The sequence below is a fragment of the Lachnoanaerobaculum sp. OBRC5-5 genome, from assembly GCF_000296385.1.
Taxonomy (GTDB): Bacteria; Bacillota; Clostridia; order Lachnospirales; family Lachnospiraceae; genus Lachnoanaerobaculum.
The window spans coordinates 527,684-758,369 of sequence record NZ_JH815185.1 but is presented as its reverse complement, the minus strand read 5'-3'; the positions used below and the strand labels follow the sequence as shown (position 1 = coordinate 758,369).

The 230,686-nt window shown below is 35.6% G+C and carries 194 protein-coding genes, 1 tRNA gene, 1 pseudogene and 1 riboswitch (2 of these 197 cut by a window edge); of the genes and pseudogenes, 32 read left to right on the top strand and 164 right to left on the bottom strand.

From position 1 onward, the window contains the following. From HMPREF1135_RS03450 to topA, 6 genes are all read left to right on the top strand, one after another. Window positions 1-158: the end of an IMP cyclohydrolase gene (locus tag HMPREF1135_RS03450; protein WP_007592036.1), read on the top strand. 544 nt of this gene lie to the left of the window's left edge; the window shows 158 of its 702 coding nt (coding positions 545-702); the start codon falls outside the window, past its left edge; the stop codon is at window positions 156-158. After that, window positions 158-1,336: a phosphoribosylaminoimidazolecarboxamide formyltransferase gene (locus tag HMPREF1135_RS03445; protein WP_007592034.1), complete on the top strand. Its 1,179-nt coding sequence runs from the start codon at window positions 158-160 to the stop codon at window positions 1,334-1,336. The genes HMPREF1135_RS03450 and HMPREF1135_RS03445 overlap by 1 nt, the downstream gene beginning before the upstream one ends. 110 nt (window positions 1,337-1,446) lie before the next feature. Continuing rightward, window positions 1,447-2,514 carry a UDP-glucose 4-epimerase GalE gene (gene galE / locus HMPREF1135_RS03440; RefSeq protein WP_007592033.1) on the top strand — a complete coding sequence of 356 codons (1,068 nt, stop codon included), beginning with the start codon at window positions 1,447-1,449 and terminating at the stop codon, window positions 2,512-2,514. Between the two features lie 54 nt (window positions 2,515-2,568). Then, a complete protein-coding gene (locus tag HMPREF1135_RS03435; protein WP_007592030.1) occupies window positions 2,569-4,083 on the top strand; it encodes a YifB family Mg chelatase-like AAA ATPase in 1,515 nt (504 codons plus the stop codon). Between the two features lie 9 nt (window positions 4,084-4,092). Next, window positions 4,093-5,208 carry a DNA-processing protein DprA gene (gene dprA, locus HMPREF1135_RS03430; RefSeq protein WP_007592028.1) on the top strand — a complete coding sequence of 372 codons (1,116 nt, stop codon included), beginning with the start codon at window positions 4,093-4,095 and terminating at the stop codon, window positions 5,206-5,208. 12 nt (window positions 5,209-5,220) lie between these two features. Further along, window positions 5,221-7,299 (top strand): type I DNA topoisomerase, encoded by a 2,079-nt coding sequence (gene topA / locus HMPREF1135_RS03425; protein ID WP_007592026.1) that lies wholly within the window; start codon window positions 5,221-5,223, stop codon window positions 7,297-7,299. A 70-nt stretch (window positions 7,300-7,369) separates the two neighbouring features. Here topA and HMPREF1135_RS03420 read toward each other — a convergent pair whose 3' ends face one another. From HMPREF1135_RS03420 to abc-f, 4 genes are all read right to left on the bottom strand, one after another. Then, on the bottom strand, window positions 7,370-8,203 hold the full coding sequence (locus HMPREF1135_RS03420) for a nucleotidyl transferase AbiEii/AbiGii toxin family protein (protein ID WP_007592023.1): 834 nt from the start codon (window positions 8,201-8,203) through the stop codon (window positions 7,370-7,372). Continuing rightward, window positions 8,196-8,789, bottom strand: coding sequence for a type IV toxin-antitoxin system AbiEi family antitoxin domain-containing protein (locus HMPREF1135_RS03415; protein ID WP_007592021.1), 594 nt, complete (start codon window positions 8,787-8,789; stop codon window positions 8,196-8,198). The genes HMPREF1135_RS03420 and HMPREF1135_RS03415 overlap by 8 nt, the downstream gene beginning before the upstream one ends. Window positions 8,790-8,942: 153 nt before the next feature. After that, window positions 8,943-9,155, bottom strand: coding sequence for a hypothetical protein (locus tag HMPREF1135_RS03410; protein WP_007592019.1), 213 nt, complete (start codon window positions 9,153-9,155; stop codon window positions 8,943-8,945). 1 nt (window position 9,156) lies between these two features. Next, window positions 9,157-11,085, bottom strand: coding sequence for a ribosomal protection-like ABC-F family protein (gene abc-f / locus HMPREF1135_RS03405; RefSeq protein WP_007592018.1), 1,929 nt, complete (start codon window positions 11,083-11,085; stop codon window positions 9,157-9,159). Between the two features lie 239 nt (window positions 11,086-11,324). Between abc-f and HMPREF1135_RS03400 the strand changes: the two genes are divergently transcribed. From HMPREF1135_RS03400 to HMPREF1135_RS03365, 8 genes are read left to right on the top strand one after another with little or no spacing between them, the layout of a single operon-like run. Next, complete coding sequence (locus HMPREF1135_RS03400; RefSeq protein ID WP_007592017.1) at window positions 11,325-11,981, top strand: redox-sensing transcriptional repressor Rex; 657 nt, start codon at window positions 11,325-11,327, stop codon at window positions 11,979-11,981. After that, window positions 11,974-12,342, top strand: coding sequence for a holo-ACP synthase (gene acpS, locus HMPREF1135_RS03395; protein WP_007592016.1), 369 nt, complete (start codon window positions 11,974-11,976; stop codon window positions 12,340-12,342). Before HMPREF1135_RS03400 ends, acpS begins: the two co-directional genes overlap by 8 nt. A gap of 17 nt (window positions 12,343-12,359) precedes the next feature. Further along, on the top strand, window positions 12,360-13,238 hold the full coding sequence (locus tag HMPREF1135_RS03390; protein ID WP_007592014.1) for an NAD(P)H-hydrate dehydratase: 879 nt from the start codon (window positions 12,360-12,362) through the stop codon (window positions 13,236-13,238). Further along, window positions 13,225-14,403 (top strand): alanine racemase, encoded by a 1,179-nt coding sequence (alr, locus tag HMPREF1135_RS03385; protein WP_007592013.1) that lies wholly within the window; start codon window positions 13,225-13,227, stop codon window positions 14,401-14,403. Before HMPREF1135_RS03390 ends, alr begins: the two co-directional genes overlap by 14 nt. Window positions 14,404-14,444: 41 nt before the next feature. Then, a complete protein-coding gene (locus HMPREF1135_RS03380) occupies window positions 14,445-15,779 on the top strand; it encodes a hemolysin family protein (RefSeq protein ID WP_007592011.1) in 1,335 nt (444 codons plus the stop codon). Window positions 15,780-15,798: 19 nt separating this feature from the next. Continuing rightward, entirely contained in the window at window positions 15,799-17,157 is a 1,359-nt protein-coding gene (locus HMPREF1135_RS03375) for an MATE family efflux transporter (protein WP_007592009.1), read from the top strand. Window positions 17,158-17,203: 46 nt separating this feature from the next. Next, window positions 17,204-17,932, top strand: coding sequence for a YebC/PmpR family DNA-binding transcriptional regulator (locus HMPREF1135_RS03370; protein ID WP_007592007.1), 729 nt, complete (start codon window positions 17,204-17,206; stop codon window positions 17,930-17,932). Between the two features lies 1 nt (window position 17,933). Continuing rightward, window positions 17,934-18,110: a DUF4250 domain-containing protein gene (locus HMPREF1135_RS03365; RefSeq protein WP_007592005.1), complete on the top strand. Its 177-nt coding sequence runs from the start codon at window positions 17,934-17,936 to the stop codon at window positions 18,108-18,110. 549 nt (window positions 18,111-18,659) lie between these two features. Here the strand turns inward: HMPREF1135_RS03365 and HMPREF1135_RS03355 are convergent. The 12 genes from HMPREF1135_RS03355 to HMPREF1135_RS03300 all read right to left on the bottom strand — a co-directional run bounded on the left by HMPREF1135_RS03355 (window position 18,660) and on the right by HMPREF1135_RS03300 (window position 29,544). Continuing rightward, window positions 18,660-19,319, bottom strand: a complete 660-nt coding sequence (locus HMPREF1135_RS03355) for a precorrin-8X methylmutase (protein ID WP_007591991.1) — start codon at window positions 19,317-19,319, stop codon at window positions 18,660-18,662. 18 nt (window positions 19,320-19,337) lie between these two features. After that, complete coding sequence (locus HMPREF1135_RS03350; protein ID WP_007591989.1) at window positions 19,338-20,846, bottom strand: cobyric acid synthase; 1,509 nt, start codon at window positions 20,844-20,846, stop codon at window positions 19,338-19,340. A gap of 3 nt (window positions 20,847-20,849) precedes the next feature. Beyond that, complete coding sequence (locus HMPREF1135_RS03345) at window positions 20,850-21,881, bottom strand: pyridoxal phosphate-dependent aminotransferase (RefSeq protein WP_007591987.1); 1,032 nt, start codon at window positions 21,879-21,881, stop codon at window positions 20,850-20,852. Beyond that, on the bottom strand, window positions 21,868-22,629 hold the full coding sequence (gene cobM, locus HMPREF1135_RS03340; RefSeq protein ID WP_007591986.1) for a precorrin-4 C(11)-methyltransferase: 762 nt from the start codon (window positions 22,627-22,629) through the stop codon (window positions 21,868-21,870). The genes HMPREF1135_RS03345 and cobM overlap by 14 nt, the downstream gene beginning before the upstream one ends. Further along, window positions 22,614-23,636 (bottom strand): adenosylcobinamide-phosphate synthase CbiB, encoded by a 1,023-nt coding sequence (gene cbiB / locus HMPREF1135_RS03335; RefSeq protein ID WP_007591985.1) that lies wholly within the window; start codon window positions 23,634-23,636, stop codon window positions 22,614-22,616. The genes cobM and cbiB overlap by 16 nt, the downstream gene beginning before the upstream one ends. A 6-nt stretch (window positions 23,637-23,642) precedes the next feature. After that, window positions 23,643-24,401, bottom strand: a complete 759-nt coding sequence (locus HMPREF1135_RS03330) for an adenosylcobinamide-GDP ribazoletransferase (RefSeq protein ID WP_007591984.1) — start codon at window positions 24,399-24,401, stop codon at window positions 23,643-23,645. After that, the gene (locus HMPREF1135_RS03325; RefSeq protein WP_007591983.1) at window positions 24,398-24,922 is read right to left on the bottom strand and encodes a bifunctional adenosylcobinamide kinase/adenosylcobinamide-phosphate guanylyltransferase; all 525 of its coding nucleotides are present in this window, start codon (window positions 24,920-24,922) and stop codon (window positions 24,398-24,400) included. The genes HMPREF1135_RS03330 and HMPREF1135_RS03325 overlap by 4 nt, the downstream gene beginning before the upstream one ends. After that, on the bottom strand, window positions 24,919-26,079 hold the full coding sequence (locus HMPREF1135_RS03320) for a nicotinate-nucleotide--dimethylbenzimidazole phosphoribosyltransferase (RefSeq protein ID WP_007591981.1): 1,161 nt from the start codon (window positions 26,077-26,079) through the stop codon (window positions 24,919-24,921). Before HMPREF1135_RS03320 ends, HMPREF1135_RS03325 begins: the two co-directional genes overlap by 4 nt. Beyond that, on the bottom strand, window positions 26,072-27,436 hold the full coding sequence (locus tag HMPREF1135_RS03315; RefSeq protein WP_007591980.1) for a cobyrinate a,c-diamide synthase: 1,365 nt from the start codon (window positions 27,434-27,436) through the stop codon (window positions 26,072-26,074). Before HMPREF1135_RS03315 ends, HMPREF1135_RS03320 begins: the two co-directional genes overlap by 8 nt. Before the next feature lie 4 nt (window positions 27,437-27,440). Then, entirely contained in the window at window positions 27,441-28,034 is a 594-nt protein-coding gene (locus tag HMPREF1135_RS03310; RefSeq protein WP_007591978.1) for a DUF6707 family protein, read from the bottom strand. Further along, complete coding sequence (locus HMPREF1135_RS03305) at window positions 28,024-28,581, bottom strand: hypothetical protein (protein WP_007591969.1); 558 nt, start codon at window positions 28,579-28,581, stop codon at window positions 28,024-28,026. The genes HMPREF1135_RS03310 and HMPREF1135_RS03305 overlap by 11 nt, the downstream gene beginning before the upstream one ends. Before the next feature lie 132 nt (window positions 28,582-28,713). Continuing rightward, window positions 28,714-29,544 (bottom strand): formate/nitrite transporter family protein, encoded by an 831-nt coding sequence (locus tag HMPREF1135_RS03300; RefSeq protein ID WP_007591967.1) that lies wholly within the window; start codon window positions 29,542-29,544, stop codon window positions 28,714-28,716. Between the two features lie 227 nt (window positions 29,545-29,771). Between HMPREF1135_RS03300 and HMPREF1135_RS03295 the strand changes: the two genes are divergently transcribed. The 3 genes from HMPREF1135_RS03295 to HMPREF1135_RS03285 are packed head-to-tail and all read left to right on the top strand — an operon-like array spanning window position 29,772 to window position 32,913. Further along, the gene (locus HMPREF1135_RS03295; protein ID WP_007591966.1) at window positions 29,772-30,947 is read left to right on the top strand and encodes a FecCD family ABC transporter permease; all 1,176 of its coding nucleotides are present in this window, start codon (window positions 29,772-29,774) and stop codon (window positions 30,945-30,947) included. Next, entirely contained in the window at window positions 30,947-31,726 is a 780-nt protein-coding gene (locus tag HMPREF1135_RS03290) for an ABC transporter ATP-binding protein (protein ID WP_007591965.1), read from the top strand. Before HMPREF1135_RS03295 ends, HMPREF1135_RS03290 begins: the two co-directional genes overlap by 1 nt. A 41-nt stretch (window positions 31,727-31,767) precedes the next feature. Further along, window positions 31,768-32,913 (top strand): ABC transporter substrate-binding protein, encoded by a 1,146-nt coding sequence (locus HMPREF1135_RS03285; protein ID WP_007591960.1) that lies wholly within the window; start codon window positions 31,768-31,770, stop codon window positions 32,911-32,913. 57 nt (window positions 32,914-32,970) lie between these two features. On the opposite strand, the gene HMPREF1135_RS03280 is transcribed toward HMPREF1135_RS03285, so the two are convergent. The 39 genes from HMPREF1135_RS03280 to HMPREF1135_RS03090 form a co-directional block, all read right to left on the bottom strand. After that, entirely contained in the window at window positions 32,971-34,212 is a 1,242-nt protein-coding gene (locus HMPREF1135_RS03280) for a bifunctional cobalt-precorrin-7 (C(5))-methyltransferase/cobalt-precorrin-6B (C(15))-methyltransferase (RefSeq protein WP_007591958.1), read from the bottom strand. A 2-nt stretch (window positions 34,213-34,214) separates the two neighbouring features. Then, window positions 34,215-34,982, bottom strand: a complete 768-nt coding sequence (gene cobK, locus HMPREF1135_RS03275) for a precorrin-6A reductase (protein ID WP_007591951.1) — start codon at window positions 34,980-34,982, stop codon at window positions 34,215-34,217. Further along, complete coding sequence (gene cobJ / locus HMPREF1135_RS03270) at window positions 34,975-35,706, bottom strand: precorrin-3B C(17)-methyltransferase (protein ID WP_007591949.1); 732 nt, start codon at window positions 35,704-35,706, stop codon at window positions 34,975-34,977. Before cobJ ends, cobK begins: the two co-directional genes overlap by 8 nt. Further along, window positions 35,703-36,389, bottom strand: a complete 687-nt coding sequence (cobI, locus tag HMPREF1135_RS03265; protein WP_007591947.1) for a precorrin-2 C(20)-methyltransferase — start codon at window positions 36,387-36,389, stop codon at window positions 35,703-35,705. The genes cobJ and cobI overlap by 4 nt, the downstream gene beginning before the upstream one ends. Beyond that, window positions 36,386-37,570: a cobalt-precorrin-5B (C(1))-methyltransferase CbiD gene (gene cbiD / locus HMPREF1135_RS03260; RefSeq protein ID WP_007591945.1), complete on the bottom strand. Its 1,185-nt coding sequence runs from the start codon at window positions 37,568-37,570 to the stop codon at window positions 36,386-36,388. Before cbiD ends, cobI begins: the two co-directional genes overlap by 4 nt. Before the next feature lie 2 nt (window positions 37,571-37,572). Further along, entirely contained in the window at window positions 37,573-39,090 is a 1,518-nt protein-coding gene (locus tag HMPREF1135_RS03255; RefSeq protein ID WP_007591943.1) for a sensor histidine kinase, read from the bottom strand. A gap of 10 nt (window positions 39,091-39,100) precedes the next feature. After that, window positions 39,101-40,942 carry an ATP-dependent helicase gene (locus tag HMPREF1135_RS03250; protein ID WP_007591941.1) on the bottom strand — a complete coding sequence of 614 codons (1,842 nt, stop codon included), beginning with the start codon at window positions 40,940-40,942 and terminating at the stop codon, window positions 39,101-39,103. Next, window positions 40,917-42,368, bottom strand: coding sequence for a glutamate--tRNA ligase (gltX, locus tag HMPREF1135_RS03245; RefSeq protein ID WP_007591939.1), 1,452 nt, complete (start codon window positions 42,366-42,368; stop codon window positions 40,917-40,919). The genes HMPREF1135_RS03250 and gltX overlap by 26 nt, the downstream gene beginning before the upstream one ends. 32 nt (window positions 42,369-42,400) lie before the next feature. After that, on the bottom strand, window positions 42,401-43,078 hold the full coding sequence (locus tag HMPREF1135_RS03240) for a response regulator transcription factor (RefSeq protein ID WP_007591937.1): 678 nt from the start codon (window positions 43,076-43,078) through the stop codon (window positions 42,401-42,403). A 29-nt stretch (window positions 43,079-43,107) separates the two neighbouring features. Next, window positions 43,108-44,895, bottom strand: coding sequence for an aspartate--tRNA ligase (aspS, locus tag HMPREF1135_RS03235; protein ID WP_007591936.1), 1,788 nt, complete (start codon window positions 44,893-44,895; stop codon window positions 43,108-43,110). Window positions 44,896-44,909: 14 nt separating this feature from the next. Then, entirely contained in the window at window positions 44,910-46,169 is a 1,260-nt protein-coding gene (hisS, locus tag HMPREF1135_RS03230; protein ID WP_007591935.1) for a histidine--tRNA ligase, read from the bottom strand. Beyond that, window positions 46,156-47,580, bottom strand: a complete 1,425-nt coding sequence (hemZ, locus tag HMPREF1135_RS03225; protein ID WP_007591934.1) for a coproporphyrinogen dehydrogenase HemZ — start codon at window positions 47,578-47,580, stop codon at window positions 46,156-46,158. Before hemZ ends, hisS begins: the two co-directional genes overlap by 14 nt. Continuing rightward, complete coding sequence (locus tag HMPREF1135_RS03220) at window positions 47,577-48,239, bottom strand: MBL fold metallo-hydrolase (protein ID WP_007591932.1); 663 nt, start codon at window positions 48,237-48,239, stop codon at window positions 47,577-47,579. The genes hemZ and HMPREF1135_RS03220 overlap by 4 nt, the downstream gene beginning before the upstream one ends. Continuing rightward, complete coding sequence (locus HMPREF1135_RS03215; RefSeq protein WP_007591931.1) at window positions 48,239-50,524, bottom strand: RelA/SpoT family protein; 2,286 nt, start codon at window positions 50,522-50,524, stop codon at window positions 48,239-48,241. The genes HMPREF1135_RS03220 and HMPREF1135_RS03215 overlap by 1 nt, the downstream gene beginning before the upstream one ends. Window positions 50,525-50,957: 433 nt before the next feature. Next, window positions 50,958-51,701, bottom strand: coding sequence for an ECF transporter S component (locus HMPREF1135_RS03210; protein ID WP_007591929.1), 744 nt, complete (start codon window positions 51,699-51,701; stop codon window positions 50,958-50,960). 91 nt (window positions 51,702-51,792) lie between these two features. Next, window positions 51,793-51,910, bottom strand: a riboswitch (FMN riboswitch). 76 nt (window positions 51,911-51,986) lie between these two features. Next, on the bottom strand, window positions 51,987-53,099 hold the full coding sequence (locus HMPREF1135_RS03205; RefSeq protein ID WP_007591928.1) for a DUF4317 domain-containing protein: 1,113 nt from the start codon (window positions 53,097-53,099) through the stop codon (window positions 51,987-51,989). Further along, window positions 53,096-53,842, bottom strand: a complete 747-nt coding sequence (gene trmD, locus HMPREF1135_RS03200; RefSeq protein ID WP_007591927.1) for a tRNA (guanosine(37)-N1)-methyltransferase TrmD — start codon at window positions 53,840-53,842, stop codon at window positions 53,096-53,098. The genes HMPREF1135_RS03205 and trmD overlap by 4 nt, the downstream gene beginning before the upstream one ends. 2 nt (window positions 53,843-53,844) lie before the next feature. Beyond that, the gene (gene rimM, locus HMPREF1135_RS03195) at window positions 53,845-54,354 is read right to left on the bottom strand and encodes a ribosome maturation factor RimM (protein ID WP_007591926.1); all 510 of its coding nucleotides are present in this window, start codon (window positions 54,352-54,354) and stop codon (window positions 53,845-53,847) included. A 77-nt stretch (window positions 54,355-54,431) separates the two neighbouring features. Further along, entirely contained in the window at window positions 54,432-54,659 is a 228-nt protein-coding gene (locus HMPREF1135_RS03190) for a KH domain-containing protein (RefSeq protein ID WP_007591925.1), read from the bottom strand. A 12-nt stretch (window positions 54,660-54,671) separates the two neighbouring features. After that, window positions 54,672-54,914 carry a 30S ribosomal protein S16 gene (gene rpsP, locus HMPREF1135_RS03185; protein WP_007591924.1) on the bottom strand — a complete coding sequence of 81 codons (243 nt, stop codon included), beginning with the start codon at window positions 54,912-54,914 and terminating at the stop codon, window positions 54,672-54,674. A 68-nt stretch (window positions 54,915-54,982) separates the two neighbouring features. Next, a complete protein-coding gene (ffh, locus tag HMPREF1135_RS03180; protein ID WP_007591922.1) occupies window positions 54,983-56,338 on the bottom strand; it encodes a signal recognition particle protein in 1,356 nt (451 codons plus the stop codon). Window positions 56,339-56,348: 10 nt separating this feature from the next. After that, the gene (gene ylxM, locus HMPREF1135_RS03175) at window positions 56,349-56,690 is read right to left on the bottom strand and encodes a YlxM family DNA-binding protein (protein ID WP_334290530.1); all 342 of its coding nucleotides are present in this window, start codon (window positions 56,688-56,690) and stop codon (window positions 56,349-56,351) included. 140 nt (window positions 56,691-56,830) lie between these two features. Beyond that, window positions 56,831-57,478: a DarT1-associated NADAR antitoxin family protein gene (locus HMPREF1135_RS03170; RefSeq protein WP_007591918.1), complete on the bottom strand. Its 648-nt coding sequence runs from the start codon at window positions 57,476-57,478 to the stop codon at window positions 56,831-56,833. 25 nt (window positions 57,479-57,503) lie between these two features. Continuing rightward, window positions 57,504-58,058: a hypothetical protein gene (locus tag HMPREF1135_RS03165; protein WP_442852200.1), complete on the bottom strand. Its 555-nt coding sequence runs from the start codon at window positions 58,056-58,058 to the stop codon at window positions 57,504-57,506. Continuing rightward, on the bottom strand, window positions 58,042-58,800 hold the full coding sequence (locus HMPREF1135_RS13650) for an ImmA/IrrE family metallo-endopeptidase (protein WP_007591913.1): 759 nt from the start codon (window positions 58,798-58,800) through the stop codon (window positions 58,042-58,044). Before HMPREF1135_RS13650 ends, HMPREF1135_RS03165 begins: the two co-directional genes overlap by 17 nt. Further along, complete coding sequence (locus tag HMPREF1135_RS03155) at window positions 58,801-59,136, bottom strand: helix-turn-helix domain-containing protein (protein WP_007591912.1); 336 nt, start codon at window positions 59,134-59,136, stop codon at window positions 58,801-58,803. Window positions 59,137-59,317: 181 nt separating this feature from the next. After that, on the bottom strand, window positions 59,318-63,766 hold the full coding sequence (locus tag HMPREF1135_RS03150) for a PolC-type DNA polymerase III (RefSeq protein ID WP_007591911.1): 4,449 nt from the start codon (window positions 63,764-63,766) through the stop codon (window positions 59,318-59,320). Window position 63,767: 1 nt separating this feature from the next. Continuing rightward, on the bottom strand, window positions 63,768-64,826 hold the full coding sequence (gene ispG / locus HMPREF1135_RS03145) for a flavodoxin-dependent (E)-4-hydroxy-3-methylbut-2-enyl-diphosphate synthase (protein ID WP_007591910.1): 1,059 nt from the start codon (window positions 64,824-64,826) through the stop codon (window positions 63,768-63,770). A 24-nt stretch (window positions 64,827-64,850) separates the two neighbouring features. Next, window positions 64,851-65,882 carry an RIP metalloprotease RseP gene (rseP, locus tag HMPREF1135_RS03140; protein ID WP_007591908.1) on the bottom strand — a complete coding sequence of 344 codons (1,032 nt, stop codon included), beginning with the start codon at window positions 65,880-65,882 and terminating at the stop codon, window positions 64,851-64,853. After that, window positions 65,879-67,018: a 1-deoxy-D-xylulose-5-phosphate reductoisomerase gene (gene dxr, locus HMPREF1135_RS03135; protein WP_007591907.1), complete on the bottom strand. Its 1,140-nt coding sequence runs from the start codon at window positions 67,016-67,018 to the stop codon at window positions 65,879-65,881. Before dxr ends, rseP begins: the two co-directional genes overlap by 4 nt. A 4-nt stretch (window positions 67,019-67,022) precedes the next feature. Next, window positions 67,023-67,823 (bottom strand): phosphatidate cytidylyltransferase, encoded by an 801-nt coding sequence (locus HMPREF1135_RS03130; protein ID WP_007591901.1) that lies wholly within the window; start codon window positions 67,821-67,823, stop codon window positions 67,023-67,025. Continuing rightward, window positions 67,823-68,530 (bottom strand): isoprenyl transferase, encoded by a 708-nt coding sequence (locus HMPREF1135_RS03125; protein WP_007591900.1) that lies wholly within the window; start codon window positions 68,528-68,530, stop codon window positions 67,823-67,825. The genes HMPREF1135_RS03130 and HMPREF1135_RS03125 overlap by 1 nt, the downstream gene beginning before the upstream one ends. A 100-nt stretch (window positions 68,531-68,630) precedes the next feature. Beyond that, window positions 68,631-69,185, bottom strand: coding sequence for a ribosome recycling factor (frr, locus tag HMPREF1135_RS03120; RefSeq protein WP_007591899.1), 555 nt, complete (start codon window positions 69,183-69,185; stop codon window positions 68,631-68,633). A 40-nt stretch (window positions 69,186-69,225) separates the two neighbouring features. Then, the gene (gene pyrH / locus HMPREF1135_RS03115; RefSeq protein ID WP_007591898.1) at window positions 69,226-69,924 is read right to left on the bottom strand and encodes a UMP kinase; all 699 of its coding nucleotides are present in this window, start codon (window positions 69,922-69,924) and stop codon (window positions 69,226-69,228) included. 103 nt (window positions 69,925-70,027) lie between these two features. Further along, on the bottom strand, window positions 70,028-70,651 hold the full coding sequence (locus HMPREF1135_RS03110) for a hypothetical protein (RefSeq protein WP_007591897.1): 624 nt from the start codon (window positions 70,649-70,651) through the stop codon (window positions 70,028-70,030). A gap of 67 nt (window positions 70,652-70,718) precedes the next feature. After that, the gene (locus HMPREF1135_RS03105; protein ID WP_255347317.1) at window positions 70,719-71,399 is read right to left on the bottom strand and encodes a ComF family protein; all 681 of its coding nucleotides are present in this window, start codon (window positions 71,397-71,399) and stop codon (window positions 70,719-70,721) included. 27 nt (window positions 71,400-71,426) lie between these two features. Next, the gene (recD2, locus tag HMPREF1135_RS03100) at window positions 71,427-73,661 is read right to left on the bottom strand and encodes an SF1B family DNA helicase RecD2 (RefSeq protein WP_007591893.1); all 2,235 of its coding nucleotides are present in this window, start codon (window positions 73,659-73,661) and stop codon (window positions 71,427-71,429) included. Between the two features lies 1 nt (window position 73,662). Next, entirely contained in the window at window positions 73,663-74,673 is a 1,011-nt protein-coding gene (locus HMPREF1135_RS03095) for a rod shape-determining protein (RefSeq protein ID WP_007591892.1), read from the bottom strand. A 147-nt stretch (window positions 74,674-74,820) separates the two neighbouring features. Beyond that, complete coding sequence (locus HMPREF1135_RS03090; RefSeq protein ID WP_007591891.1) at window positions 74,821-75,993, bottom strand: ATP-binding protein; 1,173 nt, start codon at window positions 75,991-75,993, stop codon at window positions 74,821-74,823. 393 nt (window positions 75,994-76,386) lie between these two features. Here HMPREF1135_RS03090 and HMPREF1135_RS03085 point away from each other — a divergent pair, with 393 nt between their 5' ends. After that, the gene (locus HMPREF1135_RS03085; protein ID WP_007591890.1) at window positions 76,387-76,797 is read left to right on the top strand and encodes a PaaI family thioesterase; all 411 of its coding nucleotides are present in this window, start codon (window positions 76,387-76,389) and stop codon (window positions 76,795-76,797) included. A 98-nt stretch (window positions 76,798-76,895) separates the two neighbouring features. On the opposite strand, the gene HMPREF1135_RS03080 is transcribed toward HMPREF1135_RS03085, so the two are convergent. The 15 genes from HMPREF1135_RS03080 to HMPREF1135_RS03010 all read right to left on the bottom strand — a co-directional run bounded on the left by HMPREF1135_RS03080 (window position 76,896) and on the right by HMPREF1135_RS03010 (window position 101,867). Continuing rightward, on the bottom strand, window positions 76,896-77,966 hold the full coding sequence (locus HMPREF1135_RS03080; RefSeq protein ID WP_051007207.1) for a zinc ribbon domain-containing protein: 1,071 nt from the start codon (window positions 77,964-77,966) through the stop codon (window positions 76,896-76,898). A 49-nt stretch (window positions 77,967-78,015) separates the two neighbouring features. Further along, window positions 78,016-79,914: an ABC transporter ATP-binding protein gene (locus HMPREF1135_RS03075; RefSeq protein ID WP_007591885.1), complete on the bottom strand. Its 1,899-nt coding sequence runs from the start codon at window positions 79,912-79,914 to the stop codon at window positions 78,016-78,018. After that, entirely contained in the window at window positions 79,914-81,659 is a 1,746-nt protein-coding gene (locus HMPREF1135_RS03070; protein ID WP_007591883.1) for an ABC transporter ATP-binding protein, read from the bottom strand. The genes HMPREF1135_RS03075 and HMPREF1135_RS03070 overlap by 1 nt, the downstream gene beginning before the upstream one ends. An 89-nt stretch (window positions 81,660-81,748) precedes the next feature. Further along, window positions 81,749-81,832, bottom strand: a tRNA-Leu gene (locus HMPREF1135_RS03065). A gap of 54 nt (window positions 81,833-81,886) precedes the next feature. After that, window positions 81,887-82,243 (bottom strand): 50S ribosomal protein L20, encoded by a 357-nt coding sequence (gene rplT, locus HMPREF1135_RS03060; RefSeq protein WP_007591881.1) that lies wholly within the window; start codon window positions 82,241-82,243, stop codon window positions 81,887-81,889. A gap of 27 nt (window positions 82,244-82,270) precedes the next feature. Then, window positions 82,271-82,468, bottom strand: a complete 198-nt coding sequence (gene rpmI, locus HMPREF1135_RS03055; protein WP_007591879.1) for a 50S ribosomal protein L35 — start codon at window positions 82,466-82,468, stop codon at window positions 82,271-82,273. 28 nt (window positions 82,469-82,496) lie between these two features. Further along, on the bottom strand, window positions 82,497-82,994 hold the full coding sequence (infC, locus tag HMPREF1135_RS03050) for a translation initiation factor IF-3 (RefSeq protein WP_007591878.1): 498 nt from the start codon (window positions 82,992-82,994) through the stop codon (window positions 82,497-82,499). Window positions 82,995-83,206: 212 nt separating this feature from the next. Further along, complete coding sequence (locus HMPREF1135_RS03045) at window positions 83,207-84,529, bottom strand: CAP domain-containing protein (protein WP_007591876.1); 1,323 nt, start codon at window positions 84,527-84,529, stop codon at window positions 83,207-83,209. Between the two features lie 21 nt (window positions 84,530-84,550). Next, on the bottom strand, window positions 84,551-85,561 hold the full coding sequence (locus HMPREF1135_RS03040; protein ID WP_007591874.1) for an asparaginase: 1,011 nt from the start codon (window positions 85,559-85,561) through the stop codon (window positions 84,551-84,553). Between the two features lie 66 nt (window positions 85,562-85,627). Beyond that, a complete protein-coding gene (locus tag HMPREF1135_RS03035) occupies window positions 85,628-90,355 on the bottom strand; it encodes an N-acetylmuramoyl-L-alanine amidase family protein (protein WP_007591872.1) in 4,728 nt (1,575 codons plus the stop codon). A gap of 14 nt (window positions 90,356-90,369) precedes the next feature. Then, window positions 90,370-97,365 (bottom strand): InlB B-repeat-containing protein, encoded by a 6,996-nt coding sequence (locus HMPREF1135_RS03030; RefSeq protein WP_007591869.1) that lies wholly within the window; start codon window positions 97,363-97,365, stop codon window positions 90,370-90,372. A gap of 590 nt (window positions 97,366-97,955) precedes the next feature. Next, window positions 97,956-98,726: an ABC transporter ATP-binding protein gene (locus HMPREF1135_RS03025; RefSeq protein ID WP_007591867.1), complete on the bottom strand. Its 771-nt coding sequence runs from the start codon at window positions 98,724-98,726 to the stop codon at window positions 97,956-97,958. Continuing rightward, window positions 98,723-99,799, bottom strand: coding sequence for a FecCD family ABC transporter permease (locus tag HMPREF1135_RS03020; protein WP_007591865.1), 1,077 nt, complete (start codon window positions 99,797-99,799; stop codon window positions 98,723-98,725). Before HMPREF1135_RS03020 ends, HMPREF1135_RS03025 begins: the two co-directional genes overlap by 4 nt. A gap of 54 nt (window positions 99,800-99,853) precedes the next feature. Next, the gene (locus HMPREF1135_RS03015) at window positions 99,854-100,909 is read right to left on the bottom strand and encodes an ABC transporter substrate-binding protein (protein ID WP_007591863.1); all 1,056 of its coding nucleotides are present in this window, start codon (window positions 100,907-100,909) and stop codon (window positions 99,854-99,856) included. Between the two features lie 142 nt (window positions 100,910-101,051). Beyond that, on the bottom strand, window positions 101,052-101,867 hold the full coding sequence (locus HMPREF1135_RS03010; protein ID WP_007591859.1) for an endo alpha-1,4 polygalactosaminidase: 816 nt from the start codon (window positions 101,865-101,867) through the stop codon (window positions 101,052-101,054). Between the two features lie 165 nt (window positions 101,868-102,032). On the opposite strand from HMPREF1135_RS03010, the gene HMPREF1135_RS03005 reads away from it, so the two are divergent. Further along, the gene (locus HMPREF1135_RS03005) at window positions 102,033-102,539 is read left to right on the top strand and encodes a hypothetical protein (protein WP_007591858.1); all 507 of its coding nucleotides are present in this window, start codon (window positions 102,033-102,035) and stop codon (window positions 102,537-102,539) included. Window positions 102,540-102,548: 9 nt separating this feature from the next. Next, window positions 102,549-102,746, top strand: coding sequence for a helix-turn-helix transcriptional regulator (locus HMPREF1135_RS03000; protein ID WP_007591857.1), 198 nt, complete (start codon window positions 102,549-102,551; stop codon window positions 102,744-102,746). Between the two features lie 76 nt (window positions 102,747-102,822). Here the strand turns inward: HMPREF1135_RS03000 and HMPREF1135_RS02995 are convergent, their stop codons facing one another. The 3 genes from HMPREF1135_RS02995 to HMPREF1135_RS02985 all read right to left on the bottom strand — a co-directional run bounded on the left by HMPREF1135_RS02995 (window position 102,823) and on the right by HMPREF1135_RS02985 (window position 105,084). Beyond that, complete coding sequence (locus HMPREF1135_RS02995; protein ID WP_007591856.1) at window positions 102,823-103,065, bottom strand: hypothetical protein; 243 nt, start codon at window positions 103,063-103,065, stop codon at window positions 102,823-102,825. A 94-nt stretch (window positions 103,066-103,159) separates the two neighbouring features. Next, complete coding sequence (locus HMPREF1135_RS02990; protein ID WP_007591855.1) at window positions 103,160-104,383, bottom strand: sensor histidine kinase; 1,224 nt, start codon at window positions 104,381-104,383, stop codon at window positions 103,160-103,162. A gap of 20 nt (window positions 104,384-104,403) precedes the next feature. Further along, on the bottom strand, window positions 104,404-105,084 hold the full coding sequence (locus tag HMPREF1135_RS02985) for a response regulator transcription factor (protein WP_007591853.1): 681 nt from the start codon (window positions 105,082-105,084) through the stop codon (window positions 104,404-104,406). Between the two features lie 156 nt (window positions 105,085-105,240). Here HMPREF1135_RS02985 and HMPREF1135_RS02980 point away from each other — a divergent pair, with 156 nt between their 5' ends. Together HMPREF1135_RS02980 and HMPREF1135_RS02975 are read left to right on the top strand one after the other, a co-directional pair. After that, entirely contained in the window at window positions 105,241-105,957 is a 717-nt protein-coding gene (locus tag HMPREF1135_RS02980; protein WP_007591852.1) for an ABC transporter ATP-binding protein, read from the top strand. Next, the gene (locus HMPREF1135_RS02975; protein ID WP_007591851.1) at window positions 105,954-107,465 is read left to right on the top strand and encodes an ABC transporter permease; all 1,512 of its coding nucleotides are present in this window, start codon (window positions 105,954-105,956) and stop codon (window positions 107,463-107,465) included. Before HMPREF1135_RS02980 ends, HMPREF1135_RS02975 begins: the two co-directional genes overlap by 4 nt. A 170-nt stretch (window positions 107,466-107,635) precedes the next feature. Here HMPREF1135_RS02975 and HMPREF1135_RS02970 read toward each other — a convergent pair. The 12 genes and pseudogenes from HMPREF1135_RS02970 to HMPREF1135_RS02915 form a co-directional block, all read right to left on the bottom strand. Beyond that, window positions 107,636-108,163, bottom strand: a pseudogene (locus HMPREF1135_RS02970) (GNAT family N-acetyltransferase); the annotation flags it as partial. Between the two features lie 138 nt (window positions 108,164-108,301). Next, the gene (locus tag HMPREF1135_RS02965) at window positions 108,302-109,294 is read right to left on the bottom strand and encodes an SIR2 family NAD-dependent protein deacylase (RefSeq protein ID WP_007591849.1); all 993 of its coding nucleotides are present in this window, start codon (window positions 109,292-109,294) and stop codon (window positions 108,302-108,304) included. Window positions 109,295-109,328: 34 nt separating this feature from the next. After that, window positions 109,329-109,949, bottom strand: coding sequence for an NUDIX hydrolase N-terminal domain-containing protein (locus HMPREF1135_RS02960; protein ID WP_007591848.1), 621 nt, complete (start codon window positions 109,947-109,949; stop codon window positions 109,329-109,331). Further along, window positions 109,913-110,737 carry a protein-ADP-ribose hydrolase gene (locus tag HMPREF1135_RS02955; RefSeq protein WP_007591843.1) on the bottom strand — a complete coding sequence of 275 codons (825 nt, stop codon included), beginning with the start codon at window positions 110,735-110,737 and terminating at the stop codon, window positions 109,913-109,915. The genes HMPREF1135_RS02960 and HMPREF1135_RS02955 overlap by 37 nt, the downstream gene beginning before the upstream one ends. 12 nt (window positions 110,738-110,749) lie before the next feature. Beyond that, entirely contained in the window at window positions 110,750-111,547 is a 798-nt protein-coding gene (locus tag HMPREF1135_RS02950) for an ABC transporter ATP-binding protein (protein ID WP_007591839.1), read from the bottom strand. Window positions 111,548-111,560: 13 nt separating this feature from the next. Then, a complete protein-coding gene (locus HMPREF1135_RS02945) occupies window positions 111,561-113,099 on the bottom strand; it encodes an ABC transporter permease/substrate-binding protein (RefSeq protein WP_007591837.1) in 1,539 nt (512 codons plus the stop codon). Window positions 113,100-113,116: 17 nt separating this feature from the next. After that, the gene (locus HMPREF1135_RS02940) at window positions 113,117-113,878 is read right to left on the bottom strand and encodes a nuclear transport factor 2 family protein (protein ID WP_007591834.1); all 762 of its coding nucleotides are present in this window, start codon (window positions 113,876-113,878) and stop codon (window positions 113,117-113,119) included. Window positions 113,879-113,987: 109 nt separating this feature from the next. Then, the gene (locus HMPREF1135_RS02935) at window positions 113,988-114,419 is read right to left on the bottom strand and encodes an Rrf2 family transcriptional regulator (protein ID WP_007591829.1); all 432 of its coding nucleotides are present in this window, start codon (window positions 114,417-114,419) and stop codon (window positions 113,988-113,990) included. A gap of 72 nt (window positions 114,420-114,491) precedes the next feature. Continuing rightward, window positions 114,492-115,547, bottom strand: coding sequence for a DMT family transporter (locus tag HMPREF1135_RS02930; RefSeq protein ID WP_007591828.1), 1,056 nt, complete (start codon window positions 115,545-115,547; stop codon window positions 114,492-114,494). 76 nt (window positions 115,548-115,623) lie between these two features. Beyond that, a complete protein-coding gene (locus HMPREF1135_RS02925) occupies window positions 115,624-116,883 on the bottom strand; it encodes a putative ABC transporter permease (protein ID WP_007591827.1) in 1,260 nt (419 codons plus the stop codon). Between the two features lie 7 nt (window positions 116,884-116,890). Next, window positions 116,891-117,514, bottom strand: coding sequence for a methylated-DNA--[protein]-cysteine S-methyltransferase (locus tag HMPREF1135_RS02920; RefSeq protein WP_007591826.1), 624 nt, complete (start codon window positions 117,512-117,514; stop codon window positions 116,891-116,893). A gap of 9 nt (window positions 117,515-117,523) precedes the next feature. Next, window positions 117,524-118,216 carry a DNA alkylation repair protein gene (locus HMPREF1135_RS02915; RefSeq protein ID WP_007591823.1) on the bottom strand — a complete coding sequence of 231 codons (693 nt, stop codon included), beginning with the start codon at window positions 118,214-118,216 and terminating at the stop codon, window positions 117,524-117,526. Between the two features lie 113 nt (window positions 118,217-118,329). On the opposite strand from HMPREF1135_RS02915, the gene msrAB reads away from it, so the two are divergent. Then, the gene (msrAB, locus tag HMPREF1135_RS02910; protein ID WP_007591821.1) at window positions 118,330-119,460 is read left to right on the top strand and encodes a bifunctional peptide-methionine (S)-S-oxide reductase MsrA/peptide-methionine (R)-S-oxide reductase MsrB; all 1,131 of its coding nucleotides are present in this window, start codon (window positions 118,330-118,332) and stop codon (window positions 119,458-119,460) included. Window positions 119,461-119,533: 73 nt separating this feature from the next. Here the strand turns inward: msrAB and HMPREF1135_RS02905 are convergent, their stop codons facing one another. From HMPREF1135_RS02905 to HMPREF1135_RS02875, 7 genes are all read right to left on the bottom strand, one after another. Beyond that, window positions 119,534-120,133, bottom strand: coding sequence for a DMP19 family protein (locus tag HMPREF1135_RS02905; protein ID WP_007591819.1), 600 nt, complete (start codon window positions 120,131-120,133; stop codon window positions 119,534-119,536). Between the two features lie 115 nt (window positions 120,134-120,248). Continuing rightward, a complete protein-coding gene (locus HMPREF1135_RS02900) occupies window positions 120,249-121,457 on the bottom strand; it encodes an FprA family A-type flavoprotein (protein WP_007591817.1) in 1,209 nt (402 codons plus the stop codon). A gap of 12 nt (window positions 121,458-121,469) precedes the next feature. Then, window positions 121,470-123,380: an acyl-CoA dehydrogenase family protein gene (locus HMPREF1135_RS13645; RefSeq protein WP_007591815.1), complete on the bottom strand. Its 1,911-nt coding sequence runs from the start codon at window positions 123,378-123,380 to the stop codon at window positions 121,470-121,472. A 317-nt stretch (window positions 123,381-123,697) separates the two neighbouring features. Further along, a complete protein-coding gene (locus tag HMPREF1135_RS02890) occupies window positions 123,698-124,885 on the bottom strand; it encodes a pyridoxal phosphate-dependent aminotransferase (protein WP_007591809.1) in 1,188 nt (395 codons plus the stop codon). A gap of 8 nt (window positions 124,886-124,893) precedes the next feature. Beyond that, on the bottom strand, window positions 124,894-125,232 hold the full coding sequence (locus HMPREF1135_RS02885; protein WP_007591802.1) for a NusG domain II-containing protein: 339 nt from the start codon (window positions 125,230-125,232) through the stop codon (window positions 124,894-124,896). Between the two features lie 7 nt (window positions 125,233-125,239). After that, on the bottom strand, window positions 125,240-126,622 hold the full coding sequence (gene argH, locus HMPREF1135_RS02880) for an argininosuccinate lyase (RefSeq protein ID WP_007591801.1): 1,383 nt from the start codon (window positions 126,620-126,622) through the stop codon (window positions 125,240-125,242). Window positions 126,623-126,637: 15 nt separating this feature from the next. Further along, window positions 126,638-129,403 carry a YfhO family protein gene (locus HMPREF1135_RS02875; protein WP_007591799.1) on the bottom strand — a complete coding sequence of 922 codons (2,766 nt, stop codon included), beginning with the start codon at window positions 129,401-129,403 and terminating at the stop codon, window positions 126,638-126,640. Window positions 129,404-129,528: 125 nt separating this feature from the next. Between HMPREF1135_RS02875 and HMPREF1135_RS02870 the strand changes: the two genes are divergently transcribed. From HMPREF1135_RS02870 to ilvC, 3 genes are all read left to right on the top strand, one after another. After that, complete coding sequence (locus tag HMPREF1135_RS02870; RefSeq protein ID WP_007591796.1) at window positions 129,529-130,326, top strand: class B sortase; 798 nt, start codon at window positions 129,529-129,531, stop codon at window positions 130,324-130,326. Window positions 130,327-130,468: 142 nt separating this feature from the next. Continuing rightward, the gene (gene ilvN / locus HMPREF1135_RS02865) at window positions 130,469-130,966 is read left to right on the top strand and encodes an acetolactate synthase small subunit (RefSeq protein ID WP_007591794.1); all 498 of its coding nucleotides are present in this window, start codon (window positions 130,469-130,471) and stop codon (window positions 130,964-130,966) included. Window positions 130,967-131,029: 63 nt separating this feature from the next. Continuing rightward, window positions 131,030-132,049 (top strand): ketol-acid reductoisomerase, encoded by a 1,020-nt coding sequence (ilvC, locus tag HMPREF1135_RS02860; RefSeq protein ID WP_007591793.1) that lies wholly within the window; start codon window positions 131,030-131,032, stop codon window positions 132,047-132,049. Between the two features lie 47 nt (window positions 132,050-132,096). Here ilvC and HMPREF1135_RS02855 read toward each other — a convergent pair whose 3' ends face one another. The 7 genes from HMPREF1135_RS02855 to clpB form a co-directional block, all read right to left on the bottom strand. Further along, window positions 132,097-134,265 carry an RNA degradosome polyphosphate kinase gene (locus HMPREF1135_RS02855; RefSeq protein WP_007591791.1) on the bottom strand — a complete coding sequence of 723 codons (2,169 nt, stop codon included), beginning with the start codon at window positions 134,263-134,265 and terminating at the stop codon, window positions 132,097-132,099. Window positions 134,266-134,283: 18 nt separating this feature from the next. Continuing rightward, complete coding sequence (locus tag HMPREF1135_RS02850; RefSeq protein ID WP_007591790.1) at window positions 134,284-135,801, bottom strand: Ppx/GppA phosphatase family protein; 1,518 nt, start codon at window positions 135,799-135,801, stop codon at window positions 134,284-134,286. Window positions 135,802-135,814: 13 nt separating this feature from the next. Then, entirely contained in the window at window positions 135,815-137,086 is a 1,272-nt protein-coding gene (locus HMPREF1135_RS02845) for an ATP-binding protein (protein WP_007591789.1), read from the bottom strand. A 19-nt stretch (window positions 137,087-137,105) separates the two neighbouring features. Continuing rightward, the gene (pheA, locus tag HMPREF1135_RS02840; protein WP_007591788.1) at window positions 137,106-137,996 is read right to left on the bottom strand and encodes a prephenate dehydratase; all 891 of its coding nucleotides are present in this window, start codon (window positions 137,994-137,996) and stop codon (window positions 137,106-137,108) included. Window positions 137,997-138,011: 15 nt separating this feature from the next. Continuing rightward, complete coding sequence (locus HMPREF1135_RS02835) at window positions 138,012-138,755, bottom strand: lysophospholipid acyltransferase family protein (protein WP_007591787.1); 744 nt, start codon at window positions 138,753-138,755, stop codon at window positions 138,012-138,014. Between the two features lie 16 nt (window positions 138,756-138,771). Continuing rightward, the gene (cls, locus tag HMPREF1135_RS02830; protein WP_007591785.1) at window positions 138,772-140,250 is read right to left on the bottom strand and encodes a cardiolipin synthase; all 1,479 of its coding nucleotides are present in this window, start codon (window positions 140,248-140,250) and stop codon (window positions 138,772-138,774) included. 157 nt (window positions 140,251-140,407) lie between these two features. Next, on the bottom strand, window positions 140,408-142,999 hold the full coding sequence (clpB, locus tag HMPREF1135_RS02825) for an ATP-dependent chaperone ClpB (RefSeq protein ID WP_007591782.1): 2,592 nt from the start codon (window positions 142,997-142,999) through the stop codon (window positions 140,408-140,410). 193 nt (window positions 143,000-143,192) lie between these two features. Here clpB and pyrB point away from each other — a divergent pair, with 193 nt between their 5' ends. Next, window positions 143,193-144,107: an aspartate carbamoyltransferase gene (pyrB, locus tag HMPREF1135_RS02820; protein WP_007591781.1), complete on the top strand. Its 915-nt coding sequence runs from the start codon at window positions 143,193-143,195 to the stop codon at window positions 144,105-144,107. Continuing rightward, window positions 144,107-144,541 (top strand): aspartate carbamoyltransferase regulatory subunit, encoded by a 435-nt coding sequence (locus HMPREF1135_RS02815; protein WP_007591780.1) that lies wholly within the window; start codon window positions 144,107-144,109, stop codon window positions 144,539-144,541. Before pyrB ends, HMPREF1135_RS02815 begins: the two co-directional genes overlap by 1 nt. Before the next feature lie 49 nt (window positions 144,542-144,590). On the opposite strand, the gene ftsH is transcribed toward HMPREF1135_RS02815, so the two are convergent. From ftsH to HMPREF1135_RS02705, 22 genes are all read right to left on the bottom strand, one after another. Next, window positions 144,591-146,465, bottom strand: coding sequence for an ATP-dependent zinc metalloprotease FtsH (ftsH, locus tag HMPREF1135_RS02810; RefSeq protein WP_007591779.1), 1,875 nt, complete (start codon window positions 146,463-146,465; stop codon window positions 144,591-144,593). A gap of 11 nt (window positions 146,466-146,476) precedes the next feature. Next, window positions 146,477-148,771 carry a hydratase gene (locus HMPREF1135_RS02805; protein WP_007591778.1) on the bottom strand — a complete coding sequence of 765 codons (2,295 nt, stop codon included), beginning with the start codon at window positions 148,769-148,771 and terminating at the stop codon, window positions 146,477-146,479. 95 nt (window positions 148,772-148,866) lie between these two features. Further along, window positions 148,867-149,343, bottom strand: a complete 477-nt coding sequence (rlmH, locus tag HMPREF1135_RS02800) for a 23S rRNA (pseudouridine(1915)-N(3))-methyltransferase RlmH (protein WP_007591777.1) — start codon at window positions 149,341-149,343, stop codon at window positions 148,867-148,869. Between the two features lie 3 nt (window positions 149,344-149,346). After that, window positions 149,347-150,042: a response regulator transcription factor gene (locus tag HMPREF1135_RS02795; RefSeq protein ID WP_007591776.1), complete on the bottom strand. Its 696-nt coding sequence runs from the start codon at window positions 150,040-150,042 to the stop codon at window positions 149,347-149,349. A gap of 9 nt (window positions 150,043-150,051) precedes the next feature. After that, window positions 150,052-150,639: a helix-hairpin-helix domain-containing protein gene (locus HMPREF1135_RS02790; RefSeq protein WP_007591773.1), complete on the bottom strand. Its 588-nt coding sequence runs from the start codon at window positions 150,637-150,639 to the stop codon at window positions 150,052-150,054. Between the two features lie 85 nt (window positions 150,640-150,724). Continuing rightward, complete coding sequence (locus tag HMPREF1135_RS02785; protein ID WP_007591771.1) at window positions 150,725-151,564, bottom strand: bifunctional 5,10-methylenetetrahydrofolate dehydrogenase/5,10-methenyltetrahydrofolate cyclohydrolase; 840 nt, start codon at window positions 151,562-151,564, stop codon at window positions 150,725-150,727. Next, entirely contained in the window at window positions 151,561-152,199 is a 639-nt protein-coding gene (locus HMPREF1135_RS02780; RefSeq protein WP_034243324.1) for a cyclodeaminase/cyclohydrolase family protein, read from the bottom strand. The genes HMPREF1135_RS02785 and HMPREF1135_RS02780 overlap by 4 nt, the downstream gene beginning before the upstream one ends. Next, window positions 152,190-152,531, bottom strand: coding sequence for an arsenate reductase family protein (locus HMPREF1135_RS02775; RefSeq protein WP_007591760.1), 342 nt, complete (start codon window positions 152,529-152,531; stop codon window positions 152,190-152,192). The genes HMPREF1135_RS02780 and HMPREF1135_RS02775 overlap by 10 nt, the downstream gene beginning before the upstream one ends. 37 nt (window positions 152,532-152,568) lie before the next feature. Next, on the bottom strand, window positions 152,569-153,471 hold the full coding sequence (locus HMPREF1135_RS02770) for a hypothetical protein (RefSeq protein ID WP_007591759.1): 903 nt from the start codon (window positions 153,469-153,471) through the stop codon (window positions 152,569-152,571). Next, window positions 153,468-153,779 carry a hypothetical protein gene (locus tag HMPREF1135_RS02765; protein ID WP_007591758.1) on the bottom strand — a complete coding sequence of 104 codons (312 nt, stop codon included), beginning with the start codon at window positions 153,777-153,779 and terminating at the stop codon, window positions 153,468-153,470. The genes HMPREF1135_RS02770 and HMPREF1135_RS02765 overlap by 4 nt, the downstream gene beginning before the upstream one ends. A 34-nt stretch (window positions 153,780-153,813) precedes the next feature. After that, window positions 153,814-154,542: a nicotinamide-nucleotide amidohydrolase family protein gene (locus HMPREF1135_RS02760; RefSeq protein ID WP_007591757.1), complete on the bottom strand. Its 729-nt coding sequence runs from the start codon at window positions 154,540-154,542 to the stop codon at window positions 153,814-153,816. 23 nt (window positions 154,543-154,565) lie between these two features. Continuing rightward, window positions 154,566-155,105 carry a CDP-diacylglycerol--glycerol-3-phosphate 3-phosphatidyltransferase gene (gene pgsA / locus HMPREF1135_RS02755; protein ID WP_007591756.1) on the bottom strand — a complete coding sequence of 180 codons (540 nt, stop codon included), beginning with the start codon at window positions 155,103-155,105 and terminating at the stop codon, window positions 154,566-154,568. Continuing rightward, a complete protein-coding gene (gene rimO / locus HMPREF1135_RS02750) occupies window positions 155,102-156,424 on the bottom strand; it encodes a 30S ribosomal protein S12 methylthiotransferase RimO (protein WP_007591754.1) in 1,323 nt (440 codons plus the stop codon). The genes pgsA and rimO overlap by 4 nt, the downstream gene beginning before the upstream one ends. Window positions 156,425-156,496: 72 nt before the next feature. Then, window positions 156,497-156,742 carry a DNA-directed RNA polymerase subunit omega gene (gene rpoZ / locus HMPREF1135_RS02745; RefSeq protein WP_007591751.1) on the bottom strand — a complete coding sequence of 82 codons (246 nt, stop codon included), beginning with the start codon at window positions 156,740-156,742 and terminating at the stop codon, window positions 156,497-156,499. Further along, window positions 156,743-157,375, bottom strand: a complete 633-nt coding sequence (gene gmk, locus HMPREF1135_RS02740; RefSeq protein ID WP_007591749.1) for a guanylate kinase — start codon at window positions 157,373-157,375, stop codon at window positions 156,743-156,745. It lies immediately after the preceding gene. Window positions 157,376-157,382: 7 nt separating this feature from the next. Further along, the gene (locus tag HMPREF1135_RS02735) at window positions 157,383-158,261 is read right to left on the bottom strand and encodes a YicC/YloC family endoribonuclease (protein ID WP_007591747.1); all 879 of its coding nucleotides are present in this window, start codon (window positions 158,259-158,261) and stop codon (window positions 157,383-157,385) included. Window positions 158,262-158,390: 129 nt separating this feature from the next. Beyond that, window positions 158,391-159,068: a copper homeostasis protein CutC gene (locus tag HMPREF1135_RS02730; protein ID WP_007591745.1), complete on the bottom strand. Its 678-nt coding sequence runs from the start codon at window positions 159,066-159,068 to the stop codon at window positions 158,391-158,393. Window positions 159,069-159,077: 9 nt separating this feature from the next. Beyond that, window positions 159,078-160,388 carry an alpha-L-fucosidase gene (locus HMPREF1135_RS02725; RefSeq protein ID WP_007591736.1) on the bottom strand — a complete coding sequence of 437 codons (1,311 nt, stop codon included), beginning with the start codon at window positions 160,386-160,388 and terminating at the stop codon, window positions 159,078-159,080. Beyond that, complete coding sequence (locus tag HMPREF1135_RS02720) at window positions 160,388-162,727, bottom strand: transglutaminase-like domain-containing protein (protein ID WP_007591735.1); 2,340 nt, start codon at window positions 162,725-162,727, stop codon at window positions 160,388-160,390. The genes HMPREF1135_RS02725 and HMPREF1135_RS02720 overlap by 1 nt, the downstream gene beginning before the upstream one ends. A 2-nt stretch (window positions 162,728-162,729) precedes the next feature. Beyond that, entirely contained in the window at window positions 162,730-163,560 is an 831-nt protein-coding gene (locus HMPREF1135_RS02715) for a carbohydrate ABC transporter permease (protein WP_007591734.1), read from the bottom strand. A 1-nt stretch (window position 163,561) separates the two neighbouring features. Then, window positions 163,562-164,452 carry a carbohydrate ABC transporter permease gene (locus tag HMPREF1135_RS02710; protein WP_007591733.1) on the bottom strand — a complete coding sequence of 297 codons (891 nt, stop codon included), beginning with the start codon at window positions 164,450-164,452 and terminating at the stop codon, window positions 163,562-163,564. A 95-nt stretch (window positions 164,453-164,547) separates the two neighbouring features. Then, window positions 164,548-165,906, bottom strand: a complete 1,359-nt coding sequence (locus HMPREF1135_RS02705) for an ABC transporter substrate-binding protein (RefSeq protein ID WP_007591732.1) — start codon at window positions 165,904-165,906, stop codon at window positions 164,548-164,550. Window positions 165,907-166,121: 215 nt separating this feature from the next. Here HMPREF1135_RS02705 and HMPREF1135_RS02700 point away from each other — a divergent pair, with 215 nt between their 5' ends. Next, window positions 166,122-167,819, top strand: a complete 1,698-nt coding sequence (locus HMPREF1135_RS02700; RefSeq protein ID WP_007591731.1) for a sensor histidine kinase — start codon at window positions 166,122-166,124, stop codon at window positions 167,817-167,819. Continuing rightward, a complete protein-coding gene (locus HMPREF1135_RS02695) occupies window positions 167,816-168,901 on the top strand; it encodes a response regulator transcription factor (RefSeq protein WP_007591730.1) in 1,086 nt (361 codons plus the stop codon). Before HMPREF1135_RS02700 ends, HMPREF1135_RS02695 begins: the two co-directional genes overlap by 4 nt. 36 nt (window positions 168,902-168,937) lie before the next feature. On the opposite strand, the gene HMPREF1135_RS02690 is transcribed toward HMPREF1135_RS02695, so the two are convergent. The 24 genes from HMPREF1135_RS02690 to HMPREF1135_RS02575 all read right to left on the bottom strand — a co-directional run bounded on the left by HMPREF1135_RS02690 (window position 168,938) and on the right by HMPREF1135_RS02575 (window position 201,522). After that, entirely contained in the window at window positions 168,938-169,759 is an 822-nt protein-coding gene (locus HMPREF1135_RS02690; protein WP_007591728.1) for an LPXTG cell wall anchor domain-containing protein, read from the bottom strand. Between the two features lies 1 nt (window position 169,760). Next, window positions 169,761-170,498, bottom strand: coding sequence for a class B sortase (srtB, locus tag HMPREF1135_RS02685; protein WP_007591725.1), 738 nt, complete (start codon window positions 170,496-170,498; stop codon window positions 169,761-169,763). A 3-nt stretch (window positions 170,499-170,501) separates the two neighbouring features. Continuing rightward, complete coding sequence (locus tag HMPREF1135_RS02680; RefSeq protein ID WP_007591723.1) at window positions 170,502-171,755, bottom strand: DUF7601 domain-containing protein; 1,254 nt, start codon at window positions 171,753-171,755, stop codon at window positions 170,502-170,504. Continuing rightward, window positions 171,752-172,213 carry a signal peptidase I gene (gene lepB, locus HMPREF1135_RS02675; protein ID WP_255347316.1) on the bottom strand — a complete coding sequence of 154 codons (462 nt, stop codon included), beginning with the start codon at window positions 172,211-172,213 and terminating at the stop codon, window positions 171,752-171,754. The genes HMPREF1135_RS02680 and lepB overlap by 4 nt, the downstream gene beginning before the upstream one ends. Window positions 172,214-172,352: 139 nt before the next feature. Further along, window positions 172,353-174,974, bottom strand: coding sequence for a vWA domain-containing protein (locus HMPREF1135_RS02670; RefSeq protein ID WP_034242875.1), 2,622 nt, complete (start codon window positions 174,972-174,974; stop codon window positions 172,353-172,355). 241 nt (window positions 174,975-175,215) lie between these two features. Further along, entirely contained in the window at window positions 175,216-176,235 is a 1,020-nt protein-coding gene (locus HMPREF1135_RS02665; protein WP_007591717.1) for an ABC transporter permease subunit, read from the bottom strand. Further along, on the bottom strand, window positions 176,225-177,286 hold the full coding sequence (locus HMPREF1135_RS02660; RefSeq protein WP_007591706.1) for an ABC transporter permease: 1,062 nt from the start codon (window positions 177,284-177,286) through the stop codon (window positions 176,225-176,227). Before HMPREF1135_RS02660 ends, HMPREF1135_RS02665 begins: the two co-directional genes overlap by 11 nt. Continuing rightward, a complete protein-coding gene (locus HMPREF1135_RS02655; RefSeq protein ID WP_034242873.1) occupies window positions 177,283-178,782 on the bottom strand; it encodes a sugar ABC transporter ATP-binding protein in 1,500 nt (499 codons plus the stop codon). The genes HMPREF1135_RS02660 and HMPREF1135_RS02655 overlap by 4 nt, the downstream gene beginning before the upstream one ends. An 80-nt stretch (window positions 178,783-178,862) precedes the next feature. Further along, a complete protein-coding gene (locus HMPREF1135_RS02650; RefSeq protein WP_007591701.1) occupies window positions 178,863-179,942 on the bottom strand; it encodes an ABC transporter substrate-binding protein in 1,080 nt (359 codons plus the stop codon). Between the two features lie 183 nt (window positions 179,943-180,125). Further along, the gene (locus HMPREF1135_RS02645; protein ID WP_007591699.1) at window positions 180,126-181,565 is read right to left on the bottom strand and encodes a sensor histidine kinase; all 1,440 of its coding nucleotides are present in this window, start codon (window positions 181,563-181,565) and stop codon (window positions 180,126-180,128) included. After that, window positions 181,555-182,649, bottom strand: a complete 1,095-nt coding sequence (locus tag HMPREF1135_RS02640) for a response regulator transcription factor (RefSeq protein WP_007591697.1) — start codon at window positions 182,647-182,649, stop codon at window positions 181,555-181,557. The genes HMPREF1135_RS02645 and HMPREF1135_RS02640 overlap by 11 nt, the downstream gene beginning before the upstream one ends. 3 nt (window positions 182,650-182,652) lie before the next feature. Next, complete coding sequence (locus HMPREF1135_RS02635; RefSeq protein WP_007591696.1) at window positions 182,653-183,441, bottom strand: Nif3-like dinuclear metal center hexameric protein; 789 nt, start codon at window positions 183,439-183,441, stop codon at window positions 182,653-182,655. Then, entirely contained in the window at window positions 183,428-184,108 is a 681-nt protein-coding gene (locus HMPREF1135_RS02630) for a tRNA (adenine(22)-N(1))-methyltransferase (RefSeq protein ID WP_007591695.1), read from the bottom strand. The genes HMPREF1135_RS02635 and HMPREF1135_RS02630 overlap by 14 nt, the downstream gene beginning before the upstream one ends. Before the next feature lie 7 nt (window positions 184,109-184,115). Then, a complete protein-coding gene (gene rpoD / locus HMPREF1135_RS02625; protein WP_007591694.1) occupies window positions 184,116-185,285 on the bottom strand; it encodes an RNA polymerase sigma factor RpoD in 1,170 nt (389 codons plus the stop codon). A 10-nt stretch (window positions 185,286-185,295) separates the two neighbouring features. After that, window positions 185,296-187,035: a DNA primase gene (gene dnaG, locus HMPREF1135_RS02620; RefSeq protein WP_007591693.1), complete on the bottom strand. Its 1,740-nt coding sequence runs from the start codon at window positions 187,033-187,035 to the stop codon at window positions 185,296-185,298. A 10-nt stretch (window positions 187,036-187,045) separates the two neighbouring features. Beyond that, window positions 187,046-188,056, bottom strand: a complete 1,011-nt coding sequence (locus HMPREF1135_RS02615; protein WP_007591692.1) for a deoxyguanosinetriphosphate triphosphohydrolase — start codon at window positions 188,054-188,056, stop codon at window positions 187,046-187,048. A gap of 2 nt (window positions 188,057-188,058) precedes the next feature. Further along, window positions 188,059-189,684 carry a helicase HerA-like domain-containing protein gene (locus HMPREF1135_RS02610; RefSeq protein WP_007591690.1) on the bottom strand — a complete coding sequence of 542 codons (1,626 nt, stop codon included), beginning with the start codon at window positions 189,682-189,684 and terminating at the stop codon, window positions 188,059-188,061. A gap of 195 nt (window positions 189,685-189,879) precedes the next feature. After that, window positions 189,880-193,407: a pyruvate:ferredoxin (flavodoxin) oxidoreductase gene (gene nifJ / locus HMPREF1135_RS02605; RefSeq protein WP_007591688.1), complete on the bottom strand. Its 3,528-nt coding sequence runs from the start codon at window positions 193,405-193,407 to the stop codon at window positions 189,880-189,882. 190 nt (window positions 193,408-193,597) lie between these two features. Further along, window positions 193,598-194,569 carry a sulfite reductase subunit C gene (asrC, locus tag HMPREF1135_RS02600; RefSeq protein ID WP_007591685.1) on the bottom strand — a complete coding sequence of 324 codons (972 nt, stop codon included), beginning with the start codon at window positions 194,567-194,569 and terminating at the stop codon, window positions 193,598-193,600. Window positions 194,570-194,579: 10 nt separating this feature from the next. Next, a complete protein-coding gene (asrB, locus tag HMPREF1135_RS02595; RefSeq protein ID WP_007591684.1) occupies window positions 194,580-195,371 on the bottom strand; it encodes an anaerobic sulfite reductase subunit AsrB in 792 nt (263 codons plus the stop codon). Then, a complete protein-coding gene (gene asrA / locus HMPREF1135_RS02590; protein ID WP_007591682.1) occupies window positions 195,361-196,395 on the bottom strand; it encodes an anaerobic sulfite reductase subunit AsrA in 1,035 nt (344 codons plus the stop codon). The genes asrB and asrA overlap by 11 nt, the downstream gene beginning before the upstream one ends. Before the next feature lie 253 nt (window positions 196,396-196,648). Beyond that, complete coding sequence (locus HMPREF1135_RS02585; RefSeq protein WP_007591680.1) at window positions 196,649-197,758, bottom strand: acyltransferase family protein; 1,110 nt, start codon at window positions 197,756-197,758, stop codon at window positions 196,649-196,651. A 27-nt stretch (window positions 197,759-197,785) separates the two neighbouring features. Next, window positions 197,786-199,663, bottom strand: a complete 1,878-nt coding sequence (locus HMPREF1135_RS02580; RefSeq protein ID WP_007591678.1) for a fructose-bisphosphatase class III — start codon at window positions 199,661-199,663, stop codon at window positions 197,786-197,788. A 20-nt stretch (window positions 199,664-199,683) separates the two neighbouring features. Next, on the bottom strand, window positions 199,684-201,522 hold the full coding sequence (locus tag HMPREF1135_RS02575) for a VanW family protein (RefSeq protein WP_007591675.1): 1,839 nt from the start codon (window positions 201,520-201,522) through the stop codon (window positions 199,684-199,686). Window positions 201,523-201,724: 202 nt separating this feature from the next. Between HMPREF1135_RS02575 and HMPREF1135_RS02570 the strand changes: the two genes are divergently transcribed. Further along, window positions 201,725-202,603 carry a PHP domain-containing protein gene (locus tag HMPREF1135_RS02570; protein WP_007591673.1) on the top strand — a complete coding sequence of 293 codons (879 nt, stop codon included), beginning with the start codon at window positions 201,725-201,727 and terminating at the stop codon, window positions 202,601-202,603. A 38-nt stretch (window positions 202,604-202,641) separates the two neighbouring features. Here the strand turns inward: HMPREF1135_RS02570 and HMPREF1135_RS02565 are convergent, their stop codons facing one another. The 8 genes from HMPREF1135_RS02565 to HMPREF1135_RS02530 form a co-directional block, all read right to left on the bottom strand. After that, the gene (locus tag HMPREF1135_RS02565; protein ID WP_007591671.1) at window positions 202,642-203,340 is read right to left on the bottom strand and encodes a UDP-N-acetylglucosamine pyrophosphorylase; all 699 of its coding nucleotides are present in this window, start codon (window positions 203,338-203,340) and stop codon (window positions 202,642-202,644) included. A gap of 3 nt (window positions 203,341-203,343) precedes the next feature. Beyond that, entirely contained in the window at window positions 203,344-205,338 is a 1,995-nt protein-coding gene (locus tag HMPREF1135_RS02560; RefSeq protein ID WP_007591669.1) for a DNA topoisomerase, read from the bottom strand. Next, window positions 205,338-206,402 (bottom strand): aldose epimerase family protein, encoded by a 1,065-nt coding sequence (locus HMPREF1135_RS02555; RefSeq protein ID WP_007591668.1) that lies wholly within the window; start codon window positions 206,400-206,402, stop codon window positions 205,338-205,340. The genes HMPREF1135_RS02560 and HMPREF1135_RS02555 overlap by 1 nt, the downstream gene beginning before the upstream one ends. Window positions 206,403-206,581: 179 nt before the next feature. Next, window positions 206,582-207,667: an aspartate-semialdehyde dehydrogenase gene (gene asd / locus HMPREF1135_RS02550; RefSeq protein ID WP_007591666.1), complete on the bottom strand. Its 1,086-nt coding sequence runs from the start codon at window positions 207,665-207,667 to the stop codon at window positions 206,582-206,584. Window positions 207,668-207,846: 179 nt separating this feature from the next. Then, window positions 207,847-210,084 carry a DNA gyrase/topoisomerase IV subunit A gene (locus HMPREF1135_RS02545; protein WP_007591664.1) on the bottom strand — a complete coding sequence of 746 codons (2,238 nt, stop codon included), beginning with the start codon at window positions 210,082-210,084 and terminating at the stop codon, window positions 207,847-207,849. A gap of 8 nt (window positions 210,085-210,092) precedes the next feature. Continuing rightward, on the bottom strand, window positions 210,093-212,006 hold the full coding sequence (locus HMPREF1135_RS02540) for a DNA gyrase/topoisomerase IV subunit B (RefSeq protein WP_007591661.1): 1,914 nt from the start codon (window positions 212,004-212,006) through the stop codon (window positions 210,093-210,095). Between the two features lie 66 nt (window positions 212,007-212,072). Further along, window positions 212,073-213,770 carry a transcription termination factor Rho gene (gene rho / locus HMPREF1135_RS02535; protein WP_007591659.1) on the bottom strand — a complete coding sequence of 566 codons (1,698 nt, stop codon included), beginning with the start codon at window positions 213,768-213,770 and terminating at the stop codon, window positions 212,073-212,075. Window positions 213,771-213,773: 3 nt separating this feature from the next. Beyond that, window positions 213,774-215,096, bottom strand: coding sequence for a replication-associated recombination protein A (locus tag HMPREF1135_RS02530; RefSeq protein ID WP_007591657.1), 1,323 nt, complete (start codon window positions 215,094-215,096; stop codon window positions 213,774-213,776). Between the two features lie 126 nt (window positions 215,097-215,222). Here HMPREF1135_RS02530 and HMPREF1135_RS02525 point away from each other — a divergent pair, with 126 nt between their 5' ends. Further along, window positions 215,223-216,389, top strand: coding sequence for an MFS transporter (locus tag HMPREF1135_RS02525; RefSeq protein ID WP_007591655.1), 1,167 nt, complete (start codon window positions 215,223-215,225; stop codon window positions 216,387-216,389). Window positions 216,390-216,442: 53 nt separating this feature from the next. On the opposite strand, the gene fba is transcribed toward HMPREF1135_RS02525, so the two are convergent. From fba to HMPREF1135_RS02470, 11 genes are all read right to left on the bottom strand, one after another. Then, the gene (gene fba, locus HMPREF1135_RS02520) at window positions 216,443-217,306 is read right to left on the bottom strand and encodes a class II fructose-1,6-bisphosphate aldolase (RefSeq protein WP_007591653.1); all 864 of its coding nucleotides are present in this window, start codon (window positions 217,304-217,306) and stop codon (window positions 216,443-216,445) included. A 2-nt stretch (window positions 217,307-217,308) separates the two neighbouring features. Continuing rightward, complete coding sequence (gene thrC, locus HMPREF1135_RS02515; RefSeq protein WP_007591651.1) at window positions 217,309-218,808, bottom strand: threonine synthase; 1,500 nt, start codon at window positions 218,806-218,808, stop codon at window positions 217,309-217,311. Window positions 218,809-218,867: 59 nt separating this feature from the next. Beyond that, a complete protein-coding gene (locus tag HMPREF1135_RS02510) occupies window positions 218,868-220,142 on the bottom strand; it encodes a zinc ribbon domain-containing protein (RefSeq protein ID WP_007591649.1) in 1,275 nt (424 codons plus the stop codon). After that, on the bottom strand, window positions 220,123-220,998 hold the full coding sequence (locus HMPREF1135_RS02505; protein WP_007591647.1) for an ABC transporter permease: 876 nt from the start codon (window positions 220,996-220,998) through the stop codon (window positions 220,123-220,125). Before HMPREF1135_RS02505 ends, HMPREF1135_RS02510 begins: the two co-directional genes overlap by 20 nt. Further along, window positions 220,988-221,938, bottom strand: a complete 951-nt coding sequence (locus tag HMPREF1135_RS02500) for an ABC transporter ATP-binding protein (protein ID WP_007591645.1) — start codon at window positions 221,936-221,938, stop codon at window positions 220,988-220,990. Before HMPREF1135_RS02500 ends, HMPREF1135_RS02505 begins: the two co-directional genes overlap by 11 nt. Further along, window positions 221,939-224,380 carry a hypothetical protein gene (locus HMPREF1135_RS02495; RefSeq protein WP_007591642.1) on the bottom strand — a complete coding sequence of 814 codons (2,442 nt, stop codon included), beginning with the start codon at window positions 224,378-224,380 and terminating at the stop codon, window positions 221,939-221,941. It lies immediately after the preceding gene. Beyond that, on the bottom strand, window positions 224,346-225,479 hold the full coding sequence (locus HMPREF1135_RS02490; RefSeq protein ID WP_007591640.1) for a sensor histidine kinase: 1,134 nt from the start codon (window positions 225,477-225,479) through the stop codon (window positions 224,346-224,348). The genes HMPREF1135_RS02495 and HMPREF1135_RS02490 overlap by 35 nt, the downstream gene beginning before the upstream one ends. Then, window positions 225,469-226,176, bottom strand: coding sequence for a response regulator transcription factor (locus HMPREF1135_RS02485; RefSeq protein ID WP_007591633.1), 708 nt, complete (start codon window positions 226,174-226,176; stop codon window positions 225,469-225,471). Before HMPREF1135_RS02485 ends, HMPREF1135_RS02490 begins: the two co-directional genes overlap by 11 nt. A 12-nt stretch (window positions 226,177-226,188) precedes the next feature. Further along, window positions 226,189-227,895: an LCP family protein gene (locus HMPREF1135_RS02480; protein ID WP_007591631.1), complete on the bottom strand. Its 1,707-nt coding sequence runs from the start codon at window positions 227,893-227,895 to the stop codon at window positions 226,189-226,191. Between the two features lie 153 nt (window positions 227,896-228,048). Continuing rightward, window positions 228,049-228,927, bottom strand: a complete 879-nt coding sequence (locus tag HMPREF1135_RS02475; RefSeq protein WP_007591630.1) for a zinc ribbon domain-containing protein — start codon at window positions 228,925-228,927, stop codon at window positions 228,049-228,051. A 14-nt stretch (window positions 228,928-228,941) separates the two neighbouring features. After that, on the bottom strand, window positions 228,942-230,686 hold the 3' portion of the coding sequence (locus HMPREF1135_RS02470; protein WP_007591629.1) for a zinc ribbon domain-containing protein. Its footprint extends 376 nt past the window's final position; 1,745 of the gene's 2,121 nt are visible here — the last part of the coding sequence; its start codon lies off the right edge, out of view; its stop codon occupies window positions 228,942-228,944.

Here is a 230,686-nt window from a genome sequence, read left to right as displayed (position 1 = left end):
CGAAAAAGATACAGATAACAGGAGATATAGATGAATTCAGCGATAAACTTTGGAACTCTCTTGATTCGGAAAATAAAATATCTTTGGCAGTCAGGTATATAAATTTGGAAACCGGTGAATATATACAGGTTATAAAGAATAAGTTGGAGGGTATGTAATGAAAGAGTTGATTTTAAAGTATGGCTGTAATCCAAATCAAAAACCTGCAAAAATTTTTATGGAAAACGGTGAGGAACTTCCCATAAAAGTACTTAGCGGAAATCCGGGCTATATTAATTTACTTGATGCCTTAAACGGGTGGCAACTTGTTTCAGAGCTGAAAAGAGTAAGCTCTTTACCTTCCGCAACAAGCTTTAAACATGTATCACCTGCAGGCGCTTCAATAGGACTTCCGCTTGATGATGTTTTAAAGAAGATATATTGGGTGGAGGATGAAAAACTTTCACCTCTGGCCTGTGCATATGCAAGAGCAAGAGGTGCGGACAGAATGTCATCATTCGGTGATTTTATCGCTCTGAGTGATGTTTGTGATAAAGAAACCGCTTTACTTATAAAGAGGGAAGTATCTGACGGTGTAATAGCGCCGGGATACAGTGATGAAGCTTTTGAAATACTTAAAGCAAAGAAAAACGGAAAATATAATGTTATTCAAATAGACGAAAACTATATTCCGGCAAAATCGGAAAAGAAGCAGGTCTTCGGTATTACATTTGAACAGGGACATAATGATTTGGATATAAGCATGAGCCTGCTTGAAAATATTGTGACAAAAAACAAAGATTTGCCTGAGAGTGCAAAACTTGATCTGCTTATATCTTTAATAATTTTAAAGTATACTCAGTCAAATTCCGTTTGCTATGTAAAAGACGGACAGGCAATAGGTATAGGAGCGGGGCAGCAGTCAAGAATACATTGTACAAGACTTGCAGGAAATAAGGCGGACAACTGGTTTTTAAGGCAGGCTGAATGTGTGCTTAATCTTCCTTTTAAAGAGGGAATAAAAAGAGCGGACAGAGATAATGCAATTGATGTTTACATAGGTGATAACAGCGTTGAGGAGCTTTTAACCGAAGGAATGTGGGAGCATATCTTTACACAAAAACCGGATGAATTTACAAGGGAAGAAAAGAGAGATTGGCTGAAGAATCTAAAGGGTGTAAGCCTTGGTTCGGATGCATTCTTTCCGTTCAGTGACAATATTGAAAGAGCAAAAAGAAGCGGTGTGGAATTTATTGCACAACCGGGAGGTTCTTTAAGAGATGATGCGGTTATAGAATGTTGTAATAAATATAAAATCACCATGGCATTCACAGGCATAAGGCTTTTCCATCATTAAGCATATTATTGAAAAAATTTATTGATTTAATATATATTTTATTATAAAATTTAAATAATCAATAGGTTTATAACAGTTTTTATTGATATTCCGGATATTATGGAGGGGTTATGGCAATATTAGTTACCGGTGGTGCCGGTTATATCGGAAGTCATACCTGTGTTGAATTGTTGAATGCAGGTTATGAAGTGGTTGTAGTGGACAATTTGGTAAATTCTTCAAAGGAATCACTTAAGAGAGTTGAAGAGATTACCGGAAAGTCTTTACGTTTCTATGAAGTCGATTTGTTGAACCAAAAGGCTCTTACAAATGTATTCAAAGAAAATAATATAGATGCAGTTATACATTTTGCAGGATTAAAGGCGGTTGGAGAGTCTGTATATAAACCGCTTGAGTATTATCACAATAATATTACAGGAACTCTTATTTTATGTGAAGTAATGAGAGAGTTCGGAGTGGAAAAGATAGTATTTTCATCAAGTGCTACAGTATATGGAGATCCTAAGATTGTTCCTATTACAGAGGATGCACCTCTCGGTGTTATAACAAATCCATATGGAAGAACAAAGGGAATGCTTGAGCAAATCCTTACAGATTTGCATACTGCAAATGAAAAGTTCTCAGTAATGCTTTTAAGATATTTCAATCCTATAGGAGCACATGAGTCAGGCAGAATCGGTGAAAATCCTAAGGGCATTCCAAACAATCTCTTACCTTATATCACACAGGTTGCCGTTGGTAAGCTTGTATGCCTTGGAGTATTCGGAAATGACTACGATACCAAGGACGGTACATGTGTAAGAGACTATATCCATGTTGTTGACCTTGCAAAGGGACATGTGAAGGCTCTTGAAAAGATGATGAAAGATCCGGGAAAGGTGGATATCTATAATCTTGGAACAGGTATAGGATACAGTGTACTTGATGTAATAAATGCATTTGAGAAAGTAAATGATTTAAAAATCAATTATGTATTTAAAGACAGAAGAGCAGGCGATGTACCTGCTTGTTATGCAGATCCTTCACTTGCGCTTAAAGAGCTTGGCTGGAAGGCTGAGAAAAATATTGAAGATATGTGTAGAGACTCTTTCAGATGGCAAAAGGCAAATCCGAACGGATTTGAAGAGGAGAACTCTGATATAGTAGTCAGAAAAGACGGTTCAGTTATTAAAAAATAAATATAAATTATCTGCCTTACGGAGTTTTCCGTAAGGCGGTTTATAAAGGAGATTATGCTTAGTAAAATACATACAGCAGGTCTTTTAGGTATCAATGCATTTCATGTCTGCTGTGAAACCGATATTGGTGACGGTCTGCCGGGAATTATTCTAATAGGTTCTCTATCCGGTGAAGTCAAAGAGGCGGCAGACAGAGTAAAGACCGCAATAAAAAATTCTAAATATTCTTTTTATCCCAAAAAAATCGTTATAAATCTATCCCCCGCAGAAATCAAAAAAGAAGGTTGTGGCTATGATTTACCTATTGCCATATCAATTCTTGAAGCCCTTGGAACAATAAAATCCGATATATTAAACAAATCACTCTTTGTAGGTGAGCTTTCACTGAGCGGTGAATTACTTCCTATAAGAGGCATACTGCCGATTGTTATATTTGCAAAAGAAAACGGCTTTGAAAATGTATTTCTTCCATATGATAATCTGGCAGAGGCAAATATAGTTACAGGTATTAAAAATTACGGTATAAAAAATCTAAAAGATCTGATTGAAATTCTAAACGGTGAAAAAACTTATTCGGAAAATATTCAAATACAAATCCCGGAAACAAAAGAATACAGTGATTTTTCGGATGTAAACGGACAGATATTACTAAAAAGGGCTGTGCAGATTGCTGTTGCAGGCAGACATAATATATTGTTCATAGGACCTGCAGGCACAGGTAAAAGTATGATTGCCAAAAGGATTCCCGGAATAATGCCCAATATGAGCGATGAAGAGGCTTTGGAAGTTTCAAAGATATACAGCGTATGTGGATTGCTTAATTCAAAAGAACCGGTATTAAAGATAAGACCTTACAGGGATCCTCATCACAGTGTTTCTCCCCAGGCACTCTCAGGAGGTGGAAGGATACCCAAGCCAGGTGAAATTTCTCTGGCACATAAGGGTGTATTATTTTTAGATGAGCTGGCTGAATTTAAGACAAATACGATAGAGGTACTTAGGCAGCCTATGGAAAATAAAACTGTAAGTATTTCAAGAGTAAATGCAAGTATTGAATATCCTTCAGATTTTATGCTGGTTGCGGCTACTAATCCGTGTAAATGTGGCTACTATCCTGACAGAAGTAAATGCAGTTGTAATGAGGCTCAGGTAAGAAAATATCTGTCACGAATATCAAAACCTTTACTTGACAGAATAGATATAACTGTTGAGACTTCGCTGATAAAATATGCGGAGCTTAAAGGTGATTTTAAAAATATAAGCAGCGAGGAAATAAAAAATTACATAGAAAAAGTAAGGCAGATACAGCTGAACAGATATAAAGATTATGGGTTTTCTTACAATTCAGAAATTCCGGCAGGTCTTATAAATAAATTCTGTGCTTTAAAAAAGAGTGATGATATTTTCCTATCTGACTTATATGAGATGAAAAAGATGAGTGTAAGGGGACTTCATAAAATATTAAAAGTTGCAAGAACTGTTGCAGATTTTAATGAACATAAAAATATTGAGCATGATGATATATGTGAGGCTATATCATATCGCTCTTTAGAAGATAAATATTGGTAAGGAGGAAATATGCAGATAAATAATATTTCAGACAGAGAAGCAATGTTTTTTCTGTCAAGTTTAGCAGAGCTCGGTTATGCTTCAAAGCGTGCTATATATGAGAACATTAAACCTTTATACAGTATTTTTGAAATGAACTTTGAAAATTTAAAGATGAAAGTAAAACTAAGTGAAAAGCAAATTAAGGCTGTTTTAGGATTAAAAACCAAACTAAATGAATTACATGAAAAATATATGTCTTTAGATGAAAGAAAAATAAAATTTATACTTCCGTTTGAAGATGATTATCCCAAAAAGCTTTTGGATTTAAGAGATTATCCCTTCGGCATATTTGTAAAAGGTGATATTCCAAGGCAGAGAAAGAGCGTGGCAATAGTGGGCAGTAGAGGTGCAAGTGAATATGGACTTGGAATGGCAAAGTTTATTGCACAGGAACTGGCTGCCAATGATGTGGATATAATAAGCGGTATGGCGCTTGGAGTCGACAGTATGGCACATGAGGGTGCTGTTATTTCTAAAGGAAAAACTTATGCAGTACTTGGCACAGGAGTAAATGTATGTTATCCTGATAGCAATTTTACTCTATACAATAAGTTATGTAGTGAAGGCTTTGGAGGTGTTATATCTGAATTTCCTTTGGGAACAAATCCTTTAAAGTTTAATTTTCCTATAAGAAACCGTATTATTTCAGGTCTGGCGGATATTACTGTAGTAATAGAAGCAAGACTTAAGTCGGGTTCACTTATAACGGCAACACATGCCATAGAACAGGGGAGAGAAGTATTTGCACTACCGGGAAGAATAACAGATTGTATGAGTCTTGGATGTAATAAATTGATATCCGACGGTGCCGGTATTATAACCTCACCTACGGATATTTTGGAAGCACTTGATCTTAATGTTGATAAAAAAATTCAAGTATATAATGAAAAAAACGCTAATATACTTGCAAAGAATGATAAAAAGGTTTATAGTTGCCTTGATTTAAAACCGAAATATATAGATGACATAATCAAAGAAAGCGCTTTAGATATCTCTCAAGTGCTTAGCTCACTTTTATTACTTGAATTGGAAGGTTTTATCGTACAAGTATCATCAAATTATTATTGTAAGAGATTAAGTTAGTAAGGGGTTAAAATGGCTGGAAGTTTAGTGATAGTGGAGTCGCCTGCAAAGGTAAAGACCATAAAAAAATATTTAGGTTCGGGGTATGAAGTTACGGCGTCAAACGGGCATGTGCGAGATTTGCCTAAATCCACAATGGGTATTGATGTTGAAAATGACTTTGAACCGAAATATATTACCATAAGAGGCAAGGGCGAGTTACTTGCTAAACTGAAAAAAGACGTTAAAAAAGCTGATAAAATATATCTTGCAACCGACCCTGACCGTGAGGGTGAGGCAATCAGTTGGCATCTGTCAAAGGCTTTAAAGCTTGAGGACAGTGAAAAAAAGGTATTTCGTATCAGTTTTAATGAGATTACAAAAAATGCAATAAAAGAGGCTATTAAGCATCCAAGAAATCTGGATATGAATCTTGTGGATGCGCAGCAGGCGAGAAGAGTATTGGATCGTATGGTGGGATACTCTATCAGCCCTCTACTTTGGGCAAAGGTAAAAAGAGGATTGTCTGCCGGTAGAGTGCAGTCTGTAGCTCTTCGAATGATATGTGACAGAGAAGCACAAATAGATGAGTTTATTCCTGAGGAGTATTGGACTCTTGAAGCCGAGCTTTTGACCGAGCACTCAAAAAAGGCTGTAAATGCCAAGTTCTATGGTAAAAAGAGTAAGCTTACCATAAACAATAAAGCAGAGATGAATAAAATATTAAAGGCATTAAAGGGTGCTTCATATGTGGTTTCAGAGATAAATGAGGGTGAAAGAGTAAAGAAGGCTCCGATTCCGTTTACAACATCTACCTTGCAACAGGAAGCCAGCAAAAAGTTAAACTATTCAACTCAAAAGACAATGAGGCTTGCACAGCAATTATATGAAGGTGTGGAAGTAAAGGGTAAGGGAACAATTGCTCTTATAACATATTTGCGTACAGACTCAACCAGAATAGCTGCCGAGGCAGATGCCGCTGCAAGAGAGTTTGTAGATAAAAGCTATGGACCTGAATATGTTTCAAAAAATGTTGTTACAAAGACAAATAACAATAATGTTCAGGATGCACACGAGGCTATAAGACCTACAGATGTGAATCTTACTCCGGCAATGGTTAAAGAATCTTTGCCAAGAGAGCTTTTCAGACTGTATCAGCTTATATGGAAGAGATTTGTTGCCAGCAGAATGGAAAATGCAAAGTATAAGACTACTTCAGTGAAGCTCAGTGCAGGAGATTATATCTTTACCATGTCAGGCTCAAAAATAGTATTTGACGGATTTATGAGTGTTTATACTGACGATGATGAAGAAAAGGTAAGTTCGGATGCTGTTATCGGAAAGCTTAAGGTAGGAGATGAACTTAAACTTGAAAAGCTTTTGGATGTACAGCATTTTACACAGCCGCCTGCACATTTTACGGAAGCAAGTCTTGTAAAGGCATTGGAAGAACAGGGAATAGGACGTCCGTCAACATATGCACCTACTATTACTACAATTCTTGCAAGACATTATATTGTTAAAGAGCAAAAAAATCTCTATGTTACAGAGCTTGGACAGATTGTAAACTCTATGATGGTTAACTATTTCGGGAGCATAGTGGATAAGGAATTTACGGCAAATCTTGAGCAGTTACTGGATTCTGTAGGTGACGGAAGTGTAAATTGGAAAACTGTTGTATCAAACTTTTATCCGGATCTTGAGTCGGCAGTAGAGCAGGCTTCAAAGGAGCTTGAAAATGTAAAGCTTGCCGATGAAGTTACAGATGTGATATGTGAAAACTGTGGAAGAAACATGGTTATAAAATATGGTCCGCACGGAAAGTTTTTAGCATGTCCGGGATTCCCCGAATGTAAGAATACAAAGCCGTATCTTGAAAAAATAGGAGTGAAATGTCCTAAATGTGACGGTGAAGTAGTAATAAAGAAGACAAAGAAAGGCAGAATATACTATGGTTGCAGCAATGCGCCTGAATGTGATTTTATGTCATGGAATAAGCCTTCTTCTATAGCCTGTCCAAAATGCGGCTCATATATGGTTGAAAAAGGAAATAAGCTCCTTTGTATGAATGAAGAATGCGGATATTCCGAGAATAAGCCAAAAGAAGAATAAATATTTAAAGTTAAACGACCGACTTAATAAGCCGGTCGTTTATTTACATACAAATACTTTACATTCTAAGTTATTTTATTTTTTCGACCATTTCTATTACTGTATCTATTACCTCATCAAAGCTGATTTCTTCAGCATATCTAAATCTTCTTTGATAGTTTTTCCATCTTATTCTAATATCTTTTTCCGATTTTAATTTGGATATTAGATTTATAATACTGTCAATTATAAAATCTGTACTTCTATGTTTAAAAGTATTTTGACATGCATTTCTTAACATATCATAGTTTATTTTTTCGCTTTTCAAGCGGTATAAAATATAAATATCATAAAAGTCCTTACTCCTACTGTTAAATACTCCCCTATAATAAACTGTATGAATTTTCTCAGCAAGAATAGTTTCTATATTGTATGCACATATTTTAAATAAACTGTCACTGAAAATGCTTTTATAATTATATGATATATCACTTGGTGTTATCGGGTCTCCGGTTGCTATATCAAGAGGAATAATCTGTCTAATATTTTCGAGACTACAAAGAACTGTAATTCTAAATCCTCCATACTCATCTTCTTTACGGATTTCTTCTATTTTTTGAATTGTATAAGTGATTCCGTTATCATACCCACTGCTAAGAATTTTTTCAAATCTTTGCTTTATATTTTCCTCTGTAAGCGTGAATTTTCTTATCAAAAAATCAATATCGACAGTACTTCTTTGCCTTATTCCTATTACATTAGAAAGTAGAAATCCACCTTTAAAAATAAAATTATTACTCTCATCACTTATTGATATTTTTTCTAAAATACTCTCTAAAAAATAGTGTGTTTGTATCAAATTAAAACTGAGTCCTGTTTCTTTTGAAAGCTTTTGACATAATGATCTAAGTTTATCTTTATTCATAGAGAATCTCCATAATTTTTTTTACTTTTTCATATATTTTCATTTTTTTAGAATATTCATAGAGTCTATTTAAATCTTTATATGAATATTTAATATACCTGTTAAGAGTTTTGGAAAGTAATTCTGTTTCCACTTCATTTCTATTTTTAATAAGATCACAAATAGTTCTTTCTAAATTGTATACTTTTACAGTATTTCCAAACATAGTTTGACAATCTGTTATACCCATATCGTAAATTTCTTTCTTTACATAGTGAATTCTAACGTTACTGTTTATTCTATGTTTATTGTATCCTTTATATACTGTGGCTTCAATTTCAAGTGGAATTATATCTGTAAATCCCTGAAGATATAAGGCGGACACATAAGAAAAAATAGCTACTGTATATCTATTTTGAAAAAAAGAATACTCATCATAATCACCACTTGAATTTATATAAATTCCTCTATCTATGCGAATCAATTCACCTGTTTTAACCATCCGTGTTAGATAAATAGTAGGTATGTTAGACCTTGTAAACTCTTTACTTGTTATTACACCGCCGTTATTTTTTAATTTTTCTTTTATTTTATTTATATAATCCATAGTATCCTCTGTTTTGTTGTAATTATGCTTACATTATATCGTTTGATAAGCACAAATGCAACAAAAATGGAACCCTGGATATCAAAAAAAGAGTGGGACTAATTTAAGCCACACTCTCAAATTTAAAATGAATACTTTATTATAGCTGCTTTGTTATTCCTTATCATCATCTTTTCTATCAAGATTTCTTATCTGTTTTGTTATTACAAGATATGCATATATTATTACAGGCATTACAATATCTATAAACAAGAATACAAAAAGCAATCTGATATTGTCTGAGAATATTGCAACAAGAACAGTTGAGATCAAGCTGAATATAAGTAAAAGTAAGATTATTATCGCAAAAAACTTTTTCATTTTCATATTAATTTTCCTCCAGACTTAAAGTCAGTTCTTCCCATTCGTTCATAAGCTTTTCAAGCTTTTCTTCCAGAGCTGTTTTTTCTTTTTGCAGTTCCATAAGCTTACCTACATTTGAGGAAATCTCAGGATTGGAAAATTCCTCATCGATAAGAGCAAGTTTTTCTTCAAGTTTTTCTATTTCCTTTTCACATTTGTTCAAGGCATTTGTTACTTTCTTTTTTTGAGCCTGTGCAGTCTTATTTTCAATCCATTCCTGTTTTGAATCTGAGATCTCCGTCGGTTTTTCTTCTATATTATTATTTGAAAGATTGGCTGCACCTTCTACCGCCTCTCTTTTTTCAATATAGTAATCATAATTTCCTATATAGTTAAGTAATCTGTTTCCTGTAAGATCAAGAATCCTTGTTGCGGTCTTATTGATAAAGTATCTGTCATGTGATACATAGCAAATAGTACCCGGGAAACTGTTTAAGGCACTTTCAAGTACATCCTTACTTAGAATATCCAAATGGTTTGTAGGCTCATCCAAAAGCAGGAAATTTGCTTTTGATAACATAAGTTTAACTAAAGATACTCTGCCTCTTTCTCCACCTGAAAGATCACCGATCTTTTTATACACATCCTCACCTGTGAAAAGAAAAGCTGCAAGTATGTTTCTTATTTGAGTATTGTTCATCTCAGGGTAAGTATCTGAAATCTCATCAAATAAAGTCTTGTCCATATGAAGTACCTGGTGTTCCTGATCATAGTACGCAATGGAAACATTTGAACCGTAGATTACTTCACCGGTATCAGGAGTTAAAAGTCCGTTTATAATCTTTAGGAGGGTAGTCTTTCCTGTACCGTTATCACCTATAATAGCGACTCTTTCCCCTCTTTTTATTTCAAAATTTATATTTGAAAAGAGATGCTTTTCATCAAAACTCTTTGACAAATCATGTACTGTAAGCACATCTTTACCGCTTTCTTTTGAAATATCCAAAGAGAGTCTCATATTTTCTATATGAGTTTTTGGAGCTTCGACTCTTTCAATCTTTTCAAGCTGTTTTTGTCGGCTCTCGGCTCGTTTTATCGACTTTTCTCTGTTAAATTGCTTAAGCTTTGTAATAACAGCTTCCTGATGTTTTATTTCCTGTTGCTGATTCAAATATTCCTTCATTTTGGCATCTAAAAGCATCTGCTTTTTTGCGGAGAAGTCTGAATAGTTTCCGGAATACATTTGGACTTCGGCGTTTTCAATATCTATGACCTTACTAACTATCTTATCAAGAAAATATCTGTCATGTGATACTATAATAACAGCACCCTTATAGTTTAGCAGATAGGATTCAAGCCATTCTATACTTCGAAGATCCAAATGGTTTGTAGGTTCGTCAAGTAATATAATATCAGGTTCCTCTAAAAGCAGTTTTGCAAGGAATACTCTTGTTTTTTGACCTCCTGATAATGTATTTATCTTTCTGTCAAAATCATTTTCATCAAATCCAAGTCCTTTTAAAATACCGATAACTTTACTCTTTGCGGCATATCCGTCCATCAGCTCATAACTGTGAGTAAGAGCGGTATATGAAGAATATAACTCTTCAAGTGCCTCGCCTGAAAGATGTTGCATCTGTTCCTGCATCTCTAACATTCTCTTTTCCATGTTAAGGATATGCTCTATAACTGTATATAGCTCATCTATAATACTTAATGTGGAATCTACATTATTTATCTGTCTTAAGTATCCGAGTTTTGCATCCTTTGCAAGTATAACATTACCGCTGTCGGCATGTTCCTCACCTGTAAGTATTTTTAGCAGTGTGGTTTTTCCGGCACCGTTTACACCGACAATGGCAACTTTTTCATGTTCATTGACTAAAAAATTTGCATCTTTTATTATCTCATTGCTTCCGAAAGACTTTGAGATATTTGTAGCATTTAAAATCAAAATTTGCCTCCTTAGTCATATAATCCACATAAGTATAGCTTAAATACATGCTTAAATGCAAGACAATTCATGATACAAATGAAGCCTTTATATGCTCAAAAACTTAATAAAATATATAATATTCACCATATATATCTGTATTGACATTTATATTAATAGATAATATACTAATTGTAGAATTCTTAACAAATGGAATTGCTGAGAATAATTTATAAATTAATATTTGGAACGGAATAAATATGGAAGAAAGAAAAATATCCAGAGCAGTCATTTCAAGACTGCCAAGATACTATAGATACTTAGGTGAGCTGTCAGAAGAGGGTGTCGAAAGAATATCCTCAAAAGAACTCAGTGAGAGAATGAAGGTTACTGCTTCTCAAATCAGACAGGATTTAAATAACTTTGGTGGTTTCGGACAGCAGGGATATGGATATAATGTAAGATATCTGTATAATGAGATCGCAAAGATTTTAGGAATTGATCGCCAGCATAATATTATAATAATAGGTGCAGGTCATTTGGGACAGGCTATTGCAAATTATGCAAACTTTGAGAGAAGAGGTTTTCTTATCAAAGGAATGTTTGATGTGGATCCTAATCTTTTCGGAAAAACCATACGTGGTGCAAGAGTGTATTCTCTTGATAACCTTGAAAAGTTTGTGTCTGAAAATGATATACAGATAGCTGCACTTACTATACCGAAGACAAGAGCAATGGAAGTTGCGGACAGACTTATAAAGTCGGGAATAAAGGCAATCTGGAATTTTGCACATACAGATTTGGTTGTACCTGATGATGTAGTTGTTGAGAATGTGCATCTTTCAGAATCTCTTATGAGGTTGTCATATAGAGTCAGTAATGTAGATGCTATTCCTTTTGAAGGGAAGTATGATTAGAGGGATCGGTACTGATATAGTCGAAATAGACAGAATATCAAATGCAATTAAAAAGGAATTTTTTTTAAAGAAGGCTTTCAATGATAGTGAAATAAATATGGCCGGAGGCAGAAACAGAGACAGTTTTCTAGCCGGAAATTTTGCTACAAAGGAAGCCTTTGTAAAAGCATTGGGAACAGGTTTCAGAGGTGTTGAACTTAAGGACTTGGCGGTACTCAGAGATGAACTTGGAAAGCCTTTTATAAAAATCTGTAATAATTTAAACAGACATTTACAAGGAATTGATGAGAATAAAATCCATGTATCCATAAGCAATACCGACTCATTGGCAATTGCACTGGTAGTAATAGAAACAGACTAATATGTGGAGATGGGGATATGAGAATTCTTGATGAAACTGCATTAAAATATATACCTGAAAGAATTAAGAATGCAAATAAAGGCAGCTATGGGCATGTTCTGGTTATTGCCGGAAGTAACGGAATGAGCGGTGCCGCATTTTTGAGTGCAATGGCGGCATATCGTTCAGGCGCAGGTTTGGTTAGAATACTTACGGTAAGTAAAAATCGTACAATTTTGCAAACACTTTTACCTGAAGCAATAATAACAACTTATGATGAGAGAGAAGCATATGAGAATAAGGAATGCTTTATAAATAAGATTAAGTCATGTCTTGATTGGTCAAGTGTAGTGGTACTTGGACCGGGACTTTCTACAGATTATTATGCTAAAATCATTGTAGAATATGTTTTGGCCGAATGTTATGTTCCTATGATAATTGATGCGGATGCTTTGAATATTATTGCAGCTGATACTACACTTACAAAGTATTATACAGATAATATCATTATCACTCCTCATATAGGGGAGATGTCAAGATTGATAGATGTTTCTATAGATGATATATTATCGGATCCCATAAAGTATGCCGAGGAATATGCAAGTAAATACGGTATTACAGTAGTTTTGAAATCTCATCAAAGTGTTATCGCCGCAAAGGAGGATACGTTTATAAATAAATCCGGAAGTGCAGCCATGGCAAAGGCCGGAAGCGGAGATGTTCTATGTGGTATAATTGCAGGCATGTTTTGTCTTGGCATTGATGATGATATGGCTGTGGCGCTTGGAGTTTTCATACACGGCATGGCCGGCAGTATTGCCGGTAAAAAATATGGAGAGCACAGTATTTTGGCAAGAGAAATTATAGATAATATAGGTGAAGTGCTTAATAGAAGGAAGAGAAATGGACTCATATAGACGTGCTTATGCAAAGGTTGATCTGGATGCAATAAAGCATAATTTAACAGTTACAAAAAAAGCTTTAAAAAAGAATATGAAACTGGCGGCAATTGTAAAGGCTGACGGTTATGGACATGGAAGTGTTCCCGTATCATTATATATAAAAGATATTGTAGACTTTTTCTGCGTAGCCACACTTGAAGAAGGTGTTAATCTTAGATACCATGGTATTACAAATCCTATTTTGATACTGGCATGTATTCCAAGAAACAGCTACAAAGAATCAATAGTATTTGATATAAGGGAATCGGTTTTTACACTGGATCAGGCTAAGAAAATAAATGAAGAAGCCGGAGAGCTTGGGAAAAAGATATCTATTCATATCGCAATAGATACAGGTATGAACAGAATCGGTTTTAAGCCCACAAAAGAGAGTGCAAACATTATAAAAGAAATAAGTGAAATGGGAAATATCGAGATTGAAGGTATTTTCACACATTTTCACAGTGCTGATGAAAGTGATCTTACGTCTGCAAAAGAACAGGAGAGCTTATTCAGGCAATTTTTGGATTTACTAAAGAGTATGGGAATAGAACCTCCTATAGTACATGCTTCAAATTCAGCGGCTATAGTAAACGGTATCGGTACAGACTTTGATATGGTGCGTTTGGGAATTACAATGTATGGTGTTGCACCTTCAAATGAAGTGAATTTGACCGACTTTGACTACAGGCCGGCATTAAGCATTTACTCAACAATTACATATATAAAGAGAATAAAAGCAGGTGAATGTGTAAGTTACGGCGCCACTTTTAGAGCTGAAAAAGATATGGACATTGCTACAATTTCCTTCGGATATGCAGACGGCTATCCCAGAGATTTGAGTAATAAAGGATATGTATTGATTAACGGAGTAAAATGTAATATTATCGGCAGAATATGCATGGATCAGACAATAGTAGACGTCAGCAATGTTCCAAATGTTAATATAGGAGATACGGTAGTTATTTTAGGAAAAAGCGATGGATACAGTATAACTGTAGACGAGCTCACAAAAGATTCAAACACTTTTTCCTATGAATTTATTTGCGGTATTAATAAGAGAGTACCGAGACTTTACTATTCAAATGGTGAATATGTTGGTAAAAAGGACTATATAAGAGATTTATACACTATGATATAGTCCTTAAAAGTTTTAGATATAAGATAAGTAGGAGTTTTTTCATGGACGATGCTCATTCGGCATTATTAATTATAATTTGTGTAATTGTATTATTTATAAATTTTTCGATTCATTCGTTTAATTCAGCTATAAATGAGCTGAACAGTTCGGATATTGACGAGGATAAAAACGGGGAAAGACTGAAGTTTCATATAGAAAATATCGGTAAAGTACTTTACTGTATGTATATAATAAATGTTCTTTCCGGAATATTTTTCGGATGGTTTTTTGTCAGATCGTTTTCATCCGGTATAAAATCAATATTATCAAATTTTTTACCCTTATCGGTATCCACAGTTTTTTCTATACTGATTGTATTATTACTGTTTTGTATATTTTTTGTTGTGTTCGGTATATCAATACCGAACAAGCTTGCAAGAAAAGCGTCTAAAAAAAGTGCTTATACATTTATGAACATTTCAAGTGTTTTGATTTTTCTTTTTTTGCCGGTTATTTATATTGTTGACAGCATTTCATATGTTATTTTGAAGGTGTTCGGACTTGATATAAAGGCACAGCTTGAAACTGTAAGTGAAGAAGATATAATGAGTATGGTAAATGAAGGCCACGAGCAGGGTATCTTTGAAGGTTCTGAAGCTGAAATGATTACAAATATCTTCGAGCTTAATGATAAGCAGGCAAGAGATGTTATGACACACAGAAAAAATGTTGTATTTATAAACGGTGAAGACAGCTTACAGACTGTAATTGATTTTATGCTTACTTCAGGTATCAATTCCAGATATCCTGTGTATGATGATAATATAGACAGCATAATGGGTATTTTAAATATGAAAGATGCGCTTATATGTGAAAATACGTCAGATTATCAGAATACTTCGATCAAGGATATACCGAATATTTTGAGACCGATTACATTTGTTCCGGAAAATAAAAACCTTGTTACATTGTTCAAGGATATGCAATCTCAGAAAAATCATATGGTAATTGTTGTGGATGAATATGGACAGACCTCAGGTATAGTTACTATGGAAGATATACTTGAAGAGATTGTAGGAAATATAATGGATGAATACGATGAAGATGAGGAGCTTATAAAAGAGCTTTCTGACGGTTCATTTATAATGAAGGGAATGACTCCACTGTCTGATATAGAAGATATTTTAAATATAAAATTTGATGAAGAGGAGTTGGAAAATTTTGATACTATAAATGGTCTTATGATATCAAGACTTGACAGGATACCGGAGGATAATGAGAAATTTGATATAATAATGTATGGCTACGAGTTTAAAGCCTTACATGTATCAAACAGAATGATCAATACCATTAAAGTAACAAAATTACAAGAGGATGAAAAGCTTAAGGAAGAATAAATTTTTTTTACCTTTAAAGATGTTTAAGGACAGGGAGTATCTCAGAAGAGTATTATATATAGCACTTCCGGTATCGTTCCAAACATTTTTAAAAATGATAGTAAATTTTGTAGACACTGTAATGATAGGAAAGTTGGGGGAGACCGCCATTGCAGGTGTAGGGTTGGCAAATAAATATTTCTTTGTTTTTATATTGTTGATATTCGGAATAGAAAGCGGTACCGGAGTATTGGCATCACAATACTGGGGAAACAATGATATAAAAAACATAAGAAAAGTACTTGGAATCGGACTGTTATTATCAATTACCGGTAGTATTATTTTTTCGTCTGTTGCATTTATTATGCCGGATAAATTGATGATGATATTTACAGAATCTGATAATGCGATTGCTATAGGTGCCGCTTATCTGGGTGTTGTATGTATTTCGTATCCATTTACTGCTGCAACCGATATATATGTATCTATAATGCGTGCAGTAGGAGAAGTAAAGGTACCGGTTATATCAAGTATTTTTGCAATTATAGTTAATATTATATTGAATTATATTTTGATATTCGGTAAATTCGGCATGCCTGTACTTGGAGTTGTAGGTGCGGCTGTTGCGACAGTAGCGGCAAGAATTTTTGAATTTTTATTGACAATTATACTTATATCAATAAAGAAATCACCTATCATATGTTCCGTAGCAAAGTTAAATCCGTTTTCAAGAGAGTTAATAACACAGTTTGGAAAAACGGCTTTACCTGTAATAATCAATGAATTTTTCTGGGGAGTAGGTACCACACTTTTTTCTGTAGCATATGGAAGAATGGGAGATGCCGCTATAGCTTCTATAACCATTTCAACTGCATTACAGGATTTGCTTGTAGTATCTTTCCAGGGAATTGCAATAGCAACAGTAATTATACTTGGAAATGAGATGGGAGCAAATAATCTTAAAAAAGCTAAAGAATATGGCTCATATTCTTATGTTTTAACTTTTTTAGTAGGACTTTTTGCATCCATACTTATTATGATATTCAGGATACCTTTCGTATCACTCTATAAAGTTTCCGATAATGTGATAGAGAATGTGAAGTTATGCCTTATGGTGTTTGCTTTTTTCTTCCCATTTAAAGCGATTGCAACTGTAAATATCGTAGGCATACTTAGAAGCGGAGGAGATACATTGGCTTGTCTGTTCTTGGATTTATCCGCAGTTTGGCTTATAGGTGTACCCATGGCATTTATTGGAGGATTATATTTTAAATTTCCAATTTATATAGTTTATGCAATGGTACTTTCATCGGAAGTTTATAAAGCATTGGTAGGATACATTAGATACAAACAGGGGAAATGGTTGAAAAACCTTGCCATAGAATTGACAGCAAATTAATTTCAGTATAAAATAGTTTTTTGGATTAGTAAATAAAGGAGATATTATGTCAGGACATTCAAAATTTGCAAATATTAAACATAAAAAAGAGAAAAACGATGCTGCAAAGGGTAAAATCTTTACTGTAATCGGAAGAGAGATAGCAGTAGCGGTAAAAGAGGGCGGACCTGATCCGAACAATAACTCAAGACTTAGAGATGTTATTGCAAAGGCAAAGGCAAACAATGTACCAAATGATACAATTGAAAGAGGTATTAAAAAAGCTGCAGGTGATGTAAACTCAGTAAACTATGAGCAGAACACTTATGAGGGATATGGTCCGAACGGTGTTGCAATAATTGTTGAGACATTGACAGATAACAAAAACAGAACTGCAGCAAATGTAAGAGCCGCTTTTACAAAAGGTGGCGGAAATATAGGAACACCGGGATGTGTATCATTTATGTTTGATAAAAGAGGACAAATTCTTATAGATAAGGAAGAGTGCGACATGGATGCGGATGAGCTTATGATGGCCGCACTTGACCTTGGTGCGGAGGATTTCAATGACGAAGAGGACAGCTATGAAATACTTACAGATCCTGAGAATTTCTCAGCAGTAAGAGAAGGACTTGAAAAGCTTGGTGTACCAATGGCAAATGCTGAAGTTACCATGATACCTCAAAACTGGGTTACACTTTCAGATGAAGAAGATATCAAGAAGATGAATCGTATCTTGGATCTTTTAGATGCGGAAGATGATGTACAAAATGTATATCATAGCTGGGATGAGTAATATGACATTACCAAATGATCCGGTGATGTTATTATCACTTATAAATACAAAGCTCAGAGATTATAATTCATCATTGGATGATTTTTGTAAAGAGTATGATTTGGATAAAGAGTATATTACAGAAAAGCTTTCAATGATTGATTATCATTACAATGAAGAAAGAAATCAATTTATATAATTCTATTTGTTAATATTTTATATTGCTTATATTATAATTATAAAGTAGTATTTAAATAGTTAGTAATTGCTAATTGTTTAAATACTATTTTTTATTTGAAGGAGGATAAGAATGACAGTTTATAAGGTGAAAGAAATTTTAAAAAAGTATAGTATATTTATTATTGCCATACTTAATTTGTTAATGTTTATTATAAGTTGTATAGTATTTTATTGGTCCGGATATATTCGTGATCAATATAATATAATGAACGATGGAGAATACTTTGATACTTCTTATTTAATTTGTATTGTTATAATTGAGATATTTGTATTTTCTTTAATATATTTTTTAAGACAATATAAATTGGGAATATATAAAGTATTTTATTTATTGTATATAGTTTTACTTATATTGTTTGTATCTAAAACTATAAATTGTATTATATACTATAACAACTATATAGTAGGTAAGTACATATAAATAACTATTCGCAAAACTCAAGTTTAACGAATAGTTATTTATATATAATATAGAGAGTTAAATACCTGTAACTCTCTATATTTGTTCTTACTGTTTTGCCAACTGCAATAAAACTGCATTTATTATTGCCGCACATACATTGCTTCCGCCCTTATTACCGTCACATATTATTGCAGGTATATTACTTTGTTTTACAAGTTCCTTGGCTTCTATTACATTTACAAAGCCTACAGGCGCTGCAATTATAAAATCAGGCTTATATTTATCTAACAGTTCATTGATTCTTATAAGGGCTGTCGGTGCATTTCCTACAGCAAACACTATAGGAATTTTTTTACCTGTTAAAGCTTCCTTTTCTTTATGCATTTGATATGCCAGATCTATTGCCGCATTTGCTCTTGTTGTTTCATTTTTCTTTGCAAACTCAATGGTTTTTTCATCAGCTATAAGGCATAAAGGCTCAATACCGAATTTTCCGGTCAATATACGCTTATTTATACCGCTAAGTGCCATATTCGTATCTGTAAATATCATTGCATCAGATCGTATACAATCCTTTAATCTTTGCAATGCATTATTTTGAAAAATAACATTATATTGATAATCAAAATCCGCTGTGGTATGTATTGTTCTTTTTACAACCAAAAGTTCGTCTTCTGTATAGAATTTTAATCTGTTTTCATCCATCCTTGAAGTAAGGATCTCAAAACTTTTCTTTTCTATATCTTCAGGTTTTACTTCTAACATAAAACTCCTTTTCTCTGTTTATTTTTCAGATTTAACAAGTATATCCATTATTGCATCTATATCTAAGGATTCCTCGATCAAATCTGCAAGTAAATCATATTGTGACTCTTTGTAGGTGTTAAAATCATTGATTTTAGTATCAGATGTAACTTTTTTGGAATTCTTCTTGGATAATCCTCTGATAATTGCATCTACAAAATTGTCATTTTCAAATATACCATGTATATAGGTACCCATTATATTCTTATTTACAAAACCGCCGTTATCGGTGATATCTGACTTTGTAAAAGGTATTTCATTGTGCGATATTGTACTTCCCATATGTATTTCATATCCGATTATACCTGAATCGTACAAAGTATCTATAAAATCCGGATAATTTATTATTTCGGTCTCGGTTTGCCTTGTGGTCTTATTTTTAGAAAATACAGTGCTGAAGTGTAAAAGTTTCAAACCCGTTTCACTTCCGCCTTCTTCCACACCATATTTATCTATAAGATCATTTCCAAGCATTTGAAATCCGCCACAAATTCCAATCAGATTCTTCATTTCAAGATTATCGTGATTAAATCCCATACTCTTCAACCATCTAAGATCGTATAAGGTATTTTTTGTACCCGGAATTATGATAAGGTCTGCATCTTCCATCTCCTTTGGAGAGGTAATATATTTCATTACAATTTCTTTTCTTCTGCTAAGAGGATTAAAATCTGTAAAATTTGAAATATGAGGCAGTTTAATAACAGCAATATTTATCTTATTTGTATCAAATATTACATTTTCGGTATTCAGTCTTTCAGATAGAGAATCCTCATCATCTATATCTATTTTTCTCATCGGTATAACACCTAAAACAGGTATATTTGCATCTATCTTTTTAAAATGTTCGGCAAGCATTTCAAATCCCGGCGTAAGCAGATTCTTATCACCTCTGAACTTATTAATCACTATACCTTTTATCCTGTTTTTAGCATCATCATCCATCAAAGCTACTGTACCGTAGATAGAGGCAAATACACCACCTCTGTCTATATCAGCTACCAACAGTACGGAAGAATTTACAAGCTTTGCAAGACCCATATTTACTATATCATTTTCGTTCAGATTTATCTCGGCAGGTGAACCTGCACCCTCAATAACTATAATATCATATTCTTCACAAAGCTTATTATATGCTTCGAGAATATATGGTATAAATGCACGTTTATTCTTATAATAATCCGAAGCGCTCATATTGGAATGCACCTTACCGTTTAATATAACCTGACTTCCTGTATTTGATGTGGGCTTTAAAAGAATCGGATTCATTTCCACTGTAGGACTGATTCCTGCCGCTTCGGCCTGCATTACCTGGGCTCTTCCCATTTCCATTCCTTCTTTTGTTATATAGGAATTCAGAGCCATATTTTGTGATTTAAAAGGTGCTACTTTAAATCCTTTTCTTTTTAATACTCTGCAAAGTCCGGCGACCAAGAAACTTTTTCCGGAGTTTGACATAGTACCTTGAACCATTATAACCTTTGCCATATATTACCTCCCGATAAGTTTTCTTATTGTGTCTGCCAATATCTTATTCTCAGAGTTTGTTTTGACAGCAACTCTAAAATAGGTATCATCCATTCCTATAAAGTCTGAACAGTCTCTGACTATAATACCTGACTCAAGCAAATCTCTTGAGAGATTATTTTTATATTTGCAAAGAAGAAAATTAGCTCTTGACGGAAAGGTCTCTATTCCAATCGAATTGAGTTTATTTTCTAAAATACTCTTTTCACTTTGTATTTTCAAAATAACCCGGCTCATATCCTGTTTTAGAGAAAACTTTGCGGCTTCAAGAGCCAAAGTATTTATATCCCATGCGGGAGTGAGCCTGTTTAATTCTTTTATTAAATCCTTATTCTCCGTTAAAAGATAACCGAATCTAAGTCCGGGAAAAGCAAAAAGCTTTGTAAGAGATCTTAGTACAGCCATGTTTTTATATTTTGAAAGCATCGATATTTGTGAATACTTATCTCCATTTTCTACAAATTCTAAAAAGCATTCATCAAGTAAAACAAATATATTTTTTGCTTCACAAAATTCAAGTAATATTTGCAACAAATCATCTTCTATCAAATATCCGGTTGGGTTATTTGGATTTGTAAGTACTAAAATATCCGTATTATCTGATAATGTATTAAATATACTGTTACTTATCTTAAGGTTTTCCATATTGTAATAGGTAATATTTCCTGATACAGCTTCAGCTGCCAATCTGTAAGATTCAAAGCTTGGTACAGGTATGCAGATATCAGACTTCTTATCAAAGGCTTGAAAAAGCCTAAATATAATACTGTTTGCACCATTTCCAAGATAAATATTCTCTTCACTTACATTATGCTTTTTACCTATCAAAGTCTTTATTTCGGAGTAATCCTGATTTGGATAATGTTCTAAAATATCTATGGACTCTTTTAAAACTTTTTTTAACTCCAAATCAAGGCCGTAGGGATTTATACTTGCAGAAAAATCTATATATTTTTTCCCTGTTTTTGCAAACTCTAAAAGCCTACCCCCGTGCATCTTTTGCCTCTCTGTACTCATGGCTAAAATGCTTATCATAAAGCTTACTGAGCTCAAATTCATCGGCTAAGAATCTTCCTACATAAACAAGGGCTGTTTTATTAATATCCGCACTCTTAACTTCCCCTGCAATTTTTTCTAAAGTTGATATTATGATTTTTTGATCAGGCCAACTTGCCTTATATACTACTGCCGCAGGTGTATCGTTAGGGTATGAAGTCATAAGTTTATTTGCCAGCTCTTCAATACTTGCAATACTTAAAAATATTGCCATACTGGCCTGTATTTTTGCAAGATTTTCAATGCTCTCAGCCTCAGGCACAGGTGTCCTTCCTGCCATTCTTGTAAGTATCATAGTCTGTGTAATACCTGGCAAAGTAAACTCTCGTTTCAGTGCCGCAGCGCCTGCAAAAACAGAGCTTACACCGGGAACAACTTCATATTTTATTCCTTTTTTGTTAAGAGCCACCATTTGCTCTCTGATAGCTCCATACATAGCAGGATCACCTGTATGAACTCTGGCTATACTCAGTCCTTTATCATATGAGTCAAATATTATTTCCAGCACTTCATCAAGACTGAGAGATGCTGAATTTATCAACTTTGCCCCTTCTTTAATATCTGTAAATAATTCTTTATTAACAAGAGAACCCGTATAGATAATAATATCTGAATTATCTATTATTCTCTTTCCTTTTATTGTCAAAAGCTCAGGATCGCCTGCGCCCGCACCTATAAAATAAAGCATACTATGCCCCCAATTATCAAATTTATTATCAGCAAAACCAAATAAGAAAGATACGTAATATTATTTAATATTACAATATCATCTGCACTTACATGTTCATTGCCGTCGCCAATACTTCTTTTTTTAACTAATTTACCGAAATAATATGCATCACCAAGCAGTTTAGTATTAAAAAAACCGGCAATTACACTTTCAGTTTGTCCTGCATTAGGACTTGAATGAATATATCTGTATTTAAAAAATGCATGTACTGAATTTCTAAACATTTGAGTATTATTTTTAACTAATGATACAAAAAATATCACTATCAAAAGTATAAAAGCAGAAAATCTTGCCGGTAAAAAATTAACTACATCATCAAGTTTGGCCGCCGTTTTACCTATATAAAAATATTTTTCATCCTTATAGCCGATCATTGAATCCATTGTATTTACAGCCTTGTACACAATAGGAAGCACAAAAATCAGCCATGAGAATTTCATATCTGAGCATATAGCAATCACAGCACCTAATGTGGCATAAAACCATGGAGCGACAATTCCGTCCGACATATTTTCTGCCACTGTCTCTATAACCGCTTTAGTTATCTGTTCAAAATCAAGACAGTCTGTATCTCTTCCTACTATCATGGAAAGAAACTTCCTCGACTCATCTATATTACCTGATCTTATTGCATGATAGACCTTCATACTCTCATAACGTAAAGATGCCTTGGCAAATATTTGAAAGAATAAAAAGCACTCTAATACAAAGCCTAAATAGAAATTTATTCTATAAATAACTATATCAATAAAATATGCCAAATATCCCCAAAACAGTATATTAAAGAGAACGATAAGAAATCCGGCAAATAACAGCCCGGATTTCGACTTGAATTTTTTTCTGAAAAACTTCTCAAGTACTGAAATGCTGCTTCCAATAAATCTAACTATATGTGGCAATTCATGAAAATCTCTAATAAAGAAATCCGCTATAAAACCGGAAATAAATGCCAAATAATGAATCATTTTTATTTAAGGTGCAAGTGCCAGTACCAAAACTACAACCAGCTCGGCCAGTTGCAGAAAATACCCTGCCAGATCACCTGTAATACCCCCAAACTCTTCAAAAGATTTCACTCTGTAATACATAAAAACTAAAAATACGGAAATTGCACATAATAATCCGTAATTAATATTTATTATTATCATGGCTACACTTCCAAGTAAAATAAATCCTATCAATACCGTTCTGTTGGTATATATCAGACTTTTATCAGCAAACTCAAATGCAAGTCCGCTACCCCTGGCATTTTTAAAAACTATTAAAGAAAGCGCACTATATGCTCTGATAAGCATATATGAAACAGCCAATATATATATTCTTATGAATCCTTGAAATGTAAGCAAGGATGCAAAATATAATAATATATATACCAACCCTCCTATTATGGCAAATGCACCTGAGTTGGAATCCTTTAAAATATTCAGCTTCTTTTGTTTATCCTGATTTGATCCAAGAGCATCCATAGTGTCTAAAAATCCATCCATATGAATACCGCCTGTATACAAAATAGGTAAGACCGTAAGTACAGCTGCAATCAGAATAGGATTTACATTAAGTTTATTTAAAAATATAGAAAATGCGATCAAAAAAACCCCCTCTACAATACCTACAACAGGTAAAAATAAAAGGCAGTATTTCATATTTTCTTTTTCCCAGTTAAAATTCCTAACAGGAATTTTAGAATACATGGCAAAGGTAATTGCCATTGATTTGAATAAATTACTCATATTAACTTTTTATCATAGGGTAGACCGTAGACTACCTCTATTACCCTATCTGCTACCTCAATTATTTTAGTATGCAAAGAATAAAGACAATCAATAAAAATGTCCAGCTCTTTGCTTTGATTTCTTTCGGTAGAAAATATATCATTTCCTACAATAAAAACAGAATTACACCTATCTTTAAGAGTAATTATATCAGAAAAAATCTCTTCTGTAATCTCTTTAAAGTTATTTTTAAGTTCGGCTTCATTAAAAAGATTATTGGATAAAAGATTAGTCAAATCTTCAAGTAAAATATTATCATCCTCATCTATATTCAAATCTTTTATATGTCTCGGCTCTTCAATAGTAAAAAATCCTTTTCCTTCTCTTTGTAAAAGGTGCTTCTCTACTCTTTTGCCTGCATATTCACCGGTATTTTCCATTGTAGCAAGATATATCTTTTTATTAAATTCCATTGATATCAGTTCCTCGGCATATTCAGATTTTCCGCTTGATACACCTCCATAAATATAAGTTATCATACAAATCTCTTATACTCTTCTATCTTAATATCCGAAAATGAAGCATTCTTTGTATAAATCTGTGATATAAGATCAAGAAGAGGAAAAAGCATGGCGCAACCGCTTCCCTCACCTAGAGCCAAAGAAGCATCAATTACAGGTTTTAATTCAAGAATATCAAATATAGCATCTGCTACAGGCTCACGACTTAGATGTGATGCTATCATATATTCTTTACAAAGCGGATGTAAAAAATAAGCCAAAAGAGCTGCAACCTCAGAAATCACGCCGTCTATTACTACCGGTATTTTGTATATAGCGCCTCCTATAAATATTCCTGTAAGAGCGGCTATATCGAGTCCACCGATAGATGAAATCAGATCAATTGTAGACAATACTCTTGTATCTACGTTTTCTGAATTAATGTAATCAATAAAAGTCTTATCTCTAAAGCCATATTTATTTATTCCAACTTCTATTATATCTATTTTTCTTTGCAGCCTAATATCATTTAGTCCCGCACCACGACCTGTAACATTTGTAACGAGTAGATTTAAAAGGGCTGATGAAAGAGCTGATGAAGTGGTAGTATTTCCTATACCCATTTCACCTGTACCTATAATATTTATACCTTTATTTTTGAGGTTTTCAACTATTTCTATACCGTAAAGTATCGCTCTTAAACTTATATCTATAGGCATTGCTTTTTCTTTTATAAAATTATTGGTACCATGCATAAGTTTATGATTTATAACACCCATCGAATAGATATCGGTATCAAAGCTGTCAATACCCATATCTATCACCATTAAATCGGAAGCGCAAGATTTGCATAAAACTGATATACTTGAAGTTCCAAGAACCATACTCTTTGCAACAGCCAGAGTTACTTCCTTACCTGACTGTGATATACCTTCCTCCACCACTCCGTTGTCGGCACACATAACAGTAATACATTTTTTATCAATAACCGGAATCTCACTTTCAAATATAGCTGAAAGTTTTTGAAATATCCTTTCAAACTCTCCCAGACTGTCAAGCGGCTTTGCAATGGAATCCCAATGCTTTTTAGCTAATTGTTTGTATTGTGTTGAAGTATTTGTAATGCCCGATGACAAAAATTTTAATTTATCCATCAGTTCATTTTGTATATCAGTCAAAACCGGTAGTCTATACATTGCTTTTCCTCTCTAAATATTCTATTAAGTTTTCTATCAAAAATTCATAGCCACACAAATATATATGCGGAAATCCGGCAAATATATTTTCATATGCATTTATACAATCCCATTCTTTGCTCTTATTTGCTTTTAGGGCATGCGCATATTCACCATTATTTGTAGAATCAAAGTAGTGGAATTCATGGCTTCGTATCTTTTGATTTTTTTTCATAAGTACACTGTCAGATTTTGCTTCTATTTCTATATAACCGAATCTCACAAGCTTTTTAGTTTTGAAGGCTTTGCCGTCTATAAGTCCTACACCTCTAAAGCTTTCACCGTTATTATCTTCAAAATTTTTATGCAGATAAATAAAACCTCCACATTCGGCGATGATAGGTATATCTTTTGCCTTTGCTATACTTTCAAGCATTGAAATATTTGATGAGAGCTCATTTGCATAAAGCTCAGGATAACCTCCTGAAAGCCATATGGCTGAGATGTTTTCAGGAAGATTCTTATCATGTAAGGGGCTGAATTTCACTATTTCAAAACCATATTCTTCTAATACCTTTATATTTTCATCATAGGTAAATGAAAATGCCTCATCAAATGCAAAAGCAAGACGGTACTTTGACTTTATATTATTCAGTGTAACATCCTTTGCTTTATGTGATGGTATATTACAGTCAATATTTAAAGTAAACTTCTCAAACAGCTTAAAATCTAATGTTTTAGAAAGCTCATCAGAGAGTTTATCAACTATTTTAAATATATCCTTTCCCGGCTCATTTAATCCAAGATGTCTGCTTTCCATATGATAATTTTCATTATAATACAAAAATCCTATTAGAGTTAGATTCGACTCGACTAATCTCTCACGAATCAAACTTATATCATAATCAATCGGTACTTTATTTACTATTACAGTCTTTACACGATGAGAAAACTTTTGAAGGTATTCACCTACAGTATCAATCTCATCTATATCTACTACAAGAATAACATCTATCCCTATTTCTTCGGATACAATACAGGCACTGCATCTTTTTCCTTCTCCATATACCCCGTCAAACAGTCCCATGGCACCCTCTATAATGGCCATATCACCTGTAAAGTTCCTAAAAAAGAGATTTTTAAGTTCACCGGGTCTATATTCCGGTTCCAAAAAGAAAGGATCCAGATTAGTAGACGGACTTCCTGCAATTTTTTCATGATACATGGTATCAATATAGTCCGGTCCTGTTTTATATATGGAAATGGTTTTCCCCATATTTTTCAATATATTTATAAGCCCTAATGTAATAAGCGTTTTTCCGCTCCCTGATTTCATTGCCGAAACCATAAAGGCTTGTTTTTTCTTTGGTAAAATCATAAATTTAACTTCTCAAATACTGAATGTATTCTTTTATTCTTTCCTCAAGTTTATCTCTGTTTTCAACCAAATGAGGATAAAAGCCTGTTACATCGTATGAAATCATTTTACACAGTCCTGAAAATCTATAAGCTTCTTCGCCCTTTTTATTTTCAGTCTGTATTGCTCTTTCAATTTCTGCTTCGTAGGATACTGATTCTAAAGTTTGTCTGCCGGCAATCTTTAAATAAAATTTCCAAGTATTTTCCTGTGTATCTTCTTTAGTACGAGGGACGGAATATACTCTTTTCATATTGGCAACAATCTCATCTCTTTTGTTTATCTCACCTTCAGTTTCATAAATATAAGCCTGTAATCCCCATATAGATAAAATCCAAGTCCAAATATTAAAATCAATCTTTTCAGGTATATCTATATTTACAAGATTATATATATTTAAGATCTCATCCTTATAATCATAAATATAAAGCCAAAAAGCCAACTCATATAGATTTGTCATATCTTTACTTCTTGTAAGGGCAAAACTCTTTGAGAGTTTCTTACAAAGCTTTACAATATTCTTTTCCTTATATTTTGAGCTCAGCTCATCAAAATTCATCTTCCATCTCCCAATCATAATCTTCTTCATTAAAGTCATCTTCAAGAAAGCCTTCAATAATTCTTTCACTATGACTTCCGTCAGCTTTTGTTTCAAGTAAGGCCCAGTTTAAATCATCTTCTTGCGCCCTTGGGTTTCCCTCTTCAAGAAAAGAATAAAACTTTGATATAACAGCTTTTGTATAAATCTGTAAAAACTTTTGAGCCTCACTCTCATTGAAGCAATCGTTAAATTTGTCAAGAAGTTCACTGTCATCTTCATAAAATTCATCGGCAAGCTCAAGATTTCCTTCAATATCTCTTACTATCTTTTGCATTTCTTTAAAAACCGACATCCTGGCAAATTGTGGAATATTTTCTGTAACTTCACTGTATGCTGAAGGTATATTATTTTTAAAACCGGCATTATTCATTTTTATAACAAGATCAAGTATTGCCTGCTGCTTTTCTTTATCCAAAGTTGAAATATTGGATAAATAGAATTCTTTAGCCCGATCATCTAATTTTTCGTTTGTAATAACTCTTTTCAATTCTTCAAATGCGTCCATAAAGACCTCCGATATGTTTATATAAATACTTTATCACATCTTTTCTATAAGTAAAGTAAACCTTTACAGTAAATATATTCTTATATAAAAAAGCCGTCACATATTGTGACAGCCTTTTAACATCATCTTCTATCATTCTTTACTATAAACAATATACATTACAACTCCAATAAAGAGCATACCACCTATTATATTACCGATTGTTACAGGAAGTTCGTTTGTAAGTAAAAAGTTTTTCCAATTCAATGTTGCAAGTTTTTTAGCAGTTATTCCATACTTTGTCATAGCTACTTCCGCATATTTGCTGTTACCGGCGGCAAATATACCTGCAGGAATATAGAACATATTTGCAACACAGTGCTCAAATCCGCCTGTTACAAAAGTCATAATAGGTAAAAAGCTTGCCAATACCTTTCCTGAAATGTCTTTGGACAAACCTGCCATAACTACTCCAAGACAGACAAAGAAGTTACATAATATACCTGATATAAGTGCGGAACCAAAAGGTATATTTGCTTTTGACAATGCAAGTTTTATTGTAAATGCACCCATCAGGCCGTCGCTGTATTTGAACTGACCGCTGAAAGCTACCAGTATTGCAAATAAAAGTCCACCTATAAGATTAGATATAAATACAACGATAAGCGCTCTAATCATATCCGATACCTTATATTTTCCTTTTAAAACACCGATTATCATAAGGCAGGCACCTGTAAAGAGTTCACCGCCAAACAATACCATCATTACAAAACCTATAGGAAATACCAATCCTGCTACAAGTCTTGCAATTCCTGTATTTGAAATATCGTGTATCGCTACACTGCTTGCCATTGCTCCTGCTCCTATAAGCATACCTGCAAGGATTCCCAACAAAATCATTTTGTGTAGCGGGCGTTTTACTTTGCCTTCACCGGCCTCTATGAGATTTTGTGTAACCTCAGCTGTAGTATTTGAAAAGTTCATAAATACATTTCTCTCCTGTTTTTGTTAAAAAAATAACCTTATATATTTTACAAAAAATATAATATATGTCAAGTGGATTGAATGCAGTTTTATAAAATATGGAGCTTTTGTTTTATTGATATTTTCGATAAATATTATATAAATATTCAATACATAAGCCTTTTTGTTTACTTAAATCCTGCTTTATGTTAAGTTATCACAAGATTATTTATTGTAAAGGGATTCATATGGGCAAGAAAAACAATAACTTAAGCAGTTATAAAACATTTATAGATTCTAGCGATAAAGATATGATTTCACAGGAACTTATGGAATATGATAAACAGTTTATGGCTGAGTATAAGGCCGACAAACGTGTAGGAATTATATACTTTATAGCTATAACTATCCTGCTTATATCTGTATTTATTTTTTCATTTATTTCAGGGCGATACAATATATCTGTTAAAGATGTTTTAAGCTCTATCTTTGCCGGAATACAGCATGGTATATGGTGGGTATTATCACATTTTGGCATAATTTTGAATGAACCGAGATGGATGACAGGTCCTGAGGACACTGTCATTTGGCTTGTACGAATGCCGAGAATATTTGCAGCTATTCTTGTAGGAAGTTCTCTTGCGGTTTCAGGTGCAACATATCAGGGATTATTTAGAAATCCGATGGTTTCACCTGATATTTTAGGTGCATCTGCAGGTGCAAGTGTTGGTGCCTGTATTATGATGCTTTTTAATATGGGGCCGCTTATGGTACAGATTGCAGCCTTTGTTATGGGAATATTTGCTGTTGCACTTTCATATTTTTTAAGTAAATCAATAGGTAGAGGAACAAATATAGTTTTATTGCTTGTCCTTTGTGGAATGACGGTAAATACTCTTTTCCAAGCCTTAGTTTCAATTACAAAATATCTCGCAGATACAGATGAACAGTTGCCGGCAATGACTTATTGGTTAATGGGAAGTCTTGCAAAGGTAAGCTATACAGATATTTTATTCTTCCTTATACCTTTTGTGCTTGGGGTAATACCGATTATGGCACTTAGATGGAAGCTTAATCTTTTATCTTTCGGCGAGGATGAAGCAAAGTCTATGGGAATTAGTGTTTCTACAGTAAGAATTGTTTGCATTATATGTGCAACTTTGCTTACAGCTTCTGTTGTATCAATCGCAGGAACAATCGGATGGGTCGGACTTATGATTCCACATCTTGTCAGATTTATTTCCGGACCTAATAATAAGACTCTTATTCCTTTTTCACTTTTAACAGGTGCTCTGTTTATGCTTGTTGTGGATAATTGCTGTCGAACTCTACTTGCGTACGAAATACCTCTTGGAGTGCTTACATCACTTATAGGCGCACCGTTCTTTATATACATATTGTTCAGAACAAGGGGGAACGCATAATGGAATTATCTGTAAAAAATGCTTCATGTGGTTATGGAAATGTCCCTGTACTTGAAAATGTATCTCTACATATAAAACAGGGAGAAATAGTATGTATACTTGGCCCTAACGGAATAGGGAAAACTACACTCTTTCGTTCCGTACTCGGATTTCTAAAACTTATAAAAGGTGAAATTACTCTTAACGGAAAATCGAAGTCTTTAATTACTGAAAAGGAATTTTCAAAAAATATAGGCTATGTTCCACAGGGACACGAACCACCGTTCCCATATTCTGTAAAAGACGTTGTGGTAATGGGTAGAGCCGCAAATCTGAAAAGATTTGAATCACCGGGAATAGATGATTACAAGATGGCTTATAATGCCATGGAAATGCTGGGGATTTCATATCTTAGAAATAAGACTTATACACATATATCGGGAGGTGAGCGCCAAATGGTTTTAATCGCAAGAGCGCTTACGCAGGAACCGAAGTTACTTGTAATGGATGAACCTACAGCTAATCTGGATTTCGGTAATCAAGTTCATGTTCTGCAATGTATAAGTAAGCTTACATCTTCAGGACTGGGAGTTCTTATGACAACTCATAATCCGGATCATGCATTTCTTTGTTGTGACAGAGTAATTCTGCTTACAAAGGATCGTCAGATACTTGAGGGTACCGTAGAAGAAATAGTAACTGAAGAAAACCTAAAAAAAGCTTATGGCGTTGATGTAAAGGTCAGTTCAACAAAAACAGATTCAGGAAAGATAATAAAAAGCTGTATTCCATTACTGTAATACCTTGCTTTTTAGTATATTAATTATTTAGGAGGAAGATTATGAGGAGAAATAATCGAATTATCGCTACACTTTTAGCGGCTGTAATGTCTACATTTATGATTACGGCATGTGGAAGTACAAAGACACAGGAAACAACTGCAACATCCGCAGCAGAAACAACTGCTGCCGAGACAACGGCTTCAACATCTGAAAAAACAGGTACAAGAACTGTTACAGATATGAAGGGTGTAGAAGTTGAAATACCGATGGAAGTTAATACATATGTTGAGAGCTGGTTTGCTCACAATGAAGTAGACTTGATGCTTGACAGAGCGGAAGGTATGCTCATTACCAGTGCAAGTCCTGATAAGTTCCAGTGGATGTATGCTATATGTCCAAACTTTTACAATGCAACTTCTACAGAATTTTCGGCAGATATGAATCTTGAGGAAATAATTGCCGCTAAGCCTGACGTTGTATTCGGTTCAAATGAGGATTACAGGGAAATGTTTACAAAGGCAGGAATTCCATATATTAACTGTATGTTCTCTACATATGATCAGCTTAAGCAGTCTGTAAAGCTTACTGCAGAGGTGTTAGGCGGTGATGCCGTTAAGATTGCGGATGATTATGTTGCTTATCTTGATGAGAGAACAAAGTGGGTTGCAGAACGTACCGATACTCTCTCAGATGACCAAAGAGTTTCAGTAGCACATGGAAGTTCAGTATATGAACTCAATTTTGACGGTGCAAATACAATTATTGATGAGTGGATTAAGCTATCAGGCGGTAAGAATGCAGTAGCCGAAGAAGTTGAAGGAAACCTCAAAAATATCAGCCTTGAACAGGTATTGGCATGGGATCCGGATGTACTTATAACAGGAAAACCACAGGCTCAAGTTGAGCAGATATTGAATGACCCGGCTTGGGCAAATCTTTCAGCTGTAAAAAATAAGAAGGTATATTCAAATCCTAAGGGAGCGTTTGCTTGGGATCGTTACGGTGTAGACGCGGCACTTCAACCACAGTGGTGTGCACAGATACTCTATCCTGATTTATTTACCGATTTCAGCATTAAGGACGAGGTAAAGAAGTTTTATTCCACATTCCTTGGATATGATTTAACAGATGATGAAGCACAGATGATCCTTGACTGTAAGACGCCAAATCTTGATGATTATCCAAAGCCTACAAAAGCACAATAATATTAAATTGAAATAAAACAAGGGCTGATATTATATATATATATCAGCTCCTTATTTTTACATTTTAATTACTGCTATAAACACCATATTCTGTGCTATCATCATATTATAAGGTCCGACTTCTTTGGACTTGGATACATTTACAGCTGTGATTTCGGTATCATAACCTTTTTCTTTTGCAAGTTTTACTATGTCTGTTATCTGTGCAATAGTTTCCATTGTTATAGCGGAGATTACGATAGTAGGATTTTTCTTTGAGGTAAATATCATCTCCATCATATTGATAAGTTCTCCACCGCTGCCACCTATAAAGATTTTATCCGCATCTAAGATATTATCAAGTCCGTCAGGTGCTTTTGCATGTATAAGCTCTATATTTTCAGCACTGAAATTATGAATATTCTTTTTTATAAGTTCTACTGCAAGAGGATTTTTCTCTATAGCATATACTTTTCCTTCATATGCAAGCCTTGACATTTCAATACTTATAGATCCGCTTCCTGCGCCTATATCATAGCAGATACTGTTTTGACAAATATCCAACTTACTCATGATAACTGCTCTTACTTCGGATTTTGTTATCGGCACTTTATCTCTTGCAAATACTTCATCGGGAAGTCCGATACTTATGGATTTATCTGCATCCGGATTTGAAATAAGCATACAGTTTAAATCAGATATTTCCATTTCTATAAGTTTTGATGCCTTAGCCTTTGTTATTCTTTCATTTTCATAAGAAAGATTTTCACCCAGTATTATATCAAGGTCAAATAATCCGAAGTCTATAAGCTTTCTACAGATTTCTTTTACTCCTTCACCCTTAGATGTGATAATAAATGTAAATTCATTAGAATCTATATTGTGATATAAAAGCTCTTCCTTACCATGAAATGATAATATCTTTACTTTTGAAATATCGGTATTTGACTTTGCACATAAATAGCTAAGACTTGATATTCCGGGGTAGGTATTTATATTGCAGTCTTTAAAATCCTTTTCTTCTACCAAATACTTTAATTTATCAAAAAGTTTCAAACTTCCGCTAAAAAGTGAAATATCCCCACTGAATACTACAGCTGTTTCGCTATCCATATTTTCTCTTATGATTTCAATTATCTTCTCCGTATTATATTCTGTAAAATATTTTTTATTCGGAAAATCTTCTTTTACACTGTCAACCATTCTTTTTGCACCGATAATTACTGTAGACCTTTCAAGTGCAGAAATTGCAGCTTTTGTTAGAAGATTTGGATTTCCAAGTCCAATTCCTACAAGATTTATATTTTTTGTATTTACCATACTTATCCCTGTTTACTATATATATTCTTTAAATTAAATTTGCAATCATCTACAGAAATACCTGTTATCTCAGTCTTCGGCATAATAATCACCGGAATACAACCGGTATTCTTTGTCGCCTCTATCTTTTCTTCAAAGCCACCGCTTCTTCCTGACAATTTACTTACAAGATATTTGCAATCAAATTCTTTTATAATTGCTTCGTTTAAAGCCATAGAAAAAGGTCCCTGCATTGCAATAATATTCTTTGAAGGTACACCGGCAGATATACAGGCATTTATAGAGTCTATACTTGGAAGTACCCTTGGAAATATACGATTTGACAGCTCACTGAAAGCTGATATTTCCTTACTGCCTGTTGTAAGTAAAATATTTCCTTCTGTATTCAAAAGATAATTAACCGCATCAAAATTACTTGAAAACTCAAGAACATCTTCTAAACTCACATCCATAGACTCTCTTTTTATTTTAAAAAAAGTAATATCATCTTTTTCTAAGAGTTTTAATGCAGATTCTATATTTTTAGATATATCATAAGCATATGGATGTGTTGAATCTATGACGCAGGATATATTATTTTCTTTTATAAGCTTAGCTATCTCTTCTGTACCCAGTCGTTTATTACTAACTTTGACAGTTTTAAACTCCGGAAGTACTTCTTTGCCATAATCGGTAGCTACGCAAAGTATAGTATCTATTTTAAGCTTATCACAGTAGGTAGCAATCTCTCTCCCTTCAGTAGTACCGCCAAAGATTAAAACATCACTCATTGGAGTATCCTCTTGGTGTGACAAGTTTTCCGTCAATAACTTTAGTCATAGAGTTACCTATAAATACCGTTTCAAACATGCCGACTGTAACATCTCTTAATTCCAAAAGAGTATAGACACTATATCCTTCACCTTCTCTCCCTATGTTTTTTGCTATGGCACATGGTGTATTGTCACTCTTATACTTAAGTAATATATCACAGGCTTTTTGAAGATAATCTACACGTTTTTTACTTCCCGGATTATATATTGAGATACAAAAATCTCCTATTGCCGCACATTCAAGTCTTTTTTCTATCTTCTCCCAAGGTGTCAAAAGATCACTGAGACTGATTACCGCAAAATCATGGATAAGTGGTGCTCCTATAATAGCGGCACCTGAAATTGCCGCGGTAACTCCGGCAATTGTTTTTACCGCTACATCTTTGTAATCCGGAGCTATACCAAGCATAAGCCCTGTAAGTCCGTATACACCTGCATCACCTGAGCAAACCATTGCTACCGTTTTTCCCTTATCAGCCTCTTCAAATGCCATTACACATCTTTCATATTCTTTTGTCATGGGTGTTGAAAGGCATTCCTTATCAGGCCATATTTCCTTTATCAAATCTGTATATACCGTATAACCTATAACTATATCGCTCTCTTCTATTTTCTTTATCGCCTCGACAGTCATCTGATCATATTTACCCGGTCCCATACCGATTATATATATTTGTTTCATTTCAAACCTCTTACTATAATTATTGTAAAATATCCGCTTGTTTCAGGAAGATTTTTTGCTCCGACAAATAATCTTTCATTTGGCATACCGCAATTTTCCACCATATAGATATCATAATCAAACTTTTCTTTCTTGATATATGAAGCCAGCTTCTCATAGCTTCTTCCCGATTTCATAAATACCAAAGTACCTTTAAGTTTGAAAGCCTCTTCAAATGAGTATGATGATGGAATCACATGAAGCTCTTCATCTGCCAATGTAAGCGGAATACCAAGTGTAGCGGCAGCGGCACTGAATGATGTGATACCGGGTATAGTAATTACTTCTATCCCTTCTGCGTTCAGTCTTTGTGCAATATATGAATAAGTCGCATATACTCCGGGATCACCAAGTGTCAGGAGTGCTACATCTCCTTCTTTTAAAAGTTCTTTTATATCATTGGTGATTTTTGAATGTGCTTCTTCCAATATATCAGGATCCTTTGTCATAGGAAAATCTATGCATAATTTATATTTTTCATTTATCTCAGGAATCACTTGCTTTGCAATATTAAACGCAATGGAAGTATCCTCGCTTTTCCCGGGATAACATATTGTTTTTGATATTTTTACTGCATTTAAAGCCTTTATTGTCATAAGCTCAGGATCTCCCGGGCCTACTCCTACACCATATAGTTTACTCATTTATTTTCTCCTGTATCTATAATCGTTATATTATCACTGAAAACAATAATTCTAATTTTTAAATTATTTTTAAACTCTTCAATATTTGCATATCTGTTTTTATGATAAAATATCTCAGCCTTAAATGCACGGTTATATGCATAGTAAAGCATCTGATCTGCAAGTATATCAAAGCAATTTTTAAAGTTATTTTCTTTTATTATATTTACGGCACCTGTAGTGGTCTTTTGCTCAAATATATTTGAAATAATTTGAATCGGCAATTCTTTGTTTTCTTTTATACAAAGTTTTGTTACTGCCGCTACAAGCAATTCAAGTCTGGAATCCGAATCATTTGAATGTGTATTCATTATTCCACCTGACAACTTTATAAGTTTGCCCAAGTCGCCACATAGTACAATTTCTCTTGCATCATTTGAAATTGCATAATCAATACTTTCACCTATAAAATTGCTTATAATAGCTACTGTAGTGCTGTTTATATTAAAATTATTTTCTAAGAATTTTGCACCTATATTTCCCGGTGCCAAATATACTCGTCTTTCTTTTGAATTTTTTAACCTGAATTTTATATCAGCTTCTATTGTTTCTAAGAGTGCTGTTTTGCTCATAGGCAGTACCAGACCTGAGGTCCCAAGTATTGAGATTCCACCTATAATTCCAAGTCTTTCATTAAAGGTCTTTTTTGCTATCTCCACTCCGTTTTCTACCATAACGGTTATATTTACTATACCGCTAAATCCTGCTTCTTTTAATATACGTGAAAGATTGTCAATCATCATCTGCCTTGGAACCGGATTTATAGCCGCTTCTCCTTTTGGTAAGGCCAGTCCGTCTTTTGTAAATATTCCTACACCTTCTCCGGCAAAAAAATTAAACTCAAGACCGTTTTCTTTTTTTATAAATTCAAGCTTTGTACTGATTATTATTCCGTCAGTAACATCCGGGTCATCACCTGCATTCTTTTTTACACCACAGATAAATAAATTATTTTGTACTGTGTGATATTCTATTGGAATACTGAGTGTTATACCTGCAGGTAACTCTACATCCACTATATCCTTTTTATCATCAAGATACATATATGCAGCTCCTATTGCAGCAGCAGTTGTTGTAGTTCCTGTGGTAAAGCCATACCTCTGGGTATGGCCGTTTTTTATATTAAATTCATCAATTGTCATATTTATGCCTTTGGTATCTTGAATGAAAATTCAACACCGTCAAGTATATTTCTTACAGCAACAGTACCGTTGTGAGCTTCTACTATCGCCTTTACTATAGACAGTCCGATACCGCTTCCTCCATATGCTCTGGAATGTGCCTTATCCACCTTAAAAAACTTTTCCCAAATATTGTTTAAATCTTTTTCAGGAATAGGATTACCTGTATTATAAACACTAAAAGTTATATTTTCTCCATCATCTGATACATTTATTTTTATTTCCCCGGAGTCACTTACATGATGAATAGAATTACTGATATAGTTTGTAACCACCTCTTCTATTTTGAATTCATCAGCATTAAGAAATATTTCCTTGTCGGAATCAAATTCAATATTTACATTCTTTTCACCTATAAGTATTGATATTGAACCAAGCACCGACTCAATAAGAGAAGTCAGATTAAAGTTCTCCTTATGCAAAATACTGTTTCCGGATTCAAGTGAAGAAAGTGTAAGTAATTGTTTTACCATTTTATTCATCTTTTCACTTTCATCAAGTATTACCTCTGTATAGTATTTTCTGCTCTCTTCATCTTCACAGAGTCCTTCATTCAGTCCTTCTGCATATCCTTGAATAAGTGCAATAGGTGTCTTTAACTCATGAGAAACATTCGCAATAAAATCTTTCCGCATTTCGTCAATAGCTTCTTTTCTCTTAATGTCTTCTTTTAAGAGTTCATTGGCTTCCTGTAATTCGTCAATAGCCTTTTTAAGTCTGTCGGACATATAATTCATATTTAGTCCGAGCGTCTGTATTTCATCACTTCTGTTACCTATATATTTGGCGGTAAAATCAAGTTTACCCATTTTATTTGAAATCTCAGCCAACTCAAGTATCGGATAGGTAATCATTTTTGCAATAATAAATGTAAGTATAACAGTTATAATGAATCCTATAATTGCCATATATATCAGAAATCTGTTTGAAATACTTACGCTTTCTTTTAAACTTGCAACCGGAGTAGACATTATAACCATTGTCTGATTATCACTGCAATATCCGAAACCTTCTATAAAAGATGTGTTTTGCATAGTCTTATGAAGTATTATTGTGTAATTATTATTACTGTATAAAATATCCTGATTTTGATTTCCTATAAATCCGTCCTGGATTCTACTTATTAATCCGTCACCCTCCCTTGCTGATGAATATATGGCCTTATTTGTAAAGGAGTCTACAAGGGCAATGGTTATATTATATTTATTTGAGTAATCCAGAATAATACTTTTAAGGCTGTCATTAATAACAGATTCTTCAGTACTTTCATCAATTATATGCTGACCCGAGGAGCCGATTTTCATTACTTCATTATCTATTTTAAGGTATGCCTCTTTTATTTCACTTACCTTTTCATTCTGATAAAACCATCTCAGTCCGAAATTGTTTAAAAGACCTATTGAAAGTAATAATACCGAAATAATCAATAAGATTATCAAGGTTATCTTCATACGAAGTGAATGGCTGAATTTTTGTATCATATATACCTCTTTATGGCTTAGTCTTGGAAGAAAGTTCCACTATAAAATCAGACTTACCTACAGACTTTCCAAAATTTTCCTTGCAACAACAAATAAAGAGTTTATGTCTTGCTCTCGTCATAGCAACATAAAACATTCTTCGCTCTTCTTCTATCTCATCAGCACCTTTTGCTTTTTTATACGGTACACTTCCCTCATTTACATCAATAATATAAACAATATCAAATTCAAGTCCTTTGGAGGAATGGAAGGTCATAAGCCTTACGCCGTTATCATCTTCATTTGACTTTTTTCTTGCCTCTATCAGTTCCTCTTTGTACTCTTCCATATGCACAAACCAGTCGGAAAATGTACCGAATTCAGATGCACTGTTTTCAAGATCCCCCAAAACTGTATAGCAGTCATCACTTTCTATACCGTTCATATCACAGTACTCTTCTATATACTCATCATATCCCACAACATTTCTTATATATCTGAGGGCCGTTGCAGGCTTAAGATTCTTTATAGTTCTTAAATGTTCTCTGAGTTCTATTATTCTTTTAATCATATAGCTTTTATCCTCATAATAGTCAAATAGTGTTTCTATACTTGCCTTTGATGAGGAAAGTGAATCTCTGCTTATATACCTGTTAGGCTTATTGGAAATACGAAGCAAATCGGATTTGTTTCCTGAATTTATAGCCAGCTTTATATAAGATATAATATCCTTTGATACCCAATGCTCAAAAAGATTCGGAATAGAATCTCTTATAGTAAAAGGAATATTATTCTTCATCATCCTCTCAATTAAAAGTCTCGGTGAAAGGTTTGTACGATAAAGCACCGCAATATTGTTTATATCCTGCCCGGATTTTATATATTCCTTTATATCATTTACTATAGTATTTACCTCGGCAAAAGGATTTTTAAATTCTATTACCGATACAGGCGCACCGCTTCCGTTATTTGCTGTAAAAGTTTTAGGAAATCTCTTGCTGTTAAAAGATATAAGTTTGGTCGAGGCATCCACTATTTGAGTACTTGATCTGAAATTTATATCCAAAAATACTTTAGAAACATTTTTAAAGTCTCTCTCAAATCCAAGCATTATTTCAGGTCTTGCACCTCTAAATCTATAGATAGATTGATCGTCATCTCCTACAACAGTGATATTTTGATTCTTGCCTGCCATAAGTTTTATGATATTATATTGCAAAAAATTTATATCCTGAAACTCATCTACCAAGATATATTGATATCTGTTTTGTACCGCGGATAAAATATCCTTTCTTTCGCTTAATAGCTCATATGTAAGTAAAAGCATATCTTCAAAGTCAAGTTTATTTCTTGCTTCAAGCTCAGCCTCATATTCTCTGTAGAGCTTTTTAAAAGTATCACTTGCAATACTGTTTGAATAATAGTTTTTTATATTTATATTATCCTGCTTTATAAGAGCTATTTCATTTAAAAGATTACCGGAAAGTGTATTGATATCTTCATTCACTATTTCATTTTTCTTTATCAATTCCTTTATAAGGGTATATCTTAATTCATCAGAGGCAATCTGTTCCGCACTGAATCCGTAAGCTGTTTTTAGAAGATTGAAAAAAACTGAATGAAATGTTCCAAATGTTACAAGGGTTTTTCCAATAAGTTTTTCAAATCTGTCTTTCATTTCCTTGGCTGCAGCTCTTGAAAACGTAACAACCAAAATATGGGCCGGGTTTATACCCGACCCCTCTATAAGATATTTTATTCTATGTGTGATTACAAAGGTTTTTCCGGAGCCGGGACCTGCCAATACCATCAAGGGCCCTGCCCCATGCTCTATGGCTTTTTTTTGATTACTGCTGTAATTTATCAATTCCAATCTTAATCCTTCTTATTGATTCATCTTTTCCGAGAACTTCCATAATCTCTGTAGCACCTGCAGGAGTCATCTGCTTTCCTGAAAGAGCTGTTCTTATCGGCCACATAACAAATCCTGTCTTATATTCATGCTCCTTACCAAATTCCTGCAAGATACCAAACAAATTATCATTTGTATAGTCATCTGTATTTTCAAGAATTGGTAATACCTCTTTTAAAAGAGATAATGAATTCTCAGAGTTGGTTTTCATCTTTTTATGTGTATACATTGCAGTATCATATTCAGGCAACTCTTCAAAGAAATCAATATGTGAAGCAATTTGTGGCAGTACTTCTATTCTGGTTTTTACCATATTTGAGATCTTCTTTAAATCAAGAGGCTTTTTTATAACTTCTTTAATATAAGGTTCCGCCAGTTTGAAGAAATCATCTTCACTCATATTCTTTAAATACTCGCCGTTCATCCATGAAAGTTTAACCATATCAAAGACTGCAGGTGATTTTGAGATATGCTTATAATCAAATGCTTTTATAAGCTCATCTAATGAGAATATTTCCTTATCATCTTCAGGTGACCACCCAAGTAATGCAACAAAGTTTACTATAGCTTCAGATACATAGCCCTGTTCAATAAGGTCCTCAAACGAAGAATGTCCGCTTCTTTTTGAAAGTTTTTTATGCTCCTCATTTGTTATCAAAGGACAGTGAACATATGTAGGTACTTCCCATCCGAATGCTTCATATAATCTGTTGTACTTAGGTGATGATGAAAGATACTCATTTCCTCTGACAACATGTGTGATTCCCATAAGATGGTCATCTACAACATTTGCAAAATTATAGGTAGGATAACCGTCAGACTTTATAAGTACCATATCATCAAGCTCTGAATTATCCACTGTGATATCTCCATAGATATCATCATGGAAAGATGTTGTTCCTGTTGTAGGATTATTTTGGCGGATAACATATGGTATACTGCTTTCAAGATTTTTCTTTATTTCTTCTTCAGATAATGAAAGGCAGTGCTTATCATATTTCATTATCTCCTCACCGTTCACATTTGATCTGAGAGAATTAAGTCTTTCAGGAGTACAGAAACAATAGTACGCCTGCTTCTTTTCTATAAGCTTTTTTGCATACTCAAGGTATAGTCCCTGTTTTTGTCTCTCACTTTGTACATATGGACCGCAACCGCCGTCTTTGTCAGGACCCTCATCATGTATAAGTCCTGTCTCTGCCAATGTTCTATAGATTATCTCTGTAGCACCTTCCACATATCTTTCCTGGTCTGTATCCTCTATTCTAAGCAGAAAATCTCCACCCTCATGCTTTGCTATCAAATATGCATACAATGCGGTTCTAAGATTTCCAACATGCATTCTTCCGGTAGGACTCGGTGCATATCTTGTCCTTATTTTTGTCATAAATGCTCCTTATCTGTATATATAATTATTATTTATGGTGTTATCTCAAACTTATAGCCCATGCCCCATACTGTTTTTATATAGTCACCTCTCTCACCCATCTTGGCACGAAGTTTTTTTACATGGGTATCAATGGTTCTGGCATCTCCGAAATAATCGTAATTCCATACTGAATTAAGGATTTTTTCTCTGGATAATGCAATACCTTTATTTTCAATAAAGTAGGTTAAAAGTTCATATTCTTTGAAGCTTAAGTCAACCGGCTTTTGATCTATATAAACACTGCGTGCAACCTTATCAATCTCTATTGCACCGGCTATCAGTTTTTCTTCAGACTCACCCATTGTTCTTCTAAGTACCGCTTCAACTCTGGCAACAAGTATCTTAGGTGAAAAAGGTTTTGTGATATATTCATCTACACCGAGCTTATAGCCTTTAAGCTCATCTCTTTCTTCACTCCTTGCAGTCAACATCATAACAGGTACCTTGGAATACTGCCTTATAACTTCTAAAGTTTCAAAACCGTCAAGTTTCGGCATCATTACATCTAAAAGAATCAGTTTTATATCCTTATTCGCATCAAAGACTTTTAGAGCTTCCTCACCGTCTTCGGCTTCCAAAACTATAAATCCCTTTACAGAAAGAAAATCTTTTACAAGTTTTCTCATTCTGGCTTCATCATCAACCACCAGTATCTTTACATCTTCCATATAATCCCCACAACAGTAAAATATTCAGTTTACTGTTCGCTCTTTATTATAAGTCCAAGTTCTTTAAGCTGTGCATCATCTACCTTATCAGGAGCATTTGTCATAAGATCTGATGCATCCTTTACCTTTGGGAATGCAATAACGTCTCTTATAGAATCTGCCTCAACCATAAGCATTACCACTCTGTCAAGACCATATGCAAGTCCTGCATGAGGCGGTACACCATACTTGAATGCATCAAGAAGATATCCGAATCTTTCCTGCGCAACTTCTTTTGAAAGTCCAAGTACATCAAACATCTTTGCCTGTACATCTCCCTGGTGAATTCTTACAGAACCTCCACCTATCTCAGTACCGTTAAGCACAATGTCGTAAGCCTTTGCTCTTACTCTGCCGGGATCCGAATCAATATACTGCCAATCCTCATCCATAGGTGCGGTAAACGGATGGTGCATTGCTTTAAATCTGTTTTCTTCCTCCGACCACTCAAGAAGCGGAAATTCTGTAACCCAAAGGAATCTGTAATCATCCTTCTTTAAAAGACCGAGCTGACTTGCAAGTTCAACTCTTAGAGCACCGAGAGTATCCCAAACAACTTTATTGCTGTCGGCAGCAAAGAAGAGCATATCACCCGGTTTGGCATCCATAGCCTGCTTTAGTCCTTCTATCTCAGCCTCAGTCATAAATTTTGCAAATGAAGACTTGATATTTCCGTCAGCTTCAATAGCCATATATGCAAGTCCCTTAGCTCTGTAGCTCTTAACAAACTCTACAAGAGCATCTATTTTCTTTCTTGGCATACCTGCCTGTCCTGTAGCATTAATACCCCTTACACTGCCGCCGGCTGCCAAAGCATTCTTAAATACTGCAAATTCAGAGTTTGCAACAACATTTGAAACATCCTTTAATTCCATACCGAATCTCAGGTCAGGCTTATCTGAACCGAATCTGTCCATAGCCTCCTGCCATGTCATTCTCTGTATAGGAAGCTTAACATCAATATTAAGTACATCCTTAAAAAGTCTCTGTAAGAGTCTTTCGTTTACATCCAAGACATCATCCACATCAACGAATGAAAGTTCCATATCTATCTGAGTAAACTCAGGCTGTCTGTCCGCTCTAAGGTCCTCATCTCTATAGCATCTTGCAAGCTGGAAATATCTGTCATATCCCGATACCATTAAAAGCTGCTTAAAAAGCTGAGGTGACTGTGGAAGTGCATAGAAACTTCCCGGATATACACGGCTTGGTACAAGATAATCTCTTGCACCCTCAGGTGAACTCTTTATCAGTGTAGGTGTTTCAATCTCTAAAAATCCGTTTTCTGCAAGGAAGTTTCTTGTGGTTGTAGCCACCTTACTTCTTACCATAAGATTTCTTTGAAGGTCAGGTCTTCTAAGATCAAGGAATCTGTACTTTAATCTAAGCTCTTCCTTAGTCTTTGAATCTTCCTCTATATGAAATGGTGGCGTCTCTGACTCTGAAAGTATTCTAAGTCCTGTTGCTCTTACCTCCAGTTCACCTGTTTCAAGTGAATCGTTAAAAGCACCGCTTCTTTTTTTAAGAATTCCTGTTACTGCTATACAAAACTCCTGCTTAAGCTTCATTGCCTTGTTAAATACTTCGCTACCGCACTCATCTTCTTCAAAAATGATCTGTAAGATACCTGAACGGTCTCTTAAATCACAAAATATAATTCCACCTTTGTTGCGGTTCTTTTGAACCCAACCCATTACTGTAACTTCACTATCAATAGGTGCAATAACCACCTCTGCACATCTGTGACTTCTCTTTAAGCCGAGCATTGATTCTGCCATTTTTTATCTCCTCACTATTTTAAAGCTTCTCTATAAAATTCTTTAAATTCTACATATCCTTGTTTTTCAAGTCCCTCTTTTTGGAACTTTTTATTTTTATTCATCTTTGAAACCAAGACAATATTTCCTGCTTCTCTAAGGGCTGATGCCTCCTTTAATATAGATGTTAGTACACTTGTATCAATATTCTTTTCATAAAGGAATGCGATTTTTTTGCTCTCATCAGGTATCTTAAATCCCGAGTCCATAAGTATTGTGATGATTCTTTCAAAACCGATAGAAAATCCGCATGCAGGTGTATCACTTCCTGTAAATTTTCCTATCATTTTGTCATATCTTCCTCCACCTGCTACCGAACCTGAGAATCCCTCCATACTTACTTCAAATATGGTTCCTGTATAGTATCCCATACCGCGAACCAATGTAGGATCAAACTCCAGTGAAAAATCATTTTCTTTTACATCAAGTACTGTATTCATTATCTCAGATAAACTGTCAAGTACGCCTTCTTCAATAAATCCGTCCAAACTTTCCTTTAAAGATACAAGAGCTTTTGAATCATTAGATAATCCGTCAAAAAGATTCAGATACTTCTCACATTTATCCGCACCGTCAAGCTCTGTCAATTCTTTTCTTACACCGTCAAGTCCTATTTTATCCATCTTATCAAGAATAATAAATACATTGCTTATATTATCTTCTGAATAGCCTGCAAAAAGTGCCATTGCCAGAAGAATTCTTCTGTCATTTATTCTTACGGTAAACTTCTTACCCTTTGCAATCTCACTAAGCGCTTTTGTTGTGGCAAGTATAAGCTCTATTTCTGCAAGATTTGAAGCTTCACCGAGGATATCTATATCACATTGTGTAAACTGTCTGAATCTACCTTTTTGAGGTCTGTCGGCTCTATATACATTGCCTATCTGCAATGCTTTAAACGGATTTGGAAGATTTGCCTGATTATTTGAATAGTATCTTGCAAGCGGTAATGTAAGATCATATCTAAGTCCTGCATCTACCAAGTCATTCTCATCCTTAACATCATCAAGCTTTAATTTCTCACCTCTTTTTAAAACCTTAAAAATAAGCTTTTCATTGTCACCACCTTGCTTACTTAAAAGATTTTCAATATGCTCCATTGCAGGAGTCTCTATTGAGGTAAAGCCGAAACTTCCATAAGTCTTTTTTATTATATTTATCAAATAATCCCTGATAATCATCTCCTCAGGGAGAATGTCCTTCATTCCGGTGACACCTTTTTTAATCAATGCCATGCATACTTTCCTTTCTCATTATCATTTCATCAAGCCTCTCTATATAAAGTTTCGGATCCTTGACATTTTCAATTCTTTCAATTCTGCCGTCTCCAAATACTATTTTACTTGATGTACCTGCTCCACAAGCTATGATAGTCTGTTTTTCTTCCATAATCAATATATTGTAAAGACATTCTTTACCCGGTTTTGAAAATCCTATATTTTCAAGATTGCCCGCCATGTTTTTCTGTCTATACAAGTAATACGGCTCCAACCCCAAATCGGCACAGGTATCGGTAGCTGTATTTATCATTGATAAAATCAGATCATTGTCCATAATCTCTCTTTTATTTTCTGTATTTAACCTGGCAGCTCTCTTTAGTGCAAGAGAATGTATGGTAACAGACTCAGGAGTAAAGGTTCTTACCTTTTTGAAGCTGTCTATTACATCCTCTAAAGTTTCACCGTTTAGTCCGATTATAAAGTCCATATTTATATTTTCAAATCCTACATCTCTTGCAAGCTTATAGCTTTCATATATATCTTCAATACTATGATGTCTTCCTATCAGATCCAGGGTCTTTTGCTGCATTGTCTGTGGATTTATAGATATTCTGTCAACTCCCACGTCCTTTAATGCCTCAAGCTTTTCTTTTGTTATACTGTCAGGCCTTCCTGCTTCAACTGTCAACTCCAAAAGATTTGAAAGATCAAAATTTTTCTTCACAACATTTAAAATTTTTGACAGTTGATATCCTTCAAGTGAAGTAGGTGTTCCGCCACCCATATAAATAGTTTGAAGTTTTTTGCCTTCATACATCTTAGAAACAGCTAAAAGCTCTTTGCAAAGTGCTTCTACATATGTATCGGTATCTTTCTTCCATTGTGCAATAGAATAAGATGTAAAAGAACAGTATAAACATCTTGTAGGGCAAAACGGTATACCTATATAAAGACTGTAGCCGTTCTTATAATCAATTTTCTTTAATATATTGAATTCATTTTTTGCCGTATCTGTACAAAGCTTAATTCTTTTATCGCTTACAAGATAGACTTCTTTTAAATGTTTTTTTATATCTTCTAAAGACATATCATTTTCAAGCATTTCCATTACTATCTTTGTGGGTCTTATTCCGGTTAGAGTTCCCCAAGGAAGTTCCTTGTTGCCAAGCTTTAAAAGATTTTTATATATATTTCTTTTTAAATAATTTTTTGTATCAAATTTTGTATCTCTAAGCGGTGAACTAAACTCCAATACATTGTCTTTACTTTTGATTTTAATATGATAATCAGTATTATCCTTTGATAAAAGCAATGAAAGAAATACATCTTCATCTGTGTAAATATATTTTTCCTCCGGATAAAAAGCCATCAAAAGCTCTCTGATATCCTGCTCGAAGGTCATATCTTCCAATAGTAATGAAATCATCTATCTATCCCATGCTTTTCTACATAAATTGCAACAGGATTGAATTTTTTTTCATGTCCTACCGTAGTCATATCCATATGCCCGGGTAAAATATTTACATCTTCCGGCAAAGTAAGGACCTTATCATATATCGATCTTATTATAGTAGGATTATCTCCTCCGTAAAGATCCGTTCTTCCACAGTCCTCTCTAAAAACCGTATCACCCGAGAATAAAATCTTTTCAGACTCTATATAATAGCAACCTGATCCCTTTGTATGTCCCGGTGTAGCGATAAATTTTATATCTTCATCCAGCAAGCGGATAACATCACCGTCATTCAACAAAAAATCAGCCTTTGTAACATATCCATGTCCGATAAATGACTTTCCGCCGGATTTATAACTGTCTCCAAGCATTTCTTCATCATTTTTTGAGATGTATACTTTTATTCTATATTTTTCCACCAAATCATTTACCGCCATTATATGGTCAAAATGTCCATGTGTAAGAAGTATTGCACTTGGCTTTAACTTATTCTCTTCTATAACTTTGATAATAGACTGCGCCTGGGCAGAAGGATCTACTATCAAACATTCCAAAGTTTCTTTATTGTATGCAACAAACACATTGGTCTGTACCGGACCGAGTGTAAGTACATATATTCCTAATTTATTCATCAGCCTGTAGCCCTTTCAATATCTATTACTCCGGTAATCTGTCTGAGTTTACCGATTAAAGAGTTTAACTCTTCTCTTCCCTTTATATCAAACACAAGATTTATGGTTGAAATATCCTGCTTGTTTGTGCGGGCATTCATATTGTTGATAGTGATGTTGTTTTCACTGTAAATTCTTATAAGGTCGAATATAAGTCCCTGACGATTGTGCGCAAATATTTGCAATTCCGTTTGATACTTCTCTTCAAGTTTGGCATCTTCAAACTCCTGCCACTCGGCAGGTATTAGTCTTGTTCTGTCATCCGAAGGAAGATTCATCACATTTATACAGTCTGTTCTGTGTATTGAAACTCCTCTGCCCCTTGTAATAAAGCCAACTATCTCATCACCCGGAACAGGATTGCAACATTTTGAAAATCTGACAGCTATATCCTCTATTCCCTTTACGGTAATACCGTTTTTAGATTTCTTATGTATTGCCGTATTGTTATTATCACTAAGACTTTCCAAAAGAGCCGACTCGGAAATTTCTTTCTTTGCAACCTTCTTTTGTTCTTCAATCATCTTATTGATGACCTGACCTTCTTTTAAACCTCCGTGACCTAATGAAGCCAGAATTGAATCCCAGTCCTTTATGGCATAGCGCTTCATTACCTTTTCCTGGAATTGAGGCTTATTTATTTCATTCCAGTTTATTCCCTTTGCTTTGCAGTACTTTTCAAGAAGATCCTTACCTCGAAGGATATTGTCCTCTTTCAGCTCGGTCTTAAACCATTGTTGTATCTTAGACTTAGCCTGATTTGACTTGACTATGTTAAGCCAATCCCTACTTGGTCCCTTTGAGTTTTGAGAGGTTATGATTTCGACTCTGTCACCGCTCTTCAATTCATAGTCGATATTTACAAGACGACCGTTAACTCTTGCACCGACCATCTTATTGCCGACAGCTGAATGTATTGAGTAAGCAAAGTCTATAGGGTTTGAACCTGCAGGCAGGTTCTTAACATCACCATTTGGTGTGAAACAATATACACTGTCTGAGAAAAGGTCTAAGTCGCTCTTGATTACCTTTAAAAATTCCGCATTGTCGGAGGTATCCTTTTGCCACTCAAGTATCTGTCTGAGCCAGTTCATCTTGGCATCCTCTGATCCCTGTGCAGATGTACCGCTTCCGCTCTCCTTATATTTCCAGTGAGCGGCAATACCGAATTCGGCTGTCTTATGCATCTCAAATGTTCTTATCTGCACCTCAAAAGGCTGCCCCGTATCTGAGATAAGTGTGGTATGAAGCGACTGATACATGTTCGGTTTCGGCATCGCAATATAGTCTTTGAATCTTCCGGGTATAGGCTTATAGATTTCATGTGCCGTACCTAGAGCCAGATAACATGCGGCCACATCTTCAACGATTATACGGATGGCAAATACATCATAAATCTGATCCAGAGTCTTATTCTGATTTACCATCTTTTTATATATTGAAAATAAATGCTTTACTCTTCCGCTTATCTGATATTTCATTCCTGTATCCGATAAATGCTCATTGAACTTCTTTATTATTTCATCGACAAATTGCTGTCGTTGTTCTTTTCTGAATGCAAGCTTTTCCGACAGATCATAGTAAACATCAGGATGCAGATACTTTAATGATAAATCGTCAAGCTCAACCTTTATTTTTGAAATACCCAGTCTTTGAGCAATCGGAGAATATATATCCATAGTCTCCCTTGCCTTTTCTTTTTGCTTTTCAGGCTTCATATATTGAAGTGTACGCATGTTGTGAAGTCTGTCAGCAAGCTTTATAAGAATAACCCTTATATCCTTTGCCATTGCCAAAAACATCTTTCTTAAGTTTTCGGCCTGCATCTCTATTTTATCATTCTTTAATGAAAGCTGGGTAAGCTTTGTAACACCGTCTACAAGATTTGCTACATCCACGCCGAATATATTTGAGAGCTCTTCAAATGATATAGCCGTATCTTCTATTACATCATGCAAGAGACCTGCGGCTATTGTTTCCTTATCAAGTTCAAGCTCGGCAAGAATAATTGCAACACAAATAGGGTGAATGATATATGGTTCACCCGATTTTCTTTTTTGATCATTATGTGCTTTTTTTGCCAGTTCATAGGCCTTTGATATCATCGTGATATCATCTGAAGGATGATAATGTAATATGATATCAACAAGTTTTTTATACAAGCTTTCCGGCGAAGTAAAATCTGCCGGCTTATCAATTGGTGTTTCTATATTTTCATCCAGAAAGTTCAACTTATCCTCTTTCATTAAATTCCTCATTCTCAGGCTAAAATATTGCAAAGCTATAGTTTGGGTTATATATGTCTAAGCTTTTATTATACGAATATAATGTAAAAAAAGCAAGAAAACCTAAGAAAAAAGGTGCTTTATAAAATGATTATGTAGATTATTACAGAGTTTGAATTTAAAATTTTTTAATTATATCAAAAAAATGTTGAGATTTACAAATACTAAATCTCAACATTTTTATCAAACCCTTAAATTATATTATTAAACTTTATTTTTGATTTTTTGCCAGTAAATATATTATGTAAAATGGGAAAAATACAATCAAACCTATAACTTGAAATAACATTACTAAATACCAAAATGGTAAATGCCTATCTTTATTATATCTCATTTCTGTGCACCTCCTTAAACCATAATATTATTATCACTCTTTAAATCTAGTATTTCAAATCTATTTTACTGTATTCACTTCTCTGAATGAATTGCCTTGCTTTAATATCGGTGAAAATTTCTTATATAAAGCAATTGTAAGGACTGAAATCATACAACCCTTTAACAGATTTAACGGTGCAACTATCATCAATGCAAAGGTTTGAATACTTGTTACTGCAGGATTTAGTGCACTTCCCATTCCTACAAGTGCACTAAGATCCATTCCATACATCTGTGCAAACTTAGGTAAAAGATACAATGCATTAAAAAGCGATCCGAATACGGTCATTGTAAGTGTTCCCGCTATACTTCCGAGTAAAGCTCCTTTTCTTGTTTTGCTGAATATATAAATAATACTTGAAGGAAGGATTAAAGATGCTCCTACACAGAAGTTTGCAAGCTCGCCCACAAATGCTGTGGTAGTTGATCTAAACATTACTTTTAAAAGTATCTTTATAAATTCTGTAAGTATTCCGGCAACCGGTCCGAAAGCAAAGGTTACTATCATTACAGGTAATTCGGAAAAGTCAAGTTTGTAAAATGTAGGAGCAAAAGGTACAGGGAACTCAAACATCATGAGTATTGTACTTATAGCACCGAACAAACCGACCATTGCAATCTTTTGAGTAGTGATAACAGGACCTGTATAGCCGGACCTCTTATTTGCTATCTTCTCAAAAAGATATGCAACTAAAAATGTAGCAAATACTATTCCCAGAAACTCTGCTACAAAAACCAAATTTTCAACTACTGTTTTTAACATAACTACCTCCATAGCTTATGCTTCGGAGTGGTTTTCTTCAATGCAAAAACCCCTATATTATCTATAGGGGGCATAAGCAAATGAATTTGAAAACACTCTTCTCTCATCCAGACTATACTGTCGGTTTTGGAATTTCACCAAATCAACTGCTCATGCAGGTCGCAGACTATACTGCCGGTGGGGAATTACGCCCCGCCCCGAAGAAATATTAATTTTTATTAACTTAATTCTAAAACTTTTTATACAAAATGTCAATAGTATTAAATACTCTTTACAGGCATAGTATTAAATACTCTTTACAGGCATTCCGTTAACTTCCACATCATCTTCTATAGGCACGAGAATATATTTTCTTCCATCTATAACTCTTGTCTCAAGCTTTTCAATAGAGTCCGTATCGGTCTTTACAGTGATGCCGGGTGTTTTAACCTCAAATTTCTTTGTATCTATTACATTATCTGCCAGTACTTCTATATCTGCATCTGCACTTTTCTCATATGATTCCACCGCTTCATCTGATACACCGCTCTTTGAAATAAGCTTTACCATATCATTTTTTGTAAGTACCAAAGGTTCAGGGTTGTCGGAGTTTTCAGCAATCAAATCAAGCATATTTGAACTTAAAGATGACATAACAGGCATTGTAAGCTCATCTCTTAAAATATCATAAAGCACAGCTTCAAAAGTTTCTTTTTGCATAACTGATGACATAGGAGGCTCAACACCTATTATTTCATTTATAAAGCTCTCATTAAGTGCATCATTTTTCTTGCTGAAGTATAATGCCGCATGTATATCGGTTGTTCTGTCTGTAAATGCAGGGAATAGAAAACCGTGCATAGGCATACCTACTATCCAGTCTCTGACTCTGTTTGCAATTACACCTTCATTGGCAAAATAGCTAAGTGCAGGCTTTGAAAGGCTCACAGGACAAATACTGCAAAGCAGTGCATGATAAACTTCAGTTGAAGCGTCATCCATTGCAAGTTTATCGGTTGCCTTACCCGGAATATCATACATGATATCAATAAGTATTATGTAATAATTTTCAGCATGCTCATAGGATTCTATTACTTTTCTGAAGAATTCATCCAGAAGCAATTCATCATCAAGTCTGCTCTCTCTAAGCTTCATTAAAAATGCATGTGGACTGTCTTCATCTTCATCATCCAAAGAAAAGTCCAAGGACAGTAATGACTTCCCAATTGCTCCCGACAAGGTCTTTCTGAATATTTCTTCATATTTGAAAGCATCCTCCTCAGGTAATGAATAGAAAGCATCCTTATTCATAAATTTTATATTCTTTTCAGCATCAACATAGCAACCTGCATACTTTGTGATAACATTGGTATCCTTATTAAATTGCTTTTTGATCTCGTTTATTTCTTCTCTAATCATCTTTTTTCACTACTTTCCTGCTTCAATTGCTCCAGATAAATTAAATCTTTTTTTGAAAGATTGGCGATCTCAAGCAAATCCGGTCTGTTAAGATAAGTCCTCTTTATAGACTCTTTTCTACGCCACTCTTCTATATTTTTATGATGCCCTGAAAGAAGCATATCAGGTACCCTAAGTCCCTCATACTCTACAGGTCTTGTATATTGCGGATACTCAAGCAAATTGTCTTCAAATGACTCAAAATCAGCACTTTCATTATTGGTAAGTACTCCGTCTACCATCCTTGCGATTGCATCCATCATTACAAGAGCCGGAAGCTCACCACCTGTAAGTACATAGTCTCCTATGGAGTAACACTGCGCATTTGTAAGTTCCAGTGCTCTCTCATCGACGCCTTCATAATGACCGCAAAGAAAAACTATCTCATCAAGCTTTGCAAGTTCCTTGGCATCATTTTGATCAAACACCTTACCCTGTGGTGAAAGATATATAAGCTTAGCTCTTTTATCCAGTCTGTCACAGATACTTTCATATGCTTTGTGAATAGGCTCAGCCTGCATTACCATTCCTGCACCGCCGCCATATGGATAGTCATCCACTCTTCTATGTTTATCAAGTGTATAATCACGAATATTTATAGCTTCCATTGATATCAAATCATTTTTTATGGCTCTACCTACTATACTTGTGTTCATACACATTTCTATCATTTCAGGAAATAATGTTAAACAAAAAAACTTCATATCTATAAATCCAAAAGTCCGTCCAAAACATGGACTCTAATCTTTCCCTCTTCAAGATCCACATCCAGTATACATTGGCTGATATATGGGAATAATACTTTCTTTTCTCCCATATCCACTTCCATTACATGATTAGCCCCTGTAGGGAATATATCTGTAACCTTACCAAGTAAAATACCTTCTTCATCAATTACATCAAGACCTATAAGATCCGCAATATAGTTTTCATTCTTTTTTAAAGGTGTGGCATTGTCTCTGTCTACAAACAAATCAGTATTCCTAAGTACCTGTATTTCTTCAGGAGTGTTAAACTGCTTAAACTTTACAAGTGCCATATTTTTTTGAAATCTGACAGTTTCAATATCAAGTGCAGTCTCAACTCCCTTAATATTTGCATATACTTTCTTTATCTTTTTCAATCTGTTTTGGTCATCAGATGTAGGATATACCTTTGCCTCACCTTTTATTCCATGAGAGCTTGTGATTACTCCCACTCTAAATCTATCTATCATTTTGTTCACTTTCAAAAATTACTTAATACAGCCTTTAAATAACAATAAAGCTACTACAAATGTAGCAGCTTGTTTTGTTATTTTATTTCTAATACTACCCTTTTTTCAGCTCTTATAGATGCTGATTTTATAATAGAACGAATAGCCTTAGCTATCTTTCCTGACTTACCTATAACCTTACCCATATCGGCTTCGGCTACAGACAATGTACATATAGTAGTATCACCATCGATTGTCTCTTCAACTTTTACTTGAGCCGGGTCATCTACCAAAGCTTTTGCTATAACCTCAATGACTTCTTTCATAATCAGTCCTTATTATACTAATCCGGCACTCTTTAAGAGCTTAGCAACTCTATCTGTCGGCTGTGCACCGTTTGCAAGCCACTTCTTTGTGTTCTCCTCATCAAACTTGATTACGCTTGGCTCAACTGTTGGATCATAGTAACCAACCTCGTCGATAAATCTACCGTCTCTTGGTGAACGAGCATCAGCAACAACTACTCTATAGAAAGGTGCCTTCTTCTGTCCCATTCTCTTTAATCTCATCTTAACTGCCATTTTATTATCCTCCTAATAGCTATAAAAATCTATATATGATTAATTCTAATTATTTAGAATAAAATCCTTTAAAAACCTAATTTTCCTCCGAAGAGTCCGCCAAGGGCTCCTCTCTTTTTACCATTCTTCATCATGCCGGGGAATTGCTTCATCATTTTTTTCATCTGTTCAAATTGCTTTACAAGTCTGTTGACATCAGCAATATTTACACCTGAACCCTTTGCAATTCTGTTTTTTCTTGAAGGGTTCAAAAGACTCGGATCAAGCCTTTCCTTTTCGGACATACTCTGAATAATGGCTTTTATCTTTATCATCTGGCTGTCATCCACTTCAGGTAATGCAGCCTTACCACCGATTCCCGGCAACATGCTGAGTACACTCGCCATGCCGCCCATCTTCTCAAGCTGTTCAAGCTGATCAAGGAAATCGTTGAAATCAAAATCCGCTTTGGCAATCTTTTGTGAGAGCTTTTTAGCTTTCTCACTGTCCATATCCATCTCGGCCTTTTCAATAAGAGAAAGTATGTCTCCCATACCGAGAATTCTGCTTGCCATTCTGTCAGGATAAAACTGCTCCAAATCAGAGAGTTTTTCTCCCATACCTACATAGAGTATCGGCTTACCTGTGACGGCACGTACTGAAAGAGCCGCACCACCTCTAGTATCACCGTCAAGCTTTGTAAGTATTACTCCGGTAATATCAAGCTTTTCATTGAAGGTCTCGGCTACATTTACCGCATCCTGACCTGTCATGGCATCTACTACCAAAATGATATCATCAACACTTACATTTTCTTTTATCTCTATAAGCTCATTCATCATATCTTCATCGATATGCAGACGACCTGCAGTATCAAGGAATATAATGTTGTGATGATTCTCCTTAGCAAACTCCACAGCTCTTTTAGCAATCTCTGCAGGTTTGTGATCGGTTCCCATCTCAAAGACAGGCACATCCACCTTTTCACCGTTTCTTTTTAACTGCTCTATAGCGGCAGGTCTGTAGATATCACAACCTACAAGCAGCGGCGAATTACCTTTTTTCTTTAATTTTGCGGCAAGCTTAGCGGTAGTGGTTGTTTTACCTGCACCCTGAAGACCTGCCATCAATATTATAGTTGTTTCTCCGGACGGTTTAATCTTTATTTCAGTAGTTTCGCTACCCATCAAAGAAACCATCTCATCATTAACTATTTTGATAACCTGCTGAGCCGGTGTAAGTGAATTGAGTACATCAGCACCTGTTGCCTTTTCTTGAATACTCTTTATAAAATCCTTTACAACCTTAAAACTTACATCAGCCTCAAGAAGTGCCAGTCTTACTTCTTTTAATCCGGCTCTTACATCATCCTCAGTAAGTCTGCCCTTGCCACGAAGATTTTTGAAAACATTTTGAAGTTTTTCGGATAAGCTTTCAAAAGCCATTTAAAACCTCCTATACATCCAGTATCTTGAATGAAAGCTCTTCTATCTTTGATATAAGTTCTTCATTCTTTGTGTCCTGATATATCTTAACAATCCTTTGTATCTCTTTTACATAAGATTTTGTTTCATCAAACTTTTTTATCAAACCAAGCTTTTCCTCATAAGAAACCAGTGATTTATTGCACCTTTTTATAAGATCGCTCACACCCTGTCTGCTTATTCCTTCATTTTCAGCAATCTCACTCAGTGACAAATCATTGAAAACCACATCCTCATAAATTCTTTGCTGATGCTCTGTCAAAAGCTTCCCATAGAAATCATAAAGAATACCTTGATTGATATATTTTTCTATATCATTATTTTCCATACTGTGAGAGTATAACAGCATAAAAAGAAGCTGTCAAGTGTTTTTACTTGACAGCTTGAAAGTTTTTACTTGACAGCTTGAAAGTTCCTAATAAAAATTTAACATCAACTGCTTTGATATATTTTCTAACAAGTTACCTTATAAACTTCACTTAAGAAAACTTTTTCATCCGAAATACATTTTTCCAATATACCGGCTTTTTTTAAGCCGACTGCAATTGCAACAGATCTGGCCTGGCAGTTTATAGATTTATTCGGATTAAACTCAATATCTGTAAATGCCTCATACATATCAAGTTCTTCCAAATATTTCTTATTTTTAGCTAAGGCATTTATGTAGATCCAATTATAGAAAAAATCTTTAGGTTCGCTTTTAAAATCTTTTCCGAACAAATTAAATCCTATTACCTTTCCACTTTCTCTTAAGCGGCTATCTTTCTTTGCCTCCCACGGTTTTACATCATATAAATCTGTATACGGTCCACCATGTTCAAACACTTTACTTCCTTGAAATACACATTCAAGTTTATATTGATTCCCGTTTATACAGGTCAATAAGTTAAAGGCACTTAGGTTTATCCCGAGCTTATTATCTCCCTTAGTTGAAATCTCTAAAACATTACCTCCACCTTGTTCTTTATAAGAATTGTGAAGAGAGTTAATTGATTTTTTCTTTTGACTTTCAGAAAATCCTCCAAAATACTCAAATTCAATTGTTTTCTCTGTATAAAAAGGATACTTATCCCTTGCAATAAATATAGGTCTTTTTGCCATAAATTCCCCCTTTTGTTATTAATTTTTAATTATTATCATATTTTTTTATATTTAAAAATTCAGTAAATGAATTAGCTCCTATTCTTCTTCTCTTAGACAACATTTCTGACCATATAATATTACCCTGATCTTCTGTTATTAAATTGTCTTCGTATGCCTTAACAAGTATATCTCCCGTTGTAATATGTTTTAATGAAAATTTATCAACATAATATTTAATATCTCTTAGGTTATTACTACCCAATATTCCATTATACTTTTTGGCCAATGAAATAGATGCCGCCTCACCTTTACCTATTACTTTGTGATTATATTCAGATATTGTCGTGAGATTCCTATATAAATCGTATTCCTCTGTCATAATGTCCATTGTCATTATTTTAGCAGAACCTCTTGAAATAAGTTGATCGATTCTATGTTTTAAATGTAGAATTGAAGGCTTATTAAGTTCATCATAAACTTCCTTAGGAATAACAATTTTCCCTGAATACATTGTTTCGAGTAAACTTTCATTTTTAACCCATAAAAAAGCACTTATACAATCCGTATCAAAAAATATAGAATCAATCAAGAATAACACCGTCCTCCCCTTCAATTCCATAAACTATATCATCTCTAAAACCGTCCAACAGTATTTCTTCATATTTACCATATGAAATATATTCTTCATCTAAAAGCTTTTCGGCCAAAGCTATATAATGTCCCAATACCATTTTCTTTTTGTCTTTTGCAGAAGGATAATAAATTGCCGTATCATATCCTAATCTGGCAGCGAGTGTGATAACTCCTATTTCCATTGATTTTATATCTTCCGAATTAATTTCTCCTTCTTCAATCAGTCTATATAATATTGCTTTATGACTGACCCCGTAATACTGTTCAATTTTAATAACATCTTCTATATTAAGCTTATCATTTTTATTTTTTCCCTTAATAGATTCAATCATTCCATACAAAGATGATTGAGGTATTAAAAAATATGATGCGAATTGATCGGCTTTTTTTTCGTTTTCATCGCCCTTACCTATAGTTGTTAAACTTACCGAACTAATACTGCTCTCATCAAAATATAAATGATAAAGCTCATGTGCAAGAGAAAATCTTTGCCTACCTATAGACATATCCGAATTAACTACAATTACGTTTGAACTTTTTCCTTTGTAGCAAATTCCACTTATATTATTATTCAGAGGGTAAAAAACAAGTGTAAGTTTATCTATTGTCTGCACCAGTTGAAATATATCAATAGGTGATGATTCATCTTCTCCCAATCTCTTTCTAAGAAGTGCAGCTTTACTACTTATTTCCATTTTATTAATCATCTATAGCCTCGCAATTTTATCCATCTCAAATTGATTTAAAACTATCTTATTAATTATTGTCAATGATTCCAAGTCGCTCTCTGTGATATCACCGGATCTGAAGGAAATCATACATTTTTGTTCTGGATCCTCACCTGTCAAAATATAATTTGTTGTACAACAAAAAAGATAGGAAAGTTTTTCAATAACATCCGAGCTTACACTTCTATCTCCTCTTTCTATTTTTGCTATCATACTTTGATCTAATGATAAAAACTCTGCAACTTTACTTTGTGTAAGATTGGCATCTTTCCTAAGACTTTTTATTCTTTTTCCAATATCAATCAAATCCATCATAAATTACTCCTCCAATTAGATATAAATATTATAGCAATTCTTTGTCATAAAGTAAAGGTAATAAACTTTTAAAAATATGACAAGTTTTATATTTCATAAATATTTATAATAAGAAGCTATAAACAAACTTATAAAAAGCGACCGAAATCACCTTCAGTCGCTTTCATGTAGTCATTACATTTTACCCCATCAAATCAAAAAACGATATCTGATTGCTCTCCGGCAAATCTCCCAGTAAGTTCAAGCTGTCAAGAAGTTCGCATGTACTCTTTCCGACCTTGGCTCTGGACATGAAATCGTCCTTTGATATGAAAGGTCCGGCCTTTGTAGCATTGACTATGGACGTTGCAGCAGTTTCGCCAAGGCCTTCAATACTTGAAAGAGAAGGCATTATCTTGCCGTCATCCATTATCTGAAACTTTGTAGGATGCACTTTGAAAAGATCTATCTTTGCAAACTCAAAACCTCTGGCGTACATCTCCTGCGCTATTCTCATATCACGAAGAGTATCCGCATATTTGGCTGTGGTATCGGGATTTTTCTTATACTGAGCAATATTAAACTCAAGTTTATCCTTTCCCATGCACATAAGAGAATAGTTAAATCCTGTAGCTCTTATGGTAAAGTATGCCGTATAATATGCCAAAGGATAAAATATCTTACAGTAAGCAATTCTCCATGCCATCATAACATAGGCCGCCGCATGGGCCTTCGGGAACATATACTTTATTTTCTTACAGGACCAGATATACCAGTCAGGCACACCCTTTTCCTCCATATGTTCCACCCATTCGTCTGTTAGTCCCTTACCCTTTCTTACACTCTCCATTATCTTAAAGGATTCACCCTCATCAAGTCCCTGTTCTATAAGATAAATCATTATATCATCTCTGGTACAGATGGCCGTTCTGATGGTTGCCTTGCCTTCAAGTATCAAGGTCTGTGCATTTCCAAGCCAAACATCGGTACCATGTGCAAGTCCTGCAATTCTTACAAGGTCTGAAAGTCCCTGTGGCTTGGTGTCAATTAACATTTGCATAGCAAAGTCTGTACCAAACTCCGGTACTCCTAAAGCACCCAGCGGACAGTCGAGTATATCCTTCGGCTCAATACCAAGTGCCGAGGTGTTTTGAAAAAGACTCATAGTCTCCTTTGAATCCAGTGGAATATCTTTAACAGGGTCAATACCTGTAAGGTCTTGAAGCATTCTTATCATTGTAGGATCCTGATGTCCCAGTATATCAAGTTTCAAAAGATTGTGGTCAATAGCATGATAATCAAAATGTGTGGTAATGGTCTTTGTTGTCATATCATTTGCCGGTCTTTGAACCGGTGTAAATGTATAGATCTCCTCACCGTGAGGAAGAACTATAATACCTCCCGGATGCTGACCTGTAGTTCTTCTTACACCTTCACAGCCTACAGCAAGTCTGTTTATTTCACATTTTCTCTTACTTTCATTTTTATCATCAAAATAATGCTTTACATAACCGTATGCCGTTTTGTTTGCCAGAGTACCGACAGTTCCGGCTCTGTAGGTATAACCCTTACCGAATATCACCTCGGTATATTCATGGGCATTTGGCTGATATTCTCCTGAAAAGTTTAGGTCTATATCGGGTTCTTTATCTCCTTTAAATCCGAGGAAAGTCTCAAAAGGAATATCAAATCCGTCTTTTTTAAGTTTCTTACCGCATTTCGGACAAATCTTATCAGGCATATCACAGCCTGCCATTCCTGCAAATGCCTTTACCTCAGGTGAATCAAAGTCCACATATTTACAGTCACAGTAATAATGTGCAGGCAGCGGATTAACCTCTGTTATTCCTGAGGTATATGCCGCAAAGGAAGAACCTACAGATCCTCTTGAACCTACAAGGTAACCGTCTTCATTGCTCTTTTCCACCAGCTTTTTTGCTATAATGTACATAACCGCAAATCCGTTTGAGATAATGGAATTCAGCTCTTTTTTCAGTCTGTCTTCCACTATCTTAGGCAATACTTCACCATACTGTTCATGTGCTTTTTTATAGCAGGCATTGGTCAGATCTTCATCCGAATTTTCTATAACAGGCGGACATTTATCAGGTCTTACCGGTGATATCACCTCCACCATATCCGCAATCATTCTTGTATTTGTAACAACCACTTCATAGGCTTTCTCACTGCCGAGATACTCAAACTCATCAAGCATCTCTTTAGTTGTACGAAGATATAGAGGTGGCTGTGTATCCGCATCCTTATATCCCTTTCCATAGAATATAATTCTTCGATATATTTCATCCTCAGGATTTAAAAAATGCACATCACAGGTGGCAACTACAGGCTTTTCATATACATTTCCAAGCTCAATAATCCTTCTGTTTATATCCTGCAAGTCTTCTATGGAATGAATATCATTTTGCTCATCTTCCAAAAGGAACATATTGTTGCCTATAGGTTGAATCTCCAGGTAATCATAGAATGATACAATTCTGTTTAATTCATCATCTGTAGCATCATCTAAAATAGCCTTATAAACCTCTCCCTGTTCGCAAGCACTTCCTATAATAAGCCCCTCTCTCATCTTTGCTAAAATAGATTTCGGGATTCTGGGTCTTTTATTAAAGAAATCAATATGCGATAATGAAATTAATTTATAAAGATTTATTCTTCCGATATCATTTTTTGCAAGTATTATTACATGATTGTATTTGGTTTTCTTTACTATATCCGCATTGGTCTCACCTAAGCTTGCCACCTCCGATAATTTGGACAATCCTCTGCTTTTAAGTCTTTTTATAAATTCCACCCAGATCTGTGCTGTTGCTTCGGCATCATTTACAGCTCTGTGGTGACCTTCCAAAGATATATTTAAAGCTTTACATACCGTATCCAGCTTAAATCTGTTAAGATCCGGCAAAAGTAGTCTTGCCATTGCAACAGTATCTATTATTGAAGGATTATACTCTCTGTTTATTCTCTTTGCATTCTCACGTATAAATCCCGTATCAAAACCCGCATTATGTGCGACTATAATATAATCCTCACAAAAATCCAGAAATTCCGGAAGTATATCCTCTATAACAGGTGCATTCATTACCATTGCATCACTGATATGTGTAAGTTCTTCTATCTTAAAAGGAATAGGTCTTCTTGGATTTACAAATGTTGAGAACCTGTCTACAATCTCTCCTTTTACGACCTTAACCGCACCTATCTCAGTGATTGCATCGTTTTTGGCAGAGAATCCTGTGGTCTCTATATCAAATACTATAAAACCGTCATCCAAAGTCTTATCCATAGGATTGGTTACAAGTTCCTTTAAATCATCTACCAGATAACCCTCTACACCGTATATTATCTTAGGTGGATTCTTCACATGGCTGGCTTCTGTAAAACCTTGAATATTTCCATGATCTGTAATTGCAATTGCATCCATTCCCCAGTTTTTAGCTTGATTTATTATATCTGAAGCTGAAGAAACACCGTCAAAATCGCTCATTTTCGTATGGCAATGAAGCTCAACTCTTTTTACAGGCTCATTGTCCATTCTGATATTCTCTTCAAACTTCTCACATTTTTTTATTCCCTTTATAGATGAAATTGTAAGCTCACTGTCAAATTTATCGATGAGAGCCATACCGTTTACTTTTATGTAATTTCCTTTGACTATGTTTGTCTTAACCGAATCCAACTGCTCGCCACGAACAAACATCTTTACATAAATGGAATCGCTGAAGTCTGTAATTGCAAAAATATAAAGTGTGGAATCACTTCTTTCAAGATATCTGCTTTCAACCTCTATTATCTTTCCTCTGACAGTTACTTCTCCAATCTCTCCGATAAGGTCTGATAGTTTTATAAAATTGTCATCAAAATCTCTTCCATAAATAACATCCGGATTATCCGACTTTTGTTTTGTATATTTAGGTGCATATCCTTTTTTATCAAAGCCTTTGTTTCCGAACTTTTTCTTACCGTTATCATTTTGGGAATTTGACTTGGCCGCCTTTTCATTTGGTTTTGCAGCTTCATTATTTTCACCGCTTTCCCAGGCCGCATTTGCATTTCCGGTAACAAAATCACTGTTATCGCTTTTCTTTGTAACAGTTCGCTCGGCATACTCTATCTCTTCATTCTTTTCTTTTCTTGCAATAAACTTATGCCTTACCGTACAAAGTATTCCGCATCTTTCATTAAATATTTTTTCAAGTATTCTTACAAGCTCATCAATTACACTTTCATTTAAAGGATTTTTCTCAACCGTCATGTCCATGTATGAACCGTCAAATGTTATACAGGCATTGTTTAAAATAACATACTGTGATATCTTATAGTTTTTTATTTCCAGAAGTATGCTCTCTCTATATGCCTCAAAAAGATTCTTGGCGGTATATTGGCTTGATAGTTTGAATTTTTCAAATATTTTAATTTTAACATTCTTCTTTGGAAACATCTTATCCTTTATAAGCTTTTCCAAATCAAGGATTGTTTTCTTCTCTATTATTCTCTCGGCAATTATATTTATCTTTATCAAAGACATATCATTGCTGGCGCTTACTTTTTCCACAAAAACAAAGTTTAAAAGTTCATCAATATGTCCTGAACATTCTAAACTTTGAAAAACATCTTTGAATTTTTTTAACATTCTATGCCTCTTTTGACAATATATCAAGCTCCTCTTTAAGGGCTGCTAAAAGTTCATTCTCAGGCAATTTCTTTACCACCTTGCCCTTCTTTATCAAAAGCCCCTCGCCTATTCCACCGGCAATTCCTATGTCGGCTTCCTTTGCTTCTCCAGGTCCGTTTACCACGCATCCCATTACAGCGACCTTTATATTAAGATCATAACCTTCTACAAGCTTTTCAACCTTACCTGCAAGACCTATAAGATCAATATTTGTTCTTCCACATGTAGGACAGGATACAACTTCAATACCGCCCTTTCTTAGGCCGAGATTGTTTAATATAAGCTTTGCCGCAAAGATTTCTTCTACCGGATCACCTGTTAGTGAAACTCTGACAGTATCACCGATTCCCTGATACAATATAATACCAAGGCCGAGGGATGACTTTATCATACCTCTTTTTACCGTTCCGGATTCCGTAATACCTATATGAAGTGGATAATCAGTTCTTTGTGAAATAAGCTCATGTGCCTTTACGCACATCATTACATCGGAAGATTTAATACTTATAACCAGATTGTTATAGTCCATATCTTCTATAATTTTGACCTTATCAAGTGCAGACTCTACAATACCTTCAGCAGTGACACCGCCATATTTTTCTATAAGATTTTTCTCCAAAGAACCTGAGTTTACCCCGACTCTTATAGGAAGATTTCTTTCTTTACAGGCATCCACTACAGCTTTTATTCTTTCACTGCTTCCGATATTTCCGGGATTAATCCTTATCTTATCGCAACCTGACTTTATAGCCTCAAGTGCCAGTCTGTAATCAAAATGAATATCTGCAACAAGAGGTATATGTATCTGCTTTTTGATCTCGGAGATCGCTAAGGCGGCCTCCGAATTTGGTACTGCAACTCTTATTATGTCACATCCTGCGTCCTCAAGTCGTAAAATCTGATCTACAGTCGCTTTAACATCCTCAGTCTTTGTATTACACATCGACTGTATAAGAATAGGCATGTCATCGCCTATATATTTATCTCCTATTTGTACTAATCTTGTTTTCTTTCTCATTATTTACTCCAATGATGTTTATCATCATATAATCTTTCTTATATCATTAAACATTACAAAAACCATCAAAAGCATTAAGAGAGCAAAACCTGCAAAATGGATATAGCCTTCCACTTTTCTGTTTAACGGTCGTCTGAATATCGCCTCAAGGAATAAAAAGATAAGTCTTCCACCGTCAAGTGCCGGTAGTGGAAGTAAATTCATTACTCCAAGGTTTGCACTTAAAAGCAAAACCATCTGTGACAATGAAAGCAGCACAACAAATATTCCGTACGGTTTTGACTCATTCACCGTAGTTCCAATCATATTTACAATACCTACAGGTCCGCTTATCTCGCTTGCTCTTGCTCTGCCTCTGAGAAGGTATATAAGTGAATCAACAGTCATGGAAATAGTATATTTTACTTCCAAAACAGAATACCTCAGTACAGAAAAAGGATTTTTCAGCTTTTCATATCCTGAGCTTTTTATACCTATCATATATTGAGAGTATTCCTCATTATACACAGGTGTAACGGTTATTGTTTGTTTTTCATTATTTCTTTTTACTGTAAGTGTAATGTCCTTACCCTGATTCATAAACAGATATGTGGAAACACTTCTGTAAAAGAAAATCTCTCTTCCGTTAATTTTTTCTATCTCATCGCCTACCATAAGCCCTGAGCTCTCAGCCGGAAGTCCTGATACAAATCCGCTTATCACAGGTTTATCCACTCCTACATTTGCAACTATAAATATGGCAACTAAAAACGCCAAAATAAAGTTAAAAAAAGGTCCTGCCGCAATAGTGGCAATTCTACCTAAAAGTGGTGCACTGTTAAAGCTTCCCGGTGCATCTTCATCCTCATCTTCTCCATACATGGCACAGGAACCGCCAAGCGGTAAGAGTTTCAGTGAGTACCTGGTCTCTTTTCCTTTTACAGAAAAAATTCTAGGTCCCATACCTACAGAAAACTCTACAACTTTTACTCCTGAGAGTTTGGCAAAAAGAAAATGTCCAAACTCATGTATTAATACTATTATTCCAAAAATAATCAGTGCAATAACTATATTCAAATTTTTATCCTTTCCAGATACTCTTCGGTCCACTGTTTCAATGATAGGATATCCTCAAGAGACGGATTCTCCTTGAACTGATGATTTTCTATAGCAAGACCTATGAAACGCGGTATATCTGTAAATCCAATCTTTTTATTTAAGAATTTATCTACAGCCCATTCATTGGCGGCATTTAAAACTGTAGGTGCACTTCCACCCTTTTTTCCTGCCGATATAGCCATCTTAAGTCCTTCAAATACATCCAAATCAGGCTTTGAAAAGTTTAAAGTTGAAAGTTTTGAAAAGTCCACTCTTTCCTCAGATATATATCGTCTCTCCGGATAAAAAATAGCGTAGGAAATAGGCAACTTCATATCAGGTGTACCAAGCTGTGCTAAAATTCCGTTATCTTTAAACTCTACCATAGAATGAATTATGGATTCTTTTTGTATAACCACTTCAATATCATCAATATCCACATCAAATAAATGCGACGCCTCTATTATCTCCAATCCCTTGTTAATCATTGTAGCAGAATCTATGGTGATTTTTTTGCCCATACTCCAATTCGGATGCTTTAGAGCATCTTCGAGAGTAACATTTTCTAATTCTTCCTTACTAAATCCTCTAAAAGGACCTCCTGAAGCGGTAAGCAAAATCTTCTTGATAGGATTGTTCTTATCAAGACATTGAAAAATAGCACTGTGCTCAGAGTCAACAGGATATATATTTATACCAGTCTCCTTTGCAAGAGGCATTATAATATGACCTGCACAAACAAGTGTCTCCTTATTTGCAAGTGCAATATCCTTCTTTGCCTTAATTGCGGCAATAGTAGGTTCTATACCTATCATGCCTACAACAGCCGTCACCACTATATCCGCATCACAAACAGTGGCAACCTCTATCAGTCCTTCCATACCGAAGCTCACCTTTACATCCAAATCCTTTACTTTATCCGAAAGAATTTTGGCGTCAGCTTCCTCCCATATGGCTACCATCTTAGGCTTGAACTCTCGTATCTGCTTTTCCAGTAAATCTATATTTTTGTGTGCGGAAAGTGCTACCACTTCCACATCATTATTTATTCTCACTATATCAAGTGTTTGTGTTCCTATGGATCCTGTGGACCCCAAAATAGATATTTTTTTCATTTATTTAACCCAAAAAATATATTGCAAAAAAGATTGCAGGAGCGGTGAATATCATACTGTCAAATCTGTCAAGTATGCCACCATGTCCCGGAATCAAATTTCCATAGTCTTTTATATTATGATTTCTCTTTATAGCTGAGGCAAGTGCATCTCCAACCTGTGATATTACAGAACCTATGGCGCATGAAGCCGCACAGGTAAATACAGGTGAGAAAGTACTTGTAAAATGTCCCGACAATATAAAGCCGAATATACCACCTATAAGAGCGGCACCCAAAACTCCGCCTATACTGCCTTCTACAGACTTCTTAGGACTTAGTACAGGAGCTATTTTATGCTTTCCGAAAAGTGAACCTACCGCATATGCACATGTATCCGAGCCCCAGCTGGATATAAGTATCAGCCATGCAAGATACTGTCCGTCTTCATATGTTCTGGTATTGTAAACATATGAAAACAGTATCGGAATATACATCACTCCCATAAATACAAGCGATATCTCCTCGGTCTTATACTTTGGAAATGTAAATACATATATTGCAAAAATAAGCATAAGAAATGCTATCACTGAAAAGAATATATATTGATTTAATTTAAAATAAATCAAGCAATAATATATCAATGAATACACATATCCAAGATATACAATATTTTTCTTATCAAGGTCCAAAGCTCTGTAAAACTCAAATAAACCTATAACGGAAATCAATGCGGATAATATTATAAGCGGTAAATTACCGATATAAAAAGCCAAGATAGCCACTATCAAAAGTCCTATTCCACTTATCAGTCTGGTAAAAAACATTAACGACCTCCAAATCTCCTCTGTCTTTTGCTGTAGCTCTCAACAGCCTTCAAAAGCTCTTCCTTATCAAAATCCGGCCACAAGGTATCCGTAATATAAAACTCACTGTATGCTATCTGCCAAAGTAAGAAGTTTGAAACTCTAAGCTCACCGCTTGTGCGAATAAGCAAATCCGGATCCGGCAAATTCTTTGTATCTAAATATGAGGATATAAGCTCCTCATTTATATTCTCTTTTGAAATAACTCCGGCGCCGGCATCATCCACTATATGCTCTATAGCTCTTTTTATCTCATCTCTTCCACCGTAATTTATAGCAAAGGCAAAAGTCATACCTGTGTTTTTACTTGTTGCATCCACAAGCTTTTGAATTCCTTTTCTGATATCGGGATCAAATCTGCTCTCATCACCGATCATTACAGCCTTTACATTGTTTTTATTTGCAACATCAATAAGCTTCACCATGTAAAATCTGAGAAGCTTCATCAAAGCACTTACTTCAACTACAGATCTTTTCCAATTTTCTGTAGAAAAAGCATATACTGTAAGGCAATCCACTCCAAGCCTCACACAGTCCTCAACAGTTTTTTCAAGCGCCTCACATCCGGCTTTATGTCCCATTGCTCTTGGCAGGTTTCTTCTTTCAGCCCATCTTCCATTGCCGTCCAGTATTATGGCAATGCTTTTCGGTATAACTAAGTTTTCCAAATTTATACTCCATTCACTTTAAACTATAAAACAAGAAGGTGGAAGCCCACCTTCTTAAACTTTAGAAACTATTTGTCTCTACTGATATGAAGTCGGCTAATTAAACTGTTAATATTTCCTTTGACTTGTCTTCAATAGCCTTATCTACTCTCTCAATAGCCTTATCTGTAATCTTTTGTATTTTATTTTCGCCGTCCTTTAAATCATCCTCTGTGTACTCTCCGGCCTTTTCAAGTTTTTTGATAGCATCTATAGCATCACGTCTGATATTTCTGACAGCAACCTTACATGCCTCACCTTTTTTCTTTACATCCTTAACAAGCTCTTTTCTTCTCTCTTCTGTAAGCTCAGGGAAGATAAGTCTGATACATGAACCGTCATTTGTAGGATTGATACCGAGGTCCGACATATTGATAGCCTTCTCGATTTCCTTTAAAAGAGACTTCTCCCAAGGTGCTATCTGTATAATTCTTGGCTCAGGAACTGAAATGTTTCCTACCTGCTGAATAGGTGTAGGTGTTCCGTAATATTCAACTTTTATTCTGTCAAGTACATGAGGGTTTGCTCTTCCTGCTCTGATTGAAGCGTATTCCTCAAGCAAAACATCGATAGATTTAGTCATCTTCTCTTCAAACTTTTTAATACTCTCTTGCATAAAATCTCCTTAAAATTATGTTTATTAAATATAATACAATTTACACTGTCACAATTGTTCCGTTTATCTTACCGTCAAGTGCATTTTTTATAGAATTCTCTTCATTTAAATCAAACACTGCAAGCGGCATCTTATGCTCAAGACACATTACTGAAGCGGTCAAATCCACTACAGCAAGTCTCTTATCAATAACTTCCTGAATTGTAAGTGTGTCATACTTCTTGGCATTAGGATCTACCTTAGGATCTGCATTATATACTCCGTCAATAGACTTTGCCAAAAGTATCATATCTACATCCATCTCTATAGCCCTTAAAACTATACCTGTATCTGTAGAGAAGTATGGGTGACCTGTACCGCCACCGAAGAATACAACCTTACCCTCTTTAAATCTTTCATTTACTCTGTCTTTTGAGAATACTTCCGCCATATCTCCACATGCAAATGCTGAAAAGATTGCAGTATCTGTTCCCTCCGAACGGAATATCTCAGATACATAAATACAGTTCATAATGGTTGCAAGCATTCCTATCTGATCCGCTTTTGTTCTGTCTATAGCCTCAGATGTTCTGCCTCTCCAGTAGTTACCTCCACCGATAACAATACCTATATTTGTACCTGCAGCCAAAGAAGGCTTTAATTGCTTTGCAATATCTCTTACTTTATCTTCGTTGTAACCGCCCTCAGATTTAGCTAAAGCTTCACCGCTCAGTTTCAACATTACTCTTTTATTTTGCATAGATTCTTCTATCCTTTTTACTTGGAATTATGACACAAGTATACCATAGGGAAAATAGTTATACAATGTCAAAATAAACCCTTAAAGTTTGCACAAAGAAAATTTATTTCCACTCAAAACTCTTTGCCATCAGCTCCGCCGCCTTGTTTACAGACTCATCATTGTCAAAGTTTGACATAAATACCATCACATATTTTTTATCTCTTAATATATAGTATTGACGATCTATCTCATCACTGTCATTAAACTTGATATCAAAGATATACATTATATCTCCTGCATCGGTTTTTCCTGATGAACCGTAAACTACAGCATCCAAACCGTATTGCTTTATCTGCATATTTAACTGCCATGTGGTAGACTCCGCAAACTTTTCGCTTTCATCCAAGTTGTAATTTTGATGTCCGGTATTTATAGAGATATTATTTGGTCTTGCATCATGTTCATGACCCTCCACAACATAAAAATATCTTCCGCCTCCCGACTGTTCCTTTGCTTCAGCGAATCCTTCAGCCACAATAAAGCTTCCAAACTCCTTCTCAACTCTCTTTGAGTCTTTAGTGGCGGCATCATCTTTTTGTGTAGCAGCCACCGTAGTCTCATCTTTTTGTGTGGCTTCCACCGTACTCTCATCCGCTTTTGCAGTCGCCGCTACATCCGCCTGTTTATTTCCACAAGCAGAAAGCATTACGATCATTAAAGGTAACAGATATAAACTCTTTTTCATAAATTATGTCCTCCCGGAAGTTAAAATGTAAGGTTTTAAGAACTGTAAACCTAAGTATATTGTACTACTAACTTATACTTCCTGTACATATGGTTAAGAAATAAATTTTGTTTGCTCCTGAATCTTTTAAGATTTTTGCGCATTTTTCTATGGTAGTACCTGTAGTATATACATCATCAACAATCAAAATATTTTTAATATTTTGGGGCAAATTCCTTACCATGAATGCATTGTCAAGATTGTGAAGCCTCTCCGTTCTGCTTAAGCCCTTTTGATCTATAGTCTTTTTTATTCTGCAAAGGCAGTCATGTACTACAGGAATATCCAAATACTTTGATAAATCCTTTGCCAATATATCGGACTGATTAAATCCTCTCATCCTCTTTCGTGAGCTGTGAAGCGGAACAGGCATGATACAGTCAATATTTGAGACTTTAACAAACTTTTCATAGCGAATTGCCATTAGCTTTGCAAAGCCTTCAATATACTCTCTTTTATTGTCATACTTAATTTTAAGTATGATATGACTCATCTCATCTGTATAATTACAAAGTCCTCTACCGGCTTCAAACTCTCTGTCTAAGTTACACTCGTCACAGTAGGCGGAATCTTCTGAAATTATTTCCTTACCGCATCTAATACAATAGGGTTCTTTTACAAAAGGAAGCTTTTTTATACATGTCTTACATATAAGATGACCTTTTTCATTTACTATTTCTTCACACACAGGACATCTTCTCGGGTAAATAATATCAACTATGTTTTTAAAAATGTCCTAATCCTCCTTAGATAACATGGAAAGCTCAATTATTTTGGATTTTAAACCGGTATATCTTGCCATCTCCTTAGTGTTTTGAATCATACTGTAAAACACTTCGGGGATACCTACAAGTACCACACATTTTTTTGCTCTTGTAACAGCCGTATATATAAGATTTCTGTTCATAAGCATTGCAGGTCCCTTATAAATGGGAATAATTACAGCCGGATACTCGCTTCCCTGTGATTTATGAACAGTAATGGCATATGCAAGTTCAATTTCGTTAAACTCCGAAAACTCATAATTGGAAACCTTACCGTCATCAAAACAAACAGTGAAGCTTTCTGAAAACATATCTATTTCTTTAATTATTCCGGTATCACCATTATAAACTCCAAGCCCTTTATCCACCGGCAGATGTTTTTCATTGTATACGAACCACTCTTTTTGGTAATTGTTTTTTATCTGCATTACCTTATCGCCTTCTCTAAAGACTGTGGCATCATATTCTTTTTCTTTTTTGGAGTTACTTGCAGGATTAAGTTTATTTTGTAAAAATGAATTTAACAGTTCCACTCCGAGAGGGCCCTTTCTCATAGGAGTCATGACCTGAAGTTCATTTGTAGATGCTTTTACATATGAAGGAAGTTTATCTCTTATAAGGGAAATAACGGAAGCCATTACATGCTCGGGATTGCTCTGTTTAATAAAAATAAAATCATTACTTTTCTTACCCAAATTAATCTCTTCATTTGTCATTATCTTATGCGCATTTACAACAATATCACTTCCTGTGGACTGACGGAATATCTTATTAAGCCTTACAACATTAAAGCAATTTGAATCAATCATGTCTTTTAACACTGTTCCCGGTCCTACACTTGGAAGCTGATTTATATCTCCTACTAAAATCAGTCTGGTTCCTATTGCTACAGCCTTTAATAGTGCATTCATAAGGAAAATATCCACCATACTGACCTCATCCACTATAAGTACATCTGACTCAAGCGGATTGTCTTCATTTCTTTCAAAATGAGTGCCTATATTGCTTGAATTATCACTGTTATTAGGTGTTATTTCCAAAAGTCTGTGAATAGTTTTCGCTTCATATGATGTAGCCTCAGACATCCTCTTTGCCGCTCTTCCCGTAGGCGCCGCGAGCGCAATACTTTCGCCTTCGCTTTCAAAGTATTTGATAATAGTATTTATAGTCGTAGTCTTTCCGGTTCCCGGTCCTCCGGTAATTATTATAAGACCGCTGCTTATGGACTCTATTACCGCCTGCCTTTGCAAATCATCAAGGACAATACCTTCTTTATCCTCAATTTTTAGAATTTTATCTTCTATCTTTTCTATATCATACTTTGCTTTTATATTGATATCTGTCAACATTTTTGCCACGGCTAGCTCAGTATAATAACATTGTGAAAGATAAACTTGAGTTTCTTCGTTTTTCTTCACAACGATTCTTTTTTCCATCTGCATCTCTGAAAGTAAAGAATCAAAGTCAAATATATTTTCACCGAATAAATCAAGGAACTCAGCATTTAAAACCGTATCAGGCAGATATAAATGTCCGGACATCATGGCATTTGATAGAATATACTCCACCCCGGCAATGGCACGAAACTTGGAATCGGCTGTAATACCTACCTTTTTGGCAATATCGTCTGCAATCTTAAAACCTATACCGTCTATATCATCTGCAAGTTTGTATGGATTGGTCTCTATTATAGTATATATTTTACTTCCGTATTCCATATATATCTTTGCTGAAAGCTTCATGCTGATACCGAACTTTTGTAAAAAAATCATAGCATCACGCATGGACTTTTTTTCCTGTATCTGTTCGCTTATGGATCTTGCAAGCTTTTCACTTACACCTTTGACTTCAGCCAGTCTTTCAGGTTCTTCTTCCATCACTCTTAGAGTGTCCATCTTGAATTTTTTAACTATTCTTTTTGCCAGTGCCTCGCCTACACCCTTTATTGCGGAAGATTCCAGATACTTTTGTATACTGTCAAGTTCTCTAGGTTCTATGATTTCGTATTCATCGACAAAAAGCTGCTCTCCATAGTTTGGATGCAGCTTCATATTTCCCTTTGCCTTTATAAATTCGCCTTCAGCGATATAGTTGAAGGTACCGACAAGGACATAGTCGTCATCATCGGCCTCCACGCTGAGTACAGTATAGCCATTAGTTTCATTCCTATAAATGATTTTTTCGATATAGCCTGATACTGTTGACATATTATTTTTTAGAATCTCCCTTATTACCGGTTCTGAATTCGATAAACTTACCTGTACCTATAGCAACAGCTGTCAAAGGATTGTCAGCTATCACTGTATTAATACCTGTTTTTTCCTCAATAAGAGCGTCAAGACCTGAAAGTAATGCACCACCGCCGGTAAGTACAATACCTCTGTCATATACATCGGCTGCAAGCTCAGGAGGTGTTCTCTCCAAAACATTGTGAACTGAGTCTACGATCTGCATTGCAGGCTCTCTGAGTGCCTCTAAAGTCTCATCAGAGTTAACCTCTATAGTCTTTGGAAGTCCTGTTACAAGGTTTCTACCCTTAACTTCCATAGTAAGAACCTCAGGTCTTCTGTATGCTGCACCGATATTAATCTTAATTTCTTCCGCTGTTCTCTCACCGATCAAAAGATTGTGCTTCTTTCTCATATATCTTACAATAGACTCATCGAAATCGTCACCTGCAATCTTAATTGAAGTACTTACAACAGTACCTCCAAGAGATATAACCGCAATATCCGCTGTACCTCCACCGATATCAACTATCATGTTTCCTACAGCCTTCTCAATATCAATTCCTGCACCTATAGCGGCAGCTACAGGCTCCTCGATAATCTTAACTTCTCTTGCACCTGCAGAATATGTTGCATCCTCTACAGCCTTCTTCTCGACCTCAGTAGCACCTGACGGGATACATACTGCAATTCTCGGCTTTCTGAAAGTCTTCTTTCCTACAGCCTTGTCGATAAAGTACTTTAACATCTTTTCTGTTATTGTATAATCTGAAATAACACCCTGACGAAGCGGTCTTACCGCCACAATATTTCCCGGTGTTCTTCCGATCATAAGTCTGGCTTCTTCACCTATGGCCTGTATCTTGCCGTTTTCTCTATCTATAGCTACAACACTTGGCTCTTTTAAAACAACACCCTTGCCCTTTATATAAACTAAGATACTTGCTGTTCCAAGATCTATACCAATGTCATTGGATGTAAACCAAAACATATTCTCCTCCAAACTACTTATTATAAATTTTAATGTAACACACTGTATACTATTCTACAACAAATAATGAAATTAGCCAATATCAATATTTAGAAATAAATTATAAAGAAATACGATATTTCTATGTAAAACCGCTTTTGACTAAAATTATGAGGCAAAAACTTGAAAACCGATAGTTGATTTCTTCTCTTCAAAAACATTTACGTCACAAAAATCTTCCCTTTTTAATATATATTCAATATCGGCTTCAACTTCATCTCCTCCGTAATTTCTTAATGCAAAGTTTAAAACAGCCCTTTCCACAAGATTTCTGCAAAATCTTCCGTTTCCGTTTTCAACATTTTTGGCAGAGCTCGCACAGATTTCTTTAATAAATGCCTTTGCATTAATATCTGTTAAAAATCCTCTTTTACCTGCTTCAAGCTCACAGATATTTGCAAGTTCATCTGTAGTATAGTCATCAAATCTCACTCTAAAAGGTACTCTTGATCTAAGCCCCGGATTTCGCAAGAAGAACTCATCCATCTCATCAGGATAACCTGAGAATATTACTATAATGTCCTTTCTGTTGTTTTCCATCTCCTGAACAATCATATTTATAGCTTCATCACCGAATCCTCCACTTCCTTCTTCCAAAAGTGAATACGCCTCATCTATAAAGAGAACACCGTCCTTTGCCCTTTGAAATACATTTTGTACCATGGGAGCTGTTTGACCCACATACTGTGCTACAAGATCGGCTCTTCCCACCTCTATAAACTCTCCTGTTTTTACAATGCCGATTTCTTTCAGTAATCCTGCCACAATCCTTGCCACAGTGGTTTTTGCAGTACCCGGATTTCCGACAAATTCCATATTCAAAGTTATAGGCTCTAACTGTTCTCCCTTTTCCTCCATAGCTTTTCTCATCTTTGCAAATGCCAAAATCTTTTTCACCTGATCCTTTGCAGTCTTTATACCCACCAAAGCCTGTAGTTCATCCATATAGTTACGCTTACCCACTATATCATCAAAAATGTCTTCTTTTGGTGTTTTATCTTCCAAAATATACTTGTCAGGAATTACCTTTGCGTAATTACCGAAAATCCAGTCAAACTCATCTGTAGAAACCTTCTTGTCCGCATCCAAGTATATATAGTTTTTATAAGGCTCACCCTGATTCATTACAATTTCAAATCCCAAAGTCTCACCTTCTTTTAAATACATTCCATAGGTCATAAATCTGTCACTGACACCATATATCTCACCGTTAAATTCACCTGTATATACTATTGATGTTGAACATAAGAATTCTTTACGTATTTCATTTGTTTTATTCATTGCCATACCTCTTTTCTTTTTAAAATTATTTTGTTATTGTCGCAGTCTGTAATAACTCTTCCTTGGCATGCTCACTTTATTAGGTCTTCGCATACTTCACCGGCCGGCCGTCATTTGCATCTGCGGATTTAATTTTCAAGGTGCAAAAAAGCACAGCAAAAAGCCATTGCCTTTAAAATTGACGCACTACGCCCTAGGTAGTACGATTCATTCTAAAAACAATGGCTGAAATATAAACCAATTAAATTTTACTTAGATATATTAGCACATGTATTTCATTAATACAATACATATTATTACGTGTAAAATAAAAATGATATTCTTATATGGTACATTTTATTGTATAATTATTAAAATCAATCGGAGTAAATTCCGATTATCAGGAGGATGCATATGGATTATGAGAAACTGAAATCTTTTAGAAATATAAACAACAACTTTGCAAAATTACTTGGCATAGAACTTACCGAGCTTTCAAACGGCTATGCCAAAGCTGAAATGAAAGTCACAAAAGAACTTTTAAATCCCATAGGTTCAATACATGGAGGCTGCCTCTATACTATCGCCGACATAGCAGGCGGTGCCGCCGCAAGTTCCTACGGAATACATGTTACTACAATAGACGGAAACTTCCACTATCTGCGTGCCGGATTAAATACTAAAGAACTTTCCGCTACTGCCACAGAGATAAAGAAAGGAAAGAAAATCTCCGTCTATAGCATATCAGTAAAAGATCAGGACGATGTCGAGCTTGCAGTCGGTATATTTTCATTTATGTCGCTTGGGAAAGCGATAGAGATATAAATATACAGTATAACAAATATGATACAAAATAACGGCCAAAGCTAACCGCTTTGACCGTTATTCTATCTTAAATATTAATTTTCATACATCAATTACTATTAAATATTCGAAATCATCCAATAAACTATAAAGTCTATAGACAATCTTAATACAACGCTTAATACCGTCCAAGTTAAAAATCCTATTAAACCAACTTTAAGTGCGGTTATTGCCTTTTTAGGATACATATTCTTCCATGCAAAGTATAGAGTCAAACCTATTACAGGAATAAAGAAACATAAAACATTTATACCGGTACTTGGTTCATCAAGTTCATTGGTATTTGCCGTGTTCTCTACGTATACATTTCTTATTTCGTTTTCTCTACCGACTGTATTTACAGCTTGTTTTCCACATACACTCATACTCCACATAATGAAGAATATACATACTTCATATACATAAAAAGATATTGTCGCTATAATCCAACAAAGAGTACTTAAACTTGCAAGACTGAATAAGTCCTCAAATATCGTAGTAAATTCGTAGCAAGTAAGATAAATTGTACTTACCGTATGGCGCAATACTGTTAAAATCAATATAAATCCACAAAATTTAACAAGCGTTTTATTTTTACTTAATGCCAGTATACATAGCACAACAAATACGACACAATCATCGATTGCGGCCACAAAACTTGTAGGATATATAAATACAGCTTTTAACAAATCAGAAAACATAAATCCACTTCTAAAATATCGGTAGTAAAGAAATATTACCGGTATTGAGGAAATTATGATGAATATCTTAGGTACAGCCAATATTATTTTGTTCTTTGAATTCAGAACTAAAAGCCCTACTATCATCACTAAAGAAATAATACATAGCAATGAAATATAAAACAGAACACCTATCATTGTTCTTGAGCTGTCAAATATGTCAACAATATAAATCATAAATCTGGATAAGATGTAAATACCTGCCGATACTAAAGCTGTTTTTTTGATAAAGTTCGGTATTTCCGCATTACCTTGTATTTTTGCATTACCTTGTATTTCTACATTTCTGTCGGTTTTATCCGGCTTATCTTTACTTAATGTAACATTGCTTTCGCTTTGTACAGGCACACCGCAAAAACCGCATACTTTATCACTATCTTCAATCTGTTTACCGCAATTTGAACAAAACATATATGCACTCTCCTTAATTACAGGTCTAAAAATATATACTACATTCTTATTATACCACTTTTCCCGTATAAAGTTGATAATATCTTCCCTTTTGTTCCAATAAGCTTTCATGTGAACCGCGCTCTATTATTCTACCCTGCTCAAGTACCATTATTACATCCGAGTTTTTAATGGTTGAGAGTCTGTGGGCAATTACAAATGTAGTTCTTCCGTCCATCAAGGAGTCCATGCCGGCCTGTACAAGCTGTTCTGTTCTTGTATCAATTGAAGATGTAGCTTCATCCAAAATAAGTACAGGTGGATCTGCCAAAGCCGCTCTTGCAATGGAAAGGAGCTGTTTTTGACCTTGTGAAAGATTTGCACCTCCCTCATGAAGGAATGTATTATATCCGTCAGGGAGTCTTTCTATAAAGCCGTCGGCATTCGCCAGTCTTGCAGCCGCTCTACACTCCTCATCCGTAGCATCAGGACGTCCGTATCTGATATTTTCCATAACGGTATCTGAAAAGAGATTTGTTTCCTGAAGAACCACACCCAAAGATCTTCTAAGGTCATCCTTCTTTATCTTTTCGATGTTTATACCGTCATATCTTATCTTACCGTTTTGAATATCATAAAATCTGTTTATAAGATTTGTTATAGTTGTCTTACCCGCACCTGTAGAACCTACAAAGGCAATCTTTTGTCCCTTGTTTGCAAAGAGATTTATATCATGTAATACTATCTTTTCCGGTACATATCCGAAGTCGACATTTTCAAATACAATATCTCCTTCAAGTTTTGTATATGTGATTTCGCCGTCAGAATGTATATTCTTCCATGCCCAGATACCGGTTCTTGATTTTGACTCCGATATATTTCCTTTGCCGTCTATTTTTGCATTTACAAGTGTAACATAGCCTTCATCTTCTTCTACAGCTTCATCCATAAGTGCGAATACTCTCTGACTTCCGGCAGCCGCCATAACTACCGCATTAAGCTGTTGTGATACAGTCATAAAAGGTCTGTTAAAAGCTTTTACCAGTGAAAGGAATGCGGCTATAGTTCCTATGGTTACACCGAAATGACCGTTTATAGCCAGATATCCTCCGACTACAGCTATTACTACATAGCTTAAGTTTCCTATTTGTGCAACTATAGGCATAAGTATATTTGCATATCCGTTTGCTTTTGAAGCGGCCACACAGAGTTCTTCATTTATACCTTTAAATCCCTCTATGTTCTTATCTTCATAGTTGAATACCTTTACAACCTTTTGTCCGCTTATCATCTCTTCTATATATCCGTTTACTTTTCCAAGTGTGGCTTGCTGTATTCCGAAATATTTACCCGATAGACTTGCGGCCTTACCTGAAGCCTGTACGGAAATAATAATCATAATAACCGATACCACCGTCATCATAGGACTTAAAATAAGCATTGTTACAAATACGGCAACAAGTGAAATCAATGCTTCCACCAGCTGTGGAAAAGATATACCTATAAACTGTCGCAATGTATCCGTATCATTGGTGTAGATTGACATGATATCACCATGCGAATGTGTATCAAAATATCTTATAGGCAGTTTTTCCATATGTGCAAAAAGATTTCTTCTTATCTCACGCATGGTTCCCTGTCCTACATTTACCATTATTCTGTTGTATGTATATGCGGCTAACACACCGGCTGTAAATATACATATCAGTTTACCTATCTCAATTGCAAGCGGAGTAAAATCAGGATTACTTTCTTTTGTAAGAGGAATTATATAATTATCTATAATATCCTGCATAACTGAAGCACTCAGAGAACTTACTACCGCCGATATCAGTATTCCTATAATTACAACAAAGATACTTTTTTTATAGTTTTTTAATACAAGTGATATTACTCTTTTCATGCTGTCACTTGCAACAACCTGTATAGTTTGATTTATACCGCCTTTTTCTCTATTTATTCCCGACATTATGCACCTGCCTTATCAAAATCCGCATTGCCTTCAGACTGCGCATTTGCTGTGGATCTGTAAATCTCATTAGTCTCGAGCAATTTTTCATGTGTATCAAATCCGACAATCTTACCGTTATCCATTACAATAATCTTATCAGCCTCTTTTATGGATGATATTCTTTGAGAGATAATGATTTTTGTGGTATTCGGTATCTCTTCTTTGAACGCTCTTCTTATCTTTGCATCTGTAGCGGTATCAACAGCAGATGTAGAGTCATCAAGTATCAATATCTTAGGATTTTTAAGCAGTGCTCTTGCAATACAAAGTCTCTGCTTTTGTCCACCGGATACATTGCTTCCGCCACGCTCTATCCATGTATCATATTTTTCAGGCATTCTTTCTATAAATTCGTCGGCACAAGCAAGTTCACATGCCCTCTTTATCTCATCCAGAGTAGCGTTTTCATTTCCCCAACGAAGATTGTCGATTATACTGCCTGAGAAGAGTACATTTTTTTGTAATACCACACTTACCGCATCTCTAAGACTCTTTATATCATAATCCTTTACATTCTTTCCGCCCACATATACTTTTCCCTGTGTGGCATCATAAAGTCTTGGAATAAGATTTACCAAAGATGTCTTTGAACTACCTGTACCACCGATTATTCCTATAGTCTGACCTGATGCTATATGAATATTTATATTTGAAAGTACGGGCTTTCCGATACCTGCTTTATATGAAAAGCTGACATTATCAAAGTCGATGCTGCCGTCCTTTACCTCTTTAGACGCATTTTCCTTTGACTTAATATCACTTTCCTCATGCAAAACTTCCGCAATTCTCTTTGCACTTGCTTCAGATAAAGTAATCATTACAAATGCAAACGAGAGCATCATCAGGGATATAAGTATACTCATTATATATGAAAAAAGAGATGTAAGTTCACCTGTTGTTAATGCTCCGGCCACGATTCTTTTTGCACCGAACCATGACAGTGCAATTATGCAGGCATATATTGTAAGCATCATCAAAGGATTGTTTAATACAACAAGTGATTCCGCCTTTACAAACAACTGATATAAATTTGTTATAGCCTTATCAAACTTGGATATTTCTTTATCTTCCTGTACATATGATTTTACAACTCTTATACCGGAGATATTTTCCTGTACATTTGCATTTAATGCATCATACTTTTCAAATACCTGATTAAAGAGTTTAAAAGCTACTGCAATTATAAGAGCAAGGGCTGTAGCTAAAAAGAATATGGCAACAAAGAATATAACAGACATATCTCTTGATATGGATACAGTCATAATCAAAGCAAAGATTAGTGTAGCCGGAGCTCTCATCAACATTCTAAGTATCATTTGGTATGAATTTTGGACATTGGTTATATCCGTAGTAAGTCTTGTAACAAGACTTGCACTTGAAAATTTATCAATATTTGAGAATGAGAAATTTTGAATATTTCTAAACATACCTTCTCGTAAATTTTTAGCAAATCCGGCTGAAGCATTTGCACCGTAAATACCTGCGGCTATACCGCATATAAGTCCAAGAACGGCAAGCGCTATCATAATTGAACCGTATTTTATTACCGCATTGAAATCATTAATTGCAACACCTTTATCAATTATAAATGTCATCATATACGGTATAAGTAATTCAAATATTACTTCACCTATTATAAATACAATTGTGAGCAGGGAAGCAAGTTTATATTCTTTTATATATTTTGCCAATACCTTTAACATATGTTTTCTCCTCTCTAATATAAAAAAAAATTGCACATAATGTACAATCTTTTCAAATAAAACATCTTCCATCATTTATATAGATTTCATGCAGAAAAAGGGACTTGAACCCTCATGATATTGCTATCACACGGACCTGAACCGTGCGCGTCTGCCAATTCCGCCATTTCTGCTTATAACGCCACGTAAGATTTACTTACGTGGCAAGTATAATACAATACTGAATATTATGCAAGCTTAGATTTTGCAACTTCTGCCAACTTAGCAAAACCTGCAGCATCATTTACAGCCAACTCAGCAAGCATCTTTCTGTTCATATCAACGCCTGCAACCTTAAGTCCGTGCATAAGCTTTGAGTATGAAAGACCGTTGATTCTTGCAGCCGCATTGATTCTTGCGATCCAGAGCTGTCTGAACTGTCTCTTTCTCTCTTTTCTACCTGCATAAGCACTTGCTAAAGCTCTCATTACAGACTGCTTTGCAATTCTGTACTGCTTTGAACGAGCTCCTCTATATCCCTTTGCAAGTTTTAAAACTCTATTATGTCTTTTCTTTGCATTTAAAGCACCTTTAACTCTTGCCATTTAAAAACCTCCTAACCCTTCGTCAACTTATAGATATGGTAAAATTTTCTTCATAACTTTTGCGTTTGTAGCATCTGTTACGATATCTTTTCTAAGATTTCTTTTTCTCTTTGTTGACTTCTTAGTTAAGATATGTGACTTATAAGCTTTGTTTCTTACAAGCTTACCTGTTCCTGTTTTCTTAAAACGCTTCGCTGCTGCTTTGTTTGTCTTTAGCTTTGGCATAATGAATCCTCCTTTTATTACAATATCTTTAAGCCTTCTTTGCTGATAAAAACATTACCAAACTTCTTCCTTCTGCCTTAGAAGGTTTGTCAATTGTTGCCACATCTGAAAGAGCCTCGGCAAAATCATCCAAAATATATTTTGACTTGAACATTCTTGCCATCTCTCTGCCTCTGAATCTTAGAGTAACTTTAACTTTGTTTCCCTTTTCCAAGAATTTTCTGGCTGAACCGACTTTAGTATTAAGATCATTAGTGTCAATATTTGGAGATAAACGAACCTCTTTTACTTCTATTGTCTTTTGCTTTTTCTTTGCTTCCTTATCTTTTCTGGCAAGTTCATATCTGAATTTACCATAATCAATAATTTTACAAACAGGGGGTTTAGCTGTCGGAGCAATAAGAACCAAATCCAAGCCTGCTTCCTCTGCTTTTTCCCTTGCCTCATTTATTGAAACTACACCTAACTGTTCACCCTCTGATGAAATAAGACGAACTTCTTTAGCTTTAATCTGTTCGTTAATCAATTGTTCGCTAATACCTTTATACCTCCATTTTCTTTACCAATATAAAAAGGCAGATAGAAAACCATCCGCCCAAATAATCATTTAATCAAAAATCAAAAAATGTTTATATGAACCAAAGTCACTCCTGTGCTAAGGTGAGGCGAACCTGCTTTCTTTCAACGTGTCTATGTTACCAGTTTTCTTTTTGTTTGTCAATCGGTTTTTTAAAATTTTTACGGATGTATGACTTCATATCCTTCAATGTCATAATAACCTGCCGGATCCTCATCTCCTCCAAACCATACATGAGAGTAGTTTTTATCCATAGCCACTCCCATAGTTGTTATAAATGACCAGTCATTATCACCTGTTATTACTTCATTATGACCTGAAGAACTCTTCCATAAATCAAGAGCCAACTTAGGATCTATTCCGATACTGTGGTATACGGATATTTCATATCCTGCTCCCGTATAGTCTGTCAATTCACCCGGCTTATCCCACATAATCTCTGCATGTTCATGATCGGGTGTGTATGCTCCACCTCTCCAATTACCGTTATTGGACCAGCTGTGAAGATTACCCTGAATCCCTCTTTCATCAAGCTGAAGTCTTGGTGTGTAATCATGTGAATCTTTTACATGGGCTCTTGCAACACTTGTAAGAGATTTTGAGAATGACAGCTTGGAAAGTCCAAGGCTCTCCCTGTACTCATTTATCAAATAGTATAAATTCGCCTCATCTTCACTCAGTCCGTATTCTCTAAGTTCTCTGATAACTCTTGCTCTTTCACTTTCTCCGTCAACATTATCATTCGGGATAACGATTGTTGGAACAGTAGTAATACCGCTCTCTATAGCACTCGGTGTTTCCTGATTTGCCGTATCATTGTTTTCATCGGCAACCGGTCCGATACTGTTGGAGCTTTCGGTTGTAGCTACAGGTCCGATACTGTTGTTTGTATTTTCAAATACAGAGTTTTCATCAAAGTTATTTAAAGTATTTGTGTCTGCTGTATTATCATTAGATACCTCTTTGAAACCGTCACCGGTCAAAGAATCTACATTATCTAATACAGTGTTATTTTCGGTAGATACCTCTTTGATATCCTCATCGACCAAAGAATCTACAACATTCTCATAATTATCACTTAACTCTGCACCCGGTCCGATCAAATTTCCCAATTCACTATTTTCAAGCTCAGGTCTTTGATCGCTTTCTGTTAAAATCTCTTCTGTTTTCTCTCCGTTATCAAGTACATAGTGACCGTCAGGTGTTATTGTATTTACAAGCATAGCACCGTCCGAACCCAGATAATAGTTTTCCACCCATGAATCTTCCACCATGTAACCGTTATCATTAAAATAATACCACTTTTTATTTATGTTTTTCCAAGAATCACTCGGGTATGTGCCATCTACCTGTCTATACCACCACCCTATATCATTTTGCTTCCATCCCTCTAAAACAGGAGGTGATGCCAAAGCAGTCATTGATAATAAACAACTTGTAAAACAAACAAAAATTAATCCCAAGATTTTCTTGCTTAAACCCATTTCAATCTCCAAAATAAAACTTTACAGTCCTTCAAAGGCACATAATATATCATAATTTACTTCTTCATAGAAAGCTCTTCTAAGATCGGAATATGATGTGTATCTTTTCAACAGGACCATCAATTTCGTAATCGTTGCTTCCAATGTCATATCATATGCCTCTATAAGACTGAAATCTTTTTTGATTTTTTGACCCACCTGATAAATCTCCATATTGGAGCCCTCATTTACAACCTGAGTCGCCATGACAATGAATTTGCCCATTTCCTGCCACTTCTCCATCTCTTCATAGAATTTATCAAGCATATTGTCGGGTATACCCCCAACTCCGAAACTCTCTATAATAATGCAATCGTAGTTATCAAATAAATATCCAAGCATGCCCTCTTTCATACCCGGAATCATTTTTAATACACATACCGAATCACTTAAGTCAAGGAAGAATCTTACCCTCTCTCTCATAGGTATGTATGGAATGTATCGTATTATGTGTTTTTCCTGAATTCTTGCAAGTACCGGAAAATTCACACTATGAAATGCATTGAATGATTTTGCCATCATCTTTTTTGCTCTGGTACCGGCAATTACATTACCGTCAAATACCAGAACAACATTTTGAGAATAATCATCACATGCATAGAGAATACTGTCTCTTAAATTTAATTTTGCATCTGTACCGTCTGTACTTATCGGCTTTTGAGCTCCAGTAATAACTATAGGCTTTCTTGAATTTTGTATCATATAGCTGAGAGCTGCCGAAGTATACGCCATAGTATCCGTACCGTGTAAAATTACAAATCCGTCATAGGAATCATAATTTCTTTCAATAGCTCTCGCTATATCCTGCCAAATACTTGGTGTAATATTTGTAGAGTCAATATTGCAAACCTGCAACACATCTATCTCACAAAGTTTTTCCACTTCCGGTACAAATGTCAAAATCTCAGGTGCCGAGAGTGCCGGTGACAATCCCTCACCCATTTGCTTTGAAGCAATCGTTCCACCTGTTCCTATCACTAAAATCTTCTTCATAGTGTACTCCTTATTCGATATACTAGAATACATTCAAATAAGGCAAAACTCAAGTAGAAGATTACCTTATCTCCATACTCCTTCGGCATTTACATGAAATCCGTCAGGAGTCTCTTCGTTAATATACATAGAACCGAGCGGTCTTATGTCCTTATTGTCTCCATAGTTCCAACGACCTGTGCTGTTGTCAAAGAACCATGTCTGAGCCGGTGGATTCGGATTGAAGAAATACCAGTTTCCATCGATCTTATCCCATGAAACATGCATATGACCGTCGTTTCTGTCAAGGAAGTACCATCTTGTATCGTCAGGATCATGATGCCATCCCTTGATCATCTCACCAAAGAAGCCGTCGTGATTCATTGAAAGATAGTACCATTTGTTTGTATCTCTGTCTAAGAACCATCCGCTGTCCATGATACCGTCCTGTTCAAAGTGGTACCACTCTACCTTTGTTCTACCCTCAAAAGTATAGCTGAGTAATTGCCATCCGGTTACTCTCTCACCGTTTGAAAGCTTAAAGATCCACTTTGAGTTATCAAGATTCTTAGCAGCTTCCTCAGGATTGATAAGTTCCCAGTTACCACCTACTCCAACTGCAATAGGTGTTGATGCAGACAATGTGTTTGCTCTGCCCTTTCCTGCATTTGAAGCGGCACTACCGCCACCTGAGCTTCCACGACCGCTACCGCCGCTTGAAGAGCCGCCACCATTTGACTTTCTTCCTGCATTTTTCAATGCAAGCTCAAGTGCATCAAATGCAGCCTTTAATTCAGCTGTAGATGACTTTCTGTTTGTCTTTGTAAGTACAGCCTGTGCATCATCAATTGCCATTTGCAACATTCCTGTATTGGCAACTTTCGGAAGCTCAATATTGGCCTGCTTAATAAGATCGTCAAGGTCTCTTGCAGCCTGAGCTCTGTCTACTCTGTCATTTGAGAAATAGAGATATACTGTAGCATCAGACAATACTCTTGTAGTTGTATCTGTAGGTACAAATGAATCTCTGTCATCACTTACACCCTCATAATGCCATGTGATACCGTTGTTATCTACATAGTCATTTGTAATGTTTGCTGTGTACAAAGATGCATAATCTTCTATTACTCTTGTAGGTGCAATATGAAGTGTGGAAACAAGACTGTTATCTCTTGCATCTCTTACTATGACTTTTCTTACATCATCAGGAAGAGTATATCCCCAAGCATATGTAGAACCGTTTGATACTGTAATAGAGAACTCTCCTGTATAAGAAGGTGATGTAAAATCAACTCCTGTAAACGGATTTATTGTATTACCGCCTGCATTTGAAGGTGAAGCAAGACTTCCGCCAAGCTCATAGAATCCATAGCTTCTGTTCCCAAGTAAAGCGCCTGTCTCAATATTTGCATCGAATGTAATATTAGCTCCGGTAGGATCTACATAGTTTTCCCAATTTCCTGTAACGGGATCCTTCTTTTGTACATTGAATGTCATAAGGAATACAGACTTGAAGCTGTCATCTGTCTCAAATGCAATAGCATTTCTTGTGGCTGTAGGTATGCTTGATTTTATAATTTGAATTCTAAAATCTCCCGCTTCATTTACTACAGGATAAATAACTCCTACACCCTGGTTTGAACCAAGATTGTCCACGTAGTCCTTAGACCATGTGTTACTTGCTCCAATAGGTGAAAATACTGTCTGTAAAGTTACAGGGACATTAGGCATTGTAAATATAATTCTGTCTCCTGAAATATTGTAGTTTCTAAGACCTCTAACCACATTCCAGCTCTGGAAATTCTTACCTGAACTATCTATAGGAGCCGCTTTTATTTCTACTTGTGTTCCTTCAGCTACTCCCAGCAAAGGATTTCCTGTAGAAGGATTTGTGCCGTTAATTCTCACAAAAGTATACTGTGGATTGGCATCCGCAATAAGTGTTATATCATTGTTCGGATTAACAATAACAAGGTTTGCAGTGCTTACAGTTGTAGGTGATGTAGTAGCCTGTCTGGTAACAGGATCTGTTGTGGTTCCTGTAGGTCTTGCCACTATCTGATAATTTACATCAGGGTCAAGGTTATCAAATACAATATTATTTCCTGAAGGAGTTGTAAACGGATAAACTACACCGTTTGGTCCTATAAGTGCATAGTCTGTATTTGCAGATAAAGGTGATATTGTAATTTGTGCTTTACCGCGATTATTCGGATCAGCTTCCGGCTGTGGATTTATTGCTGTAGGTATTGTTGTAGATGTCGGTGTTGAAACATCACTGCTTGGAACCGGCATTCCTACAGATACTACCGCCGTCGGTAAAGCCGTATATACTTGATAGCTCTGTCCCGGATTAAGAGAACTGTCTGTTATCTCACTGGCTGTAGGTACAAGATTTGCTCCGTTCACTATTTTTACAACATTTCTTGTAATAGGATCGACTATTACATAGCGAAGTCTTGAATCAATAGATGAAGGATGTATCTGTATTGAAGGTGTTCCGTTTGTAGGATGTAATTGACCGTTGGCTACAGGTGCATTTGCTACAAGTGCTGTAGTTGGCTGTGCAAATGCTGTAAAAGTCTGTCCGTTCAAATTGTTAATAGGTGTGGTTGCATCAACTGGATTAAAGTTACCGTCAAACCACTGTACAGTATAACCCGGATCGGCGTTTACCGCAGTATAGACACTTAAATCAGCAAATGTAAGATTTATAGGGTTTCCGCTTGCATCTACATTTGCAATCTCCGCATCCTGACCCAATGGCAACGGAGATATACGACCACCTATATTAAAATGATAAGTATTAAAGTTACTTGGTATCTTTGTAAACTTGGCAGTCAAGGTTATTGTATTCTTACTTCTTGGAATTCCTGTAACAGTCTGAGGTGTACCGAGATTTAAGTTTACCTGCTGTGAACCAAGTTCTGATGATGTTTCCCAATGGTCGAATCTGTATCCTGCATTAGGAACAGGATAATAAATCATATCACTTGGTTTTATATCCACATCATAAGTATTACTTGTGCTTGACTGATTAAGCCTTGACAGATTAATTGCAGCATCTGTATTTACATTATAATCTGCAGCTGTAGGAGAATTTGCAACTTTTATACTTCCTCCGGCTCCGTTTATCGGGATAAGCTGAACTATAGCTGTAGGATCAACTGCATATGTTACGATTATCTCTTTATTTTCGATAGGACCTGTAGAGGCAGTAGTTAAATCAAAGTTCTGATTTGCATCACTCCAGCTTGAATCAATATTTGCTATAGCTGTCTGATATGAGCTGCCCCACGTTGCAGTGCCACCGTTTAACTGTGCCGTAGGATGATCGGTACCATATTTATAATTAGCTACCTTAGGTACAGGAATCTGAATATCATAACTTCCGGCATTGTATCCGGCCTTAATTTTTAGGTATTTTGCCTTACCGTTACTACTGTCCACCTCTTTATATTTGCTACCGTTAGCTGTTCCCGGTGTGGTAGGTAAAGCCGGATTTGTTCTTTCATACTCTGATACTATTAAACTTGTAATATCATTTCCCCTGTCATCCATATACCTCACAGTAAGTGTAGTCTGATATGCAGAATTGATATGATACTTATAAGTTATCTTTACATCCTGATTAGGCATCTGACCGGTAATCTTTCCGAAATCCGGAGATGAAGATACCGTATTGACTTTCAGTCCGTCGTATGCATGTGCCCCTGAACCTGCATCACCTGAAAGCAGTGTGGCATTGGCGGCAGTATTACCGTCTGCAATATTTTTATCACTTGTAATATGACTTATTACCGCTCCGTCATAAATATATCTGTCGGCCGATGTAGCATGAGCCGCATCCTTTTTACTTATATCTTCATTCAGTTTTATATTCTTGGCACCGATATCTGTAAGTGCAGCCTCATAATATAAACCACCTACTCTTCTGCTTCTTTTTGATAAAACACTTAAAGCAGCATCCTGATATATCTCATCAACTACTTCCAAAGCCTTTTTTACGTCTTGGTTTACATTGTAATTAAACGTGATTTCAGTATCCTTATTCACCATGGTTCCACTTAAGTTTTTATTATTATCCATAGTAAAACCTGCATCAGTAGCACTAAAACCTGTAAATTCTGTAGCAAATAAAGGTGAGGTATTTGGATCAAAGAATTTAACAGTATCATCTGCACCGGTATTGGTTATCTTAAACCCGTCAGGTACTATAGGTGACTGCGGTATTGCCTCTAAAACATTTTTTGTTGTAGTAGAATCTGCCGGAAGTCCCGGAACATAAACATTATTATCCGCAGTATATCTTACTTTTAAATTATAATTTTTACTTGGATCGGCCTTAAGTTTGGCATAATAAGTTTTTCCATTACTTGGATAATTCAGGCCGTCCATTCTCCACAAACCGAATCCGTTTTCCTTATCGGTCATCCAATGCTCTATCGCATAGCCTTCCAATCCGATATTGTCCCAAGATTTGCCGTTCAGAGTCTTTGTTTTATCAAAAGTTCCGTTATCCGGATTACCTGTGTCCGGTTGTACAAAAGGCAGATATACATAGTGATTGGTGTGATTTACTTCCATTCCATGAAAATCTCCACTACCTGTATCTATTAAAGTATTTGCAGTTCCTCCCGGAATATTAATATTTTGAATAATATTCTTTAAGGAAGGGTTTAAATCCGTAAAATTAAACTGAAAATCTGAACCGGTCGGAGCACTTGGTGCCGCCCAAACCGGCAAACTTGCCGGCTGGGTTGCTAACATTGTTCCCACCAATAGGGTCGCAATTTTTCTTTTCATTGTTTTCATATTTTTCTCCAATATCACTGAAGTCTCTCACCATTGGCATTTACAGTGTAGCCGTCAGGTGTTTTTTCATTTTCATACATGGAGCCATATGGTCTTGAAGATGTCTTTACATAATCCCATCTCATATCAGCAGAATTCCACTCATATGTAGGTGCAGGAACTACAGGATTGAAGAAATAGTTCTTTCCTCCAATATTTTGCCATCCTGTAAGCATTGCACCTGAATTATCCATATAGTACCATCTTCCGTCTTGAGGATCTTTATGCCATCCTCTAGTCATTACACCATTGTCTTCATTCATGTAATACCATTTATTTGTATTTGTATCGAGTACCCAGCCAAGAACCATTTGACCTTCAAGGGCTCCCTTACCGGTATTCATAAAATACCAGTTCTTTGTAGAAGGATCTTGCATCCATCCTGTTACCATTGTTGACTTTGAATCAAAGAAATACCATCTGCTCACAAGGTTACCATGACTGTCAGGAATCTGAATCTTTGCCCATGAAGAGTTCAGTGGAAGTCCACCGTTAAGAACAAAGCTCCATCCTCCGGTTACAGGATTTGTCTCCCATTTACCGTCTGTTCCCAAAACAAAGCTTGTTACATTACTTCCCTCAAGAGAAGCCTTATTGCCTATTGTATTCTTTTCTCCCGGTGTCAGAAGTATAGAACCTCTTCCTGCAGAAGAGTTACCACCGCCGCTTGCACCGCCGGTTCTTCTGTTTCTGTCAGCAATTCTACCGTTAGATATATTGCTGTATCTGTTAATAACATCAAGCAATCCGTCAATAGCTCTTTGAAGCTCAGCATAGTTTGCCATTCTTCTGTGATCGATACCGTCTTTATCCAAGATATCTCTAGCCCAAGCTAATGTATCCATAGCTTCCAATATCTTTTCTCTGATAGTATCAGCCTCACCGGCCTTCAGATAAGGATCACCAAGTAAATCCTTTGCTGTTTGAATTGTATTTCCAAGATCCACTCTGGCTTTATCTACCTTAGGCTTGTTATTTTCATAGTAAGCATAGATAGTCATAGCCTTTGTAATATTCATTGAAGGATCAAATACAGAGAGAGAATTCTCCTTCTTTGACCAGTTCTTATAGTTGTATTCCACACCGTAAATATCTTCAAAAGGTGTTACAAGATTACCTGCCGTTTCTCCGTCCGCATATGCTTGTACAAGAGAATAGTCAAGAGAATAATCCGCATCCTTCACAGCCTCTTTTCTTCTAACCTTAAACTTATGATAGAAGTTTCTGCTTGTATCATTCAAGTGCTGATAGTCAAGTACCGGCTTATTGTCTACAAATACAACCTTAAATATCTTTGAATAAACCAAAACATAAGTATGGTTCAGATTTGCAGTAAATTTAAACAATCCCGCATTATTATCAAGGTCTCCTACATAACTCATGGCAACAGGTGTACCTGTAGTTACGTCAAAAATCTCATAGTCAAGCTGATCTGTATCTGCAGCCGGAAGCTGTGCTGTTACATCAATACTTGCATTTGAATCTGTAGCTCTTCCAACTTTTCTTCCGTCAACATATCTTTCAAGCTCTACATCAAGAGCATATGCTGCCGTATATGCATCAGGATGATCCACACCTGAAACAGAAACAGGCTTTACCAAAGCGCTTTCAGCATTGCTTGCATTTCTCTTTGAGAATATAACTCTGTAGTCAACCTTGGCACCGTTTATACCGATCAAAGACTGATCCTGCGGTGTTGTAAGATCATGTGCCAGAGCAGGTATCTGATTCGGATCAAGTCCGAACTCTCCTACCGCACCACCTCTGATTTCCTCATCGGCATCCGCATCATCAGCTGCAATCTTCGGCAAATCATATACCGCCTTGAAAACAATATTTGAGTTTGACATTGTAAATGAATAATCATTATCAAGTATCTTTCCGGTTACTCCTACAGCTCTACCTGCAAGAACCTGCCAATACTTAAAGTTGTATCCTGCAGAATTAACCATATCCGCATGCAGATTTACAAGATCTCCGGCCTTTGCTTCATTAAAGCTTCCTGCATTAACGCTGTTGGCTCCAACCATTACAACTTCGCCGTTTACAGCTTCTACAATATACTTAGGTGCATCGGCCATATCTCCGGGGTTAGCTGTAATAGCATTTCCGTCTGGTAATTTACTTAGAGGATCTGGTATTGATGTATCACCCTTTCTTCTTGCAACTACTGTGTATGTCTCGTTAGGATTAAGGTTTTTGAAAGTAACTATTGAAGGATTTCCTGATGATCCTATCCATCCGTTGTCACTTCCCAGATAATTTACAACATTTCCGTTTTCGTCAATAAGCGCATAATCTGCATCAGGATCGGCAGGATTTATAACAATCTGAGCCATTCCGTCATTTTCAGGATCATAACCTACACTGTAGTTATTCTCAACTGTAGGAATATATGTATCTATAGGTGCTGATATATTACTGCTTGTAATACTTGAAGTAGGATTTCCAACAACCGCAATAGTATCAGGTGTACCCTCTTGAACATCATAGTGTGCTCCCGGAATAAGATCCGGAACATTAGTAATGCTTCCAATAGCATCACCTGTGACCACAGCCACTATTTTTCCGTTCTTGTCACTTATAACATATACATTTCCCGGTGTTGTACCGTTTATTCTTATTTCACCGCTTCCATCATTTCCAAGATGACCTGTCGGTACTATAGAACCTATAGTAAGTCCCCATGTAACAGGATCCTTAGTAAAGTTTGCATAGTATGTAGCATTATTTACAAGCGGACTTATTGCAGTCATTGCATTGTTTGCACTGTCACTCCAGTTGGCAAAGTTGTAGTTTACAACAGGAATAGTGCTTGGTAAATCACTTTGAATCTGTCCCCATGTATAGTCATATGGCTTATGAAGTGTAGTAGGTGTTCCGACACTTCCGTTTGCATTTGCGGCAAAATTTATATCAATCCACATAGAAGGATCTTCAACAAATTTTGCATAAAGTGTAAGCGGTGTACTTCCGGCTGTTACTGTATCGGAAGGTAACGGATTGGTACCTACAACAGGTATTGTTGCGGCAGCATCCATATACCAACCGTCAAACTTATAATAACGATTAGCCACTGTTCCCGGTATGCTTCCCTGAGCATTAAGCTTATTAAATGTATCTGCTTTACTGTCACCTAAAGCTGTTCCGTCACTACCAAGGAATGTTGTCGGAACTCCCGGTAACAGTGCACCGATACTTCCCTCATTATTTGGAGAAGCCGCCACTTGGAAGTTAATAGCTCTCCACTTATTCGGATCACGACTAAGCTTGTAGTCAACACCTATAGGTCCTGTGGATGAAATAGGCATAGCTCCGGTTAATGCACCATCTGCCGGATTTACACTTCCCCATGTTGAACCTGAAGGATTAATATCTGCAGTTGAGTTTCCATCCCAGATATATCCATATAGCTTGTCACCTACTGTAGTTCCTATTGCAGGTATTTGCATATTTGTGATAGTAGAACCCGGTGCTATGGCATCTACACTGCTTGCCAGAACGCTGTTCGGTACTTCTCTGTCAAAGAATCTACGAACAAGGTTGTTTGAAGAATCAGCTGTATAAATATATGTAATTTCTACATTCTGATTCGGCATATGTGCAGTAAACTGTCCTGTTGTCTGATCATTTAATGTTATAAAACCTGCACTGTTAAGGCCTGTTTTATAGTTCGGATACGTGAGATCCTCATGTTCACCCTGTACTATACTGAAAGACGTATAATTATATCCCGTAATTGAAGTATCAGGCTGACTTGAGAAAATCTGTTCCGCATTTAATGAACCGCTTATATCAGCTGCCAATGTATTTCCTGCACTGTCACGGTGATGAATAGTATAAGTAAATGTATCAGCAGTCTTTACCTTATATCTGTATGTAAGATCCACACCTGTTGTATTCATAGTTGCATCTACATGACCTGATGAAGCATTTACGGTTCCGGCACCATATGGATTAAGTACTCCTGTATTGAATTCATATCCTGCTATAGAAGTAAGCGGATCTGCAGTTATTGGTTGTGTAAAGCTATATTGTCTAGGTGGTTCGCTACCGAAATCTATAGGTAATGCAACATTTGAGTTCTTATGTATTACTGTAAAGTTATGCAATGTAGGATCAGGTGTCCACTTTGCATAAAGATATACATTACCTGCTGTAGTAGGTGCAGGGAATGTTGCAGGATTTCCTACTCCTGTAAATGCAGCGCCGTCAACATCTCCGGCATCAAATTCTTTATTACCGTTTATATCTGTATATGTAAACCATCCGTTAAATACATAACCGTACTTTGTCGGTGTCGGTATTGGTCCCAGAGTCGTAGCCGATGCTCCGGTATTCTCTTCCATATTTGCTATAACATTACCACCCTTTGAATCAAAATGGTAACGTACAATATTTTTCTTAAAGTACACAGTAATATTCACAGGGTTGGTGCCCATGGTACCTATAATATTTCCGTTTGGGTTGCCTGATGTGTCGTTTTCTGAACGTACTGTTGTTACTACAGACGGAATATCAACTCTGTCAAATACATATCCTGAATAATCAACTGTAGGTGTAGCTGTAAGTGTAGGTAAATCATATTTTATATTTGCACCTGCAGCATATGAAGTTGTATACGGGTTTGTTAAAAGTATATGATCATTTCCTGTGAAGCTCATATTTTCAAACGGAATACTGTTTCCGTTCTCATCTGCATAGTTTAGTGTAAAGCTATATACAGGAGCCTTTAAGTATACAACGTTTTGTAATTGATTTGTTCCACCGTTTATAGTGGTTCCGGTTCTTACCTGTTGTGATACATTTCCCGGTGCAGTCGTCTGTCCAGGCTTATCTGCAGTAATACTGCTTATAGAATATGGAAGTGCCACAGTTCCTCTACCTGAGTAGTCCAGTACTGTACTTCCCTCAGTATTTAAAGAAGGTAGCCTTGTCTGGTCTGCTTCATTTACACCAACACTTCCGGTAAACTTTGCACCCTTTGGTATATACAGATAGTTTGCACCAAGACCTATATTGGCATTAGTTGTTGTATTTGTAGTTGTATCTGTAGTAGTATTTCCTGTTACATTTACATTTCCTGCAAGTGTAAATGGATACACCGTTGGTGTTGAACCGGTAATAGCCATTGCATCTGCCAAACTTACAGCAGAGACATTGTTAACAGATTCGTTAGCTGTAATGTTTACAGTACCTGTACCTGCATTTGCTGCTACTACACCATTGCCTTCAACATCTATAGCAGAAGCCTTGGCTCCAGTTCCTTTAACTTTGTTGTTTGTCAGTGTAGTTCCTGCTTTTAAATTAAGTTGGCCTTCAACCTTTACTAAAGCACCTGTAACATTGGTACCTGCTGTATCAGTTGCAGCCTTGTTACCGTCTATCTCTATATTGGTAAGTGTAAGAGTCTTTCCTGCAGGTACTTCTATAAGATCTCCTGCAAAACTATCTTTACGAATAAGCTTCTTTACAGTACCGTCATGCATATCGTCAGGATGAGTTCCATAATAACCCGGAGCATCAAACACACGCATTGAACCGATCTTATCATACAAACTTGTCTGTATTGTAAGACTCTTAAGATTCGGTGCACTGTTCCAGTTAAGTGTTGCCGGTATTTCGGTATCATCCATTACATAGATATATGCCTTCTCGGTTCCACTTGCTCCTATAGCATCTATAGCAGCCTGTACAGTATTGTACGGCTTTGTGATATAACCTGTAGAAGTACCGTTTTGGCCTCCATAAGTAGGATCTACGTAGTAAACAGATACTCTCATAGATACTTCAAATGTTGCACTCTTTGTCTCTCCCGGTGCCAAATCAAAGAAGGCTGAGAAAGCTGCTGCAGAGTCATAACCTTGGACTAAAGAGTCTTTAGATTTGACAAAGGTAAAACCTGTATGATACGCAGAAGAGTTTCTGGCATCCCATGGTGTCATTGGCCATTGGCCTGCCCACACTCTTCCATCCCCCGACTTTACCTTTACATCAAAGTCGGAAAGCCTATACTTATTATCTGTAGAATTCAATTCTCCATTATTGACTAAATCTTGAACTTCTGAATCAGATAAATTTGCTATCATATGAAGATGCTTTCCACCCTGAGTAACTAACACAGGTACCTTATCATGATTATATAGGAATGTATCAGACTCATTACCTATCATAAACTTTACAGGATCACTTGTCGTATTAGCCACTGTATAGGTTACAAGCAAGTTCTTATCATCGTCATCAGGTTTTATTTCCTGACGAACTTCTATTTTTTCCGTTTTCCCCGGTACTTGAAGTTGAGTAATACCACCGTTATATGTAGCAGGAAAAAGTTTCACAGGAAAAACATTCGGATCTATTGATTTATATTTAGCACCAGCTCCTGCACCACTAAGATAGGCAAAATAATCATTACCCTGTAAAGAAGCATCATCAGGAGTTCTACCATCGGATCTGTAAGTAATATATGGTGTCAAATATGTAAGCGAATTTATTGTATCACTTGGTCTTGGTTCACCAAAGCCATAGTAGGTTGCCCAATAATCCTTACCATATGCAGTACGAACTGTAGTTGTATATCCTCTTTGTCCAATACTTCTGGATGTTTCACTATCATCTGTAACTGCTGAAATATTAAAAGAATTTGTATTCCCTATATTGTTAGAGAATAGAAAACCTCCTTGAGTATATAAATCGGCAGGATCATAGTTTGTATTTTGACCTGTAAGCCCCGCTCCCATCTTCTGAAACGTAAATCCTGTAGAAGAAGAAGAACCGTAGCTAACTCTATTATTTCCGGAGCCTGTGGTCTCCATATAAGGATATCGATCCCCATTATCTGTCAGGCTTGTATTTGGCACCAAGCTGCTCGCCTTTACATCCATCTCCCCAAAAGGCAGCGTTGTTGCCACCATTAAAAAGGATAGTAGACCCGCCAACAGTCTTTTACCCTTGTGATTATTCTTTTTCATATATCACCTCTATTTGTCTTTTCATACAAAATAAAATCATTATCTTGTTATCCTCCATGAAATATAAAGAATCTAAAATCGTATTTTTTGCACCTTAAACAAGAGTTTCCTACCTAGCCCAAGTAAGTTACCCTTGTTTTTATTCGCTAAATAAGAGTTTCTTACCTAGCCCAAGTAATCTGCCCTTGATTTCATATCCTTTATTTTACCTTTGTTTGCCCTCTTGCATAGGCAAACTGCCCAATTAAATTTAAAACAATCTTCTTAATAAAAAGAATGCATTATGCTTATATGAATCTAGCCCTTATCCATATAAACAAAGACTTCATTTTATTGCATTCTTGCTTTGCAAAAAATGAAAATTTACACGATTAACCCTACACCTCCTTATAACAATTAAATTTGATTTTATAAATCCTTACTATTCTACTCTATTTTTTGTGTTTTTGGAACTATCAAATGATACATTGAAAGTTTTTTTCTTAAACTTTTCTTACTTTTTATATTTATAGTTGTTTTTAATGCTTTTTATAAAGCAAAAAATAGTGCAAATGATAATCTCATTCACACTGTTTATTATCCTGTGTCTTTTACAGCTCCGGCATAAAGATTATATTTACTCTGCCTGTTTTTTCATTTTCTATTATCATCGTATCTATATCAAAAAGTGCCCTAATATTTTCTCTTGTCAACATCTCTTTCGGACTTCCTACATCAAATATTTTCTTGTTTTTCATCAAAACAAGTCTGTCACAATATGTTGCCGCTATATTAAGATCATGCACACAACAAAGTATTGTCAGACTTTGTCTTTTAAGTATATTCATAATTTGATACTGATATCCTATATCCAAATGGTTGGTCGGTTCATCAAGAAGTATTACAGGTGTCTTCTGACTTAATGCTCTCGCAAGCAATGTTCTTTGCTTTTCACCACCTGATAATGAAAGAAAATGTCTTTTTTCATATCCTGAAAGTCCCACTTCCTTGATATATTCGCTTACAATTTCTCTGTCTTCTTCACTGCTTCCTGAGAAAAGTTTTTGATATGCAAATCTTCCAAGCATTACCATGTCGTAAACCGTCATATCAAAATCAACAATATTTTCCTGTTGCATTACGGACATCTTTTTAGCCGTTTTTCTGTTTGAGAGTTGGGACAAATCCTCTCCGTCTATAAATGCCGCACCGCTGTCCGGAGTAAACACCTTATAAATATTTTTAAGCAGTGTAGACTTACCGCAACCGTTAGGTCCTACAATACCTACAAACTCTCCTTCTTTTACGCTTATATCAATACCGTCTATTATAATCTTTCCGTCAATGGAATAAGTGATTCCCTTTGTTTCAAGTTTTTTCATCCTCTTCCTCCGTTATTGGATTTTTTAATCAAGTATAAAAAGAACGGTGCTCCAAAGAAAGCGGAAACTACACCGATCGGCAGTTCTTCAGGTGAAATAACAACTCTTGATATAACATCCGCCAATACAAGGAATGTTCCTCCAACTAAAGTTGCGGCAGGTATTAGCCTTGTATGCTTACTTCCTACCACCGATCTTGTAATATGTGGAATGGTAAGTCCTACAAATCCGATTACTCCGCTGATCGAAACAATAACACCTGTAAGCAATGTCGCCACCAATATCATTATCAGCTTCAACTTTGAAGTGTTTACACCAAGTGTCATTGCCACATCATCACCCAAAAGCATTGCATCCAGCATCTTTCTTATGGAATATATCACTATAGAACAAAGTATGAATGTAATACTGACATACATAAGTCTTTCCCATGTGGATCCGCTTAATGAACCCATCATCCAGTACTGTGCAGTTTTTACTTTATCCGAGCCTGTCCTTTGCATATAAATCATCAGATTTGTTGCAGCTCCGAAAAGTGCTGCTACCGCTATTCCTGCAAGTATGAGCTGAGTTGCCGTTATCTTATTTCTTATTTTTGCTATATTAAGTGCAATAATTATAGAAATTACCGCACCTATAAAAGCACCAAGCATTGTACCGTAAGGACCGTAAAAAATCAAAGATCCATACATAATCATAAATACCGCACCTGCCGATGCTCCCTGTGAAATACCGAGTACATAGGGATCTGCCAATGTATTTTTTGTTAAAGCCTGCATTATAATTCCACAAAGTGTAAGCCCTGCTCCAACAAAGAATGCAACGAATACTCTGGGGAATCTTATATCCCATATTATGGATTCAATACTGTTATCCCATGTGACTTCCACTACTCTCCTACCGCTGAATTTATTGGCTAAAAATCCCGTAATGTCCTTCAGTTCAATGTCCACACTTCCTAAAATGATTGAGATTACAATTGAAACGCAAAGTATTAGAATCATAATTAAGATAAATCCTAAATATGTACTCTTTGATTCAAGAGGTAAAAAATGTTTTTTAAATTTTGACATATTAACTCCTAAAATAAAACTGCCACAATCAGTGACAGTTTTATATGTAAAAAATTATTTGAATTTATCAGGATAGAATTCATTTGCCATAAGCTTCACGGCATTTGCAGAACCTGCAGAACCCTGCATATCCGAGCAGCATGCACTATATATTCTTCCTTCTTTTACTGCACGAAGATTTTTTGTAAACTCATTTGTCTCAAGGAACTTCTTCTTTACCTCAGTATCATGATCATAGTCAAGTATGAGAATTACATCAGGATCTCTTGCAACAACCTCTTCCCATGAAGGAGTTGCCCATCCCTTATCAATATCATTAAAGATTGAAATACCGCCTGCAAGCTTAATCATATCTCCCGGTATTCCTTGACAAGCTGTAAAAGGTGCATCCTCACCCGAGTCATATACAAACACTGAAACAGGGTTTTTATAAATATCCTCACCAAGCGTATTCTTTACTTCTTCTATTGTATTCTTCATTGCCTGAACTCTTTGTTCGGCCACATCACTTACTCCAAAGATATGTCCCAGAGTATCATAGTCCTTATATACATCTTCCATAGTTGCCTTATCTGAACATGAATATGGGAAGTAAGGAATAATATTATTCTTTAGGCACCAGTCTACAGAGAAATTGTCATCTGAGAAAAGTGAATCCCATCCTATCATAAAATCCGCATTTAAACTTAGGATTTGCTCCTTAGATGCTTTATTAAGATTTTGTCCGTCAGGTAGAATCTTATTTAATTTATCTCTTGCCGGAAAATCATTTACCGTATCAAGGCAGGCACCTCGTGTATACCCGGCTATATGATCTTCAAGTCCTAAATCCAGAAAAAAATCAACCATCTGATCACCGTCTGCTACCACCCTCTTTGGTGCTGAGGTAAACGTCTCTTCCATATTTTGTCCTGCACCGGATCTTTCGAGGTTTAAAGTGATTGTATATGGCTCATATTCTTTTTGCTCAGAGTCATTGTCAACCTTTTGTACATCCTTATTTACCGTGTACTGATCACCTTTAGAACCTACAACTCTTTTTTGATTGCTACATCCTGCCAATGCAAGTAATGATATGCCGATTCCGACAAATAATGCTGTTTTTTTCATTTTTCTCCCTTCAAGTAAATCCGTTTTGTATACAAAAATAAAATTTGTAACAATTAGATATTTTAGCATTTTAATAATTAAAGTCAATATATGATTCCGGGTTTTTATGCAATGTGCCTATACCCCTTTGGGTATTATTATATTATCTTAATTCCATACTTTTCGCATTATAAAATTGAAATCCGTTTTTACTGCAAAAGCTTTCAATGTCTTTTAACAGACTTTTATTTGCACCGTATTCTAAAAGAAAAACTTGAATGTCCTGTGCTTTTACTCTTTCCAAGTATCCGATGAAGTACTCTCTTTCTTCCATACTCTTTTCAGTATATGTTTTATGTTCAAAATCAATATCCGTAAATACGCATTCCTGATTGACACCGTCAAACATTTCCTTTGTAATTTTTTCATCTATACATTTGCTTACAAATGTATCTCCGCCGTTTATTATAGTATCAAGATTATACTTCCCAATTCCCTTTAGTATTGAACAAAGTCCGTCAAATATTTTCTCTTCGGGAAACTGATAGTACACATCACAGTTATCTATAAAAAATCCGTCAAAGCCTTTATCTGCTATATTTTTCCCAAGCTCATCTACTATAAGATTTTGCCATTCCTTATCAGAGACATCCATCCAGTACTCATCTTCCCAGTTCTCATATGTACCAAGTTTTTTATCTTTAAACTTCTCATAGTATGGGCGATAGTTTTCCAAAGAACCTATATTAAGATAGGCATATATTTTTTTATTCTTCTCATGTAGTTTCTTTATATCATCTTTATTAAATTCGGTAGGTTCAAGTACAAGGACTTTGTAATTATTAAGTTTCATCCCATCTTCTTTGCTGATGCCTATAAATACACCGTAATATTTATCCTGTATAAAATCGGCTTTAGCAAAAGCAAAAAGAACAATACCGCAGAATACAGCCACGACGATAACCATGAATTTTTTCATAGAAAAACTCCTTTCTATAGTTGATACATCCTATTTATATCAATTATAAATATTTAAATCAAGTATATAGTCTTACATAAAGTAAAATATACTTGACATAATGTAATTATAGAGTTATATTGATGATGTAAAACATATATGACATTTTGTCTGAAAGGAGTTTTTATGGAATATATTATGATTGCTTTATTTTTTGTAGGTGTATTTGGAGTTTTGGCTTTTAATTCAAAAAAGTCGAAAGAAGAATATGATGAAAGACAGTTGGCTGTCAGAGGACGCGGTTATACTTATGCTTACTTTACTGTAATGATACTTTCAATTTTACATGTATTCACAAAAGATACTCTATCATTACCTGTTTCAAATGATCTTATAAGTGTTATAATACTTTTTATATCAGGTATTGTGCTGAATACTTATATTATTTTTAATGATGCCTGCGGCAGTTATAAGAAGAATAACTATATAAAGCAATTTATCACCTATATCATTATATTTTTACTAAATGACTACTACTTAATAAGGTCTGTATCAGACCACACATTGTTTAAAGACGGAGTATTACAGTTTAGAGAAGGCATAAATCTTATTGCAGCTGTTGCTATTATTATCTTAGTTTTAAACTTGGTAATAAAACTGGTGATAGACAAATGTAAAAAAGATGAGGAATAAGGGGTAACTATGAAAAACCTTAAATTAAAATCCGCCAGAGCCGCTAAAGACCTGTCCCAACAGCAGCTTGCAGATCTGGTAGGTGTCAGCCGCCAAACAATAAATGCTATAGAAAAGGGAGACTACAATCCCACAATTCGCCTATGTCTATCCATCTGCCGCGCACTTGATAAGACTTTGGATGAATTGTTCTGGGAAGAAGAATAAGAGGGTGCTTGCCCTCTTATTTTTTAACCTACTTCTTCGCCGAACTTAGATAATGTAATTTTATACATATCTCACCTTAAAACTCGGATAAGTCGATTTCATCCGATGTAATTTCGGCTTTAATATTTTCAACTGCTGTATCCATCATATGTAATGTATTCTCGGAAATTCTGAAAGGCTCTCTAAGTTCACGAGGCTCAAGCAGTATTGTTCCGTCTTCTTTCTCTTTCACATGGTAGTACTCAAATATACATCCTCTTAAAGTAATCCTTTTCTTTGAATCTAACTTTGCATCATATTCTCTTACACTTGTATTCATAAGTTCCTCTAAAATAAACGTTTAATTTGTGGGAATTCCCACTTTTGTCTATAGAATAACATTATAATAAATCCCTGTCAATCTTCCCTACTACCTATTTTATCTCCATCCTGCAAACAAATCCTGTATTCTCACCGTTAGTAAATCTCACCTTCCATCTATGAAATGCTGCTACCTTCTTAACTATCTTTAGTCCAAGTCCATGTTTTCCAACGTTTTTGGTCTTGGCATATGCATTTTGATTCAGTCTTTGTAAAATTTCAGCCGGTACTCCGCTTCCGCCATCTCCTATCTCCAAAACAGTTTTTTTATCTTCTTTATATAGATTTATATAGATGCTGCATCCTTCAGGATTGTGACGAAAAGTATTATTTAAAAAATTTATTACGGCTCTTTCAAACAGTTCTTCATTTAATGAAACTTCATATTTTTGCAACTCATCATCTATGTTCAGTTCAAAATCATACTTGGACTGTGCATCAATATCAAGTGAATTTATCATATTACTTACAATCTTTCTGATAAGTGTACTTAAACAAACCTTGCTTTTTTCAAATCTTTTTGTACCGAAGTCGAGCTTACTTGTAATATTTAAATTCTCTACCAATGCTCTGATACGAAGTCCCTGACTTTCAATAATCTCGGACTTTCTTTTTATTTCATCCATACTGCTTTCTTTTGGAATCATTTGTGCATTACCTAAAATAACGGCAAGCGGTGTTCTGATATCATGAGAAACTCCGGCAATCCACTCTACCCTTTCTTCCTCTATTCTTCTTTGCCTTGCTTTGTACATCCTTATCGAAACAAAGATAAACAAAATAATATTAAAAATAAATAATACAGGAGTTATTTCCAAGAATGTCAAAACATTATTTGCATCATATTCCAAAGTATATTTCCATATATCCGCATTCACCTTTCCGACTATAAGCAATCTGTCTTCACTGACTATATAAGTACGTACAGGATAGTCATCCAGATAATACCTTGTAAACTTGGCCACATCCTGTAAAGTATACTTTGATTTTTTCAAAGATTCAGGCATATTTTCAGACCATATAATATTTCCGGTACTATCAAGTAAAAAAGCAAATTCGTTATTCTTTTGTAATTGTGTACTTTCTTCATCACTTAAAACATATTCACCGGTATTGTATGATAAGCTGTCCATTATTTCACTTGCATCCGTATAGTTTATATCTGAGCTTTTATACATCACAGCCATACAGATTATGAAATCCACAAACAATATGGCTATGGCAAAAACAAGTACCCATAGTATAAATTGCAATCTTCTCTCCAGGCTTTTTCTCATATCTTCTCCATTTTGTATCCCTAACCTCTTACCGTCTTTAAAAAAATAGGTTTTGAAGGATCTTTTTCTATCTTTTCTCTTAAATGGCGCATATGAACAATTAAGGAATTTTCAAGTCCGAAGCTTCTGTCCGGCCAAAGCTCTTCACAAAGCATATCTGTAGTTACTATCCTACCTCTATTTCTATAAAGAATTGAAAATAATGTGAGTTCTTTGGCTGTCAAGGTTATGACATCTCCATTCTTTTTTACAACACCTCCCTCTATAGAAACTCTGCTTTCATCTAAAAAAATATCTGATGTGTTTTCATCAAGTAAATAACATCTTCTAAGTACCGCACCGATACGAAGTAACAATTCTTTTGGAAGGAAGGGTTTTGTTATATAATCATCCGCTCCCAGTCCAAGACCGTGAAGTCTGTCTTCATCCTCATCTCTTGCCGACAGGAAGATTACAGGAAGTTTAGGAAATATGCCGACTCTTTTTAATTCCTCATAAAAATCAAATCCGTTGCAGTCCCCAAGCATTACATCAAGTAAAATAAGATGGATCTGAGTGCTGTCTATTTTCTCTCTTCCTTCTTTTAGATTATAGGCATATTCTATATCAGTATATCCGTCATTTTTTAATATATCACCTAATACCTTTGACAATTCCGCTTCATCATCAATTATTAGGATTTTACAGTCTTTCTTTTCCATATATACTCCTAAATTGTTTTGTTTTCTTATTATATCTTATTTAAGTAAAGTCGCTATATAAAAATACTTTTCTTAATGTAAACATAATGTGGAGATAATCTTCATTTAATCTTCATTCATTATCATACTCACATATCAAGCAAAAGGAGAAAAACAATGACTGAAACAATACTTGAAACAAAAAATTTATCTAAAAAAAATCGTGTACATGACTTATCCATGAGTGTACCTAAATCCTGTGTATACGGATTTCTAGGACCTAACGGAGCGGGAAAAAGTACAACATTAAAAATGATTTTAGGACTTATAAAGAAAGACTCGGGAGAGATAAAACTCTTCGGTAAAAAAGTTTCAAACAAGAATCTTTTAAATCTGCTTCATCAAACAGGCAGCCTTATAGAAAATCCCGGTGGATATCCTCATTTAACAGGGCTTGAGAATATGCAGATCATAGCAAAGTTAAAGGGTGTAAAAGAGACCGAAATAGAAAAAGCTCTGAAAACGGTAAGACTGTATGAACAAAGAGATAAAAAGCTTGCCGCCTATTCACTCGGTATGAAGCAAAGGCTAGGTATCGCTATGGCACTTCTTGGAGATCCGAAATTACTTATATTGGATGAGCCTACCAACGGCCTTGACCCTGCCGGAATAATGGAGATAAGAAAACTAATAACGTCCCTACCGAAAGAAAGAGATATAACTGTAATTATCTCAAGCCATCTACTAAATGAGATAGAACAAATGGCTGACTATGTAGGTATTATAAATCACGGTCAAATGCTGTACCAGGGAAAGCTGTCAAATCTTGAATCATCGGGTCAGAGTTTGGAGCAGATTTTCCTTAAGCTTACAGGGGAAAAGGAGTCGTTATGAAACAGATCAGCTTAAACAAATCAATATCCATTGAATTTACAAAAAATAAATTCCTGATTTCCGCATCATTATTATTTATTGTAACAGGACTAAACTATTTCTACATCTCATATGGAGACTTACCTAAAGGACAGGAATGGCAGATGATCTTCAGTTCAATTCCTTTTTTAAATACAATGTTGATTTCCATTATGATGTCGGTACTGGCAAGCAGATGTATAGATATAGAAAATAAAGGAAATATGTGGAATACTCTTCCCACACTGGAAAGCAGGAAAAAGCTCTTTTCTTCCAAACTTTTATTCGGCTTAATACATATAGCTTTGTTTTGTTTTATACAGACAATAATGATTTTATATTTAGGTATTAAATTTATGATTGGGGGAGGATTCCCAATCTTTGCATTACTTCAGACTGAATTTGCAGAGATTATTTTCGGAATGATTATATTTCAGCTTCAATGTCTGCTGTCATTAAAGTTCAGGAATCAATTTGTAGCACTTTCAATCGCATTCGGAGGCACACTTGCAGGTTTATTCATTGCTTTTGTAAGTAAATCGGCACTTACTCCATGGTCCGTACTTTTTTCTTTAAGTACAGTTACTATGGATTATGACTCTGCTACAAGAAATATGCTGCTTTCATGGAATGCAATAGATATAAAGGCGATATTTATAAGCTTTTTATATTTCTTTGTTACATATAAGCTTAGTCTATCCGTATTTAATAATCCTGAAACAGGTAATTTTAAGATTGCTCATGTAAACAGAAAAAGCAAAAATGCTTATACCATATTGCCTGCCGAACTTATCAAGATGAAGAGAAACCCTGTATGGATTCCCTTTGCATTGATTCCGTTAATTTCTGCAGGTATCGGTATTATAAATTTCCTTTCAAATCAAGGAGTATTATCATTTGACTGGGCGAGTCTTTGGACACAGGAGTCATTATTTTTAGGTTTGTTTTTCTTATCACCTTTAATTGCCATACTTGCAAGCCTTGATTTTCGTATGGAACATCTTGGAACCAACTGGAATATAATGCTTACATCAAGCTCACGCTTCAAAGTATTAAAGGATAAATGGCTTACCGTAGCTATCATTTCAACTGTTTGTATGTTATGGATTGCATTTATCTATATTGTTTCAGGAAAGCTTATCGGGATTACTGGAAGCATACCGAAAGAATTCTATTTAAGAATCCTTGCAAGTATCCTTTGTATAATTGCCGTTTCAAGTTTTCAGTGTATGCTTTCACTGATCATACCGTCCTTTGCAATACCTGTAGGACTTTCCTTCCTTGGAAATATTTTAGGACTTCTCCTCACAGTAAAGGGATTTTTCTATGCAACACCTTTTTCAATGCTTATATACTCTATGGGCAGCACAAATATAACCGGTGAAATAAATCTACCTGTTGTAATAATAACTTGTTTACTTTATATTCTTATATCTTTTGCCATAGGATTACTTTATCTGAACAGAACTGATATAAAAACGGGAAGGTAGAGGAATATTTAACAAAAATACAGCCTTGATACTTATTGAGATTGAGGCTGTATTTGATGTTTTTCATTAATTGCCTCCTCTCTTTCTTTATTAAAATCAACTTCGTCTTTATTTTCTCTTCTTATTGCCTCTAATCTTTCAAATGCTTCTATTTTTCTTCCATTATTACTTTTCTCTCTCAAGTCCAGATACATCAAATCCGCATCTATATATTCACCGTTTATTTTTAAAAAAGCAGGCATTCGGCCGATTTTTACAAATCCGAACTTTTTATAGAGGCTGATAGCACGGATATTATCACTCCTTGTATCAAGGTTTATGATTTCTATTCCATTATCCTTAGCAAAGGAAATACATTTTTCTAAAAGTGAACTTCCAATTCCGCTTCCCCATTCTGATTTGGCTACACTTATAGCAAAGTTTGCTCTGTGACTCATCCTGCGCTTCATACCGCTTATATTTGCACATCCGACTATATCATCATTTTTCCATGCAAAATACATCACAGATTTCGGATCTGAATTAATTTTTTCGATAAATTCTTTCTCTACCTCAAGTGCATCTCCTATACCTTCTTTTCCGAAGCTTAGATTATCGGTTTGTGCACCTACAAGCTTTGTGTATTCAATCAGCTTAGCTGCATCTTCAGGTCTTGCTTCTTTTATTATTATGTTTGCTTCAGGTGTAAATATACTCATTTTTTCTCCACTCCTTCATTTAGGTAAGCTTCAATGTTTAAAAACCGACCAATCTAAAATCAATTAGAACATCCTTTTATTATGTCACTAATATTGTATATTATTCGTGAAATAATTCCAATACACGCCTTAGAACTATTACTTTTCTTTAATCTGTGACAGAATTTCCCCAATATCCCCGTCAATACATATACTTCTATCATTTATCTTCTCAGGGCAGAAGGCTTCTCCATAGTTTAAACAGGCATATACCGCCTTTTTATTGTCATATGTCCTCTGCCAAAAAGGATATTTTATAATAACAGGTGTATTTGCTCCTACTCCAAGTTCCAAAAAGAGTATATGCAGGTTTTCATGTCTTCTTATAAAGTCAGCATAATTACTTGAAGCATTATGCCAGCCTTCATCCTCTACGAAAGTATCATCAGCCCGAAGATTTGTAGTCACATCATCACCGCTTGGAGTCTTCGGTATAAGGTCAGTAGGTATTTCTATAAGAATCTCTCGATCATTAGGTACTGTAAATGCACCGCTCTCATCTTTAATAAATCCCTGTGCTTTTAAGGCTTTTTCTACCCACTCCTTATTATCAAAGGTAAATTTACAATCTGGATTTATACTTTGAAAAAGTCCATAATCTCCTTGAGTGTAGAAAAGTCTTTTCTTATCAAATCCGGCTCTTTGAAACTGATGATCTACATTTGTGGTAATTACAAAATAGTCTTTATCCTTAACCAAGTTAAGTAAATCCTTATATACAGGTTTTGGAGCATCGACATATCTGTTAAAATAAATATGCCTTGCCCACCATGCCCAAAATATCTCTTTCTTTGGAAAAGGATAAAAACCGCCTGAATATATATCTTTTATACCGAAAGCCTTTCCAAAATCAAAGAAATACTTATCAAATCTTTCACCTGAGTATGATAATCCGGCAGATGTGGAGAGGCCTGCACCGGCTCCAATCAAAATTGCATCACAACTTCTAATTTCATTCTTTAATCTTTGTAACTGTTCTTCTCTGTCGCCGGTTCCATACTTAACTCTGCCCTTAAAATACTGCATTGCAGCTATTCCTTTGCTGATAGACTCTCTGTAACCGTCAGATACTTTAAAAACTTCAATATCCATAGTTCTAATCCTTTCTGTAAATTTTCTAAAATAATTAATCCAATAATGTTTTCCAATTATCTGATTTATAAGCCTCAAAACACATTTTGATTTGTTCTACAGTATTTTTCTCTGTTGCAAGTTCAGGTAATTCTGATATTGAAAAATAACGATATTCCGTTGTTTCATTATTCTCTTCAAATTTACCACCAATTACAGAACATTGGACAAAAATTTTACATATTCCATATGCATAGACGGGTAGATTATGTTTTGATCTGTCCTGAATCGCTATTACTTTTTCCGTAATAACATCCAATCCTGATTCTTCCTTAACCTCTTTTACTACATTTTCGCCTACTGATACATTAACATCCACCCATCCTCCGGGTAAAGACCATTTGCCGTCATTTTCATGTACAAGAAGAATTTTTTCACCTTTAAAAATTGCGGCTCTGGTGTCAAGTTTTGGTGTCTGATAACCACTTTCATTGCAGAAAAGATCTTTAACTTTCATATTTGGAATATCTGTCATAAATGAAACTATTTCTGCAGAAATATCTCTAATCCTCTGATATCTTTCTTTGTCATATATATCTTTACAATAATTAAGACCTATCTGTGCCAGACTCTGTAATTCTATTGCCCACTGTAACCAACATTCTTTTTTATCCATAGTTCCCTCTCGTAATATTTCTTATCTTCATCCTTAAATACATTAAATATTATTCTATCAATTTTGCCTTGATTTTCTTTTAACCATTCTCTTACAGTTGCTACTGCAATTTCAGCTGCTCTTTTATTCGGAAAATGAAATACTCCGGTAGATATACAGCAAAATGCCACGCTTCTCAATCCGTTTTCAACGCAAAGATCTAAAGTGTTTTTATAACAGTTTTTAAGATCTTCCTCATTCCTTTTGCTAATTCCCCCTTGTACAATAGGGCCGACTATATGAATAATATTTTTTGCGGGAAGATTGTAAGCATCTGTGAGCATAGGAATTGCTGTAGGTTGTTCATAATCCCTGCCATAACGAATCCTTAGCCGGTTCATTTTTTTGTTACATTCATTTCTAAGCTCCACACCTGCAAATGTATGTATACAATTATCAATACAGCTATGCATTGGAATAAAGCAACCGAGCATCTGTGAGTTTGCAGCATTAACTATTGCATCCACCTTCAGCCTTGTAATATCTCCCTGCCATATAGAGATATTATCTTCCACTGTATATATATCCGAAAGATATACTATACCGTTTTCATTTATAGCTTCTCTAAGATATTCATCTTGTATTTTTAATACCTCAGTATTCATTTCCCTTGGCATTCTGATATTCATAAGAGAACGCAGTATTCTTTTCTTTCCTTCTGTATCAACAGGTACTTTTAAGTTCTTATACTCTACAGAATCTTCTTTAAAAGCTTCTATGAGATAATCAAGTCTTTCATTTTGATTCATACTTGCCACCCATTATGAAACTATATTTGCACAACAATACTCGCATTCCATAAGTCTCTCATCGGGTAAGCTGCAAGCCCTTCTTTGTTTTTCTACAAGTTTTTTAACAAAATCTGTAGCCGGATTTCGTACTATATCACATGGTTTTGCATACTGCTCTATCTCACCCTTATCCATAACCAAAACTTTTGTTCCAAGCTTTAATGCTTCCTCAATATCATGTGTAACAAATAATATTGTAATACCTGTTTTCTTATGCAAAGACTTCAACTCATTTTGTAGCTGTTCTCTGGTAATAGCATCTACAGCTCCAAACGGCTCATCCATAAGCAATATATCCGGAGATGCCGCCAATGCTCTCGCAATTCCTACTCTCTGCTGCTGACCGCCTGATAATTCAGAAGGATATCTGTCTTTCATAGATGAGTCCAGACCTATTACTTCCATCCATTTATCCACTGCCTTTTTAGTCTTTTCTTTGTCATTTTTATTCCAAAGGCTTGGGACATAGGAAATATTTTCTTCTACAGTCATATTTGGAAATAATACACTTCCCTGAATAGCATATCCGATACTTCTTCTAAGATTGATCATATCAATATTTTTAATATTTTCTCCATTCACGAAAATATCTCCGGATGTAGGTTCATAGAGTCCGTTTATCATCTTCAGTGCTGTAGTTTTTCCACAGCCTGAAGAACCGACTATAGTTACAAACTCACCCTTTTCTACTTGTAAATTCAAATCCGGAATAATTACCGTATCTCCATAACTTTTTCTAATATGTGAAAATTCAATAGCTATTGACATATACTACTCCTCTCTATTCTAAAAGCCCCTTTTCTAATAAGAATGTCATTGCAACATCCTTAGGTTCTTTCTTTTCAGTCTCAACCTCGTAATTCATTCTTTGTATATCAGATTCACTTATCAATCTGTCAAACTTTTGTAATGCTTCATGAATCTCCGGATATTCTTTTAATATATCTTCTCTTACTACCATTCCTGCCTGATAAGAAGGATACATTGCTTTATCATCCTCCAGCAATACCACATCAGCCTGTGCCAGCTGTCCGTCTGTAGTATTCACAGGCATTATATCTATCTTACCGCTGTTGATAGCTTGATACTTTAATCCCATATCCATATCACTGGTTGAAGCGAATTTAAGATCATATGTTTTACATAACATGTCAAATCCGTCCTGACGCTCAAAGAAATCATATTCAGCACCGAGTATTAACTGCCCGTTTAATTTTTGTAAATCCGAGTATGTTTTTATATTGTTTTCTTCTGCAATATCTTTTTTTATAGCGATACCATAAGTATTGTTAAAACCAAACATCACATCCCATGTAAGTCCAAGCTCTTTTTGATACTCTTTTTGTAAATCATCAAACTGTTCTTCACTGTATTGTCCTGTGTGCTTTAATACCATATTCCAGCCTGTTCCGGTATATTCAGGATAGAGATCAAATTCTCCACTCTCCATAGCCGGCTCAATATTTGATGTTCCTCCACCCACTCCTTGAGTAATATCAACAGTTATATTTGTATCTTTCTCTATATAAAATTTCAACATTTCTCCCAGAATATATTGTTCTGTCATAGGTTTGGTTGCAAGATGAATTACATTCTTATTTTTTCTAGGGATAAGTCCTGCAATAACTACACAAGCAATTAAAACCGATGCTGTTAAAGCCATTAATTTATTCTGCTTTCTCGCTTCTTTACCATGCTTCATCATTCTTTTTTCAACGAATCCCAATATAAAATCTACAGTCAATGCTAAAACAGCAATCAATAAGCTTCCTGTTACAGTCATTGCCGCATTATTAGTTGTAATACCTCTGTAAATAGCTACTCCAAGTCCACCTGCTCCTATAAATGAGGCAATACCTGTAAGTGCAATAGTCATAGTGACCATATTTCTAATACCTGATACTATGACCGGCATAGCAAGAGGTATTTGTACTCTAAGAAGTATCTGCTTTTTTGTACTTCCCATTCCTTTAGCTGCTTCTAAAATACCTGCATCTACATTTATCATTCCTGTATAAGTATTTCTTACCATCGGAAGCAGTGCATATATAGTTAAAGCAATGATGGCTGTAACATTACCTATTCCTGAAAACGGTATTAAAAAACCGAGCATTGAAATAGATGGAATCGTATATAAAAAATTGATAGCTCCCAGTGTAAGCTTCGCACTTTTTTGATATTCGCTGATGGCAATTCCAACTATACCACCCAAAACTATTGCAATTAAAACCGCAATGATTGAAATTTCAATGTGTTGTATCAAAAGTTTTCCAAAAAAATCCCATTTTGTACTTACTAATATTCCTATTTCCTTTAACATTACTACTCCTGTAAAAACTAAAACTTACCTGAATTTGTTAATTCATCCCTTGAAGGTACTATTTCTCTATTATCCCAGTGTTCCACTATTTTCCCGTCTTTTAATCTGAATAAATCAAATATTGCATACACTTTTCCGGCAACTATTACTTGAGAATATGCAACTACATGATCACCTTCTCCGATAACTTTAAAAACAAAATCATAATATATTCCGAACTTTTTGATAGCTTCTTTAAAGTCTGTATTTTCTTGCTGTATCCACTGACTGTGCTCAACAATATCATTTGATACATAGTCATGATATTTATCCAATTCCTTATTCTGCAATACCTCGGTAAGAAATAATCTTATTGTCTTCTTATTGCTTTCAGTTTTTTCTAAATCTTTTACACAAAACTCACCCAATATCGGATCTTCATTAACAATACATTCAGGATAAGCGTCTATAACATCCCAATGCTCCACTATTTTTCCTGCTTCATTTGCTCTAAAAACATCCATAGTTATCCACTTTACACTTCCGTCATTTAAGTTTTGTAAAACATGCAGAAAAACAAAATCTCCATCCTCTATAGTACGAACTATTTGTATCTCTCTCTTCGGATTTCTTTTAAAGAAGTCCAAGAAAAATGCTCTAAATCCTTCTTTTCCTTCTCCCACTCCTGTACTGTGCTGTGTATAGCTCTCCCCCATATAATTTGATAATACTTCATCAATTTCTCCATCCTGTATACCTCTTATATATAAGTTCTTAGCATTATTAATTTTATTTGACATAACTTTTACCTCGTAATTTTTATTAATATTTATCATAGATGTAATATAAATCGTTACATCAAACTTGTCAATACTTTATATTAAAAAAGATGCCTGTTATAAGCATCTTTCAGTCTTTAATCTCTTTTATACCCTTTTCAATATCCAAAAGAGTATAGCTTTTCATCTTGTTTTCCATAGCATCCTGTATTTCACTAAGCTTACCGTCAAGTATTCTATGTATATTTTTTCCTACAGGGCAAGCAGGATTCGGCTCCTCATGGAAATGAAACAGTCCCTCTTCTTTAACTGCTTCAACCGCCTTATAAACATCGTAAAATGTTATCTCAGACGGATCTTTTATAATCTCTATACCTCCGGTTCCTCTGACTACATTTATAAGTCCGGCTTTCTTTAACTGAGAAAGAATGTTTCTGATAATTACAGGATTTGATCTTATACTGCCTGACAGAAAGTCACTGGTTATCTTCTCTTTATCTTTAAAATATTCTACACATGCAAAAATATGTAATGCTATTGTAAATCTGCTTGATATCTGCATTTGTATACTCCTTTTTTAATAAAATAATATAGCCTATTTAATGTAATGTCAACATTTACATTAGATATAAATCTACACACCCGTCTCATGCATCCTCTTATGCTCCACACTGTTTATATAATCATCATGACTGTGAGAATGTTTTTCTTCTGAAACCAAATGAGAGTGAGTATGCTCATGCTTAATTATATGCTTATGTGTTGAGCCGTTATGTGTATGAACAATCGTATGTATATGGTAATGAATATGATTTTTTAACATCGTATCATATACAACAATCACGCTTCCTATTATCATAAATATAAGTCCGATAAAATAAACTTCTGTCAATCTGTCACCGTCTACCACAAATGATAAGAATGTACCTATAAAAGGAGCTATTGCATAATATGCACTTGTTTTTGCGGCTCCCAAATCTCTTTGTGCCCTGATATATAAAAATATACTGAGACCATATGCCACAAACCCAAGCAACATTGAAGTCAAAATATATTTTATATCAGGTATCCTCTCCCCAAGTATTATTGCAATTATAAATGAACCTGTACCTGAAAATATCCCTTTTAATATCACAATCTCATAAGTACTCTTATCCGAAATCATTCTTGTGCAATTGTTTTCAAGTCCCCAACAACATGTTGCAAGTATTACAAACAATGAGCCCAAGGAAAATTTAAAACTTCCGCTTCCTTCAAATGAAAGAACTATACTTGATAATGTAATAAATCCTATGGCAAGCCACAGCCTTGATGTTACAACCTCTTTGAATATCAAAAGAGCTATGAGCGTAGTTGCCACGATTTCAAAGTTTCCAAGTAATGATGCATTTGAGGCCGAACCTATATTTATTCCGATCATTAAAAATATAGGTGCCAAAATATCAAGAACAATCATCCCTAGAGTATATGGCAAGTCTGTCTTTGACAGCTTTTCAATATTCTTCTCTCTTTTTGAATTAAGCAGATACATTATACCTACACCGATTCCGGCTCCCAGATACAAAAATGAAGCCATAAATGTCGGTGTGACATTTTTCAAAAGTACTTTAGAAAAAGGAGTATTTATCGCATAGAATGTTGCCGCAAGTAATGCCATTATTACAGCCATACTTTTTTTGCTCTTATTCATATATCTACTCCTCCAAAAAATTCATATTCGGCCAAAGCTTTCTTACCGCTTCATTCGGATACTCATTGTCTATAAACTACTCTATTACATTCCTTGCTTCAGGATGTTTTTTTCTGTCTGTAGTCCTTATCATCACCATTGAAGTGACCGTTCCGTTGCAGATAAAAAACAGTGCTATAACAACTGCAAGGACTGAACCTGTGACAGGTGGAATTTTCTCTATAAACTTTGAAAAAGGAGGGTATATAAATTTAAACCATACCAAAGCCACTATGCCCCAAAAGAACATAAACAAAAGATTTGTTCTGCCGTCAATATTAAAAGGCATATATGAATAGTCCCAAAACTTCATACCGAAGAATACTTCAGTAAATACGGAGCACAAGTATTCAAATACTCCTCCAAAAAAGAAGCCTGATATAAATATAGACAGATTATTCTGCCTTTTTACTTTTGAAAGTGCTAAAGTAAGTATTACCGCACCCAGTCCCCACACAAGGCTGAAAGGTCCGAGTACAAAGCTTGAGCGTCTCATAAGTTCATGGCCTACAATAAGTACATATATGGTTTCTACAATATCTCCGATAAGTGAGGATATAAACAGCACCCAAATAAGCTTAGCGGCATTTATTCCTCTTGCAAATATAACGCCCTGTTCTTCAAGTAATTTATCCGCATCTGAAATACCTTTATTGCTGTCTTCAAAATCATCTGATAAAAGACTTGGGTAAAGCTTATAAATTCTCTTCCAGATGTTTTTTGAAATCCATTCTCCGAAAGTATTCTTTCTCTTAGCTATATTGCTGTCCATACTTTGCATAGGGTATTTTCTGACAAAAATATATGTAAACACAATATCCGAAATCAGAAGCAGTAAGAGAACAATGGCAATTATATTTACTATTATTCTTGGAATCAGCGATACCAAAGAAAATATAATAGGCTGTAAAGTTTTTAAACAGGTAAAACATACAGCTGTTATAATAATCGCATTTATTAAACCAATCTTCAGGTTCTTACCATATCCCAGGCTTTCAGGGCTTATTTCCTTTTTTAAAAGAAGCCTTTGTGAGAAGAACAGTCCTAACTTATCCAGTATAAAATAATCTATAAAAGCCATCATAAGCATTCCGTAATAGCTGACATTTTTTCCTGACGATACTATAATCATCAAAATCATAATCAAGGCAGGACATATAAGAATCGGAATATTTAAAACACCTGTATTTATATACTTTTGTTCTTTTAAACTGTATATAACCGTATTCAGTACCCAAGCCAAAAGCCCGTATATAAAGAAATATATAATTAAATCCGCACCTCCAAATAACTTCATAAGACTCCTATTCTAAACCATACTTTGATAAATCCACTTTATTATCTTTAACCTCTATTCCCTCAGCCTCTAAAAGCTTTTTCTGTTCGCCGATTCCTCCAAAGGCAAACTCAGGTGCAAGCTCACCTTTTGAATTGACTACACGAAAGCAAGGAATATTGTCAGGATCTGGATTTTTATGAAGAGCATTTCCTACCGCTCTTGACATCTTTTTATTTCCCGCTATCTCTGCCACCTTGCCATATGTTGCAACCTTGCCTTTAGGTATTCTCTTTACCGCCTCATATATCCTTTTTGTAGGTGAATCCGTTACCAAATCATAGCTTTCAGCAATCATCCTCTTTATATCATCTTCCTTTATACTACCGTCAAGTATTATAGTATTCCAATGTTCCTTATTCTGATGATACCCGGGAATGACTGAAGCATATGTACTTCTCCAAAAGTCTCTCCAAGCAGGATCAACTTTTACATTTAAATTTACAAAACCGTCTCTTTCATAAATACAAAGAAAGGCTTTCTTACTGTCCTTTACTCTGATCAGCTGCCAATCCGCCTTTCTAAATGGCTTATCCAAGTATGTATTTTCAAATTCCAGCCCGAAACTACAGGCCTCTTCTCTTGTCCTCAATAAAACACCTTATCCCTTCTTTACTTTCAGCTCTTTTAAATAAGTTTTTCTTTCTGTACTTATTCTATAACTCTCTACCGCCTTTTGTATAGCCTTATTATGGGTCCATATATCTAGACTCCTTTTTTCAATAAAGGGAAGTATACTCTCATACCGCTTTGCCAGTGCCGTTGCAAAATACCATGCAATCATCATATTTACATAGTATTCATCTGACCTTATATTTGAAACAGTCTCAGGATACATTATATCAAAATCCTCATCTAGGAAATGTTCCATAAGCATACCGATGCCGAATCTAAGCGTATATACTTTATCAGATTTCAGCCATTCTTTTATATATGCAATCAAATCCTTATGATTTTTTTTAAATACTTTCGGTGAGAGCTGGTCACAAGTTGCCCAGTTATCTACATAAGGTAAAAATTCATTCACTTTATCAACGCAGCTCTTAAAATCCTTTATTTCAGATAAAATAAATGCATGGAGCTGATTCTCATCAAAATATTTATGTGGTAATAAATGCAAAAATTCTTCGATATCTTCTCTTTTAGCAAGTTGCTTGGCATACTTTCTAAGTTCAGGTGTTCTTACACCTATCATACTTTCCTTATCAACCGTAGGTATCAACTTACTGTTAAAATCTCTATAAGTAATATCCTGCATTTTAAACAATTCATTTTTTATCTCATCCAAAATCATACCCGACTCCTTTTAAAAGTTTTACCAATCCTTTACCTTGTAAGTCATATTATAATCTATATCATTACCAAATCCAATATAGTGGAAGTCAAATATAATAGAAAGGAACAAAAATGAATAAAAACAAATTACTTTTGATAATACCGGTACTTTTAGTAGTAACAGCTGTATATGTTTTTGCCATATATTTTAAAAACAAAGATAAGACTCTTACAAATGACGATACAACCGAATTTACAGTTAATGATAATAATACTGTAGATTCAGGAAAACTGAAAGAAATCTATCTTGCCGGAGGATGTTTTTGGGGACTGGAAGCATATATGCAAAAGATTAAAGGTGTTGAGGATGCCGTAAGCGGATATGCAAACGGTAAAACCGATAATCCAAGCTATAAAGATCTACATACAAGTGGACATGCCGAAACTGTAAAAGTTGTATACAATCCTGATATTGTAAGCCTTGAAGAACTGCTCGAATATTATCTTCGTGTAGTAGACCCCGTAAGTATTAATAAACAAGGTAATGATACAGGTACTCAGTATAGAACCGGGGTTTATTATACAAATAATTCAGAAAAAACTATAATAGAAAAAGTTTTAGCAAATGAACAAAATAAGTATGATAAGCCTATAGCAATAGAAGTACTCCCTCTACAACAATTTTTTATTGCAGAGGAATATCATCAAGACTACCTTGATAAAAATCCCGGTGGATACTGCCATATAGATCTGTCTCTTGCAGACAAACCGCTTTCCGATAAAACTATATCAAAAAGCAATGAACCTGAAATAGATGCTTCAAAATATCCAAGACCTTCAAATGATGAACTGAAAAAGAAACTTACCGATAAACAATATCAAGTTGCTGTTAACAGCGATACTGAAAGACCTTTTTCAAATGAATATTGGAATAATTTTGAAAAAGGAATCTATGTAGATATTACAACAAAAGAACCTCTATTTTTGTCTACAGATAAGTTTGAATCAGGCTGTGGATGGCCCAGTTTTTCAAAGCCTATAAATACGGAAGTGGTAGAGTACAATGAAGACCACAGCTTTAATATGAACAGAACAGAGGTAAGAAGTCGAAGCGGTGATATACATTTAGGTCATGTTTTTGATGACGGTCCCAAAGAATCAGGTGGCAAAAGATACTGTATCAACAGTGCATCTCTTGAATTTATTCCATATGAAAAAATGGATGAACGAGGATATGGATACTTAAAATATCTGCTTGAATAATATATTTTTAAAGGCTGAGAATACATGTAAAAATGATCTCAGCCTTATCTTTACTTATATATTATCCATACTGTTAGACTATCTTATTATAATATCCTTCAAATACAAACTTATCAGGATGAGATTTTATATACTTCATTTCAAATGTGTAGTCATAGTCATACAAATCATATACCACACTGTCGGCCTTATCCAAAAGTTCTTCAAAGTCTTCACTCATTTTATCCATAGCATTCCACCTCTCTTCTCTGTCAAATGGAATATTTCCCCCAAATAAATCTACAACCTTTTTAAAGTTATCAGCCAACTCTTCCATTCCGAACTCTTTAAGTCCGTTTAGGGCATCTTCCCATACTATTCCTGTGGAGTTGTCAAAAAACTGAAAATGTCCTCCGTTATTTACTTCCATAAAATACCATGATATTGCGTTAAGATATCTTTGCTCCAATGTGAAATCCTTGGCGGAATTTAAGTACTCCTCATATGAGCTGTAAATATCTACAGTCCAGTATATCGGATCTAAAATATCCCAAAATTCATCCGTTTTTTCAATATCCTCTACAGTTATTTTTGCATAGGTTTTTCCGGCTCTATCTTTATCAAGTTCCTTCTCACTGTTATGCGCAGTTGTAACATTCTCTTTATTATAATCAAAGTTGTTAAACGATTTCATACTACTCCTCCAAAAATATTTTATTACCTGGTCATATTCTTAAACCAAAAGAACTTTTTGTCAATATAAAAAGGTCGGAGAATACTCCCCGACCCGAAATTATAATTATATTAAATTATTTTTTATTAAATGAAGCAACAAGAGCGTCTACCAATGCATCCATATCACTTTCATTGTTCTCTCTGTATGAAGATGTTATATTCACTTCATCATCCAAAATATCCATATGCTTCATCTCTTCAAGCTCCGCCTTCATAAGATTACCGGAATTTGGTGCCCATGAGCCGTTTTCAACTATGGCACATGTTCTCTTTTGCAGATTGAGAGCCTTAAGATCCATAAGGAAGTTGTGCATCGGAGGGAATATTCCAAGATTATATGTCACAGATGCAAGCACCAAATGGCTGTATTTGAACAAATCCGAGATAAGATAGCTCATATGTGTACTTGAAACATCATAAAGTCTTGTCTTTGTAATGCCTTTTTCACAGAGCTTTCTTGCCAAAACTTCTGCAGCGGCCTCAGTATTTCCATACATAGAAGCATATACTATCATGATACCCTTCTCTTCCGGCTCATAGCTTGCCCAGTGCATATATTTATCCAAGATATAAGGAATATCCTTTCTCCAAACCGGGCCGTGAAGCGGGCAAATATACTTAATAGGCAGAGTAGAAGCCTTCTTTAATACCTGTAAAACCTGCGGACCGTACTTTCCTACTATATTTGTATAGTATCTTCTGGCATCATCAAGCCATTCTTTATCAAACTCTACTTCATCTGCAAAGAGCTTTCCGTCAAGCGCTCTGAATGAACCGAAGGCATCCGCTGAGAAAAGTACTCCGTTTGCAGTATCAAAACTTACCATTGCCTCAGGCCAATGTACCATCGGAGCCTTTACAAATGCAATTGTATGTTTTCCGAAACATCTGCTGTCGCCTTCTGTAACCTCATCCACCTGCTCCGGTCTGATATTGAAGCCGAACTGGCGAAGTATCATAGCCGCCTTCTCAGTTGTAATTATCTTTACATTAGGCCAGCGAAGTAAAATCTCAGGAATAGAAGCCGCATGGTCAGGCTCTACATGGTTTATAAGAAGAAAATCCAAGCCTCTGTCTCCCAAAACACCTTCTACATTATCAAGAAACTGCCTTCCGACCGACCAGTCTGCCGTATCTACCAGAACCGTTTTTTCATCCATAAGAAGATATGCATTATAAGATACTCCATGATAAATAGGATGAATATTTTCAAAAAGACTTAATCTGTGGTCATCTCCACCTACCCAATACAAATCATCTGTAACTTTACGGTAATTATACATACTCTCCTCCTCTTATACTTCAATCTCTATGAAATTGTCTGCAGCTTCACCACAGTGTGGACATACCCATTCCTTCGGAAGGTCTTTAAACTCCGTTCCCGGTCTTACATCTCCCTCTTCATCTCCCAGAAGTACATCATATTCATAACCGCAACCGTTACACAGATAGAGCTTTCTTGAAGGTGTATGCTTCTTAGCTACAGCTCTCTTTATCTTCTTCATCGGCGGTGCCGGCTTTTTCTCACCTGTATCAAGTGCTTTTGTAAGCGCAGGTAATACCTCATTTACATCACCGACAATACCGTAATCACAGTTTTTAAAGATTCTCGCATTCGGGTCTTTATTTATGGCAACTATTGTAGAAGCATTCTTGATACCTTTTAAATGCTGTAATGCACCTGAAATACCGCAGGCAATATACAGATTTCCCTTAAACTTTTGTCCCGACATACCTACATATCTGTCAAGCGGTAAATATCCAAGAGTCTCCGCTACAGGTCTTGAAGAACCTATTGCGGCTCCGGCAGCCTTGGCTAAATCCTCTACAAGCTTCATATTCTCTTTTGAACCTATGCCCTGTCCTGCACTGACAACTCTTTCGGCAGCTACGATAGGTGTATCCATAGGAATACCGACACTGAAGTCATATCCGTCCTTTTTAAGATTTGATACAAGTACATCAATTTTTTCTTTTAATGAACCTTCTCCTATGATCATTCTCTTTCTATCACCGGTCTCAGGTCCCTTTGTTTTCTTAACGGCGGCAGTTTCACCTCTTGATATCTTACCTAATATATGAGCCGCTATTACGACTCTTTGAATCTCATTTGTTCCTTCATATATTGGAGTAATTCTGGCATCTCGATACATTCTCTCTACAGGCATACCCTTTAAATATCCGTTTCCGCCGAAAATCTGAAGTGCTTCTGAAGTTATCTCAAGTGCAACATCAGATGCATACTGCTTTGCCATAGCCGATTCCATTCCGTATGGAGCATGAGCTTCTTTAAGTTCCGCAGCGGAATATACAAGCATTCTTGCACATCTGAGCTTTGTAGCCATATCCGCAATCTTAAATGCAATTGCCTGTTGTGCGGCTATAGGCTTTCCAAACTGCTCTCTTTCCTTACTGTATTCTACGGCTTCTTCAAAAGCACCTTGAGCAATACCAAGTGCCTGAGCTGCAATTCCTATTCTACCGCCGTCAAGTGTAGCCATTGCAATCTTAAATCCCTGACCCTCTTTACCAAGTAAATTCGCCTTTGGAACCTTTACATTGTTAAAGTTAAGTTCACAGGTCGCAGATGATCTGATTCCGAGCTTGTCATAGTGATCACCGAATGTAAATCCTTCCATACCCTTTTCCACTATAAGTGCTGAGATACCTCTTGTACCTATATTTGGTGTGGTAAGTGCAAAGATTACATAAACATCGGCTTCACCACCGTTTGTGATAAATATCTTGTTTCCGTTTAAGAGATAATAATCTCCCATATCCTCAGCGGTAGTTTCCGTGCCTCCCGCATCGGATCCGGCATTCGGTTCCGTAAGTCCGAAAGCACCTAGAAGCTCTCCGCTGCAAAGCCCCGGTAAATATTTCTTTTTTTGCTCTTCATTACCGAAAGCCGCTATAGGATAAGTTCCTAATGAAGTATGAGCCGAAAGGATAACACCTACACCGCCGTCAACTCTTGAAAGCTCTTCTACCGCTATGGCATAGCTTATAACATCAAGACCTGCTCCACCATACTTCTTTTCATATGGCAGTCCCATAATGCCAAGCTTTCCCATGTTCTTCACGATTTGAGTAGGAAATTCGCTCTTTGCATCAAGACTGAAAGCTACAGGCTTTATTTCTCTCTCTGCAAACTCACGAACCTTCTCTCTAAGCAACTCATGTTCCTTTGTTGTTTGATAAGACATACATTCCCTCCACTTATATTGTTGTATCGACATAAAGTCGATATTTTGAGCTGTATATTACAACTCCGATACATTATAGAAAACTTACTATAATGTAATAAACACATATCTGATTATATGTATTTTTAAAAAGTTTACTCTTATAGTAAAGTATAAAACATTATATATAATAGTCAATATACTTTACCAATAAAGTATAAATTCGGGGTAATGCACAATAAAAGGCTATAGAACTGTTCAATATTACAGGTTCTATAGCCCTAACAGAAGTATTAATTAGTATATTCTTACAAATGTTTTAGTTTATTTTATACATATCAGAGATTGTACTCATCCATTAACTTCTTAAATACATCTATTGACTTTTCTATCTTCTCTGTATCCACACAAAAAGACAGTCTGACATATTCTTTCATTCCGAATCCTTCTCCCGGAACCAAAAGCATATGATATTTTTTTGCTCTTTCACAAAATTCGTTTCCGTCGCCGCTTGGTGACTTGATAAACATGTAGAAAGCTCCTCCCGGATTTGCTACCGTATACCCAAACTTCGGCAGTGACTCAAACAAGATATTTCTGTTAGTCCTGTACACTTCAATATTAGGCTGTGCGTCTACACAGTTTTTTATCACATACTGAAACATGGAAGGTGCACAGACATACCCGAGTACTCTTGCCGCTCCGCCTACCGCCGCGAACACATCTTCATGACTTTTAACCTTATTTGGAACCAGGATATAGCCGATTCTCTCACCCGGAAGTGATAGAGATTTTGACCATGAATATGCTACAAGTGTATTATCATATATATTCGGCAAAAACTCAGGTTTCTCATTTGTAAACACAAGTTCTCTGTACGGTTCATCGCTTATTAAAAATATAGGATGTGAATACTCTTTTTGTTTTTCCTGCAAAAGCTCTGCAAGTTCTTCCAAATTCTCCTTCGGATAGATTACACCTGACGGATTATTTGGAGAGTTTATAAGTACAGCCTTTGTATTTTCATTTATCTTGCTTTCAATTTCGTCTATATCAAGATGAAGATTCTCACTGCATTTTGCAAATATCGGCTTCCCTCCCTGTCCCTCTATAAATACCTTATATTCAGGGAAGTACGGAATATTTACTATTATCTCATCATCATCCGACTCTATAATTGCCTTAAATATAATATTAAGTGATGCTGCGGCACCACAAGTCATAAAAATATTGTTTTCATTATAGTCTGTAGCAAAACGCTTATTCAAGTTTTTTGCTACTGCAATTCTTGTGTCGGTGTTTCCTGCTGATGATGTATAACTGTTGTACTCCTTTGGCGAAAGCTCCTCCACCATATATTTTATAGTATTTGCGACCTCTCTCGGAGCCGGAGTGCTTGGATTACCAAGGCTGAAGTCAAGTACATTTTCCGCACCGATTTCCTTTGCAAGCATACTTCCATACTCAAATATATCTCTAATAACCGACCTCTTTGTTCCGAGGTCAAGCATCTTTTTTGAAACCATAATCTCTCCTATTCACTGATAATCGTGACTGAAGCCTGTGCCGGCAAGCAGATTGCCGACTCACCGATATTTTTTATATAACCAAATCTTTCACAGATGTGGTCGGGGCATTCACTTTGAATAAATGCTATTGCCCCGTCCTTTATATCAAGATGAATCTCTATTCCGTTACTTTCCAGATTGATTTCCCTGTCCTTTGACAGATCAATATCCATACTTTGATTATTTCCGTACTTTAAAACGGCTTTGCCGCCCGGCTTCTTATTTAAGTAAATATAAAGTCCGGCAACAATTCCAAGAATAACTACAACAATTATCAGATATATATCATTCTTTCTTAATTTCATAAATTTCCTATTTCTTTATAGACTCCAAAAGCTTTTTTGATTCTTTTATTTCATTCATTATAGCTGTAAGTCCCGGAGCTCCCTTGGTATTTCTCTTTTCCACGCAAGTTTTTAAAGAAATAGCATCATAGATATCATAATCAAAATATTCAGATATATTTCTAAACTCCTCAAGTGAGAAATCATCAAGTGCCTTTCCATACTCAATTCCGTAAAGTACAAGCCTGCCGACAATCTCATGTGCATCTCTGAAGGCAACATTTTTCTTTACAAGATAATCTGCCGCATCGGTTGCATTTGTAAAGCCTCCTCTTGCACTTTTTGCCATTCTTTCATTATTGAACTTCATACTTGAAAGCATTCCACTCATAAGTTTTATCAAACTTTTTACAGTATCTATAGCATCAAAAGACATCTCCTTGTCTTCTTGCATATCTTTATTATATGCAAGCGGTAAGCCCTTCATTGTTGTAAGAAGAGATATCAGACTTCCGTATACTCTACCGCTTTTTCCCCTTATAAGCTCTGCAATATCAGGATTTTTCTTCTGCGGCATTATAGATGAACCTGTAGAATATGTGTCATCCATCTCCACAAATCTGTATTCATCTGTATTCCATATGATAATTTCCTCCGACAGCCTGCTAAGATGCATTGATATTATAGCAAGGTCTGATAACAGCTCCAAAAGATAATCTCTGTCACTTACGGAATCCATACTGTTTCTTGTAGCAGTCTCAAACTCCAAAAGGCTTGCCACATAATCTCTGTCAAGATCATATGTCGTTCCTGCAAAAGCTCCTGAACCCAAAGGTGAAAGATTCATTCTCTTTCTTGTAGAGCGAAGCCTGTCAAAGTCTCTTATAAACATCTCAAAATATGCACCGAAATGATGCGCCAGAGTTGTAGGCTGTGCCTTTTGTAAATGTGTAAATCCCGGCATATATGTTGTAGTATTATCTTCCATTATACGAAGAACTTCACTGAGCAGTTCATATAGAAGGTCCTTAAGCTCATCAATCTCATCTCTTACATAGAGTTTCATATCAAGTGCCACCTGATCGTTTCTGCTTCTTCCGGTATGAAGCTTCTTACCTGTATCTCCTATTCTCTCAATTAAATGTGCTTCAACATATGAATGAATATCCTCTGAACCGTCATCAAATTTTAATACACCGCTTTCTATATCCTTTTCTATAGAATTCAGTCCTTCAATGATTTTATCTCTCTCATCATCTGTAAGTATATTTTGTTTTGCAAGCATCTTTACATGAGCTATACTTCCTCTGATATCCTGCTTATAGAACCTATGGTCAAATGAAAGTGATTCATTAAAACTCTCCACCAGTTTATTTGTTTCTTTTGTAAATCTTCCACCCCAAAGTTTCATATATACACCGTCTTTCTATTTCAAATCTTCATCATTTGTATTTTCATCAGTTTCAGGATTATAGTTTTTTGTAAGCAGTTCAACTACACCTTTTCCACTGCCTGTGGTTATATCAACGTATACACGTTTATTTTCACCGGTTTTTTCTTCAGATTCGTCATCGTCTTCTTCGTCATCGTCTTCTTCATCATCATCGTCTTCATCGTTATCTTCATCATCATCCGAATCTTCTATATCAAGTTCTTCAAACTCATCGTCTTCAATAACTTCTTTCTTTTTGAATTTGATTCCGCCGTTTTCTATAACTTTTTTCACAAGGCATATCAGTAATAATAAAGCCAATGAAGCCGCACTTATTATTGCACCTTCAATAATACCTGAACTTAAATATTTAAATTCTATTTCATGCTGTCCTTTTTCAAGTTTTAAGCCGATAAAGGCATCCATAATCTTTATCTTTTCAGCTTTCTTTCCGTCCACATAAACACTCCATCCTTCATCATATGGAATAGAAGTAAACAATGTGGTATTTTCAACCGCATGAACATTTCCTGACAGGTATGAATCTGAAATCTTACTGAGATATAAAGGATTCTTATTTAGGATATAATACAATTTCTTCAGAGAATCATAGTTGACTCTATAAACTCTTGCATCAATTGATTCATCCTTATCATCCGTACTTACAAATCTTCCGTTTTTCTCTCCCTCAAGAGTTCCAAGCTCCAATATATAATGTCTCTTCAGATTCTTAAATGACTTTTTAACATCTCCGTCTCCATAACTGAATTCCACTTCGTCAATTGCCGGATTTGTAACATAGGCATAGTATTCACCGTCTATATCGGTCTGAAAGTTTACGGAAGTAGACTCCTTTATAGTCTCTATTTGCTCAAATATATCAGGTAAACCGTAAACGGCGGCCAAATCATTTTGAACATCTATAGGATCTCCGAGATTCAAGTTCCAATCATCTGTAAATCTTTCATCAACCATATATCCAAGAGGCAGAGTATAGGGATTTTCATATAAATAACTGTTTCCTGATATATCCACATAAGAAATATTTGTATTTCTTGACTCACCGGTATATATTGCATATTTTACCGCAAAAAGCATATCTAAAAGAGGTGTTTCTCCGGTTATAGAATATGCATTTGTAGATGCTTCATTTCCAAGTTTTTCAAATAATTCGGTAAGTGAAGCGTTTGCTGTAGATGAAAAAATAGATACCGACTTAAAATTCAACCATGCACCGTCATCCTTTGTCTTTCTGTCCACCTTATCTATACGATAAAAATCATCCATCGGCAATTTCTTAAGTAAAGCTCTTACATCGGCATTGTCATTTATATAATTACTTCTGTTTATTGTTGTCACACTTGTAACCGACATATTGACACTTGATTCAATTACCACTATTGCAAGTGTAATCAAAAATAAATATGTTTTTGATATTCTCTTTGCCATATGCAAATACATTAACATCGCATATATGCTTATAAAAATCATTGCCGCATAAAATACTGCAAAATGGAAATCCTCATTATTTACTATCTTTTGTGCAAGCAAAATATATATCATACTGATTCCGAATGCCAATCCAAGATCCTTTGTTGTATTCGCACTGAAATTATCATATGCCTTTGCACATATAAAGAGTACAAGGAATATATAGATAAAACTCTGTCTCGCAGGTAGTGAGTTCGGATAATGAAGTCCGTGCCATATATAATTCAATACATTTATTGAAAAACCTGCAAGAAAAAATACAAGCAATGAAATATAAACCGCTTTTTCTTTCTTGGAAATCTTTCTGTTCAATATGTACAGAACAACAAATAAAAATATTCCGACACCACAGAATATATTTGGCCAATGATCAAGTCCGATTTCAACTTTCACATTGCCCATATGTCTGGCAATCATATCGAAAATAGAAAAATATGAATTAAATGTACTTGGAAAGTCAAAGTCTCCCGAGGCTGTAAACTTAAGTGCATATATTTCAGGCAATAAAACAAGTGCACTCAGTCCTCCTGCAAGCAAAGAATAAACAGCAAATCTGATTGAAGCAATTGCAAATTTTCTCCAATTGTTCTCATTATCCATTACATTAAGAGAAATGAAGTATATTACCATAAACAGACAAATCATTATTGAAATATAATAATTTGACAGTATACATAGACCGAGTATAAGTGTATACAGTAAACCTTTTCCTGTTTTTATAAGTCTTTCAATACCCAAGCATACTATCGGGAAAAGTATAATACAATCCAGCCACATAATGTTCCAGCTATATGCCGCCATATATCCTGAAAGTGCATAGAATATTCCGAAGAATAATATTCCGGCTTTGTTTCCTGAAGTATGTTTAGATAAATAATATGTGAAACCAAGACCTGAAAGCCCTATCTTTGCAACTATCATATATGTCATAAACTCTATCACATATTTTTGCGGACATAGAATAATCAGCCAGTTTAGAGGGCTGGCAAGATAGTAGGCATAAAGTGCCGAGAAATTTATTCCCATACCGAGGTCCCAACTGTAAAGAAGTGAACCGCCATTACTCAGCTTATATTTAAACTCTGAAAAAAACGGAGCATACTGATGATACATGTCAGTTCTCAAAAAGCTCTCATCACCAAACGGGAATATTCCTCTTTGAATGAATATTAATATCATTATAAAAACCGGTATTAAAAAAGATAAAGCAAATATTGCCCTTTTATCCATTATAATTTCATCTCTCTGATTCAAATTTAAATCGTTCATTTTTCTCCTCCGTCTTCCCACTAATTATAGTAGAGGAAATTTTTTTTATCAATCTAATTCATAAGATTTATATACAATAGTAAAAAAAAATGCTATACTTCTACCTAAAAGTCGTTAGGAGATATATGAAAAAGAAAATTTTATTACCTATTTTGGCTTTCGCAGTATTACTTATAGCGATTGCCGTCATATTTTCAAATACAAAAAACAAAAATAAAGAACCTGAAACTACTCTTGAAACTACAACCACTCAAGAAGAAACTACAACCGAGCCGCCTACAAAAGCTTATGAGACTGATGAAAATTATACAAGGAAAATTGATTTTGATTCGCTTAAGACTACAAATACCGATGTAATAGCATGGGTGTATATTCCCGGAACTGTAATTGATTATCCGATATTATGGAAAGAATATGATATAGAATATTATTTACACCATGATATAAACCATCAGGAATCATATTATTCCGTATATATGGACGGCTACAGTAATTCGGATTTTTCAACACTTAACAATATTATCTACGGTCATCATATGAAAGACGGTAAAATGTTTACCGATATCACTAAGTTCAAAAATGAAGATTTTTTCAAGGAACATAGAATGATATATATTTATACTCCGAATAAAACTTATAGATTAAAGACTGTTGCCGCTCTTTATACAGATTCCGCACCTGAAAGAAGACAGACATATTTTGATGATATGGATTATTTCCACAACTATGTGGACAGGATGACAGAAAAATGTTCCTTCAGAGAGATTCCTGAAGCAGGTGTAAATAAGATTTGGTCTTTTATAACCTGTTCATATGAGGGTGATGATACAAGAACCGTTTTATATGCCTATGAATTGGATGATAATGATCAACCTGCACAATATGATTTATCAACTATTGATTTTGGAGAAGATCACAGGTAAAATAGATACTGTTTTTTGCATTATAACCTCAGGTTATAACAATTATATTATTTAATAAATTGACATTTATCATAATGGTGCTATAGTAAAATGAAAACCAATATGATTTTATTAATTACTACTTTTAATATTGGGAGGAAAAATGAGACGAGTATTTTCACTTATTGTAGATAATTCTGCAGGTGTTTTAAGTCGTGTGTCAGGTCTGTTCTCAAGGAGAGGATATAATATAGACTCTCTTACTGTCGGAGAGACAGCCGATCCGCGCTTTTCAAGAATGACAGTTGTTTCTATCGGAGACGAGGACACACTTGACCAGATAGTAAAGCAACTTAGAAAACTTGAAGATGTAAGAGATATCAAGGTTTTAGAGGAAGGCAAAAGTGTTTTCCGTGAAATTATAATGATAAAGGTAAAAGCCGATGCTTCACAGAGACAGGATATTGCGGCTCTTTGTGATATTTTCAGAGCTACTATTGTAGATGTGGCTAAGGATTGTTTGACAGTTATGCTTACAGGTGATAATTCAAAACTTGAAGCACTTTCAAACCTTCTTTCCGATTATGAAGTTTTGGAACTTGCCAGAACAGGACTCACTGCTCTTTCAAGAGGAAGTGATGATGTAGTTGTTTTCAACTAGTTTTTATTTGATGGTCCCCCAGCCTAAATGGGTTAAAATAGAAGTTACTTAGGAGGTATTTATATGTCTAAAATTTATTATCAAGAGGATTGTAATCTTTCAATGCTTGAGGGTAAAACTATCGCAATCATCGGTTACGGTAGCCAGGGACATGCACATGCATTGAACTTAAAGGAAAGCGGATGCAATGTAATCGTAGGTCTTTATGAAGGAAGTAAGTCATGGGCAAAGGCAGAGGCACAGGGCCTTAAGGTTTACACAGCTGCAGAGGCTACAAAGAAAGCCGATATCATAATGATTCTTATAAATGATGAGCTTCAGGCTGATTTATATAAGAATGATATCGAGCCTAACCTTGAAGCAGGAAATATGCTTATGTTCGCTCACGGTTTCAATGTTCACTTCGGTTGTATCACAGCACCTAAGGATGTGGATGTAGCAATGATCGCTCCTAAGGCTCCGGGACATACTGTTCGTTCAGAGTATCTTGAGGGTAAGGGAACACCTTGTCTTGTAGCTGTAGAGCAGGATGCTACAGGTAAGGCTCTTGAGCTTGCACTTGCTTACGGTGCAGGTATCGGTGGTGCCAGAGCAGGTCTTCTTGAGACAACATTCCGTACAGAGACTGAGACTGACCTTTTCGGTGAGCAGGCTGTTCTTTGCGGCGGTGTTTGCGCACTTATGCAGGCAGGTTTCGAGACTCTTTGCGAGGCAGGCTATGACCCTAGAAATGCATACTTTGAGTGTATCCATGAGATGAAGCTTATCGTAGATCTTATCTATCAGTCAGGATTTGAGGGAATGAGATATTCTATCTCAAATACAGCCGAGTACGGTGACTATATAACAGGACCTAAGATCATTACAGAGGATACTAAGAAGGCTATGAAGCAGATTCTTACAGATATCCAGGACGGTACATTTGCTAAGGACTTCTTACTTGATATGTCTAATGCAGGTCGTCAGGTTCATTTCAAGGCTATGAGAAAGCTTGCAGCTGAGCATCCTTCAGAGAAGGTAGGTGCGGAGATCAGAAAGCTTTACAGCTGGAACAATGATGATGAGAAGCTTATCAACAACTAATTTTTTATAAAGTTTTAGCCACTGCTTATGCAGTGGCTATTTTTATTCTATTCTCCTTTTAAAGGTATAAAAGTTCTGCCGTCTTCAGATTTTCCGGCCTTTATGGTACTCTCATATTCAGCCTTTGCCTCTTTAATAAAAATTTCCTGTGAGTTTTTCTTTTCACTTCCTACTCTTCTTATCTTCTCATATCTTCCGTCAGGTAAGAGGATGGATGCCTTTACATTATCCTCAAGTTCCACATCCAAGTAATGCTTTATACTCTTTATGATATCCTCATCGGCTACAGGGAATACTATCTCTACTCTCTTTTCCAGATTTCTGTTCATCCAGTCGGCACTGCCAAGGAAAATCTCCTCTTCACCGTCTATTCGGAAATCAAATATTCTGGCATGTTCAAGGAATGTTCCGACAATCGATCTGACCGTAATATTTTCAGACACTCCTTTTATTCCTACCTTAAGACAGCATATACCTCTGACAATTAGGTCTATCTTTACACCTGCACAGCTTGCCGAATACAATGCACATATAATATCCTTATCTGAAAGCGAGTTCATCTTTGCTATGATTCTTACCTCGGATCCTCTCTTTGCCGCCTCTTCACATTGACTTATCTTCTTTAAGAATATATCCTTCATCCAAAGCGGTGCAACCACATATCTTTTCCAGAAAGGCGGTTCCGAATATCCGCTGAGCATGTTAAAGACTGCCGTAGCATCCTCACCATAACTTTCTCTTGCCGTAAACATACCAAGGTCTGTATAAAGTTTTGCAGTAGAATCATTATAGTTTCCGGTACCCAGATGCACATATCTTCTGATACCGTCATCTTCCCTTCTTACAACCAGAGTTATCTTTGAGTGCGTCTTTAACCCTACAAGTCCGTAGATTACATGACAGCCTGCTTTTTCAAGCATTCTTGCCCAATTTATATTATTCTCCTCATCAAATCTTGCCTTAAGCTCCACCAAAACCGTAACCTGTTTGCCGTTATCCGCTGCATTTGCAAGCGCCTTGATAATGGGGGAATTTCCACTGACTCTGTATAAAGTCTGCTTTATAGCAAGAACATTTTTATCTGCCGCCGCCTTTGATACAAAATCTATTACCGGATCAAAGCTCTCATATGGATGTGAAAGCAAAATATCCTTCTTTTTTATCTCTTCAAATATATCCTCACAGTCTATGAGCCTTTGATTCATTACAGGAATATGTTTTTTATCCTTTAATCTCTCAAAACCTTCAAGTGAGTATATCTTCATAAGAACTGTCAAATCCAGAGGTCCGTTTATCTTAAATATATCCTCTTCATCAACATTCAACTCATTTTTCAGGAAATTTAAAAGACTTGCATCCATTCTTTCTTCAGCTTCAAGTCTGATGGCCTCTCCCCACTGTCTCTTCTTAAGTTTTTTCTTTATTTCCTCTAACAGATCTGATGCATCATCCTCGTCAAGCTTAAATTCCGCATTTCTCATAACTCTGAATGTTGCTGCAGATATTACTTCATAGTTTAAGAATAGTTTATCTATATTTTTCTCTATGATATCTTCAAGATAAATTATCTTTCTCTCCTCTGACTCGCAAGGTATCTCCACTATTCTCGGAAGTACTGAAGGCACCTGCACCATCGCAAAGTCCATATCCTTATCTACATTTCCAAGATATACATCCTTTTTCTTCTTTTTTGATGTCTCTTCTTTTCTCTTTCTTATCAGAGCCGCAATATTTAAAGTCTTATTTCTGACAAGCGGAAAGGGTCTTGAAGCATCTACAGCCATAGGTGTAAGCACAGGGTATACAAACTCGTCAAAATATTCATTGATAAAATTTTTCTCATTTGCAGTAAGCTCATCATCATGACTTATTATATGCAAATTTTCCTTCTTTAAAAGCGGAACCAAAGATTTGTTATATACCTCATACTGCTTTTTAACAAAGTCATGAGTCTCCTTAGTAAGGATACCAAGCTGCTTATCCGCACTCATTCCGGAGATATCTTTTTTCTTATAGTCGGCATCCACCATATCTTTTAAAGAAGCAATCCTTACCATAAAAAACTCATCAAGATTTGAAGATGTAATACTTAAAAATTTTAATCTTTCAAAAAGCTTTACATCATCATCCTCAGCTTCATTTAAAACTCTGATATTGAACTTCAGCCAGGACAGCTCCCTGTTTGTAAAATATTCTACATTATCAAACTTTTCCATAATAGCCACTCCTTCCTATCAAAAAGTTCTTATCTGCTTCAAAATAAATTCTATTCCGAAGATTTCTCTAAAGAAATCTCTGTGAGAGTTAAAACTGAGTATTTCAAGGCTCAAATCACCCATGTAATTCACTTCAAGTTTCAGCTTATTTTCATCCAATTTCAATGTGAAATTCTTTATTTTCTGCTTGTGAGATCTGTCAAGTGCATTTGCCATTTGCAGTATTGCACTTAATTTTGCAAGCCTGATATCTCTTTTATTATAAATATTTTCTTCATTATCAATATTTGATATCTCCGCCATAAGCATTCTCTCATCATGAGATATACCTATAATCTCTCCTGATGAAATTATATTGTATGTGGCTGTATCACTGTTTTTCATATTGATAAACTTACCGATATTATGAAGTATGGCGGCTATTTGTACCAAGAGTCTGTCTCTTTCCGTTAAACCGCTGACCTCCTTTATTGCATCAAATATAAGAAGAGCGTTCTTTTCCACAGCAGTTGTGTGTTTGCTGTTTCCTCTGTATCTTTTTGCAAGGTTTTTTGACGCCGCAATTATATCTTCTTCAAAATTATGACCTACACTTATAATTCCGGTTTTCTTTGCATACTCCGCTGCAATGCCGTCTATCAAAAGCGTACCCGGCATCCATATTTCCTTGGCATTAAACAGATCAAAAATTCTTTGAAAAATAAGCACACTCGGCAAAATCATCTTTGCATGATTTTTACTTACACCAAGTATATTCTCTATTTCCTCAACACTCTTTCCACGTATTTTTTCAAATAATTTAATAAATCTCTCATAATCTATTATCATATCTGAGGACTCATGATCCATATATCTGAATACATACATAAGAGGTTCTCCGATACCGATTATGGTCTTTACCTTTTTATTCTTGAGATAAATCTTCTTAAATGTATTAAGGTCGTTATCTATAAGCTCTGTAAGTACATTATGCTTTTTTTCATTGATATTATCAATCTCTTCCACCATCTCTCGAAGTCTTAAAACTCCAAGTGATAAATTTTGTGTGCTCTGTATTGCACCGTTATCATAAAGGGTAAGCTGCATACTTCCAAATCCTACATCGGCAATAGCTGTACCGCTCTTTATATATTTCTCAAAGAGTTCACCTTTTGAATCAATAGACATATAATTGATAAATCTTTGCTCGGAGTTTGATATTATACTTATATCAATCCCCGCTCTCACCTTTATCTGGTCAAGCACCTGCATATTGTTTGAGGCTTCTCTCATGGCGCTGGTTGCATATGCCTTATAAGCATCTACCTTATAGCTATGCATTATTTTCTTAAAATCCGATAAAATATTACATAGCTCATCTATCATCTCATAACTGATTTTCCCGAATTTGTAGGTGTCACTGCCAATCGCAATAGTGTGCTTGACATAATCAATTCTCTTTATTCCCGATTTACCTGCTATCTCATAAATTCCAAGCTCAAGCTCAAATGAGCCTACATCAATCGCCGCAAAATATTTTATCTCACTCTTTCCCATACGCTCTCCAAGTCTATTGACTCTGTAAATAAGTTATAAATTGTGTTGCACTTCTTCCGGACATACCTCCGTGAGACAATTCCCACATATTGGCTTTTGCAAGTATTTCACTTTCATCCATATCTATATTATGCTTCTTTGCCAAAGCAAGTACAATAGAGTTAAACTCTCTTTTATCCGGTGAACCGTAATAGATTTTCTCTCCGAATCTTGCAGATAATGAAAGCTTCTCCTCAACGGTATCTCTTGTATGCAGTTCTTCGTCAGTTTCAGTCTTGTCTCTGAAGCTTTCTCTGATAAGATGTCTTCTGTTACTTGTAGCATAAATCAGTACATTCTCAGGTCTTCTTCCAAATCCTCCTTCAAGAATCGCCTTTAAGTACTTGTATTCAAGCTCCGACTCTTCAAAACTTAAATCATCCATATATATGATAAACTTATAATTCCTGTCTTTAAGCTGCTCAAGTATATCGGATAAATATCTGAATTGATGCTTATAGATTTCAATAATCCTAAGTCCTTTATCATAGTACTCGTTTACAATAGCTTTTACACTTGAAGATTTTCCGGTTCCGGCATCTCCGTACAATAAACAGTTATTTGCAGGTTTACCGTTTATAAAACTCTCGGTATTGTATGTGAGTTTTTTCTTTTGAATATCATAACCGATTATATCATTCAAATAAACATGCTCGACTCTGGTTATAGGTATTATATTTGCAGTCTTTAAATCCGTACCTTCTTCTATACGAAAAGCTTTATTCAAACCGAACTTTCCAACACCGTATTCCTTATAAAATTCAGTTATTATATCTTTAAACTCATTGTCCGAATTCGCCTCTGTAAGTTGCTTTGAAAGTCTTAGAATCCTATCTCTTACTCTGGTGTTTACAAGCTTTGAATCTCTTCCGTTACCTTCATAATGATATATCTCTTTTAATAAATCACCGTTAATATTAGGTACAAAATGAATCAACTCTCTTAATATTTTAAAATCATGTATTGCAAATGTATTTATACTTCCGGAAGTTTCACCTACAATCTCTGTAGCTTTTGAGTATACATTCTCATTGTATGCAAGTGCCAAAGCAAGTATATTAGCCCAAAGATTTCCGTGAAGACCGTACTCACCGGCAACTTCAATCATCTTTGATATGGTTTTACTTACATTGTTGCTGTTCTTATCCAAAGCACAAAACATTCTTATTGTGTCTTCAAACTTCAAGTCTCTATATAATATCAAATCGTCTATCTTTGAATCTTTACATGCTTTTATACTGTACATATTTCCTCCTTAAGCTGCATTAATTATTCGAACAATAGTTTCCCAAAATCTTTAAAAAAGGGACTTTCTCACTAAGTATTTCCAGTACATTTGAAACATTTTCCGAGTTTAGATTCGCCTCAACATCTATAAAAAATCTGTACTCAAATGTTTTTTCAGGTATAGGTCTTGATTCTATCTTCACAAGGTTCAATCCGTTTAATACAAATATTCCGAGAATATTATACAACATACCCTTTTCATGTGGAAGTTCCAATATAAGGCTGAGTTTATTTGAATTTTTCGAAAAAATCTTTTCCTTACTTAGTACTACGAATCTTGTGGTATTATTGGAGTTTCTGTTAATTCCCCTGTCTAAAATATCCAGATTGTAAAGCTTTGCTGAAAGCTCGGAAGCAATTGCCGCCTGCTCAATCCTGCCTTCATTTTTTACTTTTTTTGCAGATACGGCAGTGTTTAAAAGGCTTATCTGGCTCCACTCAGGATGTTCTTTCAAATAAGATGCACATTGCATTAAAGCCTGAGGATGTGAATATACTCTTTTAATATCGGAAAAGCTTGCCCCCTTTATACCCAAAAGACAGTGGCTGATATGTAAATCATATTCCGCTACAATTACTACATCTTTTTTTAAAAGCAAATCGAAAATATCCGTAACAATACCGGCAGATGAATTCTCAATCGGTACAACACAGTATGATGCCTCACCGTTTAAAACGGAATTTATAGCATCTTCAAAAGTATTTACATTCTCTGTGTCCGCATCGGGGAATAATGTCTGTGTTACTATATGTGAATATGCACCTTCCACACCCTGATAGACTATTTTTTTTATACAGGAATCCATATATTCCTTGCATTTAAATCCGCTCGGCATATCATCAAATTTTATTTCCTCAAGTCTTTGCATAGTACTCCCAAAGTTTTATCTTTTTTCTTTCACCATGTTTTCAAGCATATTTACAATTTTATCTCTCGCATATGCACCAAGCTTTTTCTTCTCGTCATCAGACAATTCCGATATTATTATCGGCTCTCCATACTCAATTATTACATTACTCTTTTTCATAAAAGGTAAATGCTGTTCCCATATCTCATATGTACCGTAAATAGCTACAGGTATAACAGGTACCTTTCCTTTTTCGGCTATCTTCAATGAGCCTTCTTTAAAATCCTTTACATTTGTGACATCATCATTTAAGTTTCTTGTTCCCTCAGGACAAATCCATATCGAAATACCTGATTTAACCTTTTCTACACCCTGTAATATTGTCTTAAGTCCCTGCTTTATATCTTTCCTGTTCAGGAAAAGGCAATTGAGCAAATCCATCCACTGTTTAAGAAGCGGAACCTTTATCATTTCATACTTTGCCACAAAACCGAGAGGTTTATAAGTATATGCATATCCTGCAAGTATATCAAAATAGCTTCTATGATTACTTACAAATAAAACGCCTCCGTCCTTTGGAATATTTTCACTCCCTCTAACTTCCACTTTTGCTCCCGCCAAAAACAGTAAGAGTCTGAAAGTTATACGCACCATTGTTTGTGCAATAGCGGAAGAAGTAACAGGTTTAAACCTTTTTACTATAAGTAAAACAAGCATTGTCGGTATAAAAAGTAACAGGTATAAAAGCAGACACAGTGCTACCAAAATAAATCTAATCATTTGAAAAAACCTCTCATTATAATAATGGACTAAGGAGTCTGCTCACCTGTTCTTTAACTCTTTGAATAAGTGAACGATTCTTATACATTGACAATGTATACTCCTTTGAATCATAAATATCTCTCATAAAATTGTCTTCAAGTTCTACTGCAATATCCTCATCGTAAATCATTGCATTGACTTCAAAATTAAGCTCAAAGCTTCTTATATCCATATTTGCCGTACCCACACAGGCTACCTTACCGTCAGCCATTACGGACTTTGCATGTAAGAATCCCTTCTCATAGGTATATACCTTTCCACCCGCTTCAAGAAGAGTTCCTGCCCAGCTAAGCGTAGCGGAATATACAAATGGATGATCAGGCATACATGGAATCATAAGTCTTACATCCACACCGGACCTTGCTGCAATATTAAGCGCACTTATAAAAGCCTCATCAGGTATAAAATAAGGCGTGTGGATATACACATGATTCTTTGCATGATTTATAATCTCTATGTAATTATCTCGTATAAGTTTGGTCTCGGAATCCGGTCCGCTTGAAATTATCTGCATTCTAAGAATATTGTCACCTTCCTCAGGTACAAAATCCATCTCATCCAGTTCGGTAAAATATTTGTCATTTAAGAAAATATCTTCTTTTGTCGCGTACTTCCAATCCAGTCCGAATCTAAGTTCAAGTCCGTTTACAGCCTCTCCTACTATTCTAAGATGTGTATCTCTCCAGTGTCCGAATTTCTTTGAGCCGTCAACATATTCTTTTCCGATGTTAAAGCCTCCTACATAACCGATTTTACCGTCTATTACAGCTATTTTCCTGTGGTTTCTGTAGTTTATACGGAAGTTGATTCTTCCCAAAGTTGCAGGAAAAAATACCCCCAACTTTATGCCATGAGATTTTAAATTTTCTAAAATCTTCTTTGACATAAACCTTCCGCCCATTCCGTCAAACAGAATCCTTATCTCAACACCATCATCTGCTTTTTTTATAAGTTCCTTGGCTATATTAAGGAAAAGATAGTCCTGCTTTATAATATAATATTCCAAATGTATATATTTTTTGGCATTCTTAATATCTTCAATCAGTGCATCAAATTTATTATTTCCGTCCGTGAATATATCCAAAGAATTTTTCATTGTTAAAAGTGAGCCTCCGGACATAAGGTTGTACTGCATTAATCTGTGATATTCTTTGGCATACAAATCATTCTTCATCATTTCACTTTTTGTGAAGAATTTTTCCTGCCTGATGGTGGCTCTCCTTATGCTGTCCTCAACACTTTTTAATTTAAACATTCTGGATTTTCTGTAATCCTGACCTATAAATAAATACAGTATTATTCCTATAATCGGCAGAAAATTAAGTACTAAAATCCATGTCCAAACTGTTCTCGGATCTCTTCTTTGAAAAAATACGATTATCAATGACAGTATCAAATTCAAATAGAACAAATGAACAAATCCTAAGTGACCTGTTTTTAAAATATCAAACATATAACTCCCAGTTTATTAATTTAACTACAATAACGAACTGATTTATGTAATATACGTTACTATAGCAACAGATTTTTCTATAATCCTGTCTATTATACCACTAATATTGTTTTTTTACATTAAATAAAAAAGAGCCGGTTGCCCGACTCTTTAATATTTATTTTTGTACAACCGCAGTCAGCTCATTATAAGGATCCAAGTCGATATACATTATATCTTTCGCTTTCAACTCGCTGTCTGAAAGTATTAGCTTTGCAACCATGGTCTCGACATTTTTTTGCAGATATCTCTTTAGCGGTCTTGCACCATATGCAGGGTCATATCCGTTATCAATGATATAGTTCTTTGCCGCATCGCTAAGTTCCACTTTAAGTTCCTTACTTTCAAGTCTTTCATTGAGCTCATCCATTAACAGATTTATGATATTTCCGATATTATCCTTTGTAAGCGGCTTAAACATAATGATTTCATCAAGTCTGTTTAAGAACTCAGGTCTGAAGCTGTTTCTAAGCTCATCCATTACTTTCTTTCTTGCATCTTCACTGATATCACCATATGTATTGATACCGTCAAGTAAGTATGCGGAGCCCAAATTTGATGTCATTATTATGATGGTATTCTTAAAGTCTACAGTCTTTCCAAGTGAATCGGTTACTCTACCGTCATCAAGCACCTGTAAAAGTACGTTAAATACATCAGGATGTGCTTTTTCTATCTCATCAAATAGCACTACTGAATATGGCTTTCTTCTTACAGCTTCTGTAAGCTGTCCGCCCTCATCATATCCTACATATCCCGGAGGAGCTCCTATAAGTCTGCTCACGGAGAATTTCTCCATGTACTCACTCATATCGATTCTTATCATATTGTTTTCATCATCAAACAGAGACTTTGCCAGAGATTTTGCAAGCTCAGTCTTACCTACACCGGTAGGTCCGAGGAAAAGGAATGAACCTATAGGTTTTGAAGGATCTTTAATACCGGCTCTTGAACGAATTATAGCATCGGTAACCTTCTCAACAGCCTCATCCTGTCCTATTACTCTCTCATGGAGAGTGTCTCCAAGGTGAAGAGTCTTTTCTCTTTCACTCTCACTCAGTTTTGAAACAGGAATATTTGTCCATCTTGAGATAATTCTTGCAATTTCTTCATCTGTTACAGACTCACGAAGAAGTCTGAGGTCTTCTTTTTTAACCTTTTCCTCTTCAATCTGAAGCTGTTTTTGCAGCTCAGGCAACTTTCCGTATTGGAGCTCTGCAGCTCTGTTAAGGTCATAGCTTTGCTTTGCGGCATTTATCTGTCTGTTGACCTCGTCAATTTCACCTCTGAGTTTTGCAAGGCCTTCAACACTCTTTTTCTCATTTTCCCATTTTGACTTTGCTTCATTTAACTCATCATTAACCTCTGCAAGTTCTTTTTGCAGAGCTTCAAGTCTTTCCTTTGAAAGATTATCGTTTTCTTTCTTAAGTGCGGTTTCTTCAATCTGAAGCTGCATCTGTCGTCTTGAGAGTTCATCTATCTCTGTAGGCACCGAATTAAGCTCAGTCTTTATAAGAGCACAGGCCTCATCTACAAGGTCGATCGCCTTATCAGGAAGGAATCTGTCACTTATATATCTGTCTGAAAGTACAGCCGCACTCACAAGGGCACCGTCAGTTATTTTAACTCCGTGATATGCCTCATATCTGTCCTTCAAACCACGAAGTATTGATATTGTATCCTCTATTGTAGGTTCTTCTACAAGAACAGGCTGGAATCTTCTCTCAAGTGCAGGGTCCTTTTCAATATACTTTCTATACTCATCAAGTGTGGTGGCACCGATACAATGCAATTCACCTCTTGCAAGCATAGGCTTTAACATATTTCCGGCATCCATACTGCCCTCTGTTTTACCTGCACCTACTATTGTATGAAGCTCATCTATGAAAAGAATAATCTCGCCTTCGGACTTTCTTACCTCATCCAAAACCGCCTTTAATCTTTCTTCAAACTCACCTCTATACTTCGCACCTGCTATAAGCGCACCCATATCAAGGGCAAAGAGTTTCTTATCTTTAAGATTATTCGGAACATCACCTGCCACAATTCTTCCTGCAAGTCCCTCAACAACTGCTGTTTTACCTACACCGGGTTCACCTATAAGTACAGGATTGTTCTTTGTCTTACGGCTTAATATCCTTATAACATTTCTTATCTCACTGTCTCTTCCGATAACAGGATCAAGTTTTTGCTGCCTTGCACGCTCAACAAGGTCATATCCGTATTTATTTAAAGTATCATAAGTAGCTTCCGGATTGTCTGAAACCACTCTTTGATTACCTCTTACCTCGGAGAGTACCTGTAAAAACTTATTTTTGTTTATTCCATACATTCTGAAAATCTGTGCCACATTAGAAGACGGATTTTCCAAAAGATTTAAGAAAATATGCTCTACTGAAACATATTCATCTCCCATGCCTTTTGCTACATCCTCTGCAGTAATAAGCACATTATTTAAATCATTACTGATATAGGCATTTCCGCCGCTTACCTTCGGAAGTTTTTCTATAGCGGATTCCACTTCGTTTCTAAATTCATTTTCATTGATACCCATCTTTTTTATAAGATTAACTATCAATGAACCATCTATATCTAATAGTGATGCCAACAAATGTATTTGTTCTATTTGCTGATTGCCATGAGTAGCCGCCACCTTTTCCATGTTTTGGACAGCTTCAATTGACTTTTGTGTAAATTTGCTTATATTCATTAAATCACCACCTTTGTTATCTTTGTTATACACGTACTATAACAGACTTATTTTTATATGTCAAGCGAATTTTAAATATTATTTTAAAATTATTTTATGTCCCCTGTTAATTAATGTCTTTTTCCATTTTGGGTCTTGTAAAAGTGTAAAATTTGGACTATAATACGAAAAATAATTTTTATAAAGGAGAAGTATGAGACATCTTTTAAACCCATTGGACTTTTCTGTTGAAGAAACTAATGCACTCTTAGAGCTTGCTATTGATATTGAAAACAACAGGGGAAAGTATTCTAAAATTTGTGAAGGAAAAAAATTAGCAACATTATTTTATGAGCCAAGCACACGAACCAGACTCTCATTTGAAGCAGCGATGCTTAATTTGGGAGGTAGCGTACTTGGCTTTCATTCTGCCGACTCATCATCCGCAGCAAAGGGAGAAAGCGTTGCAGATACTATCAGAGTAATTTCTTCATATGCAGATATAGCGGCAATGCGTCATCCGAAAGAGGGTGCACCGCTTGTTGCAAGCAAATTCTCTTCTATTCCGGTAATTAATGCCGGTGACGGTGGACATCAGCATCCTACACAGACTCTTACAGACCTTTTGACAATAAAGAGAATGAAGGGAAATATTTCAGACCTTACAGTCGGACTTTGCGGCGACCTGAAGTTCGGTAGAACAGTTCATTCACTTATTAACGCTCTTATCCGATATCCGAATATCAAATTTGTTCTTATCTCCCCTGAAGAGCTTAAAGTTCCCGACTATATCAGAGATGACGTACTTAAGGCAAACAATATCGAGTTTAGTGAAGTTACAAGTCTTGACGAGGCTATGCCTGAGCTTGATATTCTTTATATGACAAGAGTTCAAAGAGAACGTTTCTTTAACGAAGAAGATTATATTCGTTTAAAGGACACATATATTTTGGATAAGCAGAAATTAAAGCATGCTAAAAAGGATATGTATATACTCCATCCGCTTCCAAGAGTAAATGAAATAAGCGTTGAGGTTGATAATGACCCCAGAGCCGCATATTTCAAACAGGCTGAGTTCGGTGTATATGTAAGAATGGCTTTGATTCTCACTCTTTTGGAGGTAAAATAATGTTAAATATCAGTGGATTAAATGAAGGTGTGGTACTTGATCATATAGAAGCCGGAAAAAGCTTGGATATATATTTTCACTTAGGACTTGATAAGCTTGATATACCTGTTGCAATTATAAAGAATGCCAAATCTAAAAAAATGGGTAAGAAAGATATTATCAAAATCGAAGGTGATGTACTTAATTTGATAGATTTTGACGTAATCGGATATATCGATCACAATATCACAATCAATGTTATAAAGAATAATGCAATAGTTGAGAAAAAGACTGTTTCATTACCTGAGAAGATAACAAATATTATCAAGTGTAAGAACCCCAGATGTATCACTTCGATAGAACAGGAGCTCCCACATATCTTCTATCTTTCAGATAAGGAGAATGAGGTATATCGTTGCATCTATTGCGAAGAGAAAAGAAATAAGAAAAAATAATATTTTAAACTACAAAACTGCCGGATTAAATTTTAATCCGGCAGCCTTTTTATACCAATATGGCTTTCTTTATTTCCACCTTTTCAGGTAATCCTTTTATTTCTCTTAGAATCTTCATGAACTCTTTTCCGGTAATAGTTTCCTTTTCTATAAGGAACTCTGCCAGTTTGTCCATTACATCTTTATTTTCTCTAAGGATTCTAAGGGCTTCATCATAGCTCTTTTTAAGTATTTTCATTACTTCTTTGTCAACTTCGGTAGCCGTATTGTCACCACAGTCAAGTATTGCCTGTCCTGACAGGTATTGATTTTCAACTCTTGCAAGTCCCATCAATCCGAACTTTTCACTCATACCGTACTGTGTAACCATTGCTCTGGCAATAGAGGTAGCCTTTTCAATATCATTTGATGCACCTGTTGTTACTGAATCAAATACTATTTCCTCGGCCGCTCTACCTCCAAGAGTACTTACAAGCATATCCTCAAGTTCTTTTTTTGACTTAAGATATGTCTCTTCTTCAGGTACATACATTACATAACCCAAAGCACCCATGGTTCTCGGTACAATAGTGATTTTTTGTACAGGCTCGGAGTTTTTCTGCAGTGCGGAGATAAGTGCATGTCCCACCTCATGGTAGGATACAATTCTTCTCTCTTCCTGATTCATAACTCTGTCCTTTTTCTCCTTACCGACAAGCACCACTTCAACAGCTTCAAAAAGGTCTTTTTGCTTTACAGCTTTTCTGCCTTTTTTTACCGCCAAAATAGCAGCTTCATTTATCATATTGGCAAGGTCCGAACCTACAGCACCTGATGTAGCAAGTCCTATTGCTTCAAGATCTACACTGTCATCCATAAGCACGTCTTTTGAATGTACCTTAAGGATGTCAACTCTTCCTTTAAGATCAGGTCTTTCAACAATCACTCTTCTATCAAATCTACCCGGACGAAGTAATGCAGGGTCAAGTATCTCAGGTCTGTTTGTAGCACCCAGTACTATAAGACCTTTTGATGAATCAAAGCCGTCCATTTCGGAAAGAAGCTGATTGAGAGTTTGTTCTCTCTCATCATTTCCTCCACCCATTCTGGAATCTCTGCTCTTACCTATAGCATCTATCTCGTCTATAAATATGATAGCAGGAGCCGCCTCCTGTGCCTGTTTGAATAAATCTCTTACTCTTGAAGCACCAACACCTACAAACATCTCTACAAAGTCTGAACCTGACAGAGAAAAGAACGGTACATCCGCTTCTCCGGCCACAGCCTTTGCTAAAAGTGTTTTTCCTGTTCCCGGAGGTCCTACCAAAAGAGCTCCCTTAGGAAGTCTGGCACCAATCTTTGTATATTTCTCAGGATTGTGCAAAAAGTCAACGATTTCAGTCAAAGACTCTTTTGCTTCATCTTCACCTGCTACATCTTTAAATGTAATACCGGTTTCCTTTTGAACATATACTTTCGCATTGCTCTTGCCGACTCCCATGAATCCGCCTCCACCCATTTTCTTCAAGAGGAAATTCATCATAAGTATGAAGAAAATAAACGGTAGAATAAAGCTTAGGAATGACAGTATCGTAGATGTAGTCTCAAACCTTTCCATAGTCGCAGGTACATTGGCCGCATATAATCTGTCAACCAATGAATCATCTTCTATTCTGACCGTCTTATACACAGTCATGGTTGAGTAATCTGAAAGATTAGGCTTTACCTTTATTTCAATGGCGGTTGCCATTACCTTTACCGACTCCACCTTTCCGTCATTTACCATTTGCATAAACTCAGTATAAGGTACTTCCTTCGTTGTAGCCTTTTTCAGCCTGTTTGAAAGTATGCTTACTGCAAAGAATGCAATGGCAGCCGCAATAATAAGTATAATAATCGTCCTATTATTCAGCCCATTGGATTCATTTTTATTTTTTTTATCCATACACTTCCTTTCTATTTTATTTTACTCTTATTATAATTTATAAGAGAACCTGCCTCCACTATGGATTTTTCCGCATCAGTCATTTCCGCAATGCTTAAGCTTATTTCTTTTATATTTTCACCTATAATATAGGCAGGAATTTTTGACATATCACCTCTTAGATGCTCCTTGATATTCGGTACAAAGATATAATCTCCAACCTCAAAATCAGGCTCCGAATCTAAAAGGAAAGGCAGCATACCCCAGTTCATCACATTTGAGCGATATCTCTTTGTTGCATACTCCTTGGCAATATTTGCAAGACCTCCGATAACTCTCTGGCAACTTGCAGCCTGCTCTCTTGCAGAACCGTCACCCGGCTTCTTGGCATATATCATACTGCCTATCTCGGTCTCGTTTGCGACAATATCTGCAAATTCAGGTATATTCTTTATCTTTTCAAATATATTTGATAACTCCGTATTATCTTTTAAGATGTCCTCACCTTTTCTTCTTGACTTTTCGATAATATCTACCGCCTTGCTTCTGCCTACATATTCAGGATCTCTTCTTGAAAGTGTAAACTCTGCAAGTCCAAGCGGATTTGATCTGTAAGAAGATGTCTCTCCTGAAGGTATAAGCTCATCTGTAGTGGTTACCTCATCAAGTATCTTTGAACATACCTTTAAAAGAATATTGTCGGTAAGAGCAGTCATCTCAGGCCAGTCCTTTATATTAGGTCCGTAAACCAAAGCACTGTCCTCTCTTGCCTCTCCAAATCCCTGATATACTCTGTTTTTATATATAGTGTCATCATAATTGTACTCAGGTACAATATAATCATCTGCAAACTCTGTAGCAGGTATTAAAAATCCCTTGTTTCTTGCAGTTGCGGCTACAGATCTCGCATCCATAAGAGCTACAGCGGACATCTGACCCGATCCCGGCTTTGAACCTTCTCTGTTAGGGAAGTTTCTTGTAGTATGCCTTATAGAAAGGCCGTTATTTGAAGGAGTATCTCCGGCACCGAAGCAAGGTCCGCAGAATGCAGTCTTTACTACCGCACCGCTTTCCATAAGATCCGCTACAGCACCGTTTCTTGTTGTTTCTATAAATACAGGTTGTGATGAAGGATATACATTTAAGTTAAACTCATCAAATCCTGTACTGTATCCTTTAAGTATATGTGCAGCCTCCATTACATTTGAATAAGTTCCGCCTGCACAACCTGCTATAATACCCTGTGATACTCTAAGCTTTCCGTTTTCTATCTTATCTAAAAGTCTGAGACCCTTTCCGGCTTCTCCACCTATCTTTATTGCCTCAAGCTCCACTTCATGAAGAAGATCTTCTAAATTTTCATTTAATGTATCTATTTCATATACATTGCTTGGATGGAAAGGTAGAGCAATCATAGGCTTAATTGTGGACAAATCCACATGAACAACACCGTCATAATATGTTATATCGGCAGGCTTTAATTCTTTATAATCCTCAGGTCTTCCGTGAACTGTAAGGAATTTCTTTGTATCCTCATCAGTCTCCCAAACAGATGAAAGACAGGTAGTCTCTGTAGTCATAACATCTACACCGTTTCTGTAATCTGTGGTCATAGATGCTATTCCGGGTCCTACAAACTCCATTATCTTATTCTTTACATATCCGTTTTTAAATACCTTACCTATTATTGCAAGTGCGATATCCTGCGGTCCGACACCGGCCTTCGGTGCTCCCTCAAGATAGATTGCAATAATTTCAGGTCTGTTTACATCATAAGTATCCTGTAAAAGCTGTTTTACAAGCTCACCACCGCCTTCACCTATAGCCATTGTTCCAAGTGCTCCGTATCTGGTATGTGAATCGGAACCGAGTATCATCTTTCCACAACCTGCAAATGCCTCTCTCATATACTGATGTATTACCGCAATATGAGGTGGTACATATATACCGCCATATTTTTTTGCAGCGGAAAGACCGAACATATGGTCATCTTCATTTATAGTTCCGCCAACTGCACAAAGTGAATTGTGGCAATTTGTCAAAACATAGGGTATTGGAAATTTTTCCATACCGCTTGCCTTTGCAGTCTGTATTATTCCAACAAAAGTAATATCATGTGAAGCCATGGCATCAAACTTCAGTCTGAGCTTATCCATATTTCCTGAAGTATTGTGGTTTTCAAGTATGTTGTAAGCTATACTTCCCTTTCTGGCTTCTTCCTTATCTATATCTTTGCCTGTAACAGCTTTTAATTTATCTAAATCATTCTCTTCTATAAGTGTCTTACCGTTAATAAGGTAAGCTCCACCATTGTACAAATTAACCATATTTCCTCCTAGTTTTCCAGAATAGTATATACTATCAAAAAATTATTTTCAAGGCTGATGATTTTATTGGAAAAACCAAAATGAGGGCTCTGCCCTCATTTATGATACGGTTCATTATTTCTGATTCTATATGCTCTATATATTTGTTCCAGTAAAATAACTCTCATCAGCTGATGCGGAAAAGTCATCTCTGAAAAGCTCAAGCTTTCATCAGCTCTGTCAAGCACGGTTTTATGAAGTCCTAAAGAGCCTCCTATAACAAATGCCAGATTTCCTTTTGATAGAATATCATATTTTTCCATTCTCTTAGAAAAATCTTCTGAAGAATATTTCTTACCGTCTATTGCAAGCGCAACAACATAGCTGTTTGTAAGTTTTGATAAAATCCTTTCGGCTTCAACTTCCTTGATTTTTTCTTCTTCAAGTAAACTTGCATTAGCAGGAGTTTTCTCATCCTTTAATTCTATTATGTTCAGCTTTGCATATCTTGAAAGTCTTTTTGAGTATTCGTCTATAGCATCTTTGAAAAACTTTTCTTTAATACTTCCGACAACTACAATATTTATATTCATACACTATTCCTTAAAGTAATATCCGACACCCCATTTGGTATGAATATACTTAGGCTCACTTGGGTTCGGTTCAATCTTTTCTCTAAGCCTTCTCACATGTACATCAACAGTTCTTACATCACCGGCTTCATGTAACTTATTTCCCCAAACAATATTTAAAAGTTTCTCTCTGGAATATACTTTATCAGGATTTTGTGTAAGAAGCTCAAGTATATCAAATTCCTTTGCCGTAAGATTAAGCTCCTTATCCTTTTCAAATACTCTTCTGCTGTCAAGATCAAGCTTAAGATCAGAAACTTCGATAATTCTCTCGTTTTTTTGTGCAGCCTTAGCCTTCTTTGAATTTCTTCTTATAATCGCCTTTATTCTTGCCTTAACCTCAAGTATATTAAAAGGTTTTGTAATATAATCATCTGCTCCGTATTCAAGCCCGAGAATCTTATCCATATCTGTTCCCTTGGCAGTCAACATGATAATCGGCATCTCGGAAAACTCTCTGATAGCCTGACAAACTTCCATGCCGTCCATTTCAGGTAACATAACATCCAAAAGCACTATATCATATTCTTTTTCTTTAGCCATCTTTAAAGCTTCACTTCCGTCATAGGCTACATCCACCTCATAACCGTCCTGCTCCAGGCTGAACTTTATTCCTTTGACTATTAATTTTTCATCATCTACAACAAGTGCTTTATTCATTATTTACTCCTAATTTATACAAATCTTATCTTTAATCTTATTAAATGCCGCTTCTTTTATTCCCGATATATTCATTATATCTTCAATATTTGAAAAAGATTTAGAGTTTCTGTATTTTATTATAGCTTCAGCTTTTCTCTCTCCGATACCGGGTAAAGTCATCAGTTCTTCCTTAGAAGCTTTATTGATATTTACAAGTGAACTGCTGTTTATGGCATCTTCAGCCTGTATCGGCTTTAGATCTTTAGCCTCGTCCTGACTCGGGATTATTATATGTTCACCCGGTTCAAGCTTTTTTGCCAGGTTTACATAATCCCTGCATGCATTTTCACTGAAGCCTCCGGCCATCTCAACAGCTTCCTTTATTATAGAGCCCTTTTTTAGGGTGTATACATCAGGTTTATTTACACAGCCGGAAATAAAAATATCAATATATTCTTCTGCAGTTACGGCTTCGGATATACTTTCTTTGGTTACACTCTCTGAAATAACTTCTTCGACCTCGGTTTCAGTATTTTTCCCAAACTCTATACCTGAATCTTCTTTACAAGATGTTAATAAAATCGTTAAAAACATTATTAAAAAAATCTTTTTCATAGCTTTCTCCTTAAGAAAGCCTTGTAAGTATAATTATATTCTAGCAAATAAAATGTTAAAAACAAGTATCTAAAATATTAAGTATTTAATACAGTATCCTTTTTAACGCCGCAATTACAAGATGTTGGGCCAATACAGATGTGGTCACAGCCCCTACACCCTTTGGAACAGGTGTTGCCATAGCTGCATTTTTTACATTTTCAAGGTCTACATCTCCGCAAAGTTTTCCTTCAAAGAAGTTTATACCTACATCGATTACAACAGCATCTTCACCTATATAATCGTCATTTATCATCTTAGCTCTGCCGATTGCTACTATTAAAATGTCTGCATTTTTACATACATTCTTTAAATCAGCTGTTTTTGAATGACAAAGTGTTACTGTGGCATTTTTTTGAATTGCAAGCATAGCTACCGGCTTACCGATTACCATACTTCTTCCAATTACTACTACATTTTTTTCCTCAAGCTCTATATTATTGCTTTCAAGGATTTTTATTACCGCCTTTGCGGTACATGGAGCAAAACCGCTTTCATCTCCCGCAAAAACCTTTGCTATATTTTTATATGAAATACCGTCCAAATCTTTTCTCTCATCCAGTACCTCTATAACCTTCTTCTCGTCTATATGCTTTGGCAAAGGTCTGAAAAGCAAAATTCCGTCAATTTCATCATCTTCATTTATCTTCTTAAACTCATCTATAAAATCATCCGATGAAATATTTTCATCAAATTCAAAAACTTTTGTTTTTAATGAAAGAGACTCCATTTTTTTTACAGCGCCTTTTTCATATGAAATATCTGCAGGATTTGAGCCTATTCTGACTATTCCGAGAGTAGGAATATATCCCTTAAGCTCTGAAAGCATTCCTGAAATTTCATCTTTTATTTTCTTGGCCGTATCTGCTCCATATAATAAAATCACAAAAGCACCTCCAAAACTTTCCTGTATATGATATCCGCCTTATTCATAGTGTTTTCAAGTATTTCACTTGCTTCATCCATAAGATCTTGAGCTTTCTCTCTGTTCTTCATATACTTTACATTTATCACTACATTCATCATAGCACCGCATACCGCACTTCTAAGCATACTTACAGCTACGCCTGCATCCGATACGGCAAGCTTTGAGCCCTTCTTTGCAAGAAAATCAACAGCAACAAGCATACTGTAAGCCTCTTTCATAATATAAAGCGGAACCATGGCCGCATCAAAAAGAAGTTTTTCCATATTTTCTTCATGCATTTTCTTTTCCTCATCATTTTGAGGTTTAAAGCTGTATGCCTGTGAAAGAGGATAGAAAACTTCGGCATCCTTATCTGAAAGCTTTATAAAGCTCTCCATATGCTTATTCATATTTTCCAATATTTTTTTTATATCATCTTCCACTGATATATAGCTCTTCTTACCTACTGTAAGATTACATACCATACTTGAAAGAGCCGCCGACAGTGCGCCTGCAACGGCACTTGCACCTCCGCCTCCCGGTACAGGAGCCTTAGAGCCAAGTTCCTTTATATATTCATCTATATTATATCCGGCTGTATTCACTATGACCATCCTTTCCATACTTCAGGTGCATAACCTATAGTTGCTTCCTTACCGTTTCTTACTATCGGAAGTTTTAGAACCTGCTGATTTTCTAAAATCTTAGGTATTTTATCTTCCTCGGAAAGGTATTTTATCAAAGTAAGAGTTTCACTGTCCTTGCATTTTTCATCAAGCATATTTTCAAATCCGCCTACCACCTGCATTACTGAAGTAAACTCCCCCTTTGATAGGCCCTTTTCCTTCATATCCACAAGCTGAAACTTAATATTTCTTTCCTTGAAAAATCTGACAGCCTTCTTTGTGTCTGAAGACTTATTAGTCCCAAATATCTGTATATTCATATTTTCTCCAAAACATGCCTTTTTAAAATAAAGGCCCTTATTTGGGCCTTGTTTTTATTTTCTTCTTGTTTAACCATAGAATCAATCCTATATAAAGAGCATAGAAAACTCTAAGTCTTCCTTTAAAAGATATATCCACCTCTATGATCTCATCATAAAACATAGGTACAATCTTAAAATCATCTTTGTAAAGCGGATAGAATATCGCAACCGCCTCAAGCACCTGTCCTGTTGTAGACGGATCGTCAAAACCGAATTTAAAAAATCCCACTATTCTTTTCGGCAATATATGTACCAAAAGATTTTTGGTCTTTTCAAGCATCAGTAAAAGAGTTTTCTTATTTTCCTCTTCTGTAAGTAAGTAATGAATATCCTTTGCCTTATTTATAAGCTTATCAGGTTTACTTTCTTTCTTAGCAGAGCTTTTCTTTTTCTTAGGCTTATTTTTCTTCTTTTTTGATTGTTTCTTTTCTTGTTTATCCAGCTCTTTTATTTTATTATCGGCTTCTGAATTTTCTTGTTTTCCGGAAATTACATTATCTTTCTTATTATTCTCTACAGTAATATCTACTTTTTTATTTTCATTAACTCTATCCGGCGTTTCTTCAACTTCCGACTTGTAATTTTCTATTCCTTCAATGGAATCAGTCTCTTCTTCGGAATCAGTCTCTTCCTCCTCATCATGATTTGAATATACTTTAAAAAACCAGCCCACCTTACCTATAATATCAAGGCCGTCTTTATATGTAATATTTAAAGATAAAAATTTAAAGAACCATGTCACGCTTAGTGCTATATCAGGTACTTCTTTAAAATATATCTTACCTCTGTATCTTACAGGAATAAAAAGTACCATCAGTATAATCAGTAATGCCAAAGCAATGATTGCAAGTATGACAATACCTATAATTTTCAATGCCGCAAGCAGTACACCGATCATACTTCCTCCATTTTAAAAAAGCTGTAATACTCAAAATCTTTTCTTGTTCTATAGGTATCTTCAACTATATTTGAAATAAGCTCAATTCCCGATTTTTTACCAAGAGCAAGACCCACTATAAGAGCATCAGTCTTTCTGTAATTATTCAAAAATATGGAATTATGCACAAGTGAAAGCTTCTCTTCACCTTCAAGAAATACCACAAGATGCAGTAAAAAACTTGATTTGTTAAATTTCAGCATTCTCATATATTTTCTATAGTCATTTTTTATATCCGGTGAGAGATATATCTTTTTTGAAAATACCATAATCTACCTTGATACCTAAATATCTGTCCCTTTCTTAAGAGAAATGTTCCAAAATGCATTTTCTCAGTAATCCCAGTGCGGAAATAACTGTTTGCTCTCTGACATTGGCTCTGTCACCTGAAAATCTGAACTCCTCGACATGTACCATATCCCTTATACAAACTCCTATATATACAAGTCCTACAGGCTTCTCATTTGTTCCTCCGTCAGGACCTGCAATACCCGTTACAGAGATACTTATATCTGTATCCGCCGCAAGAGCCGCACCGACAGCCATCTCTTTTGCCGTCTGCTCACTTACCGCTCCGTATTTTTTCAGAGTTGATTTATTTACACCGAGAGTCTTTCTCTTTGCCTTATTTGTATATGTAATAAATCCCTCTTTATATACATCAGAAACTCCCGGTACATTTATAAGTCTTCCCGCTAAAAGTCCGCCTGTACATGACTCGGCTGTAGAAATTGTAAGTTCGTTCTTTTCAAGAAGATTTACCACACTCATTTCAAGAGTTATTTTTTCCTTTGTTGAATAAATATATTTCCCGAATCTTCTTTTTATTTCCTTTGAAACAGGCTTTATCAAATTTTTTGCAGCCTCTTCGGTGTCCGCATCGGCTGAGAGAATAATATAAGTTTTAGCATCAAAAGGCTTTATTTCAATTTTAACATCTTCATTATCAATCAAGTCTGAAATAGAAGTTCTTATCTCCGCCTCATTTATTCCAATAAGTTTTATCGTCTTATTTCTGGTAACAGTATCCATTTCCACTCCTTTATAAATGCATATTACTTACTGCTCATTATAACATTCTTATTCTTGATAATATACTCACAAAGAGAAAATATTGTAAGGAAAAGCATCAAGATAATAAAAATATTTGTTACCAAGCTAAGCTTAGGTATATTCAATATAAGTAAAATAACGGTAACCATCTGTACAACTGTTTTTAATTTTCCGGACATAGCTGCCGCAATAACCACGCCGTTGTCGGAAGCAACAAGTCTTATACCGCTTATAATAAACTCTCTTGCTATGACAATAAGCACAATAACGGAGCTTAACTGTCTAAGCTCCACAAAACATATAAGTCCTGAGCATACCAAAACCTTATCTGCAAGCGGGTCCATGAACTTTCCGAAATCTGTAATCAGATTATATTTTCTTGCAATCATACCGTCCAAAGTATCTGTAAGCGCCGCAACAGCGAATATAATAAGCGCAATTATTCTGAACTTATAATCTTCTCCACCTTTAAATAAAAGGCTTGCCACAAAAAAAGGTATAAGCAGTACTCTCAAAACCGTCAATTTATTCGGCAAATTCATAGTGCATCTCCTATCAAATCATACTCGGATGAACCTGTTATGATTACATCACAAAAATCTCCGGTCATAAAGTCTCTATCCGTATTTACAAAAACATATCCGTCCACACCCGGAACATCCATATATGTTCTTCCGATATATACATTTTCCTCAGGAAGTCTACCCTCTATAAGTACCTTAAATGTCTTTCCTACCATTTTTTCAAGATTCTTTTCGGAGATTTCCTGCTGCACTCTCATTATTCGATCTCTTCTGGCCTCTTTTTCTTCTTCCTCGATTTGGTTTTCAAAGCCTGCCGCAACCGTGCCTTCTTCTTCACTGTATGTGAAAACACCGAGTCTTTCAAACTTCATCTTCTTGATAAAATCAATTACAGTCTCAAGATCTTCTTCAGTCTCACCCGGGAATCCTGAGATTATTGTCGTTCTAAGTGCAATACCCGGTATATTCTTTCTAAGCTTGCCTATAATATTTATAAGATCGTCATGTGAAGTTCTTCTGGCCATTCTTCTGAGTATATTGTCTGAAGCATGCTGTATCGGGATATCCAAATATTTGCAAACCTTATCTTCATTTGCAATAACTTCTATAAGCTCATCTGTAATTTCCTCCGGATAACAATAAAGTATTCTTATCCACTCTATGCCTTCCACCTTTGCAAGCTCCTTTAAAAGCTTAGGTAAACTCTTTTCACCGTAAAGGTCTACACCGTAAAGTGTAGTCTCCTGAGCTACCAAAATCAGCTCCTTTATTCCCTGTGCCGCCAAATCCTTCGCCTGAGCAATTAAATCATCTATCGGATAGCTTCTGTAATTACCACGTAATGAGGGAATAATACAGTATGTACAGTTTTTATTGCAGCCTTCGGCAATCTTTAAATATGCATAGTATCCGCCTGTGGAATTTTTTCTCTTATTTGAAATGGAAGGCAGTCTGTCAAGGTCAAGGAATTCATTTTTTATCTCTCCACCAAGTACATCCTCCACAGTTTCAACAATCTTATCAAAACTTGATGTTCCAAGAAGAGCATCTACCTCAGGGATTTCTTTTATAATCTCATCCTTATATCTTTGAGCCAGGCAGCCTGTAACTATCAACGCCTTAAGAGCACCTTCTTCTTTTAATCTTGCCGCTTCCAAAATGGCATTAATACTTTCTTCTTTTGCGGACTGTATAAAGCCGCAGGTATTAATAATCATTATCTCCGCTTCTTCATCAATATCCGTGTATTCAAATCCTTTTTCATTCATCAGACCCAGCATCATCTCTGAATCCACTGTATTTTTGTCACATCCAAGTGACACCATAGACATTTTCATATAAACCTTTCAATATAAATCCTAATATTAATAAAAAGCCATCATGAAAATGATGGCAAATCAAAATGATTCTTAAGCTTCGTTATTAGGATCATCATTTGTTATTCTGACCTTCTGCTCAAACAGCTCTTCAACTGCAATAGAAAGAGGTTTCTTTCCGTCAGCCTTTACCTCAGGTATTTCACCGTCAATAATCTGTCTTGCTCTCTTTGCACTTGCAATTACAATTGAGTATCTGCTCTGTACTACAGGTGCCTCACCCGGATCTACATCCGCATTTGCAACATTAATAAGTTCGCTATATGATGGGTGTAACATTTATTCTTCCTCCATAAAAATCCTGTTTAAATCTTCTTTTATCTTCTCAATAAAATCTGTATTATTCGACTTTATTTCTCCACGGTGTGAAATGATCTGATTGAGCTCTTTTACAGCTCTTTCCAAATCATCATTTACAACAACGTAATCGTACTTGCTCATGCAATCAGCTTCTTTCGTTGCCTGACGCAATCTCGCTTTTATATCCTTCTCACACTCGGTTCCCCTGCCTACAAGCCTGTCTCTAAGTGTATGAGCATCCGGCGGTGTTACAAAGATAAGCATTGCATCAGGATACTTTTCCTTTACCTTTAGGGCACCCTGTACTTCTATTTCCAGAATAACATTCTTTCCGCTCTTTCTTTGCTCCAGCACATAATCTCTTGGTGTACCGTAGTAATTATTACAAAATGATGCGTACTCTATCAACTCATCATTTTCTATAAGTTTTTCAAAATCTTCTTTGCTTTTAAAAAAATATTCTCTTCCTTCTACCTCTCCTGTTCTTGGAGCTCTTGTTGTAGCAGAGACAGACAATGCATACTCATCATATTCTGACAGCAGCTTTTTCATCAAAGTACCTTTACCCGAGCCTGAAAAACCTGATACAACAACCAAAATTCCGTCAGCCATAATTCCTCTATTCTATGTTTTGAATTTGTTCCCTTATTTTTTCTATTTCAGTTTTTAATATTATAGCATAATTTGCTATATTTAAATCAGTTGATTTTGAAAGAATTGTATTTGCTTCTCTGTTCATTTCCTGAGCAAGGAAATCCAGCTTTCTTCCTATTCCCACATCCAGTTTCATTTCATCAGACATAGCTTTTATGTGGCTTATAAGTCTTACAACCTCTTCATCCACACATATCTTATCTGCAAAGAGTGTTACCTCTGTAGCAATTCTGTTCTCTTCTATACCGGATCCATTTAAAAGTTCATTCACTTTTAAATACAGCTTATTTTTATATTCATCCAAAACTGCAGGATATCTTTCCTTTATATCTTCCGTTGTAGATGATAAAAGCTCAAGCTTTAAACTTATATCTTCAAACAGCTTCTTCCCTTCCGCTTCTCTGGTATCGTAAAAAGATTTACAAGCATATTCCAGTACTTTAAATAAAATCGCCTTTATCTCTTCTTCATCAAGCTTAGGCTCGTCAATACTTATTACATCAGGAAGATTTAAAAGATGTGAAACCTTCAAATCATCAACTATTTTATACTCTTTACAAAGTTCCAAACCTATATCCAAATATTTTTTTACAATGTTTTTATTCAGATATACTCCGTTTGCTTTGTCCTTGAAATCCAGATAATTGATAAAAAGGTCCACTTTACCCCTTGAAACATATTTTTTTACAATATTTCTTATCTCGGCTTCAAATGGGAAAAATCTCCTGGGCATTTTTATGTTTAAATCCAGATATCTGTGGTTTACTGACTTAATCTCTATAGATAATTTATAATCACCTGTTATTTCTTCGGCTCTTCCAAAGCCTGTCATACTCTTTATCAATGTTTTATCTCCATTCAGGTTTATGACATATACACTTGATTATACTTATTTCTCTTTTACAAGTCAATAAAGCCTTGAGAATAATTTAAGAAAAACAGCAACTTAAAATTATTGCTGTTTTTCATCACATTATATCTCCACTATCTTAGTTCCATGCGCCGCAACTATATTAGGGAGCTTCTTTATTAATTTATCCAGATTTTTAAAGCTTACACCGCCGCCGGGCATTATATCCACATGGCATTCATTTCCACATTCAATATACGCCTTTAGAGTATCTATATTGTCAAATATATCATTATTTTCATGATAACCATGTGTAAGTATGGTATCTATTCCAAGTTTTGATAATGTCTTTATTGCTTCCAGTCTTTTTTCAAGGGCTTCCTCAGGCTTTAATCCGACACCTATCTGATCAAAAGCCATGTGAAATGTAAAATCCATATCTTTTCTGAAAAACTTAGGTGCACCGACAAGTTCTTTGATAAATTCCTTGTCAAGTTCTCCGTCCTCTTTCAAAGCACCTATTACTGCTCTTTTTATACCCTGTTTTGCCATTTCTTTTAAATCATTGTACATAACGGCCTTTTCAATATTGTTATATACAAAGTTTCCGCCTCTGGCTCTTATCATGACTGCAAGCTCTACATTATTTGAATCACAAAAATACTTGGCATAATCTCTTACTCCGACACTTACCGTAGTTCCTCCTACAGCCAAATTGTCACAAAGCTCAATTCTTTTTACACCGGCATTTACCACTTCCTTCAAATAAGTAATATTTTCAATACAAGCCTCTAAAATCATATTCTCTCCCTATTTCAATTCTATCTCCACCACAGAATCTCTATCATCCGGAAGTGGATAACAATCACTTGCAGATGTATCAAAGAAGAAGAAAGCATCCTTTGCAAATTCTTTTAAATTCCAGTAATTACTTTGCAATATTTCACTTCCATCTCTTAAAAGACGCATCTTCTTTATTTTACCGACCATATCACATAAAGCTATAGCACCTGCCTGTTCCTCAAAAACATGTGCATATAAAAACTTTCCGTTTTGAGTAAATCTACCCCACTCAGGTTTATTATATTCCGAAATTCCGCATCCGTAAATACTCTTTGAGTTTTCCTTCATCCATTCTCCGACTTTTTCAAGAATTTCCACAGATTCTTTCGGTATTTCGCCATTTGCTTTAGGTCCTACATTTAAAATAAGATTTCCGTTCTTGCTTACACATTCCACAAGCATTCTGATTATAAGCTTGTCCGATTTAAAATGCTTATCATGAGCATGATATCCCCAGTTATTATTCATTGTGATACATGCCTCCCATGGTATTGAGTTGCCTGCTTCATCCACAATTCCTTCAGGCGGTATCATTTGCTCCGGTGATGCAAAATCACCTGCATAAGTACTCGGGTTTAAGGTCTTTATTGTACCTGCATATTCAGCACTGCCCTCAAGTCTGTTATCTGTTATAATATCCGGCTGATACTCTCTTACCATCTCCATAAGTTCCTTTGCCTTCCACTTATCACAGTTCATAGGACCGTAGGAAAAGTCAAACCACATCAGATCAAGCTTTCCGTATCCTGTTACAAGTTCTTTTATCTGAGCATGCATGAAATCAAGATAATTATCAAAATTATGATTATATCCCTTCCATTCCTCATTGTCTCTCATTGGGTGGTGCATATCACCATAGTGTGGATAGTCCTCATGTCTCCAGTCAAGAAGTGAAAAATAAAGACCTACCTTTATACCCTCCGCTCTGAATGCATCCAAAAACTCTCTTACCAAATCTCTGTGACATGCTGCATTCATAGAATTGAAATCACTCACCCTACTGTCATAAAGACAGAATCCGTCATGGTGCTTAGCAGTTAATACCGCATATTTCATACCGGCCTTTTTTGCAAGCCTTGCCCATTCTTTGGGATCATAATTCTCACATGAAAACTCATCCATCAGATAATCATAGTCCTCTTTTTTTATCCTCTCTCTGGAACGCACCCATTCTCCTCTTGCAGGTATTGCATAAAGTCCCCAGTGTATAAACATACCGAATCTGGCATCCCTATACCACTCGGTTCTTTTTGTTCTCTCTTCAATAAGTTTATTCATCACTTCTCCTTTATAAGATTGCTTATCTTTTCTATTAAATTTCCGCTTCCTACCTGATAACCGCTAAAAGCATATACAGCTCTATTGCCCTTACAAAGCGCTACTATAGGCAAAGTCTCATGGTTTACAAAAGTACTTCTTCCGAATGCCTCCTGCAAATCCTCACCGAAATTTGTATGGATATCATTATACAGGCTTTTTTCAAGAAGTTCATTTATTGCACTGTCTTTATTTTCAAATTCATTTGTAAATATAAGATCAAACTTCATATTCTTTAAAAGCTCATCCTTTAATAACAGGTCATTCGCAATATGTTGTGACGGTTCCTCTTCTTCCTCCATCCACATAATAAGCCTTATCTCATCACTGTTATCGGAAATATTTAATCTGTCCTCCAGTTCCCTAGGCAATATAAATGTAGAAAGCATATCATTTATATCAGCCTGCATATATTCCAATTTAACTTCATTTTCAGTATCGGATTCTAAGTTCAATATATTATATTTTGCACATATATTTCCGTTCGGCAATCTGTTTTGAGTCGCCAATACATACTCTCCTGCAGGCAATTCCATATTTTCTTTAATACTGCTCTTATCAAGAGAAATCAGATTATTTTCAAAGCTGTCATACTTTGAGATTGAAAACGATTCTCCAAATCCGCTAAGATCTCCTTCAATATGCAACTTGGACATTTCCGTATTTGTGACCTCTTCCTTAATACAGCAACTGTCTATATACTTTAAAGTATCAAGTATCTTTGAAAGTTCAGATAAAAGTCTGAATTCACCATTTTCATATACATATACATCTGCATTTACAAGCTTGGAAGCTATTCCCATACTTCTTAATACATTAACTGCAAAAATCTTTACAGAAAGTGCATTTGAAATTCTTGTTTCATATACTCCCATAGCTCCTGTAATCGGCTTTTCTCTTGTAAGCCATATTCCTTTAATAAAGTCCAGTAAAGATTCTATATCTGTAAATTTATCTCTGAAAAAATGTCTGCAAACTGTTAGATGTTCAAAGTAAACTCTTGGATTTTGAATATAGTTTAAATATATTTCTCCATTTACATTATAGATATTCTTTGAATCAAAGCAGTCTCTAAGCACTTCAATACTTATATCTCTTTTATCCTTCTCGGAGAGTATATCCCAAAGTTTTTCCATTCCTTCAGATACAGCTTTTTCTCTTACTTTCCCATTTGGAAATTCCTTTATTTTATACTCACTTTCTCTCTTTTTTGGAGATTTCTTTCTGTTTCTTGTACTTGCCTGTGGAACATTAATAAAGATTTCTTTATATTTATTGTACTCAGGCTCAAAATCATATATATCTATATAAAAAGAATTTTTATCCTTAAGGTTTAAAGGTATTATATAGTTCTTATCGATATACATGCTTAGGAAAACATCTCCTATTCCTATATCTGTCTCATACTCTCCATATACATCTGTTTTTGCCTTTATTATAGGCGAAAACATCGAAAAATTCATAAGGCAGATATTGAAATCAAAATTTGAAAGAATTTTGTCTCCGGCATATAAATATATCTTTATATGCTTTGTATCAGCATATCTCTTTGTTTGATTTATCTCATACAGTCCTGCATTAAGTCCCAGATAGTCTTTAGCTTCCTTTTTTATGTTTCCATACAATATATTTTTTACGATCATTGCTCTGGCTGAAGCATCATCAAACCAGCCTTTATCAAGTATTTCTTCAGGTTCACATGCTCCAAGATAATGCCAGTCATTATCCACAAAAACTTCCACCCATGCATGATTGTCATCACAATGAGCCCAAAGCGGTACATAGATTTGTCTTGCAGGTATACCTGCCGCTCTGAATACAGATACCGCGAAAATTGATTCTTCACCGCATCTGCCAAAAGAGGACTCATAAACCGTTATAGGATCCAAGGTCCTTATATCCGTAGTTCTGTAAGTAACATTTTTTCCACAGAAATAATTGAGTTTCAAAACATTTTCCGTTTCGGATTCCCCAAGCATTTCCTTTACAAGCTCATAAAAGAAAGTCCTGTTTGCGACTATTTTTTCACTGCCTATCCTATGGAATAAAACATAGTTTAAAAATATATCTTCATCAAGGTCTTTACATCTTGTATTTCTTAGGTTTACACCTAACTTTGCATAGTCTAAAATCACTTCCTTATCTACATTTGCTATATCCGCATACGGCATATGTAAATATAAAAATGACAAATACTTTTTGAGTTCTTCATCTTCAAAACTTAAAATAAAGTTCTTTATTGAATCTGCAAAAGGATGATTTTTAAGTCTGTCTTCCGTCTCAATAAAATATTCACACATATTTACTCCTTTACAGCACCTGCTGCAAGTCCGCTCTCAACTTTTTCCTGGAATAAAAGATATATTGCCAGAGGTACTGCAACAGTTATAACTATACCTGCCATCATAAGACCGTATTCAGATCCTCTTTCACCGTTGAAATTTAAAAGTCCGAGTGAAATAGGGCGAAGTCTCTTATCATTGATAAATAGAAGCGGGAAAAGTATATTATTCCATGCGCCCATAAAATTGAATATGGAAATAGTTGATATTGCAGGCAATGTAAGAGGTATCATTATCTTAGAATAAATCTGGAAATAATTTGCCCCGTCTATAATAGCCGCCTCTTCCAAAGAACGGTTAACTCCCTTCATAAAGGTTATCATTACCATAATACTGAAAGGAAGATTAAATGCAACATACACCAGTACCAGCGCAAAAATATTATTCTTCAGATTAAACAATCCTATGATATAAGACACCGGAACCAAGATAGTATGCATCGGTACCATCATTCCAAGCATAAATACCAATACCAGCACCTTATTAAGTTTAAAATCAAATCTTGCCAGAGCATATGCAGCCATTGTGGAAATCAAACTTGTTAAAATAACGGTTGAGCCTGATTGTATAACGGAGTTTATAAAGTAAGCACTCATGTTTGCATCTTTCCATGCTATAACATAATTGCTCCACTGCGGATTCTTCGGCAGTGCAAAAGGATCTGAGAATATATCAAGCTTTGTTTTCAAAGAAGAAATAATAGTAAATAACATCGGCATTACAAATATTATTGCCATAATAATCAGGAAAGTATATGCTATTACCTTCATACTTATATTTGATTTTTTCATATCAGTCCACTCTCCTTCCTCTGTTTAATAATGTATTACTTCCAACTGTTCCAACCAAACATATAAGCATAATAATTATACCGATGGCTGAACCTACTCCATAATGGCTGTATTTAAACGCCTCACTTATCATAAGAGTTGTAGGCAGGTTTGTAAGTCCGTTAGGACCTCCGCTTGTCATTGCATACACAAGATCGAATACCTTCACACTTCCTATGATATCCATAACTATACACATAATCAAAGTAGGCTTTAACATCGGAATTGTAACATTAAAAAACATCTGTACAGGATTAGCACCGTCAATAGATGCCGCCTCATATAAGTCTTTCGGAATTACTGTAAGTCCTGCCAAGATTATTACCATATAATAACCTATTCCTGCCCAGACATTTACACCTACTATTGTATTCATTGCAGTTGCTTTATTTACAAGCCAAGGAATGGCAAATTGCTTTAATCCGATATTTGTAAGTAAAGTATTCAGTGCACCTGTAGGCATGAAAACAAAGTACCACATAAGACCTATTGCAGTCATAGGAAAAACTGTCGGTACAAAAAATATTGTTTTAAACAATCTGTATCCTTTAAGCTTTGCATTTACGGCCACAGCCAAAAGAAGCGCTAAGGGCGTGTGTAAAAGCACACTGAATACAACCATTCTCGCCATATTTGAAAGTGAAAGTATAAACTGCTTATTGTGAAATGCGCTTATATAATTATCAAAACCTACAAATGTCAGCTTGGTACCTGCCAGTCCGTCCCACTCTACAAAGGAGAAGTATATTCCTCCGGCTATAGGTATCAGCTGAAATATTGTATATAGGAGTAATGCCGGCAAGATAAATAGAAAAATCGTGAATTTTGCTTTGGTGGTTCTTAACTTTATCATTTTGTCTCCTTAATATTTAAAATAGAGCTGTTTGCTAAATCAAACAGCTCTAATACCTCTAAAAGCTTAGTCTATATTTCGGCTCTAAGCTATTCTTATTTTGCATTATCTATTTCAGCCTGAATCTCGGCAGCTGCTTCCTCTGCACTTGATCCTGTAAACAAGCTCATAATTGAGTTTCTTGTTCTGTCCTGCATAGATGTAAGTTCATCAAAGTCAAATACATCAACTCCGATACCCTCACTTGTAGCACCAAGCTTCATGCTTTCCACAAATAAAGGTGTTACCTTGCTCTCGTCAATATCAACGCCCTCTATAGGCATAATAAACTGTGCTTCTTCCGCGTATTTCTTTGCCGCTTCTTTGCTTGTAAGCATCTTTACAAGTTCAATTGTAAGCTCCAACTCTTTTCCTTCAAGCTTTCCGTTTATCATATATGGGCTGATTACCTGCATATCATAGTTCTTGTATTCCGGCTTCTCTTTAAAATAAGGGAATTTTGCAAGTTTGATATCTTCATTTACAGGTGTCTTCTCAGGATCTGTAAATCTGCCGATCATCCAAGGTCCTGTAACAACCATTGCAGCCTCACCGTTTTGGAAAGCTGTCATCGCCACATCATCCTGCATACCTACAGCATTAGGATCAAATGCCTTAGCATCAATTAAATCCTTGATATACTGAAGTGTCTGTACAACATCAGGGTCTGTCCACTTCTTGCTTCTGTTTCCAAGTTCCTTTGCAGCCTCTGTTCCAAGCCACTTATAGAAAATCTGATCATGTAAATGTCCGCCCATGTAGTTTGAGCTCTCACCTAAAGCTATAGGTGTAACACCGTTTGCATTCAACTTATCTATAGCTGCTAAAAGCTCATCCCATGTCTCAGGGAATTTCTCAACTCCGGCCTCTTTTAATATATCCTCGTGATAATAAACACCTATAAGACCCGATTCCATAGGAATTGCATAAGTTCCCTCTTTACCCGGAACACTGTAGTATGACAATGCTCCCGGTGCAAAGCTCTTACCCCACTCAGGATCCGCCTCAAGGTATGGTGTGACGTCAAGTAAGAATCCGTTATCAATATACTTTTGAAGGTTTGCAACACCCTGTACACGGTAGATATTAGCCATTTTACCTGAAGCCATATCTGTTGATAAGATATTGTTGAATGCGCTCTCATCACCCTGTGAATCGTCAATTATCTCAACTTCAGGATGCTTTGCCTTGAATTCATCTATAATACCGTTGTAAATTTTTACAATATCTGAAGTTCCTGCCATACGGGTAAGCAGTCTTATCTTAACCTTTTCACTTGAATCACTCGAACTGTTTGCGGAATCGGCCGCCTTTTGTGACTCACCGCCTCCGTTTTTTCCCGAACCGCAAGCTGCAAGTGCTCCGATTGAAAGTGCCAATGTCATACCCAGCATCGCAATTTTCTTTAACTTCATAAACTCCTCCTTAAAAACACGATACAAAATTTATGTTTTGATTATAGCAATTCCCGGTCAGGCATCCCATGGAATTTTTATAGATTTCTTGTCATTTTAAATGCCTCCATGTATAATTATTTCTATAAATTTTTGATTAAAATGCATATCAAGAGTTATATTTTTGACAAGGTTAAAAAATATCAGACTATTTATCATTATTTTAGGAGTTGAGTTTGAAAAGTAAGAGTATTTATCTGCAACTGTTTGACGGCCTCAGGCTTATGGTATTACTTCCTGTAGGTATACTGTTTTTTATTACAAGTATTATATTTATGTTTTATTATACAGACGATCGAATCGAGGCTTCAGATATACAGCTTGGCCATATAGAAAATCGTCTTGACCACTACTTTACTTCAGCAACCCACTATTCCAGACTTCTTTTAAACAATGATGTTATACAGCACGGCTTTGACACTTATTATAATAATACGTACGGTTTTTCCGCTCAGAAAATCAATATGAGTCTGGAAATTTACAAGCTTATATATCCTGCACCATATATTTACGGTATAAGTATATATGATAAGGACTACAGTATTATTATGAGCTCCGAAAGGAAGCAATATCCAAGTGATTTTAAAGCTATCCGTGTATCCGGTGGAAAATGGTTTGCAACAAAAAAGTATGATACCTCCAGTGATAATCTGATCGATACATTCTCATATGTACATCCGATATATGACTACAGAAGCGGTGATCTCTACGGCTATATAGAGCTTATAATCTCTGAGAAAAGCATATCGGATATATATGCGGTATCCGATACTTCAAGTTCTCTTTATCTGCTTGTAGACAATGAGTACGATATTATAAGTAAATCCGACTATCTGAATGAGAAAAACACTCTTACGGACACTATAATAGGCGCAGTCAAATCAGGAAAATCGGGGCATATTTTTTCAGGTTACGGCTTTATAAATACAATGCCTTTAAAGTCCTATCCTTGGAAGCTTGTACATTTTATTCCTCTATTCTTTTTTATAAAGCCTGCACTTACTATGGGAATCGCTTTTTTTATAACCGCATGCTTTTCTCTCGGGCTTGCACTTTTTATGTCAAAAGATATTGCTAAAAACCTCAGTAAGCCTATTTATGCTTTGGTAGAACATACAAGATTTGTAAGTAAAGGTAATTGGAGAGAATTTTCCTATGAAGCCGACTCTCCTGAAATGAAAGAACTTATAGGAGATTTTAATATAATGTTGAAGTCTCAAAACGAACTGAAAAACAAGTTGATAGATATTGAAAAGGAAAAAAATCGTATTGAAATAGATAAGGTGAATGAACAGATAAAGCCACATTTCCTCTATAACACTCTGGATAATATATATTCTCTTGCAAGCCTTGATGAGAAACAGACTTTGATGGAACTTGTGATGAATCTTTCAAAATTTTACAGAGGAAGTTTAAGTCTGGGAAAAAGTTTTGTGAATATAGAAGAAGAGTTACATACTTGTAAGGCTTATCTTGATATAATGTCTGTAAGATACCATGATAAATTTGAATACAGCATTTCCTGTGACAGAAATATAAAGCAATTTAAATGCCCGAAACTTATACTGCTCCCTCTTGCGGAAAACAGTATTTATCATGGTATAAAAGGCTTAAAATATAAGGGAAATATAAATATTACAGTAAATCAGGATGAAGATAATATATTATTTAAGGTTTCAGATAACGGCTTCGGAATAGATATGGATAATTTAAATCATATCCTTAACGATGAAACCGATAATAACCACCACTTTGCTCTAAAGCATATAAACAGAATTTTAAAGCTGTATTACGGTAATGATTACAGGCTCGACTTTGAGAATCAAAACCCGGGATGTAGTATTTCTTTTAAAATAAAAAAGGAGTTCTTATGATAAAACTAGTTATTGCCGATGATGAATATTTTATTCGTGCAAGACTTGAAAAGATTATATCCGATAACAGGACAAATATAGATATAGTCTCCTTATGTGAAGACGGGGAAGATGTTATAAAATGTCTTTCACTTACTAAAGTAGATCTTTTACTTATGGATATAAAAATGATATCTGTAACAGGTCTTGAAGTGGCCGGATATATTTTTGAAAATAAATTGAATACCAAAATAATACTTCTATCAGGATATAATGATTTTAATTTTGCCGTAGAGGCGATGCGCTACGGTGTTTTTGACTATCTCACAAAGCCTATAAGTGAAGAGGCTCTTTTAGAAAGCCTTGATAAATGCATTGATGTTATTGAGTCTTCAAAAAATATGCCTAAGGACAAAAGTATAGCTCTTTTATCCGGATTGTTTAATAAAGAAAATTTGATTATACAGGCTAAAGATATAAGCAACATAAGACCGGCTGTAATAAAATATATGTCAAATTCGGATAAAGAGTCATATGCAAATTTTATAAAAGAAAATACAAAAGATATTTTGGAAAATTATAATGCCACCACACTTTACAAGCTTATCAGAGAAATACTGAACAGCCTTGATATAAAGTATCATATACTGCAAAGTCTTACCCTGGTTCAGTATATGCAGGAAAATATTTTTGAAAAGGATATATCCTGTATAGAAAAACTTGAGGATATTTTAATTGAGATCGGTGTTGACTGTATGGGATTAAACACTATCTTAACCAAGGAGCAGCTTATCGGAAAGCAGATACTTGAAGATATAGAAAGAAATTTTTCGAATTATGATTACACTGTAGCAGAAATTGCAAATAATATGGGCAAAAATCCGTCCTATATCAATACGGTATTTAAAAAAGTATATGGAAGTACGATAAAACAAACTCTCTCGGATTACCGACTTGAAAAAGCGAAAAAACTTTTGCGAAACAGTAATATGAAAATAGTAGATATAGCGACAGAATGCGGATATTCCGATATATTTTATTTCAGCAAAAGATACAAGGCAAAGTTTGGATATCCTCCAAGTGAAGAGAATTTAAAATTATAAGAAAAAACCACCATGTAAAAAATATATCCAGATACTTTACCGGTGGTTTTTCTTTCTTCTAAAGAACAGTAGTATAAAAATACATGTTGAAACAAAAAACAGAGTTGTATAGAAACTGAGAGAGCTCTCATCTCCTGTCTTTACAATAGCCTTTTGTAATCTCTTTGCCACTTCAATCATTTTACCATTATTATTATCATCGGACTTGTTATTATCCGGCTTATCTATGATAATTAAAGGCTCGCCGTCCGATCTGTTATCAGGACGACTTTCATCATCTGAAGGCTTTTTATTATTTTTATCTGTATTTTTTTGACCGTCTTTTTTATTATCTTTATTATTATCTTTTCTATTATCCCCTGTATCGGAGCCGCCTTTGTTCTTATCCCTCTCGTTCGGATAAACTATTTCTACAAGATATTTTACATTAAAATCCACTGCAGCAGGCTTTGCCGTTTCATTCGGGTCCTCAAGATACGTATTTGTATAAATATCAGTTCCGTTTGTTAATACCTGTATATGAACAATATAATTTCTTCTGTCAAAGGCAAATCTCTCATCATCGGCATTTGCCAGACTTATACTGTATTTATACTCTCCGACATCGTCAAAATCTCCGAAATCATAAGTATATGTACCGTTTCTTCTTAAAGGCATCGAAATTTCTTCAGTTGAAACAACATTATTCCTTGAATCAAGCTTACTGATATTTACATCATATCTGTAGTAAACAGGATTGGTTCCCGATACATTTATGTTAATAGGCAATTTTACATTTGCAGCCAAGGCATCCCTTGGCACAAATATAAAATATGTCAACAAAAGGAAAAATATGATTTTCTTATAAATTTGCTTCATATCATCTCCTTATAAGTTCGCCAAAAAGCACAATCCTTCCGTTTGTATAGGACTCTGTACATGTAGACATTGTAATAACCTTATTATTACGGTTTACATCCCTTATATGTACCGCATTTTTCTGAAGATAATTATAAAAATCATCTTTGTTTTCATTTGCAAAATACGGAAAATAAATCTTCTCATTATAGGCATCGGTTTCCAAAACTGCAAATACTTTTACATCATATATCTCTGTTTTGGTATAAAGTATTCCGTCCACATGACTGTCAAAAAAGCTCTTATCAAGGAACTTTTCAACATCACCGAACATAGCTCCATTGTCCATATGATGACCGTAAACAAGTGAGTAATGCTCATTTAAGCCACCGTTACAAAGACTGCTTAAAAATATCGATCCGGCCAGAGAAAACTCACCATCTATATCCTTATTGAGATACTCCGCATCATCAATGCCCTGAACTATAGGATAGTTTATATTGGTATCAAAAATATTGAGCCACGCTCTCATATCAGGATATTTGTTAAATAAAGCCTCTACATTTACGGTATCATCCGCATTTCCGGCGGTACCGGGGGCACTCTTTAAGATTTCTCTTGAAAGAGATGCCCCTTTATATACATGAAAAATACCATATAGTGAATATGCCCCGAATAAGAGCATTATCACCGCCATAAGAATAACGATTATATCTATAATCCTGTTTCCTATGTATGCACATTTTCCTATAAGATTCATCTTTTAGTTCTCAACTTCTTCTTTTTTTCTTCTCTTAAAGAATACCAAGATAAGTAAGATACCGAATCCTGCCATGATTGCAAAAGGAGCTACGCTCATTGCAACACCTGTAGGTGTAGGTGTATCACGGTAGTTCAAGAAGAATATTGTATCCGCAACGGTATCATCAGCCTTTACAGGAGTAACTGCTGTTACAGCCGCTACATTGGCATACTGAGTTGTAGATGTAGGTGCTGTAATTCTTGCAACATTAATACCATGAGTTGTCTTGTATCCTGCAGGTCCTACTGTAGTCACATCCTCGGTAACTTTGTACTTTGCTGTAGAAGGAAGACCTGAAATCTTTATAGTCTGACCGCTCTTTAACTTAACATTTGTAAGTGAATATGTATTTGCTGTAACACCTGTGATAGCAGTCGGGTTTGCGGCATTTGTAGAAGTTACTTTATAGTCCATACCTACACCGATATTGCTGAGTTCGATAGTGAACTTGAACTCTTCAGTTGTAGAACCCATGTTACCTGCTACATCCTTTTGAAGAATAATATCTCTTGTTTTAAAGGTACTTACATCATCCTTGTTGTCTGTTGTAATCGCACCGTTTAAATCATCAATATAACCTGTAGTCTTTGAGTTGTCTGTAACTGTAGTATCCTTTTTCATCATAACGGCTGTCTTTACTTCAAGCTTTCCTGCCGCATTGTATCCTACATACACATCAAGATATCTCTTCTCCTTGCCTCCTGTAAGCTGGCTTACATCTCCTGTGTAGTCATGCTGACTTGTAGTAAGGTTGAAGTTTCCGGTCTCTGTAATCTCATATCTATAGATACCCGGTACAGTTATATCATTATTACCGTCTTCATTAAACTGCTCTGTAAAGTCAACTGTAACTTCCTTTTTTACGAGGTTACTTGTAATTGTATCATTGTGGCTGAACTCTGCTGCTGAGATAGTAGGCATTGCTGTACCTGCAACTACAGTAAGTCCGCCGTCTGTACCGCTGACAGGTGTTCTTCCGCCACCGCCTGTACTTCCTGTGATAGTATATGTATACTTTACATCAGGTGCTTTTGCACTTCCGCCTGTCGGATCGTCCACATTGTAGATTTTCATCTCCTTAGTGAACTTGATTTTGTTCGGTGATCCTGCTGCAGGCTTTAACTGCTTTGTTGTCTCTGCAGCTATTGCGCTTCCGGCCATTGCGATTGTCATGGCAGATACTGCCGCCAAAGTCATAATTCTTTTAAACATCATATATTATCCTTTCTTATAACGATAATTATTTTACCTTCAATATCTTTCTTTTTTATAACTCCGAAATATCTGCTGTCTTTTGCAAGCGTTCTGTTATCGGCAAGTATAAAAAATTCGTTCTCTCCCAATACGATAGGATATGTTACATCGGTATCGTACTTATCTGTTTTGCCTCTGGTATCATCTTCTACCAATACGGCACCGTTTAGTATAACATTTCCGTTATCATCTATATCTATAGTGTCTCCCGGCGCTCCAATTATTCTTCCTATATACTTTTCACCGTCAAAATGATAGCATATGGCATCACTTGCTTTAAGTCTGTTTTCAAGTCTATAGAAAAATAATAAATCCCCCGCTCTTACTCTCGGTAACATTTCATTATTCGGCGAAATCCTTATTCCGAATACTATGAATACCAAGACATAAATCATTGCGGCAAGTGTCAGAAACCTTATTATAAACGACTTTAATTCCGCTATACTCCGCTTTTTGATTTTCTCCTTTTCCTCTATAAATCCATCCTCCTATATATGTGTTAACTATTGCTTTTTCATGCTCTCATATAGCACCTGCTTTGAATAGTTATAAAATATATTAACATCTCTTCCTCCTGTTAAAATAAAATATTCCAATCGAAAGAATCGACATTATTATAAAAATCACGGCATAAGATGTATCAAACGCCACACCCGTAGTTATCGGATTTATGTATGGTTGGATAACAGGTTTTTTAAATGTTTCAATAATTTCCTGATCCTTATACTTGTATGTAAGAGTTGCTATATCATTGGAATAAAATCCCTTTTGGTTTGATGACTTCGATCCGGTTCCCGGATCTCCTACCACATCCGTTCCGTTGGGATTCTTCTGGAACTGCTTAGTGGCGGCATATTTTGCCTCGGCTAAAGGTGTAGTCTTTATCTTTGCCTTTACCATATAGGTATATTCGGTCTCCAAAGTATATGCCGTCGGAAACTCCAATCTGATTGTTTTAGTAGCATCACTGTATGAGGATACAATATTCGCCATAGAATTTCTTGGAGTAGCAGATAATCTGTACGTACTGTTTAGCACTACATAATTTCCTGTATGTATTCCTGTAGGGCCTAAAACCTCAATCTCAAGCGGATATGGATTACCTGAAGGATTCTTTGCAATCATTGCATATTGACTGAGTTTATCCTCCAGTACGACATTGCTCACCCTCGGATTCTTTAAAACATTCGTTATATCTCTCATCCTGTTTAAAAAATCATTTTTACTGCTTGCAAAATATGGACCGGTTCCAACCTCTACTCCCGGTGCCGGTAAAGATATACCTTTATATCCATTTATCGGACTACCTGAAATATTTGAATCAACAAAATACTTCAGTTCGTTCATATCTGATTGTCTATTTCCAATACCAATAGGGAAAAAATAGTCTAGATCAATAGCATACAGTGCAAACTGGGCGTGAAGTACTCTCATATTGGGAGTAGTTAAACCTTCCTCATTTCTATTGTTGGAATGATTTGTGAAAAGATTCGGATTCCCATCTACTATAAAAATGAGTACCTTCTGTGCATCACTTCTACCATTTCTAAAAAGCTCATTTGCTTTAGAAAACCCCTTTTCATAGTTTATTTTGCTCTCTGTACCATTTGGACTTATAGGTATACTGCTAAGAAGTAATCCTCCGTTGTTTGTCCAGTTACGATACAAATGTGCCTCACTGTCAATTCCTACCAATGCATAGTTCACATTGTACTTAACGTTATCAAAATAATTATTATTTATTACTTTTCTTAGTGTACTGTAAACTGAAGATATTTTCGGATCTGTACCACTACCTGAGATACCCTCACTCATACTGTTTGTGGTATCAAGCAAGAACAATACATCCATATTTGTTCTGTTTGATGTACTTCCGGTCTGATTACTTATTTTCAGTGTAAGATCATAGATTCCGTCCTTATCCGGATCTTCTACAGTCTTGCTTATTTCTGTCCTTATTCTTCGGTTTGAAATAGTTCTTCTCTCAGGCTCGTATACCAGTTCAAGATATCTCATTTCATCAGATGAAAATACTACCCAATTTGTACCGTCCACCGTATATCTGAGTCCCTTTACAAGGCTGGTTTCTCTTTCTATTTGCAGTACATTATTTACTACAGTTCCGTTTGACATTACAGCTCTGGCATATTTATACCTCATACCCACTATGCCGGTATCAAGTTCTCTAGGAGTTATTTTATCATTGTCATTACCAAAAACACCGTTATTATTGTTCTTGAATAATTCAAGCTTGCTTGGATCTGCAGTTATCTCATTGCCGTTTGTATCAACATATTTTACATTTACATAAAATCTGCTGCTTGCCGATCCCCAGTGTAGTGAAAATGTCGAGAAGCTGTCCGTACTGAAGTTTGTGGTAATACTGTTGTCATCTTTATCCTCTATAAGAGCTATATCTTCTATCTTGTTTACAGTATTATCATCCTTTATATGATAAACTTCCGTTTCTTCAGGCTTTGCTCCTTCAGGAAGTAAATTATTGTCGATTTTAATATTTACATATACCGCTGTCAAAGGTTCTATCTCTACATTGTTTTCATCTTCAAAATGAATATCAAGAGAAATCGAATCTTTCGGAAACTCTTCATTTTCAGATTCGGTATTTCTTATAACCGCATCTTCCAAATAATTTGTGTTCTCACTTACAGAGTCACTTAATGTCTCTGTGACCTGATTGCTTCCGTTCGCCTGATTGCCTTCATCAGATAATTTTACTCTTTCATCAGCATCATTACCTGCAACCTGTACAGTTTCATTCAAAACCGTTTCAGTGCTTTCAACACTTTCCAAAGCTGGTGTACCATTTATGCTTTCAGTACTTTCATCAGGTTTTTGAACTTCTACAGTTCCTGAACTCTCAGAGGAGTCTTCAGCATTTTCTATACTGTCCGACCCAACTGCGGTTTCACTTAATTTTTCCGGGTCACTGTCTTTTATATCATCTCCCTTTTCAGGAGTTACATTATTTTCAAGCTCGTTTACGGTTAATCTTTTTGCCTTGAGCGTTACCTTTGTATCAAAGGCACCTTCCGGCACATCCACAATTACACTTATGCCGTCAAGCTTTACTTCATGCCGCCTTGCATCTGAAGAAGTAGCCATATCCATACCGGGTGTTATAACAATATCGTTAAACTCGGCATTTGAAGGTGTAGCCATATCTGCCAAAGAATCAGTAAACAGGTACGCAATTAAGCACATGAAAAAAACAAACAATATTTTTCTGAAATGTTTGTATACAAATTTTAAAATTATTACGCACCTCCTCTACCCAAAATTTAATGACTTTATCATAACATATGTTTATAAAATTTCAACAAGAAACAAAAAATACCGCCATAAAATATATGACAGTATTTTTCATAGAAATCTACACTTTTCTACAAATGTCCATTTATTGCTACTTCTTACCTCTCTTTGACATTGCAAGTATACTCTGCAGTATTATGAAAAATGCAAGTATGGCAGCTATTATTATCTTTGTCCACCATGATGATAATGTTCCCTGAAAACTTACAAAAGCTTCTATAGTACCTTTTATAAGTACACCGAAAAGACTGCCGAATACATTACCTACACCTCCGGTGAGTAATGTTCCACCGATTACCGCTCCCGCTATTGCTTCCATCTCAAATCCTTTAGCCTGTTCTACAAATCCTGCACAGGTGTTTAGACAGAATAAAAATCCGCCGATAGAACATAACAATCCGTTCAGTACATACACCTGAAGTTTTATCTTTTTTACATTCAGTCCAAGGAGAAGTGCCGACTGCTCATTTCCGCCTACAGCATACACACTTCTTCCAAACTTGGTATATTTTAAAAGTATGAACATCAGTACAAGTATAATAAGAGCGACTATTACTGTAGGATAGATATACGGGTATACAACCGCACCTTTCTTATTCACTATACCGAATAAGGGAATTGTTATCTTCTTATTCGCCCATGAGAGAAATGTTTCATTTGTTATACTTATCATCTCCTGAGATATAATTGCCGTCATACCTCTGGCAAAGAACATGCCTGCCAGTGTAACTATAAACGGTTGAATATTGAGATATGAAATAAGTATTCCCTGTACAAGTCCGAATATCAGACCGATTATGATTACGACTGCAATTGCACTTGGCGCGTTTATCTTGATTTTCTCCATTAAATATGCCAATACCATACAGGTAAGTGCTACAAATGAACCGACAGATATATCTATTCCACCGGATATTATAACCATAGTCATGCCTGTTGCTATAACAATCAGTCCTGCATTAGATATGAAGAGATTTAAAAATACCTGCGGTTTTTGAAATCCCTTATTTCCAAACATTACAACCCCTATTCCATACATTATAATAAAGAGAACAATTGTCATATAAAGTAAGAAGGCTTTATTATCTATATTTTTTAACTTATCTTTCATATACAACCTCGGCTTTCTTCTTATTTAAATTAAATTCTCTTATTATCTTTCTAAATTCTTTTGACTGTAATGAAACTATTATTACAACCACAATTGCCTTATATACCGGTAGCTGATCTGCCGAAACACTCATAGCATATAATGTTGTAGTCAATGCTTGAATAGTGTAAGCTCCTATAACACTTCCAAGAAGTGAAAACTTTCCTCCTCCCAGGCTGTTTCCGCCAAGGGCTACAGCCAGTATTGCATCAAGCTCTATATTAAGTCCGGCATTATTTGCATCTGCGGAATATACTCTTGATGAAACTATCATTCCTGCAAGTCCTGCCAAAAGACCACAAAATGCATAGGCTATAAACTGTATATATACAGGATTTAAACCCACAAGTCTTGCAGCTTTATTATTTATTCCCACAGTTTCAATGTAAAGCCCCAAAGCTGTTTTTTTGAGTATAATAAGTGTTATCAAAACGACCGCTAATGCCACAAATACAGGTGTGGGAAGCGGTATTCCATGTATAGAATTACCAAGCATCTTGAATGATTCGACTCTTATATAGGTTATTTGTCCGTTTGTAACAAGCTGAGCCATTCCTCTACCTGCTGTAAATAATATCAAAGTTGCAACCATAGGCTGTATATTCATCTTTGCAACAAGAAAAGCGTTGAATGAGCCGCAAAGTAATCCGACAACTACCGCCGCAATAAATGCCGCTATATATGGTGCACGATATACATCTGTGGAAACTTCGCCACCTGCCAAAATAAAGCAGGCCACAGCACCTGCAAGTGCACATACCGCACCTACCGATATATCCGTACCTCCTGATGAAGCAACTACAAGAGTCATACCTACTGCAAGTATTACGAGCTCACTTGCACGATTTATTACATCAATTATATATCCGTAAAATACTCCGTTTTGTATAGTAATATTAAAAAAATTCGGTGTCTTTATCATATTTATAATTAAGACTAAAATTAAACTTACTATAGGCAGAAAGAGTCTTGCGGATGTTATATTTTTTATTTTAAATTCTTTCACTGTCATTCACCCCCTGCTATAGCACTCATTATATTATTTTGAGATATTTCATCAGACTTCAATTCACCTACTTTTTTCTTATCTCTCATTACTACCATTCTTTGGCAGGTTCTAATCATCTCCTCAATTTCCGATGAAATAAATATTACACTCATGCCCTCTGTTGCCAATTTTAAAACCAGCTTTTGTATCTCCGTTTTTGTTCCAACATCAATTCCTCTTGTTGGTTCATCCAATATAAGAAGCTCCGGATTTGTCAGTAGCCACCTTGCAAGTATAACCTTTTGCTGATTTCCGCCTGAAAGCTGTTTTATAGGTGTTTCTCTCCCTGCTGTTTTTATCTGTAATATTTCTATATACTTATCTACAAATTCTTCCTGTTTTTTTCTCGGTATAAGTTTAAATATTCCTTGTTTGGCCTGCATGGCTATTATTATATTTTCTCTTACAGACAGATCCGCTATAATACCCTCATCCTTTCTGTTTTCAGGAAGATATGCCATACCAAGTTTCATAGCATCAATCGGAGCATTTATTTTAACTTCTATGTTTTTGAATACTATTTGTCCGGTATCCGTTTTGTCGGCACCGTATATAGTTCTGACAAGTTCAGAACGCCCTGACCCCAAAAGACCGGTTATTCCTATAACCTCTCCTTTATTTAACTTAAGATCAAACGGTTTTATATTACCTTTTGAGCCAAGCGACTTTGTGCTAAGAAGTACTTCTTTATCATTAGTCTGTGTGCTTTCACCCTTAATATATTCAAGGTCGTTAAAATCCTTGCCCATCATTTTTGCTACAAGCTGTACTCTTGGAAGATTATCCACTTCAAACTCTCCTACAAGAGACCCGTTTCTTAAAACAGTTATTTTGTCACATACCGCATATACCTGCTCCAAAAAATGTGTAACAAATATTATTCCTATGCCTTCATTTTTCAATTTTTTCATTAAAACAAAAAGTTTTTCAACCTCTCCATCGTCAAGTGATGAGGTAGGCTCATCAAGTATCAGTACCTTTGCCGACATATCAACCGCTCTGGCAATGGCAATCATTTGCTGTATTGCAATTGAATAGTTTTCTGTAGGCTTGGTTACATCTATTTTAATATCCAATTTATCCAAAAGTTCCTTGGACATTCTATTCATTTTTTTCCAATCAATAAGTCCGAATTTTCTCGGCTCACGATCCAAGAATAAATTTTCCGCCACTGAGATATTAGAGCAGAGATTCACTTCCTGATACACTGTACTGATTCCGTTTTCCTGCGCTTCTTTCGGGCTTTTATTTATTATACTTTTTTTATCCTCAAGAATTATCTGTCCGGTTTCAAACTCTTCCACTCCTGTAAGTACCTTTATAAGTGTGGACTTTCCTGCACCGTTTTCCCCCATCAGAGCATGTATTTCACCCTTGTTTAAATTAAAATCCACATTATCAAGTGCCTTTACTCCAGGAAAATTTTTACAGATTCCTCTCATTTTTAACAGATTATCCATAATCACCTCAAAAAGAGTGAGGAGCAATAAACTCCTCACTCCCGGTATTTTCTTTATGCAAAATATAAAATTATGCTGTATTAATAAGCTCTTCCTGCCTTAATTTTTTCAAGATCCATACTTGTATCAAAATATGATTCATCAACATACTGAATCTTATCCACTGTTTCACCCTTTTCAAGCTTTTGGATGATTTCAGCTACTCTTGGTCCATGAAGCGGACTGCACTCAATACTTGCATTTAAATCACCTGCAATCATTGCATCAAATGCGGCCTTTACGGCATCAAATGATATAACCGTTATATCGCCGTTCGGTCCGCATGTCTTTCCTGCAGCCTTTATAGCATCGATAGCTCCGAAAGCCATATTGTCATTTTCCGCAACCACTACATCAATATCATCAAACTGCTTTAAGAATGACTCCATAACTTCCTGACCCTTTGACTGTGTGAATTCACCTGTCTGCTTTGCAAGCATATTCCAATTCGGATGTTGAGCCAAGATATTTGCAAAACCGTCTGTTCTTCCAACCTGTGCAGATGCACCGATTGTACCCTGGAGAGTAACTATATTGATTTTCTTATCATTGTCTGCACTCTTTGATCTTAAATACTCCTCAAGCCAATGTCCTGCAGTCTCACCCTCTTTTATAAAGTCACCGCATACAAGTGCTGTATAAAGAGAATCATCCGAAGTTTTTATCATACGGTCTGAAAGTATTACAGGGATTCCCGCATCCTTTGCTTCCTGTAAAACTGTATCCCATCCTGTTTCTACAACAGGTGCAAGTACGATATAGTCAACTTCCTGCTGAATAAAATCTCTGATAGCCTTAATCTGATTTTCCTGTTTTTGCTGAGCGTCGTTAAATATAAGCTCATATCCGTTTTCAGGAACAAATGTGGATTTGAATGACTCAGTATTTGCAGTTCTCCAATCAGACTCTGCTCCAACCTGTGCATAACCTACTACAATAACCTTTGAAGCATCCTTGGACTCTTCACTCTTTGCTTCCTCGCTCTTGCTCTCACTTGCGGTTTCTGATGATTCAACCGCCTTGCTCTCTTCAGGTGCTTTTGTACCTCCACCGCAACCTGTAAGTGCAAACATTGTCAGCATAACTGCAGATACAAATAAACTTAAACCTCTTTTAATCATAAACTCCTCCTTAAAATTATTTACGAAACATTTATTTGTTATTTATATTTTAATATAATAAAATGAATGTATCCATAGACTATTTTATGTTGTTTTTATATTATTTTCATAAGAGGTATTATATGTATATTATTTTATGATATATGTTTAATATATTTAGGTTGTATTTTTAAAATAATATAATTATATTAAATCACTTTCTACAGGAAGTATTATACTTACAGTCGTACCTATATTCTCGGTACTGTCTATATTCAGTCCATATTCATTACCGTAATAAAGCCTTATTCTTTCCGCCACATTATAAAGTCCGAAACTCTCTTTTGATGACTTTACTATATCAATTTCATCTACATATTCATTCTTTATGATATTTTTCAACCTTTCAAGCTTTTTAGTCTCCATTCCGATTCCGTTGTCTGTTACTTGCAAAATTATATGCTCATCTTTTCTATAGCCTTTTACCGAAATCTTACCGCCGCTTCTTTTATACTTTATACCATGATAAAGTGCATTCTCTACAATCGGTTGTAATAAAAGTTTCAAAATTCTCTTATCATACAGATTATCTTCTATATTAATACTGTATTCCAAAATATCCTCATACCTGAATTTTTGTATTTTTAAATAGCTTTCTATATGTCTTATCTCTTCTCTTATCTGTATAAATCTTTTTCCGTTATTTAATCCTATTCTTAAGAAACTTGACAGTGCGGTTATCATATCAACCACTTTTTTTGAATCACCTGCTTCAGCCATCCAAACAACAGTATCAAGTGTGTTATATAAAAAATGTGGATTTATCTGAGATTGTAAAAGCCAAAGTTCCGTGTTTTTCTTATTCTTTTGCTCTGTCTTTATATTCTCGATAAGCTCTTTTATTCTGATTATTTTATTATTAAAATTTTCGGACAGTTCATCAATTTCTAAAATACTGCTCTCCGGATTGTTTTCCAATAAATCGTTTTCGCTTCTTTTTGTATAATTACAAAGATTTATAATGGGATCCGAGATATGTCTTGATACCTTTTTATACATATACAATGTAAAATATAAAATAATTAATACACTGATAATACTAAGCATAAATATAACAGCCATCTGATTTCTTATTTTTATACTTACTATATTAAGCTCTTTGGTTTCCTCATAGATATAGTCATTTACAGTATCCTCTATAAGCTCGGTTGTAACCCTGATATCATATTCCAGACTGTCAATATTTTTATTGTAGTCTTTATATATATCGCTTTTACCTATATTATCTATTTGTTTCTTAAGCAAATTTAAAAGTATTATAAGACCTTTCGGTCTGTTTATGCCTTCATCTTTATTGTTTGTTTCAAGCAACTTTTCAAATATTTTGTTTGCATACTCAAGGTCTTCATACGGATTTTGATTTTCTATAGTATCCGCACCTATTACCACCCTGTACATTTTATGATCTACATTTTCTTTAAATTTAAAATTAAATTCAGTTGCAATACTTATATTTTTTACTATACCGGCATACTTATCATTCTGCCATTTCATAACCAATAAAAGATAAATAATAATAAATGCAATGGGTATAAAGGTTATAAACAACCTTTTCATAATATAATTTTGTATACTATTCTTCATTTTTATTTTCTCTGTATGACTTAGGTGTATCTCCTTGATATTTTTTAAAAGACGAACTGAAATAATGTTGGTCACGATATCCGACTTCCATTGCTATATCCGATATCCTTTTATCAGTGCTTCTAAGAAGTCTTTTCGCTTCATCTATTCTGGTTTTTGTCAGATAGTCAATAAAGTTCATACCCGCTTCCTGCTTAAAAACAGTACTGAAATATGTAGGACTCAGACCGATATATTCCGCAACACTGTTTAAAGAAATCTCAGGATCCATGTAATTTTTCTCAACAAAGTCTTTTGCCTTCTTAAGTAAAAAGCTGTACTGCCTTCCTGAAATCTGATCTCTTTTATCAATCATATATTCCAGTAATTTTAAAAAATATTGCTTCACAGTATTAATATCTGTAACGGCTTCATCAAATACTTCCATACTTCCGAATTTATTTCCAAGTTCCTCCTTATCATCAACATTACCGAGGAATTTTTCAGACTCTATAAAAGCATCCATTATTACATACTGTCTGAATATCAAAGACTTTAACTGTCCGTACATCTTTTCAATATATTCTTCAATATAACTTTCAATATCCTGACTCTTTCCGTTTATAATAAATTCCTTGAAGCTTCCTTTATTAAATCCTGATGTATCGATTTTTTTTATATCAAATTCAATATTGTCCGCCTTTATATTTCGCAAAATACTGTGTCGCTTGGATTCTGCAATAGGCTTTATCTTCTTTAAAACCGATATGAGCTTTTCTTTTGAAACCGGCTTTAAAAGATATTCGGATGCACCGATATGTATAGCCTTTTGGGCATAGTCAAAGTCATCATAACCGCTTAAAAATATAATAACGGTATCCGGAAACCTTTCCTTTACTATTCTTCCAAGTTCCAAACCGTCCATAAAAGGCATCTTTATATCCGTTATCAAGATATCCGGTTTTGAAATCTCAATTAGGGGAAGTGCCAATTCACCGTCGGCAGCTTCCCCTACAAAATCAAATCCATATGAATTCCAATCTATTTCATTTTTTATACCTTCTCTGACAAACTTTTCATCCTCAACTAAAAAGACCTTTACCATCCCCTACATTATCTCCACCGGATTTGTATTTTTGAATTCAAAAACATTCAGTTCACTGTATTTTTTTAAATCATTTACAATTTTTTCTGTAAATACATGCTCTAGGCCGTAATGTGTGGCATCTATAATACAGATACCTTCATTTATAGCATCAAGTCCTTCATGATGTGTAATATCACCTGTTATAAGTAAATCCGTTTCACCAAGAGCATACTTATACATCCCTCTTCCTGAACCGGGACTTATAGCAATCCTTTTAATATTTCCCTTTATATTCTCTCTGCCGAATACGGTTAAATTCTTTAAATTAAATGTATCCTTTATTAAAGAAAGTAATTCATCAAATGAGAGCGCTTTTTTTAAATCTCCTATCTTTCCTATTCCAAGATCTTTACCGTCCTGTGTTACAGTCACTTCAAGAGGTTTTGTATTTGAAAGTGAAAGCTTTTGTTCTGCAATATCCGCCATGCCGCCCTTTGCAATATCAAAATTTGTATGCATTGCAATCACAGAAATATCATTCTTTAGTATATTTAAAATATAATTTCCAAGGAGTGTTTCATCTGTAACTCTCTTTAGCGCCGAAAAAATAATCGGGTGATGTGATACAATCAAATCAATATCCTTTGCCTGCGTATATTCAAGTACTTCATTTGTAATATCAAGTACTACCAGGACATTTTTTACCTCTTTATCACTTCTTCCAAGTAAAAATCCTGAATTGTCCCAATCCATAGCAAGCTCAAGAGGATATAGCTTAGTTAAATATTCAAAAATCTCATTGCATTTCATTCATTGTCTCCTTAATTATATCAAGTCTATGTCTAAGCTCTTTTTTTCTGTCCTCATTTAATCCGATATTTGATAAAATACTTATATACTTTTCTTCTTCTTTTTTTAGAAACTCAAGTAATATCGGATGTTTATTTTCTATAAGAAATTTACCGTATAAGAGCTCAGCCTCTGAATACATCAATTTGTTTTCTGTATACCTGCCTTCCATTACTGTATAAAACTTGCCCTCATCTATACACATATCTTCTTTTAATATTTCAAAACCTTTTCTCAACATGTAATCTCTTACTTCATCTGTTTTTGTATGAGGCGACAAAATGAAGGTATTTTTTTTATTGAAGAAACTTTTTCCTCTTTCTAAAATATCTATAATAAGTTCTCCGCCCATTCCGGCTATTATTATTGTATCCGCCTCTTTATTTGACATTTTATCAAGACCGTTGGAAAGTCTCAGAACAATATTTTCACTTACACCGAAGTTTTCTATGTTTTCCTTTGCTTTTTCCAACGGTCCTTTATTTATATCACAGGCATAAGCCTTATCTATTATATTATTTTCTATAAGATAGATAGGTATATGTGCGTGATCCGTTCCTATATCCGCTACCACTGAATTTTTCTTCACAAAATCAGCAATAGTTTGCAATCTTTTTGACAGTTTCATTTTATTTCTATTCCAAAAAATCTTTCAATCTTTTTGTTTTTGACGGGTTTCTAAGCTTTCTTAGAGCTTTTGCCTCAATTTGCCTTATTCTCTCTCTTGTGATTCCGAAGACCTTTCCTACCTCTTCAAGTGTTCTGGGTTTTCCGTCCTCAAGTCCGAATCTGAGGAGGATTACCTTTTGTTCTCTTTCGGTAAGTGATTTTATTACTTCAATCAATTGGTCATGTAAGAGCACATCCATTGCGAAGTTGACAGGCACTTTAGCATTAAAATCCTGTAAAAAATCTCCCAGATGTGAATCGTCTTCATCACCTATAGGTGTTTCCATAGATACAGGTTCCAGTGCAAAATTCATTATCTCCCTTACTTTCGATACCGGAAGACTCATTATCTTTGCAACTTCCTCAGGCTTCGGCTCTCTGCCAAGCTCCTGTACAAGTTTTCTCTGTGTCTTTATAAGCCTGTTTATTGTCTCAACCATATGCACCGGAATCCTTATGGTTCTGGCCTGGTCTGCAATAGATCTGGTTATAGCCTGCCTTATCCACCATGTTGCATAAGTTGAAAATTTAAATCCCTTTTGATAATCAAATTTTTCAACAGCACGTAAAAGCCCAAGATTCCCTTCCTGTATAAGGTCCAAAAGTTGCATTCCTCTGCCCATGTATCTTTTTGCAATGCTTACAACAAGCCTTAAATTGGATTCCGCCATTTTTTTTGCGGCTTCCTTTCTTATATTTTCATCAGGGTCGGAAATTTTCTGAGCAAGCACCATCTCTTCTTCCACACTAAGTAAAGGAATTTTACCTATTTCCTTCAGATACATCTTTATAGGATCTTCTACGGAAACATAATCGTCCAAATCATCAAGTATATTTAAGTTTATATTTTCAAGGTCCTTTATATCCTCTTCATTGAACTCATCTTCAAATTCATTTTCCTTTAGAATAATGAATTCTTCAGGGTCTGCATCGCTGTCAAATTCTGTAGGCTCTTTCTCATAATCATCATCAATAAAAATATCTCTCTTTTCAAGAAATTCAATAAAATCAGGAAGATATTCTTTCGGTATATCATTATCGGAGAAAATCTTTTGGATATTTGAAGCACTGATTTTTCCGTCAAAATCTTTCTTTAATATCTTTTCAAACTCATTTTTTAAATTCTTCCCCCTCATACTTCCTCCACTAACCTAAATCAACATGAAGTTTTCTCAAAATCGCCTGTTCCTCGATAATTTTTTGAAATTCTTCTATACCCTTTGCATTTTTGCTCTTTTCGTCTAAACTCGCCTGTCTGATTTTTAGTATACTTTCAGTGACGGCTTTTTTCTTTTCGTCGTCACTGAGGTTAGTCCCCAAAGTTGTATTAAGTATTTTGGAAAGCAGTCTCTGTTTTTCCATGTCATCCGCATAGTCATCACATATATTTGAAAATCTCAAATCTCCCGCTCTAAGCTTTTCAAATATCTTTACAGCTACATCCCTATAGAAACCTTCACTGAAATTTTCCGGAGAAACATACTCACTTATCTTATTAAAAAGTGACACTTCCTCCACCATCCATGTAAGCAAAAGTCCCTGCGCTTTTGTATATCCGTCATCAATTTTTCTATTTTCTTTACTCGTATTTTTCTTTTCGGAAACTGCAGTATTTCCGAAGGAATTAACCATATCAAAGAGTGCATTATATTCAATCATCAATCTCTTTGCTACGGCATGAGTATAGTTTTCTCTTTCAAGCCTTTCTCCAAAGCCGCTTAACATTCTTGCAACTTCCCTGTAAAAGTTGGTCCTTTCATCAGGTTCATTTAAATTATAATCTTTCTTCAGTATTTCAACTTCCCAAAGAAAGGCATTATCTGCAGAATCTATCCTCTTTTGAAATTCCTCACTGCCCAGATTTTTTATAAATTCATCCGGATCTTTGTAAGGAGCCATAGATAATACTTTTACATTTATATTCTCTTCCTTTAAAAGAGGGATAGCTCTCTTTGCCGCATTTACACCTGCACCGTCAGAGTCATATGTAAGTATTACCTTTTTTGTATATCTGCTTATAAGTTTTACATGTAGAGGTGTGAGTGCTGTTCCAAGACTTGCCACAGCATTCTCAAAGCCTGCATTGTGTAAAGCTATGACATCCATATATCCTTCACATACCAAAAAGAAATCTCTTCTTGTTCTCTTTGCAAAATTCAATCCGTAAAGGTTTCTGCTCTTATCAAATGCAAGTGTCTCCGGTGAATTTACATACTTTGGAAGTCCGTCACCCAAGACTCTTCCGCCAAACCCTATAACTCTTGAGTTGACATCTATTATAGGAAACATAACTCTGTTCCAGAATCTGTCTCTTGCACCCTTTTCATCAATATTTATAAGACCGCTTTTTTTCAATATATCATCACCGTATCCCATACCTTTAAGGTATTGATACAGATCGTTTGATGTTTTTTTTGCAAATCCGAGTCCGAAATGGGTAATATGTCTGCTCTCAAGACCTCTGTCTTTGAAGTATTTCAATCCGATCTCACCTTCCTTTGAAAGCAAGTTTTCATAGAAATACTTTGCGGCAGTCTTATTTATTTCAAGAATAATGTTTTTTTCATCATTTTTTGCTCTGTCATTGTCACTAACCTGTGGCAATTCTATATTGGCTCTTTTAGCCAGCAGTGTTAACGCTTCTGTAAAAGAATAATTTTCATACTGCCTTATAAAAGCTATTACATCTCCCCCGACACCACAACCGAAGCAATGGAAAAGCTGCTTGCTTGGTGATACTGAAAATGAAGGAGATTTTTCTGCATGAAAGGGACAGAGTCCCATATAGTTGGCACCCTTTTTTTGTATTTTCACATAGCTTGAAACAACATCCACTATATCATTTGCAGATCTTACCTCATCTATTATTTCATTTGAATAATACAATTATTTCTCCTTAATATACATCCCAGGACTTTGGAACAAATATGTCTTTGAATTTTTCTATTGCATATAAATCAGTCATTCCTGCAATATAATCACAAACTACCAGTTCCCTGTCCTGATTCAACTCTTTTATAAAATATATATATTCATCCGGAAGCTTATCGGTATGGCACATATAATAGTCAAATAATGACTTTATCATAGTCTTTGCCTTTCCCTCCTGAGATTTTGGGACTTCATTGTAATATACCTTTTTAAACATCCATGTTCTAAGTCCCATCATTGCCTTATATATCTCTCTGTTCATGGAAATTTCAGGCTTATCAATACTTCCTTCTATCACACCGTGTACCAGATTGTTAAGTCTTTCTCTCACCGAATGGCCGAGTATATCGCTGTATTCTTTCGGAATATCATCTTCTTCCATAATACGCGCTCTTATAGAATCGTCTATATCATGATTTATATAGGCAATCTTATCTGAAAGTCTTACAACATGACCCTCCAAGGTGGAAGGATTACCTGATGTTCTGTGATTTAATATACCGTCTCTGACTTCTTTTGTAAGATTAAGTCCACGTCCGGATTTTTCTATAAACTCAACTATTCTTACACTCTGCTCATAATGTGCAAAACCGAATGAACATACGTCATTGAGTACGTCCTCCCCCGAATGTCCGAAAGGCGTATGTCCAAGGTCATGTCCCAAAGCTATCGCTTCCGTCAAATCTTCATTTAATCTTAGAGACTTGGCTATAGTTCGTGCAATCTGTGCCACTTCAAGTGTATGAGTAAGTCTTGTTCTGTAATGATCTCCTTCAGGCGCCAGAAAAACTTGAGTCTTATGTTTCAGTCTTCTAAACGCCTTTGAGTGAAGTATCCTGTCTCTGTCTCTTTGATATACAGTCCTTATATCACAGGCTTCTTCATACCTGTCTCTTCCTAAAGAATTTTTGCTTAAAGCGGCATATTTACTGAGAGTTAATTCCTCTCTGAGTTCTATATCTTCTCTTATATTCATAATTATTTCAGTTTAAATAATGTCGAGAGTACTCCTCTTCCAAGGCTTGCTCCCAGATTTCCTCCCAGGCTTGAACCGAATTTTCCGCCTGATTTTCCTAAAGTTTTACCGATTTGTCTTCCGATAGTGCCTGCAGCCGTACCTGCCACGGTAGCTACACCCTTCTTTATGGCATCCTTTTTCTTCTTTTCTTCCTTTTCGGCCTCTCTTGCCTGCTTTTCAGCTTCCTTTTGTGCCGCCTTTGCCTGCTTTTCGGCCTCTTTTCTTTCTATTTCAGCCTGCTTTTCAGCTTCTTTTCTTGCTATCTCGGCCTGTCTTTCCTCTTCCTGCTTTTGTGAGATTTCCACTTGCAATCTCTGTAAGAATTCATACGCCGAGTCCCTGTCCACCATATCTTTATATTTATTTGCCAGATCTGACATAGAAATAACTGCAGCTCTCATCATATCATCGATTGCTCCGAGATATGACTGTGGCGGAAGTACCTTGGCCTTTCTTACCATCGCAGGTGCACCGTCATCTTCTATAAAAGATACAACCGCTTCACCTATACCCAAATTTGTTATAATCTCAGCCGTATCGAAATCAGGATTTGCTCTGTAACTCTGTGCTGCGGCCTTTATACCTTTTTGTTCTGCAGGTGTATAAGCTCTGAGTGCATGTTGTACCTTGTTACCAAGCTGTGCCAATACCTCATCCGGTATATCACTTGGGTTCTGTGTTATAAAGTACACTCCGATACCCTTTGATCTTATAAGTTTTACTACCTGCTCTATCTTTTGAAGCAGAGCCTTTGGAGTATCTTTAAATAAAAGATGTGCTTCATCAAAGAAAAATACCATCTTAGGCTTGTCAAGATCTCCGACCTCAGGCATTATCTCAAATAGTTCAGCCAGCATCCAAAGCATAAAAGTGGCATATATTCCCGGATCGTTTATGATAGTTGTTGCATCAAGAACATTTATCATACCCTTGCCGTCCTTTGTAACAAACCAATCATTTATATCAAGTGCAGGCTCACCGAAAAATACATCTCCGCCCTTATCTCCAAGAGCTACAAGACCTCTCATTATTGCATTGACACTTTGAGGTGCTATATTTCCATACTCCGCCTTATAGTCTGCGACATTTTCACTGACATAGTTGAGCATACTCTTTAAATCTTTTAAATCGATAAGAAGTAATCCCTCATCATCAGCTATCTTAAATATAATATTCAGTATATCTGTCTGAATCTGATTAAGGTCAAGAAGCTTTGCCAACAGCATCGGTCCGAACTCCGAAATTGTAGTTCTGAGAGGTAATCCCTTTTTCCCGAATATATCCCAGAAAACTGTAGGATATGCCTTAAATGAAAAATCTTCTCCCATACCAAGCTCGGCAACTCTTTTAGTTATACTTTCTTTTTCCTCACCCGGCTTACACATACCTGATAAGTCACCCTTTATATCGGATAAAAACACCGGCACTCCGGCATCTGAAAATGATTCAGCCATTACCTTTAGAGTAACTGTTTTACCTGTTCCTGTAGCTCCTGCAATCAGTCCGTGTCTGTTTGCATATTTTGATTTTATACATAATTTGGCATCACCGTCGCTTACCACCCATATTTCATTCTCTTTATACATAGTATCTCCTAAAATTTCACTTTATACTTCTATTCTATCCCAACTTTCATATTATAACAAGTGAATATAATATTTTAATACAAAAAGAGCCGATACTTAAAGTATCGACTCTCTTTGACCGCAAAAGCGGCTTCCGTCTGTACACTAAATAAACTTTCGTCTATTAATTCTATTTATATCAAATCTAAGATTATATTATTTTGAATATAATGTTACAAGCTTCTCAAGATATGAGAATCTTTCCTTAGCATCCTTCTCATTCTTCTCGAAGAGTTCAGATGCTCTCTCAGGATCCTTGAGTGCAAGAGATGAGTAACGAACCTCTCCCTTAAGGAACTCTTGGTAATCTCCTGTAGGTGTCTTTGAATCAAGAGTGAACTTGTTCTCAGCATCAGGGTTGAATCTGAAGTTATTCCAGTAACCTGCCTCAACAGCAAGCTTCTCCTCTGTCATAGCCTTGCTCATACCCTTCTTGATACCGTGAGCGATACATGGAGCATATGCAATAACAAGTGATGGACCCGGATAAGCCTCTGCCTCAGCCAATGCCTTAACAGTCTGGTTATAATCTGCACCCATAGCGATCTGTGCTACATATACATAACCGTAGCTCATTGCAATACTTGCAAGATCCTTCTTCTTTGTATCCTTACCGCCGGCAGCGAACTGTGCTACAGCACCTGTCTTTGTTGACTTTGAGCTCTGTCCACCTGTATTTGAGTAAACCTCTGTATCAAATACCATGATGTTTACATCCTTACCGCTTGCGATTACATGGTCAAGACCGCCGAAACCGATATCATAAGCCCAACCGTCACCACCGAAGATCCACTGACTCTTCTTTGATAAGAATTCCTTGTTATCTAAGATTTCCTTAGCTTCAGCTGTATTTAACTTCTCAAGTTCAGCTACAAGATTATCTGTTGCTGTACCGTTTAATGCACCTACAGTGAATGTATCAAGGTATTCTTTAGCTGCTGCCTTAAGTTCTTCCGAACCGTTCTCGGCAATAGCCTCTACCTTTGACTTAAGTCCCTTTCTGATAGCCTCATTTGCAAGGAACATACCGTAACCGAACTCCGCATTATCCTCGAACAATGAGTTTGACCAAGCAGGACCATGTCCCTTATCATTTACTGTATAAGGTGTTGAAGGTGAAGAGTTACCCCAGATTGATGAACATCCTGTAGCATTTGAAATGTACATTCTGTCACCGAAGAGCTGTGTAATAAGTCTTGCATAAGGTGTCTCACCACAACCTGCACAAGCGCCTGAGAACTCAAGTAACGGCTTCTTGTACTGTGATCCCTTAACTGTTGTCTCCTTGAACTTAGCTATAACCTCAGCCTTCTCAGGTGTAGCTGTTGCATAGTCAAACCACTTCTGTCTATGTACATTCTCAGGCATACTCTCCATTACAAGAGCCTTCTCGCCCTTCTTTCCAGGACATACGTTAGCACAAGAACCGCAACCTGTACAGTCAAGAGCTGATACGGCTACTGTAAACTTGTAGTTCGGCATACCTGTCATCGGAAGTACGCTCATTCCCTCAGGAGCATTATTTGCCTCATCCTCTGTAAGAGCAACTGTTCTGATAACTGCATGAGGACATACATATGAACAGAATCCACACTGAATACAGTTATCACTGTTCCAGATAGGCATATTTACAGCAATACCACGCTTCTCGTATGCTGATGTACCTACAGGTGTTGTACCGTCAACATAGTCAACAAATGCAGATACAGGAAGGTTGTTACCCTCTTGTGCACTTACAGCTGTTTGAATAGTGTTGGCAAACTTGATTGCATCCTCTCTACCCTCTGTATGTACCGCATAGTCAAGTCCCTCATCCTCAGCATTTGCCCAACTTGCAGGAACCTCTACCTTATGAACGTTCTTAGCGCCTTCGTCGATAGCCGCCCAGTTCTTCTTAACTACATCCTCACCTTTTCTTCCGTAAGTCTTCTCAGCAGCCTTCTTCATGAGGTCAATAGCCTGCTCCTCAGGAATAATTGCTGAAAGCTTAAAGAATGCTGACTGAAGAATTGTGTTAATTCTTGTAGGTCCCATACCTGTAGCAATACCGATCTTTACACCGTCGATTGTGTAGAAGTTGATCTTGTGATCATGGATATACTTCTTAACCTGTCCCGGGATGTGCTCCTCAAGCTCCGCATCTGACCATGTACAGTTAAGAAGGAATGTACCTCCGTCAACAAGTTCCTGTACCATGTTGTACTTTCTCATATATGCAGGATTGTGACATGCTACAAAGTTTGCCTTACGAATAAGGTATGTTGACTTAATAGGCTTCTTACCGAAACGCAAGTGGCTCATTGTAACACCACCTGACTTCTTTGAGTCATAGTCAAAATATGCCTGAGCATATAAATCTGTGTTATCACCGATAATCTTGATAGAGTTCTTGTTAGCACCTACAGTACCGTCTGCACCAAGACCCCAGAACTTACAGTTTGTAGTTCCCTCAGGTGTTGTAATAAGAGCAGGACCCGGATCAAGTGAAAGATGTGTAACATCATCATTGATACCGATAGTAAATCTCTTCTTCTCTGTGTTGTGGAATGTTGCAACTATCTGAGCAGGTGTTGTATCCTTTGAACCGAGACCGTAACGACCGCTGAATACAGGAACAGCATCAAACTTTGTTCCCTTAAGTGCTGCAACAACATCAAGCCAAAGCGGCTCACCAAGTGATCCCGGCTCTTTTGTTCTGTCAAGAACTTCGATTCTCTTAACGCTGTCAGGGATAGCATCGATAAGTGCCTGTGCACTGAAAGGTCTGTAAAGTCTTACCTTAACAACACCGACTTTCTCACCCTGCTTTGAAAGATAATCAATTGTCTCTTCTATTGTATCATTAACTGAACCCATAGCGATGATGATTGTCTCGGCATCAGCAGCACCATAGTAGTTAAATAATTTATAATCTGTACCAATCTTAGCATTAACCTTATCCATGTACTCCTGAACGATTGCAGGTAATGCATCATAATAAGGGTTGCTTGCTTCTCTTGCCTGGAAGAAGATATCAGGGTTCTGTGCAGAACCTCTCTCTACAGGACGATTAGGATTAAGTGCATTCTTTCTGAAAGCGGCTATAGCATCCATATCTGCCATATCCTTAAGATCTTCATAATCCCAAGTTTCAATCTTCTGAATCTCATGTGATGTTCTGAATCCGTCAAAGAAGTTGATGAAAGGTACTTTACCCTTAAGCGCTGATAAATGTGCAACAGGTGTTAAATCCATAACCTCCTGAACTGATGATGAACAGAGCATTGCAGCACCTGTCTGACGACAAGCGTAAACATCTGAATGATCACCGAAAATACTAAGTGCATGTGTTGCAATAGCACGTGCAGAAACGTTAATAACTGCCGGAAGCTGCTCACCTGCTATCTTATAGATATTTGGGATCATAAGAAGAAGGCCCTGTGAAGCTGTATATGTTGTAGTTAAAGCTCCAGCTGAAAGAGAACCATGAACTGCACCTGCAGCACCTGCCTCTGATTGCATTTCTGTAACTTGTACAGTCTGGCCGAAAATATTCTTTCTACCCTCTGTTGCCCACTCATCGGTGTGCTCCGCCATGACAGATGATGGTGTTATCGGATAAATTGCAGCAACATCAGTATACGCATATGATGCATGAGCAGCTGCCTGATTACCATCCATGGTCTTCATTTGTCTCTTAGCCATTTAATTCCTCCTACTAAGTAATTCTTTATAATATTTATAATAATAAAATATTAGTTTTCGTATCTCATTATACCAATTTAAAAAATATTTGCAAATAATTATGTATGTATTTTGTGTACTATTCTTAGTACAATAACTTTTGTTTCCGTTTTAAAACAATAAAACCTTCAATATCTTATTTTCAGGCCTATTATTCATGGTCGTAGTGCTTACCACCCCAATACATTGTCTTCGCAACTTCCGCCTTAGGTCCGAGAGTAACGTCTTCCATAATCCATTTATAAAACTCTTCAAAACCGGTTCTGTCAACTATATATCCGACATGCTCTTTACCGTCAGGTGCATTCGGATCGATGTATTTTTCAACATATGAATATGCATTTTTCACAATTTTAAGAATACTGTCTTCATCCACCCATTTGATAAAGTCCTCGGCCATTCTCGGATTCTTTTTTCCGGTTCTGCCAAGTAAAACCAGTCTGTAGTACTTCTCCTTACTTCTTGTCCATGCTCTTGTAGGGCAGACTGTAATACATACACCGCATCCGATACATTTTTCCGTGTTTCTTACTATCTTACCGTTAACAACCTTAAGGGCATCCACACTTTTAGACTTACATCCCTTTACACACGCCTCACAGGTAACACATCGGTCGGGGTCATACTGCGGCTCAGTCATACCCATAATGCCGAAATCATTCATACGAACCTTGGCGCAATCGTTTGAACAACCTGTAAATGCCACCTTGAAATGCAGATTATTAGGGAAAATCTGCTTTTCCATTTTTCTTGCAAACTCTGTAGTATCATAATTTCCATAAGGACAAAGTCTTTTACCCGGACAGGCAACTACATTTCTTGTTCCTGAAGCCGCATATCCCGTATCTCTCTTTTCCTGATTTGTTCCTTCATTATCGATAATAAGCTGTATTTCTTTATTTACGGCATCCATATCCGATATTTTGATACCCGGAATCTCAACACCCTGTCGATTTGTAAGAAAAATGCTTCCGTTTCCGTACTTATCCGCAACTTCTGCAATTCTCTTTAAACTCTCCGCATCGATATATCCGCCCGGCATTCTTATTCTGGAAGCTGTCTCACCGCGTACCTTAGAAACACGAAAGGCATTTTTTTTAAGCTTTTTTACATTTATATCCATCTTTACCTCACTAATCAATCAAAGCCTTACTGTCAACATAGTTAAATACCGGTCCGTCAAGACAAATATAAGTATCATTAACCTTACAATGTCCGCATTTACCGATACCGCAGCACATCTTTCTCTCATATGAAACCCAGATGTTCTCCTCCTTAAAGCCAAGCTTTAAAAGTTCTATTACGGAAAACTTCATCATCGCAGGAGGTCCGACTACCACAGCCTGTGCGGTTTCAATATCCTTAAGCTTAAGCTCAGGAATAAACTTTGTTACAAGACCGACATTTCCGGTGTAGCCTTGTGCTTCCTTATCCATTGTTAAAATAAGATCCATTTGAGATTCCCATCTGATAATATCGTCTCTAAACAGCATATCATCAGGGCTTCTGAATCCGAGTATTACATGTTTATCCTTTGAATCTTTACTTTCACCAAGTGCATTGATAACTCCGCGCACAGGAGAAACTCCGGTACCTCCGGCTACAACCACACATTCTCCGTTAATATATTTATCAACATCAAATCCGTTACCGTACGGCCCTCTGAGAAGCAAAGTATCACCTATGTAATTTTCAAACACCTCATCAGTAACTCTTCCCACCTTACGGATAGTCAAATCGATACTGTTCTCCGTTATTCCGCTTACGGAAATAGGTGCCTCACCGAATTTTGGAATTGAAACTTCAAAGAACTGTCCCGGCTTTACATCACCTTTAAACTCAAGCCTGAATGTGTATTCTTTCTCTGTATGTTTAATAACATCTAAAATCTTTGACGGAAAAGGAATATAAGGATTAGTTCTCATTTTGCACCTCCTCTACTTTAGCTGTTACTTTGTTAATAATATTTGAGAATGAAATATACTCAGGACATACGGTATCACATCTTCCGCATCCTACACACATATTGTAGCCGAATCTCTTTTTAAAATCATATATCTTATGCATGGTTTTAAATCTCATACGCTCACCATGCTTCTTCCTGTATTCTCCACCGCCTGCAACATTTGTATATCCGTCTACCATACATGAAGCATTGACTCTTCTTCTTTCTCCGACTTTACCGTTATCTGTATAATAAACATCCTGCATTGTGTAACAGGTACATGTAGGACACACATAGTTACATCTTCCGCATCCTATACATCTTGTGTTATATTCCTCCCACATATCGGATGTAAATATTGAAAGAGGTACGCTGTCGGGCAACTTTACTCTTGTTTCATTTTCAGTTACAAATCTTGGAATAATATCCTGCTCTTTTAAGGCGTTATTTGTAAATATCTCTTCAAGAACACTATCTTTTAACTGACAATGAAACTGATTGTCTATATAATCCACTGAAAAACTGTAATCCAAATCATCTGCACGATTTGTACCCATATCCACACAGAAACAGTCCTCATATGAATGAGCACAACCTATAAGAACAAATTTTACTTTATCTCTGATTCGGGCGTAAAAATAATCTTCTTCTCTTCCATTGTGAAGATATATCTGATCAAGCCTTTTTAAAGCATTAAGATCACAGCTTCTTAAAAAGACCAAAACCTCTCTCTCATCTATTTCAGACTCCTTTACATCATTTTCCGTAAAGAAAAACAATGTCTGTGACAGAGGTGTCAAAATCTCCTTAAATGAATAATCGGATTTTTTATCAAGCTCGATCTCTGAAGCCTCTTTTACAAAATCATATCTTACTACGTCGGTATCTGTAAATCTTCCTTCTCCCACCTTGAGCACAGGTGCATAAATACGGTAGCTTTTTGATAATTCCTCAATTACTTTATTGAATCCACCGGGTAAAAATATATAACCCCTTTTCCCCATACTTTCTCCTTTATTTACTACACTATCTTCATCGACATAGTAAAGCTTAATTATATTTAAACTTTTAATACCGATTCATAGCCAAACTTCAATACATATTGATAAATCTTTATCACTGTATACAAGAAATTATAACACGAACTTTGAAAATATCAATTCCTATACTACAATGATTTGCATGAATTATTGCATATTTTTACATACAAAAAGGCTCATACTCTGAAAATGATTTTCAATAAGTATGAGCCTTATATTATTTAAATCTGCAAAATCTGTTTGCCTTATCATTACCTAATATCAGACATGTCAAAAAAGAGATTGTCAAAAGTATAATCAATATAGTTGTTTTACCAAATACGGGCCATATAAAATTATCAAGTACCAAATGTGAAAAGGCATCTCTTATAATTCTGTGAAATGCAAATATCGGCAAACTGTATACACCGAATCTTTTGAATATATTTGTCAAGAAATTCTTCTTTAATGATGTTAATACAAATATAAAATAAGAAGTACTCAAGGCATACGGCATATATATAATTCTAAGCGGATTTAATACACCTTTAAATATAGGCAATATATTTCCTTCAGCTATGCGATATCCCCAATGTCCATAAAAAATCAAAGTATAAAATCTGACATATTTAAAGAAAACAAAAAAAACCAATACACAAAAAGCTCCCATTGCAAAGAGACGTATATTTATTTCTTCAAAAATTGAAGTCTTACTTACAGATGAATATTTTTTATACAATACACCTATATAAAAATATGGAGCAAAAGATACTACCCTGTCTAAAGATAAAAAATCATCTATTTTCACCTGCCAATTCATATTAAGCATTGAAAAAAATGTAAAAAATATTATCAATACCGTTACATATATTGTAACAGCATCAGAATTAAATTGTTCTCTTTTGACTTGACTTGTTTTTTTCTTATTCAGCTTCAAAAACAACTCCAAAGGATATAGTGACAATCTGAAAAAAATAAGCGCCGAGATATACCAAGGTGTAGATGATTCATGTAAAAAATCGGGAATTATATTCCTGTCTCCATAGAATAACATATCACTTATATGCAATAATATCTTCATCATTAAAAATAACATTATAAGAGGAATAACAGATTTTAATTTAGTTCCCCTCCTTTTCCATGAATCATAATAAAGATATCCGGATAAAAATATAAATGCAGGCATATGAAAACTGTAAATGAAGAAAAAAAGTTTATTAAAAATCGTATATTCTCTTTTCTTTACAGGCAAAAGAAAATGTCCGAATACCACAAGAAAAATCAACACACCTTTAAATATATCAAGGCTGTAATTCCTTTTTCTGTGATTACCCGTATCAGAACTCATATCTCACCATCTTTCCGTTAAATTTATTTACAATTTCCTGTAATTATCCAATAACATTTTTAAATCGGCAATATCCTCAAGTAATTTCTTACCTATATCCGTATCTTTTACAAACATTCGATATACATCCTTTTCAACTATTTCCGATTCCGATTTAATGTCGGTATTGTTTATCAGGGCATCTTCTACCGAAGTAAAAGGTGTATGCGCTTTCAGTCTCAGCCCGTGGGAATTAAATATCAAAGTATATCCTGCAATTCCCGTAGTTTTATTCATAGAGCGGCAAAATCCTCCGTCTATTACAAACAGTCTTTCATTTGCACGTACAGGATGTTCACCGTCAATCGCATGAACAGGTGTATGTCCGTTTATAATATGTGAGTGCGTATCATAAAGACCGAACTCGTGTAAAATCTGAATACAAAAGCTTTCATCATAGTACTTGCTGTAATATGGATTTGATTTTTCCTTCCAAAAACTCTTATCTTCAGTATAATCTCGCTCAAAAGTCTTTACTTTTCTACCGCATAAAGGCGATTTCTCACCACCCCATAAAAACCACATAAAATCAACATCATCATGACTCGGATTGTCAATGTAGGCTGCTCTGGCTTTTTCATCACATATATCAAACAATGCTTTTCCATGATAGCATTTGCCGTTTATACAAAGCATATCAAATATTCCGTTTTCATCCACAGGAACACAACCGTGATATATAAGATTCCTGTTATAAACATTGTACATACCGCCTTTATCATATAAAAACTTTATATGTTTATTTAATCTCTGACCTGATACAAAACTTCTATGCAGCTTCAGCATGATTTCATTTTCCTCGGCAGTAAGTTCATAAGGATTTTCCCTATTTAATGTCGGGAATATATTCGTTTTCAGTTTTGTCTTCACTCCGTCAACAGTTACATATCCTTCATCAAGATCTATATGCTCTAAAAGCAGTCTGTCATCCATACCGTATTCAGGATGCCTTTTTATAAGCTGACCTTCCAGCTTAAAGAGTATCACTTTTATTGCGGCAAGTGCGGCCTGTATTCCGTCTTCAATACCGTACTTTGACATTCCGAAAAGCATAAGATGTCTTAAGCTGATACCGTAAGCGTTCTCAAGAATTTCTACATTTCCATACTTTAAGTTATTTCTGATAACATTACAAATACATGCATCATTTCCACATGCGGCTCCCATCCAAAGAATATCATGATTTCCCCACTCAATATCAAGAGAATGATAATTCATAAGTAAGTCTATTATCTTGTCCGCATTGCCGCCTCTGTCAAAGATATCACCTACTATATGGAGATGATCGACTGCAAGCCTTTTTATAAGTGCAGAAAGTGCAATTATAAATTCATCGGCATCATCAAGATCTATAATGGTCTGCAATATATGTCTGTGATAGCTTACTTTATTTGTGTCTTCATTTTTTTGTGCATGCAAAAGCTCATCAATGATATATGCATAATCTTCAGGCAAAGCCTTTCTCACTTTTGATCTTGTATATTTGGATGATAATAACTTTGCAAGCATTATAAGATAATTCAGTGTCATCGAATACCAGTCATTATCTATCCTGTCAATTTCTGCAAGCATAGTCATTTTCTCTCTTGGATAATATATGAGAGTACACAGCTCCTGCCTGTCAAACTCGGACAATGTTTCTCCGAATATAATATCGACTTTTTCTTTTATTACTCCGGAGCAATTATTCATTATATGCAAAAAAGCTTCATATTCGCCATGTATATCACTTAAAAAGAACTCTGTACCCTTAGGCAGATTTGTTATTGCAGACAGATTTATAATCTCTCTTATAACCGCCTGACTTGACGAATAATTTTGTTTCAGAAGTTTTAAATACTTTACATTTTCCTTGTCCCTATTCATAAATTATCCCCCGTATTATATTAATTCTCCAGTTTCTCCACAGTCTCTTCAGGTTTTGTGACCTCAGTTGTAGTAAGCTTCTCAACAGTAGGTTCGGCGGTGGTTTCCTTCGCCTTTGTACTTTCTTTTGCTTTGGTACTTTCCTTCGCTTTAGTGCTTTCTTTAGGCTTAGCCGAAGTCTCCGCAGGCTTAGCACTCTCCTTGGTTTCCTTTACCTTAGTAGACTTTTCTTCGGTACTTAACTTTTCTACGGTGCTTTCACTACTTCCTGAATCCTTTTTCTTTGTTGTACTCTCTGCAGTCTTTTCTTGAGTGCTTTCAGCCTGAGTTGTAGCTGTGCTTGTACTTTGACTTACATGAGCACTTGATGTACTTTCAGTACTTGATACGCTACTTTCATTACTCTTTGAAGCGGTGGTTTCCTCACTATCGGAGTTCACCTTTATTTTGGCAGGTTTTCCCTTATATGTTGAATTGTGGAAAGGCTCTTCCTTTACCAACACACCGTCTTTTTTCACAATATATGTAGTCGCCCATCTTGAGCCTTTTTTAGCCTCGGTTACTACAACCTGTTTTCCCTTTTTCAAACTCTTATCTTCAATATACTCAGGAACCGGAGGATTTAAATCTGATATTTTCTTTGACGACATTTCAACGGTAACACCTTCTTCCAAAATAGGAATTCCTATAATTGAACATGTAAGTGTCTGTCCGGTAAGTACCGCTCGAATAGCAATAGCGGTGTCGGATGTATTTATGAATTTCATATCCGGACCTGCATATCCGTCATAGCTTACCATAGCATCTTCACCCGGAGTTACATAACTTGGCTCAAATGAATGTGCATGCCTCTCGGTTGTTTTTAAGCCTGAGAAAATAACCGCATTGTAAAGAGTTGATGAAACCTGACATACACCGCCACCCGGCTCTTCAGATAAAACACCGTTTACATAGGCTCCTGCAGGCTTATATCCTCTCTCAAGCGTTCTGTTACCTGTAGTGTTGTTGAAAGAAAATTCCTCTCCGGGCTTTATTATAAGTCCGTCAAGCGCTTCGGATGCAAGTGAAATATTTGTATTTCTGTCCTTATTATCTGTAGTCTTTGTAGTAAATGTACCAATTACCTTGTACATCTCCTTTGCTTTTGCAGCCGAAATACTTGCCTTCACTTCATTTCTTACAACGGAAATATCAGCCTCAAAATTCTTACGACTCACATATGAATTAAGGTCCGACTTAAGTCTGCCTTCATCAATTAGATATCCGTCACTTTCATCAGCATATGTAAAACTCTTTGTTTCCTTGTTAAATCCCGATATAGACCCGTTTACAGGGTTTATATTCCATTTTTCCTTTGCTTTTTCCACCATTGAATCTATGTCGGCATCATCAAAGTTTATCTCATAATGTGATGCGGCATTGTCAACATCAGCATATATCTCATTTAAAAGTTTTGTTACCTTTGTATCCAAAACATTGTCAAGTACCATACTGTCACTTAAATCATCACCGATATGTAAAGTTAATTTCCACGGATATACTTTGTCTATAGCCGCTTTTGCCTCCGACATTTTCATTCCGGTAATATCTATCTCATCAATAGTTATCTGTTTTTTTAATTTTTCATCTGCAATTTCAGTAGTCACCTCAGTACCGTCAACTTTTGATGACTTCAAAAACTTTCCGACTTTTTGTAATCCCGATATGGCAATCAATACCAGTATAATAAATGCCGCAACAAGAACAGCTACCGCTCTCATATTTATATCTGCCGTAAAGCCCCTTTTTTGCGATCTCTTTCTTGCTTCTCTTACTCTCTCCGAGCCTGTTTTTTTACTGCTGTTTTGTTTATTTAACATTTCAATTCCTTATAAGATCAATTAATAAAATGCCCTTATGCTATTTTTGATAAAAACATACCTTGGGATTAAATTATACCAATAATATGATTTTAAAACAATTAAAATTACTTATCAATATTTGCTTTACAAAATTTATTGTGCTAGACTTATTTATGCAAATATTTAATATATGTAAAAAGTATTTTTTTAAGGTGATTATATGAAAGAAAATTTTAAATATATAGACCTTCATACACATTCTACTGCTTCAGACGGTACATGCTCTCCCGCAGAGGTTGCCATATCGGCAAAGAAAGCTTCTCTTAGCCTTATTGCACTTACGGATCATGACACTATGGCAGGTGTGGAAGAATGTTTTAAAAAAGGATTGGAACTTGATTTATCCGTAATAGCCGGAGTTGAAATGAGCTGTGTATATAAAGATAAAGAAATACATATTCTGGGTTATCTGCTGCCTTCTTCAATTTCTAAGAGAGAACTGAATATTCCAAAAGAAATATTTGAGGATTTGAGTTTTTTTGCAAAAGAAAGGGCTGAAAGAAACGCTGAAATAATCAGGAGATTTAAAAATGACGGTATAATTATTTCCGAAAATGATTTGAACAACTCAAATCCGAATGCCCAGATAACAAGATCACATTTTGCAAATGCTCTTATAAAACTTGGACTTGTAAAAAATAAGGCCGAGGCTTTTGATAAATATCTTGAATATGGCAGTAAATATATACCGGTTAAGAATATCACGACAATAAGATGTATGGATTTTTTAAAAAAACATAATTTCTTTATTTCACTTGCACATCCTTTTCAGTACAAATTCTCCGATGAGGATTTGAATGCTCTTATATTACATTTGATTGAACTTGGATTAAACGGTATAGAGGTATATCATTCCACTCACTCGGCTTCAGATATTGAAAACCTCCGTTTATTGGCGGATAAATACAAGCTTTTTCCTACAGGAGGCAGTGATTTTCATGGAGAAAACAAGCCGGGACTTGAAATAGGTAAAGGATACGGTGATTTAAAGATTCCGTTTGAATTTTTAGAGAATATATTAAAAACCAAATCCGACTAGATAAAAAATGCGTATGGGAAAACCCATACGCATAAATTTTATAATTTTACAGCTGCCGGCTTTTTCTTTGCCTTTGTTACAATATCGTCAGCACTCTTATAAATAGATGACTTACCGATACAACCTCTTACACTTGAAAGCGGATATATTGTGGTGTTCTTTCCTATAACGGTTCCCGGATTCAAAATCGATCCACAACCTACTTCAGCTTCATCACCTACTATAGCTCCAAGCTTTCTGAGTCCTGTCTCAAGCTCCGCATCCTCTAAATGAAGTACAACATCGGACTTATCACTCTTAAGATTTGATGTAATTGCGGAAGCTCCGAGATGCGCTTTATAACCGATGATAGAATCTCCAACATAGCTGAAATGAGGTACCTGTGCCTTGTTAAAAAGTATAGCATTCTTAAACTCACAAGAGTTTCCTGCCACTGCACCTTCACCTATAATTACATTACCTCTGAAGAATGCACATGAACGAATACTTGCATCTTTTCCGATAATAAGCGGACCTGCAAGCGCAATTGTAGGCATTATCTTTACCGAACGATGAACCCAGATATTCTTTCCGATTTTTAAATACTCCGTATCAGGTAATGTAGCACCGATTTCTTCTATAAAACTTCCAAGTTCTTTAAATACTTCCCAAGGATATGTGTATTTTTCGAAGAGAGACTTTGCTATAGTTTCTTCCAAATCAAAAAGTTTTTTTGTTTTTACATCGATTTTTTTCATTTTCTATCCTTTCATGCCCTTATATTCTTTTGAAACCTCTTCAAATACGGCATTTAAACTATATTGGTTATTAAGTTGCTTCACATTAAGACATCGAATACCTACAAATCTTTCAAGCTTTGTCATATATTCTTCAGATGTAATATCACCGTTTGATACCATCGTAAGTCCCTTTTCCCAGCTGGCAGTCAGCTCCGGATTTAAAAGTTGTGAAATAGAACAATTTACTACTTCATATACAATTTCACCAAAAAGTGTAGGGGTAATTATTTGAGTCTTTTTATTTAAAGCCAGATATTTTATCGAAAATAATTTTTTCAAAATATCAGCCCTTGTAGCAGAAGTACCTATACCGCTTCCCTTTATTTGACTTCTAAGCTCCTCATCCTCTATAAGCTGTCCTGCATTCTCCATTGCAAGTATAATAGAGCCTGACGAATATCTCTTTGGAGGTACCGTCTCACCCTCTTTAATACTCAAAGAGTTAAGTGTAAGCTTTGAACCCTTTCTAAGTGATGAAATCATCTTTATATACTCCGGATTTTGATCGTCACCGGTTTCGTCATCTTCACCCTCTGTTTTTACCGGGCTTAATATATTTAAAAATCCTCTTTCAACACATACTTTTGTATTTGCAACAAATATCTCATCCCCTATACCGAAGCGTATAGCAAACTTTTGATATATTGCCGGAGGATAAAATATACTAAGAAATCTTCTGCATATGAGTTCATATACAGACAATGACAATTTACTCAGTGAATTCATATTTCCAAACCCGGTAGGTATTATAGCATAATGGTCGGTGATTTGACTATCATTAACATACTTTGTTTTTGAAATATTTTTATATGTACCCTTTTCAAGAATATTATTTGCAAAATCCGCAAGTGTCGAAAACTTACAAAGTCCCTTTATATTCTTGTCTATTTCCTTTGCTACGGCGCCGGAAAGCACTCTTGCATCCGTTCTCGGATAAGTAACAAGCTTTTTTTCATACAATTCCTGAATTATTTTTAATGTTTCATCAGGACTTATTTTAAATCTCTTTGAACATTCATTTTGTATCTCTGCCAGATTGAAAAGTAAAGGAGGATTTTTTGTTTCTTTCTTTTTCTCATTTGAAAGTACAACTGCTTCCCTATTGTTTTCATCGGCAATTTTTTCTATATGTGATATAAGTTCTTCTGCATATATCTTTTCTCTGAAACCGTTATCCTTGTAAAGCATAGGAGAATTAAAGTATTTTGACTTCTCATTTACCTTCCACTCTCCGTCTATACTCATTCCCTGATTTTCAAATTTACCCAAAACTTTAAAGAAGGGAGTCTTTACAAAGTTTCTTATTTCTCTTTCTCTGTTTACCACCATTCCCACAACACAGGTCATTACTCTTCCAACACTGAGTACCGCTCTGTCAAGCTTTAAAAAACTTGCAACATTTCTGCTGTATTTTATGGTTAGGATTCTGGAGAAGTTGATTCCCATAAGATAATCTTCTTTTGCACGAAGAAAGGCGGCTGCGGAAAGATTATCATACTCAGACCAATCTTTTGCTTCTCTTATACCTCTTAGTATCTCATCTTCGGTTTGAGAATCTATCCACACCCTTTTTCTTTGCTTTCCCTGCACATTCGCCATCATATCTACAAGTCTGTATATATATTCTCCTTCTCTTCCCGAGTCGGTACAAATATATATCGTATCAACATCTTCTCTGTTTAAAAGATTCGAAACTATGGTAAACTGATTTTTTACACCGTCAATTATCTCATATTTAAACTCTTTAGGTAAAAAAGGCAAAGTATCAAGTGACCATCTTTTCAGCCTCTCATCATACTTTTCAGGGTAGCTCATAGTTACAAGATGTCCCACACACCAAGTAACTATAATATCATCGCCTTCCAGATATCCGTTTTTTCTTCCTGTAGGTACTTTCAGAGCCTTTGCAAACTCGGTCGCTACACTTGGCTTTTCCGCTATAAAAAGTTTCTTCATTAATCTCTTTCTACACTGAACTTATATACAGTTTCACTGATAAACTCTTCAAGTTCATCTACTACCGGCTGTATAAACTCCGGCATATTTATCGCATTAGGGAAAAATTGTGTTTCAAAACAATATCCGCTTCTCTTCGGATATGTTACACCTCTTTTTCCGACTATTTCTTCTGTCAGATAATTACCTGTATAAAACTGTACACCCGGTAAATCGGTATAAACTTCCATAACTCTTTTACTGTTTTCATCTTTTGCCTTTGCGGCAAGTCTGAGATTACCGTCATAATCTCTGATTATCCAGTTATGATCATATCCGTTACCCTGCACTACAGATTCATAATCGGAGTCGATTTCCTTACCAATCTTTTTGTATTGTCTAAAGTCCATTGCTGTATTTTCAACTTTTCTTATCTCACCTGTAGGTACGGAGTTTTCATCACATGGCAGGAAGCTGTCTGCTAAAATCATAACCTCCTGATCATATATATTCTTACTGTCCTGTCCGGCAAGATTAAAATATGCATGATTTGTTAAATTTACAGCCGTTTTTTTATCACAAACAAAGCTGTATCCTATTGTAAGTGCATTATCATCAGACAAGACATAACTTACATTTATCCTTGCTTCTCCGCCAAAACCCTGATCGCCGTCAGGACTTATAAGCATAAATGTTATCATATCTCTGTCTTCGTCTTCAAATGTACCCACTTCCCAGATTCTGTCATGCCAATAGTCAGGTCCCGAGTGCAGTGCATTGTTTCCGTTATTTAAAGCAAGTTGAAATTCCTTGCCGTCAATTGTAAACTTTCCTTCCGGTATACGATTCGCATATCTGCCTATAATAGAACCGAAATGCGGAATATTATTCTCATATCCGGCTACAGTATCATATCCAAGGCATACATCTTCAAACTTTCCGTCTTTATCAGGTACCATCATACTTACCCAAGTACCTCCAAGATCGGTAAAAGATGCGCTTACTCCGTTTTTATTTGTCAGAGTATATAGATTTACAATCTTACCGTCTTTTGTTTTCCCAAATTCAGTTGTCTTAATACCCATGTTTTTCCTCACTTTACAAAGAAAAAGCCATCACAGCTCTACGTGACAGCTATTATACTATATTATACAAATTTTTCCATTCCCTTGCAAGACTTAGTGTAAATATCACCATAGCATGATAATTGCTTCAATACATGAAATTTAAAAAGGCATCTGCAATGCAAATGCCTCATTAATAATTATTTTGCTGTTATAAAATTCTTTGCTGTAAGGTACTCCGCACAAAGAAGTGCACCGCCTGCAGCACCTCTTAAAGTATTATGTGAAAGTCCGATAAACTTATAGTCATACATTGAATCTTCTCTAAGTCTACCCACTGAAACACCCATACCGTTCTCAAAATCAACATCAAGATTTACCTGTGGTCTGTTATCTTCTGTAAGATACTGTATAAACTGCTTCGGTGCTGAAGGAAGGTTAAGTTCCTGAGGCTCTCCCTTGTACTCTACAAGTTTCTTTATGAGATCTTCCTTGGAAGCCTTGTTCTTAAACTTTACAAATACTGCAGCTGTATGTCCGTTAAGTACCGGTACTCTTACACATTGGCAAGTAATCTTTGGTGAAGTTGCAGGAACAATCTCATCACCTTCAATATGTCCCCAGATTCTGAGAGGCTCTTTCTCACTCTTTTCTTCCTCACCGCCGATAAACGGAATAATGTTTTCAACCATCTCAGGCCAATCCTTGAAAGTCTTTCCTGCACCTGATATAGCTTGATATGTTGTAACTACAACTTCATACGGCTCATACTCTTTCCATGCATTAAGCACAGGAGCATAGCTTTGTATGGAACAGTTAGGCTTTACCGCAATAAATCCTCTCTTTGTTCCGAGTCTCTTCTTCTGTGACTCAATAATTGTAAAATGCTCAGGATTTATCTCAGGAACAACCATAGGTACATCCTTTGTCCAACGATGTGCGGAGTTGTTTGAAACTACAGGAGTCTCCGTCTTTGCATAAGCCTCCTCAATAGCCTTTATCTCTTCCTTTGTCATATCCACAGCCGAGAATACAAAGTCAACCTGTGAAGCAACCGCATCAACATCATTTACATTCATTACAATAAGGTCTTTATAAGCCTCAGGCATAGGAGTTGTCATTTTCCAACGGCTTCCTACAGCATCCTCATATCTTTTTCCTGCACTGCTTGGGCTGGCTGCTACAACTACAACTTCATACCAAGGATGATTTTCAAGTAATGACAAAAATCTCTGTCCTACCATACCTGTTGCACCGAGGACAGCAACTTTTAATTTCTTATCCATATTATCTCTCCATATCTGTTTATTTTGAATAACAGTTCATAAATCTTGTGGACTATTATTTTTAACTGGTTGCAATCATAGTACACAATAAATAATATTGCAAGCATTTTTTCGCATCAGGCGCACATTTGTACGCCTTACGGAGACATTTTATTTTACTTGTCTGTTTTTACAAAATATTATTTGATTTTTTGCCCCTTATAACCTCTATGGCTAAGTTTAACTTTACTTAAATTAACTTCTTTTCCGGATACGCTTGCAAGTCCAACCTCGTTTGTAAGATACAAATTCTCAACAAATTCATTATATCCAAGTGTAATTGCCTTCTCTCCTCTGGTACTCTTTTTAAATTCATTTACCTCTGAAACATTAAATCTTAAAATATATCCTGCATCGCTCACAATGCATAAATCTGTATTTGATGCCGCACCAAGCATTTTTACACCTATAAGTACATCATCATTATTCAACTTTGTAGAGGCTACCTGTTTATTGTTGGTCTTAAATTCCTCTCCGGAAACTCTCTTTATATAACCGTTCTTTGTAAGCATCAATATAAAGCCGCCCTTCATACCGTCTTCACTTACAGCCAAAAGGATTTCTTCATTACTACTGTCAAACTTTGTAAGATTGTCAACAGGCGTGCCCTTATCTCTAAGTTTTGAAACACCCAGATCCATAACTTTGAATTTGTATAAAATACCGGCATTTGAAAAAATACATATTTTGTCGGTATTCATCACAGGAAATACATGGATATTTTCACTTTCCACTGTTTCCGCATTCTTATCAAAAGTATTTCTGTCAAGTATCTTGCAATATCCGAATTTGTCCATAACAAATATAACCTCTTCACTTGCTATGGGCTCCTCAAAATAAACTGCTTCCTTGGCATCCTCTATCACAGTTTTTCTTGGAATTGCGAAATCTCTTTTGATCTTTTCAAGATCCTTTATAAAGAGCTTATCCATATTTTTATGATCTTTTAAAATATTCTCATATTCCTCTATATTTTTAAGAGTAGTCGCATTGTCCTTTAAAAGAGCCTCTATCTCAAGACCTATAAGCTTATAAAGTCTCATATCAAGAATCGCCTGCGCCTGCTTCTCGGTAAATGAAAGCTTCTTAGCATCCTTTTCAAGTGCCTTAACCTTAAAGTTTATACCTGTGGTATCACCGGACGTAAGGCATTTTTTTGCCTGAGTCAGATTTTTGGAACCGCGAAGTATGGCAATGATAAGATCGATAACGTCTACAGCCTTTATAAGACCTTCCTGTATTTCCTTCTTTTCAAGCTCTTTATTTAAGAGTATATTGTATTTCTTTGTAGTAATTTCATACTGAAACTCAAGATAATTTTTTAAAATATCCCTTAGTGAAAGTATCTCAGGCCTTCCGTCTACAATCGCAAGCATATTTACTCCGAATGTATCTTCAAGCTTGGTTTTCTTATAAAGGATATTCTTTATCTTTTCAATATCCGCATCTTTTCTAAGCTCCAGAACTATTCTTGTACCGTTTTTATCGGATTGATTGCTGATATCGACTACATCCGAGAGCTTCTTACTCTCTACCAGATTTGCCACATCCACTAAAAACTTGTTTATTCCGGCACCGATCATAGTATATGGAATCTCAGAAATTATCAGCTTGTCCTTGTCAGCTTTTTTTCTTCCAAGCTCTACTTCTATCTTTCCTCGCAGCTTTAACTTTCCGTTACCTGTTTCATAGATATCAAGCAAATCCTTTTTATTTGCAATAATACCGCCTGTAGGAAAATCCGGACCGTGCAGTACTTCCAAGAGTCCTTTAGTATCTATATTCCTGTTTTTAATATAGGCAATACAGGTATTACATACTTCAAGCAGATTATGTGTAGGAATTGAGGTTGACATACCTACAGCAATACCCTCCGCACCGTTTATCAAAAGATTCGGTACTCTAACAGGTAAAACCGCAGGTTCTTTTTCAGTCTCATCATAATTTGAAATAAATTCAACAGTCTTATCAAGATCCTTTAGATATACTTCTTCCGCAAATTTTGCAAGTTTTGCTTCCGTGTATCTCATGGCGGCCGCTCCGTCACCTTCTATAGATCCGAAGTTTCCGTGACCGTCTATTAAAGGCATTCCTTTTTTAAAGTCCTGACTCAAAACAACCAAAGTTTCATATATAGAACTGTCACCATGCGGGTGATATTTACCCATGGTATCACCGACTATTCTTGCAGACTTACGATGCGGTCTGTCACTGAATATTCTCAGTTCACTCATATCATATAAAACTCTTCTTTGCACAGGCTTTAGACCGTCTCTCGCATCAGGTATAGCCCTTGCGGTTATAACACTCATAGAATAATCCAGATAGGATTTTTGCATTTCCTCCGAATATTCCGTTCGCAATATCTTCTCAGCCATATACCCTCCTATGCATCAATTACCGCTTCTCTTGCATGCTCATGTATAAAGTTTCTTCTCGGAGCCACATCGGACCCCATTAAAAGTTCAGTTACTTCACTTGCAAGTCTTGCATCTTCTATTTCAACTTTTTTGAGCACTCTTCTTTCAGGGTCAAGAGTTGTCTCCCAAAGCTGTTCGGCATCCATCTCTCCAAGTCCCTTATATCTTTGCAGAGTGAAATTGTCCTTATGTTTCTTTTTATAATCTTCCAATGCTTTTTCATCATATAGATAAATGCCCTCACCTCTTTTCGGTACCACTTTAAAAAGCGGCGGCATTGCAATATATACATGTCCGTCATATATAAGCTCAGGCATAAATCTGTAGAGGAAGGTCAAAAGCAAAGTATCTATATGACTTCCGTCCACGTCTGCATCGGTCATAAGTATTATCTTGTCATAACGAAGTTTTGAAATATCAAAATCATTGCCATAGCCTTCAGAAAATCCACAACCGAAAGTATTTATCATTGTTTTTATCTCGGCATTTGCAAGTACCTTATCTATAGAAGCCTTCTCAACATTCAAAATCTTACCTCTTATAGGTAAAATAGCCTGAAAATTTCTGTTTCTTGCAGTCTTTGCTGAACCGCCGGCAGAATCTCCCTCTACTATAAATATCTCACATTTGCTTGGATCTTTTGACTCACAGTTTGCAAGTTTTCCGTTTGACTCAAATGAAAACTTTGATTTTGTGAGCATATTTGTCTTGGCTCTTTCCTCAGCCTTTCTTATCTTGGCGGATTTTTCCGCACAGGAAATTATAGCTTTTACCACATCTACATTCCTGTCAAAAAACCTTGTAAGTTCATCCCCTGTAACCGTAAGTACAGCCCTTGTGGCATCGGCCGATGCAAGTTTTGTCTTTGTCTGTCCTTCAAACATAGGATTCGGATGCTTTACACTGATAATGGCGGTCATACCGTTTCTGGTATCCGCACCGGTAAAATTGCTGTCCTTATCCTTTAATATACCGAGATCTCTTGCATAGGTATTTATAAGACCTGTAAACTTTGTCTTGAATCCGGCTATATGTGTACCGCCTTCTTGAGTAAATATATTATTACAAAATCCCAGTATATTCTCCTCGAATGCATCCACAAACTGTATGGCTATTTCCACATCTATATTGTCACATACTCCTTTGTAAAGTATAGGAGCATGCATTACTTCCTTGCCCTTATTTAGCTCTTTTACATATGCCACTATACCTTCTGGTTCATGGAAAACTGTTTCTTCATGTTCATTATCTCTTAAGTTTTTGAAATGCAACATAAGACCGGGATTTAAGTATGCACTTTCATGCATTCTGGATTTCAACCAGTCAGCCTTAAACTTAGTAACTTCAAAGATAGTATCATCAGGTAGAAATGTAATTTCAGTACCTGTATTTCTTGTTTTTCCTATAGTCGGTAAAAGTCCGTTTTTTAATTCTACTGTAGGTATACCCTTTTCATATCTGTCATGATGTATAAATCCGTCTCTTGATATTTTTATATCAAGGAAATTGGACAAAGCATTAACCACTGATGAACCTACACCATGCAATCCACCACTGGTTTTATATGATTCATTATCAAATTTTCCGCCTGCATGTAAGGTGGACAATACAACTCTTTCCGCCGAAATACCTTTTTTATGCATCTCAACCGGTATTCCTCTACCGTCATCCTTCACGGTACATGAGCCGTCCGCATTTAAAGTCACCCATATATTTTTACAAAATCCGGCCAAATGTTCATCGATAGAATTATCCATTATCTCATAAATAAGATGGTTTAATCCCTTTACACCGACTCCACCGATATACATACCCGGTCTTACTCTAACAGCCTCAAGTCCTTCAAGTACTGTAATACTGCCTGCATTATAGTCCTGCATAAAACCTCACTTTTACAAAAATGTAACAGTCCGGCAAAAACCAAACTGTTACATTCATACTTTATTTTACATCAATTGGCCGTTTGCCAATATTTTTTCAACAAGTTCTTCATTGTTTTTTGTTGAATTGAATTCTTCGATAATTCTTTCGGCCACTTCATCAGGCTTTGCCAAATCAGTGGACTTTCTGATTATACTTACCACTTCGGCCTCTTCCTTGCTCAATAATAAATCATCTCTTCTTGTAGAGCTCTTTAAAACATCTATTGCAGGGAAGATTCTCTTTTCGGAGAGCTTTCTGTTAAGTACAAGTTCCATATTTCCTGTACCCTTAAACTCCTCAAATACAACATCATCCATTCTGCTTCCGGTATCTACCAAAGCTGTTGCAAGTATTGTGAGACTTCCGCCCTCTCTTATATTTCTTGCCGTTCCAAAGAAACGCTTAGGCATATGAAGCGCCGCAGGATCAAGTCCTCCTGAAAGCGTCCTTCCGCTTGGTGCTATTGTAAGATTGTAAGCTCTTGCAAGTCTTGTAATGGAATCCAGCAATATCATTACATCCTTTCCGTGCTCCACAAGTCTTTTTGCTCTCTCAATAACCATCTCGGAAACTCTCTTATGTCTGTCCGGAAGTTCATCAAATGTGGAATATATAACTTCCACGTTTTCTCCTACTATTGCCTCTTTGATGTCTGTAACCTCTTCAGGTCTCTCATCTATAAGCAGAATAATAAGATGCATATCCTTTTGATTTGTTGTAATAGACTTTGCTATTTCCTTTAAAAGCGTAGTCTTACCTGCCTTTGGCTGTGAAACTATCATACCTCTTTGTCCTCTACCTATAGGTGAGAGTAAATCAACTATTCTCATAGCTTTTGATGCGGAATCATCATTTGCCAAATGTATTCTGCTGTTTGGGAAAATAGGTGTCAAATCCTCAAAATTAGGTCTTGTTTCCAAAGTCTCAGGAGGGAAAGAGTTTACAGTGTTTATATATAAAAGTGCAGCAAACTTTTCTGTAGCTGTTTTTATCTTTTTTATTCCTGATACCACATCACCTGTTTTCATTCTGAACTTTTTAATCTGTGCAGGAGAAACATACACATCATTATCACCCGGTAAGAAATTTTCACATCTTATAAATCCGAAACCGTCAGGCATTACCTCAAGTATACCCTCTGCAATCTCACCTGAATCCAGATCTCTTATGTCTGTAGGATAATCTCTTGAAAAACCCGCTCCGAAGCGATTATCATAGTATTCATTTCTATATCCCGGTTGATTTTGTAAAGGATATTGATTCGGATACTGGTTAGGATACTGATTTACATATTGATTTGAATTTACATACTGGTTTTGATTATTGTACTGGCTCTGATAGTAATTAGGCATATTGCCTTGAGCACTTACCTGACTATACCTTTGTCCGTTTTGATATGTATTATTATATCCGTTATTTCTGCTTTGATTTGAAGTGCTTCTTTGTGCACTGTTATATGTACTTCTGCTTTGACCTGTATAATTACTCTGACCGGAATAGTTTTGTCCGGCATATCCGTCTCTTTGATATGAATTATCTTTTCCGGTCATATCAGGCGAGCCTCCTTCACTGTTTGAAACCTCTTTACTTCGGTTCTCGGAAAACTCCACTAACAACTCTATTATATTTGCCTTATTTAAATTGCTGACTCCTTTAAAGCCCTGTTCTTTTGCAATCTCTTTCAACTGTACCAATGATAAAGTTTGTAACTTTTCTCGCATATATTATCTGTCCTTTTTTATTTTATTAAAATAGTCCTTGATTGATTTTTCAAATCCCATATCTGTAAGATTAAAAAACACCTTATCTTTTATCTCATCAGGCAGGTATTGTTGTTTAACATAATGATTTTCATAGTCATGAGCATATTTATAGCCCACACCTATTCCTATATCTTTTTCCCCCGTAAAATTTGCGTTTCTGATATGCTTTGGCACTTCAAAATCACTGTTTTCCTTCACAAATCTTAATGCTTCATTTATAGCAAGATATGATGCATTTGACTTAGGCGCACAAGCAATATAATTTGCCGCTTGAGCCAAAATTATCCTTGCCTCAGGCATACCGACTCTTTCAATTGCCAAAAAGGCATTGGTCGCAATACTTAAAGCATTCGGATCTGCAAGGCCTACATCCTCGGCCGCACATATTATGATTCTTCTGGCTATAAACTTTATATCTTCACCTGCATAGAGCATTTTTGCCAGATAATACATAACCGCATCGGGATCCGAGCCTCTCATACTTTTTATAAATGCCGATATGGTATCATAATGATTTGTTCCGTCCTTATCATACTTCACTATCTTTTTTTGAATACATTCACTTACGATATTTGTATCAATATGAATCTTTCCGTCTTCTGAAATATCTGTTGTAAGAATTGCCAGTTCCAAAGCATTCAATGCACTTCTTGCATCACCGTCCGCGCTTTTAGAAAGGAATTCTACAGCCTCTTTAGAAATTTCTACTTCATACCTTCCCATCCCTCTTTCTTTGTCTTTAATTGCTCTATCTAAAATGGTCTCTATATCCTGATATGAAAGCGGTTTCAATTCCAAAAGTCTTGATCTTGAAATCAAAGCCTTATTTACCTCAAAGAAAGGATTTTCCGTTGTTGCTCCGATTAAAATTACAGTACCGTCTTCTACAAAAGGCAGCAGGTAGTCTTGTTGAGATTTATTAAATCTATGAATTTCATCGATAAATAAAATAGTTTTTTTCTTATACATTGAAAAGGATATTTTAGCTTCAGATATCGCTTCTTCCATCTCTTTTTTTCCGGCCGTAGTGGCATTAATTTGCTTAAAATTTGATTTGGTGGTATTTGCAATGATCTTTGCTATAGTTGTTTTTCCACATCCCGGAGGACCAAAGAATATAATCGAACTCAGTTTATCAGCCTTTATCGCCCTATATAAGAATTTGTCTTTACTCAAAATATGTTCCTGCCCTACTATCGAATCTAAAGAATCGGGTCTTAATCTTGAAGCTAACGGGGCATCCTCTTTTTCATTAACTTCTTTCATATAATCAAATAAGTCCATTTTTTCTCCATGTAGGTTGTTACCACTACTTTACCACATTTTTTTCAAATGTCAAATATCGAGTTATTAATTTATAAAGTAATATGATAGAATATAGTATTATATCTAATTTATTGAGGATAATTTATGGAAAAGAATCGTGAACAAATTTTTTTAAGATGTTGCCTTGGCTATTTTTTCAGCGGAACGGCAACTCTTATTATAGGTGCCACACTGCCTCATCTAATGAAAGAAATAGGACTTGACTACATAGGTGCAGGCAGTATACTGACTTTCTTTTATATCGGAAATTTTTTCGGAAGTTTCTTATATACCGCACTGTCTGCAAGACTTGGTGACAAATTCAGTATAACACTTATGACCTGTTTGTCATTCCTCAGTTTTGTTATTTTAATAAATACACCCCCCTTGATAATCATTAATATATTGGTGCTTATCCTTGGACTTACAAAGGGATCAATTACACTTTTTAATAATTACTATGTAAATAATATGTATGAAAATCCCGCTCCCAAGGGTGCAATACTTAATGCCATGTTCGCAATAGGTGCATTTATATCACCTTTCCTGCTGTCATTTATTCTTTATCTGGGATTTAATTGGCGATATATTTTGGGACTTATAGCAATTATTGCGGCTTTGGTCGTAGCAGGATTTTTTACAACCGATAATAAGACTCTTCTTTTTTATAAAAATAATGCCAAAGGCTCGATTGCAAACAGAACAAATAAAGATACGGAATTTTTTAAAGATAAAAAGTTTTATATAAATACCGTACTTTTATTTTTCTACCTGGGATTTGAATACAGCGTAAACGGATGGTTTATCACTTATCTGAAGGATACGGGAATTATGAGCGTTTCACTTGCAACCACCCTTGTTTCGATTACCTGGATTGCCATTTTGATTTCAAGACTTTTTATAGCCAAAATAAGTCAAAATATATCTCCGAAAAAAATAATGGTATTTGACTCACTTGGACTTTTGATAGGCTTTATTATGCTTATCTCAACCAAAAATATTTTCATTATTGTAATATCATTATTTATTTTAGGACTTTTTATGGCACCGGTATTTCCGCTAAGCTATGCTGTTTCAAAGGAATCGCTGCACGGTTATGCATTTGCAATGACAATGTTTACAGCACTTACAGCAATCGGCGGAATCATAACACCATATATCTTAGGCTTTATTTCCAATACCCTTAATATGAGTACTGCGGTATTTATGCTGATTGTAAATGCAATACTGATATTTATATTGTCATGTATAAATTATAAATTTGAAAATTAGACATATAAAAAGGGCATCACATATGTGACGCCCTAAAATTTTATCTTAATAAATCAAGCCTTATTTGCTGAACCGAAAAGCTCTATCTTCTCTCTTACAGTTGCCTTGATAGCCTCGGCACCCGGAGCTAAAAGCTTTCTCGGGTCAAATCCCTTACCTTCAAGGTCCTTACCTGCTTCAATATACTTTCTTGTAGCCTCTGCAAATGAAAGCTGACATTCTGTATTAACATTGATTTTTGATACACCAAGGTTAATTGCCTTTTGAATCATCTCTGCAGGAATACCTGTACCGCCGTGAAGAACCAATGGAAGGTTTCCTGTTTTCTCCTGTACCTTTGCCAAAACGTCAAAGTTAAGACCCGGCCAGTTTGCAGGATACTTACCGTGGATATTTCCGATACCTGCTGCAAGGAAATCTACTCCGAGATCTGCAATCATCTTGCACTCATTAGGATCTGCAAACTCACCTGCACCTACAACACCGTCTTCCTCGCCGCCGATTGATCCTACCTCGGCCTCAAGTGACATTCCGTTTGCATGTGCCAAAGCTACAAGCTCCTTTGTCTTTTCAATATTCTCTTCGATTGAGAAATGAGAACCGTCAAACATTATTGAAGAAAATCCTGCTTCAATACACTTCTTACATCCCTCATATGAACCGTGGTCAAGGTGAAGTGCTACAGGAACTGTAATTCCCATCTCCTCTATCATTGCCTTTACCATTGCAGCTACTGTCTTATAGCCTGTCATATACTTTCCCGCACCCTCTGAAACTCCAAGGATTACAGGTGAATTCATCTCCTGAGCTACCGACAGAATAGACTTTGTCCACTCTAAGTTGTTGATATTAAAATGTCCTACCGCATAATGTCCGGCTTTTGCCTTATCAAGCATTTCTTTTGCTGATACTAACATATCTACCTCCTGTTGTTGAATAGAATATCTTCTACTTCTTTTTGCATATCTGCACTGTCACATTCTCTTGTATGTCGAATCTTTGCATCTTTTATCTCCAATATTGCCTTCGGAATTTCAGGTGCTCCAATCTCATGCAATTTGTCAATGACTTCAAAATCTCCCATATCCTGCTTTTGTCCAAAGATTGCTTCAAGTACACTGTCAGCAAACTTATATGGACTTGCTGTGGATGCTATGACTGTCTTTGTCATATCCTTTGTGGCATTTTTATAATCCTCATATACTGAGAATGCCACTCCGGTATGTGTATCTATAATATAACCTGTACTGTCATACAGAGATTTTATACCTTCAAAATTTTTCTTTTCATCAGCAAATCCGGCGATAAAGTCTTTCATAAAATCCTTCATAGCTTCTGTAACTTCATATTTACCGCCTGCCGATAAATCTTTCATAAGCTTTGAAACATACTCTCCGTCACTTCCACAGCTTAAATAAATCAATCTTTCAAGATTGCTTGAAATAAGTATGTCCATAGACGGTGAAGATGTTAAAACAAACTTACGATTTCTATCATAAACCCCATTTTCAAAGAAATCAAATAAAACTTTATTTTCATTTGAAGCACATATAAGTTTATCTACCGGTAATCCCATCTGTTTCCCGATATATGCCGCAAGTATATTTCCGAAATTCCCTGTAGGAACGCATACATTTATCTTTTCACCTGCAGCTATATCGCCACTTTCCAACAGCTTAACGTAAGCATATACATAGTAAGCTATCTGTGGTACCAGACGTCCTATATTTATAGAATTTGCACTTGAAAGCTGTATTCCGTTTTCTGAAAGCTTTTTTGCAAACTCTTTATCGGAAAATATCTTTTTTACTCCGCTTTGTGCATCGTCAAAATTTCCGTGTATTGCTACTACATCCGTATTGTCACCCTTTTGTGTCACCATTTGCAATCTCTGTACATTGCTGACACCGTCCTTAGGATAGAATACTATAATGCCTGTACCCTCAACATCACAAAATCCCGACATTGCAGCCTTACCGGTATCACCGCTTGTAGCTGTAAGAATAACTATTTTATTCTTTATACCGTTTTTCTTGGCAGCTGTTGTGAGCAGATGAGGCAATATTGAAAGAGCCATATCCTTGAATGCTATAGTATCACCGTGGAAAAGTTCCAGAAAATACGCCCCTCCCGCCTTTACAAGCGGTGCAATCTCCTCCGTATCAAACTTTTCGTCGTATGCTTTTTCTATACAATCCGTCAATTCTTCTTTTGTATAATCACTCAAAAGAAGCTTCATTACCTCATAGGCAACTTCCTGATATCTTTTCCCCTTTAAATCTTCCAAAGAAAAATCGAACTTCGGAAATTTTTCAGGCATAAACAGTCCGCCGTCATCCGCCAATCCTTTAAGAATAGCTTCCGACGCATTTACTCCGGTCTCTTTGCCTCTGGTACTTTTATACTTTATGAATTCCATTCTAAACTCCTATTTCTAGATTGTCTAAACTATAACATATATATTAAAAATAATAAAGTTTATTTTCTGCTTTCTATTCTCGACCTTCCGATTATTCTTGTACCCAGTTCTATATCCTTACAATACTCAATCTTTTCAGAATAATTATTATTGAAATCTATCTGGTTTATACCACGGTTTTTTACACTTGCGGAAGTCATATTGTAGTCAGCCGCAACTTTGGATATATAGAGAAAATATCCCACTATACTTCCCACCAAGGTAAACCAAAAAATATTGCTCTGTAAATTATTTGTAAAATAAAGTATTGCCATGATTATTGCAAATATCGGTAAAACATACATAAGTCCGGACAGATAAAGTTTTCCCATATCCAGAGGTAATTTACCCACTACCTTTCCGGTTTGTCCGTTTACACTGAAGAAAAAGTGCTTATTACTGTCTTTATCATTGTACGATATTGCCCAAACCGGCAACATGGCATATTTAAAGCTTCCTTGACCTATGGTGAAATCATTGTTTACCACATTTACGCTTTCTCCCGTCATAGAATCTCTTACCACCTTTGCAGAGTATCTATATACATCATCTTCTATCGAAGACATAAGAGCTTCTTTTTCTATATCCTTTTTCTCGGCAACAAATCCGCTTAAATATGAAGAGTCAAAATCTATCGCACCGTTAAAATCAAAAGGATATACAGACTCTACAAGAACTTTGTTTGACTTGGCAAGTGCAAGCTTCGGGAGATTTTTAATATCCACATCTCCTTTTCTGATAATTCTGAAATGCTTTTCATAAGTCACCCTGTAATTTCCTTCAGTTCTTGAATATGTCCTGCTTCCCTCTCTGTCAAGATCTACAAGTACATTTGTGTCATACAGCCAGTATGGGAAATATACTCCGTTTATTTCTTCGATTTCTTTCTTGTCATTGAAAAAACTCTTCGGCACAAATTTCTTTGTCTTCATCCAGTTTTCAAAAGATTCAAGGGCTCTTGTTCTGTCCACCTTAAAAGGTATAACTTTTGTAGGCATCTGTGATTTCTCAAGTTTTCCGGACATCACTATAGGATTTTTACAATAATAGCATGTGGTTGCTACGGTAGTCTCATCCGTTACAATATTTGCGCCGCAACTTGGACAGTGATATTCAAGATACTCACCATTGTCTCCGTCTTCCACCACATCTTCATCTTGAGACATAAGGCTTAAGTTTTTTACCTCTTCCTCCGTATAAACCGTATTACAATATTCACAATTAAACTTCCCAAGTGTTGCAGAATACTTTACCGGACCGCCACAATTTTTACATTTATAAATTACTGTTGCCATGCTTCCTCCAAGTCTTACCATGCGGTTTAATTTTTAATACAGACAATGCCAAAAATACAATTGACAATACCGAATCCAAAAACATATTTATGTAAAACCAATTATTATACCAAAAAAGGCTTACCAATATATCCGAACTGTCTTCTCCCATAATCTTCGATAACAAAAAATCTATGCTGACTAAAGGATTAAACAACAAAACAAACTTACTGAATCTGATAAAAACAATTCCGAAAAATCCGCTCTCATCCGTTACAAATGAATTTGCAGATAAAAAATATAATATCAATGTTCCTATAAACAGCCCTAAAACTCCCGAATATAGGAGAGCTGTTGCAACACTTGTCCTCATAGATATGCTTGAGCAAAATATCCCCATTGAAATAATAAGTACTACAAACACAACAAAGTTTATAACAAGTTTTATAATATCGGGAACAGTTATTCCGCCATATAAAAATAAAATTGCCATAATCGGTAATTGTGATATCAGTATAAGCATAATCGAGGAAAATAAACTCAAAAACTTACCAAAGACTATATTTTCTGCGGTCATCTTTGTAGTCAGTAATATTTCAAGTGTTCCCCTTTGCCTCTCATCACTTATTGCACCTGCTATAAAACTTGGTGCCACAAATATAAGTAAAAGCGCAGGAACAAATATAACTATTCTGAATATTTGTAAAAAAGAAGTATAGTCTATAAATGAAGTTTTCCTTGCAAAGTCTACAACATCATTCATCTCTATCAGAGTAACTGCCGCCACAATAAAGTTAAATACAAGAATAGCAATTGAGAGTTTCATACTTCTTGTACTTACCCTGTGTTCCCTTTCATAAATCGGATTAATATTCATTGCTAAAAATTACGCTTTCATTTGAATGGTTTGTAACCTTAATAAAATATGATTCCAGACTTCCCGGTTCTCTTATAAATTCACTTACTAAAACATTGTTTCTTATAAGTTCCGCCAACAATCCGGCTTCATCTATCTTTTTACCCTCAAAGTATACCATAAAATAGCTGTTATCTACAGATAAAAATCTGACATTTTTATTATTTTTTAATATTTCAAGTGCTAAATTTTCATTATTTAATACCTTTATTTTTATAGGGTTTGCTCCCTCAACTTTTGCCAGTATTTCTTCAACACTTCCGGATATTATCATCTTTCCGCCTTCTATAATTCCTATGTCCGTACAGATTTCTGAAATCTCCGATAAAATATGTGAGCTTAAAATCACCATTTTACCTGCGGCGTTTAACTCCTGTAAAAGTTCCTTAAGCTCGTATCTGGCTCTCGGATCAAGTCCGCTTGCAGGCTCATCCATAATGATAAGTGCGGGATCATGTATTAATGCTCTTGCTATACAAAGTTTTTGCTGCATTCCTCTTGAAAGCTCGTTCAAATAAAACTCTCTCTTATCAGTCATACCGACCTGCTCCAAAAGAATTTCCGACTTCTTTCTTGCAAGATACCCGGTCAGACCGTATGTAGAAGCAAAGAACATCATATATTCAAATACCGTCATATCATCATAAATTCCAAGCACATCCGGAACGTAACCTACCGTTTCCTTTGAATTTTTCCGATCGTCACATAGATTTATATCATCAAAAAATATACTCCCTTTATCAGGATATATAATTCCCGAAATAATCTTTATAGCAGTTGTCTTACCTGCACCGTTTGGACCGACAAGTCCGTAAAGTGCTCCATCCGGTATTCTTAGGCAAAGATTTGATAATGCCGGATGTCTTCCATATAATTTACTTATATTTTTTATTTCTAACATCTATTTTTCCACACCTAAAACACTTACCATCGGCAAAGCGGTTTCCAAATTCCCGTTTTCTATATTTGAATATCTTACTCTGATAGTATTTGTATCCGACAGATATGTCAACAACTCCAATATAGAGAAATTGTTCTTTGAAATATAATCAAAGTTTCCGGTTTTAAAATTATACAAAGCAATATTTCCCTTAAAGACCTTCACACTGTCACTGTATCTTGTATCTGAAAATATATCTGATATCTGCTCAAATTTTACTTGTGCGATGTTTATATTTTCCCCCAAGAAATACTCAAGTACCGTAGCTTCATTGCTCTTTAGTGCATTGTCTATATAAGAATAATCTCCGCTAAGCACTATAGGCATCTTTAAAAGCGACTGTCTGTAAATTTTTCCGTCTTCTATAGAATTTACAGGTATAACAGATGTAAGCAATGTCAGTCCGCTACCCTCCATGGTATTATTAAAAAATATAGGATTTGAGAGTGCCGTATCCGAAAATGCGATAATTCTTGCATCTGCAGTATATCCGTTGGAATTTTCTCCAAGATAAAATGAAAGGAAATTTGAGACATTTAAAAGCTGCATATATTTCTCGGTGTCCATACCGTTCACACTGCCGTTTTGATTTATCGTAGTTTCTCCAACCATTCCTGTAATAATTCTTGAAGTAATATTAAAGTCTGTCAAAGGTATATTTATAAACTGACAATTATCTATCTGCTTTGTCTCTCCCTTATCAAAGTCTCCAAGCAGCGCAATTTTCCCATACAGAATAAGGGTGGCATTTTTTACCTTATAATCATAATTATTTGTAATTTCAACACTTAAACTTCCGTTAAAGAAATTTATTTCACCTGTAAATCCTTCGTTGTTCAAATTCTCTATTGTTTTATCCAGCTTCCAGATATTTGAAGCAAATGCACCTACATGATTTAGAGAAATATTTTTTGTGTACTCCTCATTATCAATATTTACAGATGTAGACTTATTTAAAACTCTTCTGTCGTCCACATCCGACCTGTCTCTTATTACCGGTATAACAGAGTAATTTGAATCTATAACCACATTATAAGGCTTATTATAAGGATTTCTAAGGTTTACATATGTGGATTCCGATACATCCAGATCTCCGGCTTCATAAACCGTAACATAGTTGTAGAATGTTGTGGTAAACCTTGTTCTGCCGTTATATATAATAATTACCGCCAGTAATAATAAGGACATAAGCACTACGATCTTCCTGTAATATATTGCAAGTCCATAGTCTTTTAAATATATAAAAGAAATAGGTCCTATTAAAAGTACATAAGCAATAAATATCAAGGTATAAACAGTCATAGGCGGCAACTTATTGGTTTCCGACGAATTTAATATAGGCTCAATATTTTGGAATGTATCATCTGAAACTTCACTTTGCTTTGAAAAATTCTCTATCCTCTCATCTCCCAGGACAGTCGAAACAATATATCTTGCAAACTGAGTATTCTCTGCCGCAAAATCATTTAAATCACAAAAGTCAAAACCTGCAACCGCTATCAATCCTTTTTGCTTATTTACAGAAGTTATTAGAGGAAAATCTCCGTCTGAGAGAAGGACATTTCCTCCATGCATATTTATTGATGTAGTGTAGAGATCGATACTTTTACTTTCATTGTTAAATGTAAAGTTCAAAGTATTCATCTTCGGAGAATCATATATGTCCTCCAAAAGCTCAGGAGCATATCTTCCGATCGTATCATCAGCTCTTTGACCTGTACCCATTACAAGGACTCCTCCCTGTTTTACCCAATTCATCAATGCTCTGGACTGTTCCGTTGACAAATCTCTTATTCTAAAGTTACTGATTATAATCATATCCAGCTGTTCAAGTCCTGAACTTGACTTCGGAAATGATCCTGCAGCCAAATTTACCGTATTCAAATTTAAAAGGCCGAAATTTATTGCCACATCGTCAAAGTAATCCAGCTTATTTTGACTGTCACTAAGTAAGCCAACCATTATTTTTGAACGGTTGGCTTCCATATTCAAAGATACATCTTTTTCTATTATTGTTTTTTTATTTTCATCTTTCAGTACAACTACAATTTTATTCACTTCATTGCTGATTCTTATATAATAATCAGTCAAATAAATTTTCTTTTGCTCAAGATTTACATTGTACTCATAAGCATATTTTTTATTATCCGCCTCAATAAATTCAATAGATACTTTTCCGGTAAAATTATCATTTGTGAAATTTTTATAATATACATGAATAGGGAGGTATCTCCCTCCCTTTGCTATATTCCCGTAACCGTAGCTTATATCTATAGTTATTTCCTTATTTTGTTCAGTTGCAGATAATGTGTTTATAGGAAATTGTACTGCAGACAGTAAAAATAATACCAATGATAATAAAAGTATTTTATTCAGTCCTCTTAAAATTTTCCCTTTCAACATCTAACTCCTTTGGTAATGTTACGCTGAATATTGTTCCGCTCAAATCACTGCTTACATCAATAATTCCATGGTGAAGCTCTGTGATATTTTTTGCTATGGCAAGTCCAAGTCCGGTTCCTCCCGTATTAGAATTTCTGGCCTGATCCACTCTGTAGAATTTGCCGAAAATAAGAGGTAACTCGTTTGCCGGAATAACTTTACCATAGTTAATTACCGCAATCTTTACTATTTTCTTTTCAACAGAAATTTTTATATCTATTCTTTTTCCGTCAGCACCGTATTTGATGGCATTATTAATAAGATTATCAAACAATCTTGCCAATAAAGTACCGTCTCCGTCTATTACACATGAATCCTCATTTGTATTTACACTGCAAGTAATACCTTTATTTTCAAAATTAGGGTAAAACTCCTCCATAAGCTGACATAAAAGCTTTATAATATCAATTTTATCTATTTTCAGTACAAGTTTTGATGAATTTGTCTTTGTGAAGCTGAAAAGACTCTCAATAAGATCCTGCAGCTTCTTTGACTTTTCATAAACTATTTTCAAATACTCTTTTTTGGTCTCCTCAGACAAATCTCTTTTGTTTATCAAATCAAGATATCCGAGTATTGATGTCAACGGTGTTCTAAGGTCGTGAGCAATATTTGTAATCATCTCATTTTTGGACTTTTCATTATGTCTCTCACTCTCCATCAAAACTCTGATTTCCTCAGCCATCTTATTGATACTTGCAGCTATCTCGGAAAACTCGTTATCGCCTTTTACATCAATATTTGTATTCAAATCTCCGGCCGAAATCTTCTTTATTGCCAGAAGTATGTCATCTATATACTCAAATGACTTTCTTTGCAAAATCCAAAATGAAAGTGCAAATACTCCTATGCCGAATACAAGTAAAATCAGAATAACAACCAGGTCGCTTCCGTTTCCCCTTATCAAAAGAGTATCATTTTCACGATTTATTATATGCAATCCTGAGAACACCGAAATATTGCTGAGCAACAGAGTTTCTACCAAAATAGAAATCACCAGACTGAAGAGTATGTTAATTATTACTTTAGTCTGAAATTTCTTTTCCAAATCATCTCTCAATTTTATATCCAACACCCCATACAGTAGTTATAATCTTGTTTTCTCTTTCATCTTCATTCATTTTTCCGCGAAGTCTTCTTATATGAACCATTACTGTGTTATTGGCCTCGTATACCTTTTCATTCCATACTTTTTCAAAGATTTCATCTGTTGAGAATACTCTTCCGGCATTACTTGCAAGCAAATATAAGATATCGAACTCTATAGGTGTAAGCTTAACTTCTTTTCCCTCTATGACTACCTTATGATTATCTTTGTTTATAGACATTCCCTTAAGTCTTATCTCATTAGGATCGTCCTTTTCCAAAACGGTACTGTTCGGATTAAGCTGAGTATATCTGCGAAGCTGTGATTTAACTCTTGCCGTCAGCTCTAAGGTATTAAAAGGTTTTGTAACATAGTCGTCCGCACCTGTTCCAAGTCCAAGTATCTTATCAAGATCCGCACTCTTTGCACTTAGAAGTATTATAGGAAAATTATGTGTTTCTCTTATCCTCTTACACATCTCCAGTCCGTCCATGCCGGGCATCATTATATCAAGTATTGCAAGATGTATATCTTCGTTCTCTATTATCTTCAATCCGTCTTCAGCACTGTTTGCTTTAAAAACTTTATATCCGTCACTGACCAGATAAATTTCAACAAGGTCAGCAATCTCCTTTTCATCATCTACCACTAAAATATTTGTATCCGCCATTATATTCTCCTTTTATTCACTGCTTGTTTCACTTTCGCCTTCAATTGCAGCTTCAGTTATATTCTCTTCAGGTTGTGTATCTTCATGTGATTCTTCATGTGACTCATGTTCTTGTGTCTCATCCGGATGCTCACCCTCGTTATTTTCATGATGCTCCTCACCTTCACTCTTATGAGGACTTATACCTATGGCACCGTCCAAATTTGAGTCCAGAGTTATATCGGTGCTCTCTTTGTCGGCTCCCATACCTGTATCCTTGATAATTTTATTACTTATCTTAACAAGCATCTCACTCGGGGTATAGCTGTATCCCGGTATCTTACCGTAAAGCATCTCATGAAGAGCTATAACATTTGATTTCAATGTTATCGGAATAACATAATCTCTCTTATGCATTTTCTTTGTATCTTTATCAAAAGGGAATCCTGTTGTTTCACTCAGATGATATTTTGATATATCCTTTGCAAAAGGTATAAGATTATCTATTCCTACATTAGTAGCTGTCTGAGGCAGAACAGCCACCAAAATACTGTACAAAGTAGAGAAATTTGCGTTCTTAGCCTTATCAAAAGCAAGGCTTACAACCTTTCTCTGTCTCTCCGTTCTGTTAAAATCAGTATCCATAAGTCGCAGTCTCGCATATGCTACAGCCTGAACTCCGTCAAGGTGATTCATTCCCGCATGCTCAAGCTCATATGATCCCACGCCTGTAGCCTCTACAGTCTTTGCAATAAATGAATTCATATATTTAAACTCTGCATCCGTTATCTCAAGGTCTACTCCGCCAAGTATATTTATGGCGTCAATTACCGCCTTCCAGTTCACCGTTATATAATCCTTTATATCAAGGTCAAGGTTTCTGTTTAGAGTCTCCAGAGCCTGTTCAGGTCCGCCTTCTACATAGGCCTGATTGAACTTATGGAATTTTCCGTCCTCATCTATCATTGAATACATATCTCTATAGATTGATATAAGCTGTATATCTCCGCTTTCTCTGTCTACATTGACAATCATATTCACATCACTTAATGCACCCTTTTCCACATTTCCGTCTCTTGAGTCCACACCGAAAACTGCCACGGTATAGTAACCCTTTTGATTTTTAACATAGTGGAATGCAAAATAAGTTCCTCCTCCTACTATTGTAAACAGTAATACCAAAAGGAAGAGTCTTGTCAAAAAACCTCTTTTCTTTTTAGGTTTTTTAACTCTTTCTTTTTCGACTTTTTTCACAGTCCTTGGATTCACATTTTTCGTAACTTTTTTAGTTTTAACGATCTTTTTGGTAACAGGCTTTGTAACCTTCTTTTTAACCACCTTTTTAGGTGCCTCTTCTCTTTGAACGGTCTGAGTTCTGTATACATCATCCCTTCTTACTACAGCTTTTTGACTGCTTTTTGGCAAAGGAATTTTTATTCCGCCGGTTTCCTCATTATCGTTAGTATTACTTTTTATATTTCTTCCGTTCTTTATCTTTGAAGATTTCTTTGAACCTATGATATTTATCTTATCCGGTTTCTTTTCCACTTTTCTTATATTCTGTCCGATTTCTTCAAGTTTCTTATTGTTTTCACTTAATGTTTTAAGCAGTTTTTTATTTTCTTCTTTAAGTTTTTCTTCTTCTCTAATTTTTTTAAGCTTAGCTAAATCTTTTAAGTATTTTTCAAGATCTTCACTGTCAGCTTCACTAAGTTCTCTGTAAAAATCATCATCTCTCATTTTGGAGTAATGCTCCTTTCAAGAAGTACTTCTATATATTCTATCATAGATGAAAACAATATACACTAAGAAAAATAGAATAATAAGTGATATTTCTATAAAAAAGGCGGGCAAAAGCCCACCTTAAAGTATTAAACGCTATCTCTTAATATTTTATTTAGAAAGTGATACTCCTTTTGACTCCGTATCATCTGATGCCATCTCTCTTGCAATCTTTGCAGCCTCATCTACATAGGAAGGTGTTGCTTCTTTAGCCTTTTTCGCATCTTCAAGGCTGTGCCCGCATTTAGTGCAAAAACTTGAAGTTTCAGGACACTCGTTACCGCAACTGTCACACACAACAGTATTTAATTTAACTTCATCCTTTTGCTCTTTTTGAGGCTTTGATGCCGCAGCCTTTGAAGCGGCTGCCGATACATTACTTGCCACATTTGTAGCTACATTGCCTGCTTTATTGAGTATTCCTTTTGCATAGTCCACATTCATATCCAAAGCGGCCGCATTCTCATCAACTTCAGTTCTGCCGGTTTTTAATATACCGTATACAGATAATATAAGATTTATAAGTAATATCAACAGAAATATCCATACAAAGAATGTACCCTTCATTTCATCCGCATGTAAACCGGATAAAGCATTCATTATTATAAACTCTGTAAATCCTAAAGATATATTGAGCAAATAAATAACGTGAACAAATATATAGCTGCCCTTACCTGTAGATTTTTTATTTAACAGCCACATAACAATATTTACTATAGGATAAATTATAAATAATAATGTATATCCCTTTACGGCAGCCAATCCGCTAAGATCAAGACCATCAAGCTTCAATGTTGCCATGCTGAATAAAGAAAAACTCTTCTTTAAGTCATCTCCGAAAAATCCGTAACTGAAATCAACTTTCAATACCGGAATAAAGAAAAACAGTGTAATTAAAGCAGATAGAACAAATAATATATTCAAAACACTGAGCCCTTTATTATTGATAACCAAGTCATTGTTTTTTGTTCTTTTTATACCTTTAAACATTCAATCTACCTCCTTTATAAAATTTCTTTTCCACAAGATGAACAGAACTTATCACCTGCATTGTTTTCTTGACCGCAGTTGGAACAAACTACCTTATCACTTGGCTTAGCCTCGCTTACATCTTCGTCTTTTTCTTCACTCACAACTTCCGTATCCTGTGTATTTTCCGGAGTTTTATCCGCTACTACAGCTTCCCTAACATCATCCTTTTTAATACTTACCGTATTGCTTGTTGTATTAACGGGTGCATCTACAACAACTACATTATTCTTATTCTTCTTTGATTTATTAAACAAAATCAGAAGGAGTATAGCTATTATCAAAATAAATACAAATGCAACAGCTGCAAAGATAATATATATAGTAAAGTTTGTACGAACGCTCACAAAGAATGGAGAACTGTAATTTGACATCATAACATTCTCACCCTTTACAATGAAGTCGTTGCCTTTAAACTTTGCTTCGGCATTTTCAAAGCTTCCGTCTATATATAAACCCCTATCTACAGGCTTACCTACATTTTTAACAATGTATTCATATGAATCAACATTTCCTGATGTGAAAATCTCAGGATTAAAGTCGTCCATAAATGAAATTCTCTGCTTTGTTACAAAATATCCCTTCTTATCGATGTCCAGGCTGCTTATTGATCTGCTGTATCCTGTAGTTTCTTCCCACATCTTTGCATCTTCATCCATAGTACCTGAAGATGATATCTTAACTTCAAGATCCTTACCGTTTAAAGACACTTTATCAAGTTTTATCTTGCTGTTAGAAAGAACACTCTTCAGTTTTTCCTCAAGAGACTTTGCATCATTCTCATTGAAAGACTCACTGAAAACCACAGTAATATTTCTTTTTATCTTACCTGTCGGAGTAATCTCAACGATATGCTTGTATTTGCTTACATTCGGCAAAATATTCACATCCAGCTTTATATCAAAAGTTGAACTGTAACCGCTGTAAAGCAAAGTATTTGAGTCACCGCTCATTGCAGAACGTGAAACTGTAGATGAGTATCCTGTACCGTCTGTTATAGTTCCTTCATAATTATTCTCAGGATTTACATAATAATCAAAGCTTACGGCATTATTGTAATTACTGATATAGTCTTCCAAATTTATATACTCGTTAAGAGTATAATTTTTAGAAAACAAATGTCTTTTATCTACAGCATCGGATGTATCGGATGTGGCTTCAGTGCTCTCCTCGGTACTTTCTTTACTCTCAGACTCCACCTGAGTCTCCTCTGAGACTTGAGTATCCTTTGCAGCTGAACCGGTCTTACTGTCAAGACTTTTTCCGGTAAACTTTTCAGTCATCTTTTTACAGTCATCTGCACTTAAAGCCTTACCCTCAACAGTGAAAATATGTGAATTATTTGCTTCCGACCATGTTCCTGTTCCGACTTCACCCGATCTTTCAGCCATAAATTTATCTATATCATCTTTAGCCTGATCATAGCTGGTATTCGGAATATCTATAGCAATACTTCTGTCAATACTTCCGTCTTTGTTTATAACTGTATTGAACTCGATACCGTTAATAGGCAAATACTTTGTGGTATTTACATCTATTATGCTCATATTGGCATCTTTTTCATATTCCTCACCTGCTATATTAAGACTTACCTGACTTGTTGAGAATATATAAATCTCATATGAAGATGTAATATATTCATTATTCATCATTCCGTCACGCATCCATTTTAGAAGGTCTTCAGTGCCGAAATTTTCCTGAAATGCAACTCCCTTTGCAA

Bases quoted from the DNA above. Each gene is read 5' to 3' on its own strand.
- HMPREF1135_RS02835 (WP_007591787.1), bottom strand. From the start codon at position 138,755: ATGATTAGATTTATTTTGGTAGCACTGTGTCTGCTTTTATACCTGTTA.
- HMPREF1135_RS02770 (WP_007591759.1), bottom strand. From the start codon at position 153,471: ATGATCGGTGTACTGCTTGCGGCATTGAAAATTATAGGTATTGTCATA.
- cobK (WP_007591951.1), bottom strand. From the start codon at position 34,982: ATGAGTGATGTTTTAATCTTTGGCGGTACTACTGAAGGGAGAGAGATT.
- HMPREF1135_RS03080 (WP_051007207.1), bottom strand. From the start codon at position 77,966: ATGTTTTGTTCAAATTGCGGTAAACAGATTGAAGATAGTGATAAAGTA.
- HMPREF1135_RS03150 (WP_007591911.1), bottom strand. From the start codon at position 63,766: ATGTTAAAAAAATTCAAAGATGTTTTTCAAAGTTTAGAATGTTCAGGA.
- rpoZ (WP_007591751.1), bottom strand. From the start codon at position 156,742: ATGTTACACCCATCATATAGCGAACTTATTAATGTTGCAAATGCGGAT.
- HMPREF1135_RS03350 (WP_007591989.1), bottom strand. From the start codon at position 20,846: ATGGCAAAGGTTATAATGGTTCAAGGTACTATGTCAAACTCCGGAAAA.
- rho (WP_007591659.1), bottom strand. From the start codon at position 213,770: ATGCGAGAAAAGTTACAAACTTTATCATTGGTACAGTTGAAAGAGATT.
- nifJ (WP_007591688.1), bottom strand. From the start codon at position 193,407: ATGGCTAAGAGACAAATGAAGACCATGGATGGTAATCAGGCAGCTGCT.
- asrB (WP_007591684.1), bottom strand. From the start codon at position 195,371: ATGAGAACTAATCCTTATATTCCTTTTCCGTCAAAGATTTTAGATGTT.
- HMPREF1135_RS03330 (WP_007591984.1), bottom strand. From the start codon at position 24,401: ATGAGTAATTTATTCAAATCAATGGCAATTACCTTTGCCATGTATTCT.
- HMPREF1135_RS02715 (WP_007591734.1), bottom strand. From the start codon at position 163,560: ATGAAAAAATCAAATATAAGTATGAAGGTAATAGCATATACTTTCCTG.
- HMPREF1135_RS03130 (WP_007591901.1), bottom strand. From the start codon at position 67,823: ATGTTTTTTACCAGACTGATAAGTGGAATAGGACTTTTGATAGTGGCT.
- HMPREF1135_RS03020 (WP_007591865.1), bottom strand. From the start codon at position 99,799: ATGTCAAAATTTAAAAAACATTTTTTACCTCTTGAATCAAAGAGTACA.
- hisS (WP_007591935.1), bottom strand. From the start codon at position 46,169: ATGGCATTGATTAAAAAAGGTGTCACCGGAATGAAGGACATTCTCCCT.
- HMPREF1135_RS02525 (WP_007591655.1), top strand. From the start codon at position 215,223: ATGGAAAAGAATCGTGAACAAATTTTTTTAAGATGTTGCCTTGGCTAT.
- HMPREF1135_RS03070 (WP_007591883.1), bottom strand. From the start codon at position 81,659: ATGTTAAAGGTATTGGCAAAATATATAAAAGAATATAAACTTGCTTCC.
- HMPREF1135_RS02930 (WP_007591828.1), bottom strand. From the start codon at position 115,547: ATGAATAAGAGCAAAAAAAGTATGGCTGTAATAATGGCATTACTTGCG.
- HMPREF1135_RS02975 (WP_007591851.1), top strand. From the start codon at position 105,954: ATGAAACAGATCAGCTTAAACAAATCAATATCCATTGAATTTACAAAA.
- HMPREF1135_RS13645 (WP_007591815.1), bottom strand. From the start codon at position 123,380: ATGTCTTATCAAACAACAAAGGAACATGAGTTGCTTAGAGAGAAGGTT.
- ilvC (WP_007591793.1), top strand. From the start codon at position 131,030: ATGTCTAAAATTTATTATCAAGAGGATTGTAATCTTTCAATGCTTGAG.
- HMPREF1135_RS03310 (WP_007591978.1), bottom strand. From the start codon at position 28,034: ATGAATTTTGATGAGCTGAGCTCAAAATATAAGGAAAAGAATATTGTA.
- HMPREF1135_RS03240 (WP_007591937.1), bottom strand. From the start codon at position 43,078: ATGGAAGATGTAAAGATACTGGTGGTTGATGATGAAGCCAGAATGAGA.
- HMPREF1135_RS02475 (WP_007591630.1), bottom strand. From the start codon at position 228,927: ATGTTTAAAGGTATAAAAAGAACAAAAAACAATGACTTGGTTATCAAT.
- trmD (WP_007591927.1), bottom strand. From the start codon at position 53,842: ATGAAGTTTTTTTGTTTAACATTATTTCCTGAAATGATAGAAATGTGT.
- cls (WP_007591785.1), bottom strand. From the start codon at position 140,250: ATGTTTGATATTTTAAAAACAGGTCACTTAGGATTTGTTCATTTGTTC.
- gmk (WP_007591749.1), bottom strand. From the start codon at position 157,375: ATGGCTGACGGAATTTTGGTTGTTGTATCAGGTTTTTCAGGCTCGGGT.
- HMPREF1135_RS02635 (WP_007591696.1), bottom strand. From the start codon at position 183,441: ATGAAATGCAATGAGATTTTTGAATATTTAACTAAGCTATATCCTCTT.
- HMPREF1135_RS03155 (WP_007591912.1), bottom strand. From the start codon at position 59,136: ATGATGGATTTGATTGATATTGGAAAAAGAATAAAAAGTCTTAGGAAA.
- HMPREF1135_RS02485 (WP_007591633.1), bottom strand. From the start codon at position 226,176: ATGGCGGATACAAATATTTTAGTGGTAGATGATGAAAAGGAGATTGCT.
- HMPREF1135_RS02665 (WP_007591717.1), bottom strand. From the start codon at position 176,235: ATGAAAGATAAGTTAAAAAATATAGATAATAAAGCCTTCTTACTTTAT.
- cobI (WP_007591947.1), bottom strand. From the start codon at position 36,389: ATGAGTAAACTATATGGTGTAGGAGTAGGCCCGGGAGATCCTGAGCTT.
- recD2 (WP_007591893.1), bottom strand. From the start codon at position 73,661: ATGTCAACAGTATCAGGCTATATCGAAAAAATCATTTATAGGAATGAA.
- HMPREF1135_RS02980 (WP_007591852.1), top strand. From the start codon at position 105,241: ATGACTGAAACAATACTTGAAACAAAAAATTTATCTAAAAAAAATCGT.
- HMPREF1135_RS02985 (WP_007591853.1), bottom strand. From the start codon at position 105,084: ATGGAAAAGAAAGACTGTAAAATCCTAATAATTGATGATGAAGCGGAA.
- HMPREF1135_RS02855 (WP_007591791.1), bottom strand. From the start codon at position 134,265: ATGGAAAAGTTTGATAATGTAGAATATTTTACAAACAGGGAGCTGTCC.
- HMPREF1135_RS02805 (WP_007591778.1), bottom strand. From the start codon at position 148,771: ATGGTTAATTTGTACAATGGTGGAGCTTACCTTATTAACGGTAAGACA.
- HMPREF1135_RS03045 (WP_007591876.1), bottom strand. From the start codon at position 84,529: ATGGGTTTAAGCAAGAAAATCTTGGGATTAATTTTTGTTTGTTTTACA.
- HMPREF1135_RS02760 (WP_007591757.1), bottom strand. From the start codon at position 154,542: ATGGATACTGTTACCAGAAATAAGACGATAAAACTTATTGGAATAAAT.
- HMPREF1135_RS02505 (WP_007591647.1), bottom strand. From the start codon at position 220,998: ATGAATATTAATCCGATTTATGAAAGGGAACACAGGGTAAGTACAAGA.
- asrA (WP_007591682.1), bottom strand. From the start codon at position 196,395: ATGGGGAAAAGGGGTTATATATTTTTACCCGGTGGATTCAATAAAGTA.
- thrC (WP_007591651.1), bottom strand. From the start codon at position 218,808: ATGGAATTCATAAAGTATAAAAGTACCAGAGGCAAAGAGACCGGAGTA.
- HMPREF1135_RS03025 (WP_007591867.1), bottom strand. From the start codon at position 98,726: ATGAAAAAACTTGAAACAAAGGGAATCACTTATTCCATTGACGGAAAG.
- argH (WP_007591801.1), bottom strand. From the start codon at position 126,622: ATGAAACTTTGGGGTGGAAGATTTACAAAAGAAACAAATAAACTGGTG.
- HMPREF1135_RS03320 (WP_007591981.1), bottom strand. From the start codon at position 26,079: ATGTATAGACTACCGGTTTTGACTGATATACAAAATGAACTGATGGAT.
- HMPREF1135_RS02850 (WP_007591790.1), bottom strand. From the start codon at position 135,801: ATGGGAAAGAGTGAGATAAAATATTTTGCGGCGATTGATGTAGGCTCA.
- HMPREF1135_RS02510 (WP_007591649.1), bottom strand. From the start codon at position 220,142: ATGGCAACAGTAATTTATAAATGTAAAAATTGTGGCGGTCCGGTAAAG.
- HMPREF1135_RS03005 (WP_007591858.1), top strand. From the start codon at position 102,033: ATGGAATATATTATGATTGCTTTATTTTTTGTAGGTGTATTTGGAGTT.
- HMPREF1135_RS03110 (WP_007591897.1), bottom strand. From the start codon at position 70,651: ATGAAAAAGAGTTTATATCTGTTACCTTTAATGATCGTAATGCTTTCT.
- asd (WP_007591666.1), bottom strand. From the start codon at position 207,667: ATGGATAAGAAATTAAAAGTTGCTGTCCTCGGTGCAACAGGTATGGTA.
- HMPREF1135_RS02660 (WP_007591706.1), bottom strand. From the start codon at position 177,286: ATGACAGTGAAAGAATTTAAAATAAAAAATATAACATCCGCAAGACTC.
- HMPREF1135_RS03205 (WP_007591928.1), bottom strand. From the start codon at position 53,099: ATGATTAGAGAAGAAATAAACGAGATCAAAAAGCAATTTAATAAGGAT.
- HMPREF1135_RS02730 (WP_007591745.1), bottom strand. From the start codon at position 159,068: ATGATTTTAGAGGCTTGTATTGAAAATATTACTTATTTGAAGGAAGTG.
- HMPREF1135_RS03090 (WP_007591891.1), bottom strand. From the start codon at position 75,993: ATGAATAAAACAAATGAAATACGTAAAGAATTCTTATGTTCAACATCA.
- HMPREF1135_RS03415 (WP_007592021.1), bottom strand. From the start codon at position 8,789: ATGGATTATATAAATAAAATAAAAGAAAAATTAAAAAATAACGGCGGT.
- HMPREF1135_RS13650 (WP_007591913.1), bottom strand. From the start codon at position 58,800: ATGATTAATAAAATGGAAATAAGTAGTAAAGCTGCACTTCTTAGAAAG.
- HMPREF1135_RS02650 (WP_007591701.1), bottom strand. From the start codon at position 179,942: ATGATTAAAAGAGGTTTAAGTTTATTTGTATCTGCAGTTATGCTGACA.
- HMPREF1135_RS03085 (WP_007591890.1), top strand. From the start codon at position 76,387: ATGGATTATGAGAAACTGAAATCTTTTAGAAATATAAACAACAACTTT.
- HMPREF1135_RS02630 (WP_007591695.1), bottom strand. From the start codon at position 184,108: ATGAAACTGTCAAAAAGATTGCAAACTATTGCTGATTTTGTGAAGAAA.
- HMPREF1135_RS03370 (WP_007592007.1), top strand. From the start codon at position 17,204: ATGTCAGGACATTCAAAATTTGCAAATATTAAACATAAAAAAGAGAAA.
- clpB (WP_007591782.1), bottom strand. From the start codon at position 142,999: ATGAATATAAGCAAATTTACACAAAAGTCAATTGAAGCTGTCCAAAAC.
- cobM (WP_007591986.1), bottom strand. From the start codon at position 22,629: ATGCTTTATTTTATAGGTGCGGGCGCAGGCGATCCTGAGCTTTTGACA.
- HMPREF1135_RS02500 (WP_007591645.1), bottom strand. From the start codon at position 221,938: ATGTTAGAAATAAAAAATATAAGTAAATTATATGGAAGACATCCGGCA.
- HMPREF1135_RS02875 (WP_007591799.1), bottom strand. From the start codon at position 129,403: ATGAACGATTTAAATTTGAATCAGAGAGATGAAATTATAATGGATAAA.
- srtB (WP_007591725.1), bottom strand. From the start codon at position 170,498: ATGAATCTTATAGGAAAATGTGCATACATAGGAAACAGGATTATAGAT.
- HMPREF1135_RS03325 (WP_007591983.1), bottom strand. From the start codon at position 24,922: ATGATAACTTATATTTATGGAGGTGTATCAAGCGGAAAATCTGAATAT.
- HMPREF1135_RS02540 (WP_007591661.1), bottom strand. From the start codon at position 212,006: ATGCAGGACTATAATGCAGGCAGTATTACAGTACTTGAAGGACTTGAG.
- HMPREF1135_RS03375 (WP_007592009.1), top strand. From the start codon at position 15,799: ATGTTTAAGGACAGGGAGTATCTCAGAAGAGTATTATATATAGCACTT.
- HMPREF1135_RS03210 (WP_007591929.1), bottom strand. From the start codon at position 51,701: ATGTTAAAAACAGTAGTTGAAAATTTGGTTTTTGTAGCAGAGTTTCTG.
- HMPREF1135_RS02780 (WP_034243324.1), bottom strand. From the start codon at position 152,199: ATGGTCATAGTGAATACAGCCGGATATAATATAGATGAATATATAAAG.
- HMPREF1135_RS03030 (WP_007591869.1), bottom strand. From the start codon at position 97,365: ATGAAAAAGAATAATCACAAGGGTAAAAGACTGTTGGCGGGTCTACTA.
- HMPREF1135_RS03410 (WP_007592019.1), bottom strand. From the start codon at position 9,155: ATGAAAATGAAAAAGTTTTTTGCGATAATAATCTTACTTTTACTTATA.
- HMPREF1135_RS02885 (WP_007591802.1), bottom strand. From the start codon at position 125,232: ATGAAATTAAGAAAGAATGATATATATCTGATAATTGTTGTAGTTATT.
- HMPREF1135_RS02615 (WP_007591692.1), bottom strand. From the start codon at position 188,056: ATGAATATAAGAGAAGATATAGAACTCAGAGAGGAATTAACTCTCAGT.
- HMPREF1135_RS03435 (WP_007592030.1), top strand. From the start codon at position 2,569: ATGCTTAGTAAAATACATACAGCAGGTCTTTTAGGTATCAATGCATTT.
- HMPREF1135_RS02545 (WP_007591664.1), bottom strand. From the start codon at position 210,084: ATGGCTGAGAAGATATTGCGAACGGAATATTCGGAGGAAATGCAAAAA.
- HMPREF1135_RS03345 (WP_007591987.1), bottom strand. From the start codon at position 21,881: ATGCACGGGGGTAGGCTTTTAGAGTTTGCAAAAACAGGGAAAAAATAT.
- HMPREF1135_RS02990 (WP_007591855.1), bottom strand. From the start codon at position 104,383: ATGAGAAAAAGCCTGGAGAGAAGATTGCAATTTATACTATGGGTACTT.
- HMPREF1135_RS03400 (WP_007592017.1), top strand. From the start codon at position 11,325: ATGGAAGAAAGAAAAATATCCAGAGCAGTCATTTCAAGACTGCCAAGA.
- HMPREF1135_RS02585 (WP_007591680.1), bottom strand. From the start codon at position 197,758: ATGAGTTCTGATACGGGTAATCACAGAAAAAGGAATTACAGCCTTGAT.
- HMPREF1135_RS03170 (WP_007591918.1), bottom strand. From the start codon at position 57,478: ATGGCAAAAAGACCTATATTTATTGCAAGGGATAAGTATCCTTTTTAT.
- HMPREF1135_RS02640 (WP_007591697.1), bottom strand. From the start codon at position 182,649: ATGGTAAAGGTCTTTTTAGTTGAGGATGAAAAGTTTGTCAGAGAAGGT.
- HMPREF1135_RS03215 (WP_007591931.1), bottom strand. From the start codon at position 50,524: ATGAAAGAGGATAAGTTGAACTTTCTGGATGAAAATATAGAAACACCA.
- HMPREF1135_RS02565 (WP_007591671.1), bottom strand. From the start codon at position 203,340: ATGAAAAAAATCGATGTAAAAACAAAAAAACTTTTTGATTTGGAAGAA.
- HMPREF1135_RS02580 (WP_007591678.1), bottom strand. From the start codon at position 199,663: ATGAATAGGGACAAGGAAAATGTAAAGTATTTAAAACTTCTGAAACAA.
- HMPREF1135_RS03315 (WP_007591980.1), bottom strand. From the start codon at position 27,436: ATGATTTTACCAAAGAAAAAACAAGCCTTTATGGTTTCGGCAATGAAA.
- alr (WP_007592013.1), top strand. From the start codon at position 13,225: ATGGACTCATATAGACGTGCTTATGCAAAGGTTGATCTGGATGCAATA.
- pgsA (WP_007591756.1), bottom strand. From the start codon at position 155,105: ATGAATTTGCCGAATAAATTGACGGTTTTGAGAGTACTGCTTATACCT.
- HMPREF1135_RS03010 (WP_007591859.1), bottom strand. From the start codon at position 101,867: ATGAAAAAATTCATGGTTATCGTCGTGGCTGTATTCTGCGGTATTGTT.
- cbiB (WP_007591985.1), bottom strand. From the start codon at position 23,636: ATGATTCATTATTTGGCATTTATTTCCGGTTTTATAGCGGATTTCTTT.
- dxr (WP_007591907.1), bottom strand. From the start codon at position 67,018: ATGAAAAAAATATCTATTTTGGGGTCCACAGGATCCATAGGAACACAA.
- HMPREF1135_RS02530 (WP_007591657.1), bottom strand. From the start codon at position 215,096: ATGGACTTATTTGATTATATGAAAGAAGTTAATGAAAAAGAGGATGCC.
- hemZ (WP_007591934.1), bottom strand. From the start codon at position 47,580: ATGATTTCATTACTATTGGAAGATATGACCTTCGAGCAGGATATCAGA.
- HMPREF1135_RS02955 (WP_007591843.1), bottom strand. From the start codon at position 110,737: ATGAATCAAAATGAAAGACTTGATTATCTCATAGAAGCTTTTAAAGAA.
- pheA (WP_007591788.1), bottom strand. From the start codon at position 137,996: ATGCAAAGACTTGAGGAAATAAAATTTGATGATATGCCGAGCGGATTT.
- acpS (WP_007592016.1), top strand. From the start codon at position 11,974: ATGATTAGAGGGATCGGTACTGATATAGTCGAAATAGACAGAATATCA.
- HMPREF1135_RS03255 (WP_007591943.1), bottom strand. From the start codon at position 39,090: ATGATACAAAAATTCAGCCATTCACTTCGTATGAAGATAACCTTGATA.
- HMPREF1135_RS02560 (WP_007591669.1), bottom strand. From the start codon at position 205,338: ATGAAGAAACTTTTTATAGCGGAAAAGCCAAGTGTAGCGACCGAGTTT.
- HMPREF1135_RS02480 (WP_007591631.1), bottom strand. From the start codon at position 227,895: ATGAGAGATGATGATTTTTACAGAGAACTTAGTGAAGCTGACAGTGAA.
- ilvN (WP_007591794.1), top strand. From the start codon at position 130,469: ATGAGACGAGTATTTTCACTTATTGTAGATAATTCTGCAGGTGTTTTA.
- rpsP (WP_007591924.1), bottom strand. From the start codon at position 54,914: ATGGCAGTTAAGATGAGATTAAAGAGAATGGGACAGAAGAAGGCACCT.
- HMPREF1135_RS02555 (WP_007591668.1), bottom strand. From the start codon at position 206,402: ATGGGTATTAAGACAACTGAATTTGGGAAAACAAAAGACGGTAAGATT.
- HMPREF1135_RS02610 (WP_007591690.1), bottom strand. From the start codon at position 189,684: ATGTATAAAGAGAATGAAATATGGGTGGTAAGCGACGGTGATGCCAAA.
- rimO (WP_007591754.1), bottom strand. From the start codon at position 156,424: ATGAAAATGTCTATGGTGTCACTTGGATGTGACAAAAATACAGTGGAT.
- asrC (WP_007591685.1), bottom strand. From the start codon at position 194,569: ATGGATATAAATGTAAAAAAGCTTAAAAAAAATGCCTTTCGTGTTTCT.
- msrAB (WP_007591821.1), top strand. From the start codon at position 118,330: ATGAATAAAAACAAATTACTTTTGATAATACCGGTACTTTTAGTAGTA.
- pyrB (WP_007591781.1), top strand. From the start codon at position 143,193: ATGAGACATCTTTTAAACCCATTGGACTTTTCTGTTGAAGAAACTAAT.
- HMPREF1135_RS02925 (WP_007591827.1), bottom strand. From the start codon at position 116,883: ATGAAGTTATTTGGAGGTGCGGATTTAATTATATATTTCTTTATATAC.
- topA (WP_007592026.1), top strand. From the start codon at position 5,221: ATGGCTGGAAGTTTAGTGATAGTGGAGTCGCCTGCAAAGGTAAAGACC.
- HMPREF1135_RS02905 (WP_007591819.1), bottom strand. From the start codon at position 120,133: ATGAAATCGTTTAACAACTTTGATTATAATAAAGAGAATGTTACAACT.
- HMPREF1135_RS03190 (WP_007591925.1), bottom strand. From the start codon at position 54,659: ATGAAAGAAGTCATTGAGGTTATAGCAAAAGCTTTGGTAGATGACCCG.
- ffh (WP_007591922.1), bottom strand. From the start codon at position 56,338: ATGGCTTTTGAAAGCTTATCCGAAAAACTTCAAAATGTTTTCAAAAAT.
- HMPREF1135_RS02765 (WP_007591758.1), bottom strand. From the start codon at position 153,779: ATGGTATTTTCAAAAAAGATATATCTCTCACCGGATATAAAAAATGAC.
- HMPREF1135_RS02690 (WP_007591728.1), bottom strand. From the start codon at position 169,759: ATGAAGCAAATTTATAAGAAAATCATATTTTTCCTTTTGTTGACATAT.
- HMPREF1135_RS03075 (WP_007591885.1), bottom strand. From the start codon at position 79,914: ATGTCGGGAATAAATAGAGAAAAAGGCGGTATAAATCAAACTATACAG.
- HMPREF1135_RS02940 (WP_007591834.1), bottom strand. From the start codon at position 113,878: ATGTCAAATAAAATTAATAATGCTAAGAACTTATATATAAGAGGTATA.
- HMPREF1135_RS03380 (WP_007592011.1), top strand. From the start codon at position 14,445: ATGGACGATGCTCATTCGGCATTATTAATTATAATTTGTGTAATTGTA.
- HMPREF1135_RS02870 (WP_007591796.1), top strand. From the start codon at position 129,529: ATGAAAAAGAAAATTTTATTACCTATTTTGGCTTTCGCAGTATTACTT.
- HMPREF1135_RS02705 (WP_007591732.1), bottom strand. From the start codon at position 165,906: ATGAAGTTAAAGAAAATTGCGATGCTGGGTATGACATTGGCACTTTCA.
- HMPREF1135_RS03095 (WP_007591892.1), bottom strand. From the start codon at position 74,673: ATGTTTTGGTTTACATCCAATGACATTGGTATAGATCTTGGAACAGCA.
- HMPREF1135_RS03420 (WP_007592023.1), bottom strand. From the start codon at position 8,203: ATGAATAAAGATAAACTTAGATCATTATGTCAAAAGCTTTCAAAAGAA.
- HMPREF1135_RS02680 (WP_007591723.1), bottom strand. From the start codon at position 171,755: ATGATGTTTAAAAGAATTATGACTTTGGCGGCAGTATCTGCCATGACA.
- HMPREF1135_RS03355 (WP_007591991.1), bottom strand. From the start codon at position 19,319: ATGTTAGAAGTAAAACCTGAAGATATAGAAAAGAAAAGTTTTGAGATC.
- HMPREF1135_RS03220 (WP_007591932.1), bottom strand. From the start codon at position 48,239: ATGAATAAATTAGGAATATATGTACTTACACTCGGTCCGGTACAGACC.
- HMPREF1135_RS02915 (WP_007591823.1), bottom strand. From the start codon at position 118,216: ATGATTTTGGATGAGATAAAAAATGAATTGTTTAAAATGCAGGATATT.
- HMPREF1135_RS03365 (WP_007592005.1), top strand. From the start codon at position 17,934: ATGACATTACCAAATGATCCGGTGATGTTATTATCACTTATAAATACA.
- HMPREF1135_RS02570 (WP_007591673.1), top strand. From the start codon at position 201,725: ATGAAAGAAAATTTTAAATATATAGACCTTCATACACATTCTACTGCT.
- HMPREF1135_RS03445 (WP_007592034.1), top strand. From the start codon at position 158: ATGAAAGAGTTGATTTTAAAGTATGGCTGTAATCCAAATCAAAAACCT.
- cbiD (WP_007591945.1), bottom strand. From the start codon at position 37,570: ATGACAATTGATGAATTTAATATAAAAAACGGCCATACCCAGAGGTAT.
- rpmI (WP_007591879.1), bottom strand. From the start codon at position 82,468: ATGCCAAAGCTAAAGACAAACAAAGCAGCAGCGAAGCGTTTTAAGAAA.
- HMPREF1135_RS02645 (WP_007591699.1), bottom strand. From the start codon at position 181,565: ATGAAGAATAGTATACAAAATTATATTATGAAAAGGTTGTTTATAACC.
- HMPREF1135_RS02775 (WP_007591760.1), bottom strand. From the start codon at position 152,531: ATGAATATACAGATATTTGGGACTAATAAGTCTTCAGACACAAAGAAG.
- aspS (WP_007591936.1), bottom strand. From the start codon at position 44,895: ATGGCAGAATCAATGCTCGGCTTAAAGAGAAGTCACAGATGTGCAGAG.
- HMPREF1135_RS02935 (WP_007591829.1), bottom strand. From the start codon at position 114,419: ATGCAGATATCAAGCAGATTTACAATAGCATTACATATTTTTGCATGT.
- HMPREF1135_RS02795 (WP_007591776.1), bottom strand. From the start codon at position 150,042: ATGAATAAAGCACTTGTTGTAGATGATGAAAAATTAATAGTCAAAGGA.
- HMPREF1135_RS02710 (WP_007591733.1), bottom strand. From the start codon at position 164,452: ATGATAAAGTTAAGAACCACCAAAGCAAAATTCACGATTTTTCTATTT.
- HMPREF1135_RS03280 (WP_007591958.1), bottom strand. From the start codon at position 34,212: ATGGTAAATACAAAAAATATAAATCTTGTAGGAATTGGACTTGGAAAT.
- HMPREF1135_RS02725 (WP_007591736.1), bottom strand. From the start codon at position 160,388: ATGAATAAACTTATTGAAGAGAGAACAAAAAGAACCGAGTGGTATAGG.
- HMPREF1135_RS02950 (WP_007591839.1), bottom strand. From the start codon at position 111,547: ATGTCAATAGCTATTGAATTTTCACATATTAGAAAAAGTTATGGAGAT.
- ispG (WP_007591910.1), bottom strand. From the start codon at position 64,826: ATGAGAAAGAAAACAAGATTAGTACAAATAGGAGATAAATATATAGGC.
- fba (WP_007591653.1), bottom strand. From the start codon at position 217,306: ATGTTAGTATCAGCAAAAGAAATGCTTGATAAGGCAAAAGCCGGACAT.
- HMPREF1135_RS02815 (WP_007591780.1), top strand. From the start codon at position 144,107: ATGTTAAATATCAGTGGATTAAATGAAGGTGTGGTACTTGATCATATA.
- HMPREF1135_RS02655 (WP_034242873.1), bottom strand. From the start codon at position 178,782: ATGGATAATCTGTTAAAAATGAGAGGAATCTGTAAAAATTTTCCTGGA.
- HMPREF1135_RS03300 (WP_007591967.1), bottom strand. From the start codon at position 29,544: ATGAACTTTTCAAATACTACAGCTGAGGTTACACAAAATCTCATAGAG.
- HMPREF1135_RS02995 (WP_007591856.1), bottom strand. From the start codon at position 103,065: ATGAATACAAGTGTAAGAGAATATGATGCAAAGTTAGATTCAAAGAAA.
- HMPREF1135_RS03290 (WP_007591965.1), top strand. From the start codon at position 30,947: ATGGAATTATCTGTAAAAAATGCTTCATGTGGTTATGGAAATGTCCCT.
- rlmH (WP_007591777.1), bottom strand. From the start codon at position 149,343: ATGAATATAAATATTGTAGTTGTCGGAAGTATTAAAGAAAAGTTTTTC.
- HMPREF1135_RS02695 (WP_007591730.1), top strand. From the start codon at position 167,816: ATGATAAAACTAGTTATTGCCGATGATGAATATTTTATTCGTGCAAGA.
- HMPREF1135_RS02900 (WP_007591817.1), bottom strand. From the start codon at position 121,457: ATGTATAATTACCGTAAAGTTACAGATGATTTGTATTGGGTAGGTGGA.
- HMPREF1135_RS03015 (WP_007591863.1), bottom strand. From the start codon at position 100,909: ATGAAAAAAACAGCATTATTTGTCGGAATCGGCATATCATTACTTGCA.
- HMPREF1135_RS02790 (WP_007591773.1), bottom strand. From the start codon at position 150,639: ATGAAAAAGATTTTTTTAATAATGTTTTTAACGATTTTATTAACATCT.
- HMPREF1135_RS03035 (WP_007591872.1), bottom strand. From the start codon at position 90,355: ATGAAAACAATGAAAAGAAAAATTGCGACCCTATTGGTGGGAACAATG.
- dprA (WP_007592028.1), top strand. From the start codon at position 4,093: ATGCAGATAAATAATATTTCAGACAGAGAAGCAATGTTTTTTCTGTCA.
- HMPREF1135_RS03305 (WP_007591969.1), bottom strand. From the start codon at position 28,581: ATGGACGCATTTGAAGAATTGAAAAGAGTTATTACAAACGAAAAATTA.
- HMPREF1135_RS02670 (WP_034242875.1), bottom strand. From the start codon at position 174,974: ATGGCTACACCTTCAAATGCCGAGTTTAACGATATTGTTATAACACCC.
- HMPREF1135_RS02845 (WP_007591789.1), bottom strand. From the start codon at position 137,086: ATGTACAGTATAAAAGCATGTAAAGATTCAAAGATAGACGATTTGATA.
- cobJ (WP_007591949.1), bottom strand. From the start codon at position 35,706: ATGAAACAAATATATATAATCGGTATGGGACCGGGTAAATATGATCAG.
- galE (WP_007592033.1), top strand. From the start codon at position 1,447: ATGGCAATATTAGTTACCGGTGGTGCCGGTTATATCGGAAGTCATACC.
- HMPREF1135_RS03295 (WP_007591966.1), top strand. From the start codon at position 29,772: ATGGGCAAGAAAAACAATAACTTAAGCAGTTATAAAACATTTATAGAT.
- HMPREF1135_RS02945 (WP_007591837.1), bottom strand. From the start codon at position 113,099: ATGTTAAAGGAAATAGGAATATTAGTAAGTACAAAATGGGATTTTTTT.
- HMPREF1135_RS03000 (WP_007591857.1), top strand. From the start codon at position 102,549: ATGAAAAACCTTAAATTAAAATCCGCCAGAGCCGCTAAAGACCTGTCC.
- HMPREF1135_RS02495 (WP_007591642.1), bottom strand. From the start codon at position 224,380: ATGTTGAAAGGGAAAATTTTAAGAGGACTGAATAAAATACTTTTATTA.
- HMPREF1135_RS02965 (WP_007591849.1), bottom strand. From the start codon at position 109,294: ATGGATATTGAAGTTTTTAAAGTATCTGACGGTTACAGAGAGTCTATC.
- HMPREF1135_RS02720 (WP_007591735.1), bottom strand. From the start codon at position 162,727: ATGTGTGAATATTTTATTGAGACGGAAGACAGACTTAAAAATCATCCT.
- rpoD (WP_007591694.1), bottom strand. From the start codon at position 185,285: ATGAGGGGGAAGAATTTAAAAAATGAGTTTGAAAAGATATTAAAGAAA.
- rimM (WP_007591926.1), bottom strand. From the start codon at position 54,354: ATGATAGATAGATTTAGAGTGGGAGTAATCACAAGCTCTCATGGAATA.
- ftsH (WP_007591779.1), bottom strand. From the start codon at position 146,465: ATGGATAAAAAAAATAAAAATGAATCCAATGGGCTGAATAATAGGACG.
- HMPREF1135_RS02960 (WP_007591848.1), bottom strand. From the start codon at position 109,949: ATGGATAAAAAAGAATGTTGGTTACAGTGGGCAATAGAATTACAGAGT.
- HMPREF1135_RS02575 (WP_007591675.1), bottom strand. From the start codon at position 201,522: ATGTTAAATAAACAAAACAGCAGTAAAAAAACAGGCTCGGAGAGAGTA.
- HMPREF1135_RS03040 (WP_007591874.1), bottom strand. From the start codon at position 85,561: ATGAAGAAGATTTTAGTGATAGGAACAGGTGGAACGATTGCTTCAAAG.
- rplT (WP_007591881.1), bottom strand. From the start codon at position 82,243: ATGGCAAGAGTTAAAGGTGCTTTAAATGCAAAGAAAAGACATAATAGA.
- pyrH (WP_007591898.1), bottom strand. From the start codon at position 69,924: ATGCAAAATAAAAGAGTAATGTTGAAACTGAGCGGTGAAGCTTTAGCT.
- frr (WP_007591899.1), bottom strand. From the start codon at position 69,185: ATGCAAGAGAGTATTAAAAAGTTTGAAGAGAAGATGACTAAATCTATC.
- HMPREF1135_RS03285 (WP_007591960.1), top strand. From the start codon at position 31,768: ATGAGGAGAAATAATCGAATTATCGCTACACTTTTAGCGGCTGTAATG.
- gltX (WP_007591939.1), bottom strand. From the start codon at position 42,368: ATGACAAAAATAAGGACAAGATATGCACCGAGTCCTACCGGAAGAATG.
- HMPREF1135_RS02890 (WP_007591809.1), bottom strand. From the start codon at position 124,885: ATGGTTTCAAAAAAGATGCTTGACCTCGGAACAAAGAGGTCGGTTATT.
- HMPREF1135_RS03390 (WP_007592014.1), top strand. From the start codon at position 12,360: ATGAGAATTCTTGATGAAACTGCATTAAAATATATACCTGAAAGAATT.